The sequence below is a fragment of the Xenorhabdus mauleonii genome, assembly GCF_900113945.1.
Taxonomy (GTDB): Bacteria; Pseudomonadota; Gammaproteobacteria; order Enterobacterales; family Enterobacteriaceae; genus Xenorhabdus; species Xenorhabdus mauleonii.
Window position 1 is genome coordinate 57672 of record NZ_FORG01000002.1, and the last position, 230686, is coordinate 288357.

The window sequence follows — 230686 nt, forward strand, 5'->3', positions numbered from 1 at the left end:
AAGCATCAACCAATGCCATGACTTTTAATGAAAAGAATACAGAACAATATTCCGACTATTTGGGCTCATCGAATAAATAGAAGACATCACGATTGAAAACGGAATTGATTTCCCCCCTTTAACGCACCAAGATCCCCAATAAAATTCCTACTACGCCAAAATCAGCATCGCTGAATGTGGTATTGGCTATACCTATATTTCCCAAAACAGGTAATAACAATGCAGGCACAAAAGTGATCAACATGCCTTGAGCAAAAGCCCCCAATATTGCACCTCTTTTTCCTCCCATTGCATTGCCAAAAACTCCCGCAGTGGCACCAACAAAAAAGTGGGGAACTACACCGGGAATAATGACCGCCATATTCAGCAAGTAGAGAATAAACATACCGATAATGCCAGCGGCAAAACTACTCAAAAAACCAATGAGAACCGCGTTGGGCGCATAAGGAAATACAACCGGGCAATCCAGTGCAGGTTTGGCATTCGGGACTAACTTGTCAGATATCCCCTTAAACGCAGGCACAATTTCGGCAATAACCATTCTGATCCCTTGCAGAATAATATAAACACCTGCCGCAAAAGTAATGGATTGCATCAGGGAGAACATAACGATATTTTTTCCACCACTGATTTGCAGCACAACGTCGTTACCTGCAAACAGGCAAGTGATGACAAAAATAATTGCCATGGTAAAAGAAATGGCAACAGGTGTATCCCGTAGGAACAATAAACTTTTCGGTACATTCACCTCTTCCGTGGAATGTGATTTATTCCCAAATTTATCGCCAATAAAGCCCGACAGCACATAAGAAAGGGTTGAAAAGTGCCCTAATGCGACATCATCAGAACCCGTGATTTTTTTCATGTAGGGATGGGCGATGGCAGGGAAAAATACCATCGAAACCCCAACCACAAACGCCCCAATGGCAACGAGAACAAAACCACTCATTCCTGCCACTGAGAGAATGACCGCCACCAGCATCGACATAAATAACGTATGGTGCCCGGTCAGGAAAATAAACTTCCACGGTGTGAAGCGAGCAATGAGTATATTAATAATCATCGCGAAAAACATGATAAGCGCCATTTCCTTGCCAAAGCTTTTCTGCGCGATGGAAACAATCGCTTCATTATTTGGGACTATGCCCTTAATGCCAAAGGCATGCTGGAAAATAGCGGAGAACTCGCCCAATGAATTAATGATTAACCCCGCCCCCGCGCCTAAAATAATAAATCCCAGAATGGTTTTGACTGTTCCGGTGATACATTCCGTTATAGATTTTTTCTGTAAAATTAATCCAAGCAAGGCAATTAACCCAACCAGAATAGCCGGCTCTGACAATACGTCATTGATCAGGAAGCGAAAGAAACCCATGCCTATCTCCAATTACAATTTATTTACCATAGGTCATTAACTACAAGTCACCCACTTCAATCAATGCCGCAGACAAGCGAGCTTTCATTGCTGTTTTATCCAACATATTTTCCAATGCAATGATTTTCCCATTTACATCCTGTTTTATCAGTTGCTCAACAATATCTTTTGTTCCAACAAAAATATCGCTCGTGGTGCCTTTGGCAGATCCCAAATCAATATGATCAACATCAGCCTCCACACCTAACTCTTTCAGAATATTTTTAATACTCATTTCCATGATCAAACTTGTACCCAAGCCATTGCCGCAAACGACCGTAATTTTCATAACGTCTTCCTGTTTTAATGAAATAAGGGTTAATAGCCTTGTACGATAGAAAAAATCTCATCTTTACTGGCAGAATGCATTAATTGATCTATTTCCTTTTGCTCATCAAAGAGCCTCGCCAACTCAGCAATGACTTCAATATGGCTATCATTGCTTGTCGTCGCGAATACAATTAACAATTTGACCGGATCATTGCCTTCCGAGCCAAAGGTTACTCCCTGATGAAATACCGTTAAGCTCAACGCAAGACGATTGACACCCTGCTCTGGTCTGGCATGAGGTATCGCTATTCCTGGGCCTATCACGTAATAAGGGCCTATTTCTTCATGGGAATCATTAATCGCCTCAACATAGCGCGGTTCAATTGCACCATTATCAATCAGAGGCTGACATGCTATTGCTATAGCTTCACGCCAATCTTTCGCTTGGGGAACCCATTGGATAACGTCATAAGTCAGTAAAGTTTTTAGCATGAAATTCCTCCGATGAAATAAAGCCATGAATAAAAGAGAAATAGGACAGTGAATAAAAGAGAAATAGGACAGTGAATAAAAGAATAGTCACTACAAGCAAAACCCACCGACGGAAAAAGATTAAAAACACAATAATTTGGGATAAGTCACACTATATGGGATAAATGACACCTTACGGGATAAGCGATACGGTAAAAAAATCCCCAGAGAGCGAGTCTGGGGATTTTTTCCGTTTTAATGTACCCATTGCTGATGGGTTGTTGCTTATGGATTGCTGTTTATGGGTATTGTTTAACATCCCATGCAGTAACAACCCCTTTATTGACAGGCAATTTACTAGCGAACAATTGACTAACGAACCAAATGCAAAAAGTGAATGTGCTTTTCATATTGATCCAAAATATCATGGATGATCTGCTCCTGCGTCCATCCCATTAGATCGTAATCTTGCCCACCTTCTTTAAGATAAACTTCCGCACGATAATATTTTTGTTCCTCGCTTTTTTCATCACTCTCCAGACCCGCAATGGCGAAGGCGGGTTGAATGTAACTTCTCAAACGAACTTCATATACAAAGTTGAGATTATCGCCAAAGTCGACTTCAAAATGGATGCGATCATCCATTTCATCATTAATCACAACGCTTTTATTTTGCTTCTCCAGCTCTTCCGCAACCAGCCCCATTGCTTGCTGGATGATTTCGCTCATAAAGCGTTTCACCTGCGAGCGTTTAGGATAGTAGACGATATTTCTTAATCTTCGCTGCCACGGGATCGGGTTACGACTGGCGGGAGGTGCTATCGTGGTCATTTGCTGGCTATCTTTTTTGTATGCATCAACCCGCAATGCTTTAAGCAAGCCATAAATCGAAATCAGCAAGATGACTGAGAACGGCAATGCACTGGCAATCGTGACTGTTTGCAAGGCAGACAGGCCACCCGCCATTAGCAGTGCAATGGCGACAACGCCCATCAACCCGGCCCAGAAGATCCGCTGCCAGACAGGTGTATGTTTCGCACCGCCGGATGCCAGCGTATCCACGACCATAGCACCGGAATCCGCTGAAGTTACAAAGAACATTACAACCATTGCCATCGCAATAAATGAAAGCACGGTAGGGAACGGGAAATACTCCAAAAAGTTAAACAGCGCCAGAGAGACATCTGATTGTACGACTTGGGCTAATCCTTTTGCTCCTTTATTGGAAATCAGATCAATCGCGCTGTTGCCAAAAGCAGTCATCCACATCAGGGTAAAACCGCTGGGAACGAACAGGACACCTGTAACAAATTCCCTGATAGTCCGGCCACGGGAAACCCGTGCGATAAACATGCCAACGAATGGGGACCACGATAACCACCATCCCCAGTACAACAGCGTCCATCCCCCCAACCAGTTACTGGATTTGGGTTCATAGGCATACAAGTTAAAGGTTTTGCTGACAATTTCCGACAAGTAACCGCCGGTGTTCTCCACAAAGGATTTCAACAACAATACAGTCGGCCCCAATGCCACGACCAAAACCAACAATAAAACTGCCAAGCCCAAATTCAATTCGGACAGAATGCGAATGCCTTTATCCAGACCGGAAACAACAGAGAGAGTCGCTAATGCGGTAATAATAACAATCAATACAACCTGCACGGTTCCATTGATGGGTAAATCAAACAGGTGGTTAAGCCCCGCATTGACCTGAAGAACACCATAGCCCAACGAGGTAGCGACACCAAATACTGTGCCAATGACAGCAAAAATATCCACGGCATGACCAATCGGCCCATAAATTTTATCGCCAATAATCGGATACAGCGCTGAGCGCAGTGTTAAAGGCAAGCCGTGTCGATAACTAAAAAATGCCAGAATCAGCGCTACAATGGCATAAATTGCCCAAGCATGAAGCCCCCAATGGAAGAAAGTCAGTTTCATCGCTTGTTTTGCGGCTTCGATACTTTCGGGTGTTCCCACCGGAGGAGAGAGGTAATGCATGACTGGTTCAGCCACGCCAAAAAACATAAGCCCAATCCCCATACCCGCAGAAAAGAGCATGGCAAACCAGGAAAAATAACTGAAATCTGGTTCAGCATGGTCGGGGCCCAGTTTTATATTGCCGTATCTAGACAAGCCCAGATAGGTAACCGAAAGTAAAATCAAAGCGACAGAAAGAATATAAAACCAACTGGCATTAAGAAAAATGTCCTGCTGCAAAGCCTTAAACCATCGATCGGCAAGTTCGGGTTTCAAACCAGCGAATGTCACCAGTGCAATGACTAAAAACGCCGAGAAGAAAAAAACTGGTGGGTTAATGGAAGTTTTAGTCTTTACCTGACCAGTATTATCTTGACTCATAATTATCCTTCAAAATTAGTGTTCGACACTATCTCCTGTTTACTCCAATAAGCAATTTTTGCAGAGATGCCAATAAAATAAATATAACCTAAACAAATAGTTATACGCCTAACAGCCCCATTGTGATTATAATTCACTCAGGCTGTATCAAGGCACCTTAACATAAAAATGACAGCAACTGTACTTAGAGAGGGGTATATTGAGTGGCTGTGGAAGAAGCGAAGCCCTTATCTCTTCTTCAACTTATAGGTCAATGACATTTCAATGCACATTTTCAATTCATCTACAGGTAAATCAACTTCTGGATCTAGTACTATTGCCCGATTTTTTGAATAAGTCAGTTCCGGAAAAAGCGTTCTGAACGTATCAACCAATGTGGTTTGGCAATGAAAAAAGAGAGCTACATGCGAATTGTCGAAACGATCCAACCGGATTGTTGTTCCCGATCGAGTTTCAAGAGTAAGGTAGCTGGGTTGCCCCCATTTTAAAGTTTCAGTAATTAAGCCGACCCCTTCTGTTTTTGATGCCACATCGAATATCAGCTCTCTTATCGCCAATAATGACTTTTGATGTTGTTCAGGATAATGATTAAATATCGCGTGAACTTCATTATTTTGAAATGCTTTCATAAGATGCTTACCTGTCAATTGGTTGTTGTGGTTATCTCACACAATACTCATCTTGGATCAGTAACATAAATTTACCTCATACTCGATTTTTATAGTACTCACTAATTTATTTTACTTACTAAACAGAAATAGACGAATTATCAATCATGCCACAAGCAGATATTATTGCCACATATGTTCAAACAATATTTACAAGGCAAAGGAGTATAATTGCAGAGGCGGGTTGTCGAAATTATGCATGAAAAAGCCCGTTAAGGAGTGAATTGCATGAAATCAAAATCAATCATCATTAATTCATGCGTTATTCTGGTATTGGGGCTGTTTTCCATCGACCTCTATAATCCGGCGCTACCTGCCATAAAATCCACACTGGGTATCACTGATAGTCAGGCACAAAGCCTTGTCGTTTATTATCTCTTTGGTTTTGCCGCATCCCAACTTTTTTATGGCCCGCTTTCCGATAAGTACGGACGTGTTCCCGTTATTTTGTTTTCCTTATTGTTTGCTGCCATTGGCAATTATCTGACTTCTATGGCGAATTCGTTTCACACTTTATCGTTATTCCGGCTTTTAACCGGTATAGGTGCTGGCGGATGCCCTGTTATCAGCAGAGCTATACTCAGTGATACCTTCCGTGATAAGGCCGAACTATCTAAATCTCTGGCGGTGTTCTCAATGGCTTCACAGATTTCACCAGCTTTTGCTCCGGTTATTGGTGGATATATCACACAATATCTACCGTGGAAGTTTAATTTTATCGCTCTTGCCATCATGATGCTGGCTGGCACACTCTTTGTGAAGTTGACCTTGCCGGAAACATCCCCGATGAAACCGACGGGCAGAGGAAGAATAACGGGGTTTCGTATTTTGTTATCTGATACAAACTTTGTTGTATACAGTGTCGTATCAGCTGTTTTATTTGCCATGACAATTGGCTATTTTACAGCCAGCCCTTTCATTTTTCAGGCGCAATTTGGTTTATCCTCTGCACAGAATGGATACTTGTTTATGGTCTATTCTGCCGGAATTGTCGTAGGTTCATTGCTGACAAAAAAATGGTTGTCACACGCCTGCCCTGAAAAGATTCTTAAAACTTCCCTCCCCTTATTGCTTTCCTTTACTGCCATCGCACTTATTTCAGTTTATTTCATTCAGGCATTATCAATAATTCTTATCATTATTTATAGTTTCACGGTGGGACTGGGATGCGGGCTTTCAGCTCCATTATTACTTGGGATCAGTTTGCATAGACATCCTGAACTCTCCGGAACAGGCAGTGCCTTACAAGGATCGCTAAAAATGGCCGGAGCAGCCATTGTGTTAGGTTTTTTCACCAGTGGGCGCACAACAACGGCGGTAGGTTTAATGTGGGGACTTTTTATCCTCGCCCTGATTTGTGTTGCCTTAATCGCTTTTATCCAATACAGGATGCCCAAAAAAGCCTAACAGAAAAGCGCTCTCGGGGATCTCGGCACAGGCTTGCGAAATTTTTAATGGCTATGTGATAGTTCAGTTTAATATGAATAATTCTTAAATTGTAATAATGTTATACGTAGCATAGAATCAAATAAAATTTATGATAAAAAAATAATATTGCCCCCCTTATCTAAAGTAATTTATAAATTTATGTAATCATCACCAAGGAAATAGCTAATGTTGAAATATGAAAAAATGCCTATAACAACAATATTCATCGTATTGGCGACCATTATTTACTCCACATTTGTTTCATATTCATTAACAGGTAGTTTTATCGGGAAAATAAATATTTTAGACTTGGAAAAATATGGAGGGTTAACACCTGATAAATTATATTAATTTGAATATTGGCGGCTTCTTGCTTCTCAATTTATACACGTTAAACAACTGCATATGGTTTACAATGTATTATCATTTTCCATATTGGGAATCTTATTAGAGAAACATCTCGGATCTAAATTTCTATTAGCCTTATGGTTTACTTCTGGCGCGTTGGGAACCCTTTATAGCACTAACCTTGTCAGTCCGCCTTGGAATCTTGGCACAGGTGCATCACAAGCTGTTTTGGGCGTATCTTCCTTTGCATTGTTACTGGTTTTTGTCAAAGAGCACACATCTGGCATCTTAAAATTTGCGGTTATTTTTTCCATACTGCCAGCAATGGCATTAGACTTAATTTATGCCCACTATCCTAAGCCTGGTCATGTGCTTGCTATATGTATTGGGCTTACAATGAGTTTGTTTTTCTATCGAAAGAATAAATCTTATTTTGATAACATTATCATTTAAGAATGATATTTTTATTTGTCATCAAAATAAACAGCATAAAATTTAAACAATGGCATTATTACCGTTAAAACAATTAGCAAAAGAAGATAATACCATGGCAATTAAAGCAAGTAAGTTTACTGAAAATGAATATTCAGAGTATTATACGTGATTTAGTGATGAAAGTATTTCAAGGTGTTAGGTGATATAGATAATGAATGGTTAGATTATACTTTAAATTCCCCTGAAGTATCACAATTGGTCTTTTATGATGAAAATGCGCTTATTGGTGTAGTTGGAATTTTTTTGCCAAATACTGAATATAATTACTATACCGTAATGGAATTTGCAGTTAACCCCATTTTTCATAAACGTGGTTATGGAACTAAAATTCTTAATTATTTGATGAATTTTAAAGAATATGAAAAATCCAATATTTGGAAAGCCATTGTGGCTGTTGAAAATAAAAAAGCCCGATCTTTTTTAAAAAAAACGGATGGCAATTTGACGGTGTTGAGGATAATAAGTATGTCAAAGTTTTCTTTGAAAAATAATTTTTTTACATCAGGACTTTCTTGTTTATTCTTTTAACCCCCCATTAAATGGAGAATGGCCATGCTTTTTCTAATAAAAAACCCCAGCCATTGCCGACCGGGGTTTTAACATAGTTTAGTTAATTTATTGCCTTACAAAACACTCTTCGTCTGCTGAACAATCTCAATCAAAGGTTGTGGCCAAACGCCTAGAATCAAGACCAACAAGCCAGTGAGCAACACGACAATCCCGCCGGCGGTAAATGCCCAGTTATGTGGCGTATCGCGGTTCAGCGCTTTTGGTGCTGGTAAGTACAGGCTCACCATAACACGCAGGTAGTAATAAAGACCAATGGCACTGCCCAGCACGACCGCGCCAGTCAGCCACCACAAGTGAGCTTCAACACCCGTAGCGATAACGTAGAATTTACCGATAAAGCCGAAGGTTAATGGTATACCCGCCAGAGACAGCATCATGATAGTCATGACGGCTGACAGAATCGGTTTATGCCAGAACAAACCACGGTATGAGAACAGGGAGTCCGCATCCGGCCCTCTGTATGGGCTGGACATCAGGCTGACGACACCAAATGCACCGATGCTGGCAAGCAGGTAGCCAACCAAATAGATGCCCGCAGTCTCTTCCGCCAGTGCGTGATCTTTGATGGCAACCAAAACCACCAGCAAATATCCGAAATGGGAAATGGATGAATAACCCAGCAGGCGCTTGATATTAGTTTGGGTCAATGCCAGCAAGTTACCAAACAGGATGGAGGCAATGGCTATCACAGTCAGCACAATACGCAACGTTTCGCTATCAGTGACAGGCGCGGCAACAAATAAACGCATAACCACTGCGAAAATCCCGACTTTACTTGCCGTCGCAAGAAACGTTGATACTGGTGCCGGTGCGCCTTGATAAACATCCGGAGTCCACAATTGGAAAGGCACAAGGGAAAGTTTGAAGCCCAACCCCACCAACATCATGCCTAATCCCGCCAAGACCAACGGTTCATACAGTTTGCTGTCACTCAGGCTTTTACCCAATGCAACAAAGGACAAACTGCCGGATTCTGCATACAGCAGCGCAATACCAAATAACAGGAATGAAGACGCCGCAGCGGATAACAACATGTATTTGATGCTGGCTTCCAGTGAACGTCTCTGGCGATAGGCGTAACCCACCAAACCAAATAACGGCAGTGTCAGCAATTCAATCCCAACAAACAGTGATGCCATATGATTGGCAGAAGAGAGCAAGATCCCCCCAACTGCCGCGATCAGCACCAGAAGATAAAACTCTTCTTTGTTGTCGGGATAATTCTCCAACCATGAATAGGCAAATGTCGTCGTCGCAAGGCTCGCAATCAGCACAAGGGCGGTATAGAACATGGCAAAGCGATCGACATGGAGCAATGGAGTAACATCCATTGGCTCTTGTTGCCCGACAAAATAGAGGGAAAGAAGAGCCAGATTAAGCCCGATGACCGTCAGGGTGACATTGGTGAAATGATCGCGTCGCCACGCAATGGACAGCATCACAACCACCACCGTCAATCCGACGATCAATAGTGGCAACAGTGCGATCAATTGTTCAGAAGTTATTGTCATGGCGAATTACAGCCCTGTAGTTAAAAGTGAAGCTGAGTACCAATTCTGGATGTTACTCATCGCGGCGGCTGAGGTATCAAGGATTGGTTGTGGGTAAACCCCCAAAAGCACCAACAAGACGACCAGCAGCAGCAGAATTGAGATTTCACGGGCATCCATCTGTGGCAATGGTTTATCCGTTTTTGGTGCTCCGTAGTAAGCCTTCTGCATCAGGTACAGTGCATAGACCGACGCAAAAACCAGGCCAAATACGGATACAGTAGTAATCAGGGTGAATTTACTGAAACTACCGAACAAAATCATGAATTCCCCGACAAAGTTACCGGTGCCCGGCATCCCCAATGTCGCTACCGCGAAAAACAGGGAAATCGCGGGCAGCAGTTGAATTCTTCCCCACAAACCACCCATTTGGCGCATATCACGAGTATGCAGGCGTTCATATAATTGACCACACAGGATGAACAGACCCGCAGCAGACAGGCCATGTGCAATCATTTGGATCACCGCCCCCTGGTAAGCCAGCTGGCTGCCCGTATAAATGGCGATAAGAACAAAGCCCATGTGGGAAACACTGGTGTAAGCAATCAGACGCTTGATGTCAGTCTGGCTGAACGCCATCCACGCACCATAGAAAATGCCAATCACGCCCAACCACATGGCAATCGGAGCGAAATTCGCAGAGGCTTCCGGAAAGAGCGGCAAGCTGAAACGGAGCAAGCCGTACGCCGCTGTTTTCAACAAGATCCCCGCGAGGTCAACTGAACCCGCCGTTGGTGCCTGACTATGGGCATCCGGCAACCAGCCATGCAGAGGAACAACCGGCATTTTCACCGCAAATGCAATGAAGAAGCCCAGCATCAGCAGGTACTGAACGGTATAGGACATTGGTGTATTCAACAATTCTTCATAGTTGAATGACCATACGCCCGTTGCATCGTGGTGAACAAATGCCAGTGCCAAAATTGCAATCAACATGACCAAGCCACTGGCTTGGGTATAGATGAAGAATTTCGTTGCTGCCGTGATACGGGTTTTACCTTCTGAGCCTCTGTGACCCCACAGGGCTATCAGGAAGTACATCGGAACCAGCATCACTTCCCAGAAGAAGAAGAACAAGAACAGGTCGATGGCAAGGAAGACCCCCATCACACCGCCGAGTATCCACAGCAAGTTCAGGTGGAAAAACCCTTGGTACGGCTGGTTTTCATTCCACGAACAGAGGATAGCCATCAAACCCAGCAATGCCGTCAGCACGACCATCAGCAAGGAAAGACCATCCAGTGCCAGATGAATGCTGATACCAAAACGAGGTATCCACGGCAAAATGAATTCCGATTGCCACTGTGGAATGCCCTGCGGGTTGGTCAGTGTATAACCGCCCTGCATCCACAGGTACAGAGAGAGTAACAGCGTCAGCCCCATCGCGAGAAGCGCTATCCAACGCGGCATACGAGTGCCTAAGCGCTCAGCCTGCCAGCACAGCAGGCCTCCGATGAAGGGCAGAAGAATTAGCCAAGGTAATAGCATGGCGCAATGTGTCCCTTAATTAAACCAAAAGCAGCAGAGCTAAAACCAGCACTGCACCCAACCCCATAGAGGTAGCGTACCAACGGACTTGTCCGTTCTCACTCCAACGCAGCCCTTTATTGCCCCAACGTGACAATATGGCAGGAATGTTCATCAGTGAGTTCAAAGGATCACTTTGCAACAAGCGGGTAATGCCTTTGAATGGTTTCACGAATACCCAGTCATACAGCGCATCAAATCCCCATGCATGGAACCACCATGTCGAGAAGAAGCGACCTGGTGCACTGTTCGCAGTAGCATTGACCACGTTGCGTTTACCAAGATACAGCGCTGCTGCCAGTAAAATACCGACAACGGCAACCACACCAGAAATGATTTCCAGCGCCATTTTGCCATCATGCCCCGAATGGCTTTCCGGCAGAACACCTGACAGCGGAAGCTTAATCAACGTAGCGCCAATGAAGGTAGACAGCACCAGCAATACTGACAATGGCAAGGTATGGGTAATGCCCTTGACGGGATGAGCATGGGTATTTTCTTCGCCATGGAACACAATGAAAATCATGCGGAAGGTGTACAGGGACGTCATAAATGCCCCGACCAATCCTGCCAGCATCAGGTTCATATGACCATTTGCCAGTGCGCCCCACAAGATTTCATCTTTACTGTAGAAACCGGCGGTCAATAACGGCAGAGCTGAAAGTGCTGAACCACCCACAATGAAACAGAGATAAACAAACGGAATACGCTTGCTCAACCCGCCCATCTTGAAAATGTTTTGTTCATGGTGGCAAGCCAGGATCACTGAGCCGGAAGCCAGGAATAACAGCGCCTTAAAGAAGGCATGGGTCATCAGGTGGAAAATGGCCGCATCCCACGCCTGCACACCCAGTGCCAAAAACATGTAACCAATTTGGCTCATGGTTGAATAGGCTAGCACGCGTTTGATGTCGGTTTGCACCAGCGCGGCAAATCCCGCCAGCAATAAGGTTACAGCACCGATAATTCCCACTAGGTGCAGAATGTCTGGCGCCATCAGGAACAATGCATGACTGCGGGCAATCAGGTAGACACCCGCCGTTACCATGGTTGCGGCGTGGATCAGAGCAGAAACCGGTGTCGGGCCTGCCATCGCATCCGCCAGCCATGTTTGCAATGGCAACTGCGCTGATTTACCCACGGCACCACCCAGAATCATCAGGGTTGCCCAAGTTATCGCGGTTGAACCTGCTTCCATGTGCTGTGGCGCCAATACCGCCAATTCGCGGAAACTCAGCGTGCCTAGCTGGTCGTAGAGGATAAACATACCAATGGCAAGGAACACGTCCCCCACACGGGTAACGATAAACGCTTTCATTGCCGCCGCGCCATTGGCCGGGTTTTGGTAGTAGAAACCGATCAACAGGTAACTGCACAGGCCAACGCCTTCCCAACCGAGGTACATCAGCAGCATGTTATCTGCCAGTACCAATACCACCATGCTGGCGATAAACAGGTTGGTGTAGGCGAAGAAACGGGAGTACCCCTCTTCGCCCCGCATGTACCATGAGGCGTAAACGTGGATCAAGAAACCGATGCCGGTCACAACACCCAGCATGGTCATTGACAGACCGTCCAGTACCAGATTGACAGGAATATTTAAATTGCCTGCATCCATCCAGTTCCACAGCGTCTGGCTGTAAACCAGCCCCCCTGCCCCGTTTTGGGAAACAAAATCAATGCCGATCCAAAGTGTAGTTAATGCTGCCAGGCCAACCGAACCACTTCCAATGGTGGCTGACAAATTTTCAGACCAGCGGCCACGGGAAAATGCCAATAGCAGAAATCCCAACAGTGGCAGCAGAATTGTTAAGTAGAGTAAGTTCATCCGCGCATCTCACTGACTGTATCAATATTCAGATTTTGGCGGCGACGGTGCAACTGTAGTAACAGTGCCAAACCGATGCTCGCCTCGGCTGCTGCCAGCGTAATGGCCAAAATATACATTACCTGACCATCAGGTTGGACCCAGTAACTGCCGGCAACCACAAATGCCAGCGCTGCAGCATTGATCATGATTTCCAGCCCGATCAGCATGAAAAGGAAATTGCGGCGGATAATCAGGCAAGTAAAGCCCAATGTAAACAGGATAGCCGCCAGAATAAGGCCGTGGCTTAACGCGATCATTGTTGATCCTCCGCTCGATTGCTGATGACTTCGCCCTGTCGGTTTTCACGACCAATATGGTAAGCCACCACCATTCCCGCCAATAACAGCAAGGATGCCAGTTCGACGACCAGTACATAAGGGCCAAACAAGCTGATACCGACTTCTTTGGCGCTGACCACTTCCCCTTTGATGCCAACCGATGACAGTGTATTGATGGCGTAAACCAATACAATCAGCAGCACAATGGACAGAATAGACGGACCAATCCAAGCTCTGGGTTGCAGCCATGCACGTTCTTGCTCAACGACCGATTTCCCCAGATTCAGCATCATCACAACGAAGACGAACAACACCATGATCGCCCCGGCATAAACAATGATTTCCAACGCACCGGCAAAATAGGCGCCAAGGGAGAAAAACACGATGGATAATGCCAGCAAGGACGTAATCAGGTACAACAGTGCATGCACCGGATTCGTGTGGGTTATCACCCTAAGTGTTGCGAGGATGGCAACCAGCCCTGCGACATAAAATGTAAGCTCCATGAATATCGCTCCTTACGGCAACAGGCTTTTAACGTCGATAGGCTTGGCTTCATTCTCGGCTTCGCCCTTATCTTTGCCGTCAATTGCCATGCCCGTCTTACGGTAAAAGTTATAGTCAGGATATTTCCCTGGCCCGGAAATCAGCAGATCTTCTTTCTCGTACACGAGATCTTGACGCTTGAATTCACCTAGTTCGAAGTCTGGCGTCAATTGAATAGCCGTCGTTGGACATGCCTCTTCACACAAGCCGCAGAAAATGCAACGCGAGAAGTTGACGCGGAAAAATTCCGGATACCAGCGACCATCTTTATGCTCGGCTTTTTGCAGTGAGATACATCCCACTGGGCACACTGCTGCACACAGGTTACAGGCAACACAACGCTCTTCACCGTCAGGATCACGCGTCAGAACGATGCGCCCACGGTAACGGGGCGGCAGATAGACTGGTTCTTCCGGATACATCTGTGTTTCGCGTTTATGGAAGGCATGAAGCCCTATCATCCAAATACTGCGTACCTGGGTGGCGAAACCGACCACTAACTCTTTCAATGTCATGGTTCAATCACCCCTTTATTGAGCGTTGTATAAAATCACTGCGGCAGTTGCCAGCATATTGAGTAACGTTAACGGCAGACAGACTTTCCAGCCAAAGGCCATCACTTGGTCATAACGCGGGCGCGGTAATGAAGCACGGATCAAGATAAACATCATCATGAAAAATGCCGTTTTCAGCGCAAACCAGATGAATGGCGGCAAGAGAGGCCCATTCCAGCCACCGAAAAATAATGTGACGATTAAAGCGGAGACTGTCACGATAGCGATGTATTCACCGACGAAGAACAAACCGAATTTCATGCCGGAATATTCGACGTGATAACCATCGGCCAATTCCTGCTCTGCTTCCGGTTGGTCAAAAGGATGGCGGTGACATACTGCTACGCCAGCAATCGCAAAGGTCAGAAAGCCAAAGAACTGGGGAATGATATTCCAGACATGTTGCTGCGAATTAACGATATCAACCATGTTGAAGGAACCGGCTTGTGCCACAACGCCCATCATGGACAGACCCAGGAAGACTTCATAGCTCAGAGTCTGTGCTGATGCACGCATTGCCCCCAGCAGGGAATATTTGTTGTTACTTGCCCAGCCGGCGAACAACACGGCATACACCGCCAGACCCGCCATCATCATGAAGAACAGGATACCGATGTTCAGGTCTGCCACCATCCATGTCGGACTTACCGGCACGATGGCAAAGGCCAAAAGCAATGAACAGAACGCAATAACCGGAGCCAAAGTAAAAATGGCCCGATCAGAGAAGCGCGGCGCCCAGTCTTCTTTGAAGAACATTTTGATCATGTCTGCGACGAGCTGCAATGAACCGCCCCAGCCCACTCGGTTTGGCCCGTAACGGTTCTGGAACAACCCAAGGATGCGACGTTCAAAGAAACTCATGAATGCCCCGCAGATGACCACAACCAGCAGAATGGCTACCGCTTTCAGTACGGCAATCAGGATTTCAATCACGTCGGGAGTAAGCCAATTCATTATGCGACCTCCCGTAAGTTATTGACTGATTTGCCTGCCAGAACCGGAGGTATACCCTGCATTCCGAGTGGCAGACCAACTTGCCCCTGCACCAGATTGCGGCTCAGGCGCACAGTTAAACGCAACTGTTGACCCTCACAATCAAACGCCATAACCGAACCTTCCTTCACATTCAGGTGTTCCGCATCTTTGTGGTTGATCATCACATAGGGTTCAGTCATACGCTCCTGAATTACATCAGAACGCTGTGACAATTCATCACTGCCGAACAGATGGAAATAAGGGGCGACATACCATTGGTTATCTTGTGCGGCAAAGGCAGCCGGAATGCTGTCAAAGTAGTTCAGGCCACCATCAACCGTTTCAATCAAACGCACGCCCGGATCGCCAAAACGCAGTTTGCCGCCCACTTCCGCCTGGAATTTGTTCCACGCTTGTGGTGAGTTCCAGCCCGGAGCCCATGCAAACGGAATTTGCTGGCGCGGAGCGAATGGACTGTTGTTACCTTCCATTGAGAAAGCAAACGGGGTGTCGATATCTTGTGGCTGGCGCTGCTCATGAACGCTGACATCCGCCAGCATCGCAGTACGGCCACTGTAACGATGAGGAGAACGAGCCAGTTTTTGCCCACGAATACGGAATGTGGCATCGGGTGCCGCATTAACGATGCCTTTGAATTGCGGCATGGCTTTGACACAGGCTTCGATGACATGGTCAAGTTGCGTCCAGTCAGTCTGGCATTGGGTATAAGTGGTATAGAGAGAATGCATCCAGCGCCAGCTTTCCAGCATGACGATGGACTTGTCATAGAATGACGGTTCATAAACTTGGAAATAACGCTGGGCACGGCCTTCCTGATTGATCAATGTGCCATCACTTTCAGCAAAACTGGATGCTGAGAGAATCAAGTGCGCTTTATCCATAATGGCGGTGCGCTGATGATCAACAACGATCAAGTTTTTCAGGCTATCCAGCGCACTGTCAATTTTATCCGCTGGCGCATGACGATAGAGATCGTTTTCCACCACAATGGCAGTATCTGAATCTCCCTTAGCAATACGCTGCAAAGCCGAATCCAATGGCTGCGCTTCCATCATCGCCAAACCAAGGCTATTGGCATACGCGGCAACATAAGTCAGACCAACATTCGCACCTTTGTCTTTCAATGCCCACGCAATATTTGCCGCAGCCTGAATCAAAGTATCGCTGCCCGGATTGCTGCCACTGATTATCAGTGGTTTTTTCGCATCACGCAGGGCTTGTGCGATAATTTCCACTTTATTTTTCAGGTCATCCGGCAAGTCATTGACGGCAGGCGCAATGCTGTTCAGGGCATGGGCAATGGCAAAGCCAAAGCGTGCCTGATCATCAACTGGTGCCTGGTAACTCCATGCGGCAACATCATCCAAGCGGGTATCATCAATACTGGTCAGGAACAACGGATACTTGGCGCGTTGGCCGATATTCATAACCGCTGCGATTTGCCAGTCTGCCACTTTCTGGGCCGCAGCCATATCACGCGCCTTGCCTTTCACCGCCTGACGCACAGACAGAGCCATGCGAGCCGCAGTCTGAGTCAAATCTTCACCCAAGACCAATACGGCATCGTAATCTTCGATTTCACGCAGGGACGGCGTATAAACTCCGCCTTGTTGGAGAATTTCCAACATCATGTCAAGGCGGTGCTGTTCTTCTGCGGAAATGCCGCTGTAGAAGTTTTCAGCCCCAACCAATTCACGCAAAGCAAAGTTACTTTCAATACTGGCTCTAGGTGAACCAATGCCAATGACGTTTTTCGCCTGACGCAAGATATCCGCACCACCTTGCATCACTTGGTCAGCATTCAGTGAAATCCACTGGTCGCCGCGCAATTGCTGTGGTTGGCGAGGACGGTCATCACGGTTGACATAACCGTAACCGAAGCGGCCGCGGTCACACATAAAGTAGTGGTTGACAGTACCGTTATAACGGTTCTCAATCCGGCGCAATTCACCATAACGCTCTCCGGGGCTGGTGTTGCAACCAATACTGCATTGCTGGCAGATGCTGGGTGCAAACTGCATATCCCATTTACGGTTATAGCGTTCTGAATGGGTTTTATCGGTGAATACCCCTGTCGGGCAGATTTCGACCAAGTTACCGGAGAATTCACTTTCCAGCGTTCCGCTTTCAGGACGGCCAAAATAGAGGTTGTCATGAGCACCATAAACGCCAAGATCCGTACCGTCCGCATAATCTTTGTAGTAACGGACACAACGGTAGCAGGCGATGCAACGGTTCATCTCATGAGCAATAAATGGCCCCAGATCCTGATTCTTATGGGTGCGCTTGGTAAAACGGTATCTACGGAATGAATGGCCCGTCATTACCGTCATATCTTGCAAATGACAGTTTCCCCCTTCCTCACAAACAGGACAATCGTGGGGGTGGTTGGTCATCAGCCATTCCACGACACTTGCGCGGAACTGCTTTGCTTCATCATCATCAATAGAAATATAAGTGCCATCTGATGCCGGTGTCATACAAGACATCACCAGACGACCGCGTGTATCTTCCGCGTTTTGATATTGCTTCACCGCGCACTGGCGGCAAGCGCCAACGCTTCCCAGCGCTGGATGCCAGCAAAAATAAGGTATATCAAGCCCCAATGAGAGGCAGGCTTGCAACAGGTTATCAGCCCCGTTTACATCATATTCTTTGCCGTCTACATGTATCGTAGCCATAGTCAGCATGCTTCCCAATGGCCTGCCGTGGCAGGCGTTAATCAAAATTCAGCCCTAAGCCTGTTTTTACAAGCTATTCTTGCAAAATCGGCCTTACCAACGCTGCTTAAGCAAATTTGGTTGAATACCCGCGATCAGGCTGGTATTGCCATAATCTTTTGTAACAATGCCCGCTTCAAATTCTTCACGGAAGTATTTGATGGCACTTTGCAAAGGTTCTACGGCACCAGGTGCATGGGCGCAAAATGTTTTGCCGGGACCGAGGAAACGGCAGAGTTGTTCCAGCGTTTCAATATCACCGGGTTGCCCCTTGCCCTCTTCAATGGCTCGGAGGATTTTGACACTCCATGGCAAACCATCGCGGCATGGCGTACACCATCCACAAGATTCCCGGGAGAAAAATTCTTCAAGGTTGCGGGTCAGAGATACCATGTTGATCTCATGATCCACTGCCATGGCCAGTGCGGTTCCCAGACGGCTGCCAGCTTTGGCGATATTCTCGAAATCCATCGGCAAATCGAGATGGGCTTCTGTCAGGAAATCGGTTCCTGCCCCGCCCGGTTGCCATGCCTTAAATTTCAGGCCGTCACGCATGCCACCTGCGTAATCTTCAAGAATTTCACGGGCGGTTGTTCCGAAAGGCAATTCCCAAAGCCCCGGATTTTTCACCCGGCCAGAAAAGCCCATCAATTTGGTACCGGCATCTTTACTTTTGCCTTCACTCAAACCGATGTACCACTCTTTGCCATGTGCGAGAATTGCAGGAACATTACACAGAGTTTCAACGTTGTTTACGCACGTTGGCTTACCCCAAACGCCTGAAGTTGCAGGGAACGGGGGTTTTGAACGTGGATTCGCGCGGCGCCCTTCAAGGGAGTTAATCAGCGCAGTTTCTTCACCACAGATATAACGTCCCGCACCGGTATGAACAAACAGTTCAAAATCGAAACCACTGCCCAAAATATTTTTGCCAAGTAATCCAGCAGCTTTGGCTTCTTCAATTGCCTTACGCAAATGAACGGCGGCTTCAACATATTCGCCACGCAGGAAGATGTAGCCACGGTAGGCTTTCAGCGCAAATGCACTGATTAACATACCTTCCACCAGCAAATGGGGCAGTTGCTCCATCAGCAATCGGTCTTTGTAAGTGCCCGGTTCCATTTCATCCGCATTGCACAGCAAATAACGGATGTTCATGCTTTCGTCTTTTGGCATCAGGCTCCATTTCAAGCCTGTGGAGAAACCCGCACCGCCACGACCTTTTAAGCCAGCATCTTTCACCAAAGCAGTAATGTCATCAGGAGCCATGCCCTTCAGTGCTTTTTCGGCTCCCTTGTAACCTTCTTTGCTTCGATATTCATCCAACCAAACAGGTTGTCGGTCATCACGCAACCGCCATGTCAGGGGATGAGCTTCCGCGGTGCGGATAATTTCTTTCACTCCTGAATGCGTTGTCATGGATACTGCTCCAGTAATCGTTCGATTTCTTCGGGTTTGACATAACTGTGGGTGTCTTCATCAATCATCATGGTCGGCCCCTTGTCACAGTTACCCAGACAGCAGGTTGGCAGCAGTGTGAAACGACCATCTGCCGTGGTCTGCCCCGGACGAATGTTCAAGTGCGATTCTATCGCTGCCTGAACGCCCTGATAGCCCGTGATATGACATACAACACTGTCACAGTAACGAATAATGTGGCGCCCTACTTGTTGACGATAAATCTGGCTATAAAATGTCGCCACACCTTCCACATCACTGGCAGGAATACCCAGCACATCAGCAATGGCATAAATGGCGCCATCCGGCACCCAGCCACGCTGTTTTTGCACAATCTTCAAGGCTTCAATTGACGCAGCACGCGGATCTTCATAATGGTGTTTTTCTTGCTCAATGGCATCACGCTCTTCTGCGCTCAGAATAAACTCATCCGGTGTCTGAGCGTCCGTTACGTTAACCACATCAAGGCGTACTTGCTTGTTTGCGTTAAATTCACTTTGCATCGTTAGCGATCCACATCAGACATAACAAAATCGATACTGCCCAGATATACGATAAGGTCAGAAACCAGACTGCCGCGGATCACCGATGGAATTTGCTGCAAGTGAGCAAAACTTGGTGTGCGGATACGGGTGCGGTAACTCATTGTGCTACCGTCACTGGTCAGGTAATAACTATTGATACCTTTAGTCGCTTCGATCATCTGGAATGATTCATTGGCAGGCATGACCGGCCCCCATGACACTTGCAGGAAGTGGTTAATCATGGTTTCGATATGCTGTAAGGTACGCTCTCTTGGTGGCGGTGTAGTCAGAGGGTGATCAGCCTTGAATGGGCCTTCTGGCATATTTCTGAGGCACTGCTCAAGGATGCGCATACTCTGGCGAATTTCTTCCACTTTCAGCATTACACGGTCATAGCAATCACCGTTGTAGCCTGTCGGAACTTCAAAATCGAAATTCTCATAACCGGAATAAGGACGCCATTTACGTACATCAAAACTGATTCCCGTCGCCCGCAAGCCAGCGCCAGTTACGCCCCAGTCGAGAGCCTGTTTTGAATTGTAAGCCGCTACACCAACAGAACGCCCTTTCAGTACGCTGTTTTTCAGCGCCGCTTTGACATAAGAATTCAAGCGTTTTGGCAGCCAGTCCAACAAGTCGCGCAGCAGTTTATCCCAACCGCGAGGTAAGTCATGGGCAACCCCACCGATACGGAACCATGCAGGATGCATGCGGAACCCCGTAATGGCTTCAACGACATCGTACACTTTTTGGCGGTCAGTAAAGGCAAAGAAGACGGGGGTCATTGCACCAACGTCTTGAATAAATGTACTGATATAAAGTAAGTGGCTGTTGATGCGGAACAACTCAGACAACATGACGCGGATAGTTTTCACCCGATCCGGCACGTCAATGCCCGCCAGTTTTTCAACGGCCAGCACATACGGCATTTCGTTGACACATCCGCCCAAATACTCAATGCGGTCGGTATAAGGGATATAGCTGTGCCATGACTGGCGCTCACCCATTTTTTCAGCGCCGCGATGGTGATAGCCGATATCAGGGACACAATCTACGATTTCTTCACCATCAAGTTGCAGAATGATGCGAAACGCACCGTGGGCAGAAGGATGGTTCGGCCCAAGGTTGAGGAACATGAAATCTTCATTGTCGGTACTGCGTTTCATGCCCCACTCTTCTGGCTTGAAAGTCAGTGCTTCCATTTCCAGATCTTCTTTCTGCTTGGTTAACATGAAAGGATCGAATTCCGTCGCACGCGCAGAATATTCTTTACGCAGCGGGTGACCTTCCCATGTTGGCGGCATCAATATACGACGCAAATTCGGATGCCCATTGAATGTAATACCAAACATTTCCCACGTTTCACGCTCATACCAATTGGCATTCGGGAAAATCGACGTGATGGTCGGAATGTTCAAGTCTTGCTCAGCGAGCGCGACTTTCAACATAATGTCACGGTTACGCTCAATGGAAATCAAATGATAAAATACCGAAAAATCCGCAGCCGGCAGCCCTTGGCGATGTGAACGCTGACGTTCATCAACACCATGTAAATCAAACAGCATGACATACGGCTTGGGTAATTTTTTCAGAAATGTTATTACTTCCAGTAACTGTTCCCGCTTCACCCAAACAACTGGCATACCAGTGCGGGTGGGCTGAACAGTAAAGGCATCCGGGCCAAATTGACGATTAAGCTCGTTTACCACCGGATCATCGAAATGATCCCGTGTTTCCCAAGCAGGCCGGGCGCTTTCTTGCGCTATCTGATCTGTCATCATTCTTCACCACAACGCTTGATCAGGGTTTTTGTGATCGCAACACATTGCTCTTGGTTACGCTATATGGCTATCCCTTTCGTCTTTCAAGCCGTAGCTTTGTTGGCTACTCTTACGCGCCCCACTCACACAGTTATCTATGTTCCGGAGGGTTCGCTCCCTTGCCGTCATGCTACATCTTGAAATCCATTGGGTGTAAAAGCCTTAAATTTCGTCTGGAGTTCGCAGATTCTTCACTGCGATACGTTCACCGCGTTTCCGTTCTCTTTCTGATTGCATATTTGCGCGGTAAACCCCCTGATCGCCAACAACCCATGACAGTGGGCGGCGCTCTTTGCCTATGGATTCTTGCAACAACAAAAGTGCCTGCATATAGGCTTCTGGACGGGGAGGACAGCCAGGAATATAAACGTCTACAGGGATGAACTTATCAACCCCCTGCACAACAGAATAAATATCGTACATTCCGCCGGAATTCGCGCAGGCTCCCATCGAAATAACCCATTTAGGTTCCAGCATTTGATCGTACAAGCGTTGGATAACGGGAGCCATTTTGACGAAGCAGGTTCCTGAAATCACCATGAAATCGGCCTGACGCGGGGATGCCCTCAATACTTCTGCACCAAAACGTGCAACATCATGAACAGCGGTAAATGACGTCACCATTTCCACATAACAACAAGAAAGGCCAAAGTTATAAGGCCACAGGGAGTTTTTTCTCCCCCAGTTCACCATATCATGCAAGGCATTCTCTAATTTGCCCATATAAACACTGCGGTGAACGTGCTGCTCCAGGGGATCGCTGACAATTTCCTGTTTTTGCAGGGGATAACGGTCATTCTCACCGTTCGGATCTATGCGGGTGAGCGTATAATCCATCTTTGTGCCTCGCTATTACTGCATATGACTGTTGTTGGTATTGATATAAGTGTCAGCACTCGGTTTACTGACATGACGTTTTGAACGTGCCGGAGTCCAGTCCAACGCTCCAATGCGCGCCAGATAAACCAAGCCTGTCAATAACACCAAAATGAAAACGCTTGCTTCGGCAAAGCCCAGCCAGCCGCTCTCTTTGATTGAGACAGCCCACGCATACAGGTAAAGGGCTTCAACATCGAAGATGACAAAGAACATAGCGACCAGATAGAACTTCGCAGACAGACGAAGACGAGCACTACCAACTGAATCGATACCTGATTCATAAGGTACGTGTTTTGCTCTGCCTTTCGCCCTGCCCCCCATGAAGTATCCGCCCAGTAACATGAGCGTACACAAGCCAAGGGCACCTATCAGGAAAACCGCAAATGCCCAGTGATGGGCTAAAATTCCAGTGGATGTAGACATACTCGTTGCTTACTCATCAAAAGTGGTATCAGGATATCTGCTCTTTTTACCGGCAGTATTGACCACATCGATTCATGGGAAGGGATAACAACCAAATCTGAAACTGCGCTAATCAATATAATTTATCGCTTGAATCGTCTTGGTTTTTATTCCTCTCAACAATATCTTGCCTTAACGGCAAAGCGCTCACATATTTATTTACAAACAAAAAACCATTAATTAACAGATTGTGCTTATATTTCGCTAAAACGTGTCAGTAATACGAAAAAAAAATACCCGAGCCTAACTAGTCTAACCGATAACTCGACTTTACTACACTATTATCGCAGGAAAAACCTGTCTTTCCACTGTGATGTTTGGGGTATTTTTATGATCAAGTGCACAGTTCTATTGAAAAAAGCCCAACACTTGAATGCAATTTATTCAATTCTTAATAGATTGTTTTTAAAAAGAACAATCGCATTACAACAAAACAGTGGGTTTTCAGCGTTGAATTTATTTTAGCAAGTCAGTTATATAAAATTTGTTAAGAAAACAACATTCCCTTAACCAAAATTCGATAGAGAAAGAAAAATTAATGGAGGATATTTTTTATTGTAAATATCAGAAATAGGAATGAAAACTTAGAGGGATTATTAATAACTAATTAACAACAGGCTAATATTTCCACAAAATGAAATGGAAATATTAGCCTGTAATACACATAATACTATTCGTCTATATTTTCGACTGAAATTCCATCAACTGATTCAGTTGATTTAGTTGATTCAATGGACTCAATTGATTCATCCTCTTCAACGGATTCATCAGACTCATCAGCCTCAACAGTCGTTACGGTATACGGTGTTTTCTTGTTTTCTATTGCATCAAAAACAGTCAGGACAGATTCATTCTGCTCATTGCTGTTACGATATAAGAAGAATTGAATTTCCGGCAGACGCGGTAAGCCTTCGCTTTCACCCAAGATTCTCAGGTCTGCATTATGCATTTCCAAAGGACGGGCAGTAATGCCCACTTCTGCATTTACAGCTGCCCGAACGGCAGACAGTGATGCAGCTTCATACGCTATACGCCATGAAACACCTGCCATATCCAGCGTATCTAAAGCTAGTTGGCGGAACGGGTTGGTTTCATCCATCACAACCAATGGTACAGGTTCATTATCCTGTAATTGGAAATCCGGTGCACAATGCCATAAAACAGGCGAAGCACGGAGGATTGTTTTAGGATGATGGTTAATCTTTGCTGTGGTTAATGCCAAATCAATCTCATGGTTATCCAGCATGCTTTCAATAAACTGAGCGCGTTTAATTCGCACATCAACAGCAACACGTGGATAGACAGAAGCAATACGGTTCAACAAAAAAGGAAGAAGTGTATCAACAGCGTCATCTGACACACCTATTCTTAATTCACCGTCTGCATCATTGTAGGTTAATGATGCTGTTGCATCGTCATTCGCACGAAGAATCTGACGTGCGTAACCAAGAAGTTGAAGCCCATGCTCGGTCAGCAGCTTGTTACGACCGTGGCGAGCAAATAACTCTCTCCCCACTAGATGCTCTAATCGCTGCATTTGCTGACTTACAGCTGACTGCGTTCTAGAAACAGCTGCGGCAGCTGCTGCAAAAGTATTTAAGTCAGCAACAGCAACAAAAGTTCTTAGCAGATCGAGATCGAGGTTTATTATCTGACGATTTGCATTTATCATTGTTTATTCATCACTTTTTTTTGATTTTAATTACTAACTAACCTGGTGTTTTTACTTCAGCAGTATCAAATTAAATAATACCGATTGTGACATTACTCTACTCTATAAAATAGGGCAAAGGTTTACTGCATTTTTTTTACTATTTAGATCATAGTGGGTTTTATTTTCTCCTTTCTTAACAAAATTTATGCAATCCAAAAATAAATTAGAGATAAAACTCTATTTACATCACATAATAACCAATTTCCAGTACTAATACCTTTTTTCTGACTTGCTTCAAAGAATAACATAATCTGAATTAGGAAGGCTTAAAACACCAAGATAATATTAGTATTTTTAATGAGTTAACCTTCATATTGAATAAGCCTGAAAATGTTATGGGTAAAAACTCAAAAAAATTGTAAAAGTATCACGTGATAAAACCTAAATTAACTTTACGTCAATAACGATAAATTATAAGAATACATTATACAAACCTTCTTACTTTTATTGACAATTCGAGGTTTCTTGAACAAATCCTTAAAAATATTTCCATCAAAATGTCCCCTCCTCTTCTTCCAGCCAACTGAAAACGAGTCATTATAAAGAACAAAAAACCAAACAAACAAAGACAGATGGAACAATAAACTGATAAACTCTCTGTTTTTAGAGAGCAACCTTATGCATTTATTCTTAAAACAACTGATTTAACCAAAGATATCAAAGTCTCTTCAAAAGACAGACTGAGAAGAGTACATTGAACATCACATTTTTATGTCGGGTAGCATCCATTTTTCTACGAGGTTAAGACACTCTATGTTTTCTATTAATAAATCCAGCAAATTAGATAATGTCTGTTATGACATCCGGGGGAATACCCTCAAAGAAGCTAAGAGACTCGAAGAAGAAGGTACCAAGGTTCTGAAATTAAATATTGGCAATCCGGCACCATTTGGCTTCGAAGCACCCGACGAAATTTTAGTCGACGTTATCCGTAACCTGCCTACTGCCCAGGGCTATTCCGATTCAAAAGGGCTGTATTCTGCCCGCAAAGCGATTGTGCAACATTATCAAGCACGAAATATGCTGGACGTTACCGTTGAAGATATATTTATTGGTAACGGTGTTTCTGAGCTTATTGTTCAATCAATGCAAGCCCTGCTGAATACCGGCGACGAAATGCTGATCCCAGCACCTGATTACCCTCTTTGGACTGCTGCTGTATCACTTTCCAGCGGAAATGCGGTCCATTATCGCTGTGATGAGCAACAGGGTTGGTTCCCGGATTTAGATGATATTCGCCGTAAAATTACCCCGCGTACCCGTGGTATCGTTATTATTAATCCCAATAACCCAACGGGAGCGGTATATAGCAAAGAACTGTTACTTGAAATTGTTGAAATCGCTCGCCAGCATAATTTAATTATTTTTGCTGATGAGATTTACGACAAGATTCTTTACGATGATGCCGTACATCACTCCATTGCCGCTTTGGCCCCTGATCTTTTCACGGTGACCTTTAATGGACTATCAAAAACTTACCGTGTTGCAGGTTTCCGCCAAGGCTGGATGGTACTGAATGGCCCGAAAAAACAGGCAAAAGGCTATATCGAAGGACTGGAAATGCTCGCCTCGATGCGTCTGTGTGCCAACGTGCCAATGCAACATGCAATTCAAACGGCATTAGGCGGCTACCAAAGTATCAGTGAGTTCATTTTCCCGGGAGGCAGGCTTTATGAGCAACGCAATCGCGCATGGGAACTCATTAACCAGATTCCAGGGGTTTCTTGTGTGAAACCAATGGGAGCACTATATATGTTCCCTAAAATAGATGCTAAACGTTTCAATATTCATGATGACCAGAAAATGGTTCTGGATCTTCTGCTACAGGAAAAAGTCCTTCTGGTACAAGGCACTGCATTCAACTGGCCAGAACCAGATCATTTCCGCATCGTTACATTGCCACATGTCACTGACTTGCAGATGGCAATTGACAAATTTGCCCGATTTATCGGTAACTATCACCAATAAAGGGAATATTTATCATTCCGCGCCTATCTCAGAAAGAATTAACAGCTTAATGAGATAGGTGCCGATGGAAAACAAAAAGATTATTTCTGGTTATAGTTATTTTTTGTTACAGTTATTTTTGCTTATCTTTATTCCAATCATTAATGCGTTTATTATCCGCCCATTCCGTACATAATTTATCGCGACAGCCATTCTTGGAATGTGCCAAAATTCCCTTTCCATTCATATATTGCTTTGCCCAGTTATAAAATAAAATCATTCCATCTTCAGAAAAAAATTTAGACGGCACAACATATTAATTCCATGCCAAAAAGGTCGGCTTCAATATCATATTTAATAAAAAATTAACATTTTAATGTAAAGAGCACAGATATTTATAAACAACTTATTAAAGATATTGAATTGGAATTCAAGATTAATAATTAAAAAGAAAATATTAATAATATATTTAAAAATATAACTTAAGTCATGTAAATCGTTTGAATCGCACACCATAACCATTAGAATTATTTTATTATTTATTTATATGATTTTACTAATCTCGCTAACTAACAGATCGGCAATTCAACCAATGCACAAAAAGAAAGCAAATGAGCAAAGTAACAAATACCATCAATCCATTGGTTGAATGTTCAGGATTATTTTTTACACCATCCCGGGAATTTAGTCTGAAGAAACTTTAACCATCGTAGGTTTCCTCCCAGTGAATCGCTATATTGTTTTTTTCCTTGGCAGCCACTTAAACCGATAAGATTGAAAATATCAGCCAAAGCATGAGGATTATTTAATCACGCCTGCCTGTAATGGATGAGTGATTGGCGGCTCTATCGATTAACAACGGTTGTGTGCATAAACACTCATTGAGGGCATAACATGAGTTCAACAAAAGCAAGTTCTGTAATATGCCGCTGTGACAATTCTGGCAGTTTTACGCATAAGGTTGATACCACAGCGGCAATTACTTTCAGTTAGTGTAATTTTGGTTTTCTCAACAGCTCATTTTCCCAACAACTTCATGCTGCCTTAGATAAACCAAGAAAAGGAAAAAGACTACAAATACTATGGCATTAAACACTGCCAATAAAAGTGGCATATCAAATGATCCCAACGACGAGACAGAACATTTGTTGAGCAAAAATTATAAGCCCATTGCCTGAATTTCTACGGCAACACTTTATGACGACATCTTATATAGTGATAACCTGAGTTACTCTAAGCATACTGCTTTTTTCTCTCATCGAAAATTGTTCACCTGCTATTTTATGGCGAGTTGCGGAAAGAGTTCTATCCATACATATCGAGAACCATGTTTTATGATCCAAGTTTTGATGTATGTGCCCGAAAACCATTGACAACGCAAAGAAGACTATCTTTGAATAAATCAAATGCAGTAATTAGAAAATTAATCACTCTCTTAAAACAGATTAACTAATCATAACGGGGGCACCTGCTCCGCTTAGAACAAAAAAACCTATGATAGTTCACCTATGTTACTTAACAATACAGCCACAACTGATACTGCTACTTATAGATGATTGTTACCTTTCCAATATGGATTAAAAAATCGCCATCTTTCGATGGCAAACAATCGATTAAAACCAAGATTGCAATTCATATCTTTCAACCTTGACTTACTAAATCCAACAAAAAACAAAACAACATTGAATCCAATATATTCTCATTTAAACCTCATAAAATATTTTCATAAGAATAATTAATGCAAAAAAAATAATTAATCATAGCGCCAAAAACTTGGTTAAAGTAAAAAAATCTAATTCTGCTTATCTCCCATAAGTTATGAACAATACATTTAGATTATGACTGAATGAGTTAGTTTAAAATCCTTTATATTTATAATGGCCATTTATGAAATGCCACAGAGAACTTTTGCTCGGATCAAGATACATACATTTTTTACATCTTTTACCTTTTTTATTTTTTTCATTTGTGATTTCATAAAATCCCATATTAGAATAAGCTTCATATGCCGCGTCATATATAAAACACTTCAGTTTCCCTTCTTTCCCTGATTTTTGTGATTCATTTACCGCATGTTCTACTAGAATAACGCCTGCATTATTAATACCACAATGAGTAGCCAACAGTTCTACTTCAGGTAAATCCGAGATAGAGTTATTAGAAAAAGAAGATTCAGAGGCGTATATATCTTCAAGTCTCAACTGCAATGCCCCAATAGGAACACCAGAATAGAATGCGATAAAGAAACATTTATTATCGTTTGATTTACCTATTCTCATATTCATTGTAATGATGTCTTTAATTTGTTCGAACATAAATCTTGCATCTTCATACCGACTCAAAAATTTATTTGATTCAATATCAGATGGATCATGAAAATTATCTCTCCCCCAATCTTTTTCTGTCATATTTTTAGTTAATATTCTATTGATTAAATTAACAGCTTCTACTGCACCCACTTTTTTTACTGTGATCAATGCCCTAGCATCGAGAGCAGTTACATAAATATCCGAAATGGATTTAGAACGGGTTAATAAATTAGGCGAAACATGTCGATTATTAAAAGATTTTGATCTGAACATTGTACTGTCCCATATGATTAGAATTACTGATGCCTTATGACTAGATTAAAAAGACCAATTTAGATTTCTTAACAATTCATAATGAAATTATTAATAAGATAATTTCATTATTAACTGAATTGCTATCATATAACATTTTGAATTATATAAAATAATTGTTGTAAGTAAATATTTACTTATATCAGGAACTTTATAAAATTACGGTTAGCTATGTCACGGAGATGGATGATTAATGCAGAATTCCTATCTGATAGGAATTAAATAAATAATCATAGAAAAAGTTTTAAAGCTTTAGCACCATTCATCTTTGGTCTTTTATGGGTAACACTTGTTCTTTATCATTCAATAAATTAGTTTTACAATCTATATACTTATAGCGACCATTGATGAAATTTCATACAGGACTTTCATTTGGATCAAGTTGCATATATTGAGGAGATAATTCAGTGAATCCCATATTTAAATAAATATCACGTACTGCTTCTAATATAGTACATTTCAACCTTCCCCCTTTCCCTAATTTTAGTGATTCGTTCACCACATACTCAATTAAAATAATTCCACAATTTCTAATACCACAATGAGTGGCAAAATATTCGACTTTAGGTATATCTGTATTATTAGCAGCGACATAACCCGATGGATTTCTAAGATTCAACTGTAACACCTCAACAGGAACACCAGAAAAATAAGCAATAAAAAACAATTTATCATCATTTAAATTAGTTACATGCATTTCAGCTTCATTCTTTATAGGCGTAAAAAATAATGTGAATCTCTATAGTTATCCATCCATTTCATTTGCTCGGCATCAAATGGACCATTAGAATTAACGTTTTCCCAGTCTGCTGTCATGTTTTAAATTAATATAATATTAGTTGCACTAACTGCCTCTGCTGCACTAACTTTTTTTACCGTGATTAAATTAGATGGACACTGTCGATCCATAAGATATTTTGGCTTAAACATTGTATTATCCCCATATAATTTAATTATAATCTCTCTTTTTTACAATTAATTTTCTAAAATATCAATTGAAAATTTATTATTGTTTACTCAATCAGTAAAGCATCCTTTATAAGATAGTTTTATGAATGACTGGATGGTTATCTTATAATAAATTCATCTCCTATAAGTTATATTATAGATGCGTTAAAAATAGAGATTCATTAATCACGATCACTCTGAATAACGTGTTTATAGAATTACGGTTATCTATATTCCATCGGTTAATGAAAGACAGGAGTCAGTCATCGAAGGCAATTTTTAGCTGAAGAAATTCAGTCTCAACGAATTTACCATGCCTTTATAGCCTAAGCGCAGCTCGAAATCCATAGCGCACACCCCTGAGAAAGGTGAGGAAAGTTTAATTTATGTCTTTTAACACGTTAAATTAGTATGATATTATTATTTTTTATTTTTTATTTTTTTATAAGAAGAATTTTTTAGAAGCACTTTGTTATTGAAATTCATAATATAAACTTAATGCACTTCAATAATAGATATATTTCTGTTGTTATTTTTCTTATAACAACCTATGGTACCTATGGTGAGGACCCCAAGAGATAGAATAGTCAGCCCTGTAAGAGGATTATATGTCAAAAATTATTGATAATTTCAGTCTCTTCCTCACCGTATTTTCTATAAAAAATTATATTAATATCTTATTCACAAACAAACTAATGTAACTTAATGATTGTCATTAGAGTCTGTATCATTGCCCATATTAGGGCCTGGAAGAAGTTTAGTAATACGCCAATGGTTCTTAGTCTGATCTTGTCTAAAATAATATTGACCATCATCAACAGAAAATGGAACTTGATATTGATAGATATTCTTCCACTCGGCTGAATGTATGATCCTTCTTTGTGGCAAACCTCCTGCATATATATCGGAAACAAACCATAATTTATCATCAAATCGTTGACCAGAGTAATAATAGACACCATCAATAACATATGGAAACTGAGAATCATAATAATCAGCCCAACTACCAGATTTTGTCTGAGGCCCAACTTTTCCATCATTATTCAATTCATAAGCAAAAAAAGCAAAATTAACACGTGATTGCCCATAAAAATATGCTTGCCCTTCCATTGAAAAGAAAAATGTAGCTTCGTAGAAATTATCCCAACTACTTTCTTCTATTATTTTCCCCATTTGCCCATTTGGAAGGATATTTCGTATAACATAAGGGCATTTGCCATTTTCATCTTGGTCTTTACTATGAAGATAAATAAATTGACTGTCACCAATAGCATACGCGAACCCTACATCATAAGCACTATCCCAATAACCTCTATCGACAATGATTTTGTGCCCTTTTTCATCTATTTTTGCAACTATCCAATAAGATTTATATTTGCTATTTGATTTATTAACAAAATTTGCTGCTAATCCAAAGATATATTGATCTTCTCCAAGCAGAAAAGGAAATATCAAATCATAAAAATTTGTCCATTTCTGTCCTGTTGAAGTCTGATCTGTCATCATTCCGCCAGATACCAGTTTATGAACGGTGACCAAATGGTCACACTCATTCTGGCGGAAAAGATATTGTTGATTATTAATGGAATAAGTTAATACTGTTCTAATATATTTTCCATCAACTGGAGGGGTAGTATCACAATCCAAATTACGCTGAAAATGGATTGGTTCGGTTGCATGAGCGGTTTTACTGTCCTCCAAAAAACCTGTTAACGTTACAGTTTCACCATTTTTATTTGTATCATAAAGTTCAAAACTTACATTTCCCGTTGTATCAGTAGTCATTGAAGTAGTTTGAACTTTACTGTCTTTCTCAAAAGAAGCCAAACCTGTAACACTTAAGTCAAGTTTACGACCAGAGAGATTTACCCCCGAGCCTGTTCCAGTAAGAATAGCTTTAACTTTATTACCCAACCCACTCTCTGCCATTGCATAGTCACTAATTACCTTAAAATTAAGCGCATAATATGCCGTAGCTTTGAAATGATAGGGTTGTACAGCAATTTTCCTACCACTCTCCCGCAGAAAGAGCGTCAACTCGCCATCACCACCGACATCCGGGCCTACAATAGAAACAGAGGCTTCTCCTGTACCATCTGTCTGACAGAATAATTTTTTTTGGTTTGTTTCCTGACCATTAACAATAAAAGTACCTAGTGAGCATTCAGCAATTAATGATAATTCTCCTAATGTAATAAAATCGTCATGAGCGATAAATTGAATATCAGTCATCGCTCTTCCTTGGAATAACCCGTAAGATGGGAAAAACCTTACTGAAATATTCATATTATTCGGCTCACAGTGTAAGAGGATCGACAAAAACGATCGTATTTCTAATTTGTCCCATAGAAATACCGCCGACATTAATTGTAAAATTAGATCTAACGGCTTTATTCGATGTCAATTCATAAGCTAATATTTTACTACTATCAGGATTAATTATTTCTAAAACATTACTCTTACCATTAATTTTAATGCAAGGGCTATCAAAACTCACTTTAACATCAGTAATTTTATCTGATAGGAGTTTAATCAATAGAAAACACTGACAGATCCCGTCAGCCACCCCATAAGAACTATATGTATAAGTGAGTTCTTCTCCTTCAGATACCATCCAATCTGAGAAATCCAAAGGCACTTTATAGGCAATGACGGGATCTTCATAATTAAGATTTAACACACTATTTTTGGTAATATCATTACTATAGATACGAAGATAACCTACGCCATTTGTACTTATGTCGTCCATCACGATACTACTGCTACCATTATCAAATAACGCATTTGTTAGTTGAGCTTTTATTGGAGTACTATTTGAAGCAGTATATATTACCGCTGTTAAAAAAGGCTTTGTATCAGGGTAACCACTAAGACTAGAACCAATATTTTTAGTTGTTTGTACTTTTATATTAACAGTATCTATATCATCAATAATGGAAACTTCAGTATAGCTTGATGTTATTTTTTCATTAACTGCAGAAAAGCTTGCAACAGCAAACTTTGCTTCTGAAAAGTTAACTTTATTTGTTTCTATTTTAACATCCTTATAACCTTTACTTATATCATCGTAAGTTAAAACAATATCACCGGAGCTCAGTTCAGATAATTCAAAATTATATTCATTTAATATTTTTATTATAATGTCTATAGTATCAAACGGTATTAGCCCTTTAAATTTAGCTCGAACCTTGATTCCTTCGTCACGCTCAATTTCACTCAGATACACTATAGATTTTTTAGCATCCAGGAAAATCACTTCATTATCTAAATTACTCATAGTAGAGCCTCCTATAATGGTTATATCTGATACTTTTGAGTAAAGATTATTTTTATTTAGATCTGTCACACTATACTTAGCCTCACATAAACCAAATATATTGATATCTCCCACATGAAATAATAAAAAATAAAAATCTTGATCTAATTTATCTATTGTTATGTAATAAGCAATACTTTTCACTTTAGTATTTTCATTGCCTTTTAAATAAATCTCTCCCTCAATCCTATCTAGCAATTTAGATTCTTTATATTTACTCACTTGCATTATTATATAATGAACACCCATTGCCTTTATATCGGATATGTTAATCACTCCATCTAATTCACCTTGTGGTAACTTAGGAGCTGTTAAAAGATTTTTATTTTTCTCACTCATAATTTACCTTTTAAGTAGTTTAAAAAATATTTAGATGATTTTTCTACACTAAAATAAATCTACCCATTCCTTGATACAGAATTGATTATATAATGGTATTAATTAATCAATACCCAAGAAATAAATAAAATCACCCATTACTAAATAAGCATTGACAGTTAAATGTGATACTATTTTATTAGGTATTAATTTACTCCCTTACATATATCGTTATAGAAATTAGATTAAAGAGCGCTTTTATTATCAGCACTCTTCTCTTCTTATCTATTAATTATTATCCGTGTGGCCTGGATCAGGAATAGTTCCAATATTTGCATCCCAACTAACACCATACCCTAATTGTTCAGGCAGATAAAATTGGTAATCAAAACTGATATTACCAGTTCCTCTCACATCAACTATATCCCCATAAGGAATATGGAAGAAAATCGAATTTGCATTACCATCACTTCCAATTTCATTTAAAGTAATTTGTTGATTGTACGACTTTTTGAAATTTTTATTATCTGAATTTATATACATATTTAATGTAATATCGTTTATATTTAATGGAACAGAATTTACTGTAGCGTTCGGATCATGAGTGTCAGAACATAAAATCTCAACAAATAACCCACTATATTTGTATCCAGGATATTTCATTATTGCATCATAATTAACATAATTACCATAGCCTGATGGTATGGTGTTATCAGGGCCAACACCAAGGCTAGTATGAACTATGCAGGGATTATAATTTCTTTTAACTGCCGGATCGGGTTCATAAGGAATTCCCCCTAAATAAGTCACTGGCAGAGCCTCTGAACATAAGGAAATATCTTTATGCCTAATTACTTTATAAGAAAATTGAGATGATACACCTTGTGTAAAAATAGAATAAGGGACTTGCATCGAATAATTATTTAACTGTTTTTTAGGGTCCACAATAGCTACCGAAATTCCTGTGTAATTGCCATTAACGAAAAACAAAACAATATCATCTATTTTCAATTTATTATTATAGTCATATATTGATACTAAAAAATATGATAAACCTGCATTTGCAGCTATACCATCAGGATCATAATCACTAATATCTGGTGCATCCATAAGTTCCATATTAATAGGGTCACAGTCATTAACTACATGAATCACCTTAGAATAAGACTCATATCTGGTATTTAAAATAACAGTTTTTAATCCAAGTATGTTGGATAAAGGTAATTTTGGAGAAAGATAAAACTTCACAACTCCTTGAGAATCTGAAAAAATAGTTATCCCATCATTTGGCCCCACTTTCTCAACAGGAATTTCTTTATTATTTTTAGCATCCTTAAAAACAAACTCTTTCATTTCATGAAGTTCGAATGAAGTTATAAATATTGGTGTGCCAATTAATTCTTTATTCGTGTTTTTATTTTTTAAAGTGGTATGTATTGCAGTAGATGGTAATTTACTACTACCTGATGGTACTTGTAAATAAGGATGCTCAATAAATAAATGCAATGAATTTATATCAAGTTCATTAGCTTTACCTGTAAATTTTACAGTTTCAAAGCCATTTCCACCAGCAAGTGCATCCGTAGTTACGTCGAATGTAATGGGAGAACCATCTTTTACGGTTTGACCACCTACTTTCTGAAGTACTGTAAATCCTAACGTTGCAGTTCCTCCACTGAGCAGATTACAAGTATCATTAGAGATGGGAATAATCATTTTATCAAATTGTATATTATTGCTATTATTCTTAATAATTATACTCTTGCACGGTTCAATAGGTTCATCTGAGTTTAATGTCACAACAAAACTAACATACTGCCCTATGACTAAATCAGCATGAGTCATAATTGAAATTTCCATGTTATTTTTTTTACCCACCATTTCATCACCTCATTTTTATTATGGAAAATATAAGTTGTTTATTTTTATTAATTCATTAAACAATTACATTAATTGTTTAAATTAATAAATTTTTTTATTTTATAAATCCAAGCTTGACTTTATTGATGAATTTTCAGCCTAAATACATATCAATAAGAAATCTAATGATAAAAAGTTATCGTTTGATAACTTTTTATCATTGTGAGACTTGATATATTCTTATTTATATAACCAAATTTCATCTCTTTAATTATTTCTTACAAATGTAAAAATATAAAATACCCCTGTAAATAACCATCACATGATGTTATTCGAAAACTGTAAAAGAGCTATAATAACAATGAGTAAGAGTGTCACTTTCACTATAAAAAACAATTCCACGCATTCATTTTAAAGTAATTTATTAATACTCTAAAATTAGATATATTACTAAATTCGACATGCATTCCAGTTTCTGCCAACTGAAACATTGTTTAATTTCCTATTAATTTATTATTGACCGATACCAACCCTCTCCTAATGCTAGATTAATATTCAAAACAGCATGATTCAAAATAGTTATCACATGATAATTCATTGAATTATCAAAAATAATATTCAGGTAAATTTCGAATAATTTTCATCGCTGCCATATCAATCAAGCAAAATACAGACTGAACTAATCCCAGTAAGGCAATCCCAACGCCCTCTCTTCCCGTTCTGCTTTAAAAAAAGCAATGGAGAAATTTAGCACTCAAGAGGTTTACTTCCTTTCGCCAGCCGCCCACAATTGATCACTCCATTGCGCAGGAAGAGAAAATTATGAGCCATTTTTTTGCCCAATTATCCCGTCTGAAATTAATCAATCGTTGGCCGCTTATGCGGAATGTGCGTACGGAAAATGTTTCAGAGCACAGCTTGCAAGTCGCCTTTGTCGCGCACGCACTGGCAGTCATCAAAAACCGGAAATTCAACGGCAATGTCAATGTTGAACGAATAGCGCTGCTGGCGATGTATCACGATGCCAGTGAAGTTATCACCGGCGATTTGCCTACCCCGATTAAGTATTACAATCCGCAGATTGCTTACGAATATAAAAAAATTGAAAAAATTGCCCAGCAAAAGTTGCTGGATATGCTGCCGGCTGAGTTGCAGGATGATTTTCGCTGCATATTGGATGAGCATTGCCATACGGAAGAGGAAACTCTCATCATTAAACAAGCTGATGCGTTGTGTGCTTATTTAAAATGTCTGGAAGAGCTTTCAGCGGGGAATGTCGAGTTTAATCAAGCCAAAACTCGGTTGGAAAAAACACTGGCTGAACGCCACAGTGCTGAAATGGATTATTTTATGGATGTCTTTGTGCCAAGTTTCAGTCTTTCCCTTGACGAAATCAGCCTGTAACTAACGCTATAATGCCGTTTATATCCTTCTGAAATTGCATTGTGCCTGTCATCTTTCAAGTTGCAGCCACTTCCGCGCAACTTGAAAGATAGGCGTTCTTGCAAGGCACAGGATCAGAATGGAAAAAGTATCGGAATAATCGCGACACTGATCCCCATGACAATCAACGTAAAGGGGATGCCAATTTTCAGGAAATCTGCAAATTTATATCCGCCCGGCCCCAATATTAGTGTATTGACGGGAGAGGAAACCGGTGTCATGAATGCCGCCGAAGCCGCCACGCCAATTATCATCGCAAAAGGTAAAGGCGATACTGCCATCTGATTCGCCGCTGCAATTGCTATCGGCGCCATTAACACCGCAGTCGCCGTGTTCGAAATAAATAGCCCGATGACAGCACAAAGCACAAACAGGCATATCAGCATCACCCTTGGCCCCATATCACCCGCAATATCCATCAATCCACGGACAATTAAGTCAATGCCTCCCGTTTTCTGCAATGCCAGCGCAAAAGGCATCATGCCGACAATCAGAATAATGCTCGGCCAGTGAATGGCCCGGTAAGCACTTTCCATATCGATACAGCGGAATTTTCCCATCAGCAGGCAAGCAATTAACGCTGCAATAAAATTGGGAATTTCATTGGTCAGCATCATGGCAACCATCAGTGAGAGACAAAATAAGGCATGCGGTGCTTGTGAGGCGGCCGGAGCGGCGCTCTCTTCCTCCACAGGCAAGTTCAGGACAATAAAATCAGGCGCTTTCGTTTTTAGTGCCCGAATCAGTTTCCAGTCACCAATAACCAGCAAGGTATCACCGAGCAGCAAGGGTTCATCGACTAATTTGCCTATCAACGCCTTACCGCCACGACGGATCCCTACAACATTGAGGCTGTAGCGTGTACGGAACTTCATGCTGCGCAGGGATTGCCCCAACAAATCAGATTCAGGAATGACGGAGACTTCTGCCATTCCGACATCACGGGATTGTGACGAAAAATATTCACCACGCAATACCATCGGCTCTAGCTGCTGTTCGCGGCAGAATTCCCGTAAATCGATATCACTCTCAGACATATCCACCAGTAAAACATCGTGTTCCTGCAACTCGATATCACCGGTAGCTGCCACCATCACCCGACGGAATTTACGCCAGCGTTCAATGCCAATGACATTGGCACTATAACGGACACGCAGACCCAACTCATCCAGTGTATGACCAATCAAAGGTGAGCTTTGGCGAATGGCGAGGCGGCGCGCGCGACCAGATAATTTATAATCTCGAATAAGATCACGAAATGTCCTCTGGTAACGTTTATCCACAGCCTGCTGGGTATTTCCGCCCAGCCAACGACGGACAATCAACATATATGCCACGCCTACCAGCAGGACAAGAACACCGATTGGTGTAATGGAGAAAAAATCAAAGCCCCGCAACCCTTCACGCACCAATTCACTGTTGACAACCATATTGGGTGGTGTCGCGACCAATGTCATCATGCCGCTGATAAGACCGGCAAAACCCAATGGCATCATTAGCCGCCCGGGAGAAATTTCCATTCTGGCAGCCACACTCAATACAACAGGGATAAAGATAGCCACAACGCCCGTCGAGCTCATGAAAGCCCCCAATCCGGCTACCGACAGCATCAGCCAGACTAGCATTTTTGTTTCACTGCTGTCGGCGATCCGCACCAGCCAGTCACCCATTTGATAGGCAACACCAGTTCTCACCAGCCCTTCGCCAATAACAAACAGGGCAGCAATCAATAACACATTGGGATCACTAAAACCGACTGTGGCCTCACTCAACGTCAGGGTGCCACTCAAGACAAATGCGATGATCACCAATAAAGCCACAACATCCATTCTGACTTTATTGGTGGTGAAAAGTACAATAGCTATTAATAGCAGGGTCAATACCCACAACAATTCGCTATTCAATTCGGCTCCTATCAACGATACCTTTAAATGAGATGAAACGTTAACAGGGCCAGTAAAACATTTTTCTTAAGAAAAAGACCACGTTAAGATCAAGAACTTTCCTGATCTGTGACAATTCCTTGATCCATCTTGTAAATAGACACATAACCACCTGATTTGACGATTTCAATGTCTTCCAGATTAGTGATTGTCATGTGGATTTCTTCACGGCGTGGAATTCCGGGCAAGTCATGGACGACGACAACCTGGCAGCCTGCATCGAGACCAGCGTGGATACCCGCAACGGCGTCTTCAAAAACGACACATTCCTCTGGCAACAATCCCAGTTTTTTAGCGCCCAGTAAGTAAGGTTCGGGATTTGGTTTACCCTTTTTCACAGATTCCGCAGTCACCCAGTGAGCAGGCTCAGGTAACTCAGCCACTTTATGGCGCGCAGAAGCCAGAGGTATTGTGCCCGATGTCACGATTGCCCAGGGAATATCCAGTGCATTCAATTTATCAATCAGGGCCAGGGCGCCGGGCAGCGCCGCAATGCCTTCCGTATCTTCTGTTTCGATTTTTTCTATCCACTTGAAAGTACTGGCTATCTCTTCTTCACTGGCATCAGGCATAAAATGGCGCAGTGATAATATCGCTGGCGTACCATGCACATAGCTCAAGACTTCGTCACGGCTGATGCCCATTTTATCGGCAAACTTACACCACGCTCGCTCAACCGCGGGTAATGAATCGATCAACGTGCCATCCAAATCGAATAAAAAACCTTTACATTGCAGTACCAAACCCGGCTCCTTTAAACGCAGCTATTCGTTTATAAAATTGTTTATTTATAAGAACGGATTATTTATAAACATGAGTAATTTATAAACACTATGCGTTAATAATCTGACCAATTTCAACGGCACTCAGATGGTATTGGCGAGGGCAAGAAAACCAAAGCGCCAACATGCGCTGATACTTATTCCACATCGGCGTCTGGGAATTAAAACCATGACTGCCGGAGTCAAAATGCGTATAGCGCCCTTCCGTATTCACCATGAAACGCACATAAGCAAGATAATGGGGCTCTGTCGCCGCATCAAAACCTAAGAATGAGATACGACGTTCATCCAGATCTTGCCGCTCTTTAAGATTAGTCAATGAAACATGCAGTGCATGATACATTTCCATAATATTAATGATAGTACGACAAGTCTCTTCAGATAACTCACCAAAATCGCGATCTAACTCACGTAATTGTAATCCAAAACCCCGCTCAATAATGGTTTGGTAACGGCGATACCGTTCAGCCTGTTCAGGCTCCAGCATAGACATCAATTTGTATTGATTGGAGAGGATTAAACGTTGTGCATGGGTCATTTCCATTGTGGAACTCCTTAAAGAAGGAAACTGTCTTGACCGCATCATCGCACTACTCATTTTTTATGAGTAGTGTAAAACAACCATTTATTGATCTGAACGGGGTTTATGGGTTAATTGATTCAGCCACCGCCGGAATCAGGCCTCCAGCGGTTCAAATGTCATCAAGGAAAGAGTTGTCCAATTGCTTGAATGCACGTTTAAGCAATTCAGCCAGCGAGAAATAAGTGGGGGCGTTTTCCACGGGAGCCATCGCAATCCCTGCTTCCGTAAATTTCTCCCGGATTTCATAAAACCATTTCAATAAGCTTTCCGGCAATGGCGTTGCCGCACGCTTTCCCAGCCACCATAACCCTTGCAAAGGCATGCTACAGGCAAACAGCGCTGTTGCGACTGATGGCCCCAATTGACCACCTAATGCAATTTGCCAAGTTAAAGTAAAAATTGCCAGTGGCGGCATAAAACGAATACCAAAGCGAGTCGCCTTAATGACACGATTCTCAGGAAAAACAGGCCCGAGCTGCTTCTCCAGCGGCCACGTTTTCAAATATTGCTGACCTAACTGCATTCGCTTGAACCAACCTTGGCTGACAGGTGGTGTCGTATTCATCATGACCTCAATCAATTAAAGGTATAGTTTTTAAAAAATACCTACAAAAGATAAAATCTTTTTTGTAGTATTAATAGCATTAAGTATATTTTGTCTTTATTGCTAGCAAACTGTATCCTACACAGACTTTTATATTGTTGCAGTAACAAAACAGGAATTTTGGCCTTTTTCGCAACAATTGGATTCAGATTGTTAACAAATTACTTTAGTTTTTTAACATTTGTCTTATTTAAGATTAGATCACAACAAGGTAATAGGTATTTACATGTCAAGTAAGCTGGTACTGGTTCTTAATTGCGGTAGCTCCTCTCTGAAATTCGCCATCATCGATCCTGCTAATGGTGAAGAATATCTTTCCGGCTTGGCAGAATGCTTTAACCTGCCAGAAGCCCGCCTTAAATGGAAAATGGATGGAGCAAAAAACGAAGCTGCTTTAGGTGCCGGCGCAGCGCACAGCGAAGCTCTGAACTTCATTGTTAATACTATTTTGGCTGAAAAGCCAGAACTTTCTGCACAAATTTCAGCCATCGGTCACCGTATCGTTCATGGTGGTGAGAAATTTACTTCCTCTGTGATTATCACTGATGAAGTTATCGAAGGCATTGAAGCGGCTATCCCATTCGCACCACTGCACAACCCAGCTCACCTGATCGGTATCGCTGAAGCGAAAAAAGCATTCCCTCATTTGGTTGAGAAAAACATCGCAGTATTTGACACCGCATTCCACCAGACAATGCCAGAAGAAGCCTACCTGTACGCACTGCCATACAGCCTGTATAAAGAGCATGGCATCCGTCGTTACGGCGCACACGGCACCAGCCACTTCTACGTTTCCCGCGAAGCAGCCAAAGTGCTGAACAAGCCAGTTGAAGAGCTGAATGTCATTACTTGCCATCTGGGCAACGGTGGTTCTGTTTCTGCGATTGTTAACGGCAAATGTGTTGATACTTCCATGGGTCTGACTCCGCTGGAAGGTCTGGTCATGGGTACCCGCAGTGGTGACATCGATCCAGCCATCATTTTCCACCTGCATGATGCAATGGGCATGACAGTTGCTCAGATCAATACCCTGCTGACCAAAGAGTCTGGCTTCCAAGGTCTGACTGAAGTGACCAGCGACTGCCGTTACGTAGAAGATAACTACGAAACTAAAGCGGATGCCAAGCGTGCAATGGACGTTTACTGCCACCGTCTGGCTAAATACATCGGCGCATACAGCGCACTGATGGAAGGTCGTCTGGATGCAGTTATCTTTACTGGCGGCATCGGTGAAAACTCCGCACTGGTTCGTGAACTGGTCATGAAGAAAATTGCTCTGCTGGGCTTCGAATTTGACAATGAGCGCAACCTGGCTGCCCGTTTCGGCAAATCAGGCCTTATCACGACTGACAACAGCCGTCCTGCTCTGGTTATCCCAACCAACGAAGAACTGGTTATCGCTCAGGATTCCGCACGCCTGACAGCATAAGCAGCATGATTTTTACAGAACCGCCAGCGATGCTGGCGGTTCGCTATTCATGAATGCACTATTTATATATCGATTGCTATATACCGATTGAATTTCAACATGCAGCGCGACGGCAAGGGAGCTAATCCCCAGGAACATCGCTAACACTATGTGGCCGGGGTGAACGAGTGAAGCCAACAATGCTGCAACTTGAAAGGCAACAGGTATATTCCTTGATAAATATTGCGTTGGCTCATGGTTCAAACTTCGACTATTCATATAGCATTGAACCAACCACATTGAGTCATATTTATTGACTAACGAGCAACCGTCAAAGAGGTTTCCGTGTCCCGTACAATTATGCTTATCCCCACTGGTACCAGCGTTGGCTTGACCAGTGTCAGTTTGGGTGTCATCCGCTCCATGGAGCAAAAAGGTGTTCGCCTGAGCGTTTTCAAACCTATCGCACAACCACGTCGCACTGGTTCTCAGGATCAAACCACTTCCATTATCCGTTCACACTCCAGCATGCCTGCTGCTGAACCTATGGATATGGCTCACGTGGAATCCCTTCTGACCACCAACAAAAAAGATGTGTTGATGGAAGAAATCGTGGCGCGTTACCACGAAAACACCACAGATGCCGAAGTTGTTTTGATTGAAGGTCTGGTTCCGACCCGCAAACATCCGTTTGCCCAGTCCCTGAACTATGAAATCGCCAAAACCCTGAACGCTGAAATCGTATTTGTTACTGCGCTGGGTACTGATTCCCCAGAGCAGCTTAAAGAGCGCATTGAACTGAGTCGTGCTGAATACGGCGGTGTCAAAAACACAAATATCATCGGTGTCATTGTCAACAAACTGAATGCACCTGTTGATGAGCAAGGCCGCACCCGCCCTGATTTGTCAGAAATTTTCGACGAATCCACGAAAGCAACCATTGCTCACATTGATCCAACAACCGTCTTCAAAAACAGTCCGCTGCCAATTCTCGGCTGCATTCCGTGGAGTTTTGACCTGATCGCGACCCGCGCAATCGATATGGCAAAACACCTGAAAGCGGAAGTCATCAATGAAGGCGCCATTAATAGCCGTCGCATCAAGTCCGTGACTTTCTGTGCACGCAGCATTCCTAACATGCTGGAATACTTCCGTCCGGGTTCCCTGCTGGTCACTTCAGCGGATCGTCCTGATGTCCTGATTACTGCATGTCTGGCAGCCATGAATGGCGTAGAAATTGGTGCGGTACTGCTGACCGGCGGTTATGCCATCGACGATTCCATCCGTGAATTGTGCGAACGTGCATTCAACACTGGACTGCCAGTCTTTACTGTGAACACCAACACATGGCAGACATCTCTGAACCTGCAAAGCTTCAGTCTGGAAGTTCCGGCCGATGATCATGAGCGTATCGAAAAAGTTCAGAACTACGTTGCACACCACATCAGCAGCGAGTGGATCGATTCTCTGGCAGCAACGTCAGAACGTCCGAACCGTCTGTCTCCGCCAGCATTCCGCTATCAGTTGACCGAACTGGCCCGTCAGGCTGGCAAGCGTATTGTTCTGCCGGAAGGTGACGAACCACGTACCGTAAAAGCAGCGTCTATCTGTGCTGAGCGTGGCATTGCCGAATGTATCCTGCTGGGTGATCCAGAAGAAATCCGCCGTGTAGCAGCAGCTCAGGGCGTTGAATTGGGTGCCGGCATTGAAATCGTTAACCCGGCGGCAGTTCGTGAACGTTATGTTCCGCGCCTGGTTGAACTGCGCAAAAACAAAGGCATGACCGAAGTGGTTGCTCGCGAACAATTGGAAGACAATGTTGTTCTGGGTACGATGATGCTGGAGCAAAACGAGGTTGATGGTCTGGTTTCTGGTGCCGTGCACACGACCGCCAACACCATTCGTCCACCATTGCAGTTGATTAAGACCGCGCCAAACAGCTCACTGGTTTCTTCTGTCTTCTTCATGTTGCTGCCAGAACAAGTCTTGGTTTACGGTGACTGTGCAATCAACCCAGATCCAACCGCAGAACAACTGTCTGAAATCGCGATCCAGTCAGCGGATTCTGCAAAAGCATTTGGTATCGAGCCGCGCGTTGCGATGATCTCCTACTCTACCGGTAACTCAGGTGCAGGTAGCGATGTTGAGAAAGTCCGTGAAGCAACTCGTCTGGCACAGGAAAAACGCCCAGATCTGATCATCGACGGCCCATTGCAGTACGATGCGGCTATCATGGCAGACGTAGCGAAATCCAAGGCGCCAAACTCCCCTGTTGCTGGTCAGGCGACCGTGTTTATCTTCCCAGATTTGAACACCGGTAACACCACTTACAAAGCGGTACAGCGTTCTGCGGATCTGGTTTCTATCGGGCCAATGCTGCAAGGTATGCGCAAACCGGTTAATGACCTGTCCCGTGGCGCACTGGTTGACGATATCGTTTACACCGTTGCACTGACTGCCATTCAGTCAACCCAGCAAGAAAACGCATAATTTTCTAGCAAAGCAATTTTTTTAATTGCGCAAAATAGCCCCATGATTTTATCTCATGGGGCTATTTTTTTATCTGTGCCCAATTCATCACCCACCGCCACCAACTCAAATAACCATTCACAGTAGAGTGCTGTTTAATACTTTTCTTTTGCAATCAAATTAATGCCTCTATTTCCCATAATGCCTGCGTTTATATCATTTCCTTTTCAAAAAAATAACATATCGACAAAAAAACGAAAATAGATTAATTTCGAAAGCAAATATCGCATTATTCTTATTTGTTAGATAAAAATTCTTAATGTTACTAAATCAAAGCACTTTTTAACTTAACAACGGTTATCCAAAAATCGATAACTCTCTTCTTCCGAAGCCAATGAATCTAAATGGTTTGAAGACTGCAGCACAAAGGAAATGAGAATGTCACACCACAGCAATCACTATTCAAACGACCTGCAATTTTGGAAAAAACGCTATGAAATTCTGCCACCACCTTTGCTTCAACCTGCCAGCCCCAATCAATCAAACACTCACAACCAATCCCAATCCGTCGTCTGGCAAATAGACAAAGCACTTTTTCAGCGCATTGAAGGCACCATAGCCCAGCAAAAAATTTCCATTTTGAATTTCATCCATGCTGTTCTGGTTAGTTATTGTGCACGTACAACAGATGCCGACGAAATTGTCATTGCCCTCCCTGTTCATGACCATAAGCATGTTGAGCAACAAAATTCGCAGGAAAGTTTTTCAGATATTATTCCAATTGGTGTGACAATCTCATCTGAAGACACATTTTTTGACGTTTTACGTCAAACCACGGCCGAAGTTCGTCGTTGTTATGAACATCAATATGTGCCCCTTGCGGAGATTAACCGACAAACACAAGTCCAGCAAAAAACAGGGCGCAACCACTTATTTGATATTGCCATCTTTGACACAGAACCGTCATCCGAACCGTTTGAAACCCCATATCCTCTTTCCATTATCATCCGGCACCAAACAGCAGGCATTTTATGCTCTCCTGAACATGACATTTCTCCTCTTGCTCTGGAGTTTTGCTTCTCTACTGACTATTTCAGCACCACAAAAATCAGCGCCCTCCAAGCCCGTCTGGCTGTCTTGATGGAAGGCATCACCATTGCCCCAGACATTCCGATAGCCCGTTTACCTCTCTTGCCGGAAGCAGAACGCCAGAAAATATTGGAGGATTTCAACAATACCCACGTCTCTCTGCCCAAAAATGCCTTGATTCATCAGATGTTCGAAGAACAGGTTCAACGTGATCCCAATGCCATTGCGTTATTCTTTGAAGATCAATCCATGAGCTATAACGAGCTAAACCAGAGAGCCAACCGGCTGGCGCATTACCTGATTGCTCAGGGTGTACGGCCGGATCATCGGGTCGCAATCTGTGTCGAGCGCAGTCTGGAAATGGTGGTGGGCCTGCTTGCTATTCTCAAGGCGGGCGGTGCCTACGTACCCCTTGATCCAACCTATCCGGCTGAGCGTCTGGCATATATTCTCAATGATGCCTTACCCGTTGCCTTGCTCACACAATCAACGCTGCTCAGCACATTGAGCTGCGATTGCCCTACCCTGTTATTGGATTCACCTGAATTAACGCTGGAAACACAGCCCATTCACAATCCTGATATTCAGATATTGGGGCTGGCATCGCATCATCTCGCCTATGTCATCTACACATCAGGCTCTACAGGATTACCTAAAGGTGTAGAGATGTCTCTGGCCGCATTGTCCAATTTGCTGCAATGGCATCGCCAAGACACTTCACACTTCTCCGGAGGCGGAAAAACACTTCAATTTGCGGCATTAGGCTTTGACGTCGCCTTTCAAGAGATATTCACCACTCTTTGTGAAGGTGGAAGTTTAATTCTGATTAATGAAGAAATACGCCGCGATCCTCAGCAACTTCTTCATTTAATTCAGCAAAAAAAGATTAACAGAATTTTTCTTCCCTACATTGCCTTACAAAACATTGCTGAAGCTGCCAGTTACATTGAAGGTGAGTTTTCTTGTTTATCTCACATCATTACTGCTGGCGAGCAATTGCGCATTACGCCTGCCATCCGGCAATTTATACAGCGTTGCGGCACATGCCAATTGCACAACCACTACGGGCCAACTGAGAGCCATGTAGTCACGTCTTATACGTTAGCCGGAAGTGTTGAACAATGGCCTTCCTTGCCCCCGATCGGCCACCCTATCGCCAATACGCAAATTTATATTCTGGATACTCAAGGCCAGCCCGTTCCTCTGGGGATAGCAGGTGAAATCTATATTGCAGGAGCCAGTATTGCCCGTGGTTATTTGAATCGCCCTGATTTGACAGCAGAACGTTTTCTTCACAATCCGTTCAGTGCACAACCCGATGCCCGCATGTACAAAACCGGCGATTTAGGGCGCTGGCTGCCCGATGGCAATATTGAATATCTCGGCCGTAATGATTTTCAGGTCAAAATACGCGGTTTTCGCATTGAATTGGGCGAAATAGAAGCCAGATTAATACAATGCCAGGGGGTTCATGAAGCTGTCGTATTGGTTCATGAAAACGAAAAAAATCACCAAAAGCGCCTAATCGCCTACCTTCTTCCTCAGGCAAATGTGAAATTAGTCCCGTCAGAATTACGCCAACAGCTCTCTCAGCATCTTGCTGACTATATGCTGCCCAGTGCTTTTGTGAGCCTTGATGCTTTTCCCCTGACACCGAGTGGCAAGCTCGATCGCCGATCGTTGCCCGATCCCGATCAATCCGCCTTTGTGATATCCGATTACATCCCGCCAAGAGGGAAAATCGAAACTATCTTGTCCCAAATATGGCAAACCCTGCTCGGAATAGAACAAGTGGGGCGTAACGATCACTTTTTTGAGTTGGGCGGACACTCTTTAATGGTAGTCAGCCTGATTAAACAACTACATATTCACGGCCTTCACCTTAGCCCCCATACTGTGTTTGCGACACCGATACTGGCTGAAATGGCGAGCGCAATATTGGCTGCACAAGAGACGACCAGCACATTCCTTGTTCCTCCCAATGGCATCCCCGATAACTGTACTGCCATTACGCCGGAGATGCTGCCTTTGGTCTCCCTGACACAAGATGAAATAGATTCCCTTGCTGCGACAATTCAGGGTGGCGCTGCGAATATTCAAGATATCTATCCACTGGCGCCATTACAGGAAGGCATTCTTTTCCATTCCCTGCTGCAAACCCAAGGCGATATCTATATCGTGCTTAACTTGCTTGCGTTTGACACCAGAGACTATCTCGACGCTTTTCTGGCAGCCTTGCAACAGGTCATTGACCGCCACGATGTTCTGCGCACTTCAGTCCATTGGCAGGAATTGAAACAGCCAGTGCAAGTCGTCTGGCGGCATGCCTCCTTACACATAAACACCTTTGTTCCTGCCAGTGAGCAAGATATTCCAGCGCAATTGCTGGCATACCTCGATCCACAGCAGCACCAGATAACGTTAAATCAGGCTCCGCTAGTGGCCGCTCATATTGCCCACGACCCAATACAAGATGCTTGGTTGCTGGCCCTGAGTTTCCATCATTTGATCAGCGATCACATGACATTGGAGCTGATTATCGCTGAAATCAAAGAATTGTTGCACGATCGTGGCGAAAGCGATCATATCCCAAACAGACAGGTTGAAAACTTACCTCCGGCTCTGTCTTACCGTGATTTTGTCGCCCAATCCCTGTGTGTGCCAGAATCAGTCCATAAAGACTATTTTTGTAACATGCTTGCTGACGTGGATTCACCCACAGCTCCCTTCGGGATGTTGGATGTCCACAGTGATAAACGGGAGATAACGGAACTTTCGCAGCCACTTGCCCCCGCACTGGCGCAAGCCCTGCGTACTCAAGCGCGTCATCAAGGCGTCAGCCCCAGTGTGTTGTTCCATGTGGCATGGGCACTGGTTCTGGCAAAAATCAGCGGGCAGAATGATGTGGTTTTCGGCACGATTTTGCTGGGGCGAATGCAAGGCAGAGCAGGCATTGAGCAAGTATTGGGGCTGTTTATCAATACCTTGCCCATCAGGTTTTCCCTGGCAGATGCCAGCGCACAAGAAATTATTCAAACAACCTACCGCAATTTAGCGACCTTGCTGGAACATGAACAGGCGCCATTGGCATTGGCGCAGCGTTGTAGCGGCATCCCCCAGTCTCTGCCGCTGTTCAACACGTTGCTGAACTATCGCCATAACCAACCCGAAAACACCTATACCCACTGGGAAGGCATTCGTCTGCTTGCAGAAAAAGAGAGAAGTAACTATCCCATCAACTTATCTGTCGATGATTGGGGGAAAGAGTTTAGCCTAGTGGTTCAAACTGTGTCAGACATTAATCCTGCTCGCTTGATAGCCTATATGACGACGGCACTGACAGGGCTGCTTGACGCATTGGACAACCCCTTAAAAAAACCGCTGTTAGACATTGCTATTTTGCCGGCAGAAGAACAGCAGCAGTTACTGGTCGATTTTAATGCTACACAACAAACCTTTCCGCAAGATGCGTTGATTCATCAGCTATTCGAAAAGCAAGAACAGAACACGCCCGATGCGATTGCTGTCAATTTTGATGGCCAGTTGTTGAGTTATCGAGAATTAAACCAGCGAGCCAACCGCCTCGCCCATCATTTGATTGCCTTGGGGGTACGCCCTGATGAACGGGTAGCAATTTGTGTTGAGCGTTGCCCCGAAATGCTGGTAGGCATGCTTGCCATCTTTAAAGCAGGCGGGGCTTACGTACCGCTCGATCCCGCCTATCCTGCCGAACGCTTAGCTTATATGCTCAACGATTCTGCCCCGGTTGCATTGCTCATCCAGCAAGCCCTGACTCATCAATTGGATTGTGATATACCGACCATCATCTTGGATACTCAGGAACCTGCCAGCTTCGCTTTATCAGACAGCAATCCTGATAGCCGTGCCCTTGGCATCACCCCGCATCATCTGGCTTATGTGATTTATACATCAGGTTCGACCGGCCACCCCAAAGGGGTAATGATCGAACACCACAGTTTGTGCAATGTCATGAGCGATCAAAAAGAGATACTTGCCATCACTCCAGACAGCCGTATCTTGCAATTTGCCTCCAACAGCTTTGACGCGGCCATTTGGGAATGTTGCCTCACATTACTTTCAGGTGCTTGCCTGTATCTTGCCAAGCCGACTCAGCTCCTGCCCGGTGCAACACTGCTCCAATACTTGGAAACACATGCGATTACCCATGCTCCCTTCCTGTCTCCGACGGCCCTGATGGCTATGGACACCCTGCCTGCAACGCTACAGGTTTTAGTCGTCGCGGGTGAAACTTGTCCGCCTACGCTGGTCAAGCGCTGGGCTAACGGGCGGCAGATGTTCAATGCTTATGGGCCAACAGAAGCGACAATCTGTGCCACAATCTATCCATGTGAGAACCCATGTGATAACCAAACAGAAAATGTTCTCCCCATTGGCCGCCCAATCGCCAATACCCAAATTTATATTCTGGACGCCAAGGGTCAACCAGTGCCGCTTTGTGTCACGGGCGAAATCTACATCGGTGGGGAGAATGTTGCGCGTGGCTATCTGAATCGCCCGGATCTGACAGCAGAACGCTTTCTGCCCGATCCTTTCTCCGACAGGCCAAATGCCCGCATGTATAAAACCGGCGATTTGGGATGTTGGCTGCCTGACGGCAATATTGCCTACCTCGGCCGCAATGATTTTCAGATTAAACTGCGTGGGTTCCGCATCGAGCCGGGAGAGATCGAAGCGCAATTGGTAAAATGTCACGGAGTACGTGAAGCGGCCGTATTGGTGCGTGAAGATGAAACACACCAAAAACGTCTGATCGCCTATTTGCTGCCTGAAAAAGGCATTGAACTTATCCCGTCGGAGCTACGCCAGCAACTCGCCCAGCAACTTGCCGATTATATGCTGCCCAGTGCTTTTGTGACGCTTGATGCCTTTCCATTGACACCCAATGGCAAGCTCGATCGCCAGGCATTGCCTGCACCGGATAAAACGGCCATTGTCACACGCCATTACGAAGCTCCTGCCGGCGAAATGGAAATAGAGTTAGCCGAGATTTGGCAAGAGCTTCTCAAACTGGAACAGGTTAGTCGTTATGACCATTTCTTTGAACTGGGCGGCCATTCCCTGCTCGCTATTCAGTTTGCAGCGCGGGTATGCCAGAAACTGGCCCGAGAACTTCACTTACAACAACTCTTTGACAACCCTGTCCTCGCGGATTTGGCGGCTATACTCAGCAACACATCCGCACCCGCCCCAATCAGCATACCGATTGCCGAGCGTACTGCACCAATCCCGCTCTCTTTTGCCCAGCAACGCTTGTGGTTCCTTGCCCAGCTCGATCCGGCCGCCAGTCTGGCTTACCATATTCCGATCCTTTTACAGGTCAAAGGAGAACTCAATTTCTCCGCATTGACTGCCGCACTCAACAATCTTGTTGCACGGCAAGAAAGTCTCCGCACGCGCATTGTCCAGATAGATGAACAGACTTATCAGCAAATTGATGCCGAAGATATCGGCTTTACGCTGACTTATCAGGATCTGCGTTCCGAAAGTGGCGACGCTCAACAAAATCACATTGCTGAATTAGTTGAAAATGATTCTTGTACCCCTTTTGATTTCACTCATGGCCCGCTTATCCGTGGGCAATTGCTACAGCTTGCGGAAAAGGAACACGTTTTACTCCTCACCCAGCATCACATTATTTTTGATGGCTGGTCAGCAGGTATTCTCCTGCATGAACTTGGCATACTCTACCGTGCAGCGCTTGAAGGTCACAACACGCCTTTGTTGCCTCTGCCAATCCAATACGCTGATTACACTGTGTGGCAACGTGAATACTTGCAAGAGCATACCTTGGTGGCACAGCGTGATTTCTGGAGAGAGCAACTGAAGGGAGCACCTGCTTTACTGACATTGCCGAGTGACCGCCCGCGTCCATCAGTGCAGCGCTATGCCGGCAATCAAATCCCTATCCATTTAAGTGCTGATTTACTGGCTTCCATTAAGGCATTGGCACAACGTCAGGATATAACGTTATTCATGACACTGCTGACCGGTTGGGCAATCGTCCTTTCCCGCCTCAGTGGCCAAGATGACATCGTTATCGGTACGCCTGTCGCCAACCGTCCAAGGCATGAACTGGAAAATGTCATCGGCTTTTTCGTCAATACGTTGCCGTTACGTATCACGCTAGAAAATTGCAACACGGTGGCAGAATTATGTGCTCTTGTACGCAAGCAAGCACTGGCCGCTTATGCGCATCAAGATTTGCCTTTTGAGCAATTGGTTGAAATTCTGCAACCTCAGCGCAACTTAAGCTACAGCCCGATTTTTCAGGTTATGCTGGCACTGGATAATACACCGCCACAATCTTTCGAGTTGCCTGATTTATCCATCTCTTTCATAGAGCAGGCACTCCACAGTGTACATTTTGATATCACCCTGTCACTGACCGAAACCGTGGACGGGTTAAGTGGTCATCTGGAATATGCTTCAGATCTGTTTGATCGAAATACCGTTGAAAGAATGGTCAATTATCTGACGCAAGTATTGACCGCCATGGCAACGGATGAAATGCAGGAAATTGCTCATCTCCCCCTATTATCGGCAGCAGAACGCCAGCAATTGTTAGTTGATTTCAACGCAACCCAGATTGATTTTCCGCAACATGCCTTAATTCATCAATTAGTTGAAGCGCAGGTACAACGCACCCCTAATGCCATCGCCGTAACTTTTGAAGAACAATCCCTGAGTTATGATGAACTGAACCATTGCGCCAACCGCTTGGCTCACCATTTGATAGCGCTGGGAGTACGGCCAGATGATCGGGTGGCAATTTGCCTCGAACGCAGCCCGTTGATGATTGTAGGTTTGTTGGGCATTCTGAAAGCTGGTGGAGCTTACGTACCGCTTGATCCCAATTATCCCTGCAAACGACTGGCGTATATCCTTGAAGATTCCGCACCAAAAGTCGTCCTGACACAAACGAAACTACGCGGCCTTGTTGACTGTTCACTCCCCACAGTGATATTCGACAGTGCTGAACAATATTTTGATACTGAACAAAATATTGACACCGTAGCAACCTGCAATCCGGATACGCAGGCACTGGGATTGGCATCACACCATCTGGCCTACGTGATTTATACTTCCGGTTCCACAGGGCAGCCCAAAGGCGTCGCGATAGAGCACCGCAATACCGTGAATTTCCTCACTTGGGCACAGCAAAATTTCACACCGGAAGAATTGGCTCATACGCTTTGTGCGACTTCACTGAATTTTGATTTAGCCGTATACGAATGTTTTGCGCCGCTTATCGCCGGAGGAACAGTGCACCTTGTCCCGAATGCACTTTCACTGACGACATTAAAACCCACTGAGGTGGAATCGACGATCCGTCTGATCAATACCGTTCCGTCCGCTATCCTACATTTGCTCAATGCCAATGCCATTCCTGCGTCAACCAGAACCGTGAATCTGGCGGGTGAGGCCCTGAAATCCACTGTTGTTGAACAGTTATTCGCTTCCTCATCAGTGCAAGCCGTGTGTAATCTTTATGGCCCTTCTGAGACGACCACCTATTCAACCTGGACACGCATGAACCGGGCAACCGGCTTTGCTGCCCATATCGGCCGCCCTATTGCCAATACCCAAATCTATATTCTCGACACACATGGTCAACCGGTTCCTCTCGGTGTCAGCGGCGAAATCTATATTGCCGGTGCTGGCGTTGCCCGTGGTTATCTCAATCGGCCTGAACTGACAGATGAACGCTTTTTACCCGATCCGTTTTCCTCGCAGCCTGCTGCACGCATGTACAAAACCGGCGATTTGGGCCGCTGGTTGCCTGACGGTAATATTGAATACCTCGGCCGCAACGATTTTCAGGTCAAAATACGCGGTTTTAGGATTGAACTCGGTGAAATTGAAACAAAACTTGAGCAGTGTCGTGGGGTACGTGAAGCAGTCGTCATCGCGCGTGAGGATTCCCAACAACAGAAACAACTGGTTGCCTATCTGCTCACTGAATCAGACAGGCAGCCCACACCGGCAGAATTACGCCAGCAACTGGCGCAACAGCTTACCGATTACATGATCCCCAGTGCTTTTGTCATGCTTGATACTTTCCCGCTGACGCCCAATGGCAAGCTTGACAGACAGGCACTGCCTGCTCCGGATGCCTCCGCTGTCGTGACGCAGGGTTATGAAGAGCCGATTGGTGAAGTGGAAACGGCGCTGGCGCAAATTTGGCAAACTCTCTTGGGATTCGAGCGCGTGAGCCGCCATGATCATTTCTTTGAACTCGGCGGCCATTCCTTGCTTGCTATCCAGCTTGTCATTCGGGTACGCCAAAATCTGGCACTGGAATTCTCTTTACCACAACTCTTTGCCCACCCAGTGCTCTCGGATCTGGCCGCCACGCTCACGGGGGCGGCTGTGGCCACTCAAGCAGCGAAGATCCCTGTGGCTGAGCGCCACCAGCATCTGCCGCTCTCATTTGCCCAGCAGCGCCTGTGGTTCCTCGCCCAACTGAATCCTGCCGCCAGCCTGGCCTATCATATTCCGGCGGTATTGCACCTTCGCGGGCAACTTAATCTATCGGCGTTCAAGGCCGCGCTGGATTTGCTGGTCGCACGACAGGAAAGTTTACGCACCCGATTTACTTTCGTTAATGAACAACCTTGCCAACACATTGATGCTGAAAATATTGGCTTCGCCCTGAATTATCAGGATATACGCGAATTGAATAACGGCTCTGGCGTGGAACAAATCGATGAACGGATAGCACAGGAAACACAAACGCTGTTTGATTTCTCCAATGAACCGCCAATCAGGGGCCAATTACTGCAACGTTCGGACGACGAATATATCTTTATTCTCACTCAGCACCACATCATCACGGATGGTTGGTCGGTGGGAATATTCATTCAGGAATTGGGCCAGCTCTACCGTGCTGCCCTTGAAGGGAAAAAAGGGCTGCTGCCGCCTCTGCCCATTCAATATGTTGATTACGCTGTTTGGCAACAGGAGTGGCTGCAAAGTGACATGATGGCGGCTCAACGGAATTTCTGGCAAGAGCAACTTCAAGGCGCACCTGAGTTACTGGCGCTTCCTACCGATAGACCACGCCCACCAGAGCAGAGCTACACAGGCGATAGCATTCCTATCCATCTGGATGCAGAATTGCTGGCCCGCCTCAAGGCGCTTGGACAACGGCAGGGAACGACATTATTCATGACCTTACTTGCGGGCTGGAGCATTGTGCTTTCCCGCTTGAGTGGTCAAAACGATATCGTTATCGGCACACCGGTCACCAACCGCCCGCAAAGTGAATTGGAGGGTATCATCGGCTTTTTCGCCAATACCTTGCCTTTGCGTGTTGAGCTGGAAAATAGCCACACCGTGGCAGAATTGCTCACCCACATCCGTGAACGCGCCTTGGCCGCTTATGAGCACCAAAATCTGCCGTTTGAACAATTGGTGGAAATTCTGCAACCTAACCGTAGTTTGAGCTACAACCCGATTTTTCAGGTTATGCTGGCACTGGACAACACGCCGGTTCACTCCCTTGAATTACCGGGCTTATCCGTTTCCATGCTTGAACAAACGCGCAACAGCGCACATTTTGACCTTACGCTGTCACTTGCCGAAACCAAGAATGGGTTAACTGGCTATCTGGAGTATGCCTCAGATTTGTTCGATAACGTCACCGTTGATCGTATCGCAGGCTACCTTATTCAGGTGCTGACCGCCATGACAGTGGATGAAAAACAGAATGTTGCCCACTTGCCGATGCTCTCTGCCGCAGAGCGCCAGCAATTGTTGGTCGAGTTCAACACGCCGCATTCCGAATGCCCACAGTTAGTTGACGAACCGTTTTTACACGAACCGTCGCGTTCACAACGTGGATTGATTCACCAATCATTTGAAGAGCAAGTGCAACGAACACCCGATGCCACCGCCGTCATCTTCGGCGAACAATCCCTGAGCTATCAGGAGTTGAATCGCCGTGCCAATCAGCTCGCACACCGTTTGATTGCCTTCGGTGTGCGCCCTGATGATCGGGTGGCAATCTGTGTTGAGCGGGGTTTAGACATGATTATTGGCCTGTTCGGCATTCTAAAAGCCGGTGCCGGTTATATCCCCCTCGATCCCGAATACCCCTCTGAGCGGCTGATTTATCAATTGTCGGACGGCAAACCGGTATTATTGCTGACTCAGAAACACCTGCAAAAAGGCTTGTTTGTGCAAGATCTGCCCGTATGGCAACTGGATGATGAAACCTGTCACCAGAGTCTGGCACAACAGCCCGTGTACAATCCTGACAGCGAACAATTAGGGCTGAAACCTCATCATCTGGCCTATATTATCTACACATCCGGCTCCACCGGGCATCCAAAAGGCGTCATGCTGGAACATCACAATGTAGTGAGTCTTATCCATGCCCAACGTCAGGTCAGCCAGCCTCAGTTGGGTGATCGCATTCTGCAATTTGTCACTGTTGCCTTTGATATTTCCGTTTCTGATATTTTTCCTACCCTTGCTTCGGGGGCTGCACTGGTTTTACGCCCTGCCCACATCAAAGTGCCGGATATGGGGTTCGTCAATTTCTTGCGTGAACAAAAAGTCACCATTATCAATGTGCCGACGGCATTCTGGAATCACTGGGTAGAAGAAGTGATGGTCGGGCACCGGGGTTTTAGCCCCTATCTGCATACGGTCATTGTAGGGGGCGATAAAATCGAGCAGCGCTATTTAGCCGACTGGTTATCCTGCCCTGAAACGCAATCCTGCCGTTGGTTCAACGCCTATGGCCCGACTGAAATCACCGTGACCGCCACCGCATTGCAAATAGATGGCAAACACGCTCTGCCGGTAACGGATAACATTCCCATTGGGCGCCCACTTTCCAATACCCGCATGTATATCTTGGATGCATTCGGCGAACCTGTGCCCATTGGCGTGGGCGGCGAAATCTACATTGGGGGCCAAGGTGTTGCCCGGGGTTATTCAAACCAACCCAAACTCACAGCAGAAAGATTTGTCTTTGATCCTTTCAGCGAACAGCCAAATGCCCGCATGTACAAAACCGGTGACTTGGGCCGCTGGCGGGCGGACGGGAATATCGAATTCCTCGGCCGCAATGATTTTCAGGTCAAAATACGTGGCTTCCGCATTGAATTGGGTGAAGTCGAAACCCGATTGATGCAATGTAACGGTGTGCGTGAAGCGATTGTGCTTGCCCGTGAAATGCCCGTTCAAAAAGGAATGGCCAGTGACAAACGCCTTATTGCTTACCTACTGGCAAAACCGCATGTGAAGCTGGTGCCCGCAGAATTACGCCAACAACTCTCACTGCATCTTGCTGATTACATGCTGCCCAGCGCCTTTGTTGTTCTTGACGCTTTCCCTCTCGCCCCCAATGGCAAACTTGACCGTCAGGCACTGCCGTTACCTGATCAATCTGCTTTTGTCAGCCATACCTATGAAGCACCTATCAACGAAATGGAAATCGCTCTGGCCCAAACATGGCAAACATTATTGCGGCTGGAAAAAGTGGGGCGTCGCGATCACTTCTTTGAATTGGGTGGACATTCGCTAATGGTGGTGAATTTAATCGAACAGTTGCGATTACAAGGCTGGAAGCTTGATCTCCGCTCCGTGTTTGCAACGCCAGTACTGGCCGACATGGCACTAGCGATGCAACCCATTGAAGAACATGCCACTGCATTTATTGCGCCACCGAATCTCATTCCTGATGGCTGTACAAAAATCACGCCGGCCATGTTGCCTCTCATTTCTCTGGCGCAACATGAAATTGACACTATCACGGCGGTGATTCCCGGTGGTGCGGCCAATATCCAAGATATCTACCCCTTGGCTCCCTTACAGGAAGGTATGCTGTTCCATCATCTGTTACAGACTCAAGGGGATATATATCTGTTACAGCTCTTAATGGCCTTCGACAATCGTGAACGCCTTGATGCTTTTCTGTCTGCTTTCCAACAGGTGATTAACCGCCACGACATTTTGCGTACCGCTATTTGTTGGCAAGCTCTAAAACAGCCAGTGCAAGTCGTCTGTCGTCATGCATCCCTGCATGTTGAGACTTTTGAGCCTGAAGATGATCACGCCATGCTGTCTCAGTTACAGGCACATACCAGTCCGTACAGGCATCGCCTTGATATACACCAAGCCCCGCTTATCTCTGCGAGTGTTGCCCATGACCCGCATCAGGGGGAATGGTTACTGGCGATGTGCGGCCACCACATACTGAATGACCACATTTCACTGGACATTATCATTTCTGAAATCAATGAACTTATGCACCGACGGGCCGAGCCTGCCACGCCGGCTTTGCCTTACCGTCACTTTATTGCCGAGACACTGAAAATACCGCCTTCATCACATGAAGCTTATTTCCGTGAAACGCTGGGCGATGTCGAGATTCCCACCGTGCCTTTCGGCCTGCTGGATATCTACAGTGCAGACAGGCAAGTGACAAAGACCAGTCAGCTTATCCGTGCCTCCCTATCGAGAAACATCCGCAAGCAAGCACGCCGCCATAAAGTTAGCTGCGGTGTGCTGTTTCATGTCGCTTTGGCGTTGGTATTGGCAAAAATCAGTCGTCAGGAAGATGTTGTTTTCGGCACTGTTTTGTCGGGACGTATGCAAGGCGGAACCGATATCAATCAAATTCCTGGCCTGTTTATCAATACCCTGCCCACACGGATCCGGTTGGCTGAAAACAGCGTCCAACAGACCGTGCAAGCGGCCTACCGCAGTTTGACGCAATTGCTCGAACATGAACAAGCCTCACTGGCATTGGCCCAGCGCTGTAGCTCAGTCGCATCCCCTTTGCCTCTCTTTAACACACTGCTCAACTACCGCCATACTCCGATGGATGCAGCCCGCACCGCATGGGAAGGCGTGCGCCTGATATCCGCAGAGGAAAGAATGAATTATCCCCTCTACTTTGCCGTGGATGATCTGGGCAAAAGTTTCCAGTTAGAAGTTCAAGCAGTGCAAGGAATCGATTCATCCCGCCTACATACTTACATGCTCAGTGCATTGTCTGGTTTAGTTGAAGCATTAAATATCGCGCCTCAACAACCTATTGTGGATATACCGATTATTTCCGACATGGAGTTGCAGCAGTTACAAATTGATTTCACGAGTCATGCTGGGCAGAGAGAGCTTGCATTTGAGCACGCCGCTTTGGCAGGCCCCCCACATGAAGCTCCTCGCGGTGATGTGGAAACAGCCTTGGCTCAAATTTGGCAAAAACTGCTCAAACTGGAACGTGTGAGCCGACATGATAATTTCTTTAGTTCAGGGGGGCATTCACTTACCGCAATCCAGCTATTGGCCCGTATGCATGAGCAAAACATGCACGTTTCATTGATGGATTTATTCACCCATCCTACTTTGAAGGAAATGGCAATGGTGGTGGATGATAGCCGAATGCCTTGTGTATCCGGCGAATAGCGCTTTATTTTATAAAAACCGGATATTTGATAATAACCAAACAAGTGGCTGTTCCGGCAGCCACTTGCCAGCCCGTTGGCAAATATGACGGCAAAACCCTTTTTCAATCGCAGGATATACAGCCTGCAGTGATTCAAACCCACGTCTGACAGTTTCATGCTCAACCGTGCAAATATATATCCAACTGGCACTGAGGTTATTGGGTAAAACTTTGTATCTGAAAAATACGCTGCCTGAGAAATCACGCCCCCAAGAGAAAATTATGCGGATTTTTATTGAAGAAAGAAATTACGTTCCTTTTAGTTTTATTACCCTTTATTGGATATACGCGTCGTACTTCAAGGTGCATGTATTATCATCCCGCGTCGCGGGATGATAATACGTTGCTTCCTGAAACTTGGAGTTAATAGGGTATATATCACGTATTAGGTATCTCACGATTTTTTGGCGAAATAATAACTTCAAAGAAAAACTTTTTAATAATGATATTGTCAGATATGGTACATCTATTTATTGCAGTAGCGCCCAGATATGGTCAATCATTCCAACAATATTTTTTAGGAACTTTTATAATGCCATGGACATTTTCACATCCAGCCGCTGTTTTTCCTTTGAGAAAACTTCCCGGAGGGAAGCTATTGAATTTACCGGCTCTCGTTGTCGGAAGTTTATCCCCTGATTTTTTTTACTCTATTATGCAATATAAACTTGCGGCGACTTCGCATCACTTGCTGGGATGGTTTTATACTGCATTTCCTTTATGCCTGCTCATATTCTTCATTGTGCGGCTATTGTCATCCCCTTTGTCCAACCTTTTCCCGTTGTCCTTTTCCCCTTATGTAAAACAAGGATATAAAGAAAAAGCTATTTTTGTTTTATCGTTATACATAGGGGCTATAACCCATATAGCTTGGGATGCTTTCACTCACGAAACCGGTTTTTTCGTGAAACTCTTTCCTTTATTACAATCCCGTATTTTTCATTTTATAGCCGATGGGCAAGGCATAGGAATATATAAAATTCTGCAACACCTCAGCTCACTGTTAGGATTGCTGTACCTGGTGACAAAATACTGGCAGTACCAGAAAAAATTAGCACCCGCTATTCAAGCAAAGAACAAAGTAAAACTCTATCGTCTGCTCGGCATTGGATTTATTTCAGGCTTTTTAACCTTGCCTGTCGCACTGTTTTTATCTTGGGAAATTTCAGGAATTGATATAAAAAGATTAACTTTTCTTGAACTGACGCTATCTGTCCCCGTTTTCTTGATTGTTCTGATAATTATTGCTGTATGGAACGCCTGTTTTATGCCAATGAAAGATAGGGCAAATCAACGTTAACTTATTGGTATTTTTTGTCGTTTATTGATTGATGGTTACTGATAAGTCAAGGTGTCCGGATTTGGGATAAATATTAACCCCATGTTCTGCTCGGGGGTTAATATTGATAGTAACTTGCTTAGGAATTCATAATGAAATCAAACCTAAAAATAGCTGCCGCACAATTTAATCCAGCTAGCGGTGATATTACCGAGAATATAAAGAAACACTTGCAATTAATCTCTGTCGCCGTCAATGAGAACGCCGATGTCATTATCTTTCCTGAGCTTTCTTTAACTGGGTATGAACCTGAATGGGCGCGAGAGTTAGCTTTTATTGATTCTGACCCGCGTTGGGAACCGTTTTCACTCATTGCACAAAAACATGGCATAACGATTATTATTGGCGCGCCGGTGAAAAATGGCGATGACAAACCTCAAATTGGTTTATTTATCATTCAGCCCAGCAATCCCGTTTCCCATTACAGTAAAATGCATCTACATTCAGGGGAAAATGAGTATTTCACAGCGGGTTCATGTGAGAAGGTATTTCAACTTGATAAGCATACTTTGGGGCTGGCAATATGTGCTGATACCGGTATTGATTCCCATGCCAGCAATACGGCGACGGCCGGAGCATCCATCTATTTAGCGTCAGTATTAATTACGGGTAAAGGCTACATTGATGACACAATTAGATTACGCAACCACGCAAAATCCCACGGTATGGTGGTCATAATGGCGAATTTTTGCGGCCTTACTGGAGGCTGGAATACCACCGGAAAAAGTGCAATCTGGGATGAATGTGGCAATTTACTCATTGAAGCCCCAGAAAATCACGCTTGCCTTGTCATTGCCGAAATAAAAAAAACTGGCATTGATGTGCAATGTATTCCGGTTTCCATTGGATCTTAATTCATTAAATGTGGATTAACCTGATTAAGTACACGTTCTAAGTAAAGCGGTCAGTTAGTATAGTCAGCATCTTACTCGCCAAAAGAAAATGCTCTAGGATCTACAAACAACTGACCGAAATTGTTATTACCTTGCCAACCTATTCAGCCATGTCGTTTAATTGGATAATCACTTTATTTGTCATAGATTATAGGATGCAGGTTAGATCCTTCACCGTACAGCTCACCCCTGTCTTCCGCCTGCTTAATTTTGTCGACTGCACCGATGATCAGATTACCTTTCTTATCAATAAACCTAAGAATGATGCAAGCAATGATCCATGTGTGTTGCTGATTATTTGCAGCGCTCAGAGTAAGAAGGTTTTTCAAAACGGATGGACTATTTTTCCCATTCACTTTTTCAATTCAAGAGAACTAATGCATTTCCACTATTAATCAAATAACTAAAATTCGCTTTCTGCTGTATCTCCTTCCTCTGAATAATGCCAATCCACTCTTAGTTAAAAATAAAATATCGACAATCGATAATTGTTTAGTTAATTTAACTTTAATATGCAATTTAATATATAAAATTCAGTTAAATACACTCATAACTGAATGATGTTTAATTTTTTTCTTCGAATGTTAACGAGTTTACAGAGCAAATAACTCCTTATTTTCAAGCAAATGGATCAACTTTAATTTGAGCTGTTAAAGGAGAAATAAACATGTCCAGCAATCACAATCGCGCCTCAGAAATTTCTCAGGCGATTGATAATGGCGCATCTCCCTCCTGCCATGCATCGCCCCTCAGCACCATACAGCAGGCTATCTGGCTGGAACAGGCTATCCATCCTGATTCCTCCAATTACAACATCGGTTTTTTTATCTGCATAGAAGGGAAACTGAATGAAGCTCTGTTTGCACGTGCTTTTGAAAAGGCAGTTCATTACCATGATGCATTGCGTTTGCAATTTACTGACATTCATGGGCTTCCTTCTCAAAAGATTGTGGATACCCTTCCTGCCTCCATTGTCATACGCGATTTCTCATCTTATCCAGATGCAAAAGCTCAAATAAAACAACATATTGATGCCTCGTTTATACGCCAGTTCCATCTGAATGGAGCGCTGTGGCGCACTGAACTATTACGGGTCAGCCAAACTTGCCGCTACTGGCAGTTTTGCTGTCATCATTTAATCAATGATGGCACGGGGTTATTCACCCTGCTCAACAATGTGATTAATGCCTACAACTGCCTGATGAAGGATGAACCCTTAAATTGGAATGCCTTCTCTTATCTGGATTTCGTCCAGAATGAGCGGACTTACCTCGATTCTCAAGCCTATTCACAGGATTTACAATTTTGGTTGCAGCGTTTTGAAAACCCGCCTTCTCCCTTGCTTTATCCCGTACATGCCGACAAAACCGCAAGACAGGGGAAAGCCGAAAATATTTTTTGGCGGCTCGATCAGACGATGGCTCAACGCATTGAAACAATCTTTGCCAGACAGGGATTACCTTTCCTGTATTTTATGTATGCCGTGATTGCCTGCTATTTCGTGCGAACAACAGGGACAGATGAAATCGTCATCGGCATTCCCGTGCACAACCGAAAAAATGCCCGGCAAAAAAGAACATTGGGGGTCTTTGTCTCTGTGATCCCTATTCGGGTAACGGTTTCTCCCGAAGACACGCTCCGTGATGTGATGCAAAAAGCAGAGGCTGAATTTAACCAGAGTTACAAACACCAGCGTGTTCCCATGGCTGAGGTCAGCCGCAAGACGCATATTAAACAGAAGACCGGGCGGGCCAACCTGTTTGACATTGCATTGTCCATTGAGCTTTTTAATGCTGATCTGCATATCGAAGGAGAAGATGCTCAGGTCAAATATTTTGAACTCTACCGGGGCATTCCTCCCTACCCTCTCGCGATTTCAGTGAAACAGTACGCCCTTGGCCTTGGCGATGATAATCCTCCCATTGCCATTGAATTTAATTTCTCCACGGATTACCTGAGTGTCGAAGAGATTGCCGCGCTTCAATCCCGTCTGGCTGTATTGCTTGATGCCGCCCTTGCTTCACCCGATACACCGATAGCCGATTTACCCATTTTGCCGGAAGATGAACGCCAAAAAGTCTTGGTGGATTTCCGCGCCCCCCAGATTGATTTTCCACAAAATGCAGTGATCCACCAACTGTTTGAAACACAAGTTAAATCAACGCCTGATGCCATTGCTGTCGTCTTTGAAGATCAATCCCTGAGTTATGACGCGCTGAATCGGTGTGCCAATCGTCTGGCCCATCAATTGATTGCCCTGGGAGTGCGCCCAGACGATCGGGTGGCGATTTGTGCCGAACGCAGTCTGGATATTGTGATTGGCCTGTTGGGTATCCTCAAGGCAGGCGGGGCCTATGTGCCGCTCGACCCGACTTACCCGGCTGAACGGCTGGCCTATATGCTCAATGATTCAGCCCCTGTAGCGCTGCTCATTCAGCCTGCCACGGCAAAAATGCTGGACAATCAGCTATCAATCAGCCACATACCCGCAATCATGCTGGAGGGAGGAAAACCTGATAATAAAAATCAGCCTGCCTTAGATGAAAAATCGGCAGAGAATCCGGATAGCCAAGCTCTGGGATTAACTTCACACAATCTGGCTTATGTTATTTATACTTCCGGCTCAACCGGGCAACCCAAAGGGGTCATGGTGGAACATTATGGTTTATGTAACTTGATTACCACCCAGCAAAAAATCCTTTCCCTCACGCCGGGCAGCCGCCTGTTGCAGTTTGTTTCAAACAGTTTCGATGTCTATATCTGGGAATGTTGCATGGCTCTCTTGGCTGGAAGTCAGCTTTATCTTGCCAAACGCGCCGATATCCTGCCGGGGGCAACGTTGTCCCATTACTTGGAAACCCATGCCATTACCCACGTGTTTTTGTCCCCCACCGTTTTGGCGGCAATGGATTCGATTCCTGATACCGTGCAAGTTTTAATAACCGGCAGTGAAGTCTGTCCGCTAATACAGGTCAAACGTTGGGCGCACGGGCGACAGATGTTCAATGGTTATGGACCGACAGAAACCACCATTTGTGTCACTCTCTATCAATGTAACGATCAAGATAAAAACGCCCCGCCGATTGGGCGCCCTATTGCCAATACTCAGATTTATATTCTGGATACCAACGGTCAGCCTGTTCCGATTGGAAGCACAGGCGAGATCTATATTGGTGGTGTGGGAGTTACCCGTGGTTACCTCAACCTCCCTGAACTCACACAAAGCGTTTTCCTGCCAGATCCTTTTTCAATCGCCACCGGAGCGCGCATGTACAAAACCGGTGATCTGGCTCGTTGGTTGCCGGACGGCAATATTGAGTACATCAGCCGCAACGATTTTCAAATCAAACTGCGCGGTTACCGCATTGAACTGGGCGAAATTGAAAACCATCTCACGCAGTGCCAAGGCGTACGCGAAGCCGTTGTTATAGACCGGAAAGACAATACTGGTCAGAAGCGCCTTGTGGCCTACCTGCTCGCAAAACCAGATACAAAATTGGTGCCGACACAGTTGCGCCAACAGCTCACACAAAAACTGGCTGACTACATGATCCCCAGTGCTTTCGTGACGCTTGACACTTTCCCGCAAACTCCCAATGGCAAACTGGATCGTCAGGCCTTGCCCGAACCCGATCAAAGCGCCATCGTCACCTACGGTTATGATGCGCCGGTAAGTCCGGCAGAAATTGCCTTGGCCCAGAGCTGGCAAGCGCTACTGGGACTGGAAAATGTGAGTCGCCATGATCACTTTTTCGAACTGGGCGGGCATTCTTTGGTGGCCGTCCGACTGACTGAGCAGTTGTACCATTTGGGGTGGCGACTTGATATCCATTCGGTGTTCGCGGCACCATTATTGGCGGAAATGGCCAAATCGATGGTTATTGTTCAGGACGGCACAACCTCATTTACCGTGCCTCCCAATCTTATTCCTGCCAATTGCACAGCAATTACCCCAGACATGCTGACTCTGATCTCTCTGACACAAAATGAGATAGATGCCATCACCGCGACGGTTCCCGGTGGGGCTGCCAATATTCAGGATATCTACCCACTCGCGCCATTACAGGAAGGCATACTGTTCCATTATTTACTGCAAACACAAGGGGATACTTACCTCCTGCGCACTCTGTTTGCTTTTGACACTCGCAAACGCCTTGACGATTTTCTGGCAGCCTTGCAACAGGTCATCAACCGCCATGATATTCTGCGTACAGGCATATGCTGGCAAGGATTGACACATCCGGTACAGGTCGTGTGGCGTCAGGCATTCCTGCCCATCAATCAATTTATTCCGGATAGCAAAGAAGATGTGTTATCTCAATTGCTGCTACATACCGATCCTATCCGGCACCGTGTCGATGTGAGCCAAGCCCCGCTTTTTTCCGCTGATATCGCCTATGAACTCCATCAGGATGAATGGTTGCTTTCCCTGAGTTTCCATCATTTAGTCAGTGATCACATGACACTGGAACTTATCATCACTGAAATCAACCAACAACTGCATTCCCGTGCCAGACACCATCATGCTCACGCTGAGAATTCACCTGAGGCGCTTTTTTTATCTGAGGCATTGCCTTACCGAAACTTTGTCGCCCAATCCCTGAGTGTGCCGGCAGAAATACACGAAGCCTATTTTCGTGAAGAGCTGGCCGACGTAGAAATTTCAACAGCGCCTTTCGGTGTACTGGGTGTACTGGATGTGCACAGCGGGGGCAGGCAGGTAACGGAAGCCTCACGGTTCATGGAGCCTGCACTGGCCAATGTGATCCGGGAGCAGGCCCGTCGTCAGGGGATCAGTCCCACCGTTCTGTTTCATGTGGCGTGGGCACAAGTGCTGGCACATACCAGTGGGCAAAATGACGTGGTTTTCGGCACGGTATTGTTGGGCCGAATGCAGGGAAATGCCGGTATAGAAAAAATCATGGGGCTATTTATCAATACGCTTCCCGTGCGGATACCATTGGCAGGAAATAGCGTGCAAGAGATCCTGCAAGCCACCCACCATCGACTGATAAAATTACTGGAACATGAACAGGCGCCACTGGTGCTGGCACAACGTTGCAGCAGTGTGCCGCCTTCCCAACCTCTTTTCAGTTCACTGCTCAATTATCGCCATACCACACCGGGCGCAATCCATACCCCACTAGAAGGCGTCCGCTTGCTGGAAGTACGGGAAAGAACTAACTACCCCATCATGCTGTGCGTAGATGATTTAGGTGAAGACTTCAGCTTAATTGCCCAAGCGGTATCCGGCATTGATGCAAAACGCTTAATCGATTATATGATCACCGCCCTGACCGGATTGGTAACAGCATTGGATAGCGAGCCACAAAAACCAATCCTGAATATTTCTATCCTGCCCGCTACCGAGCGCCGACAGTTGCTGGTCGATTTCAATGCCACACAGACTGATTTCCCGCACGATGCTTTAATCCATCAATTAGTTGAGGCACAAGTGGCTCGAACCCCCAATGCCACTGCGCTAGTCTATGGCAAACAATTTTTCAGCTATGATGAACTGAACCAGCGGGCTAACCGTCTGGCCCATCATTTGGTTGCACAAGGCATGCATCCCGATGAACGGGTGGCAATTTGTGTTGAGCGCAATCTGGAAATGGTAGTAGGGCTGCTTGCCATCCTTAAGGCAGGAGGAGCTTACGTCCCGCTCGACTTTACTTATCCGGCCGAGCGACTGGCATATATGCTGGAAGATTCAGCCCCCGTTATTGTTCTTACACAAGCATCGCTAGCTGGCAAACTGACGCACCATGTGCCTACAGTGCTCATTGATAACTTCTTCGCAGATAGAGAATCCCCCATTGAGCCACAATCAAAAAATAATCCGGATGCCAAAAGACTGGGATTGACATCCCATCATCTGGCTTATGTGATTTACACTTCCGGCTCCACCGGATTGCCTAAAGGAGTCGCCATTACTCATCGCAATACCGTCAATTTCCTCACTTGGGCACAACGGACATTCGACCAGAAAGCGTTGGCACATACCCTTTTTGCCACTTCCTTCAGTTTTGATCTGGCTGTATATGAATGCTTCGCCCCGCTCATTTCTGGCGGCACGGTGCATATTGTTTCCGATGCGTTGTCATTAATCGCAGCAGAACGCCCTTCAACAGAGGCATTGGCCGAAAAAAGCGGCTCCATAAGCCTCATAAATACAGTGCCATCCGCCATTGCGCAATTGCTGGAAACTGATGCTATTCCACCCACTGTCCGGGCCGTCAATTTGGCCGGCGAAGCATTGAGGCCCCATATCGTTGAACAATTGTTCACAAATTCGTCCGTGCAACATGTATGCAATCTATATGGCCCTTCTGAGACAACGACCTACTCAACTTGGGCATGCATGGATAGAGCCACTGGCTTTGTTAATCATATCGGCCGCCCCATTGCCAATACCCGGGTCTATATTCTCGACACGCATGGCCAGCCCACTCCCCTTGGTGTTGCAGGCGAAATTTATATCGCCGGTGCCGGTGTGGCGCGTGGTTATTTGAATCACCCGGAATTGACCACCGGACGCTTTCTGATAGATCCGTTCTCATCAGAATTAAATGCACGTATGTACAAAACCGGTGATTTGGGTCGCTGGCTGCCCGATGGCAATATTGAATATCTCGGCCGCAATGATTTTCAGGTCAAGTTACGTGGTTTCCGTATCGAACCGGAAGAAATTGAAGCTCGGCTCGCCCAATGTCAGGGAGTGCGTGAAGCCATCGTCATTTTACGTGAAGACGAACCGAATCAAAAACGTCTGGTGGCCTATCTGTTGGCAGAGCCAGATACAGAACTGGTGCCCGCTGAACTGCACCAGCAACTTGCCCGGCATTTGGCCAGTTATATGATCCCCTGTGCTTTCGTCATCCTTGAGGCCTTTCCGCTGACGCCCAATGGCAAACTCAACCGCAAGGCCCTGCCCGTCCCTGATCAGGCGGCAATCGTAACGCATAGCTACGAAGCTCCCGCCGGTAAACTGGAAATCGCTCTGGCTGAAATTTGGCAAACATTATTGGGACTGGAAAAAGTAGGGCGCCATGACCATTTTTTTGAACTTGGCGGCCATTCTCTGCTTGCTGTTCAGCTTATTGCACGGGTACGCCAAACACTGTCGCTGGAACTTTCTTTGCCACAATTCTTTGCCAACCCTATTTTTGCTGACTTGGCTACAGCACTGACAAAGGCACCCTCCGTGGCTCAATCTGCCATTCCTGTTGCCGACCGGCATCAACCGTTGCCGCTCGCCTTTGCCCAGCAACGCCTGTGGTTTTTGGCCTGCCTCAATCCCACGGCCTGTTTGGCCTACCAGATCCCGAACGTATTGCGCTTCAACGGGCAGCTTAACCATGCCGCATTTGCGGATGCCCTTAATCGCCTCGTCTCCCGGCACGAAGGATTGCGTACCCGCTTTTTACTCATTGATGGACAACCATGCCAGCACATTGATGCTGTCGATACCGGCTTTGCCTTGTCTTACCACGACTTGCGCAGCTCTGATCCAACCGTTTCTACTGCAACCGCCCACAGGAAACACCTTGAAGAACTCGTTGCCCTCGAAGCAAAAACCCCGTTTGATTTCACCAATGAACCCTCAATTCGTGGTCAGTTACTGCAATTGGCAGATGAAGAACACGTCTTTATCCTTACCCAGCACCACATCATTACCGATGGCTGGTCGATAGGCATCCTTATCCGCGAGATGGGGATTCTTTACCGGGCAGCCCTTGAAAAACAGAATTCGCCTTTACCCCCTTTGCCCATCCAGTACGCTGATTATGCTGTCTGGCAACAAGAATGGCTGCGGGATGATCGCATTACCGCACAGCAAAATTTCTGGCGGGAACAACTTCGGGATGCTCCGGCTTTGCTGGCCCTGCCCACTGATCGCCCCCGTCCTCCAGAGCAACGCTACACCGGCGGTTATGTCCCCATTCATCTGAATATCGGCACATTAGACGCCCTTCAATCCCTTGGGCAACGTCAGGACACAACGCTTTTCATGACGCTGTTGGCCGCTTGGGGAGCTGTCCTTGCGCGTTTGAGCGGGCAAGACGATATCGTGATTGGCATACCTGTCGCCAATCGCCCGCACAGAGATCTGGAAGGCGTCATTGGATTTTTCGTCAATACCCTGCCATTGCGCATCAAACTGGAAAATTGCCGCACTGTAGCCCAACTGCTTTCCCATGTCCGAGAGCAGTCACTGGCAGCCTATGCCCATCAAGATTTGCCTTTTGAGCAGTTAGTGGAAAACCTGCAACCTGAACGCAGCTTAAGCTACAGCCCTATTTTCCAAACCATGCTGGCGTTGAACAATATCCCAACCCAATCTTTTGAATTACCGGATTTGACCGTTTCCTTGATGGAGCAGACGCGCCACTACGCAAATTTTGATTTAACCCTGTCGCTCACTGAAACCAATAAAGGCCTTGAAGGCTATCTGGAATATGCCTTAGATTTATTCGACCGGACAACAATTGAGCGCATCGCAGGCCATTTCAACAATGTGCTGGCCGCAATGGCAGCCGATGAAACACGGGACATTGCCCATCTGCCGATGCTATCCATTGCAGAGCGCCGACAATTACTGTTTGATTTTAATGCCCCACAAGTGAATTTCTCACCGGATGCCTTGATTCACAGTTACTTCGAAGCACAGGTACAGCGTACTCCAAATGCTGCCGCAGTCGTATTTGAAGACCAATCCCTGAGTTACCATGAACTGAACTGCCGTGCCAATCAGCTTGCGCACAGCCTGATTGCCTTTGGTGTACGTCCGGCTGATCGCGTGGCGATTTGTGTTGAACGCAGTTTAGATATGATTATCGGCCTGCTTGGGATCTTAAAAGCCGGAGCCGGTTACATTCCCCTCGATCCTGCATACCCGACTGAGCGCCAGATTTATCAGTTATCAGACAGCAAACCGGTCATATTGCTGACCCAACAACATTTACAGCAGAACTTACAACAAGGTACATCATCAATTCAGGGATTATCCATCTGGCTATTGGATGATGAAACCCATCAAAGGCGCACAGAAAAACAGCCTGAACATAACCCGGACAGCAAGCGTCTGGGTCTTCAACCCCATCATCTGGCTTACATTATTTATACTTCGGGTTCAACCGGACACCCTAAAGGCGTTATGGTAGAACACCGCAATGTTGTGAGCCTGATCCACGCCCAGCGTCAGGTCAGCCATCCTTGTCCGGAGGATCGCATTTTACAATTTGTGACCATCGCATTTGATATTTCAGTGTCAGACATTTTCCCGACACTGGCATCTGGGGCGACATTAGTCCTGCGCCCGCCCCATATCAAAGTGCCGAATAACACATTTATCGACTTCCTGCGTGAACAGGCAATCACCATCCTTAATATCCCAACCGCATTCTGGCACCATTGGGTGCAAGAGATGAAATCCGGAAGTTGTGGTTTCAGCCCCTGCCTACGCACGGTGATTGTTGGCGGCGATAAAGTCGAGCGCCGCTACCTGACAGATTGGCTGTCGCTCCCAGAAACACACTCCTGCCGCTGGTTCAATGCCTATGGCCCCACAGAGATAACCGTCACTGCCAGCACATTGCTGGTTGATGACAGCAATATTTCGACCATTAACGACAATATTCCAATTGGCCGCCCGCTCTCCAATACCTGCATCTATATTTTGGATAAGTTCGGCCAGCCGGTTCCCATCGGTGTATGCGGTGAAATTTATATCGGTGGCATGGGTGTCACCCGTGGTTATTCGAATCAACCAGAGCTGACGGCAGAAAGATTTATCGCCGATCCATTCAGCAAACACCCCAATGCACGCATGTATAAAACCGGCGATCTGGCCCGTTGGCGACTTGACGGCAATATTGAGTACCTTGGCCGCAATGATTTTCAGGTCAAAATCCGCGGCTTCCGGATTGAACTGGGTGAAATTGAGGCCAGACTACTGCAATGCTGCGGTGTTCGTGAAGCCATCGTACTTGCCCGCCAAGACTTTTCCGGCCACGCCGTTTCCGCCAAGAAAGTGGTTGTCTCTAAAAATATAGAGGGAGAAAAACGCCTTGTTGCCTACCTACTCGCTGAACCTAATGTGAAACTGACGCCAGCAAAATTGCGTCAACAACTGGCGCAACACCTTGCCGAATACATGCTGCCCAGTGCATTTGTGATACTTGATGCCTTTCCATTAGCACCCAATGGCAAAATTGACCGTCAGGCGCTGCCAATGCCAGATCAAACCGCGCTTGTAACCCGTGCCTATGCGCCTCCCACCGGCAGCACAGAAATGACGTTGGCGGAAATTTGGCAGGCATTGTTGGGATTGGATAAAGTGAGCCGTTATGATCATTTCTTTGAACTTGGCGGCCATTCGCTGATGATAGTCAATCTGATAGAACGGCTGCGTAACCAAGGGCTGGTGCTGGATATCCGAACTGTGTTCGCCTCCCCAGTATTGGCCGATATGGCGAAAGCCGTGCGCGCCCGCAATGAAAACCCACGGCTCGCTTCCGTACCGCCCAATCTCATTCCTGATGGTTGCAACAAGATTACTCCCGATATGTTGCCTCTCGTTGCCTTGACGCAATGCGAAATTGATGCCATTGCGGCAACCGTTCCCGGCGGAGCTGCCAATATTCAGGATATCTATCCGTTGGCCCCCCTGCAGGAAGGCATGCTGTTTCATCATCTTCTGCAAACACAAGGGGATATCTATCTGCTGCATCTTATGCTGACTTTCGATACCCGTGAACGCCTTGATGCATTTTTGGCGGCTTTTCAGCAAACCATCGACCGCCACGATATCCTGCGGACGGCCATTTGTTGGCAAAATTTATCTCAACCGGTACAAGTCGTTTGGCGTCAGGCTTCTCTGCGCATCAATGCGTTTGTTCCGGACAATGTTCCAGATAATATGGCGGACGGTGATAAGGATGTTCAGTCTCAGTTGAAGGCATACACAGATCCGCGCTGTCATCGCCTTGATGTCACTCAGGCTCCGCTCTTCTCCACCGATATCGCCTACGATCCGCACCAAGGAAAATGGTTACTGGCCCTGTGCAGCCACCATATAATCAATGATCATGTCTCACTGGATCTTATCACCACTGAAATCCATCAACTTCTCTATCCACATTCCGGGCAATTATCGCTTGGGGATTCACACTCAACTGAAAGCCCAAGCGCACCGCAATTTTCTCCATTGCTGCCTTACCGTGACTTTATCGGCCAGTCCCTGCGTGTACCTGCATCTGAACACAAAGCCTACTTCCATGAAGTACTTTCTGACGTAGATACACCAACTGCCCCCTTCGGAATTTTGGATATCTACAGTAGCGACAAAGCCGTGACAGAGGCCATAAAGCTACTGAATGCCTCATTGTCGAGGGAAATCCGCAAACAGGCTCGTCGCCACGGAGTCAGCCCCGGAGTACTGTTCCACGTTGCTTGGGCACAAGTCGTGGCAAAACTCAGCGGGCGGAATGACGTTGTTTTCGGCACCGTTTTACTGGGACGCATGCAAAGCAATGCTGATATCACGCGGACACCGGGCCTGTTTATCAATACTCTGCCCATCCGGATCCGGCTTGGCGGGAATAGCGTACAAACAACCGTTCAAGCCACTTACCGCAGTTTGACTCAGTTACTGGAGCACGAACAGGCATCACTGGCACTGGCTCAGTCTTGCAGTGGCGTAAAACCTCCTCTGCCGCTGTTTACTGCGCTGCTCAACTATCGCCACAGCCCATCAGATACGACCCGCAATACGTGGGAAGGCATAGAATTATTAACGGCACGGGAAAGGACGAATTATCCGCTCTATATGGCTGTGGATGATTTGGGCAAAGGCTTTCGGTTGGCTGCCCAAACGGTGCAACACATTGAACCGGAGCGCGTACTCGCCCATATGACCATCGCGCTGACGGGCCTGGTTCAGGCATTAGAAACTGAGCCGGAATCCCCCATCGCCGATATTCCTGTTTTGTCCATTACTGAGCATCGACAATTACAGATAGATTTCCCGCAGGAACCATTTATTTCGGCTCAATCAATGGGTAAATCTCACGGCCATGAAGATCCAATAGGTGATATAGAAGCGTCACTGGTCAAGATTTGGCAGCAATTATTGAAACAGGATCAAATCAGCCGACATGATAATTTCTTCACACTCGGCGGAAATTCATTGTTGGCAATACAGCTACTGGCCCGTATGCATGAACAAGGCATGCAAATCCCGCTGGCGGCGTTATTTATTCATCCGACATTATGTGAATTGGCTGAGATTGTGGCGGGTTCTTTCTCTTGACCTCTTTTCCGTTATGAAAACTCTGTCTCTTGAAAACATTAAAAATCAAGAGACAGCAATATATTCATTAAAATAATACATTTAAAGCATTGCAATAATTATATGAATGATTTTATTCCTCAAAGCGGTACGGAATATTAATTCAATCGTTTAATTTTAAAACTTATTATCGTATTACCTTGAAATGATTTTTTTCAAAAGGTATTTTGTATACTTTAAAAAAAGTTATATAAGGTATGGTGAATGGCAATGAATTTAAATAATAGTAATGACAAATGGAAGAAAGGAATAATGGCGCTTTGTATTGTACTGGCGCTATCTGCATGTGATAAAAAGAAAGAAAAACCAGCCTCTTCATCATTAACTGAAACCTCACAACATTCCTCTGCAACAGAACATGTTGAACATCAGACTAAAGAAGATAGAAATAAACCCGTTCAAAACCTTGAGCAGGTGATTTCGGAAAAAATGAATGTATATATTAAGTGCTATAACTCATTGGATAAATCTATTCACAGTAGTATTGTCCGCTATACCAGCTGGGTTAATGATTTGGGAAAAGGCCCTACCGGAAATGAAAGAATTGTTTACGGTATCTATCCCGTCACTCAAGAGAGAGTCACTAATTGCCTGAGTGAAATTAAAAAAGTTGCAGAGATGAAACCAGAACTAAAGGCTATTGACAGTATTGCAGTTAACTACATTGAGTCATCAGCAAAACTCGTACCAGAAATCAACCTACTTGCAGATTATTATGATCAGGAAGATTATAAAGATGATAATTTTTCTAAAGGTAAAGAAAATCATCATCACTTAATGGCGGGTTATCAAAAATTTGAATCCGTATCTGCCGAATTTTCTCAATCTATTGAAAAGATCAGTGACGAACGCCAAATAACCTTCTTACAACATATAGAAAAAGAGAATGGTTTAACGTTGGATTATTATAGTCTGGCAATTTTAATTGATGCCAAACAAATCAATCGAATGATAGAAGGCGATACTTTTGATACGACTCAAGCATTAGCGATGGTCGCTGAATTGCAAAATAAAGTTAAAAGCGCCCTCCCTTTAGTGACAAAACTTAAAAATGAAGGGGGTACTTCCTATATGGGGTATGATGCTCTATTCAGAGAAATTGATAGTTATGTTAAAGCGGCAAAAGAACGTATTCGTAGAGTTAGGGACAATGTTTCTTACACCGATTTTGAGAAAAGGCAGTTAGGTACTAATTCTGAATGGATGGTAGAGGGATCTGTCGGTAAACTGATAGATAAATACAACCGTTTTATTGATCAATTTAACAGATTGTAATTATAACTATATTGCTAAATTAAAATTAACAATGGCTCTGCTTGCTCAGAGTCATTGGGTTATCTATTCGATGGATATAGTTGGTTCATTCGTTTTGTTTTGCACTCAATTAATAATTGAGTGCATTATGATTTTTATTTTTCAATAAATTCAATAATAATTTATTTTATCAAATCATAATTAAGTCTCTTTCCTTTTTCTATTCTACCACTAGGATATACAACCTTTGATTGCTCTTCATTTTCTGAAATAATTATTATTGGCATTTTAGACTCATCTAAAATAGGATTGTAACTAATTTTCCCCTGTTCATTTTCATTAAGTTTTAACTGAAATTTCGTTTCACTAACACCAGTTTTTCCATATAAACCTATTTTATTTGACTTGTCTGGGTATTCAATTAAAAATGGATATATAATTGTATTATAAATAATGTTATCATTTATATATTTTGGTAATTCTTGAATGTCGTCATGATCAATCACAGTTACATTAATGCCAACTCCAGCAGCTAACTCGGCACCTTTACCTAGATAATTCTGATTATTAGCATCTAATGCTAAATTAATAGTTTTAACTTTCCAATCACACCAGCCCCCACCATCAATAGGGATTTTTTTCTTAAAAATTCTTGTGGTTGGATCTGCTGAAATATTTATGTCATTTACGTAATGATGTTTAGGGGTCATGAATACATTATAAGGTGAGCTACTAAAAGAAAATTTAGAATTCAAACATTTATTGGATATGTATTCAATGGTTAATCTAGGTTTAGTGTTCTTAGGTAGAATTCCTTCAAATTCAATCCATTTAGAAGTAGCTGGTGGATTAAATGGTGCTATTTTGTTGATTAATTCATCTTTAATATCTGTAATCGTATTTAGAACTAAATCACATCCAGATAGTAAAGATATTGATAATCCAAGGAATAGTGTTAGTTTAATTTTCATAAGTTTCGCTCATAGTGTACCTGCTTTATTGTTGAAATAAACATGACAAAATCAAGTATATTAATAATTTAAATTACAATTATCTCACATGGTTACAGCTAATTTATTTTTTTTCATACTTAACTTCTCCATTAGGATATTCAGTCCATTTTTTTTTACCATTGTGAAATACCTTTCGGATATCAGAAGCATCCAATTTTGGGCTGTAATTAACATACCCATCATTGTTTGAGTGTAGCTTAAGACGGTATTTATAATTACCTTTAGGAGATAAGAAGGTTATATTAGAAGAATCCCCTATAAATTCTTCATATTCTGTGGAAAAAATAGGTGTGTAATCTATTTTATTTTCGACATTTATTTCACTAGAGTATCGTGATCTATCCATATCGTTAATATATACAGATATAAGTCCACTTTCATAAAATTTTGTATCTTTTTTTGCAAGTGGATGCTGAGTATAAATAAGACCAATAGTTATATTACTTAGTTCCCAATCACACCAGCCCCCTCCATTTAAGGGGATTTTTGTTTCAAATTTATTGCTATCTTTATATTGAACATCCCATTCCTCACTATGATTCCAAGCATCTCTCCCTGTAGGAATAAAGTCGGAGTTTAAATGCATTGCGGTACATGTATTGGATATATATCGAACACTCAATTTTGGTTCAGTATTGATAGGTACTGTACCTGATACAATAATTGCTTGTCCGCTGTTTTTTTTATTTAGAGGGAAATGTTTATCAAGTTTTTTGTTTAAAATCTCATCACACCCAGCCATAAATGGGATTGATGAATAAATGAGAAGAAGTTTTATTAATTTCATATTAAATCAATCCTTATTATACATAATATAATAATTTAAAGCACGTTTTCCTTCCTCAGTATTTTCACTGATTAATAAGGTGGATTCTAGCTGTTGATCCAAACGTAAAAAATATTGGAGCATAGAGCTATTACCGTTATTTTTAAATTTATCTGAATTTATTTTATTACCAGTTATAAACTTCTGCTTATGTTTATTTTCAAATTCTGTTGCATTTTCAAATCTATGTTTATCTTCTTTGTAGGTTGTATTGTGTTTAGGAATACAGAGTTCAAGGATTCTTTTTTTTATGAATTCCATATAATCTCCACTAAGATGATCTAAAATATAAAGTAGATCAAGACGTGTCCTAATTTGTTCAACCTGCATAGGTTGTTTATTTATAGGGAAAAAACCCTCTTTAGCTAATTCTCCTGGTAATAAAGAGGGAACTAAGTACAACTCAGTTTCAGTATATTTCTCACCCAACAAAAAAATATTCTCTTCTATTGTCCGGCCTTTATAGAAATGAATCATTTTTCCTTGATGCAAAAATACTTCTTTTGATTTTGTGTTCTCAATAAATTTTTTTGTTTTTTCAGGAAGTATCATTTCCATTGGAAGTAATATAGCCTCAAGATGGTATCCATCAAAATCCAAATTGTTTTGAAAAAAATAATTATCCATGTCTCTTTCAAAAGGTACTGTTGGGATAGGATCGTTTTTATTAACATGGCGATAGTGAATAATATTATTAATTTCCATCACTGCACTATAGGTTAATACTCTAGGCATTCCGTAAGTATACAAGCAAGGATTATGAATTCTTAGTTGAGCACTATGGAGTAAAGCTAATGCTCCCCCTAAACTGTGACCACAGATAAAAACATTTTTATCTGTGGCTAATGCTTTTATATCTTCAAAGGTGTTTATTTTTTTTGCTTTATCTTTATCTTCATTTTTATTTTCACTTTCTATTTTGATATTATTTACTGCCATAAAGGCTTGCCAGAATCCTTTATGGACTTTTCCTTTATTGAGATATTTTTCAGATAATTGTATCGGTTTAAATTCTAAATCCGTCCAAAAATCCTGCCCTTGCGCCGTTCCCCGCCAACTGATAATTAGATCTTTATTATTAACCACATAAAACAACTGCGTGTCTAACTCTTTACCTGTATCTATAAATTCAACACGAGTATAACGTTCACGAAAAGGTGCATCATATACAATAGGTTGGAATTGCTTCTGTTCAATTTGGTTAGGTAAACGAGATAAGTCTAAAAGTTGGTCTTTAAAGAAATGAAATACAGAACCACTGTATTCTTTTGTTTCATCATTTCCATTATCTTTTGCATTCGCATAAACCAACACTGACATTAAACCCTGATTATAAGCATTCACCAGTGAATACTCTTTTTGATGGTGCAATAACAATAGCCAAGCACGGAAAGGACAAATTTCCAATACATAACGAGTATTAACAAATGCAGCCCTAAATCCGTGAAATTTATTATTTGGGAAGTGATAGTTAGGAAGTTGTTCTTCATTCCAGCTCTCAATTTGAGGTGCTTTATCACAAAGGTCACCAATCTTAACATAGTGATAAGAGTGCCCTTGCTTTTGAGCATCAAATCGAACTTTTGAACCTAATGGCCCACGCACAGTTCTTAATGGCCTGAGTTCCATTTCATCAGCGAGTTTTTGTGCATCAGTCCAAAGTATCACTTGCATTGGTGGCAAATTCTCTTCCCGTAAAAATCCCTCACCATCAGTAACACCTGTACGGATATCTTTTTTATTGCCCATACTCATTAGATTATAAGGTATTCCAATCAATGGCTTGCCCTGTTCATCCACAAGCTGAAATTCAATCCAGTGTTTTAGTGTATTTTGGCAATCAATACAATCTGTCGGTTCTAATTGGCCCATTCTTTTTTTCCTAAATTCGTTTTAAATTTCTTTGCTAGATGCAATCTGTTGGTTATCTGTTATAAAACGTTCAACGGTAAATTTATTCAGATTCTGTTTTTCATCTCTCGCCTGCTTCAACCACATAACAAGACTGTTTTGCAATTGCCCTTCCGGCTCATCCAGTTTCAGTGCCAATTCAGCATTTTCTTCCCAAAGCTGGCAATTTAAGGAGTAGGCCAAATTCTTGAGGGCGGTATCAGTTGCATAACGAGCTTCGATCAAATGCTCACCCAATACAAATAAACTCTCTGCCAACTCTTGAGGGCAGTTTTCCGGCCGGTAATAGCAATGTGGTTCGGGTGTATCAATCATTAACTCATTGACTGGAGTTAAGAGTTCACGCCAATCGCCGGACTGTAGAGCGGGCAGTAAGGGGGTGAAAATACGGTTGTCCATCAGGCGCAGAACCACCACGCGGCCACGCAGCAAGACTTGCTGATGTAACCGCCAGTGCTCTAACTGAAATGACCACGGCAAGGTACTGCGATACCCCCAACCCCAACTGTTATCGCTAAATTCGTGCTTATCCAACAACAGAGCCAATTCCGGCAGGCATTTTGTTTTGGGTTGAATCAGCCACGGGCTTTGTTCCAGCATGGCATTCATTGGCGTCCCGCTGTAGAGCGGAAATGCCTGCTCTGCCCAGCCATTAAGGTAAAAGAGCTGAACAGGGTTCGGGTCGGCCAGATTATTGACCAGAAAATAACACTCCCCTCTGTCCTGATGTGACAGCCAACTTTTCCAATTAGTCGATTCCATTATGCGTCCTCTACTCCGGTGATAACCCAGTTTTCCTCTTGCTGTGCAAGGATGGCACAAGGTGGTTTAGCCGAAAATTCGGTTACCGGGAGTGCTTCTGCCATCGGAAGTTGCCCTACTTGTGCGAGCGGTTCTACCCCCTCCGGAAGTTGCAGTGAAACTCCACGCCCGCTGCCGGCGGAACCCTGCCCGACATTAATCGGTGAAGACAAAATCCCGCCCGGTGTGACTTTGAGAAAACTGCCGCCGACTTTCAGGGTGATTTCTGCCGCGGCTTCCAATACCACCTTGCCGCCGCTTTTCAGGTGGATTTCCTGCCCGCTGTCAATCACGGTGGCATCGCCGGTCTGGATATGCTGACTGCCGGCTATCCGGTGGGAAACATCCCCTTCGGTGGTGATTTTGCGCGAACCGGCGACCTGATGATGGTCATCGGCGAGTATCTCGTGATAGCGGTTGTTGTCGATACGCTGTTTCTGGTCGTGTTTGATATGCCAGAGGGCATCGTTTTCAATCTGGGCGGTGAAATCTTTTTGGCCGTGGAAGTAAATTTCCTCACTGCCTTTCGCATCCTCAAACCGCAGTTCGTTAAAGCCCTTGCCTTTATGGGTTTTGGTTTTGAAGGTGGTGCGGGTTTTCTGCGCCGGCAAGTCCAGCGGCGGGCGGTTCAGGCCGTTGTAGACACACCCCGTCACAATCGGGCGGTCAATATCGCCGTTGAGGTAAGCGATAATGACTTCCTGCCCGATACGGGGAATAGCCATAAAGCCAAAGCCGTTGCCGTTCCAGCCCTGGGCCACGCGTACCCAGCAGGACGCGCCGTCATCGGCTTTGTCATAGCGGTTCCAGTGGAAATGGACTTTTATCGCCCCGTCTTTATTGACGAAGATTTCTTCCCCTTCAGGGCCCACCACCGTGGCGGTTTCATCGCCATCCGCCAGCGGTTTGTAATGGAACGGCGGGCGCCAGTCGGCCAGGCCGTCGATAAAGCTGAACTGGTTGGAAAGCGTGGTGCCGTCGCCACCGTTATCGCCCAGTGCTTCCGGGCAGCGGCCGTGATGGCTGATGCCGACAATCTGCCAGCGGGCATTGAGCGGGGCATGCGGGTGGCTGATGATTTCAAAGATTTTACCCGGCATCAGCTTGATGCAATTACTGCTGCCGCTGCCGGTCTTTTTCTGGTTATCCAGCGCTTCATGGCGGTATTTGAGAAACGGTTTGGCGGCGGCATCTTTCTGAAAACGCCCGTAGCTTTCAAATACGGTATACGGGGTCTGGGTGCCAAAATCGCGGAAGCCTTCGCTGCTGTGCATATGCGAAAGGTGATAGCGCGGGTTGTCATAGTTAAAGTCTTTATGGAGGCTGCGTTGCGGACTCATGCCGACCCCCAGCCGCACCTGATAAATCGTATCGATGCCGTGGGCGGTTTCCGGTTGCGGGCTGTAGGTCAATGGCAGTCCGGCGGTCATCCCCAAATGGCTGTCGCTGAAAAAGGCCTTTTCATCTTCAAACCAAAAGCTGATACCTTCTTCCGCGGCCAACCGGCTGAAAAACCCATAATCGGATTCGCGTTTCTGGGTCACGTACTCCCGGTCTTGGTGGGGGTCGTAGAGTTTTGAATCCGCCCGCACATGATGTTTTTTCATCAAATCCGTCAGGATGGCGGGCACATTTTGCTGATGGAATATCCGGCTTTCCTGATTCAGCGTCAGCCGCCAGAGTGCCGGGCGCACCGTCAGGCTGTACAGGGTTTTATTGCCGTCGGTGCCGACCCAATCCGCGTGGGAGACGATACCGGTGATTTTGCGTTGCAGGTGTACGCCGTGGAAAACTTGCAACACCGCTTCCTGCATCAGCAAAGCCGTTAAATCCACTTCGTCCAGCGGCTTGAACGGATTCAGGGAATGGGTTTTGACCAGCGTCAGGTTCAGGGTAAACAGCTCCGATAATCCTTCCTGCAGGGAAAATTCCCCCACGCTGAATGTCTCGTCGGGCACCCCCGCAACCTGAAACGTAAACCGCAAGCCACTTTTGGCGGCAGGCAGCCTATCAATAAGATTTTTCATCATATCTTTTTACTCCTTGTTGTGATGAGTCAATGGCTTACATCTCCCGGCGCGCGCCGTAGACTTCCCTGAACGCCCACAACGTGCCGCGCGTGTCCGGGGTAGACACATCCAATTTGACGAAGGTGGACTGGCTGATAAAACACGCCATCGCTTCATGGACTAACCGACAGAAGCGGTACATTTCTCCCGCGTTGGCATAACAATCCGGGTTGAGCGTCAGCCCGACCCCGTGCCCGCGCACGGGGCGACCGCGTTTCATGCGGTCAGTCAGGTGCTCTTCCACCCGGACAATGCCGTCGATATGTCGGCGGATATGGCGGCTGAGTGGGCGATTGAGTTCGGGATAAGCGTCAAACAGGCGGAGAAACTGTTTCAGGCTGTCGGTGGCAAAGAGCAACACCGGCGGGCTGGAGAGGCAGGACAGCAATGACCAGCCGGCATTGCCCTGCAACAGGGCCGGATAATCGTCAGAGACCGGGAGGATATTGTGGACGTTGAGATGGGCAGGCGAGCCTTCTTGGGTGACGGTAATGTCACCTGGTTTTAAGGTGCAGGCCTGCGTGTGGTAGCCGAGAAAATCACCGGCCACACGCAGGGCAGGCAAGTGCCCGGCCGGTTTGCCGCGCAGGTCAAAAAAATGCAACCGGTTCGTGAGCGTGCCCAGTAAATCCCGCTCACGCTGGAACAGGTAATAAAATGTGTCCGGCTCCCCCGCTTCCGCCAGTTCAGGGGTTGACGGCGTAAACTGGTCGATGGGCAGATAACGGTAAGGAGAGCCCCGTTGCTGGGTTTCATCGGGTTGCTGCACCACTTGAATATCGTGTAGCCGATACAACTGCACAGATTCACCGAGGGACAAGGGGTAACGATGGTTGCCCTTATCCAACAGCAGGGGCTGGCTGGTCAGGGTTTCCAGATGAATGGCGGGCACACAGCCCAACCTAAAGGCCTCATTGATATCCTCCAGCGGCAACTCACCGTCAAAGCGAAAAATCAGCTCAAAACTGCCGTCGGCATTGAGCGGCACTGCCCGGCAACTGTCGCGGATATCCACCGTCACAAAGTTGGACAAATGGGGCAAGGCATAATATTCCATCAACAATTGCAAGCCCGCATAAGTGCGTTTTTCCATCGGCAAAATGGGGGTGTCGAACAGGTTGTGCCAGCCATACGGAAAACCACGCAGTGTGCGCTGTTCGTCCTGTGTCCTGATGCGCATCTCACAGATATGCTCGTCCAGCCACAGGCTTAATTGCGCTGCCTTCGCATTATCCGTACCGAGGAAAAAAGACAGCGCCCCGCTTTGCCAGACCGGAGAAGAAATGCCGGTCTGGCAAAGCGTCAGCACGATTTCGCTGTGGGTGCCGGTTTTTTTCACCGCCCTGTCCCGCACGATAAGCGGTTCGATATGCAGGGGGCGGCAGGTTTTAAACGTGAGCAACTGCCCGTGAACGTCAGCGGAAACAGGGGTGCCTGCCGGGATATCAAGGGTGCCCTGATGTTCGCCGTCAATGGGCTGAAATTGCATAATGGTTGTGGGCGGAATGGGGCTCAGGGCCGTCGGCCAGATACGGGACAGAATGCCGTGGGTAATTTCGGGGAAATCATCCTCAATTTTATGCCGCAAGTTGGCCATCAACAGGGCAAAGGCTTCAAAAACACGCTCAATGTCCGGATCATGGGCAGCAAACAGAAAATCGGCCAGATGGGGCGAGTCTTTCGCCACGCGTTGAGCCAGTTCCCGCAGATAGGCTCTTTCCTGCAGATACATGGACTCCTGGTTATTTTTCATTGGCTTTCTCTTTTTATCCTAATGTACTGACAAATAACCAATCAGCAGATTAAACTTAAAATTTACATAAAGTCAGCGCATTAAATGTAACAGTGAAGTATTGTATAAAATTATTAATTAATATCTTTAATGAAGTTTAATTTTTTGATGATTTGGGAAGAATCTTAATCGCGGTATCTTGATGCCGGAGAAAATACTAAGATAGGTGTGTTTTGGTCGGCCGCCCTGAAATTCGAGAATCCCTATTCCTCCAAAGTAAAAAATACCCGGTGCACAGTGACAGCCTGTGCAAGAAATCAATAAAACGGACAATAAATCACATTATCTTTAAATCAGGAATGAGGGGGAAGGAATGACGGATAGATATTCAATGAACCTGCTATTACCTTGTTCATGCAGACTGGAAATAAAAGTGGCTACCTATATTGATTCGTATTGATTAAAGCGGCGCGTTGATTATGGCAATGTATTTTATTGCAATGGGCAATGGGCAATGGGCAATGGCAGAAATTTTTTATGATGATGTCGATTATCATTAATTAATTTCTGCCACTGAGATGAGTAAATTTCTCGCCTTACCAGCTATATTCTACGGTTGCAGCAATGCTGCGCCCACTGCCAAAGAAACAGACATAGTCTCTTGAGCACGAAGCAACATAGTGTTTGTCGGTTAAATTACTCACATTTAATTTTACGCTGGCACCTTTTAGCTGAGATGCGGCTTCGCCAAGATCATATTTCGCCATCAGGTCATATAAGGTGTAGGCAGGTACATAGAATTTTTCTTCGAATTCACCGGGCGCACTCCCCATATAACGAACACCAGCCCCCAACGTGAACCCTTTCAGAGCAGTTTGGTTGAAACTATAATTTCCCCATACAGAAGCCATATGTTCAGGAATAGCGGCAACTTTTTTGTTAACGCGTGAAGCAATTTTATCGCTTTTTATTTTGGCATCTGTGTAGGTATAGGCTGCGATCAATTCAATTCCCGGAGTAATCTGGGAGTTGATTTCCACTTCAGCCCCTTTTGAGCCAATTTTACCAATTTGCTCTTTGTATTTATCACCCGGTTTGCGGGTAGTCATGTTTTCCTGCGTGATATCAAACAGAGAAAGCGTTAGCAATGTATTGTGATTTTGAGGCTGGAACTTGATACCAATCTCAGTCTGTTCACCTTTTATCGGCTTGAATCTAGGCTTTGCAGGATCACCTCTATCCAAATTAGGTTCAAAGGATGTGCTGTAGCTGATATAAGGCGATATACCGTTATCAAAGGCGTACAGTAAACCTGCCCGCCCGGTAAAAGCATTATCTTTTTGATTTTGTGATACCTTATCGCGAAGATCATGTTGCTTTGTTTCAGTCCAGTCATAACGGCCGGATAGGGTTAAATTCCAGTTATCCCAACTCAGTTGATCCTGTAAGTAAACACCTAGCTGATGGAGTTTATTTTTATCGTTCGCGAAAGAAAGCAGTGCACTTTCATTGACGTGTACACCCCTGACTGGATTTGACCAATCGAAACTGTAATTCCTTTTTGTGTCACGTTTCCAGTGGATTTGTTTATCTACCCATTTGTAATCCAATCCAGTGATTACGTTATGTTCAAGATTACCGGTTGAGAAAAGCGCTTTCAGCTGGTTATCTATGCCCAGCCCTTGGGATTCATTATATTCACGTTGCGCGAATCGAGTTATGACAGGAGGCTCTGCGCCCTTATCTGCAGAATACAGCATGTATTGAGAGCGATCTTCAGATTTGGTGTAGCGCAGGTTTTGCTGGAACGAGAAGATATCATTGATGTCATGCTCAAAAATGTAGCCAACCGACATTTGTTCCCGTCTGGAGCTATCAAAAGAGGGATCACTCAGATTCATATTGTAGGGCATATAACCTGCATCCTTGACAGGCGTTACGGTGCCATACCGAGGATAAAAGTTACGGTATCCAGCTTTCGGATCGTTCTGATAGCTGGTTAACAATGTGAATGTTGTATTGTCATTAGGTGTCCATGCCAATGCTGGAGCAATAGCGATACGTTCATTTTTATAGCCTTTGACGAACTGTTTCTGGGTACTGAGCACTCCATTCAGGCGATAAAGCACGGAATTATCATCACTGAGCGCCCCACCGAAATCAAAAGCAAGTGAGCCGAGACTCTGGTTTCCTGCTTTCATTTGTATTTTGTGGATGGGTTGTGCCGTTGGCCTTTTACTGGTCATGTTAATTAACCCGCCAGGGCTGGCTTGGCCATATAACACGGACGCCGGCCCGCGTACTAATTCCACCCGCTCTAAAAACCAAGGGTCAATTTGGCCCGTCGTCCCGTTGGCACTATTTACACCATAACTTAAACCATCAAGGAATTTAGGCGCATAACGGAAACCACGGACAATGACTTCATCATGGCGGTTGGAAGATCCACGGTAATTAGTGATAACACCGCTTGAATAATTCAGGGAATCAGCCACTGTCATGGCACCCTGAGCTTCCATTTGGTTGCGGTTGATGACACTGATTGCTTGAGGTGTTTTGATGAGAGGAGTCGTACTTTTGGTACCGGCAGCGCTTTCTGTTTCGACGAAATGTTGTGCCGCGTTGCCCGTATTATTTGAACTGGTGACAATTATCACATCTTCGCTATCACTGGCCGTTTTATTATCTGCCATCGCATAAGGTGATAACAGTAAAGTAGAAGTCAGTATTAAGTGTAACTTATCATAGTTATATTTTTTCTTGATTTGCTTTGTCATTTTTAACGTTTTTTTATTCACAAACTGCACCATGTGTTGCATCTCTCAAAATAGACTTATTTGAATATAAGTTTTTAAAAATCAATTAAGTAACTTAAATCTTATATTTCTCATTATCGTTAAGCTGAATAGTAAGGATTCTTGCCATTCTGCCTTTGGTTGTGAATCGGCAACCTTGCCATTTAATAGTTACGACTAATAAATCTTATGGATCATATTGCAAATAACAATCGTTATCAATATTGTTTGTTAATGATTATTATTGTATCGACAATTTCGATATCAGACGTGTGCATGATTTGCGAACGAATATTTTGAAAGCGAATCTTTTGAAAGAGAGCAAAGGGATGAAGTTACTATTTCAGCCATCAGGTACTGCAGATAATTTGTTAGCCGATCCCCAGGCGGGTTGTGATTCATGGTGGAAACATATTTCGACTTTAGGCACGCCAATCATAGAAGCCGCTATCAACCATCAGGCTAAAACAACATTTTTTTGGCGAGATCCTGATGGGAATGAACAAACTGCAAAGTTAAATCGGGTTTATATCGAGATTAACAGTATTACCAGTTATCGGCTGCCTCAGCCACCGTGTTTACAGCGCTTGCCTAAAACGGATATTTGGTATTGGTCTGTCAGCCTTGATGATGACTGGAGAGGAAGTTACCGATTTATTCCTGTGACTGATGCGTATTTGCCTCCCCACTTTTCTCAAGACATTAAACAAAAAAACCAGCAGCAGCGTGAATGGTGGATTTCGCTCTTTCCATTGTCGACTCCAGATCCGTTAAACCGGCAAAGTTGCCACCGTAGTGGGAATGGCTTGCTTTTATCGGCAATTCATATGCCGCATGCACCCGATCAATCCATATGGGCGCAAGCCGCAATCGCTCCAAGTAATACAACGCAAATTAACCCAAAAAAGCCTTTGCTTTTGGACTGGCATAGTGAGCGTCTCAACAATCAAAGGCGTGTTTGGCTTTATTCCACAGGAGAGGCAACAGAGCATCCACGCCCCCTTATTATTTTGCTGGATGGGTTAAGTTGGGCAGAGAAAATGCCTATTTTTCCTGTGATTGACACAGCAACTGAAGCACAGCAAGTACCAGAAGCAATCTGGCTTTTGATTGATACTATTGATATGTCTTACCGAGAGCAGGAACTTCCTTGCAATCCTGATTTTTGGCAGGCAATTCAGGGCGAGTTATTACCGATAATCTCACAATATGCTGTCCTTAGTGATGATCCGGCGCAAACAGTGATAGCAGGGCAAAGTTATGGTGGCTTATCAGCACTCTATGCGGCACTCCATTGGCCACAACGTTTTGGGTGTGTTCTCACACAATCAGGGTCTTTTTGGTGGCCTGACAGCACCATCGTTCAGCAATTTCAGTCATCTTCTGAACATAAACCGGGCTGGTTGACACAGCAAGTTCTTGATAAAAAAGTCGCTCCTTCATCATTGAAAATCTTTCAGGAAGCAGGCTCCCGTGAAGCCGATATTCATTTTGTGAATGACCAAATGTATGCTGCATTGATAGGGGCAGGGCACCATGTAAATTACCGGGTATTTAATGGTGGACATGACATGCTGTGCTGGCGGGGTGGCCTGATTGATGGCCTTGGCTGGTTACTGTTGTCTGATAAGACAAGTTGAAATGACCAAATTTCCTTCATGCATTTTCACCCGTTTTGAATAACCGAGTATCTTGATATTCAATTGGCTAATGATAACAAACTGGCGCCAACATCCCTGATGGGCAGTTTAGGAAACCTCGTATCCCGCCTATCAACGACAGGCGGGATTTATGTGAGATGACCGGATGGTTGCATTTATTCAGTATCAGTGCATTGGTTGAATTTAATGTGTCATTTGATCCAGTGTTCTTTTTTGTGTCCGTGTTTTCCGCATCCGCCACAATACTTCCAATATGACAAACCACACCGGAGTGCTATACAAAGCAATGCGCGTATCGTAATCAAATATCATGATAACAACGGTAAAGGCGAAAAATATTAAGGTGCACCATGTCATCGGAATGCCCATCGGCATTTTATAGATGGATGCCTTATGCAGATCCGGACGTTTTTTACGGTAAGCCAGATAAGCCAGCAGGATCATGCACCAACTGTAAATGACCATAATCGCGGCAACCGTGGAAACAATGGTAAATAATTTCATGACATCGGGGATAATGAACAACAGGAATACCCCGCTTGCCATGCAAATAGTGGAAAACACCAGACTGAAAACAGGTACGGCACTCTTGATGGAAAGCCGCCCGAATTTACGATGGGCCAACTTTTCAGTCGATAATCCATACAACATTCGAGTACAGGCATATAAGCCACTGTTTGCCGAAGACATGGCCGAAGTCAGCGCCACAAAATTAATCACTGCCGCTGCCGCAGGTAATCCTGCCAAAGCAAATAGTGTCACAAACGGGCTGATTTCCGGTGAAATTTGTGGCCATGAAGTCACGGCAATAATGCACATGATAGAGAGCACGTAAAAAATGATGATCCTGATGGGAATGCTATTGATGGATTTAGGTAAGATTTTTTCTGGCTCTTTCGTTTCTCCTGTGACTGTCCCGACCAGCTCAATGCCGGTAAAAGAGAAGATAGCAATCTGAAAACCGGCAAAGAAACCAAATAACCCATTCGGCAGAAATACGTCCGGCTCCGTCAAATGACGAACAGAAGCTGTCACGCCATTGGGGGAAGTCCAGCCCACAAATACCATGCCAATGCCAACGATAATCAAAGCGACTATCGCCACCACTTTGATCATGGCAAACCAGAATTCTGTTTCGCCAAATAAGCGCACAGAAAAAAAGTTACTTAAACACATCAAGCCTAAAATAAACAGGGCACTTAACCAAAGGTAGCTGTCCGGAAACCAATACTGGATATAGCCGCCACAGACTACAACGTCCGCGATGCAACTGACTATCCAGCTCATCCAATAAGTCCAGCCCAAAAAGTAGCTGGCTTTATCCCCGAGATAATCTGCCACAAAATCAGCGAATGTCCGGTATTCCAATTTAGTGAGCAGCATCTCTCCCATCGCCCGCATCACCATGAAAGCAAAAAAACCAATCAATAGATAAGTTAGAATAATTGAAGTCCCTGATACCGCGATGGTTTTCCCTGTCCCCATAAACAAGCCGGTACCAATGGCTCCGCCAATAGCTATCAATTGAATATGCCGTTTACCTAATCCACGGTGCAGTTTTTGCTCACCTGTGGAGTCCTCCACAGGTGTTTTCGATGAATGCGTCATTAATAACCTCTGCTACTTTCTTTTTATATGACTCGGTTATGTTAACTTTGCCAGTAATAAACCCGCCCTTAGCCCAATGGCAACACGAGCATTAGGAAATAGAATAAAATTGGCAGGAGACGTGATTTGCCAGGATTGATCTTGCTGATTGGCTATCTCAAAACCTTCCGGTAATTCAGTAAAGTTTTTGGTATCTTCTGGAATATTAAGTTGGAAGCTGTCGTGCTGTTTGATGATGGCATCAACGACCTGATAACGTTTGAGAGCCGACTTACTTCTTTTTATTTCCCGCGAACCAGCAATTAAATCCTGCAATGCTTTCGCAATATTGCTGAATTTTGCCAGATCGTTTTGCCCGAAAGGCAGTGCCTTGCCGACTTCTAATGTGCAACTTTCTGCATTGAAATGCTCACTGGTAAAGTTGCTGAACGTCCCGCCCACTGCGTTGTGAAATACCACTGCATCAATATCGCTATTATCCAGCCACTGTAAAAAATCCGCTGCATACTCACGAGTCTGATAAGGCAATAAAGCAAATTGTTCATGGCAAGAGCCGCGGATAGCAGTATGGAGATCGAGGTGCCAACATTTCTTGGCAGACATGACTGCGGGTTCACGAAAGAATTGCCGAATCACTTCTTCCAGCTCCACCGCTCGCTTGGTTTCATTTCCCGACGGGAAATTCTGGTGCCGGCCGCCAAACATGCGATTGAGATCATTATCTAAATAGCGAACACCTGCACGCATCGCCGGCAAGTTGCCGAAAATTACCAGCAGGTTATGCCGCAATGGCAGGCTTCCTTGCGCCAATTGCGACAATAACTGGATAAGTATCTCGATAGGTGCGGTTTCATTGCCGTGTATTCCGGCTGAAATGATTAATGTATCAATCTGTTGATTTGCTGCCCTTTCTTGCGACTGACGTTCTTGCGAAAAGGGAATCAACTGCAAGACACCTTCCGCCAGCCATGATGACTTAATGTTTGGCGGAAACTGCAACGTGCTTTCAATGTCACCTTCAACCCTGTTAAGGTGGCTATCCATCTTTTTTTCAAGCAGTAATGTCAGTAAATCCATCTTATCTCCTGATTAACGCTGAAAATCGTAGATAGAACCCAGCTTGAGAATTTGAGTCAATTCATCCAGAGCTTCATAAACTTCCCGCAACAATTGAGGATCAGCCAAATCTGCCACATACAAAGAGTCACGGTAATAACGCTCAACCCACGTCGTCAGGCGCTGATATAGCTCTGCTGTCATCAAAGTAGCCGGATTCACTGCCGCCAGCTCTGTTTCAGTCAACGCCACCCGAAGCCGCAGACAAGCCGGCCCGCCGCCGTTGTGCATGCTTTCGCGCAAATCAAAAAAATGAAGTTTGTTGATGGGGGCATTAGCCTCGGAAACCAGCGCCTGCAAATAGTCTGAGACATTGCGGTTCTGACGGCACTCTTCCGGTAATACCAGCATCATTTTGCCATCAGGCTGGCTCAGCAACTGACTGTTGAATAAGTAAGATTCGACCGCATCCTGAATGGTGACTTGTTCAGCCGGTACTTCCAGTGCAATCAATGTTTGCCCGAGGCGCTCCATCTTTTGCCTGAGTTCGTCCATGACTGATTGCTGGTTCAAGAATGCGTGCTGGTGATGGAAAAACACGTTGCGGTTGCTGACTGAAATCACGTCGTTATGGAATACGCCGCTATCAATGGCAACCGGATTTTGCTGGGCAAAGACCGTTTTTTCTTCATCGAGCTGATGCAGGCGGGCTACAGCCTGACTGGCTTCCAGAGTCTGCCGTGCGGGATAGCGTTTAGGTTCGACGCCTTCCTGCAAGGATTTACGGCCATACACAAATAGCTGGATGCCCGCTTCACCATATTCACCACAAAAACGATTATGGTTTGCGGCACCTTCGTCTCCCCAATCCGCATGTTGCGGTAAAGGATCATGATGGACAAAACGATCCTTGTCAGGGAAAGTCGCTTTCAATGCTTGCGATGTGAAGGTGCTTTCCAGCGAACGGTGCACCTTGTTGCTCAGGTTTGCTACCGTAAAATGGACACGCCTGTCAGCACTGTCCGCCGAAGGTGAAACCGTTGCTGCGTTTGCTGTCCACATGGAAGAGGCAGAGCTTAGGCTCGACAGCAATGAAGGAGAATAGCGCAGCGTTTTGTTCAATACTTGCTCATCGCTGCCAGTAAACCCCAATTGCCGCAATACGGGAAGATTGGGGCGCTGTTGAGGGGGCAAAACTCCCTGTACCAACCCCATATCAGACAGCGCTTTCATTTTCATCAATCCCTGAAGTGCAGCTTTACGGGGATTGGATTCCTGCCCCTTATGATTCATGGCAGCTTCATTGCCTATTGATAGCCCGGCGTAGTTGTGGGTCATTCCCACCAAGCCATCAAAATTTGCTTCAATTCCCGACATAATCACCTCTATACCCGTCATATTTTAAGATGCATTTATACATTTCGTCTTTCAAACTGCCTCTTTGTTGGCTTCGCTCGTTCACCCCGGTCACATAGTTATCTATGCTCCCGGGGATTCACTCTCTTGCCGCCGCGATGCAACTTGAAATTCATTATGTATATGTTCTCCCCGTGCTGCGGGGAGAACATAAGCTGCTTCCTGCAACTTGAAGTTAATTGTGTATAACATCCTATTTATGAATGGAAAAATTAAGAACGAAAGAAACCAAGCCCCGGAGCGGGTGTTTCAGGCATGACAACATTGTCAGCCGTCAGGGAAGCCATCGGCCAAGCGCAATAATCTGCGGCATAATAAGCGCTCGGACGATGATTGCCCGAAGCGCCAATGCCGCCGAATGGTGCTTTGCTGGATGCCCCTGTCAGTGGTTTATTCCAGTTCACAATCCCTGCCCTCGCTTCCTGCAATAATTTATCGAACAGGGAAGCATCAGGTGAAATCAGCCCAGAGGCCAGCCCAAACCGTGTATCATTCGCGATGGAAATAGCTTCGTCGAAAGTGTCATAACGGATTAGCGTTAACAGAGGGCCAAAATATTCTTCATCAGGCACGCCCTTGACATGGGTGAGGTCAATAATCCCCGGAGTCATAAAGGTGGAACGGGGATCGGGCTGTGTCAGAGGAAGCAGGGAAACCCCACCCAACGCCAGCAATTTGGATTGCGCTTCCAGCAAGCCTTCTGCGGCAGCCAAAGAGATAACGCCTCCCATGAACGGTTGTGGCTCGGCATTCCAGTGCGCAGGAACAATCTGTCGTGCAGCATCAACCAAACGCTGGATCAACACGTCGCCTTTCTCATCTTGCTTCACCAGCAATCTGCGGGCGCAGGTGCAACGTTGCCCCGCGGAGATAAACGCAGACTGAATAATGGTGTAAAGCGCTGCATCGAGATCGTCATAATCATCCACAATCAGGGCATTGTTGCCGCCCATCTCCAGCGCAAGCATTTTTTCTGGTTGCCCCGCCAATACGCGGTGGAAGTGGAAGCCGGTCGTCGCACTGCCGGTAAACAGGACTCCGTCAATTTCACGGCTATCCAACAATGCCCCACCTGTCTCTTTACTTCCCTGCACCAGATTCAGCACCCCGGATGGCAGACCCGCCTTGATCCACAGCTCCACCGTTTTTTCTGCTGTCATTGGTGTTAATTCGCTCGGTTTAAACACCAGCACATTGCCCGCAATCAGTGCCGGAACGATATGTCCGTTCGGCAAATGCCCCGGAAAGTTGTACGGGCCAAAAACAGCCATGACACCGTGGGGGCGATGTTGCAGAATCGCTTTGCCGTCTGGCATGGCGGTTTCGGAATATCCCGTCCGTTGTTCCCACGCTTCAATGGATATCGCGATCTTGCCTATCATGGACTGAACTTCTGTGCGTGTTTCCCACAGTGGCTTGCTGGTTTCTTCACTGATCACCCGGGCAATATTTTCTTTTTCTTGTGTCAGGAGATCGGCAAAAGCCTGAATAATCGCAATGCGTTTCTCAACCGCTAATCTGGACCATGCAGGAAATGCCTTGCGGGCAGCCAGACAGGCTTCGTCTACTTGACGGGCAGACGCGCCATTTGCCTGCCATAAAACCGCCTGATCAACCGGGGAGTGTTTAATGACAGGCAAGCCCTGCCCAGATACCCACTCGCCGCCTATGTAATTTGCTTGATGATTCATTATGAAAACCCTTAACTGAGAAAACGCTTAATAGTGAAACGCTTAAGAGAAAAGAGGTGCAAAGCGTACCGAATCGCCATCATTCACCTGAAGTGCGTCCATTTCTTCGGGAGTCAGCCGAAGTTCATCACTTTCCAATGGTTCAGGGATCTTTAGAAGAAGTGCCTTAAATTCCTGAAAATGCAGGTTAGAAACGATGCACTCGACTCCCTCTTGGGTGCGGGAGACATGCGTGCTCTTTTTGACCTGTGCAAGCCGGCTGGCTTTAATGGTACGAACGTTGTCTATTTCCGCATCCAGAATGGCGCCGGCATCAAAAATATCGACTGCATCGTGATAGGCGAACCCTTCTTTTTCCAGAATGATTCGAGCCGGTATGGTTTTTTCATGCACCTGCCCGATAGACTGGCGAGCTTCCTCTGACAACAAAGGGACATAAATTGGGTGGAATGGCATCAGTTCAGCAATAAATGTTTTGGAACCGATGCCAGTCAAATAATCCGCTTCTGAGAAAGGCACGTTGAAAAAGTGTTGCCCAAGGGAATTCCAGAATGGGGATTCCCCCTGTTTATCCACAACACCGCGCATTTCCGCAAAAATGGATTTTGGGAACAGGTGCCTGAACGCGGAAATAAACAAAAAACGACTTCTGGAAAGGAAGATGCCATTGCGTCCCCCTTGGTAATCGGAATCAAGGAACAACGTACAAAGTTCACTGCATCCGGTAAAATCTTGCCCGACAATCAGCGTTTCAAACGAGTTATAAACCCCCAGCTCACGGGAGGCTCGCACTGATTTGTGCACGCGAAAATTGTAGAAAGGCTCTTCCAGCCCGACCGCAACCTCCAGTGCACTGACACCAACAACACGATGCTTTTCCGTGTCTTCCAGAGTAAACAAAAACCCTTGTTGTGCTCGTCCCTTGGCATCGTTGAAAGAATCAATGCTGCGTGAAATCCGTGCTGCCAGAACATCCTGATTATTTGGTAACGTCGTCAGGCCAACACCAGCACGGGACGAAAGATTAAGGATATCGCCTAAATCTTCATGTTGAACGGATCTAAATAGCATCATGATATCACCTCAAATCAGCTTTATTCCTGTACAAATCGCTTGAGGGCGTTTTCCAAGCGCATGAAGCCATCATCGATATCTTGCTGTCCGATGTTTAATGCTGGAGCAAAACGCAATACATTCGGGCCGGCTATCAATGCAATCAATCCCTCTTCTGCCGCGAGATTAGTCAGTGTTTTCGCCTTGCCTTGGTATTTTTCAAGCAGTTCAGCCCCCAGCAGCAACCCTTTGCCACGTATTTCACTGAATACCTGATAGCGTTGATTGAGTTCGGTCATGCGGCGGATATATTCTTGGTGACGCTCTTTCACCCCTGCCAAAAATTCCGGCTGGTTCACCAGTTCAACAACTTTATTGGCTACGGCTGCAGCCAGTGGGTTACCCCCGAATGTGGTGCCATGAGTCCCCGGTTGGAAAGCGTCAGCGATATTATTTGTGGTTAGCATAACGCCGACCGGAAAACCGCCGCCAAGGCCTTTTGCACTGGTCAGGATATCGGGTTTGACGCCTGTTTCTTCATAGGCATACAAATACCCGGTTCTGCCGATACCGGTCTGGATTTCATCAAAAATCAACACGGCCTGATGCTGGTCACACAATTCTCTCAATGCCTGCAAAAATGCAGGATCAGCCGGAATAACACCGCCTTCACCGATAATGGGTTCAACAATCACGGCGCAGGTTTTATCAGAGATATGAGATTTGATAGCGTCAATATCATTGAATGGAAGGTGGCTAATTTCTTGTGGCAGTGGGGCAAAGTCCTGAGAATATTTCGGTTGACCACCAACAGTCACTGTAAATAATGTTCGACCATGGAAGGAGTTTTCAAATGAAATAATTTCGTTCTTATGGCTGCCATATTTATCCAATGCATACTTTCTGGCAATTTTTAATGCAGCTTCATTCGCCTCAGCGCCGGAGTTACAGAAGAAAACCTTATCCGCAAATGTATTTTCAACCAGTGCTTTTGCTAATTTCAAGACAGGTTCATTAGTGTAACCGTTACCAATATGCCATATATTTTCCATTTGCTGACTTAATGCATTCTTTAATTCATCATTGGCATGACCTAATGAATTAACGGCGATCCCGCCTGCAAAATCAACGTACTCCTTACCATCCTGATCCCATACACGCGAGCCTTTTGCCTTGACCGGGATAAATTTTGCTGGTGAAAAACAAGGAACCATATACTGGTCAAACCAACTTCTTTGGATCGTGTTTGGCATTTGCTTATCCTCAAATAATAGGAGGAAAAAGAAAAATAAACTTATATATCATTGAATGTAATTTTTAATTAATAGATTCATTTAAATTATCTATTACTGTTTCTGCTATTTAAAAAAACAATCCAATTCTTTAAAAAACACATGTATTTAAAACCACATGTTTTAAAAGTTAGTTTTTCGGTCTCAATGACATTTTCGGAATATCTTTCTTATCCTTTTTGATTAGTATTTAATCTCATAATCTCCGTGGAATTTAACAATGTCAACACAATAAAATCACAACAGATTTACTTTATGATGTTTTTCACAATTTAAAAAATTTACCTTATTTTCAATTTATGCATTATTTATGCATAAAAAAATAAACAAATATAAGTATGGAATTGAAGATAATGAAGGCGGGCAAATATTGTTCAATAATTATTCATGATTTTGACTGTAATTTATACCCATCTTATAAAAAATATATTTGCAATTAGCAACTTTCGCTCTATACATCAAAAATAGTTTTTATAATCAAAAGGTTAATCAAATTATTTTACTTTTATAATTAATAAAAACGCCTAAATCATGTTACAGAACCATTTGGTTTTTAGTGGGTTCTTCTTGTTTTCTTTAGCAAATCCTCATCACATCGTAAGTGAGCTGTAAGTAAAGAGTATGTTGTTCACAAAAAAGCACACTGAGGTACGCTTTCCTGCAAAGTGAACCTTCCCTGCAAAACCCTCTCGATGATCAACAGAACAACGATCAACAGAACAATGATCAATAGAACGGCCAACGGCAAATGGAACGACTGTCAGGAAGTTTTCCGAGTATTTATTGACAATATTTATATTAATTACTCAAATCATAGATAGATTATGTATTTCTTGCTCCTTTTAACATTGCAATCTAAATACAAAGAAATACATTCTTTATATTAACCTCATATTTCTAACAAATAATATTGCTTATTAAAAAATATCATGCCATGAAGTTAATCACCGAAATTAATTAAAGTAACTCTTTAGATTGTCTAACGATTTTTTATCACAATAATATTTATTAATATCACCATGATATAAATCACTCTTGCAGTTTCATAAGAAAAAAACAACTATAGTGAATTGTGTAGACAGATATATGAATTTTCATATTAATTATAACCTTCGACAATGGCTTGTTTTTTATGACTCTAATAGCTTATTTATATCGTCAATCTTGGATATTATTGCTTGTATCGACAATAAGCGCATTAATTAGTGGATTTGCCGGTGCTGCGATAGTAGGAATGATCAGCCAAGGAGTTACAGAGACAATAAATCTGACAGGATTCCTGTGGATATTTTTTGGCATCTGTTTTATTTTTTTTATTACTAAAACCGTATCAGAAATCACATTATCTCATTTAGCTCAAGCTACCATTTTTTCATTGCGCTTGAGTTTAAGTAATAAAATTTTACGTGCCCCACTCAAAAAACTACAGAAACTTGGGCGACATGGATTATTGGCGGTCTTAACCAAAGACGTTGATGTATTCGTACACTCTTTTATGTTGGCTCCCAGTGTCTTCGGGAATATCACACTGATATTGGCCTGTTTTAGTTATTTAGCCTGGATATCCTGGCAATTGTTTGTCATTCTGGCTGTACTCAGCCTGTCTTTAATGTACTTATTCTATTTGTGGGAAAAATACCCACTGCGTCTGATGACACAGATGCGTGATCAAGTAGACAAAATCTACCTGAATTTCCAAAGCCTGATTGATGGCAGCAAAGAGCTGCAACTCAATAAACAAAAAGGCAATCTTTTTGTTGAGAAAGTTATCGCACCTGCGGCGAAAGTATTCCAAAAAATCTGCGTTAAAGCGAATTCGAGTTATGCATGGGTTCTTAATGCCAGTTCTGTCGCGTTCTATATCATCATTGGTGTAATAATCTTTATCGTTCCTATTTGGCTTCCTCAAGAACCATCCACCTTATTCACGGTTTCATTGCTTGTTCTTTTTCTGTCCGGCCCTATATCTGAAGTTATCGGTGCAATTCCAGAGCTGAGAGAAGCTGAAGTCTCATTGAATAAAATGCGCCGCCTTGACAGTGAGCTGGAAGAAGCCTTGTCCAAGCAGATTGAAGGCCCTTGCCCATTCAGTAAGCATCAGCCTGTCACTCTTGAGCTGAGTAACGTCGTCCACCATTACACAACCGATAGAGAAGATCGCCAGTTCGCACTCGGCCCGCTGAGTCTGAAGATATCACAAGGCGAAATTGTCTTTATTGTCGGGGGTAACGGCAGTGGTAAAACAACCCTTGCAATGTTGCTTGTGGGTTTGTTTGAACAAGAATCAGGATCTGTTTTGCTCAATGGTGTTCCTGTAACGTCAGAGAATAACGAGCACTACCGCCAATATTTTTCTGCTGTTTTTTCTGATTATCATCTCTTTGAACAATTGCTCAACAGCGATAAAGATGTTACCGAAAAAGCAACGCATTATATTGAATCACTCAATATGGGGCATAAAGTAAAAATTGTTGATGGTGGTTTCTCTACAACCAACCTCTCCGCAGGTCAACGGAAACGACTGGCGCTGGTTTCAGCTTATTTGGAAGACCGTCCTTTTTATCTGTTTGATGAATGGGCAGCCGACCAAGATCCCGTATTCAAACGCCTGTTCTACACAGAGTTGTTGCCTGAATTAAAATCCAAAGGCAAGACTGTCATAGTTATCAGTCATGATGACGCTTACTTTGATATTGCCGACCGGGTCATTAAACTGGAAGATGGAAATATCAAAGAAATAAATAATAAAATTCATTAAGCCATTTAGATAAATATGAATCTCATTATAAAGAGCCTAATAACTTAGGCTCTTATTTAGCTTTATGCATTCAATGAGCTTCAAATTATTAAATAAATAAAAATCATTATACATAATAAAATTTAGCATGCAGAACCTATAATAAAATTAGATACGTTAGAAAAGCATTATTAGAAATGTGAAATAAAAAAATTTAATGTAAAATTATCTAATACCTGAAAGGAATTGAGTGCCTTATTGAAAATGAGACTGTTCTTTTTTATTAGAATGGTCAGCTATTTTTATGTCACTTATTTTGGATGTGTTCATATAAACGAGTATAGATACTTTTTCTAACAGAGCCTTTACAAATAGAAAAATTACTAACGGGAATAGATGCAAATCTATTTCAGGGCGTTAGCTTTTCATTCGTTTCAGCTCAAGTGTGATTTTTTGTTTTATCAGTTCTCATGTTTTTATTTTTAATGTACCCATAAAAAGGGAGCTATAGAATGAATTACCCTGACCAATTGAAATCATTCCCTTTATCGGAAGCGCAAAGCAGCCGCTGGTTTCAATATCAAATTGATCCTAACAAACGCGGTCAAAATAATAGTGCATTTTGTGCCCGCATTAAAGGCTTAACCGCCGAACAGTTAGAAAACGCACTCAATGTATTGCTGCAAAGGCATCCGTTGCTGCGGGCGAGTTTTGGCATCTATAACGGTGAACTGGGCTACTGCATTGCAGACGACTGCAAAATCACACTTACGATACACGATGCTCAGCATCTCAGCGAAGAAGCGCTCCAGAAACAGGTTCAGGATGATTGCTGGCATTCTTTTGATTTATCCCATCCATTGCGGGTTTATGCCAGTTGGTATCAATGCAGCCCACAAGAAAGTGTCATGATGGTGACATTTGATCATCTGGCTGTCGATGGCTGGTCTTACTGGATATTGTTGGATGAGCTTGGTGCTCTGCTCTCTGGGGGATCTCTGGAGCCTGTACCTGAAAACAGCTATCACGATTATGTAGAATGGCAACAAAAATGGTTAAAAAGTGCCGGCGCCAAAAAACAACAACAGTTCTGGCAAAATGCATTGGCGGGCAATTTAGCGGTATCACAGTGGCCTGCTAAAAACGGGACTTCCACCGCTCGCGGGAAGGTTTCTTTATATAAAAAAATCCCTTCTTCCCTGGTGAGCAAATTGCGGGATTTGGCCCCAAAATATGACAACAGCCTGTTTGCCATTTTTTTGGCTGCCTACCAAGTTCTTCTCCATCGTTATACCGAACAAGATGACGTCATTATCGGCTCTATCATGCCGGGACGCGGTCGCGCCCGCTGGGGAAAACTGGTCGGTGAGTTTATCAATCCGGTCGCTTTGCGTAGCCAAATTGATGGCGAAATGCCGGTGCAAGAACATATCTCACTGGCAGCGAAAACTATCCGCCAAGGTATTGAGAATCAAAAATACCCATTCTCCAGAGTACTGGAACAACTGCAGTTACAACGCAACGCTGAAGTGCCTCCGGTTTTCCAGAACGCCATTATTTTCCAGAAAGCCAGATACATTGACGACCTGCCTACCCTTTGGATGGCAGAAGATGATTCGGTAACAATAAAATGGGGCAACGCTGAACTGCGGCCTTTCCCTTATCCTCATTACGCCGATATTCCTGTTCCATTGACTATCAATGTATTGGAAGCCAATGAGCAGATCCGCTACTCCTTTTATTATGATACCGCAGTATTTGATGATGAATTCATCAGCCAGCTAATGCAAAATTTCTTGAATCTGCTGGAAGCAATGACAAATGATGAGCAGCAATCAGTTAATCGTTTGCCTTTGATGGATGAACAGGCACGCCAGCAAGTCCTCCATGATTTCAATGACACATACAAACCTTTCCCGCAACACGCGCTGATCCACCAATTTATCGAGCAACAAGTAGAGCGCAGCCCTGCGGCCACGGCCCTGCTTTGTGGTGATGTACAACTCAGTTACCTGGAATTGAACCAGCGGGCCAACCAACTCGCCCGCGCCCTCATCGAGGCAGGTGTTCATCCTGATGACAGGGTTGCCATTTGCATGGAGCGCAGCTTGGATATGGTCATTTGCCTGCTCGGCATTTTAAAGGCAGGTGCCGCTTATGTACCGCTCGATCCTGAATACCCGACTGACAGACTTGCCTATATCCTGTCAGACAGTGAACCCGTAATAGTATTGTCTCATCACGGCTTGCAGGAAAAATTGCCCGCTACCGACATTCCTGTCTGGATTCTGGATACCCCAGCGGTGCAGGACAACCTGAGGCGTTTATCTGGTGATAATCTGGATGCTGCTCAATTAGGGCTGTCCTCCCGCCATTTGGCTTATGTGCTCTATACTTCCGGTTCTACCGGCCTCCCCAAAGGGGTTATGAATGAGCACCGTGGTGTTGTGAACCGTTTGCTCTGGGCGCAGGATACTTATCAATTAACCGCGCAAGACAAAGTGTTGCAAAAAACACCGTTCAGTTTCGATGTCTCCGTCTGGGAATTCTTCCTGCCCCTGATGTTTGGCGCCCAGTTGGTGATGGCTCGTCCCGGCGGGCACAAAGAGCCGGATTATTTACTGGAAGAGATCGAAAACCGTGGCATTACCACGCTTCATTTTGTTCCTTCCATGCTGCAAAGTTTCCTTCATTATGCTCCTGCCGGCCGTTGCCGTTCCCTGCGACAGATTTTATGCAGCGGCGAAGCGCTGCCTTATACCTTGCAACAACAGTGTCTGGCTCAGTTGCCCCACAGTGAGTTACATAATTTATATGGGCCAACCGAAGCCGCCATTGATGTTACCGCTTGGCGGTGTGTCCCAGACAGCTATATCGGGCAAGTGCCGATTGGCTACCCCATTTCCAACATTCAAATCTATATTCTCGACTCACTCGGGCAGCCTGTTCCAGTGGGAATTGCCGGTGAGATCCACATCGGCGGAGTCGGTGTCGCCCGCGGTTATCTGAATCTGCCCGAACTGACCGCCGAGCGCTTTATTGCCGATCCATTCAGCGCAGATCCGCAAGCCCGTCTGTACAAAACCGGCGATCTGGGGCGCTGGCTGCCGAATGGCAGCATTGCCTATCTGGGGCGCAATGATTTTCAGGTCAAGATTCGCGGATTGCGCATTGAATTGGGTGAGATTGAAACTCGCCTGACCGAATGTGCCGATGTGCGTGAAGCGGTTGTTATTGCGCGGGAAAATGAAGCGGGAGACAAACGGCTGGTCGCTTATCTTATTCCCAATCCTGGTTGCACACTGAATATCTCCCAGTTGCGTGAGCAATTGAGCAAGCATCTTGCTGATTACATGATACCGAGTGCATTTATGATGATGGATGCATTCCCCCTCTCCCCGAATGGCAAACTCGACCGTAAAGCGTTGCCGGCTCCTAATCATGCCGCAATGTCCACCCAAGAATATGCAGCTCCGGAAAGCGAGACAGAAGAGCAACTGGCCGCCATCTGGCAATCATTGCTGGGTCTGGATCGGATCAGCCGCTATGACAATTTCTTCGAACTCGGCGGTCATTCATTGTTGATCTTACAGTTGCAGGCTCAGATCCAAGAAACCTTTGATGTTGAACTCTCCATTCATCAGCTGTTTGCACATCCAACCCTCTGTCAGCTTGAAGAATGCATTATTGACTCTCTATTGCAGCAATTTGATTCAGAGTCTCTGCAAGATATCTATAAATCAAATAGTTAGTTTTTTTACTTTTTTGTTTTAAATGGTGATCAATAAAATGAACAATAACGAGCTTTCATCTTTACCATTAGCTGAACGCAGAAGACTACTTGAGTTAGCCAAATCAGCAAAACTGGCCCGCCAGACCACTCAAAAAACAGAAATCACGCCCCGGGAACATGATGGCGGTGTGCCGTTGTCATGGGCACAGCAACGCCTGTGGTTCCTTGCCCAATTGGATCCCGCAGCACAGACGGCATACCATATGTCCGCGGGCTTGAATCTGACAGGCAAACTGGATTTGGGCGCCCTGCAAGCGGCCTTGGATAGAATTGTCGCACGCCATGAGATCCTGCGTACAACTATCGTGATGGTAGAAGATGAAGCACAGCAAATCGTTGGTGATGCTGCCTGTGGTTTTTCCCTGACAACAGAAGATTTCAGCCAATTATCCTCAGAAGAACAGCAAGCGGCCATTGAACAAACCGCTTATCTTGAGGCGAACCAACCTTTTGATTTTGCCAATGGCCCCCTGTTGCGGGGAAGGTTACTGAAACTTGCGGAAGATAAACATATTCTGCTGCTGACCCAACATCACATTATTTCGGATGGCTGGTCAGTCGCTGTACTGATGCAAGAATTGTCCACGCTTTATCACGCATTCAGCCAAGGGCAGGCTGATCCTCTGCCTCCCCTGACTATCCAGTACGCGGATTATGTTCTTTGGCAGAAAAAATGGCTGCAAGGCGAAGCGCTGGAAAAACAGATCAATTTCTGGCGTGACACTTTGCAAAATGCCCCAGCCTTGCTGGAATTGCCAACTGACAGGCCACGTCCGGCAAAACAAAGCTATGCCGGGGGACGCGTTGATTTGACTCTGCCTGCGCAATTACAGGCCGGTTTAAAAGATCTCAGCCAGCGCCACGGCACCACTTTATTCATGACCCTGCTGGCCGGATGGGCCACTCTGTTATCCCGCATCAGTGGTCAAGACGATATTGTGATCGGTACTCCGGTCGCCAATCGTCAGCAACCCGCCCTTTCTTCTTTAATCGGTTTCTTTGTCAATACATTGGCACTTCGGGTGCAATTGCACGATAACCCCACTGTCAGCGAGCTGTTGGCGCAAGTGAAGCAACAGGCACTCAATGCCTATGCCCATCAGGATCTGCCCTTTGAACAATTGGTCGAAACGCTGCAACCCTCACGCAGCCTGAGCCATAGCCCGATTTTTCAAGTCATGCTGGCAACGAACAATACACCGGGTCAACGGCATTTTGATCTGCCGGGCCTGACGCTGGAAGAACGCCCATTAATCAGGGAAAGTTCTTACTTCGACCTGACATTAACCTTAGATGAAACTGAAAATGGCTTAACCGGTGATCTGGAATATGCCAGTGATCTGTTCGACCACGCCACTATTGAGCGCATGGTCACTCATCTGTATACCCTACTGGCTGCAATGGTGGCAGATGATACGCAATCAGTGGCCGAATTGCCGCTGATGGAGCCACAACAACGCGAACAACTCTTGGTCGATTTTAACGGCCCGACGTTGGCCTATCCGCAGGACAAATTAATCCACCAGCTATTTGAACAGCAGGCTGAATCACAACCTGATGCGGTTGCTCTGGTTTATCAAGATACTCAACTGAGTTATGCGGAACTGAATCAACGCGCCAACCAACTGGCCCACAGTTTGATTGATTTTGGCATCCGCCCTGACGATCGCATTGCCCTATGTGTTGATCGCAGTCTGGACATGATTATTGGCATGTTGGGCATTCTCAAGGCCGGTGCCGGATATGTCCCATGCGATCCTGAATACCCCGCAGAGCGTCTGGCTTATCAATTGTCAGACAGTAAACCTGCGTTAATGCTGACCCAACAACATTTGCAAGCCCAATTACCGAAGACAGACGTTCCGGTTTGGTTGCTTGATGGCGATAGCCACCAGCGCGTTCTGGCGCAGCAGCCGACACACAATCCTGATGCCAACCTGTTGGGACTACAGACACACCATCTGGCCTATATCATCTACACCTCTGGTTCAACCGGTCTGCCTAAAGGGGTGATGCTCGAACACCGCAATGTGGTCAATTTTATCCATGCCCAATACCAGATAAGCCATCCCCAGCCAGCAGACCGCATTTTGCAATTTGCCACGATGGCATTTGATACGTCCGTGTCTGATATTTTCCCGACGCTCTCTGCGGGCGCAACGCTGATCCTGCGCCCTGCGCATATCCGCGTACCGGATGCGGAATTTGTCAATTTCTTGGAACAGCAAAAAATCACCATCATTGATATACCAACCGCATTCTGGCACCAGTGGGTTCAGGAAATGAAAGCGGGTCGCGTGGGATTCAGCCTTCACCTGCGCATTATTATTGTTGGTGGTGAAAAAGCGGAATACCGTCATTTGGTGGATTGGCAATCTCTGCCTGTTACCCAGAATTGCACTTGGATCAACACCTATGGCCCGACTGAAACGACAGTAACCGCAACAAATCTGATTTTGGACAGCACAGAGTTCGCTTCTCTCAACGGCGCCATTCCCATTGGTTATCCGAATACCAACTATCCCATCTATATTCTGGATACACAGGGTCAGCTTGTTCCCATCGGGGTCAGCGGAGAGATTCACATCGGTGGCGACAGTGTTGCCAGAGGGTATTTGAACAGAGAGGAACTGACTGCGGAACGTTTTGTTTCTGATCCATTCAGAGAACAAGCCAATTCCCGCATGTATAAGAGTGGGGATTTGGGGCGCTGGCTGCCCAACGGCACGATTGAATATTTGGGACGCAATGATTTTCAGGTCAAAATCCGCGGGTTCCGCATTGAGTTGGGGGAAATCGAGACACAACTGGCGGCTTGTGAAGGCGTCAAGGATGTGGTGGTGGTTGCCCGTGAGGAAACGGGCGGTGACAAACGTCTGGTTGCCTACCTGATCCCGCAACCCGGTGCTGTTCTGTCCCCGGCTCATTTGCGCGAGCAATTGAGCACTTACCTGATGGAACATATGATCCCCAGCGCATTTGTCATGCTGGAGGAATTCCCGTTAACCGGCAGCGGCAAGATTGACCGCAAGGCGCTGCCTGAACCCGATCGCAGTGCCATTGCCAGCCGTGAGTACGAAGCCCCCCAAGGCGAAATCGAGCAAAAATTGGCGGAAGTCTGGCAATCCCTGCTGGGGCTGGAACAAGTGGGACGCCACGATAATTTCTTTGAGTTGGGCGGGCACTCTTTGCTGACTGTACAGATGGCTTCCCGCGTACGCCATGCCCTCAATATCAAAGTTGATTTGCAAAGTTTATTCACACATCCAATACTATCGGACTTGGCACAGTCTCTGTCTGCGCAAGCACTGACTACCGCCGAGCATTCAGAAAATCTCGCTGAACAACCCGTGATATTGCCTGCCAGCCGGCAACAAGTGCTTCCGCTCTCTTGGCCGCAACAACGCCTGTGGTTCTTGGCGCAACTGGACTCTGCCGCCCAAACGGCCTACCACATCTCCGGCGGGTTGCGCTTAACGGGCAAACTCAATCAAAGCGCCCTGCAAGCAACGCTGGACAGAATTATTGCCCGCCATGAAATTTTGCGTACCACAATCAAAGTGGTCGATGGCATAGCCCAGCAAATCATTGCCGATGCTGACTGTGGCTTTGATTTAACCGTCAAAGATCTCAGCCAGTTAAATGATGCGGAAAAGCAAGCAGCCATTGATGAAGCCGCGCAATTTGAGAGCAACCATCCTTTTGATTTCGCCTTGGATCCTTTGATTCGTGGCCAATTGTTGAAACTTTCCGACGAAGAACATGTGATGTTGTTGACCCAGCATCATATGATTTCAGATGGCTGGTCACTGAATATTCTCATGTATGAACTGACCGCCATTTATCAGGCATTTAATCAAGGGCAAGCCGATCCCCTGCCAGCACTGAAAGTGCAATATGCTGATTATGCCCTTTGGCAACGGCAATGGTTGCAGGGTGAATTGCTGGAAAAACAGGTGGATTTCTGGCGCGATGCCTTGCAGGGAGCCCCTGCCCTGCTCGAATTGCCTACCGATAGAGTGCGCCCCGAAGTACAGAGCTATCGCGGGGATCAGGTAGAATTCGCGCTTTCCCCTGAATTGAGCCAAGGATTAAAGGCACTGAGCCAACGCCATAGTTCCACTCTGTTTATGACATTGTTGGCAGCTTGGTCAATCTTGCTTTCCCGCATCAGTGGCCAACAGGACATTGTCATTGGCGCCCCGGTTGCCAACCGCCAGCACAGTGAGCTGGAACCCCTGATCGGTTTCTTTGCCAACACGCTGGCAATGAGAGTCAAATTAGAAGGCAATCCGACGGTTGCTGCATTATTGGCACAGGTGAAAGCGCATGCACAAGCAGCCTATATCCATCAGGACTTGCCATTTGAGCAACTGGTCGAAGCGCTGAAGCCACCACGCAGCCTGAACCATAGCCCAATTTTTCAGGTGATGCTTGCTCTGGACAATACGCCGGTACAGCAATCTCTTGAGCTGGCTGATTTAGTGCTGGATGAGCTGCCGTCAACCCGCCAAAGTACCCATTTCGATCTGTCCCTTTCCATGACTGATACTGCTAATGGCTTGGTTGGTGAGTTGGAATATGCCAGCGATCTGTTTGAACGTGCCACTGTTGAACGTTTTGCCGGTTATTTGCAAACCCTGCTGACAGCCATGGTTGAGGATGATTCCCTGACCGTGGAAAACCTGCCGTTATTGCAACCGCAGCAGCGTGAGCAGTTATTGGTGGAGTTCAACGACACGGCACTGAACTATCAACAGAATATGTTGATTCATCAACTGTTCGAGCAACAGGCGGAGCGTACACCTGACGCTACTGCGCTGATATTCGGCGAAAGCCAGATGAGTTATGCGCAGCTGAATCGCCATGCCAACCAACTGGCAAGCTACCTGATTGCTTCGGGGGTACGTCCTGATGACCGGATTGCCATCTGTGTTGACCGCAGTCTGGAAATGATCATCGGCATGTACGGTATCCTCAAGGCTGGCGCGGGCTACATTCCCCTTGACCCGGAATATCCCGCCGAACGTCTGGCTTATCAATTGTCCGACAGCAAACCCGCATTATTGCTGACCCAGCGACACTTGCAGGCTCGTTTACCGGGGCAAAATACGCCGGTCTTGCTGCTGGATGATGACAGCCATCGCAATGCAATGGCACAACAACCAACCCATAATCCTGATGCCCATCAAATGGGGCTGCTGCCACACCATCTGGCTTATATTATTTATACTTCCGGCTCAACCGGGCAACCGAAAGGGGTCATGCTGGAGCACCACAATGTGGTGAATTTTATCCACGCCCAGCAGCAAACCAGTAAACCTCAACTTGGTGATCGTGTCCTGCAATTTGCGACCGTGGCATTTGACACATCCGTGTCTGATATTTTCCCAACACTGGCATCAGGCGCTACGCTGGTTCTGCGTCCACCCCATATCAGAATACCTGACATGGAATTTGTCTCGTTCTTGCGCGAGCAAAAAATCACCATCATGGATATGCCAACTGCGTTCTGGCATCACTGGGTGCAAGAGATGATGGCAGGCCGCAGTAGTTTCAGCCCCTATCTGCGCACAATTATCGTCGGCGGCGAAAAAGCAGAATACCGTCATTTAATGAATTGGCAGTCCAGCCCAGAAACACATGCCTGCCGCTGGATCAACTCCTATGGGCCAACCGAAGCAACCGTTATTGCGACAACATTATCCCTGGAAGCATTGTCCCTGAACAATTCAGCACCAGACAGCGATGTATCTTTGAATCTTGAACAGATTGCCCCGAAAAAGAATATCCCGATTGGCTATCCACTGCCCAATACAGCCATTTATATTCTGGATGTGCATGGCCAGCCTGTTCCTCTTGGCGTATGCGGCGAAATTCACATTGGCGGAGCCGGTGTTTCGCGGGGTTATCTGAACCGACCTGAGATGACAGCAGAGAAGTTTGTTGCCGATCCATTCAGCAACCAACCCAATGCCCGCATGTATAAAACCGGCGATCTGGGCTGCTGGCTGCCAAATGGCACGATTGAATATCTGGGCCGCAATGATTTTCAGGTCAAGATCCGGGGATTCCGCATCGAACTCGGTGAAATCGAGGCCAGACTGGTTCAGTGCCACGGCGTTCAAGAAGCCATTGTTCTCGCACGCGAAACTGTGCTTGCCCATGAAATAGATTCACCGCAACAAAAAACAGCGGGGGAAAAACGCCTCGTGGCTTATGTGATCCCCAAAACAGGTGTTGAACTGGTGCCTGCCACGTTGCGTCAACAACTGACCCAGCATCTTGCTGATTACATGATCCCCAGCGCTTTTGTCACGCTTGATTCTTTCCCTCTGTCACCCAACGGCAAGATTGATCGCAATGCCCTGCCAGAACCCGATCAATCAGCGGCAGTAACGCGCGATTATGAAGCGCCGATCGGTGACATGGAAATGACCTTGGCCGAGATTTGGCAAACACTGCTGGGATTGGAGAAAGTCGGCCGTTCTGACCATTTCTTTGAGTTGGGCGGGCACTCCTTGCTTGCTGTTCAGTTTGCTGCCTCTGTCCGCCAGAAATTGGGGCTGGAGCTGCCTTTGCAACAACTCTTTGCCCACCCCGTCTTGGCTGATTTAGCCACTGCGCTCAATGATGCTTCAGTGTCTGCACAAACTTCCATTTCGGTTGCTGATCGCAATCAACCGTTGCCACTCTCTTTCGCCCAGCAACGTCTGTGGTTCCTTGCCCAACTCGAGCCTGCGGCCAGTTTGGCCTATCATATTCCTGCGGTTCTCAGCCTCAAGGGGCAACTCGACCATTCCGCATTCACCGCTACGCTCAATCGCCTTGTTGCCCGACAAGAGAGCCTGCGTACCCGCTTTGTTCTGGTCGATGAGCAGCCTTCCCAGCAAATCGACGCAGCGGACACAGGCTTTGCCCTGACTTACCAAGATTTCCGCTCCTTGGATGCGGCAACCCAGCAACACCGACTTGCTGAACTGGTTGAGCAGGACATGAATACCCCATTTGATTTCATCAACGGGCCACTGATCCGCGGTCAGTTGCTGCAATTGGCGGATGATGAGCATACGTTGATCCTCACCCAGCACCACATCATTTCCGATGGTTGGTCAGTCGGGGTGCTGATCCGTGAACTGGGGGAAATTTACCGTTCCGCCCTTGAAGGACAGGATGATCCCCTGCCTCCTTTGCCTATTCAATACGCCGACTACGCCGTCTGGCAACGCGGATGGTTGCAGGGTGAGGTCTTGGAATCACAGCGTGATTTCTGGGTGAACCAACTTCAGGATGCTCCGGCATTGCTGACACTGCCTACTGACTATCCACGCCCAGCAGTACAGAGCTACGCTGGCGGGCAAGTTGCGGTCAATCTGGATGCGGATTTGCTGGCTTCGCTCAAGGCACTCTGCCAACGCGAAGGAACCACGTTATTCATGTCCCTGCTGGCTGCTTGGGGGATTGTGCTTGCCCGAATCAGTGGTCAAGAAGATATTGTCATTGGTACGCCTGTCGCGAACCGCCCACGGAATGAGTTTTCAGATTTAATCGGGTTCTTCGTCAATACCCTGCCGATGCGAGTTAAGCCGGAATATGACCAGACCGTGACTGAAGTTCTCGCACATGTCCGTGAGCAGGCACTGGCTGCCTACGCACACCAAGATCTGCCTTTTGAGCAGTTGGTGGAAACGCTGCAACCTGAACGCAGCTTAAGCTACAGCCCAATCTTTCAGGTGATGCTGGCTCTGGACAACACGCCAGTCCAAGACATTGAATTACCCGGTTTGTCCGTCTCGGTAATCGAGCAGGATTATCGCAGCGCCCACTTTGATCTGACCCTGTCGCTTTCTGAAAGCGTGGATGGGCTGCACGGAATGCTGGAATATGCCTCAGATCTGTTTGAACATGCCACGATTGAACGCATGGTGGGTTATTTGCGCAATGTACTGACAGCCATGGTTCACGATGCCGATCAAACCGTGGCACATCTGCCAATCCTATCCGCCTCAGAGCGGCAACAAGTGTTGTTCGACTTCAATGCCACTCAAGCGGACTTCCCACAGGATGCCTTGATCCATCAATTGTTCGAGGCATACGCTGCACAGCACCCCGATGCAATCTCGCTTATCTATGAAAATCAAACGATGAGTTATGGGGAACTGAACCAGCGTGCCAATCGTCTGGCCCATCATCTGATTGCCTTGGGCGTCCGCCCTGATGATCGCGTGGCCATTTGCGCTGAACGCAGTCCGGAAATGGTCGTCGGGTTGCTGGCCATCCTCAAGGCGGGTGGTGCCTATGTGCCAATCGATCCCACTTATCCGGCTGAACGTCTGACATACATGCTTGACGATGCGGCTCCGGTTGTTTTGCTGACTCAAACGGCTTGGCTTGAAACTATCGTCAACGCTATTCCAGCCGCGCAGCCTGTATTTGCTGAAACTGAACCTGCCACAAGCATGCCTGTTTTAGTGCTGGATGCCTGTGAAGAGTTGATGGAAAGCCAGCCGAACCACAATCCGGACTCGCAGGCTCTGGGGCTGACTTCACGCCACATGGCCTATATTATCTATACTTCGGGTTCAACCGGAAAACCCAAAGGGGTAATGGTTGAACACCGAAATGTCCTTCGCCTCATCATCAATAGCGGCTTTGCTGATATTGGCCCTGATGATTGTGTGGCCCATAGCTCCAATATTTCATTCGATGCAGCAACGTGGGAAGTTTGGGTCAGTCTGGTTCACGGGGCACGTCTGTTATTGCTTCCGGAAAAAGCCTTGCTGGAAACGGCAGCCTTCGGTCAGCGTTTATCATCCGAGAGAGTGAGCGCCCTATTCCTCACGACTTCTCTGTTCAATCAGTACGCCAGCCTGCTCGCTCCGGTACTATCAGGTTTGCGCTATGTTATTTTTGGTGGAGAACAAGCAGATACTCGCCCCGTAATGCACCTGAGAACAGATTATCCACCGCAATATCTGTTTAATGCATACGGCCCGACGGAAGCAACCACATTTGCCACCCTCTATGAAGTGCCGTTAACCAGAAGCAACAGCGGGAAAATTCCGATTGGCCGTCCGATTGGCAACACCCAGATTTATATTCTGGATCAGAAAGGCCAGCCGGTGCCTCTCGGGGTCACGGGTGAAATGTATATCGCCGGTGATGGTATTGCCCGTGGTTATCTCAACCGTCCGGATCTGACGGAAGAACGTTTCCTTGTCGATCCGTTCTCTGCCAACCAAGAATCACGTATGTATAAAACCGGCGATCTCGCCCGCTGGCTTCCTGACGGGAATATTGAATACGTTGCCCGCAACGATTTTCAGGTCAAGATCCGTGGCTTCCGTATCGAACTGGGTGAAATTGAATCCCGTCTGGTGGAATGCCACGGCGTACGTGACGCCGTGGTTCTTGCCCGTGAGGATGAGCCTGGCAATAAACGTCTGGTTGCCTATCTGGTGCCAGAAGATGGCATTGAACTGGAACCGGCAAGCCTGCGCCAAGAACTCAGTCAGCACCTTACCGAATATATGCTGCCCAGCGCCTTTGTGACGCTTGACGCCTTCCCGCTGATGCCCAACGGCAAACTGAACCGCCAGGCCCTGCCGGCACCCGATCAGGCGGCAATAGCGATGCGCAGTTATGAAGCTCCGGCCAATGAACAGGAAATGGCGCTAGCAGAAGTCTGGCAGGCATTATTGGGATTGGAGCAAGTTGGCCGCCATGACCATTTCTTTGAACTGGGTGGTCACTCGCTGATGATAGTCAGCCTGTTGGAAAGATTGCGCAACCAAGGGTGGTCTATCGATATCCGTACCGTGTTCTCCACTCCGGTACTGGCAGAGATGGCACAAGCGATGTCAATCAGTCTGAGCGGCACGGATTCCTTCATTACACCGCCTAACCTTATTTCTGACGGCTGTACTGCCATTACGCCGGATATGTTGCCTCTGGTTTCTCTGCCACAAAACGAGATTGATCTCATTAGCGCGGTGATACCGGGTGGTGCGGCCAATATTCAGGACATTTACCCACTTGCACCATTGCAAGAAGGTATTCTGTACCATTATTTACTGGAAACCCAAGGGGATACTTACCTTCTGCGCACCCAGTTTGCATTTGATAGCCGTGAGCGCCTTGATGCCTTCCTGACCGCATTGCAGCAAGTCATCGACCGCCACGATATCCTGCGCACTTCGGCTTACTGGCAAGGGTTGGTCCAACCGGTGCAAATCGTCCATCGCCATGCCTCATTGCCGGTCATTGAACACACGCTGTCCACGGAAGAAAATGCCGAAGCGCAGTTATCTCATTTGACTGATTCTCGTGCAATACGGATGGATCTCACTCAGGCACCATTACTGGCGGCTCATATTGCTCAAGATCATGAATCAGGGCACTGGTTGCTCTCCCTGCTGAATCACCATCTGGTTTGTGATCACCTTTCGTTGGAACTCATCTCCAATGAAGTGAAAACACTGCTATTGGGCGAAGATGACAGCTTGCCTGCTCCACAGCCTTACCGCAATTTCATCGCCCAAACCCGCAGTGTGGCACCGGAAGTGCATCAGGCTTATTTCCAGCAACTACTGGGCGATGTGGATGAGCCTACACTGCCGTTTGGGTTGCATGATGTGCAAAACAGTCATCAAGATGAAATTCAGCCCAATGAAATTGTGGAAGATATCCTCACCCTTGACAGTGAATTGGCAAATAATCTGCGTGATTGCGCCCGCCAGCAGGGCATGAGTGTCGCGGTATTGTTCCATGTGGCATGGGCGCAGGTATTGGCACGATGCAGTGGACGGGATGATGTGGTCTTCGGCACGGTTCTGCTCGGCCGGTTGCAAGGCGGTGCCGGGGCATCTCAGGCGCTGGGCATGTTCATCAATACCTTGCCTATCCGTGTTCAACTACAGGCTCGCTCAGTATTGCAAGTAGTACAGGAAACCAATCAGCAGCTCACTGAGTTACTGAATCATGAACAGGCTCCCCTTGCGGTTGCCCAGCGTTGCAGTGGCATTCAGGCACCATTGCCATTATTCAGCAGCTTGCTCAATTTCCGCCACAGTCCGGATGACGATACACAGTCCACCTTGCAGGCTTGGGAAGGCATACGGGTCATCGGCGGCGAAGAACGCAGCAACTATCCACTGTCACTGGACGTGGACTCGCTGACTGACGGGTTTTCACTGGTTGTCCAATGCTATCAGCAAGTCAATCCGGCACGCCTGAATGCGTACATGGAAATCGTTCTGAAAGAGATTGTGGCAGCACTGCAACATGCGCCGGAACAATCGTTCGAAACCATAGAGATCCTGCCACAAAGCGAGCGTACCCAGTTATTGCAAGACTTTAACGATACGGGTCTGGAATATCCGCAGAATATGCTGATTCATCAGATGTTCGAACAACAAGTCTCCCGCACACCTGATGGCATTGCGCTGGTATCGGGTGACACAGAACTGAGCTATGCCGAACTGAATCGCCGCGCCAACCAATTGGCACACAGCCTGATAGCCTTTGGCATACGTCCTGACAACCATGTTGCGCTGTGCGTTGAACGCAGTCTGGATATGATCGTTGCCATGTTTGGCATTCTCAAGGCAGGGGCAAACTACGTTCCGCTTGATCCGGAGTATCCGACTGATCGTCTGGCTTACCAGCTATCAGACAGTAAGCCTGTACTGCTGTTGACCCAACATCACATACAAGAGCGCGTGCCATCAGAAGATATCCCTGTTTGGTTATTGGATGATGACACTTTCCGCGGGCAGGTAGCACAGCAACCGGAACACAACCCTGTGCCTGAGCAGTTGGGGCTTGAAGCCCATCACTTGGCCTACATTATTTATACATCCGGCTCAACCGGGCAACCGAAAGGGGTCATGATTGAACACCGCAATGTGGTGAACTTTATCCATGTCCAGCATCAGGTAAGCCACCCACAAGCGGGGGATCGCATCCTGCAATTCGCTACCGTGGCATTTGATACGTCAGTGTCTGATATTTTCCCAACGTTGGCCGCAGGGGCAACCTTAGTCCTGCGTCCGGCACATATCCGTGTACCGGATCAGACATTCGTGGATTATCTGATTCAGCAAAAAATAACCATCATCGATTTGCCAACCGCCTTCTGGCACCACTGGGTTCAGGAGATGAAAGCAGGCCGCACAGGTTTCAGCCCATACTTAACGACCATCATCGTCGGTGGCGAAAAAGCGGAGCTTCACCATTTGCTGGATTGGCAGTCTCTGCCAGAAACCCAATCCTGTGGTTGGATTAACTCCTATGGCCCGACTGAAACGACCGTGATCGCCACCAATCTGATTTTGGATGACTATTCATCCCCAATCACAACGGCAATCCCGATTGGTCGTCCGAACGTCAATACCCAGATCTATATTCTGGATACCCACGGCCATCCTGCCCCTCTCGGCGTGATCGGAGAGATCCACATTGCCGGATTCGGTGTGGCCCGCGGTTATTTGAATCGCCCAGATTTAACGGCGGAGAAATTCATTGCAGATCCGTTCAGCACGCTACCCGATGCCCGCATGTATAAAACCGGCGATCTCGGATGCTGGTTGCCTGACGGGACGATTGAATATCTGGGGCGCAATGATTTTCAGGTCAAGATCCGCGGCTTCCGCATTGAGATGGGAGAAATCGAAGCGCAATTGCTGGCCTGTGCCGATGTCAGGGAAACTCTGGTTGTGGCCCGTGAGGAAGATGACGGGGATAAACGACTGGTTGCCTATGTCATTCCACAGCCCGGCACCACATTGGATGTCAACAGCCTGCGTGAACAACTCAGTAACCATCTGGCGGGATACATGATACCCAACGCCTTTGTCATGCTGGATGCATTCCCATTGACTGCCAGTGGAAAAGTAGATCGCAAAGCTCTGCCTGCCCCTGATCGTACCGCGATTGCCAGCCATGAATATGCGGCTCCTGAAGGAGAGATAGAGCAACAAATAGCCGTCATTCTCCAGACTTTGTTGAAATTAGAACAGGTAGGCCGTTATGACAGCTTCTTTGATTTGGGTGGCAACTCTCTGTCAATCATTCAGTTAATGGCAAGACTGCGTGATGAATTCCATCTTGAAGTATCTATTCAGGACATTTTTGCTCATTCAACGCTTTTTGAACTCGCTGAACTTATTGCATCAAGACAAATTGAGACCTTTTTCGCACAAGAAGATATCGAGTTGCTGCAAAAAGAATTGGAAGACTTGTCCGAAGATGAGCTGCGTGCCCTGTTAAATGGAGATAATTAATTAAATGAGCAATAACGAACAAACTCTGCTTAAGTTAAGACAAGCAGTACTCCAGAAAAAGATTAAAGAACGCATCCAAAACAGTCAGGTGGCGGAAAAGAACCAGATTGTACCGAGAAGCGCCGATCAAAAGACATTGCCTTTATCCTGGGCGCAGCAGCGCCTCTGGTTTCTGGCACAGTTAGATCCGGCAGCACAGACGGCATACCATATTCCCGGCGGCCTGCGACTGAAAGGCCATTTGGATCAGGATGCGTTGAAAGCGGCACTGGACAGGGTTGTTGCCCGCCATGAGATCTTGCGCACTACGATCGGCGTTGTGGAAGGCCAAGCCCAGCAGATCATTGGTGAACCCAGCTCAGGTTTCTCTTTGGCAATGGAAGATATCAGCCACCTGCCGGTGGCTGATCAGCAAGCCGCCATCGGGGAAATATCCCGGCATGAAACTAACATGTCCTTCGATTTCACAAAAGGCCCCCTGATCAGGGGCCGGTTACTCCGGCTGGCAGAAGATGAGCATGTTTTGCTGTTAACTCAGCACCACATTATTTCTGATGGCTGGTCACTCAATGTGCTGATGAATGAACTGGCAACCCTTTATCATGCATTCAGCGAAGGGCAGGATGATCCCCTGCCCCCCCTGACCCTCCAATATGCTGACTATGCCCTTTGGCAAAGGGCATGGTTACAGGGTGAAATGCTGGAAAAACAAGTGGATTTCTGGCGCAACGCGCTACAGGGCGCCCCGGCACTGCTGGAGCTGCCCACGGACAGACCTCGCCCGGAAAAACAGAGTTACACCGGAGGGCGTGTTGATATCATTCTGCCACCGGAATTAAGTGCCGGATTGAGGGCTCTCAGCCAGCGTCACGGAACAACTTTATTTATGACCCTGATGGCCGGCTGGGCAACATTGCTCTCCCGCCTCAGTGGCCAAAAAGATTTGGTTATCGGAACTCCCGTTGCCAATCGGCAACATCGGGAATTGGAGCCGTTGATCGGTTTCTTCGTCAATACGTTGGCACTTAGGGTTCAATTGGATGACAATCCAACAGTCAGTGGCTTGCTGGCGCAGATCAAAAGTCACGCCCTGAAAGCCTATGCTCACCAAGATCTGCCATTCGAGCAACTGGTTGAAGCATTGAAACCTCCTCGCAGCCTCAGCTACAGCCCGATTTTCCAAGTGATGATGTCAGTGGATAATACTCCGGGACAACAAGATATCGAATTGCCCGGTGCCACAATCAGTGAAATCAATGCCAGCGAAAACATTGCACAGTTTGATCTGTCTCTTTCCATGAATGACACCGAAGACGGTTTAGTGGGTGACTTGGAATATTCCAGTGATCTGTTTGATCGTACCAGCGTGGAGCGCATCGCCAGTTACCTGCAAACCTTGCTGGCTGCAATGGTTACCAATGATTCACAGCGGGTGGAAGATTTGCCACTGTTGCAGGCAGCGCAACGCAGTCAGGTTTTGCTGGATTTCAATGAGACAGATTTCCTGTATTCCCAAGAGTTGTTGGCTCACCAACTGTTTGAACAGCAGGCAGAACAGACTCCTGATGCCATCGCACTGGCGTTTGGTGACAGCCAATTAAGTTATGCAGAGCTGAACCGGCATGCCAACCAATTGGCGCATCATCTGATCGCTTCTGGTGTACGCCCTGATGATCGCATCGCCATTTGCGCAGAGCGCAGTCCGGACATGATTATCGGCATGTACGCTATCCTCAAGGCCGGGGCTGGCTATATTCCACTTGATCCTGAATACCCTGCCGAGCGTCTGGCCTATCAATTATCCGACAGCAAGCCCACGTTATTGCTGACCCAGCAACATTTGCAATCCCGTTTATCCACTCAAGCGGTAAACATTTGGTTGCTTGATGATGAAAATAATCGCAACCATGTGGCACAGCAACCGCACCATAACCCTGATGCCGATTTGCTGGGAATTAAACCGGAACATCTGGCTTATATTATTTACACCTCCGGTTCAACCGGCATGCCTAAAGGCGTCATGCTGGAACATCGCAATTTGGTGAATTTTATTCATGCCCAGCGCAAGACCAGTGAACCCAAGCCTGGGGATCGCATCCTGCAATTTGCCACTGTCGCATTTGATACGTCAGTGTCTGATATTTTCCCGACGCTGGCATCCGGTGCTACCTTGGTTCTGCGCCCACCCCACATCAGAATACCGGACATTACCTTTGTCAATTTTTTGCGTGAGCAAAAAATCAGCATCATGGATATGCCAACCGCTTTCTGGCATCACTGGGTACAGGAAATGATGGAAGGGCGCAGTGGTTTCAGCCCTTACCTGCATACCATCATTGTCGGGGGAGAAAAAGCAGAATACCGCCATTTAATGAATTGGCTGTCCAGCCCAGAGACGCAATCCTGCCGCTGGATCAACTCTTATGGCCCAACCGAAACGACGGTCATTGCCACCACATTGACCCTAAATCAATTGAATCGGAACGGCGAAGCCGATCCCGAATTCATGGGTTCAGTCCCGATTGGTTACCCATTGCCCAACACCCGCATTTATATTTTGGACACTCACGGGCAGCCTGTTCCCGTCGGCGTAACGGGCGAAATTCACATTGCCGGAGCCGGTGTTGCCCGCGGTTATCTGAATCGTCCCGATTTGACGGAAGAGAAGTTTATTTCTGATCCATTCAGCGAACGGCCGAATGCCCGCATGTATAAAACCGGGGATTTGGGGCGCTGGCTGCCAAATGGCATGATTGAGTACATGGGGCGCAATGACTTTCAGGTCAAAATACGTGGGTTCCGCATTGAATTGGGAGAAATCGAAACCCAGCTTGCTGCTTGTGAAGGTGTCAGTGATGCAGTGGTGATTGCCCGTGAAGAAGGCATGGGAGATAAGCGTTTGGTGGCTTATCTGATCCCGCAGGCCGGTGTCACGCTGAGTCCGTCTCATCTGCGTGAGCAACTGAGCAGCCGCTTGATGGAGCATATGCTGCCCAGCGCGTTTGTCATGCTGGATGCTTTCCCGATGTCCGCCAATGGCAAGCTGGATCGCAAGGCATTGCCAGCTCCTGACCACACGTCGATCGTCAGCCGTGAATATGAAGCGCCACAAGGCGAAATCGAGCAGAAACTGGCGGCGGTCTGGCAATCTTTGCTCAATTTGGAACAAGTCGGGCGACAAGATAATTTCTTTGAATTGGGTGGGCACTCGTTACTGGTAGTCAATTTAATTGAGCAGTTACGCCAGCATGGCCTTTCCCTTGATGTCAGTGCCGTTTTCTCTGCCCCGACGTTGGTCGCCATGAGCGCTCTCATCAGCCAAAATACTGGACAAGACAGCAGCCTGCCGGATGTTCCGCCCAATCTTATCCAACCAGAAAGTCAGGCCATTACTCCCGATATGCTGCCGTTGGTGGAAATGGCACAAAGCCAGATTGACCAGATCATTGAAAGCGTAACGGGTGGGATCCCGAATATCCAGGATATTTATCCGTTGGGGCCATTGCAGGAAGGCATTCTGTTCCATTACTTGCTGGAGCAAGAGAGCGATATTTATCTGGATAACCATCTGGTGGTCTTTGACAGCCGGACACGGTTGGACAATTTTTTACAGGCGCTCCAGCATGTCATTGACCGGCATGATATCTTGCGCAGCTCAGTGCACTGGAAAGAGTTGCCTGAACCAGTACAGGTCGTCAATCGCCGCGCTCCCCTGCCGATCATTGAGCTTGCACTGTCAACAGATCCCTCAATGACAGAAAGCGCTGAAATGCAGTTGCGCCGCCTTGCTGATCCTTACGTAATCAGGCTGGATATTACCAAAGCTCCCCTAATGGCGGCTTATATTGCCCAAGATCCCGCTTCCGGTGAATGGCTGCTTTCCCTGCTCTACCATCATCTGGTTTGTGACCACATCTCACTGGAGATTATATTCAGTGAAATACAAACCTTGTTGCTGGGAGAAAGTCACAGCTTACCAACGCCATTGCCTTACCGTAACTTTATCGCCCAAATCAATAAAGTTCCGCTGGAATCCCACCAGAATTATTTCCAAGCATTGTTGGCGGATGTGGAAGAGCCCACCTTGCCTTTCGGGTTGCTTGATGTTCAGGGCAATAATCTGAATGAAATCGAGGAAGATGTTTTCACGCTGGATAGCGAGCTGGCCCATAATTTACGCGAATGCGCACGTCAGCTGGGCATGAGTTCGGCTGCATTGTTTCACGTGGCATGGGCACAGGTATTGGCGCGATGCAGCGGGAAAGGCGATGTGGTATTCGGCACAGTCCTGCTTGGGCGCTTGCAAGGTGGTGTCGGTGCTTCCGAAGTGCTTGGAATGTTCATCAATACCTTGCCTATCCGCGTAAGGCTACAGGCTCGTACTGTTAAGCAAGCCGTTCAGGAAACGTATCAGCAGTTAAGTGCCTTGCTGGAACATGAACAGGCACCATTGGCTATGGCCCAGCGTTGCAGCGGGATCCCGGCTTCATTGCCACTGTTCAACAGCCTGCTCAATTTCCGCCATAGCCCGCGTGCGGATGAAGATCTGGCGTCGCAGGCTTGGGAAGGCATTCGGGAACTGGATGGCGAAGAACGCAGTAACTATCCGCTATCGCTGGATGTTGATGACTTTGACGCCGGATTCTCCCTGACTGCCCAATGTAATCAGCAAATCAATCCAGCCCGCATCAATGCCTACATGAATGCTGCGCTGGAAGGAATTGTGGCGGCACTGCAAAACTCGCCTGAACAATCAATTGAAACCATCGATATTTTGTCGCTGGCAGAGCGCAACCAGTTGCTGGAAACATTCAACATTACCGCCACAAGCTACCCACAAAATAGCTTAATCCACCAGTTGTTCGAGCAACAGGCAGAGCGTACCCCTGATGCCATCGCACTGATATCTGGCGAAAACCAGTTGAGCTATGCAGAGCTGAATCGCCATGCCAACCAGCTGGCCCATTATTTGATCGCTTCTGGTGTACGCCCAGATGACCGCGTAGCCATTTGTGTTGATCGCAGTCCGGACATGATTATCGGCATGTACGCTATCCTCAAGGCGGGTGCAGGATACGTTCCTCTCGATCCGGAATACCCTGTCGATCGTCTGGCCTATCAGCTTTCAGACAGCAAGCCTACCTTGTTGCTGACCCAGAAACACTTGCAATCGCGTCTGCCAGTTCAAGGCGTCAATGTCTGTTTGCTGGATGACAGTGCCCATCAGGAAAGTGTGGCGCAACAACCGGCATACAACCCCGATGCCAATAAGATGGGACTGCAATCGCATCATCTGGCCTATATCATTTACACGTCAGGATCTACCGGCCAGCCTAAAGGCGTCATGCTGGAACACCGGAATGTGGTGAATTTTATCCACGCCCAACACAAAACCAGTGAACCTCAGCCGGGTGATCGTATCCTGCAATTTGCCACCGTGGCATTTGATACCTCGGTATCCGATATCTTCCCAACGCTGGCATCGGGTGCAACTCTGGTTCTGCGTCCGGCTCATATCCGTGCACCGAATGCTGAGTTTGTCGCTTTGCTCAATGAGCAGAAAATCACCATCATGGATATGCCAACCGCTTTCTGGCACCAATGGGTACAAGAAATGATGGCAGGACGCAGTGGATTCGGTCAATTCCTGCATACCATCATTGTTGGGGGTGAAAAAGCTGAACTTCGGCATTTACTGAATTGGCAATCAATGCCAGAAACCCAATCCTGCCGTTGGATCAATTCCTATGGCCCGACGGAAACAACGGTTATTGCGACAACATTGACGCTGGATAAGCACCATACATTGCCAATGGCAGATAACATCCCGATTGGATATCCCCTGCCCAATACGCGTATTTATATTCTGGATACACAGGGGAAACCGGTTCCTCTCGGCGTCAGCGGGGAAATTCACATTGGTGGTGCAGGCGTTGCCCGTGGCTACCTGAACCGTGACGATTTAACGGCAGAAAAATTTGTTGCTGACCCATTCAGCGAACAACCGGGCGCCCGTATGTATAAAACAGGCGATCTGGGGTGCTGGTTGCCGGATGGCAGCATTGCCTATCTGGGGCGCAATGATTTTCAGGTCAAACTGCGTGGCTTCCGCATTGAGCTTGGCGAAATAGAAGCGCGCCTTGCCCAATGTCCGGGAGTTCTTGACACCATTGTGCTTGTCTGTGAAACAATTCCGGATGATAAACGCCTCGTTGCCTATGTTCAGCCCCAGCCTGAAGCCAAACTGGTTCCCGCTGAACTGCGCCAGCAACTCGCGCAGCACCTTGCGGACTATATGCTGCCGAGCGCATTTGTCATTCTGGATGCTTTTCCACTGACCTCCAACGGCAAAATCGATCGGCGGGCATTCCCGGCGCCGGATCAATCCGCCATCGTGACCCGCAGCTATGAAGCCCCGCAAGGCGAAACTGAAACCGTATTGGCCCAAATTTGGCAAAATCTGCTGGGATTGGAACGTGTCAGCCGCCATGACCATTTCTTCGAATTGGGCGGGCACTCTTTGCTCATCCTGAAAGCCTGCTCTTTGGCAATTGAACGATTAGAGCTTGAGCAAAGCATGATGGCGAGCCTGATGGCAATCACGACAATTAAGGAACAGGCCCGTGTTATCGAACAACGTGACAATAGCGATGTTGGCTCTATGGTCAGGTTGTCAAAAAACACCAATAACACTCCGCTGTTCTTTGCCCCGGGCGCTGGCGGACATGTGCTTTATTTGCAGGAATTGGCTACCAATCTGGCCGGCACTTATTCTGTCTGGGGCATGCAATCTCCTGAGCTGGATGGGCGTCATGATGTTCCGGAACGCCTTGAAGTCATGGCCAGTGCAATGATCGACAATCTCAGGAAGGTTCAGCCAAACGGCCCTTATCACTTGGGTGGACACTCTTTCGGGGCTTGGCTCGCATTCGAAATTGCACGTCAGCTTGTTGAACAAGGCGAAGAGATTGCTTTACTGGCATTGGTCGACAGCGAATCCCCCTTGGAAAGCGTGGCTCAGAAAAGCGAATCAGAATGGTCTGACAGCCGTTGGATAGCAGAATTCGGTAACGTATTTGCCGCACTGGAAGGCGCGGAAGATATCTTCACTGAAGAAGAGTTCCAAATCATGAAAGAAGAAGAGCGGATAGACAACCTGCGCCTTCGCCTGATTGAAGAAGAACTGCTGCCACCCCAGCTTGCTTCACAGGAGATTGAGACTTATTTGCGGGTCTTCAAGGCGCACTCTTTGATGGCTTATCAACCTCAGGGAGAATATTCAGGAAACATTCACCTGTTTTTGGCAAACAACAACCAAGAACATGAAGAACTGGGAACATCTATCGAGAGTTTTATCGATGGTTGGAAAGAGTTGGTCACAGGTGACGTGGCATCACAAACTTTATCTGGCGATCACATTTCCATTATGCGTGATCCTTTCGTGCAAGAATTGGCTTCTGCCATCGCCAAGATTCAATGATAAGCGGTAAATAATAAATAAGGGGCAGCCAGAACGGCTGCCCTATTTTAGATTATTTCAGCACCTTCTCCCTGATCTTGTGGTGCCAAAATAAATTGTTGTTCAATCAGGTAATTTAAATAACAAGAAATTAATGCATCACTAGACGGAGCACACTGAATTCCACTGCCACTGAGTAATTCCGTGGTTAATTGTGTGGCATATTTTGCTCTTTCACTGATGATGCCTTTACTGTAAAACACGCTCAGCAAATCCATGTAAACTGAATTATAGGGTTCGCCATTGCGATATATCCGCTTTTGTAATACTGATTGTATAAAATCGTTATTGTCGATGGTTCGAATGCGATAACCAAATTCACGCAGATAGGCAACAAACTGATTAAAATTAATCGTAGTCTGATTAACCAAATGCAAAGTTTTTCTGTCAAACTTTTGAATATTCGAAATGGCGAACAATGATGCTTTTGCCACATAATCCACCGGCGTTATTTCAAAATCCTCCGGTGAATCGTAAGTCAGCCCTGTTTCCACCAATGATTTAATAATGTCATAGTAAAAACCTTTCACTCTGGTCTGGTACAGAGGATAGCTCCCGCTGCGACTATCTCCCCAAATGTTGCCGGGGCGTACAATAACCCATTTCAACCCCTTTTTCCCTGCACTGTGAATAGCTTGTTCGGCTTCAAATTTGGAGCGTTCATAGCCCATGCCATCGAATTTTTGCCCGACATCCAAATCTGTTTCATGCATGACAAAACCTTGCTGAAACAAACGACTGCCAATAATACTGAAGCTGGATGTATAGAGTAATGGCGCATCAGCCAGCAAACAAAACTCGATAATGTTAAGTGTTCCCTGAACATTAGTGGGCGCTATTTTATTGTAAGAAGAAAGCAGTTTGACGTTAGCGGCACAATGAATGACTCGGTCAATTTTACCTGCCAATTCATGGTAAAACGTGTTTGCCATCCCCAGATATTTTTCAGAGACATCACCCAAAACAGGAATGATGCGGTGCGTATCGGGTTCACACTGTTTCTCCTGATCATAGACAGACAGAATCGTTTTTATCCGTGACAGGGCCTGTTGCTCATCAGTTTCCCGTGTCAGGCAATAAACATTGGCATCCGTTGTCGTCAGTATCTCAAAGAGGAGCCTTCCTCCCACGACCCCTGTCACCCCTGTAAGCAGTATATTCCTGAGTTCTGTATTACTGTGGCTAAGCATATTTCTCTCCTGTAATATCCTTCACCTTCCAATCTGGTGTTGGTGGTTTCTGTTCTTCCCGGCCTCCCATCACATCAACAGCGTGTGATCCGAGAACTCACCTCTTGCCATGCGTTACAATTTGGAATCGGTGGGATATGACATCATTAAAATTAAAATCTATTGGGTAATATAGAGCTAACCCATATTTGGTATACATACGCCATAAATTCAGAATTACGCCGAGGCAACAAGAAAGCGACAAATTAGCCGGAAACGAGAGCAGTCAACAGAGATGCAATTTGAAATACGACGGGTATAAATGAGTTTTGTATTAATCATATGTAGCTTACAGAAATACTTTTCCCTGCATATTAAGGCACTGCTTGAAATGCGGTGAATATAGTTCACAATGAAGTACTTCCGATAAATAAAAAGCACGTTACGATACACGCAAAAAAGCCATTATTCACGATATAGCTGATTTCAATTTAAATAACATGATTTATTTTTAATAATACCCATATAGCCTTTCAAAAATAATTAATCTTTATTTGTATTTTATTAAACCCATGTTTTACTCATCCAGTATAAAATAATCATTGGTTATTATTATTGAACTATATTTTTTGCTTGCAGCATTAAAATATTCATAGTTGCAATCACTAAAAAAATTCAATTATTTGCTTCTTAACCCATAATTTAAAGTAAAACCCAATCAATTAACCACCTTAAGCGGTCTTTTATGAAATGTGTTTTACATCACATTTTAATGTAACTCAAAATATCATTTTTACTTTGCTAATTAAATAAAACCAAAATAAAAACCAAAAGTTACCGGAAACAAGAGGCAAGCATAACAAATTGATTTAATTATAAATTAATCAGGATAAAATATGGTTTCCTTGCTAACCTTTTGAAAATCCCAATCATTAGTTATTTTTCGAGATAAAATTTAAGACTAGAATCACATTTTAGATGATAAATAACTTATCACTCAACTTACGATCTCTTTCTCACTACAAACACAATGTACAAAAATAGACTTTACTGGCATTAAACAATGGAATAAAAACAACCATGTTAACCGATAATAAGGGCATGATATGAAGAAGATGGATAATCTGGAATTTAGAATATTACAACTTCTTAGGAAAAACCCCTGTCTTGCCCAAAAAGAAATAGCAGATGCAATTGGGATTAGCCGCTCAAGCGTAGCAGGACATATTTTAAACTTACAAAAAAAAGGGCACATAAAAGGCAAAGGTTATATTTTTTCCAGTGGAAATTACGCCGTAACCGTTGGTGCCTCCAATATGGACATTACCAGCTTTGCTTCAACTGAATTATTGAAAAAAGATTCCAACCCAGGGAAAATAAAATATACGTTAGGTGGTGTTGCACGAAATATCGCACATAATATTGCTATATTAAAAAATGATAGTTATCTTATTTCTGTCTTCGGTGATGATTCATATGGCAAACGATTGTTTAGAGAAACCCAACTAGCAGGTGTAGATGTTAGCCATTCTCATATACTCAATGAGGAAAGAACATCAAGTTATAATTCAATAGTTGACAGTAATGGTGAATTACAAACAGCCGTTAGTGATATGGATATTTTGAAAAAATTTACTCCTGAGCTATTAAATAAATCTAAATCCCTCATTGAAAAAGCTGGGGTACTGGTTATAGACTGTAATTTAACCGAAGATGCACTGGAATGGTTATTTAAAAATTCGGGTAATGTACCCATATTTGTTAATCCAGTTTCATCATATAAAGCCGGAATAGTACGAAATTGGTTATCATATATTCATACTATTCGGCCGAATAAATTGGAAGCAGAAAAAATCAGTGGCGTCAAAATTAATTCAATAGAAGAAGCTAAATCAGTAACATTTTGGTTGCATGAACAAGGTGTTCAGAGGGTTATTTTAAGCATGGGGTCTGATGGGGTTTATTATAGTGAACTCGATTATGTTTCAGGACATTCACCGGCGCCTTCTGTCGATGTTGTCAATACTACCGGTTCCGGAGATGCAATGATGGCAGGGCTAGTGCATTGTACGTTAGCAGGTATGGACTTTAAAGACAGTGTTCATTTTGCACAACGCTGCGCGGCTCTTTTATTGTCTACAGAATCAACTTATTCATTAACCTTATCACCTTTCGCCGTTGGGCAGTTGTCAGCATTCGATTTGTAAAATAAATAAGTATAATGAAATAACATTGCTTATCTTAAAAATAATAAAAAAAATCAGAGTATTGTGGCTAAGGCCGGGCAATAAACCCGGCCATTTTTTAAAAATTAATGAATAAGAAAGGAATTACTTATCTCGGATAGTATTAAATACAGCCATAAATGTTAATAGAATGAAAATGAACTTAAAACTGGCAAACAAGCCCAGTATGGACGCAATTTTGCAGATAAATATCCCAAAATCCTTGGGGATAACGTGCTAAATCGCTTTCTAAAACCGTTGGCTTTTCCCAGCTAATATGATGAAACCCTACTTTTTTAGCAGCGTTTTCATAGTCTTCACGGCTCCAACGATAAAATGTGAAAGGGCTTGGTGGGGTTGTCAAAAACTCTGCCTGATAACGTACACCATTTTTCCAAGGCTCTTCACTCAGAATTTTAAAGCCATAATTATCACAGTTTCCGTTTTTTAATTGATAATCAGGTGAAGCCATGTAAGCAATCAATTTACCAGAGGGTTTCAAATGATCAGCCGCGGCTTGAAACATCGCCTCAAGTTCATTAGTGGATTGCGCATAGTGGAATAAGAAAGCGGCCATGACGATATCAAATCTTTCATCCAATTCCATTGCACATACATCTTGTACATGGAATTCAATGTCATCGCCGTACAGTGATGATTTGGCTTTGGCGAGTTCAATCATTTTTTCAGAGATATCAATTCCGACTACCTTTGAAGCCTCGCGTCGGTGTAGTTCTCGCCCATAATAACCGTACCCACAAGCTAAATCTAACACTGACTTTCCTTGTATGTCTCCGACCATATTAAGTATGTCTCGAAGCTCAGATTGCCGTTGAGCGACCGTATTGGAAAATTTTTCATAATGCTCACCAATAGTATCGTAGTCGGCTTGTTCTTCCATTATTAGAACTCCTGAATATAAATATATTTATTTTTATAAAAAATAATATAAGGGTATAATTATAAAAGATAAAGTATCGCTAAATTATTAGATATAATTTTTTTTGTTATACCAATAATTTTCCACGATAAATCCTGTTTTAATTAAGATAAATAATTTCTAAAAAGATATAAATTCTATTTTATTAACCAAGACTGTTAACATAGAACATATGCTAATTAACAAGGCAGGCACACTTATTGTATGGAAGGATTTTCAGAGTCAGAAAAAATTTAATTTTGCATAATGTGAAATGAACTACAAAAAACAATACTCAGTGTGCTTAATCAATACGTTATTACATATCGCCTTTCAAGTTATAGCGTTGTTGGAGTTAGAGAGGCTCCTTCTCGCAGTTATCATCGTTGTTATAAGCATCTGGTCATCCATGAGCCAAAGGCCTCTCACCGAAGAGAGGCCTTTGGCTAAGCATACTCGTCAATCTTTTGCCATTGATTCGCATCTTGAAATCCAATAGGAATAGTGATAATTGCCATAGACTTCATACTTAACTTAGATAGCTTGTTTAATGACAGTTTTCTAATCAAAAATAAGCTTTTTTCCATCTAGATTAATAAATTATCAATGTTCAGATAGTTCAGTCTGATTATTACGCGCCATCCACAACGAGAGGGCTTTAAGGGAATCTGGGGTAAATTCATCACAACGGGCTGTGATTTCTTCTGGTGTCAGCCAATAAACTGCGGAGACTTCTTCTTCTTGCAACGCGAATGGCCCGTGGGTAACGCAACTGAACAAACCGCCCCACACTCGGCAGTTGTTCTCTTCATAATAAAAAATGCCATGCTCGGCAAAGGGTACGCCGGCAATCCCCAGCTCTTCTTCCGCTTCCCGACGGGCAGAACTGAGCAGATTTTCTCCTATGATAACGACACCACCTGCCGTTGCATCCAATTTTCCAGGATAAAAGTCTTTCGTCTCTGTACGGTGCTGAACCAGAATTTTTCCCATGCCATCATGCACAACAATATAAGTGGCACGGTGCCTCAAATTTTGTGCCCTCATTTGCTGGCGGCTCGCCTGTGCGATGACTTCGTTGTTTTCATTAACAATATCGACCCATTCGATATTGGCTGATCTTTCTAACTCCATTCTAAAAACCTTTAATAAACGATTTATATGCCAGCTTTTGCCCTACCCTCCGCTGTGGAAGGTCAAAAACAGATAAACTGACTAACAATAAAATAGGGAATTCGTAACATCTTACAGACAAACAATGATAATGTAATGCTGTGATATTTATTCTTTTGTTATTACAAGAGGTTATATGATAGATCTATATTATGCCCCAACACCTAACGGCTATAAAATTACATTATTTCTCGAAGAAACCGGCCTTCCTTACACTATCCATCCCATTGATATCAGTGCAGGTGATCAATTTAAGCCGGAATTTCTGGCCATTGCTCCCAACAACAAAATCCCTGCCATCGTCGATAATCAACCTGCTGACGGCGGAGAGCCTATCTCCATCTTTGAATCTGGTGCCATTTTGCTTTATTTGGCAAACAAAACAGGGCAACTGCTCAGCACCAATATTCGTGAGCGTACCGAACAATTGCAGTGGCTGTTCTGGCAAGTTGCCGGGTTTGGCCCAATGCTCGGTCAAAATCACCATTTTAATCGCTATGCACCTGAAGTTGTCCCTTATGCGATTAAACGTTATGTGGAAGAATCACGACGCTTATACAAAGTACTCAATACTCAATTGGAAAAAACTCCTTATTTGGGAGGAAATGAGTACAGTATCGCGGATATCGCCACTTATCCATGGGCCAAATGCCATGAACATCAAAGCATCAATTTAGAAGATTATCCTGCTGTCAGAGAATGGCTTGATAAAATCGGACAACGCCCCGCAACCCAAACGGCCTATAATGATGCCTAATTGCAACTTGTGCAACTAATTCACTTAATGGCAAAATTTTTCACCAAAAAACTTGATACCGATAACAGATAGCAGCATATTTCGCTGCTATCTAAATCATCCCTTGCTATAGTCTGTCATTGACTACTAATTTTGTCACAGGGGGTGACCATGCGTATTTTAATTACGGGGGGAACGGGGCTCATTGGTCATCGCTTGACCTGTCAGCTACTTTCCATTTCCCATTCCATCACCATCTTGAGCCGTTCACCACAAAAGGTGTACTCACTTTTTTCCGATCTCGTTGAGTGCTGGACTACACTCAATGACCAGCATGATCTAAACAATTTTGATGCTGTTATTAATCTTGCCGGTGAACCCATTCTAGACAAGCGTTGGACACCCAAGCAAAAAGAGGAAATCTGTCAAAGCCGCTGGCACATTACCGAGCAATTAAGCAAGTTGATTAATGCCAGTGAAACGCCTCCTGCCGTATTTATTTCCGGTTCAGCGGTTGGTTACTATGGGGACCAAGGGCAGGCGGTGATTACTGAAGATGATTCCCCTCACGATGAATTTACCCATCAACTTTGTAAGCGCTGGGAGCAATTGGCCTTACAAGCGCAAAGTGATAAAACTCGCGTATGTCTGTTGCGTACGGGCATTGTTTTGGCGAAAGAAGGCGGGGCACTGCAAAAAATGTTGCCATTGTTCCGACTGGGATTAGGGGGGGCGATCGGCGATGGCAAGCAATATATGCCCTGGATACATATTGATGACATGGTCAATGGAATCTATTACCTACTGGTATCGACCGAGTTGAACGGCCCATTCAATATGACATCACCTTATCCTGTTCATAATGAGCAATTCAGTGCCATATTGGCAAAAGTGTTACATCGCCCTTGTATCTTCCGCATTCCTGCATTTGTGTTAAAAGCAATGATGGGAGAAGCCGCAACACTGGTTTTAAGCGGGCAGCAAGCGATTCCTAAAAAGTTAGAAGAGGCAGGATTTGGCTTCCGCTATTTCCGGTTAGAGGAAGCCTTGCAGGATGCAGTAAAAAAGGATGTCAATGTTGATTAAATTGACTAAGTAGGAATTCCGGCAGGTTTTGCCCCCTGCCAACGGCTGAAGAGATCTTCCGGTAGTTCAATATCAAACTGATCCAGCACACGATTGACAGTTTGGTCAATGATATCCTGAATATGCTCAGGGCGATGATAAAACGCGGGGACCGGTGGCATAATCACCGCCCCTATCTCAGCCGCCTGTGTCATTAACCGTAAATGGCCTAAATGCAAAGGGGTTTCCCTCACTGCCAACACTAATTTTCGGCCTTCTTTCAACACCACATCTGCGGATCGGGTAATCAAGCCGTCAGTGTAACTGTGTACAATTCCCGATAAGGTTTTTATTGAGCAAGGCAGAATAACCATGCCCAGTGTTTTGTATGAACCTGAGGAAATGCTTGCAGCAATATCACGGTTGTCATGCACGACATCAGCCAAAGCCTGAACATCCCGCAAGGTATAGTCTGTCTCCAATGCCAATGTCTGCCGGGCAGATTGACTGATGACCAGATGCGTTTCAATCCCTTCTAAAGGCTGCAAGACCTGCAATAACCTGACGCCATAAATCGCACCGCTCGCTCCCGTCAGCCCGACAATCAATTTTTTCATGCTTTCCTCTGAGATCTGGGTCTATAACTTGATGATAATAACGATATTATCCTTCATTATATATTTCCAAATTCTCAATTTCGCTCTGTCCGCGGACATTAGTGGCATCATCCTTACGCAGGTTTTCCAAATAATCCAAATAAATCTGGTCAATATCTTTTGTGACATAGATACCATCAAAAACAGAGCATTCAAATTTCTCGATGTCCGGATTCTCTTCACGTACAGCCTGAATGAGATCTTGGAGATCCTGATATATCAGGGCATCTGCACCAATGAGCTGACGGATTTCATCCACTTCTCTACCGTGGGCAATCAATTCATTGGCGTTCGGCATGTCAATCCCGTATACATTCGGGAAACGAACTTCCGGTGCAGCCGAAGCAAAATAAACTTTTTTGGCTCCCGCTTCACGTGCCAGCTCTACAATCTGTTCTGAGGTTGTTCCGCGCACAATGGAATCATCCACCAGCAAAACATTTTTACCGCGGAACTCAGCACGGTTGGCATTCAGTTTGCGGCGAACGGATTTACGACGCTCTTGTTGGCCGGGCATAATGAAAGTACGCCCCACATAGCGATTTTTGACAAAACCTTGCCGGTACGGTTTATCAAGGATATGGGCGATTTCCAGAGCAATGTCACAGGATGTTTCCGGTACGGGGATCACAACGTCAATATGCAAATCTTCCCATTCACGGGCAATTTTTTCACCGAGCTTTTTCCCCATCCTCAAGCGGGCGTTGTATACGGAGATTTTGTCGATAAAGGAATCGGGACGGGAAAGATAAACAAATTCAAAAAGACAAGGTGTCAGAGAAGGATTCTCGTCGCATTGGCGGGTAAATAGTTGCCCATCTTCCGTAATGTAAATCGCTTCTCCGGAAGCTACGTCACGCAGGAATTCAAAGCCAAGTGTATCCAGGGCCACACTTTCCGACGCAACCATGTATTCATTGCGACCGTCTTCCAAAGTGCGTTTTCCCAAAACCAAAGGGCGAATGCCATGGGGATCACGAAAAGCCACTAATCCATGACCAATTATCATGGCAACACAAGCATAAGCACCGCGGATTCGTTTATGCATTTTCGCAATTGCGGCGAAAATATCATCTGGCGCCAGAGGGAAATGAGGGAATTGTGTCAATTCATCAGCAAAGATATTCAGCAGGATCTCAGAATCTGACGTTGTGTTGACATGGCGACGGGCATTTTCAAACAGCAGTTTTTTTAATTCATGTGCGTTTGTCAGGTTGCCATTATGTGCCATCGTGATACCAAAAGGAGAGTTCACATAAAAAGGTTGTGCCTCAGATGCACTGGAACTCCCCGCAGTTGGATAGCGAACATGCCCGATACCAATATTTCCCTGTAGACGTAACATGTGCCGTGTTTCAAATACATCTTTGACCAAACCATTGGCCTTACGTAAACGGAATTCATTGTTACTATTAATAGTTGCAATGCCTGCTGCATCTTGCCCACGGTGCTGAAGCACCGTCAATGCATCATAAATCGACTGGTTAACCGGTGTAAAACCGACGATACCGACAATACCGCACATGTAGTCTTTCCTCATCAGCCAAGCGGAGAGGCGTTATCTCTCCGGCAAAAAACTCGACGCATTTTGCAGGTAGTCAAAAAACCACCTGATGATTTGACTGAACTGTGGGATTAGCTGAGATTGTTGCCAATCCGGGCTTTTGGGAAGCGGGGTAAAAGAATCTGCGACAAATAAAATAGCAGATACGATTAACACACCACGCAATGCCCCAAAGCAGACCCCCAGAACGCGATCAGTTCCCGACAGGCCAGTTCGTTGAACAAGTGAACCAATAACATAGTTAACGACTGCGCCAACAATCAGTGTTGCAATGAATAGAATCATAATTGCAACGCCATTGCGCACCAGTTCATCTTCCAAGCGGGTGAAATACGCCGCCAGGTAAGTATAGAAGTGGCTTGCAACAAAGAAAGCGCAACCCCAAGTTATTAACGAGAGTGCTTCACGAACAAAACCACGGATCAAACTAACCAGTGCCGAGAAGCCAATAATGGCAATAATTGTATAATCAATCCAGACCATATTTTAATCCAAAAAAGGCTCCCGACATTTAAGTCGGGCGCATTCTAACAGAAAACGAAAACGTTTGCGCAGTAGATTTATCACACTAATAAAAATAATTTTTTATGCTCTTACAGGACATTCATGGGAAGTTTTTAACCTCCCATATGTACCAATTTGATTATGGTTTATAACCTTTAACCTGCCCTTGTAATCCCGAAATCTCCTTTAGCTCAGATAAGATAGATTCAAGTTTCTGCTTTGACGCATTCGGGCCTACATAAATTCGTGTCAATTGCCCCTGAATCGGAGAGGCCGGAGAAGTGTATACCTGATGCCCGAAAAGGCGTAATTTCGCCACTATTTCATTCACACTATCAGCATTTTTCAATGCACCAAGTTGAACAACATATGCCACCGCCTGCGGAGCCTGCTCTACGGGCTTGGGCTTGGCTTCCGGCTTTGTTACAGAACGAGGCTCAGACTTATTCTGTGAATTATTTTCCACTTTTTGCTGAGCGGGTGATTCTGTTTTCCCCGTATTTCTCAGATCCTTCGGGATAACCGCTGGAGGTGGTGTCACAGGGGCGATTTCTGGAGGTACAGAATTTTTTGAAGGTACAGTATTTCCTGAAAGCACAGTACCGGAAAGTATATCTGTACCTGATTGTTCCTGGGACTGGTTTTGTGTTTGCATCGCTTCTGCCGCCCCTTCCGGTGGAGTGGACGGCATGTTTTGTGTCAATGGCGGGATAGAGTCAATATTCTCTTCATCGCCCAGTTTTGACACCAATGGAATGGAAGCAAACTGGTTTTCGTTATATTTCTTATCGCCATCAAATATTATCGGCAACACAATAACGCCCACAGCAACAAGAACGATAGTGCCGACCAAGCGATTTTGAAATTTACTGGCCACGTCCCTTCTCCTTTTCCAGAGCCTCCATGACATGAGCAACTGTATGGAAAGAACCACAAACGACAATGATATCTTGCTCTGATGCGTCTTCCATCGCCTGCTGCCATGCTGATTCCACTTCTGCGAATGTCCGAACCTGTGCGACCTGTGTCAGATTCTCGACCAATGCTTCAGCTTCAGCCCCACGCAGTTCGTGCAATGATGCACAGTACCATTCCTCAATTTGTTGAGATAGGCAGGCCAGTGTGCCGGGAATATCTTTATCCCCCAGCATACCCACAACGCCACGGATCTTGCTGCCCGGAGTGCGGGGTAATTCCGCCAGTTTTTGTACCAGATAGCCCGCAGCATGGGGATTATGCGCAACATCCAAAATAACCTGCGGCTTCTCCCTGACAATTTGGAAGCGCCCCGGTAGCTGGGCATTTTGCAATCCTGCATGGATAGCTTTTTCATCAATTGCGCGGCTGACTTTATCATCCTGCTGCAATAGACAATGGATCACGCCCAATGCAGTAGCAGCATTCGCCAATGGCAAATTGGGTAAAGGCAGTTCATTGAATTGCTGATCCGCCGTTGCCCAGCACCAGCTTTCCTTATTTTGTGTGAAATGCCAATCAACACCACGACGGAAGATCTTAGCTCCCAGCTCATCAGCCACTTCGGCTATTGAGTGTGGCATGTCTGGTTCACCGATAACCGCAAACCGTCCGCGACGAAAGATACCCGCTTTTTCACGGCCTATCAGTTCGCGATCTGCTCCGAGCCAATCAATGTGATCCAGTGCAATGCTGGTAATTGCCGCAATATCCGCATCCACGATATTTGTTGCATCCAGACGCCCGCCTAGCCCAACTTCCAATATCACAACATCCAGATCAGCCTCTTTGAAGAGCTGTAGCGCAGCCAAAGTGCCGTATTCGAAATAGGTTAATGAGATATCGCCTCGCTGAGCTTCTATATCCGCAAAGACTCGGCAGAAATCTTGTTCTGTCGGCTCTTTGCCCTGAATGCGTACTCTTTCGGTATAACGCACCAAGTGTGGCGAACTATATACGCCAACTTTAAGCCCAGCGGCCAAAAAAATAGATTCAAGAGTATGGCAGGTTGTTCCTTTGCCATTAGTACCTGATACCGTAATGACTTTTGGCGCAGGCTCCAACAAACCCAATTGTTTGCCGAGCTTACCTACGCGCTCAAGCCCCATATCAATGGCCTTGGTATGCAGGTTTCCCAGATAAGAAAGCCACGTCATCAATGGCGACGTGGCTTGAGGAATTTGCAAAATATCAGACATCGTCTTTATTAGTGTTGATGTTTATATCAGCCTCAATATCAGCAGGTTCAACGACAATTTCTGTCACTGGCTCTGCTTTTGTTCCCGGCTGTGGTTGATGAGTCATCATTGCAAGCAGGCTGGCGATTTTATCACGCATTTCTGGGCGGCGTACGACCATGTCAATCGCACCTTTCTCCAGTAGGAATTCACTGCGCTGGAAACCTTCCGGCAATTTTTCACGCACTGTCTGCTCAATTATGCGAGGGCCGGCAAAACCAATCAGTGCTTTAGGTTCAGCAACATTAATATCACCGAGCATCCCAAAACTTGCCGATACCCCACCCATGGTTGGGTTAGTCAAAACGCAAATGTATGGCAGGCCACGATCTTGCATTTTTGCCAGCGCTGCGCTGGTTTTTGCCATCTGCATCAGTGACATCAGTGATTCTTGCATACGCGCACCGCCACTGGCAGTAAAGCAGACAAACGGGCAGTTATCTTCCAGAGCCTGTTCAACCCCGCGAACAAAACGCGCTCCGACTACAGAGCCCATTGAACCACCCATAAAGTTGAACTCAAATGCGCCTGCTACTACGGGCATTTCATGCAATGCCCCTTTCATGACTATCAGGGAATCTTTTTCCTGAGTTAGCTTTTGAGCTGCAACCAGACGATCTTTGTATTTTTTGATATCGCGGAATTTCAGGACATCCTTCGGTTCCAATTCGCTACCTAATTCTGTGCCAGTGCCTTCATCCAAAAATGCAGCCAGTCTCTGGCGAGCTGAGATACGCATATGGTGGTCACATTTAGGACACACCTCCAGATTACGCTCTAATTCAGCACGATAAAGTACCTGACTACAACTATCGCATTTTGTCCAAACCCCTTCAGGTATACTTGCCTTGCGGGTTTGCATAATTTTGCTTTTATTTAGAATCTTTTCAATCCAGCTCATTAATGAACCTTTCCGTCTGAATCTGGCTAATGCCAGCTTTTGTTTTACGTGCCATTAAACCACAATGCTATTGCCGTGTGGATAAAAAACTGCTCGAAGCCGTTAACGATAGCTTTAACTATCTACTACTCATATTGTCTAAGTATGCTTACTACGTACGATCTACTGCCTACTGCACTTATTTGCTATCTTGTTGCTATCTTGCTATCGACTACTTACTCGCTATCGACGACTTTTTTCGATGCCGCGCGACGATGACGCCAGACTTCTATGACGCCAGGAAGTATAGAGATAAAGATAATTGCCACAATCAACAGTTTCAGATTTTGCTGTATGATCGGCATATCTCCGAACAAATAACCAGCATACGTGAATAATAGCACCCAGATAAATGCACCGATGACATTATAAGCGGCAAAATGCCGATAAGACATTTTCCCCATACCTGCAACAAACGGTGCAAATGTTCTAATAATTGGGACAAAACGAGCCAAAATTATGGCCTTTCCACCATGTTTTTCATAAAACTCATGGGTCTTGTCGAGATAACTGCGGCGGAAAATTTTTGAATTTGGGTTATTAAATAGTTTATCGCCAAAAATGCGGCCGATGGTATAGTTTAATGCGTCACCAATAATTGCAGCCGTAATCATTAAGGCTACCATTATATGCACATTAAGATCGTTAGAATCTAATGCAGATAGTGCACCCGCCACAAATAACAGTGAATCTCCCGGTAAAAATGGCGTAACAACTAACCCCGTTTCGCAAAAGATAATCAGGAATAAAATGCCGTATACCCAATCACCATAGTTGGCAACCAACTCCGCCAAATGTGCATCTATGTGCAAAATGAAATCGACAATGAACTTCGCAAAATCAACAAAGTGAGTTAAAAACTCCATAATTCTCCTCGTTATGACCGAACATCCCTGTCACATTTTGAAAATGTCAGATTAAATCATCAGCCAAAAATAGCGGCCCCATTATGGGTTTCGGTAAATCAAAGTGCTCAGGATAATCCACTGCAACTAAATACAAGCCTTCAGCTTTAGCGGTTGCTGCCGCTTTTGTCCTGTCTTTCAGGGCCAGCAGTTCTGCCATCCAGCCAATATTCTGATTACCGCAGCCAATTTCCAGCAAGCTACCGACGATATTACGTACCATATGATGCACAAACGCGTTCGCCTTGATATCCACGACAATATAATGACCATGTCGGCTAACATTTATATGCATCATATTGCGCCATGGCGAATTTGACTGGCATTGCACCGCCCTGAAAGAAGTAAAGTCATTTTCTCCCAGTAAGCTCTGTGCCGCTTCATGCATTTTTTTCTCATCCAGTGGATAGTGAAAATGCGTGACGCCCTTCGCCAATACTGCCGGACGATAGCGATGATTGAAAATCACATAGCGATAACGGCGAGCGGTTGCACTGAAACGAGCATGAAATGCTTCATCCACCGTTTTGACCCAACGTACCGCAATAGCCGGCGGTAAATGGGTATTGACTCCCATTGTCCACGCGGCATCTTTACGCTGTGCAGAAGTTTCAAAATGTACAACCTGCCCAGTGGCATGCACTCCCGCATCAGTTCTGCCCGCACAAAACACTGAAATTGGCTCATTCGCGACTTTTGAAAGCGCTTTTTCCAAACATTCCTGTACGCTTTTGACTTCCTGTTGACGCTGCCAACCATAATATCGGCTGCCATCATATTCAATCCCCAGTGCAATTTTCACTTTTTTTGCCTCTGGCACAGACTGATTCAGATCTGTACCAGGCATTAGTAAAATTGCTCCTGCATCAGTTTTTCTGCGACTTCAACTGCCATCAAAGCACCGCCAAAATGAATATTATCGGCAACCGACCAGAACTGCAGCATCTCCGGCATGCCGTAATCATTACGCAGGCAACCAATGCTTAGATTACTATTACCTGAAGCATCTGTGACCTGAGTTGGATAATCACCCTCTTCTGAGACCTGAATTTCTTCAATACGTTCAAGTTCTCCACGAGCTTCTTCTATGCCAACCGGACGCAATGTCTCCAGATTCACCATCTGGGCAGTGCCATAAAAAACTGAAGACTGCACACAACTCACAGACACAGGCAAGCCATCATCCTGCAAGACCTTGCGGATTTGATCAACAATACGGCGCTCTTCGCGCACTGTACCTTCGTTATCGGGTAATAAAGGCAGTAAATTGAATGCCAGTTGTTTACTGAAACGGCCTTCATCCGGAGGGATCCCGTTCAGCAAGCGGGCACACTGCCCTGCCAATTCATCAATTGCCGCTTTACCGTGTACGGAAACCGGCAATATATTTGTCAGATGTAAACGAGAAATACCCGCAGCATCAATTAATGGTTTAATGGAAGTTAAAACCTGACTTGTGGAGCTATCCGCCACAGCAACAATATTGCGGTTACGATAATCCGCCAATACGTGTGGGTTAACACCCGGAACAACCAAAGGCACATCCGGCTCGGCGGCAAACAGGCCGCTGCTGTCGATCACCAGACAACCTGCGTCTGTCGCTTTTTCAATGTGTTGAGCCGTGGCCTCCATTGTCGCAACAAAAAATGCGAGTTGCACTTGTGACCAATCAAATTCTTCAGCATCACGGACGGTGATGTTTTTGCCATTAAAACGTTTGATTGTTCCAACGCTTTGCTCACTGGCAAGAAGATGCAGTTCACCAACCGGAAATTGGCGCTCCTCTAATAACGCCAATACTGCTTCGCCTACTGCGCCTGTTGCACCCAAGAGCGCAATATTCCAACCTTCAGACATGTTGGTTTTCTCCACTTCTTTCATTTTTCTGGCAGGCAGGGATCCCTGCCTACATTAAATCACTTTAGCGTTAAACCCGATTTGGGAAAGTAATTGAGCACTTTTCTCAGAATCGCAATGCACCGTCAAAGACGACCATTCCCGACGTTCGGAATAATGTTTACGCAACTGGTCAAACGCGCCTTCTTGCCCTGCCACTTGACGCAGGGGGGCATCATCACGGCGCACATCATACACTAAATGCATCAAACGCTTCAGAACGCTTTGCGTTACTTCACCCTGTATAGTCACCTGGCTAAAATCAGGCTCAGGCAATAGTTCGGTTAATTCTACCTTGCGCGGCTGGCCTAAAAATGCACTATAGGCTTCAAAAACTTGCGTGGTTCCCCGGGCTTTGCCTTCCAAGGTATAACCAGCAATATGGGGAGTGCCGATATCGACCAAGGCCAGCAAAGGCAGTGAAAGATTAGGCTCTGGTTCCCAAACATCAAGCACTACCCGTAATTTTTTCCCGTTTTGCAGTACGGACAATAACGCTTGATTATCAACGACCTCACCACGACTGGCATTAATTAAAATTCGATTGTCCGGTAACGCAGAAAGTAATTCTGCATCTGCTAAATGATAAGTTTGATAAGGGCCTGATTGATTAAGAGGAGTATGGAAAGTCAGGATATCCGCTTCCTTGACTAATTTTTCCAGAGGCCAAAATTCGCCTTTATCACCACGGTCAGCACGAGGAGGATCGCATAATAAAGTTTTCACGCCCAGAGCGGCAAGCCGTTCAGCTAAACGCCCTCCAACATTGCCAACACCGACAATACCGACTGTTTTATCTTTAAGCTGAAATTGATCTCGTTCAGCCAACAACATCAATGCAGAAAATACATACTCAACGACAGCGATCGCATTGCATCCCGGCGCTGCGGAAAAACCAATCCCGGATTGCGCCAACCATTGTTGGTCAACATGATCCATCCCAGCAGTGGCCGTTCCCACAAATTTTACCGAGCTGCCTTGCAATAAAGATTCATTGACTTTAGTGACAGAGCGTACCATGAAGGCATCTGCATGTTCCAATACACCCGCAGGCACTGGACGCCCCGGAATTGCCTGTACTTCACCCAATTGCTGAAAGAGTTGTTCAGCATAAGGCATATTTTCATCAACCAGAATTTTCACTTTTCTCATCCAACGAATTAAATGGGCGTGATCTGCTATTTTGCCACTTTATCTTTATAAAACCTACGGCAAATGTAACAGAGCTTTTTTGCCTCATTCAGTCCTTCAAAATCCGCTCCGACAAAACGGGAGCAGATGGATAAAATCGGCAAATCTGTGTGATGAAGTCATAAAGTAATCATCAAAAAAAATCGCTATATTACAAATGGTTAAAATATGAAAGTAAGATGGGATGGTTATTATCCTATATAAATTAAACTCGCTTTTATGGTCAAAAATAATACTATCAGAGTTATTTTTAATCTGTTAGATTATGTTTATCAAAATATTAAAAAAATAAGGTGATAATGTTTATGTCATATATGATATACGCGTCGTACTTCAAGGTGCATGTATTATCATCCCGCGTCGCGGGATGATAATACATGCACCTTGAAACTTGAAATTAATAGGGTACATATCTGACTTTAAATGGTAAGAAGCAAGGCTTAATATCAGCAGGATGTTCAACTCCGGATTCGATAGGAAATCGGTATCAAAACGGACATGAGGATCAAATACAAATACTTAGTCTGAATCATACAATTACACGAGAACAAAATGTCAGTCATCAGCCCATACAATTTATTAAACCCGTAGATAAAGCATCGCCATTATTAGCGATGGCTATAGACTCTAATGAATCACTGGATGGTAAGTTTATTTTTTACAGAACCAGTCAGACAGGGCAATTAGAATTGTTTTATGAAGTTAAAATCACAGAAGCGACTATTACTGATATTTCTTGTGTATACCTACATTCTATCGATAATTTCGATGCCATGCCACATGAAAGGATTTTTCTGAATTACAAATCCATATCATGGAACCATATGACAGCCGGAACATCTGCTTATAGCATATGGGAAGATAGAACCTATTAATTAAATAAAAAACATGCAAGAATGATCACCACCTCTTATAAATGGGGCCTTTAATTTATAATAAAAATAAGCATATTCATTTACACAAAGACATATCCTTTACATATTTATTAGGTGCTATCCATGATGATTTAGAACATGTAACGTAATTTTCATCTTTTAGTTTAAAATCAACATAAAAAGAAAAAAACAAACTAAAAACAAACCCTACCACAGCGAAAAAACCAAAAACACTTCCTATATAAAACCTACAACATTTACATAAAACTGATTTTATTTCTTCTCATTTATGGCTATTTTCACTGAGAAAAGATTTCCTTATGCCTACTTAATTTTTTGCATGTACAGATTTAAAGTGAATCATTCGCCAGAATCAAATTTAAACGATATAATGATCGCCATAACTATATCTCACTATTGAATAGCCTGCTCAATGAAAAATCTATTGTTCCCCCTTGTTGCTGTATTAATCTGGTCAATTAATTCTGTTGTCAGCAAAGCCGCAACCACTGTTATTGAACCGGCTGCCATAGCTTTCTACCGCTGGTTCATTGCCCTTCTTGTGTTAACGCCGTTTGTTTTGCTGCCTGTTCTGAAACATCGGAAAATGGTCGCTAAATATTGGTGGAAGCTATTGATTCTGGGCGCCTTGGGAATGGTACTGAACCAAAGCCTTGCGTATTATGCCGCCCAGACAATCAGCGCAACACTTATCGGTATTTTCACCTCATTGATTCCACTGTTAACGGTGATTATCAGCATCTTTGCCTTACGTGTTGCCCCTACGGTAGGCATCATATTAGGCACCCTGCTCTCTTTATTCGGCCTGGTTTGGTTGGTCAGTAAAGGAAACCCGGCTTCATTGTTGGAGCATGGCATGGGTATCGGGGAAGTGATGATGTTTATCGCGGCCGCTTCCTATGCTTTATATGGCGTATTAACCAAACGCTGGGCAATTCCATTGCCCAATTGGCAATCACTTTATGTACAAATCGTATTTGGTGTCTTATTGCTTCTGCCCAATTTCATGATGGTAGAAAATAAGCAGTTAACAACGGATAATATTTCACTTGTCCTGTTTGCCGCGATCCCAGCATCAATTATTGCACCTTATCTGTGGATTCAGGGTGTGATTCGCATTGGCGCAAATATGACCTCTATCTTTATGAATCTTGCCCCCGTATTTACTGCCATTATCGCCATCGTGGCCCTTAATGAAAAAATGCACAGTTATCACCTGATTGGAGGAGTTATCGTACTGGCCGGTGTGATCATCGCCCAACAGTTACGTACTTCGCCCATTCGTAGAAATTCGGAATGCAATTCTAACCAGTAACCCTCCCAGCGTTTGACTAGGTAGCAGCTGGAGAGTACTGCCATGATACAGGCTGATCTCATTGACGATGGTCAGCCCCAATCCTGCGCCTTCCAATCCAGCAGCGTTATCCAGCCGGTTAAATGCCATGAGTGATTGCCTGATATTTTCCTGCGCAATACCCGGCCCTGAATCATCGATTTCAAGACAACAATATTTTGTATCCGATGTCACTTTTACTCTGCCTGTCACAATACCCCGTGGAGGGGTGTATTTAATGGCATTATCCAGCAAGTTAGCACACATTTCGGCCAGCAATAGAGGTTCACCTTTAATCCACAGGGCATCTTCACCCTCGTAACCCAAATCTATCCCCTTGTGTTCAGCCTGCTGTAACCGGGAAAAACATGCTTGCTGCAATAATTCCACAATATTGACTGGCTGATAATTTTGTATGGCTTCTTTCTCATGTATTTTCAATTGTGATAGCTGCAATAAACTATCAGTTAACGAAATCATGCCATCCAAACTTTTGTTTATCGCAATCAGTATGTTTTCCCGCTGTTTTGGATCTTGCTCATTACTTGCCAGTGCAACTTGTGTTTTTAATACAGCCAGCGGTGTTCTGAGTTGATGAGATGCATCTGCACCGAATCGTTCTTGCCGTCCAAGCATCAATTTCAACCGTTCTATATATCGGTTGAAAGCCTGAAGTAATGGGGAAAGTTCAGACCACGGTAAAATATCTGGCAATGGAGTCAAATCATTGGCCGGACGACGGATCATAATGCCCGAAAGTTTTCTCAGTGGCTTGAGTAACTGCTTTAACAAGATATAAGCGAGCAGCAATGTCAACAACACGCCGACAATCTGGTTCATCAATGAAGAAAGCAGAAGTTGCTGAACCATGTCTCGGCGGGAAATCACTGTCTCTGCCACCAATATCAGCGCCATTCCCATTATTCCACCTTCGTTGATGGGTTGGTACAGCGCCACTACACGTATCGGCTGACCTTGATATTCCGCATCGTAAAAATATGCCAGCGCGGTGTACAACGGTGAGCGCGGAATGTGTTGCGGGATAAGGGGAAGATTGTTGTAACCGGAAATTGTTTTACCTTCTGGTGAAATAACTTGATAGTAAAAACGATCATTCGTATTGCGTTCAAAACTATCTAAAACAACATAAGGTACATCAACAACCAAATGGTTATCTTGAACGACCAATCGCTCAGCAACTGTTCGCGCTGAGGCAAGCAATGCTCGGTCATAAGCTAATGTGGCCGCATTCGTTACATTTATATATTGGCTATACACAGAAGCGCCCCCCAGCAGCAGCAAGGGAACACCAAAGAACAACAATAATTGATGGAACAACGATCGCGGGATTTTAAAGAACCTCATGGCTCCTGCCGCTCCAGCCGATATCCCAGCCCACGCAATGTATCTATTCTTACATCACTATTAAGCAGTTTTTTCCGTAAACGGTGTACGTACAATTCAATGCTTTGGAGGTTTGCATCCACCGATAAAGAAAACACTTGTTCAAACAGTTGCTGCTTTGAAACAGGACGCCCCCGGCGGTGAAATAAGGTTGTTAAAACTGATAATTCTCTGGGAGTAAGCGCCATCGGCTCATTATTCAGCAAAAAATAACCGTTTTCTTCATAAGACAATGAACCAAACTTCGATGTCGCTTGCAACATGCCCGCTCCACGGCGCAATAATGCTCGAATGCGAGCTTCGAGTTCCTGAAAATCAAAAGGCTTGGTCAGATAATCATCCGCACCTGAATTTAATCCCCTTACGCGATCCGCCACACACGATTTAGCAGTCAGTAACAATACAGGTAAATTTTGCCCTCTCTTACGTAACCGGGATAACAGAGAAATACCATCCAATCTCGGTAATGCAACATCCAAAATCAGCAAGGCATAATCTTCTGTCAACAACAGCTGATCAGCCACAATCCCATCTTCCGCTAAATCAATCACAAACCCAGAATTGCTCAATGCCTTTTTTAGCCAATGTGACAAATCCGGGTGATCTTCAACTAATAAGAGGCGCATACTAAAAATATCTTCGCTGTGTTACGAACGCATTCAGTGAGTTTCATGCCGCAATTCCATAAATTCATATCAAAATCTGCCTAAATAAGGCTCTTGCTAACAAATATATCTGAAGGATTAAATGGAGATATTGAACAATTACAATATTAGCACTCAACGACTGTTCGTAGGTTCACAAAAATAAAATAAAAAACAATTTAGTAACACTAAGTGCGAAAAATTCAGAAAATTAAGCGATGAATGTCACATCTGGATAATTTTTATTGTTAATGAAAGGTAATTGAAAGGTTTCACTCCTATAAGTAAACATGCGTTAGAGATTAGACAATTCTTCCCTGTACTGACGCTATGTGAGGAATCAAGATGAAAACATTAAAAACATTATTAACCGCGACAAGCCTGATTTTTTGCTCCCATGCTTTTGCAATCGACGCCCCCAACAAAACTGAATGCATTGCTCCCGCTAAACCCGGCGGCGGATTTGATTTAACCTGCAAACTTGTTCAAGTTTCATTATTGGATACCAAAGCAATCAACTCTCCAATGCGAGTCACATTTATGCCTGGTGGCGTCGGGGCAGTTGCCTATAACGCCATTATCGCTCAGCGTCCTGCTGAGCCGGGCACCATTGTGGCTTTTTCCGGAGGTTCTTTGTTGAATTTGGCCCAAGGGAAATTCGGTCGTTACAACGTGAATGATGTACGCTGGCTGGCAAGCGTCGGTACAGACTACGGCATGATAGCTGTGCGTCATGATTCTCCTTATAAGACGTTGACCGATTTGATGGAAGCATTCAAGAAATCGCCTGACAGTATTGTATTTGGTGCCGGTGCTTCCATTGGCAGTCAGGATTGGATGAAAACCGCATTGCTGGCCAAAGAAGCCGGTATTGATCCCCGCAAAATGCGCTATGTCGCATTTGAAGGAGGTGGGGAACCTATCACTGCCCTTTTGGGAAATCACATTCAGGTGGTTTCTGGCGATTTAAGCGAAACGTTACCTTATCTTAATAGTGATAAAATCCGCGTCCTTGCTGTTTATGCCGACAAACGTCTGGACGGGGAACTGTCAAAGATCCCTACTGCAAAAGAGCAAGGCTATGACCTTGTTTGGCCCGTCATTCGCGGTTTTTATGTTGGACCAAAAGTTTCTGATGAACAGTACCAATGGTGGGTGGATACCTTTAAAAAATTGCAGCAAACCGCAGAATTCAAAAAACAGCGCGAGTTGCGTGGATTATTTGAATTTAATATGACAGGTAAAGAGCTGGACGAGTATGTGAAAAAGCAAGTTGTCCAATATCATGAAATGGCCAAATCCTTTGGTTTAGCAAAATAACAGGAGGGCCATCATGAGCGATCGTATTTTTGCCTCTGTATGGCTGGTGCTATGTGGGATTGGATTATTTATCGGCAGGGGTATTCATAGCGAATATAGCTATGAGCCTCTGGGCCCCCGTCCATTTCCGATCGCCATTATTTCATTAATGGCACTCTGTTCAATACTGTTGCTATTCAAAAAACCTGACCCCATTCATTGGCCAACACCACAAGTGCTACGTCGCTTAATTTTGTTGATCGCCTCACTCGCCATTTATGCATGGTCATTTGAATGGCTCGGTTTTCCTCTGGCAACAATATTATTGACCATCAGCGTGGCATTGCTATTTAACGCAACGCTCACTGCGGCAGTGACTTCTGGCATATTTCTTGGCATTTCACTGTTTTTTGCTTTCGATCGACTATTGGATGTCACGCTTCCTGTCGGCATTTGGCTCAGTTAAGGAGACAAAGATGGATACTTGGTTATATCTGAGTCAAGGGTTTGAAGTGGCCTTGGTTCCCAAGAACTTAGTCATTGCCTTAATTGGCTGCTTTATTGGCACTATTGTGGGATTACTGCCTGGCCTTGGCCCTATAAATGGGGTAGCTATCTTGCTGCCGCTGGCTTTTGCATTAAAACTACCTGCTGAATCCGCCTTAATTTTGCTGGCAACGGTCTACATTGGGTGTGAATACGGAGGTCGGATTTCCTCTATTTTGCTAAACGTACCGGGAGATGCCGCAGCCATCATGACTGCGTTGGATGGCTATCCGATGGCAAAACAGGGACGAGCCGGAGTCGCCCTTTCTATCTCAGCCGTCAGTTCATTCTGTGGTTCACTTCTCGCTATCACAGGCATCATTTTATTTGCTCCTCTGTTAGCAAAATGGTCTTTAGCATTCGGGCCTGCTGAATATTTTGCATTAATGGTTTTTGCTATTGCCTGTCTCGGCAGCATGATGAGCCAAAATCCGGTGAAATCATTACTGGCGGCATTGATAGGCTTGAGCTTGGCTACTGTAGGGGTAGACTCAAATACGGGGGTTTATCGCTTTACTTTTGATAGCGTCCACCTCTCCGATGGAATTCAATTTATTGTTGTTGTGATCGGCTTGTTTTCAGTCAGTGAAATTTTGCTTATGCTGGAGAAAACATCTACCGGGCAAAAAGTCATAAGCAAAACCGGGCGCCTACTGTTCAACCGAAAAGAAGCCGCAGCTTGCGTCGGGCCAACATTGCGCTCATCAGTAATCGGTTTTTTTGTGGGGATCCTCCCCGGTGCAGGGGCGACTATCGCCAGTGCAATCACTTATATGACGGAAAAACGACTCAGCGGAAACAGCGATTCATTCGGCAAAGGGGATATTCGCGGCGTAGCAGCGCCTGAAGCAGCCAATAATGCTTCCGCTTGTGGCTCATTCATTCCAATGCTCACTCTTGGTGTACCCGGTTCAGGTACAACAGCGGTAATGATAGGTGCTCTGACTCTTTATAACATCACCCCAGGCCCTGCTATGTTTACAGAACAACCAGAAATTGTTTGGGGTCTTATCGCTGCGTTGTTAATTGCCAACATTTTGTTGCTGATTATGAATATTCCGATGATTGGGTTATTTACCCGCATGTTGAATATTCCGACATGGTTCCTTGTGCCATCTATAGCGATTATTTCAGCAGTTGGAGTCTATGCAGTTCACAGCACAACATTTGATCTTATGTTGATGGTTGGGCTGGGTGTTTTCGGTTACATTTTGCGGAAAATGAACTTCCCTATGTCACCGTTAATACTGGGATTCGTATTGGGCGAAATGCTGGAACAAAATTTACGTCGAGCATTATCTATCAGTAATGGCAATTTTGAAATTCTGTGGAGCAGTGTTATCGCTCAAGTTTTACTGATTCTGGCAATATTAGTGATCGTCGTTCCACCCGTTCTTCGCATGATTAATAAATATCGCCACAAAAAATCTTAATTTCATAAAGAAAATAGCCAATCCATTTATTCAATGGATTGGCTATTATACCGCTTAACAATTTTTTGAGTTATTTATGAATACTTACGCATCACCAGGGAAGCATTTGTACCACCAAACCCGAAGCTATTGGACATTACCGTTTTTAGTTCTTGTTCAGTAGGTTTGGTGACAATATTCATGCCCAACGCTTTTTCATCCAAGTCGTTAATATTGATACTTGGTGCAATAAAACCATGTTCCAGCATAAGCAAACTATAAATTGCTTCATGAGCGCCAGCAGCCCCCAATGAGTGCCCTGTCATCGCTTTTGTGGCAGAAATGGCGGGGGTATCGTCGCCGAAAACTTCTCTGATGGCTTCCAGCTCTTTCAAATCACCAATCGGTGTGGAAGTGCCATGGGTATTGATGTAATCTACGCCGCCTTCAACACTGTCCAGTGCCATTTTCATACAGCGCACAGCACCTTCTCCAGAAGGAGCGACCATATCCGCGCCATCTGAGTTTGCACCGTAGCCAACGATTTCAGCATAAATATGTGCGCCACGAGCCAGTGCGTGTTCTAATTCTTCAACAACAACAATTCCGCCGCCGCCTGCAATGACGAATCCATCTCGGTTTTGGTCATAAGTACGGGATGCACGCTCTGGCGTTTCATTATATTTAGTGGAAAGTGCTCCCATTGCATCAAATTCACAAGCCATTTCCCAACTTAATTCTTCACCACCGCCAGCAAAAATGACATCTTGTTTGCCAAGTTGGATTAATTCAACAGCATGGCCAATACAATGGGCAGACGTTGAACAAGCTGAGCTTATGGAGTAGTTAACGCCCTTGATTTTAAAAGGCGTTGCCAAGCAGGCAGAAACACCGGAAGCCATTGCGCGTGTAACCATATAAGGCCCAACACCACGCAATCCGCGGGCACGCATGCCATCAGAGCCGGCAACTTGGTTATATGGCGAACCGCCACCTGAACCGACAACCAACCCGGTTCTGAGGTTAGAAACTTGATCTTCGGACAAACCTGAATCTTTAATGGCTTCGTCCATTGCCAGATAAGCATAAACAGATGCGTCACTCATGAAACGCTGGATTTTACGATCGATTAAACCTGTTGTATCCAACTTCACATTGCCCCAAACATGGCTGCGCATTCCTATTTCTTTAAATTTTTCTGAGAAAGTTATCCCGGAACGGCCCTCTTTCAGAGATTCCAGCACCTCTTTCTGGTTATTACCAATACTAGAAACAATACCCAGACCAGTGATCACTGCACGTTTCATTACTTACCTCATCAATATGTTTACCTGCGGGATTTCTTCTCTCGCACTTTAGCGTACACTTGTACGCCGAACAAGTCCGATCAGGTTAAAAATTCACAGAAAAATTGATCTAGACTCTGTTGTGAACTTCTGCTGCGGGTGGTGCAACTCAATGAAGACCGTTAAAATCACTAAATTATCTTCGCTAACAACACAGGCATTATTGTGAAACACAGTGCTATCAACAGCGCAACCCTAAGCTGGAATGAACAAGGTACTCCTATTTCAACACAGTTTGATGATGTTTATTTTTCAAATCAAGATGGTTTGGAAGAAACCCTATATGTATTTTTAAAAGGCAACAATTTTCCTCAACGCTTTAATACTCATAACCGAGCAAACTGTGTTATTGCAGAAACGGGATTTGGTACCGGGTTGAATTTCCTGACGCTTTGGCGAGCTTTTTCCCTTTTCAGACAACAACATCCTGAAGCGCCTTTAAAGCGACTTCATTACATCAGTTTTGAAAAATATCCATTAAAACCAACAGATCTGAAAATTGCGCATCAACGCTGGCCGGAGCTTCAGGCGTTTTCTGAACAATTATATCAGCAATGGCCTTTACCGCTTGCGGGTTGCCATAGATTAATTCTCGATAATGGTGCCATCACTCTGGATCTTTGGTTTGGAGATGTAAATGAGCTATTACCAGAAATAACTTCAAACCTGACCGGAAAAATTGATGCTTGGTTTTTAGATGGTTTCGCACCGTCGAAAAATCCACAAATGTGGAGCGAACAACTGTTCGCTGCAATGGCAAAATTTTGTCGTCCAGAAGGCACTTTTGCAACTTTTACATCTGCCGGAATGGTTCGACGGGGATTACAGGAAGCGGGCTTTACGGTCACGAAGGTGAAAGGATTCGGACGCAAAAGAGAGATGCTGACGGGGGCTTTATCACCATGTACCGGCTCCCCTTCCTTAGCTCACTCTCCTTGGTTTGCTCGTCAATCGGCCACCCAAACCGATGATATCGCCATTATCGGTGGTGGTATTGCCAGCGCACTAACCGCACTTGCTCTATTGCGACGTGGTGCAAAAGTCACGTTATATTGCCAAGATGAACAACCAGCCCAGAATGCATCAGGTAATCAACAAGGTGCCCTCTACCCCTTACTGAATGGGCTGGACGACCCATTAGAACGTTTTTTCACATCCGCATTTACTTTTGCTCGTCGTCAGTATGATCAATTAATTCATGAAAATGTATTGTTTGATCATCAATGGTGTGGCGTTAGTCAATTGGCTTATGATGAAAAAAGCGAACATAAAATTGCCAAGATGCTGCAAACTTTGTGGCCGGAAGAAATTGCACTTGGTATGGATCGCCAACAATTAAGCCATGTAAGTGGATTGGATGTTAATTATCACGGCATACACTATCCACAAGGTGGATGGTTATATCCCGCACAATTGACTCAAGCTGTAATCCAACTTGCAACACAACGTGGAATGCAAATGTATTTCAACCACAAAGTTACTCGGTTAACTCAGCATGAAAATGGTTGGCAATTAGATATTGAGCATCAAGAAAAACCGTATTTCAAAAATCACCGGGTTGTTATTATTGCCAACGGCCATTGCATGGCCCAATTCGAGCAAACCGAAAAACTGCCCGTCACTGCTGTACGGGGGCAAGTCAGCCATATTCCAACCACAGACACTCTCAGCAAATTGAAAAGCGTGCTGTGCTACGATGGATACATGACGCCTGTGAATCCACATAATAAATATCACTGCATCGGAGCCAGCTACCAACGCAATCAACTGAATACGCAATACTCTCCTATCGAGCAGCAGGAAAACCGAGATCGTTTACTAAAATGCTTTCCTGATGTTGATTGGGTACAACAAGTGGATATTTCTGAGGAAAAATCTCGCCAAGGTATACGTTGCGTTATTCGGGATCATATGCCAATGATTGGAAATGTTCCTGTTTTCAGCGAAATTATGGATAAATACGCAGATCTATCCCAGCATATCAATACTGGCAATCATGTTGCAGAATCCCCTCGTTACCCCAACTTGTTCGTTATCGGGGCATTAGGCTCCCGTGGTTTATGTTCTGCGCCTTTAAGTGCTGAATTGTTGGCCAGCCAGATCTTTGGTGAAGCTTTGCCGCTTGATGATGAAACTCTGGCAGCTTTGCACCCAAACCGATTCTGGGTTAGGAAACTCTTACGCGGTAAAGCTGTTAAAGCAGAAAAACCTTAACACAAGGTATTGTTTTACCACCTCTGAGTTCTAGGTAGAACTAACAATAACTTGCTATTTATGAAAAGCATCAGGCAATTAATACCACGCCTGATGCATATTCCAGTTATTTCATTATCAAAAACCAAACTATCCTTCCTCATGCACATTGAACGGAAATTTCATTGCGCAACGTTGTTCCTGAGTGAAACCGTAATCAATTTCATTTTGTAATATTTGTTGTAAGGCTTCCGTGATCTGTTGAGGTTCTAGAATATTAAACCCTAGTCGTTGATAATAAGGAGCATTCCAATCAACATTGCGAAAAGTCGTCAATGTAACCGCAGCAAGATGGCGTTGCTTCGCAACTTGGATGCCCTTCTCAATTAATGCTTTTCCAATTCCCTTTTTCTGCCAGCTTTGATGTACAGAAAGCTCCATAATGTGCAGCCCATCATCCAGCGATGATGCCAAAATAAAACCAACAGGCTGAGAACTCTCATTAAGCGCAACCCAACTATTACCTTGTGAAATATAATCCAGATGTTGTTGTACGGTTTGAACATGCCCATCAGCGATCCAAGCTAATTCAGGTATCAGACGAAACAACTGTGCAGCGGAATATTCTATTATCGGTAGTTGGCTTACATCTGCTTTTTTTGTTAAACGAATAGAGATCATAGTATTCAAATCATGAGTTTCATGGCTGCAATGATAACACCAGAAAAACCAAACATCATTGTTACCATCCATTTAGTTTGAGCTGTTATTTGATTAGATAAATTTTCATGTAACGATGAAATTCTTTTATGTATAGATGAAATTTCCTGACGCACTAATACCATTTCATTTTGTTTCACCATTTCACTATGTATTGATGATATTTCATTACGTATTGATGATATATCATTACGCATTGACCCCATGTCATCATGGATTAACACGATATCACTTTTCAATGCCATCTCGTTACGTATCGACGATATATCATTACGCATTGACCCCATGTCATCATGGATTAATACGATATCATTCTTCAGTGCCATCTCGTTACGTATCGACGATATATCATTACGCATTGACCCCATGTCATCATGGATTAATACGATATCATTCTTCAGTGCCATCTCGTTACGCATGGATGACATTTCATTACGCATTGACCCCGTATCATCACGTAATGCCATATCTCCACGAATGGAGGAAATTTCTTTATGAACCTGAGTATTAATCGTTTCAATATCTGATTTTGTTGCATAGTTCGATTTTATGACAGCAACATCTACTTTTATTTGTGTGACATCTGACTCCAAGTTTTCAATTCTTTTTTCTAGTGTCGTAATCATCTCTTTTTTTCCATCTCTTATTAAGTAATTGGAATTAGTAGTAGCAGGCAACAAAAGCACTTGTTCACTGACTGCATAATATCCATATTCACCTTGGGCAGAATTGCTTTCCTGCTTCATCTCATCTTCTCCTGAAGGATCCCATTCCAATTTTAACTTCGCTAAGAATAACTAATCTTTCCCTTTAATATATTTGTATTGGCTCTATGATCTCTATATCCACCGCCTTTCACGTTGTACTTCTGCTGGCTGCGATGCCACTTAAAATCCATTATGCATAGCCTCCTACTGCATAATCTGAGCTTATTACTTACTCAAGTAAATACAATTTTTAATTGCACTCTATTTATTTGTCTCAACTTATCATTAAAGGTTATTTAAATCATCAGCCATTCCACTAATACTGTCATTAAAAGAAAAAACATATTTATTTTAAACCGATAAATTAACATTTCATATATTACATTAACATCTTATAGAAAAAAATCCCAAAAAATAAAAACAAGTGGCATTTAATTCTTTAATGTTTAGCCCAATAAAACCAAATGAACTAATGCTAAAATTATTTGACATATAATTTGAATCGAAATTATTGAACTTAATCATATGTTATATAGGTTTAATTACCATGTAACTTTACTGCATTTTTACTATAAAAAGATCAATAAACATCGAGCTCTTGTGAGTTATTCTAATTTTTGAGAACCATTACGAACTTTTTTGTAATCATGAGTAAGCAATTGCGTAAAATAAAAAATAAAGGGCTATATAAATAGCCCTAAAAAAATATTGTATCTACCACAGTCAATCAGGCTGTTGCGTTACCCAACAATTTTTGCCATGTTGCCAAAACCAGCACTTGATCTGGTGGAGTTAACTCACCTGCCTTGATTGCTTTATTAACACTTTCTTCTACACGCTGATGGAGCTGTTGGGCTGTCGTTGCGCCTTCCTGCTCTAATTCAGCAACCGCAAGTGTCAAATGCCCGCGTAGGTATCCACCAGCAAATAATTCATCATCACTGGCATGTTCAACCATATCATCAATTTGTGCCAGAATGCGTGTTTCAAACTCTGCGAGCATTGTGTTTCCTCAAAATCAATTTCAATTAGCAAACGTATCTTCCGGATAAGGAAAATGTTCTGCTTTTAATGGAGGCGTATTGTAAAACGATTGCAGAGCTTGAATAAAGCGCGCTGCACGTGTGGGTATTCCATTTTCAAGGTATTGCATGATTTGTGCATGGACTTTTCGATGAAAAGTAATGCGATCCGGTTCAAAATTTCCTTCCAGATTGTCACAACTGACATTAAACGGAAAGCCTGCCGCTACACAAAACAACCATTCCAATGATTGTGGTTTAATTTCTACTTTTTCAAACTCTGCCTGTGTTTGAGCATCACGCCCATCAGGACAGTACCAGTAACCGAAATCAACCAATTTGCGGCGCTCTGTACCCGCAATGCACCAATGCGAGATTTCATGTAATCCACTTGCATAAAAGCCGTGGGCAAATACAATTCTGTTGTAGCCCACGTCACTATCTGCCGGCAGATAAATCGGCTCATCATCACCTTTTATTAAACGGGTATTACAATCATCGCTAAAGCAATTATCAAAAATTTCAATCAGTTGTTGATAATGATGTGCAATCATGTGTTAGTGCAAAATCCTAAAATTAAAAATAAAATGCCAGCCAAGAACGGATAGTATCTCCGTGCTGGTCATAGAGAAGTTTGATGCTCATCAAAAAAGAAATTGTTACCAACATCGGGCGGATAAGTTTTTGCCCTTTACTCAGTACCAAACTGGCCCCAAACCGCGCACCAATCATTTGCCCTATCAGCATCATAATTCCTACTAACCATAGGACTTGCCCGCTAAGAATAAAGAACGTCAAAGCGCCGGTGTTGGATGCGAAGTTTAATACCTTGGCATGGGCTGTCCCTTTTGCCAAATTGTAACCACAAAGTATGACATAAGACAGCGCGAAAAATGATCCCGCCCCCGGGCCGAATACCCCATCATAGAAACCAATTCCGCATCCAGCAAAGCAACCAAATGCGATTGGTCCAATCCGATGTAGCCGATCTTCGACTCCAATCCCGGGCATCAGCAGAAAATAAAGACCGATGATCATCACTAATATCGGCAATAAGTAACGCAGAAAGTCCGGTGATACAAATTGGACCAGCAAAGCCCCCGACATGGCACCGATAAATGTCATCACAATCGCAAAACGCTGGGATCGCCAATCCACGATCCCACGGCGAATAAAGTAAAGACTGGCTGAGAGCGAGCTACCGACCGATTGTAGTTTATTAGTCGCCAATGTCTGGACAGGAGGAATACCTACCGATAACAAGGCCGGAATGGTCAATAACCCTCCCCCACCTGCAATCGAATCAATAAATCCTGCAATCACCGCTACCAAAAAGAGAATACAGTAAATTTCCAAACCCAATGACGTCCATTCCATTATTCATTACACCAATGGTTTGTTATAGGAAAAATGATTTATTCAACACTATGTTATTTCTCAAGACCATATTATCTCTCAGGACCCTGCTGCTTTTCAGCATTAAGCAGAGATTCGGTCAAGTATCCAAACCTGATTTACCATTGTGGAAGTGGTGGCGCCACATCAGCACATTGCGCTCTCTGACGAAGTAAATGATCCATCAACACAATCGCCATCATTGCTTCTGCGATAGGTACAGCACGAATGCCAACACATGGATCGTGTCGACCCCGGGTCACCATATCCACTTCTTCCCCTTCGCGGTTGATGGTTTTGCCGGAAACCATAATGCTGGATGTCGGTTTCAAGGCAATATGTGCCACAATCGGCTGGCTACTGCTGATCCCACCTAAAATACCGCCAGCATGGTTACTGGTGAATCCCTGTGCTGTGATTTCATCCCGGTTTTCGCTGCCACGTAAATTGACTACGCCAAAACCCTCTCCGATCTCAACTCCTTTCACCGCATTGATGCTCATCAAGGCGTGGGCAATATCTGCATCTAGACGGTCAAAAACTGGCTCACCCAATCCTGCTGGTACATTTTCCGCAACGACAGTCACTTTCGCGCCAATGGAGTCGCCCTCTTTTTTCAGTGAACGCAACAATTCATCCAGTTTGGTCAGCTTGCTCGCATCTGGGCAAAAAAATGGATTTTGTTCAACAAGATCCCAATCTTTCAATTCGCAATGGATATTTCCCATCTGGGTCAGACACGCGCGGATCAGAATGCCATGTTTTTCAAACAAATATTTTTTGGCAATTGCTCCCGCAGCGACACGCATGGCTGTTTCACGGGCAGATGAACGTCCACCACCACGATAATCACGCAATCCATATTTCTGTTCATAGGTATAATCGGCATGGCCTGGGCGGAAAACATCTTTGATTGCACTGTAATCTTGTGAACGCTGATCGGTGTTTTCAATCATCAGGCCAATGCTGGTTCCCGTTGTCATACCTTCAAAAACACCAGAAAGAATGCGAACCTGATCAGGTTCACGGCGCTGTGTCGTATAGCGGGAGGTTCCCGGACGACGCCTGTCTAAGTCGATTTGTAAATCAGCTTCTGTAATCGCAATGCCCGGTGGAACACCATCGACAATGCATCCCAATGCAACTCCGTGAGATTCACCAAATGTGGTGACACGAAAAAACTGCCCAATACTATTCCCAGCCATTCTTACCCTGCCATCATTATTTATGTGTTGAAAAATAAGATCGAATAACAATAACTCACCCAATGATTAAAGCCTATCTTATTTCAGCAATTTTATTTGACTTTCGTGTCATAAAACTTCTGCTTTAACCATTGAGTGGTATGAAAAAATATTAATCTTTGAACTGCTGGAAGTATTTATGATTTTCAACAAGTTGCTGACGAGTCAATACAAAAACACCATCACCATAGTTATGATCGAATTCTATCCATTTGAATGGGACTTCAGGATATTGCTCAATCAGATGCACCATACTGTTACCGACTTCACATACCAAGATTCCATTTTCCGTCAGGAAATCAGGGGCGGTTGCAATAATACGGCGCGCCAACGCTAATCCATCAACGCCTGCTGCCATAGCTAGCTCTGGTTCATGGTGATATTCTGTAGGCAAGTCATTGATGTCTTCCTCATCCACATAAGGAGGGTTAGTCACAATGATGTCGTATTTCACCGGTGGCATATCACGGAATAGATCGGAACGAATCGGGATGACACGCTGGGAAACTTTATGATTTTCTATATTTATTTCTGTCACAGCCAAAGCATCTGGAGAAATATCAACAGCATCCACTTCAGCTTCTGGGAATGCATGGGCGCAGGCAATTGCAATACAGCCGCTTCCCGTACAAAGATCCAAAATTGTCGATGGCTGATGTGAGATCAACCCCTCAAATTTTTTGTCAATCAAATCGTTAACCAGTGAGCGCGGGATCAAAACTCGCTCATCGACATAAAATTCATGGCCGCAGAACCAAGCACGATTTATCAGGTAAGCAACAGGAACGCGATCATTAACACGACGCAAGACAAGTTCTACGACGCGCTGGCGCTCAGTTGGTGTCAGACGCGAAGCCATCATTGAATCTGGAATATCCAAGGGCAAATGCAATGTAGGAAGAACTAATTGCAAAGCTTCATCCCACGGGTGACATGTAGTATGCCCGCAATAGATATTCGCTTCGTTAAAACGGCTGGTCGACCAACGCAACACATCCAGAATGGTATGCAGTTCAGCAACAGCTTCATCCGCTAAGATCTTATCCAAAAAACACCTCCAAACAACAAAAAAGATATAACAACGCGTTAGTTTGCCATGATCCCGAACACAAATCAGCTTTCTTAGCACAAGAATTGTCTTAGGACGAAATTGTATTAACAAAACATCGAATTAAGAAAGAAGTCGCCTTGGGAAAAATGAAACTATTGAAAATAAAATATACAGAGAGGAAGGTAAAAACCACCCTATGTGGATATAGGGTGGCAGCGAAATGGCTAGCGATTGACTGTTTTTTTCACCCATAAATAATAGCTGATGGTCAGTAATGCTATCCATATTCCCCCTACATACAATGCAGCCCGGGTCTTGGGGAAATATCCCAAGACAGCAATAACAAATGCCATAAATGCAATCGTCAGAAGGGGAGCAACAGGCCACAGTGGAACAGGGAATTTAAGGTTTTTGGCTTCTTCTGCTGGCATTTTACGGCGCATCGTGTACTGTGCCAGAAGAATCATCAACCATACCCAAACGGTTGCAAATGTTGCTACAGAAGCGATGATGAAGAAAATTTGTTCTGGCCATAAGTAATTCAAAACGACGCCAAGCAATAAGATCCCTGACATCACCATAACCGTAACCCACGGTACTCCATTTTTAGTGAGCTGAGAAAAAGCGGCGGGTGCCTGTTTTTCCTGTGCCATACCATACATCATTCGCCCTGCACCAAAAATATCACTATTGATCGCAGAAATTGCCGCGGTGATTACCACAATATTTAAAATATTCGCTGCTGAATCAATTCCCAAACTGGAGAATATCTGCACAAATGGGCTGCCATTTTGACCGACTTGATTCCACGGATAGATACACATCAAAACGAATAGCGTCAGAACATAAAATAGCAAAATACGGAATGGAACTGCGTTAATTGCTTTGGGGATAGATTTTTCCGGGTTTTTGGCTTCACTGGCCGTAATACCAATGACTTCAATACCGCCAAATGCAAACATAACTACCGTAAACGAAGCAATTATCCCTGCAATGCCGTTCGGCATAAATCCGCCGTGTTCCCATAAGTTTGACAGCCCCGTGACACTTTCGGCTTCCTGACCAAAGCCTTTCATCATAAGGAAAAAACCGCCGACAATCATGGCAATAATCGCAATAACCTTGATGATGGAAAGCCAGAACTCCATCTCACCAAAAACTTTGACATTACATAGATTGATCGCGCCAATGAAGAAGACAATGCTGAGCACCCAAATCCATTGTTCAACATGGGGAAACCAAAGTTTCATATAAATGCCGAATGCGGTGACATCAGCAAGGCAAACGACCAGCATTTCAAAAACGTAAGTCCAGCCGGTCATAAAACCCGCCAGAGGCCCTAAGTAATGGGTTGCATAATAGGAGAACGATCCGGGTGCGGAACGATGAACAGCCATCTCCCCCAATGCGCGCATGACCATGAAAACCGCCGCGCCGCCAATCGCATAAGCCAGTAATACTGCCGGCCCTGCGGCCTGTATCGCGCTCGCTGAACCATAAAAAAGCCCCGTGCCAATTGCCGATCCCAGTGCCATAAACCGAATATGTCGAACACTTAAGCCTCGCTTAAGTTGTGAAGTGTCTTGCATGATTTATCCTTATGTCTTTTATTATTAGATTGAGAAAGATAAATGTTACGATAAGGCCGGTTTTACCCGGCCAAAAACGATGTGATTGTACTTTAGTTTGCTAAAATTTTCCCGGCAGGCAACAACGCAGAAAGTTGCTGCTTAGCCAGCAGTTGAATGGCATCATCAATATCCGGCGCAAAAAAGCGGTCTTTATCATAATACGCCACTTTCTCACGCAAGATATGACGTGCTTTTTCCAGTATCGGGCTACTTTGCAACCCATGCCGGAAATCCATGCCCTGACAAGCCGTTAACCACTCAATTGCCAAGATGCCACGCACATTATCAGCCATTTCCCATAAGCGGCGACCTGCGGCTGGTGCCATGGAAACATGATCTTCCTGATTGGCAGAGGTTGGCAAGCTGTCAACACTGGAAGGATGTGACAACGCTTTGTTTTCACTTGCCAGCGCTGCCGCAGTCACCTGTGCAATCATAAAACCGGAGTTTACACCGCTGTTTTCAACCAAGAATGGCGGCAACTGGGACATGTTGCTGTCCATCAACAAAGCAATGCGACGCTCTGACAAAGATCCTATTTCTGCCAGCGCAATAGCCAGATTATCCGATGCCATGGCAACGGGTTCAGCATGGAAATTGCCGCCAGAGATCACTTCATCTTCTTCCGCAAATACCAGCGGGTTATCAGAAACCGCATTAGCTTCAACCATAATCACGTCAGCCGCGTGACGGATTTGAGTTAAGCATGCGCCCATCACTTGTGGCTGGCAACGCAATGAATAAGGATCTTGAACTTTCGCGCAGTTTTTGTGGGATTCAGAGATACCACTTTGTTCTTCCAATACCAAACGGTAAAGAGTAGCTACATCAATTTGGCCTTTTTGACCACGCGCTTCATGGATACGTGCATCAAATGGCTTGCGGGAGCCTAGTGCGGCCTCAACTGACATTGCACCACAAATAATGGCTGATGCAATCAAGTCTTCCGCGGCAAAAAGCCCTTTCAAGGCAAAAGCGGTTGAGGTTTGTGTTCCATTGAGTAATGCCAGACCTTCTTTTGCTACAAGCGTGATAGGCTTGAGTCCTGCTTTCTCCAGCGCTTCTTTTGCCGGCAGCCATTCACCACGATAACGGGCTTTTCCTTCACCCAGCAATAATAAGCTCATATGTGCCAATGGTGCCAAATCCCCAGAAGCGCCGACCGAGCCTTTACTTGGAATGCAGGGATAAACTTCTGCATTAACCAAAGCAACCAATCCCTGAATAACTTCCAGACGAATGCCAGAATAACCCCGGGCTAGGCTGTTAACCTTCAATACCATAATCAATCGGACGATTTCGTCCGCCAAAGGCTCTCCCACCCCTGCTGCGTGCGACATAACTATAGAACGCTGCAACTCTTCCAAATCTTGTTCTGCAATACGGGTATTCGCCAACAAACCAAAGCCGGTATTAATGCCATAAGCAGTTCGGTTTTCACTGATGATGCGATTAACGCATGCAACACTGTTTTCAATCGCGGGGAAGCATTGCTCGTCCAGACGGATGTGAACAGGATGCTGGTAAATATGGCGTAATTCTTCAAGCGTCATTTTTCCGGGACGGATAGTTATATTTTTCATATCAATGACACTCCTTATTTTTCATTAATCATTGGCAGGTTAAGTCCCTGCTCTTTTGCACATTGGATAGCCAGCTCATAACCGGCATCAGCATGGCGCATAACTCCCGTTGCCGGATCGTTATGCAAAACACGGGCAATTCTCTCCGCGGCTTCATCAGTACCGTCACAAACAATCACCATGCCGGAATGCTGTGAAAAGCCCATGCCAACACCGCCACCGTGGTGCAGGGAAACCCATGTCGCGCCACTGGCGGTATTCAGCAACGCATTAAGTAATGGCCAATCAGAAACCGCATCGGAGCCATCTTGCATAGATTCCGTTTCACGGTTAGGACTGGCAACCGAGCCGGAATCCAAATGATCACGACCAATCACGATCGGTGCGGACAGTTCCCCGCTACGTACCATTTCGTTGAATGCCAATCCCAATTTTGCGCGATCTCCTAATCCTACCCAGCAAATACGCGCAGGCAGGCCTTGGAAGCTGATGCGCGCTCTCGCCATATCCAGCCAGCGGTGTAAATGGGTGTCATCGGGTAACAGCTCTTTGACTTTGGCATCAGTTTTATAGATATCTTCCGGTGAGCCGGAAAGAGCAGCCCAGCGGAATGGCCCGATGCCACGACAAAACAGGGGACGAATATAAGCAGGGACAAAACCGGGGAAATCAAATGCGTGTTCAACACCTGATTCTTTCGCCATTTGGCGAATGTTATTACCATAATCGAAAGTAGGTATGCCTTGTTTTTGGAAAGCCAGCATAGCTTCAACATGCACAGCCATTGAAGCTTTAGCCGCTTGAATCACGACGTCAGGTTCAATTTCGGCACGGCGGCAATACTCTTCCCATGTCCAGCCTGCCGGTAAATAACCATGTAAAGGATCGTGAGCACTGGTTTGGTCTGTCACCATATCAGGGCGGACACCACGACGAACCAGTTCAGGCAAAATCTCTGCCGCATTACCACATAATGCGATTGATATTGCTTTGCCCTCTTGGGTATAGCGTTCAATGCGCGACAGGGCATCATCAAGGTCAGTCGCCTGTTCATCCACATATTTCGTACGCAGACGGAAATCAATACGGCTTTGCTGGCATTCAATGGTCAATGAAGTCGCCCCCGCCAACGTTGCGGCCAATGGTTGAGCGCCTCCCATGCCACCCAAGCCAGCGGTCAGAACCCAGCGCCCAGCCAAGTTGCCGTTGTAATGTTGGCGGCCTGCTTCCACAAAAGTTTCGTAAGTTCCCTGAACAATGCCCTGACTACCAATGTAGATCCAGCTACCGGCTGTCATCTGGCCATACATTGCCAGTCCCTTGGCATCCAGTTCATTAAAATGTTCCCACGTTGCCCAGTGAGGAACTAGATTTGAGTTGGCAATTAAAACACGTGGTGCGTTTTCATGTGTTTTGAAAACGCCTACAGGTTTCCCTGATTGCACCAGCAGAGTTTCGTCATTTTCCAGATTTTTTAAACTCTCAACGATTTTCTCATAACATTCCCAGTTCCTGGCTGCACGGCCTATCCCACCATAAACAACCAGTTCATTCGGATTCTCGGCAACATCAGGATCAAGATTATTCATGAGCATACGGAGTGGTGCTTCTGTCAGCCAACTTTTTGCTGTGAGTTGTGTTCCTCGGGGAGCTCGAATGATGACGTTGCGGAATTTATTATTTTGTATCGTCACGGTTTTACCTATTTTGTTGTTATGAATTTTTCTAATTGTATAGTTGTATATACATGTATATTCAATAGGCAAAAATGTGACTCAGGTAAAGTTGATCATTTGGAGGGTGTTATCATTCACTATACATATCAATAAGATGATAACGATTTATTCTATAATGCTCAGGCTAATATTTTTACTGGTTTTGTGTTTAGAGTCACATTTGATTTACATTATTTTCACAATGATTAATAAAAAACCTCTTTTATCCAAGAAGAAAAAAGAGGTTTTTTGTCCTGTCAGGCAGCTCAAGAGCTAAAATGTCCCTTTAATTTATATCGCTGCCCGGGAAATAATAATTTCGCGCTGGAAACAATAAACGCTTTCGACCAAGTTCGGCGACTGATTAGCAAACACGGCGTATTGGCCTCAATTTGCAGTAACCGGCAAGAGCGAATATCTCCCGCAACAGCTTCAACAATATGTTCGCCTTCTGTCAAAGGCGCTACTTTTGATAAATAATCATGGGCAGTTTGCTGGCTGAAATCTTGCTGCAAATATTCCGGTGCTGCCTGCGCATTGACATAGCGATCTTCAATTTGCACAGGTACCTCGTTCTCATAGTGAACAATAATCGAATGATAGATTGGTGTACCCACCGCAATGCCAAATTCCGCTGCCTGCGTTATATTGGCTTCCACTTCAGATAGTTTCAGCACCTTGCAGCTATGCTGATGGGAGCGTGAAGTAATTTCATCTGCGATACTGTGGATTTCAAACAAAGCGGATTGTCCCTTTGGCTCAGAAACAAACGAACCGACACCTTGCAGGCGGAACAAAAAACCTTCAGCCGTAAGTTCACGTAATGCCCTGTTGGCCGTCATGCGGCTGCAATGAAATTGTTTGACCAACTCCGCTTCCGAAGGAACCCGATCATGCGGTTTCCATTCCCCTGTATAGATCTTCTCAATAATCGCTTGTTTGAGCTTGGCATACAAAGGTGCCGGTTTGGCAACTGTCTCTGGTAAATCGGCTGTCACAATTACTTCCCTCAACGTTTTATCCATCCCACCAGATTATCCATTCCACCAGTGCACCAACTGCCATGCAAGGCGAGCTGCTGCTTTTCCTCCCATTCCCTGAATATCATGCAAAGGATTAAGTTCGACCAGATCTACAGCCTGCAACTTTTTGCTCTGACAAATAAGCTGAATTAATGGCAAGAGTCGGTCTAGTGGAACCCCTAACGCCGCAGGCGCTGACACTGCGGGCATTTGCCAAATTGGCAACACATCCAAGTCAATGGTCATATAAATAATATCGACTTGATTGATGATATCTTGTAATTGCTGCTGAACTTTGTCCAGCATGGGCTCGACGCAATGTGTATCCCAAATAATGGTGACATCAAGGTGATTGGCCTCATCCAACAATGCTTGGGTATTCGAAGCCAAGCTCGCCCCAACACAAGTGTAATTAAATAAGCGCTGTTGCTGCTGGCAATAATGGGCAAGCTGGCGAAATGGAGTACCGGATGTGGGTTGCGGCGAATTTCTCAGATCCAAGTGGGCATCAAAGTTGATAATGCCGACGCGCTGGGTCGGAAATGCACGATAAACTCCCATGCCATGGGCAAATGCCGTTTCATGCCCTCCACCAAAAATGAGTGTCTTCATCTTTTGCTGCTGGCATTGATAAACCGCATCACTGAGGGCACCTTGCGCTTCACTCAATTTCTCCGGGTTCGCGCGAATATTACCCAAGTCAACCAGTCGATCATGACCATCATAGCTAGCCAAATTAGCCAATGACTGACGCAAATAATCAGGCCCTAACTTTGCTCCCGGACGGCCTTGGTTGAGCTTTACGCCTTCATCGCATTCAAATCCCAACAAAGCAATATGGTGAGGATATTCTTCCGGAGGGAAACGGGCGGGTTGCTGTATTACTTGGAACACACGCAAGGCATTATCTGCTTCTGCAAGATCATTGCGCCCTTGCCAGATATTTTCTGATATCGGATGCCATAAATTCATGTTCTATTCCTTGCCACTTAATTAATGTTATTTAGATGAGCATGACATGTCATTTCACCGCGATAAATACGATGAACCAGTGGGTTGTGCCCCAATTCGTATAAAATATCAACCGGGTTTTCAGCATCCCAAACAATAAAATCAGCCATATAACCTGCTGCCAATTGGCCGTGGCTATCTCCCCGACCTAATGCTCGCGCGGCATGGATAGTTACCCCCTGCCACGCTTCCTCTGGTGTTAAACCAAACTGCACACAGGCCATGTTCATAATCAGACGCAGGGAAGTAAAAGGACTGGTTCCCGGATTGAAATCCGTCGAAATCGCCATTGGGATCCCGTATTGACGCAATAACTCGACAGGCGGGCGTTTGGTTTCCCGCAAGAAATAAAATGCCCCCGGCAGTAACACGGCAACCGTCCCACTATCGCTAATGGCTTTAATTCCCTTTTCATCCAGATATTCAATGTGATCCACTGACAAGCCCTGATATTCAGCAACCAGTTCACTTCCGCCTAAATTAGAGAGCTGTTCAACATGGCCTTTTACGGGAATTCCCAAACGTTTTGCTGCATCAAACAAGCGCTTGGTTTGATTGAGATTAAAACCGACGGTTTCACAAAACACATCTACGGATTCAAATAGCTGCTTTTGCCAAAGAGCAGGGAGGATAATATTACAAACTAAATCAATATAGGCATCAGGATCATGTTTATATTCAGGGGGGGTCGCATGGGCAGAAAGTAGTGTCGGGCTGATTTCGATGGGGTTTTTCTGTGCCAATGCCCGCACAACATTCAACTGTTTTTCTTCATTCGCCAGATCCAAGCCATAACCCGACTTCATTTCGATTGTTGTCACACCTTCGGCCATCAAAGCATTAAGGCGTTTTTGTGCAGCAATTTCCAATTGTTGGGCTGAACTATTACGGGTTGCATTAACAGTAAAATTAATACCTCCACCCTGTGCGCTAATTTCTTCATAGGAGACGCCATTTAAGCGCTGTTCCCATTCAGATGCCCGATTACCTCCAAAAACTAAATGAGTGTGGCAATCGATTAATCCAGGAGTGATTAACCGTTTTTCTACATCAATGATTTTACATTGGCCCGTTGAGACACTTCCCGTCGGTAAAATGGCTAAGATCTTTTCATTCCGAGTGATTAAATCATGTTGCTCTAACATGCTGTAATTATTTTTACCATTAATGCGGCTAATGGCAGGGTTCATTGTGGCAAGTCTGGCATTGCGCCAGATAACATCGGTTTCTTTCAGTTCAATCGACATTATTGTCATCCTGTTATTTGTTCTTATTAATATCGAATCCTCATGTTGTATATACATTTATTTTATAACCAGACATGATTGTCAAATCATTTCGTGAATAGCTTGTTTTTTAAAACAATATTTACAAAAAATATTTCTTCAAACCATAGCTTCTATGACCCTCATCGCCTGAGATTATCCACTAATTTTTTTCTAAGCGAAAATTTTGATAGTGTCTCAGGCACTTGATTTTTTGTCTTTCTTGAACGAAATTCAGATTAGTTTATTTTTTCATTTCAATAATATACTGGCTACTTCCTGTCAGAGAAAACTTCATCTTGTATGTGTTTGTGATAAAAAGCCCGGCCTGCTCTGCTATTGATTCAAATGCGGGTTGACTCCGGGATTTTCCTGATACAGCAATATCCATATATAAGTCAAACGATTCTGAATCTGCATCACCGGGTTCTTTAACCATCTCGATAATATATAAAACAGAATCTTTTCGCATTGCTTGATGAATATTACTCAAAATCTCAACAGATTTATTATCTGGCCAATTATGCAAAACATTTTTCATGCAATAAGCATCATATTCTGCTGGAATAGTGGAAAAGAAATCCCCCTTGATAAAGGCCACACCTTCTGATTCTTTTCTATCAAAATCATATAGATCCATAACATGACATTGAATGTGTGGATAGTGCTTCTTTATATCTTTTGCTAAAGCGCCCTGGCCTCCGCCGATATCCATGATTGAATAAATCCCATCCAGCGGCATATTTTCAATAATATGCTCGCTCATTATATCAGTGGCTTTTGACATCAAATCGTCAAAAGCTACTTTAAGTGCCTTATTATGTTCATGGCTAACATAACCAAAGAATGGTTCATGATGGCTAAGTTCAAAAGCTGATTTTTCGTTCATCTCATTTAGGGATGTGTAGTATTGTGACCAAGCGTTCCAATTGGCTGGATTTAATTCGAATTTTATATTTAATGTTTCAAAGCTATTTTGATCACCGAGTGATGCGCACTGCTCAGTAAGGTAAAATTTATCTTCCTTTTTTATTAATACATTAAGTGAGTGCAGGTAATCTAATAGCCGAGAAAATCTTTCCTGAGAAACTGAGCATAATTGGGCAAGTTGTTCCGCAGTTTTCCCATTTTCATTGCTTAAATATAAAGGAGCTTTGCTTTCAACGAAAGCAAACAGTGCAGCAGATTTACGATACGCCATGATCATTTCCACTAACATTATTTTTCCTTATCAAAATATTATAAAGAGAATAAGCCAAGTTTAAGCCGATTTATGTTAACAACACATTACTTTAAATTAGAGAGCATCTAAATACGATTATGTATTAGAGGATCATATTAAATTAATTTTAAAAAGCAGGTTTTAAAATTTGAAAGTAATCATTTAATTAATGAATAAACAAGTTCGCTTTTCTCGAATAAGGGTATTAAAAAACGATAGGCAGCCTAACAGAATGTGTAAATTCTCGCAAAATATATATTGTCAGCATATGCTCATTTATGTATTTTCATACGTGTTAAACTGGATTGAGGTTAAGACGGAATGGTGGCAAATAATGCCATTCAATATGAATTGAATCATGTGTCGATTCAAGTGCTTCTTTTCGGAATAAAGTCAGGTTAATTTTCACGTTTACTAACATCATGAAAATACAAACAAAATATCTTCAATGGCGAGAAGTGCATCACTTCCATTATAAAGAATATTCACAACTGATAAATGTTATCATGGCCTTATCAGCGGGTTTTTCCGATCCAGAAAAAATGCTTTCTATTTTTACTCTTATCATTATTTCTATCTTTTATTTTTTGTTACAAAATTAATAAAAAATGAAAATAATTACAATCATTAAATTATTAAATTATTAAATTATTAAATATTTACTTACCTATCGATTTAACTATCCAAATAGAATGGGAAAGCCTGGGTTTTTAGTCAATTCATGAATTGGCTATTTACTGCGATGAATATTCAAAGTTATCTGGGGAGATTTTTATTTAAGGGCATGGGTTTCTGTAACAGGAATCAGTGTGTTCTAGTAATTATAGTGGGGTTATCAATTAATATTATATCTTAAGAGGTTGATATGGTTTTATTTTATCAATTAAAGCTGTGTATGGTAAAACTACAAAAGTCCGTATATGCCCTCCTCTTAATACACGTCAAATGACAACACAGCAGCAAGTAAGCAAATCCCAAGTTACATAATTACCTCTATGGCTGAGGATGTAGGCATAGCGATAGAGCTGAAACTTGGAATTTGGAAAATCAAAGAAATAAACCTAGAAAGTCTATTTCGTACTTTCTAATAAGAATGGAATATCAAGCATGTCTGTAAATACAATATATAGCACACCAAATGAATCTACCGTTCACCCTGCCCCAACTGCCACTTCTATCAGTGACCTCTTATTGCGAGCAGTACAGCAAAATCCTCATTCTGGCCTCCGTTTTATTTCCGGTAAGAAAGCTAACGAGAGTAAATGGGTTACCTATCCCGAATTATTAAAAGAAACACAGCAGGTACTGGGTGGATTGCGAGCTCATGCATCTAAACCTAATATGCACGTTATTCTAATCCTCGAACATGCTCACGATTTTGCTCCCGCCTTCTGGGCTTGTATTCTTGGTGGATATGTTCCCTGCCCTGTTCTTCCAATTCGTAATGATCCTGAACGCTGGGAAAAACACCTTAACCATGTCAGTTCTCTGCTCGGAAATCCATTGATAATCTCCACCAAAACATTGCAAAGAGAATTGATGGGGATCGCTGATGCCATTGATATGAATGAACTACGCACGGCAATGCCGGATGAGACAATCTATCAAGCCAACCTTGACGATCCTGCCGTATTTATGCTGACTTCCGGCTCGACCGGTAATTCAAAAGTTGTAGTGCTGACACATGGGAATCTGTTGTCGTCAATGGAAGGGAAAAATGAGCGTCAGCGCCTGACGGCGGAAGATAGCACATTAAACTGGATCTCTTTCGACCACGTTGCTGCTTTTTCAGAAGCCCATTTATTGCCTTTATCTGTCGGTGCGACACAGCTCCATGTTTCCCCTGCGACCATTCTCGCTGAGCCTTTGCTGTTTCTGCGCCTGATCAGCGATTATCGCGTTGCGATGACTTTCACTCCCAATTTCCTTTTAGGTCAAATTAATGCTGCATTGCAGTCAGGGCGAATAAGTGCTCTAGAACTTCAAAACAAATCGTTTGATCTCTCCTGCTTGCGACAAATCATTTCCGGCGGGGAAGCTACGGTGGTTGAAACAGGGAAAAATTTCCATCAACATCTTGCTCCTTACGGGCTGGCAAACAATGTCATCTGGCCTGGATTTGGCATGACAGAAACATGTGCAGGCTCTATCTATTCATGTGAATTCCCTGATATTGATGCAGATAAGGAGTTTGGATCACTGGGTTTTCCGATTCTTGGCCTGAAAATGCGTGTTGCCAATGAAAACATCCCCCTGACACAAGCCGGTGAGGTAGGAGAACTACAGTTACACGGCCCGATGATCTTCACTCGTTACTATAATAATGAAGAAGCAACTCGGGAAGCATTCACCGATGATGGCTGGTTCCGCACCGGTGATCTTGCTCTGATCGAAAATGGGCGTCTGAATCTGGTCGGAAGAAATAAAGACAGCATTATTGTGAGCGGCGTGAACTATTTCAGCCATGAGCTTGAAACTACACTTGAACAGCTTTCCGGCATTGAAAAATCATTTGTTGCAGCATTCCCGACACGGCCTGCGGGCAGCGATACCGAGCAACTTGTTGTTGCGTTCTCAGCTTCATTTCCACATTCCGACGAGAATCGACTATATCAATTGATCACGGCTATCCGCAATACCACCATCCTGCTCTGGGGATTTCGTCCTACACTCATTTTGCCTTTGCCGCCAGACGCTTTTCAGAAAACCAGTCTGGGCAAAATACAGCGGGCAATTATGCGCAAGCGTCTGGAAACGGGTGTGTTTGCCGATGAAATAAGCTACATCAAACAAGTGAGTGATAAGCAGACGGGGGGTTATACTCCACCCGCCGGGGAAGCAGAAGAAACAATTGCCAATATTTATGCCGAGCTATTTGGTCTCGACACCACTCAAATAAGCGCCACAGAAAACTTTTTCGAGGTGGGAGGCACTTCCCTCGATATCGTCAAACTGAAACAAGCTATTCAGCAGCAATTCAACATCAAAGATGTCCCGATCGTCACACTGATCCAGAATCCAACAGTACGCACCCTCGCGACTCGCATAGCTTCTCACGGTAGTGGCAGCTATGATCCGGTGGTTGCCCTTCAAACCACCGGCAATAAAACACCGCTTTTCTGCATCCATCCGGGCATTGGTGAAATTCTGGTTTTTGTTAATCTTGCAAAATATTTCATCAACGATCGTCCTTTCTACGCATTGCGTGCCCGTGGCCTTGAAGAGGGAGAGGATCATTTCACGTCATTTGAAGAGCTGATCAATGTGTATCTTGAAGGGATCCGCTCGCGTCAGCCCCACGGCCCGTATGCCATCGCAGGATATTCTTATGGCAGCCCTGTTGCTTTCGAAATTGCCAAGCGGCTTGAAGCACAAGGGGAGCGCGTGGCTTTTGTTGGCAGTATCGATATGGCGCCATTGCTGATGCATCAAATGGCCGCAGTTGATGGAGCCGATATCGCCACCACACTGGCCTTTTTCCTCTCCTTGGTTGACAGAGAACAAAAAGATGAATTACCAGCCGAAATCCGGTCAGCCGCAGGGAACCAAGATCCTTGTGAATATATCCTGAAAAACGTGTCATCTGAGCGCCTGCAAGAACTGGATTTAGATTTAGAAAAATTCAAGGCCTGGGCCACACTAACCCAATCATTATTGAATGTGGGGCGTTCATATGCGCCGACGGGTAATGTTGAATCAATCAGTGTGTTCTATGCTGATCCCCCTCGCGGATCAAAAGAAGAGTGGCTAATTCACCTCAAACGCTGGGATGATTTTTCCCGTCAGCCAAATAATTATATCCCGGTAGCAGGCGGGCATTACGATCTGATGGGGCCAAAACATCTGGCAACATTTCAGGCGGTTTTGCGTAATGAACTAGATCGTGCGCTGGGTGATAAATAACGTCGTCAGAGGCACCCAATAAATAATTGGGTGAAAAAATACACATGAATATTCATATGGAAGCAACACTGGCCATTGATGCCAAAAACACAATAGGGGAAGGGCCTCTATGGGATGCCAGAGGAGAACGTCTTCTCTGGTGCGATAATGCACATGGTATCGTGCAGGAAGCCCGGTCGGACAACAATAAAGATTGGTATATCAGCAGGCATTGGACGTTAAATCGCTATATCGGCGGTGCTGTTCCCCGCCAAGATGGTGGAATTATTGTTGTTGCCGGTATTGATATCTTAGCGCTGGATGATAACGGTCACATCACACCATTTGCTCGGCTTGATGCAGACCCAAAAAAAGTACGGGCGAATGATGTAAAATGCGACGCTCAAGGCAGGTTGTGGGTTGGTACGCTCGGTAATGATGTTCTCACCTCTTCCGGTGACGTTATTGAAGGCCAAGGGAGTCTCTATCGCATCGATCCTGATGGAACAATCACGACCATACTGAGCCAAGTGACCCTCTCCAATGGGTTGGACTGGAGTCCTGATGGAACTTCTTTCTATTATGTTGATTCGCACACACTGGCCGTGGATATCTTCGATTTTGATTCCGATAAGGGAACACTCCACAACCGTCGCTGTTTTAAAGCATTCGCCAAAGGTGAAGGAATACCAAACGGTTTAGCTGTTGATCAAGAAGGAAATATTTGGCTTGCTTTAATGGGCAGCGGTTCAGTACACCGTTACTCTTCCGCAGGGGAATTGATAGGGAAAGTCCGGATATCCACGCCAGCGGTCACAAGTTGTACATTTGGCGGTATTCACGGTGATCATCTGTTTATCACAAGTGCAGGCAGAAAATTGCCGGATATTACCCATCATCTGTACGGTCTTTCTCAGGAAGCTGTGGAATACTCAGCCAAAGCACCCGGAGCAGGTGGGCTATTTATTTGTCAAACCAATGTTTCAGGACCAGCTGCAACACCGTTTGCAGGTTAACTGAAACTGGACAGAAAGTATAAAAAACCCAGCTCCGTTTAAGAAAAAAGAATGAAGTGCCTGAGGAATTGCATTAGCGTTACACACACGCAGAATATCTCGGGCCACTTCAAGATTTCAGCGGGCGCGCTCCAGCAGCTTCTGATGCTATCAGTAATTTTTTACTTTTTATTCATTTAGTTATTCGCCATTTCTACGTTCAGCGCGGCTGAGCCAATCCCGGAAATAATCGAGACTGCATTGCTGTCAGTCAGAAAAGTGAAACAATGGAGCCAGACGAACATGCAGTGGCAAACGAGCAAGTAGTGAGAAACAAGTATCATATAGTGAGAGAAGTTTCTGCTCCCAAAGATTGGTAGGTTAGCGCATTGAACACTTCATCGTATTTTCAGGCAAAATATCTGAATTATCATGCCCCAATGAAATCTAGGATTGTAGCACTAAGAAAAATTACAAAAAATCGGGTACACTTACCAAAATTTGTAAGTAAAAAACCGAGTAATGAAGAAAAAAAATCTACTACTAAATGAAGAAGACGTTAGCCTATTCCGAACGTCAGTGGCAGGAACCCGCCGCATTGTACACGATACGGTGTTACACACCCCAAAAAGAAAAAAAATTAGCCACGTTGCTTCTGAACGTCTAATGCAAGAACAGGTCGATGCCAGTTACTATTTTTCTGATGAATTCCAACCCAATCTCGATACAGAAGGGGCAACCCGCTATATCAGAGAAGGGGCCAATCATTATGAATTGAAAAAATTGCGTCGTGGAGATTATCCTCCCGAACTGTTTCTGGATTTGCATGGCTTAACACAACTGCAAGCCAAACAAGAGATTGGCGCCTTAATTGCGGCCTGCCGCCGTGAGCACGTATACTGCGCCTGCGTTATGCATGGGCACGGTAAACATATCCTCAAGCAACAAACACCATTATGGCTTGCCCAACATCCTGATATTATCGCCTTCCACCAAGCTCCTAAAGAATGGGGAGGTAATGCTGCATTACTTATTTTGGTCGAAATGGATGAATTTACCCGACGTTGATTTATTTTCTATTCTGGGGCTTTTAAAATTTTGCATATTTCTTTAAATATCAATTAATAACAATAATTACCTACTTTATTATAATGATTTCATCATAATATTAATTATATTTTTTATCGTTCACGAGAAGTTAGATATTGGAATAGATACCAATAGCGATGATATAAAGAGAAATCATATATCAAAGTACGAGGATTTTGGAGTGAGCATAATTTCTTGGCGTGAGATTAGGTGTATATTCATTTAACTTTAAGGCGCTGCTTTGATTTTTAAATTAATAATTAAAAATCAACAAGATGAGTTATATCCCCTCATGCATCTTCAAGTTTAATGCGTATAGTATAAATTTAACGATTAGCCAGGGTGAAATAATAATTAGTGATTTGCCAGTACTTACGCTCTCTTCGCTTCCGAGAGAGCATAAGTACAAATTGAAATACGACAACTATAAATCAATAAAAGTGATAAGTGTTGGGTTCTGGAAATCGCCGTCTGCCTATTGGTTCGTACCAATTAAAATTTCGTTCCTGATGTCCTACCTTAGGTTCCTTCTCAATGAAAGTGTGTGTGTTATAAGTAGTTGGAGTCTGTTCAGACCAATACAGATATACTTCGCCAGTGGCTGCTTTAACAGGCTGTCCTATGGCATTCGCAAACTCTTGCGCAAATCCCGTTGCTCCCGAAAAACTACTCAGCAATCGAAAACTTTTTATGGAAAATGCCCACACAAGATAAGCAGCACAGATATCAGCCAATTGTTGAGCACTTAGATCTTCAGCATTTATGTAACCAGGATAACCCCCTCTAAAAATACGGGGTTCAGAATAAGGATGAAATCCTATTAAGTTGCATCGAGGTCGCTTTTTTTGTTCTTTGGGGTCATCGAAAAAGTAGAGAAACCCACCGTACTGAACAGAAAAAGGACGAGCACATCTTTGATATTGCTCGTTTATCGGTAGTGAAAAAAATTCATCAGGTATATAACTGTATCTCATGATAAATCCCTCTCTAATATAATTTAACTCAACAAAAACACTAATGATTTATATTTTCACAGAATTAAATACAAAAAAGGAATCCGTAGTGAACCATATAATCCTATAAAATTAAATACCTTTGAACTTACTGATTCTTGCAAGCCGATGTTATACACGTATCATCTTCGAAGCTTTATCTTTAGCTCGCTGCACTCAGTCACATAGTTATCTATGTTATTGAGAATTGATGAAAATCCTCTCCACTTCTAACAGAAATCCAGCCTGTGGCTAGGGAATTATGAGTAATATTTTGTAAACACTTCATACTCATATTTCCACCTGTCACACTCTCTCAGAAAGATAAATTTTTATTAATTTTCATTAGGTTAAATTAATACTACTGATACATATAAGTATGTTTTTGGTTCCTACCATTCAAAATCTGAGCGGTAGCCTCAGACACCTACCGCTTTTTTTACTTGCATGAACAACCCATTCTTAACCTATACGCGTCGTACTTCAAGGTGCACGTATTATCATCCCGCGTCGCGGGATGATAATACGTGCACCTTGAAACTTGGAGTTAATAGGGTATACATGCATAAGCACCATGAAGAAGTTGCTCGAATTACACCAGTAAAAGGCAACGCTTGCCGAGTAAATATATCCACTACTCACCAAAACTGAAGGTGGAAAACATTCATTTATTTTCGTATGACGTCAGGTTTTCTCTACTATTTGCTACTAATCGTTCGCTGTTAACTGTTCCGGAGAGGTTTGCCACAGAAGACGACCTTTCTCTGTTTTATGATCCAGTTCCACACAAGCAATACTGGATGTAGCAAACATTGGGGGAATTTGCCCAGGGACAAGTTCAGAAACCAAATAGCCAACTAATGGTAAGTGGGAAACCACCAGCACAGAGCTATGTTCCTGCATCGCCAAAACTTGTAAATAACTGGCGACCAACGCCACATCACCCGATGGCGTTAACTCATTTAACACTTGCTCACTGTCTGGCAATGCCAAATTCTCACGAACAGCCTTTAAAGTTTGCTCTGCTCGGATGTAAGGACTGACTAAAACACAATCAATATCAGGCGATTGTTGCGAAAGCCAATGAGCCATTTTCTGTGATTCTTGGCATCCCCGAGGAGTCAGCTCTCGTGTTGCATCACTGGGAGAATCTAAAGCAGCTTCACCATGACGCATAATAAAAATATACATAATTCACCGTTTAGTTGATGTCAAAACAGACCTAAATATCTGCCTCTATATACGATCTATTCCCAATGGATTTCAAATTACAGCGTAACAGCAAGAAAACCACCCCTCCCCCGAAAACATAGCGGTCTATGTGGCTGAGATCAGTGAGCGTAACTAACCAAGCAGCAATTTGAAAAACGACGTAGGTCTTTCAAGACATTATCTGCTTTTATGCAATAAAATACAGCCTGATACTATTGGAATAGCCTATTGTTTTCACTCATTCATAATAGAAAGAAAATAATATTATCGTAATGCTTTTTGATAGAAAAAATATTAGTGAGGGCTAATCGGTATTTTCCTCTAATGCATTTTCCTTTAAAACAGCGAGAAATAAAATGATTACTTTTACCATCATGCCAAGCAATAGGTTAACAGTTATACAATGAAGTTATTTCAATAATTCTGGATGTTATAACCAGAAAGAAAAATAACAATAACTTATTGATTTTAATAGTAGATCATCATTTTCTTCTGTGAAGAAAATCAGAATCCTCATAAAAAAATTAAAGCCGTTACAATCTGATAACAGATTATAACGGCATCATTTATTTCAACTATCTATTTTAATAAAACATATTTCGTTTTTTCCATGTGCCATTTTCCACGCACTGTTTTTCTACGCGTTATTTTCCTCTACGCACTAATTACCGACGAGCGATTACCTACAAGCTATTACCACGTACTGCTGGCTCCCTCCACGGCTATTGGCTCCTGTACTCCCCTGAAAGCTTGATAATCAGTTAAGCTTTCGGGGAGCCGTTTCCTTGCCGTCACGCTGCAACTTGAAATCCATAAGCTATATATAAACTACACATAAACTACAGTCAGTTAGTCATAGAATTTCTTTTTCTGTTCAGCCAGTTGGACTAACAGCTCGCAAGGTGCAAATCTCTCCCCGTGTTTTGCTTCCAGACGACGTAAAATCTCTACGACTTTATCACTGCCAAGTTGATCCATATAACGGAATGGTCCCCCCAGGAATGGCGGGAAACCGATGCCAAATACAGCACCAATATCGCCATCTCGCGGGCTTCTGACAATTCCTTCATCCAGGCAACGAACAGCTTCATTCAACATGAGCATCACACAACGTTGGGCAATTTCAGCCGGTAATACATTTACAGCCGGCTTAATTTTTAATAAGGAATAAATGGATACATCCACTTGTTTGGATTTCTTACCAAATGACGCGAACATTCCCTTTTTACCTGCGTAAGAGTAGAAACCACGTCCATTTTTCTTACCCTTGCGATCATCTTTTAAAATTGTCTCCAAAATTTCTGGTGCGACAAATCGATCCCCCAATTGCTCTACCAATATCGGAATGATCTTAGTGCCTACATCTATGCCCACTTCGTCCAATAAATTGATCGGGCCAATAGGGAAACCGAAATCCACCAACGCCTTGTCGATATGTTCAATCGGCTCACCTTCAACCAGACAGTAACCCGCTTCATTAATGTATGGCGCCAAAATTCGGTTGACGTAAAAACCGGCTTTATCTCCAACAACAATTGCCGTTTTTCCTTGCTTCTTGGCCAGAGCCACTGCCGTTGCAACCGTTTTTTCACTTGTTCCTGCGTGTGGAATAACTTCGACCAACGGCATTTTGTCGACAGGGCTGAAATAGTGCAGGCCTATAACTTGCTCAGGCCGAGCTGCAATTTCAGCAATCTTATGGATTGGCAATGAAGACGTGTTAGAAGCAAAAATAGTGTCAGGATTAGTATTATTTTCAATTTCTGAAACCATTTTGCGCTTTAATACCAAATCTTCGAACACTGCCTCAACAACTATATCCGCTTGCTTAAATCCACTGTAATCCGTGGTGCCTGATAATAAAGACATCTGACGAGAACGTTCACCGGGTGACAAACGGCGCTGTTTGACCCGCTTGGTAAGGAGATCCCATGTATATTTTAGTGCCTGATTGATGCCCTTTTCACTGATATCCTTAATACGGACAGGAAGCTTTCCTCGCGTTATCGTGACATTGGCAATCCCCCCGCCCATCAAACCACCACCCAAGATCCCAACTTGTTTGATTTTAGCCGGTTTCTCTGAAGAGCCAGTTTCATTCTTTAACGCGGTTGAAGCAAAGAACAGGCTCCGCAACGCAGCTGATTCTTGCGTCATTACCAATTCGCCAAATGCTCTGGCTTCAGCTTGAAAACCTTTATCTAAACCTTTTTCCAAGCCAGTACGGATCACATTGATGATTTTCTCTGGTGCCGGATAATGTCCGTGGGTTTTTTCTCGTGTTTTTTTCTGTACCATGTGGAACAGCAATGGCCTACCCAAGGCACTCGCCAACATACGCTGTGACCACGCTATTGGTTTACGCTTGACAGCCCCTTTCTTGACGTATTGCACAGCAACATCCAGCAAAATGTCCAAAGGAACGGCATCATCCACAACACCAAGCCGTTGTGCCTGTTTTGCTTTGAGTTGACGGCCTGTCAGTATCATATCCAAAGCAGCACTGACACCGATCAGACGAGGCAAGCGCTGGGTTCCGCCGGAGCCTGGCAATAGCCCAAGCTGAACTTCCGGCAAACCAAGGCGCGTCTTCTCATCCAAAGAGCAGACACGCGCATGGCAAGCCAGCGCAAATTCCAATCCACCACCCAGGCAAGCACCGTGGATCGCGGCTACAATCGGTAAGGAATAATTAGCGATCTGCGTAAATAATTTTTGGCCTTTTTCAGCCAACGCTGACGCCTCCTCCTGAGTTTGGGAGTTTGCAATCATGCTGATATCTGCGCCCGCAATAAAAGTATCCGGCTTGCCAGACACAATCACTAATCCTTTCAAACCGGAAACTTGTTTTGCTTTATCAAATATCACTAAAAACTGTTCAACAAATTCAGCTTTCAGCGTGTTAACTTTCTCATCGGGTACATCAATGGTGACAATGCCTACCTTATCGTCCCTGACCGAAAAGCTGAATACTGATTGAGTGGGTTGCGCCGTTGACATGATAGTTTCTTTCTCAGCCTGAGCCATTATTCCACCTCCAATACCATTGCTGCACCCAAACCACCCGCAGCACAGGCAGTCGTTAACCCAAGCCCGCCCCCACGGCGACGCAATTCATTCAACGTTTGGGTAACCATTCTGGCTCCTGTTGCAGCAAATGGATGCCCATAGGCAATCGAGCCCCCCAATACGTTGAATTTATCCATATCGACTTCACCAATTGCATGATCTCGCCCCAGTTTTTCGCGGGCAAATTTTTCACTGGCAAACATTTTCAAATTCGTCAATGTCTGGGCAGCAAATGCTTCATGCATATCAATAAGGGTGAGTTCGTTTAATGTGATACCGGCCCGATCCAACGCCAAAGGCGTCGCATAAGATGGCCCCAACAACATGTCCTGCCACACATCAATCGCAGAAAAAGCATAACTGCGTAAATACCCCAGTGGAGTCATTCCCAATTCTTTGGCAACAGATTCGCGCATCAGCATAACTGCTGCTGCGCCATCAGTCAGTGGCGTACTATTTGCAGCAGTAACGGTGCCATGTTTACGATCAAAAGCCGGGCGCAATTTGGCATAAGAAGACAAGACTGAGTTTTTGCGAATGTTGTTGTCTTCAGCCATTGCATCCCGATATGGCGGGAAGTGTGGCGCTACCACTTCATCATGTAAAAATCCTTGTTCCCAAGCCTTGGCTGCCAATACATGAGAACGATGCGCCAGAGCGTCCTGATCTTCACGGCTGATATGATAGGTTTTAGCCATCTGCTCCGCTGTATCGCCCATTCTCAGGCCGGTGGAATATTCAGCAACAGCAGGAGAAACAGGCAATAGATCACGTAACTTCAATCGGCTGATTAGCCTTAACCGTTGAGATAACGTTTTGGCTTTATTCATGTCGACTAATGTACGGGCCAATGTCTTGGTTACGCCAATTGGCAAAACGGATGAAGAATCGGCTCCTCCTGCGATGCCCACATTGACTGTACCTGCCATAATACTTTCAGCCACATTTGCAATCGCCTGAAAACTCGTAGCACAGGCACGGGAAACACTATAGGCATCAGTATTCACACTTAAACCAGCACCTAAAACAATTTCCCTTGCAATATTCGGAGCTTCCGGCATTTGAACAACTTGCCCAAATACCAACTGGTCGATCTTCTCAGGCGATAAACCACTCCTGATAACCAGCTCACTGACGACCGCTTTTCCTAAATCAACAGCCGGAATACCGTGGTAGAAAGTTGCCTGTTTCGCAAAAGGAATGCGCAACCCGCTGACAATAGCAACACGTTCTTTTTGCTGTGTTACTTTTGTTGAAGAACGACCCATAGCAACTCCTGACAATAATTATTAATTAAATCAATTGATTGATTAAAAATATTTACTCACCTCAGAAGAGGTCAGACCTGATGGAGCATTGTTAACGCAATGTTGGTAAATAGCAAACAGGAATAGACAAAAAATGCGAGCAAGCGCAACTTTACGTCACTTATAATTTATACAACTTAACTGGGAAATGTGTGCGGGAATATAAAAAAAGAGTATTATTTACAATCGTTGACAACGGTTTCGCCTTCGTTTGAAATCATAAAACCGTGAAAAAACCGTTGTTCAAGGTAGATTAGCGTAATCCTAGCTGAAAAATCAGAGCTTCTGCCTGACAGCTAAACATGAAATCGGCAGATAATTGCATTCCACCATCAACCGAAACTATTTCATGCTGTATAACGCATGGATCAGATTCCACTGCTTTAGCTTTTTCTGTCAATGTATTAAGCATCAGTTCTGCTTCCTCTTTACTGGAAAAAACACACTGAAAAGAAGCTGTACAATCTTCGTTATCAATAACGGTTCCTACATCAACACAACAGCAAGCAGCAGTCTCTTCGGCGTTACAACGGTTAATCGCATCAGACATTTTTTATTTCTCCAACAATAAAAACTTTCTAATAATTGTACGTTGCTCTAGCTGTCGATAACCAGTATTTGCGCTACTTGCGATCATTTATCTCACTATTTGTTGATCTCGCCCCGCCAAAAGTTTGCGCGTTTACACATGATTAACATTAATTGTCTATTTTTTGTTAAGCAAGTCCCAATTTAGCAATCATATTGGTTATATTTTAAAAACATTCTTGCAACATATTCCGGTATCAGGCCTATACTTCGTACACTGGTCTGATTTGTCATTTTGGCAAATCAACTCTACAATCCCGCGCTCTCAGCTACTTGAGTAGCATGTTAATAATAATTAAACAAAGAGGTTTTGGTTATGAACCAGAAAAACCTGTTTACACGTTCAGCATTAGCAGTGGCGGTTGCAATAATTTCATCCAACGCTAGTGCTGCGGGTTTTCAATTGAATGAGTATTCAACATCAGGACTAGGTCGTGCATTTTCTGGGGCTGGTGTTGTTGCAGACAACGCTTCTGAAGGCAGTCGCAACCCAGCGGCCATGACCCTATTTAATAGCCCATCGTTTTCAGGTGGTTTAATTTACGTCAACCCGAGCGTTGATATTACAGGTAATTCCCCTGTATCCGGCAAAAGCACCACTGCCAAAAACATTGCGCCAAATGCTCCAATACCAAACCTGCATTTCATTACTCCAATCAACGATCAATGGTTTGTTGGTGCATCAGCGACTGCAAACTTCGGTTTGGCAACCAAATTCAGCAATAACTACACCGCAGGCCCAATTGGCGGTAAAACCGATCTGAAGTCCTTAAACTTCAACTTAAGCGGTGCTTACAAATTTAATGATCAATTCAGCTTTGGCTTAGGCCTGAACGCGGTTTACGCCGATGCTAAAATCACCCGCCATATGGGTGAAACTGGTCCAGCGATAAATAAATTACTGCATTCCGAAAAAGTACCAAACAATCTTTCACCAACCTCCGAAGCTGCTAAGCTGGAAGGAAAAGATTGGGGTTATGGCTGGAATGCAGGACTCTTGTATCAATATGATGAAAACAACCGTTATAGCCTGACTTACCGTTCAAAAGTCAAAGTTAAGTTTAAAGACGGGGATTACCGCAGCGATTTGCCACATATTCCAGGACTCTTTGATAACGGGACTAATGGCAAAACAGTTAAGGGCAGACTGGATCTGAACTTACCTGATATGTGGGAAATCTCAGGTTATAACCGCGTTGCGCCACAGTGGGCAATTCACTATAGCTTGCTGTATACCGGCTGGAGCGAATTCAAAGAATTAAAAGCAGTCAGATACGACACAGGTAAAGTTGCATTCCAAAAACACGAAGGTTTCCGCGATGCTTACCGTATTTCACTGGGTACCACTTACTACTATGACGATAACTGGACATTCCGCACCGGTGTCGCATTCGATGAAAGCCCAGTACCGGCCAAAAACCGCTCTATCTCTATCCCTGACCAAAATCGTTACTGGTTTAGCGTCGGAACCACTTACGCATTCAATAAAGATGCATCTGTAGACGTCGGTGTTTCCTATATGCACGGTAAGAAAGTACACGTCAGTGAAAAACTGAAAGATGAAGGCATGTCTGCACCTTTCAATACTCCATATGAGTTCGATGCCAAAGGAACCGCATGGCTGTATGGTGTGAACTTTAACTATACGTTCTAAGTTAAATTTCAGTCGAATGCTTTGATAAAAAAGGATAGCGGTTGCTATCCTTTTTAGTTACTCGGTACTCAAAATTAATCAATTGAGTCCAATTCATCCTGAATGCTGGCTGCATTGGGATTTTCTTCTGGCTGCAGCTTACCGCCATTCGCCATAAAATCGTGGCGCTGAAAATATGCATCGCGCATCATTAAATAAGGATCGGCGGAATTCTTCAACAAGCCGTCGGAATCAAGTAAACGCGCACGGGTTTCAATACCCTGAACCATCCACTTACCCACCGACATCCAACCAGTAAGATAACTCAGAACGGGATAAGTCATATCCGCAAAATTACCGCCTTCATCACGCAGCGTAAAACTGCCATAACCGGGTAGAACAACATACGGGCCATAACCCACATCATAATACCCCAATGTACTACCAAAACGCGCCGGATCATCTTTTGCAAGATTAGGATTCGCCATTGATGCCACATCAATAAGCCCTCCCATTCCCAACAATGTATTCAAAAAGAAACGGTTAAAATGTTTTGCGCCCTCATGGATATCCCCACGCAAAAAACTGTTAACCATACTGGCTGGTTCTTCAAGATTGCTCATAAAATTACCAAGGCCATTTCTTGCAGGCATTGGTAAATAATTACGCCAAGCTACAGCAACCGGTCGCAGAACATAAGGATCGAGAACATCGTAGTTAAAGTTGAACATTGCACGGTTAAAGCCTTCCAACGGGTCTGACCGCCCTTGATTCACCGTATTCGATGAACTGGCACACCCCACCAGTAAGACTGCTGTAAGAGCAACCCCGCTCAAACGATACTTCATATTGTTCTCCATATAATCATTTTTAGACATTAATGCTCATGCTTACCGATTTCATGCTTACCGGCTCTAATATACCCACTATGTTAAATATACTGCCAATTTTTCATGAATGGTAATCAAAAAGAGTGGTGATTATGTAGGCAAACAGTTCGACATCCCTTATATCAGGCAAAAAAAACAAGTATACTTAGCTCCTGTTGCCCCCTTAGTTAAATGGATATAACGAGCCCCTCCTAAGGGCTAATTGTAGGTTCGATTCCTGCAGGGGGCGCCAAAATCAATTAACCTCGCATTACCTCACGTCATCCATACAAGAAACCTTATTTAAACTATAGTTACCATTACTGAGTATTACCCTACCAGTAAAATGTGGACATCGGTTTGAATGCCTAAGACAAACCCTATCTCCTTCTGATAGAGAAGATTTGTTTCTTTTTATGTCAAAAATAGGGAATAAGATTTGGCGCTTTAGATACCGTAAAGATGAGAAAGAACAAACTCATGTTATTGGTCCATATCCGGGAGTTTCACTGACTTACCGCTCGATTAAAACATGCTGAAGTTCAGTTTGTCCTTGTTAATGGCGGAGACCTCACACCTATAACACCAAAACAGAAAGAAAGTGAAACTATAGATACATTTACTGCTATATAAAGAATGGTATCAATTCAAACGAACTGTTTGGTCTGAAAGGTACGCAAAAGAGTTACAAAGTATGTTTCAAACCGATATTCTGCCAAGTAATGGTCACATGACAATGGAAGAAATAGAACCAATGGTTTTACTCGGTGTGATCCGCCAATTTGAAAAACGTGGTGCTATGGAAAGGGCGAGCAAGGCAAGGCGTAGGTGTGGAGAAGTGTTCAGGTATGCGATAGTAACAGGAGGAGCGAAGTATAATCCAGCTCCAGATCTGGCTGATGCTATGACTGGATATATGAAGAAACACTACCCATTCCTAACAATAGGCCAAATTCCATCCTTTAATCAGGCACTATCTTCATATTCCGGCAGTATCATCTCGAAAATAGCTACTCAAATTCTACAATATACAGCTTTGCGTACTAAAGAACTGCGTAGTTTAATGTGGAGCAATATCGATTTTGATAACAAACTAATCACTATCGAACCTGAGATAATGAAAAACCGTAAACTGCACGTAGTGCCAATGTCGAATCAGGTCATTAAGTTACTTAAAACTCTAAAACCAATAACCGCTCCTATTTCCGATTTTGTTTTTGCTGGTAGAAATGACAGGAAAAAATCAATTAGCGAAAATGCCGTTCTGCTGGTAATCAGGCAAATTGGTTATGATGGGATTGCTAGCGGATATGGGTTCCGACACCAATTCAGTACGATTCTCAATGAACATGGATTTAGCCACGATCTGATTGAGCGTCAATTGGCGCATGTTGACCGTAATAATATTCGTGGCATATACAATCACGCCCAATATCTAGAGCAGCGCCGAGAGATGATGCAATGGTTTACTGATTACATTGACAACATATCAGGGCAAAATGAATAGAATAGCCACCTACAAACATTTTCTGATTTGAAATCGGAGCAGCAACCATCTTCTACACACGGAATAACCCCGTACCTACCTATACAATGATCTCTCACCCTCCATTGGAGGACGGGAAGTTATCAATGGGTTATCCAGCTATGATGGAAATCACCATACCCAAGGTGTGATATCCCACTTTGGATGAAGGGGATCGCTGAGAATATTAACGATTTAAAGAGGATAATTCTCCTATTTAACGTAACCATTTGATTTTACTTATTTCTGTCAGAGAAGCGGAATTAAGAAGGGGCAAAGAACTGGAATGAGGGCATATTCAGGGTGCTGGAGGGGGATGATGATTGTAGCTTTGTCTATAAAATCTGCCATTTAAAAATACAACACAGTGGTAATGGGGAGTGCTAAGATTTTTAAAAATCCTAAATTCTCGGGGTAGCCTATTCTGCACATATTGCCACCCATCTAATGCTGATCTATACCAGACAGAATTTGGACCACAAGTTGTGACAATCCTCCCCATGTACGCTCTTACAAAAATATTGGGCAAAAAAAGAGATAACTGGGAGCCAAAAGAGGTTGTCCACGGAGGGTACCTGCGAAGAGCGGGGATTATTACCAAACTATCTTCATAAGGATTAATATCCGCAGATCTGCATATAGCTAGCCGAACACTGTATAAATCACTCACTACTGTCCACCGTCTAATGCGTTGCGCAATATCCGCTGCATTATAACGGATATCATTTATTTTGATCTTTGGTATTCCATCACGAGACCTACCCCCATGGCAGACTATCGTTAAGCGATTTTTACTTGGTTCTTTCCGGTGTGGCTCTTCAAATGCATATGCATCTGGATATATGAAAATTAATCTCATCTTAATGCCCTCCCTTTCAGGAACACTATCAACTCTACTTCCCCTGCGTGACTATGTAAACTTGAAACTAACCCAAATCTTGCACTTTCTGCCCCCTATTCCACACCGAATCCGCCGGTATCTGCACACGGACATCCAAGCGACAGCCTTCGGGAATATCGCAGGGTTCGCCATCCGCATAGTAGACCTTTTCACCGTCCACGAGGGCTTTAATCCGTTTGTTTTGAAAGCGCTCCGGTAAATGACTGTGCTGATAATGGCAGGTTTTAATCGTGATGCTGCCGTCCTTTTCCACCCGGTCATCAATGTAGATAAGTTCAAGCCCGTTGTTATTCTTCGGGGAAGAGATGCCGCCGTGGTCACCCCACGCCCCATCCGCGTTATAGCCAAGGATACCGTCTATCTGATAATGGCCGGTGCCGAGTTTGGTGACCGTGGCCCCTTCCGATTCGTCGTTAGTGATGAAGGTGCCGTCGGGACGGTTTTTCCGGTATTTATAGCTGCTGCGATGAACCCCGAACACGTGGCAGAGTGTGGCCACAGGATAATGCGCTCTGAGTTTCCCGATTATCGAGAATTGTTCAGGGAGTCTGACATCAAGAGCGCGGTAGCCTTTTTTAATATTTCATTTTCCATTTCAATACGTTGGAGTTTCTTCTTAAGCTCTCGTATCTCAATTTGCTCCGGGGTGATAGGGGATGCTTTCGGTGTTTTGCCTGCCCGTTCATCCCGCAACTGCTTTACCCATCGGGTCATAGTGGAAAGCCCGACACTCATGGCCTTAGCAGCATCCGCAACAGTATAGTTTTGATCCACAACTAACTGAGCAGATTCACGTTTGAATTCTGCACTGAAATTTCGTTTTTTCATTAAGGCACCTGTATTGTTCTGAGGTGAGCATATCACCTCTGTTCAGGTGGCCAAATTTATTAAACCACTACAATATAAAGAATGGTATCAATTCAAACGAGCTGTTTGGTCTGAAAGGTACGCAAAAGAGTTACAAAGTATGTTTCAAACCGATATTCTGTCAAGTAATGGTCACATGACAATGGAAGAAATAGAACCAATGGTTTTACTCGGTGTGATCCGCCAATTTGAAGAACATGACGCTATGGAAAAGACGAGCAAAGCAAGATGCAGATGTAGTGAAATGTTCAAATATGCAATAGTGACAGAAAAATTTTCTATTTCTGACAGCAGGCCAGATCTCCACGTTTAATCGTTCCCCATCACTTTGAAATTATCACTCATTGAACTTAATCACATAATAAAAATATCACCAATGTTATTTTATTTTCTATTATGAATGTAAGGTCACTAACAGTCTAACCATATGAGGTAACTTATTATGAAGCTTAATGAATGGCTAGCTAAAAGAGTGGAATTAACTAGAAAAAGAGAAAGTGAGGGAAAATTATATGGTGACCAATGGGTTGCAAACAAGCTAAAAGCATATAAACAAAGCGAAGAAGACAATGATCCTCATAATAAACTTAATATTCTTCTGTCTCATAGATCCAGAATGATAGGAAGCTCACTTTCAATCCGAGAAAATAAAAAACCACAAATTCCCGCTAACCAGAATTGTGTTTATTTTTTGATAAAAGTTGACGAGGAATATCACCTACTTAATAATCCAATTGAAAAACGCTACACGGATAAAACAAATGATGCGTATAAAAAGAATAAAGCACATGGAGAATATCTTTTTGTTATTACTCGGGGAGATCCTTGTAATGTGCGCTGCGCTAAAACTTCTCGTGGTGGCAATTATCATGGGAATGATGCAGTTCAAGGACATACATCAATAAGTTATAGAGAGCCGGTGATTCTTGCAGGAACGTTAAATTTTACTAATGGTAAGCTAATAAGTTGGACAAATGCTAGCGGGCATTATCTCCCTCCACCTGAGCAAAGATACTTATTGGTACCTTATATTAGGAAAGAGATACTCCCTGATAACAAATTTAGGAGAGTTAGTTTTCATACATCATTTTAGTACACATTAGCCTTTTGCCGTTCCTTAATGAAATTGATAACTCATTGGCAACCCGCAACTTCCTGCGAGTTCTGGATAACCCGAATCTTGCACTTTCTGTCCCCCCATTCCACACCGAATCCTTCGGGAATATAATAGGGTTCACCACCCGCATAGTAGGCCTTTTCACCCTTCACGATGACTTTTATCCGTTTGTTTTGAAACCGTTGAGTTAAATGCTGTGTTGACAATGGAACGTCTTAATCGTGATGCTGCCGTCCTCTTCCACCCAGTCATCAATGTAGATAAGTTCGAGGCCAGTGTTGTTCTTCAAGGAAGGAATACTCCATCCACCCCAGAACTATTTACTCTGGGGTGATAATTTGCTTTCTTCTATCTGCCTTATAGCCTGTTTATCCAGATTGCACTGTCCAATGATTGTCAGTAGCTGCTCATTCAAAATAAGGCGGCACTTCAGAGTACAAGGCTTCATTACAAAATGAATTTATTCTATTTAACTAACTTCTCTACGTCTTCTTCGGCTACTGGGCTAATGCCAAACAAAAAAGCACAAACCATACCTATAATGTAACCGACAATTTTACTATTCAGTAACTTTGACCATATATTCATCTTTAACCTCTTACGTCTTTTCGTAAGCATATTGATGCTGAAAAAGTAGTTATGATTATTATCACAATAGCAGTAATTTTACGATAGTAAAACAGCTTTTTAAATTACACATAATTGAAGTGAAGCAGTATTCATTGGTTACTACTGAACATACGTATCCATCTTCAACAAAAGACCCATTATAAATCAATAAGATATTATTAATTTAACAGCAGCTTATGCGGCTCTGATGCACCGTATCAAGTCCACACCCTCCTTTTGTTACCTTGAAGTCACTATCTATTTTCCTACAATGTTATACCGTTATTATTATTTCTTATATTTGGAGTTACAGGGCCTTAAGGCTACTTCAAGTATCAGTTTTTTCCGAAGGATTTTACGCCAGTTCTGAATATTTCCAAATAACATCGCAATAAATGATAGTATTGAGCAAAATAGCTGCTTTACCTCATTTTGGATACTAAATATCCGCAATTTTAATTTGTAGCCTGATGTATTCTATTCAACCAAAAAATTAACCATTTGAATTAATTGAAAAAATAAAAAATTGGTGGCTTGGCCAAACAAAAAACTGCGTTTTTTCCAGCAAATAATAAAAATATCATGTTATTGCTGCCTGTTTTTAGCTATAGTTTCCACTATCATAAACTATAAAAATTGTTTTATTTCAAGTAACTGAATATGAAAATAGCTATATTGCGCCGAAATGGGCTTGGTGATCTTGTCTGCACTCAACCATTAATAAAATTTCTACAAAAAAAATACCCAGGCGCTGAGATTAATTTATTTATCAATCCTGATAATATTGAACTCGCCCATTATTTGGCTCCTGACATAAATATTAATATCATTCCCAAAGGGAATAAATATTTATCTATTTTAAAAACTGCACTAAAATTCCGCCAAAAGAAATTCGATATAGCTATCTCAGCTAAACCGACTCCGATGAAACTCAATAATTTGTTTTTATGGCTATTAGGTGCTAAAAAACGTTATGCTGTTGTTTCAGAGAGCCAATGGCATTCTAAATTAATTAACCAACCAGTAAGCAAAAAGCAAGTTAATGGCTATCATCAGGCATTAAAGGTATTACGTATATTTTCATCTAACGAAACAGAACTATCACCGTCTCTTCTTCCATCCATTACTCTTGATAAGAAAAATCATAACAGTAGCATTAATTCTCCTACTGTTTTATTTTCTGTTTCTAACAACAGAAAAAACAGCCTGATAAACAATGAACGGCTGGATTTAATAGCACAAAAAATTCTTATCCGTTATCCAAAGGCAGAATTTATTATTTCTTCACTCAATAAGGATGTTTTTTTAGCTGAAGATTTAAAATCACGCATAGGAAAGAATTGTAAGATTGTTATATCTTCTTCTTTAGAATCGTTTTTAACTTTATTGAACGATATGACCTTGATTGTTGTTGGTGATGGGGGAATATGCCATTTAGCTGCCGCTTTGCAAAAAAAACTGGTCGCCCTTTATGGAGTAACAACTCCTAAAAATTGGGCACCTTTAGCAAATAAGAATAACTGTATCACATTATACGATCCTGAAAATGTCAATAATATTGAATTAGATAAAATCTATAATTCTATTTTTTCTTTGCTTGAAAAAAGTAATATCAATTAAATAATCCACAAGATTAATTTGCCATCTTTTTAGATGGCAATATTATTTATTTTTATAAAAAAACAAAAAGCATAACAATTGAAATGATTAGCCAATATAATTATTTTTTATTGAATTAAAATCTCAAAAAAAATATCTTACTCGGACGTTGACTGTACATAAAAACAGTATAGTATTAAATGCAGATTTATTAAAAATATCTATGTCATATAATATTAATTATAAGTATCAACTGATACTGGGTAAGTCTATTTTGGAGAAAATAACATGACAAAAATAAGTTTGCATGAAAATATTCAAATATTTCGCCAACTCCATGAAGAAGGTAAATTGCTCTTAGCCAATTCATGGGATGTTATGAGCACCCGTATAGCAGAACAAAATGGCGTAAAGGCCATAGCAACAACCAGTGCCGGTATATCTTGGAGTTTAGGTTATCCCGATAATCAATTAGCCGATAGAAAAACGATCATTAAAGTGCTTGATTTGATCATTTCTAACACTGATCTTCCTGTTTCTGCTGACATAGAAGATGGTTTATTAAGCATTGGTGAAAATATGGAGCATCTTGTTCAAGATCTCTATTCCGTCGGATGTGTTGGTATTAATATTGAAGATTCCAAACTGGGTAAATCACTGTCGATTGAAGATGGAGCCGCACGTATAGCTGCGGTTCGTGCTGCCGCAAAAAAAATAAATTATGATTTATTTATCAATGCCCGTATAGATTCATGGCTTCGCGGTGAAAGTAGAGATCATGAGCATTTCATTTCCCGCGCTAATGCCTATCTTGCAGCTGGTGCAGATTGTATTTTTATTCCCGGTTTAATCGATTTAAAAGCCTGCCAAACAATCAGTTCCCAAATTAATGGCCCATTGAATATCATGGCTCTTCCAAATGGCCCTAGCGCAGAAGAGTTTTTTAATGCTGGCGCAAAACGAATTTCAGGGGGTGCCTTTTTTGCAGAGCAGGCCTATGGCTTTACCCAATTTGGCATGGAAACTTTTTTGACAAAAGGTGTTTTACTGCCTAATGACCAAGTAAAATTAAATTATATGGATTTAAATAAATTACTTTCCCATAAAAAATAATGCCATACCCCACTTATGCAAAAAGTGGGGTAATTATAAAGAGTGATGTTTATAAAAAAATATGTGATCTATTTTGCAATATCTGAATTTTTATTAACAGATAATAGAAAAAAATTTCTTGAATGGGCATGAACTTTAGCAACATAATCTCTTTTCAAAGAGATCTATGTTTCATTGGAAACTAATCTTTTGAGGATAGGGTATTTTACCTGAATGCGGGTCTTAAACATCAGATAGCGAAATCTGGTATGAGTCAAACGTTAAATTCTCAATCTAAATTATTAGATAATCCTTGTATAAGCTGTGGGGCTTGTTGTTCATATTTTCGTGTTTCATTTTATTGGGCTGAAGCTGAAGATGGCGGTGGTACAGTTCCTGTCTCCAGGACTGAAAAATTAAATGATTTTATGCGGTGTATGAAAGGCACAAATGAACCACGCCCACGTTGTATAAATTTATGTGGTGAAATAGGTAAATCTGTTTCTTGTTCTATCTACCATAATAGGCCCTCACCTTGCAGAGAGTTTCCCCAAGCCTGGGAAACCAACGATTATAATGAGAATTGTGATCGTGCCAGAGCAGCCCATGGCCTTCCTCCCCTGCCAAAGCCCCAGACATAACTGTTGTTTCACTCAATGGAAATTCGTTAGTTTCATCACAGAATATTAACTTTTGTGTATCTATAGTTAACAATTCTAAAAAATCATTACAGCAGAATAAGTTATCGCTGTGCAATTTATGAACTCTTTCATGAAATTATCAGGATGAAAAAGAATGTCTGCTCATGTCCCTACAGACTATACCCCACAAAATTGTGAATCTTTACCAAACTACCTTGCAAAAAAATTACCGGAAACTATTTCACTTGGAGGCCTACCTGAAAGCTGGCAAGTACAAGAAGTGGGTGATGGAAATCTCAATTTAGTGTTTATTGTTTCAGGCAAGGAAAAAACAATTGTCGTAAAACAAGCTCTGCCCTATGTGAGAGCCGCAGGTGAATCTTGGCCGCTTTCTCTTTCCCGTTCATATTTTGAATATAATGCTTTGCTTGAAGAGAATAAAATTGCCGGAGTATATGTTCCTGATGTCTATTTTTATGATGAAGATATCTCGCTCTTTGCCATGGAGTATTTATCTGATCATATCATCCTGCGCAAACAGTTAATTGCCGGAAAAAAGATCCCTTATCTTGCAGAAAATATTGGAGTTTTTCTTGCCAAGACATTATTCCATACCTCAGATATTGGAATAAGTGGCAAGGAGAAAAAAGAGCTCCTAGCTCTCTTCACCAATAATCATGAACTTTGCAAAATTACCGAAGACCTGATTTTCACTGAGCCTTATTTTAAGGCAGAAAGAAATAACTGGACTTCTCCCCAACTCGACGATGAAATCTACGCTATTTGGCAAGATAGAGCGTTAATTCAAACAGCCATGCAGTATAAATATCAGTTTATGACAAATGCACAATCGTTACTGCACGGCGATCTCCATTCCGGCTCCATTATGGTGGCATCAAGCTCCGTAAAAGTGATTGATCCAGAATTCAGTTTTATGGGGCCAATGGCATTTGATATTGGTAACTACATCGGTAATTTGTTGATGGCCTATTTTGCCCAACCGGCTTTACGGGAAAATAGCGCGCAATGTTCTGATTATCAGGCATGGCTTTTGGAACAAATCGAAACAACATGGTCGGTTTTTGAACACAAATTCCGCCAATTGTGGAATGAAAAAGAGAGCGGGGATGCCTACCCAATCAAGCTTTATCAACAAGGCGAGTTCGATTCATCGTTTCTGAAAGCCGCACAGGATGAGTTTTTGTCCACTTTATTTAAGGATACGCTCGCCTATGCCGGATTTGAAATCAATCGACGCATTATTGGTTTTGCCGGTGTTGCCGATTTCCAACAGATTGAAGACCAAAATCAACGTGCAGCTTGCCAGAAAAGTGCACTGAAGTTAGCTCGAGAATTAATCGTTAATCGAGAGAATTACCCTAATTTTTCTCTGATTAAACGCTATATAGCACAATGTTAAGAGGCTGAAATGAAAATTAATGGTATCCATTACCGTTCTGTTTGGCTTGCTGATGATGGTCATACCATCGAAATTTTCGATCAGACCAAACTTCCTTTCGAAGTACAGATAATTCAACTGCAGACAATGCAAGATGTCGCCACCGCCATCAAAGAAATGTGGGTACGGGGAGCACCCTTGATTGGTGCAGTTGCCGCATATGGCATGGCCCTGGCTATGCGTCAGAGCAGTAATGATGAAAATCTACAGCACGCGTACGATACATTGATTAAAACCCGACCTACCGCTATTAATTTGAAATGGGCGCTGGATAGGTTATATCAGGCACTGGAAAATGTTGAATATTCGTTACGTGAAGCTATCGCTTATCGCATCGCCAATGAAATCGCCGATGAAGATGTGGAGCTGTGCCGCAAAATAGGTGAACATGGTTTAAATATCATACAAAAGTATGCCGCACATAAGCCCGCAGGCGAACCAGTCAATATTTTGACTCATTGCAACGCAGGCTGGCTTGCAACTGTTGATTGGGGAACTGCGCTGGCTCCGATTTATATGGCACATGATGCAGGGATTAACGTTCATGTCTGGGTTGATGAAACCCGCCCACGCAATCAGGGTGGATTGACGTCGTTTGAATTAGGCTCACACGGTGTGCCACACACTCTCATTGCTGATAATGCAGGAGGTCATTTGATGCAGCACGGCAAAGTCGATCTCTGCATTGTCGGTACAGACCGTACCACTGCCAGAGGTGATGTGTGCAATAAAATCGGAACTTATCTTAAGGCATTGGCGGCTAAAGCCAATCAAGTACCTTTTTATGTTGCCCTTCCTTCACCAACACTGGATTTTACCGTTTGGGATGGAGTGAAAGAAATTCCGATCGAGGAGCGAGCTGGGGAAGAGCAATCCCATGTATATGGAATCAATCCTGAAGGTACACGGAGTTGGGTAAATACGGCGCCACAAGGAACAACTTGCGGAAATTATGCCTTTGATGTCACACCTGCTGAATTTATTAGCGGATTGATTACAGAACGCGGGGTTTGTGAAGCCAGCGCAGAGGGGCTGCAAATGCTTTTCCCTGATTTATGCAAACAGCAACCGTAATGGCTATGCAAGGTGACACTCATGAATAGAGAGCAAATCGCTCAAGAGATTATTGATACTTGTCTCAAAATGAATGCACTTGGATTGAATCAAGGGACATCCGGCAATATTAGTGCTCGCTATCAAAATGGCTTTTTAATTACTCCCAGCGGTATCCCTTATGACAAGCTGACACCTGATCAAATCGTGTATGTAAGCGATAAAGGGGAATATGACGCTGGCAAAGTACCTTCAAGCGAATGGCATTTTCATCTGTCTTGCTATCAAGCCCGCCCTGAGCTCAATGCTGTTGTCCACAACCATGCAGTTAACGCAACAGCCGTTTCAATTCTCAATCACGCCATTCCTGCCATTCACTATATGATAGCTGTCACGGGCACCGATCATGTCCCATGCATTCCTTATGCTACTTTTGGAACATTTGAGCTGGCTGATAGTGTACAAGCAGGGATCAAGCACAGTAAGGCGCTATTGATGCAGCATCATGGCATGATCGCCATGGAAATCAATCTGGAAAAAGCACTGTGGCTGGCTAATGAGATTGAAATTTTGGCGCAACTTTATTTGAAGGTGCTTCCAATCATGGAAAAAGTGCCTGTTCTTTCTCAAGCCGAAATGCAACGGGTTTTAGAAAAATTCAAGCGCTATGGATTAAAGACCAAATAAACCGAAAATCCCATATTGGAGAGCATTATCTTAATATTATCAGGAATGCTCTCCATTTTTTGTGAAGGGCATTTTTTGGCAAATATTTCTAATTACCAGACTGGAAATCATGCAGGAATAATACGTCTATATTTCGCTAGCAGAGATTTCTACGGCCAATGTAAAAACCATCAATTTTATTCATATTGTGCCGTTTTGAAGAAGGCTGGCGATATTTAGTTAAGGTGAGGTATTGCCAGCAAATAGTTATCTATGTTGTCATTGGGTTATAACAGTGACAGATTATTGCATAATAAATAATCTGATCATTTTAAAAAAACGAGTAATTAAATAGGACGAATCAATGACATTAGAAACGATAAATAATAATGGATTGTTTGCTGGTAAAAAAATAATTGTTATTCACGGTTACACAGCGTCACCTGCATCACATTGGTTTCCCTGGTTGAAAGAAGTTCTTACCGCACAAGGGGCGGAAGTGGTAATCCCAGAAATGCCTGATTCTTCCTCCCCCAAGCCTGAGTCATGGGCTAATGCACTAATGAATATCGCCGCCGACATAGACGAGAATACCCTCTTGATTAGTCACAGTCTTGGCAGCATTACAACATTGCGGCATTTGGAGGCAATACGTTCAGAATCCCTGCGTATTGGCGGATATATTTGGGTTGCTGGATGCGACTCATCTCAGAAGACCTTGCCAGAATTAGATGCATTCTTCACTAATGAACCGCTGGATTATTCTTATCTGCGCGGTTTGACAGAACACCGTGTCTCCATCATTTCAGCCAATGATGAAATTGTTTCTCCCCAATCTTCCTATGCATTGGCTCATGCGTTGCAAACGGAAATTATAACAATTGAGAATGGTGGACATTTTCTTGATAGAGACGGCTTTACCCGTCTATTGCCCGTTTATGATGCACTAGTCGCGATGGTGTCAAAATAAATAGATGGTACTTTTCAATTATCCAGTTTCTTATGCTTAATCTGGATAATTGAATGTTTAAATGTATCTTCCGCGGCGGAAGTCACAGAAAAACAACTCACTGTTTAAAATTATTTCAAACAATCAATTTAAAAAATAATTAGATTAACTTAGGAAACTACAGGGAATAAATATAGGGAGATATTTAGATGAAGTGGTGGGCGATACCAGATTCGAACTGATGACCCCCTCCTTGTAAGGGAGATGCTCTACCAACTGAGCTAATCGCCCACTTCATATCGGTCTTACCTAAATGGTGGGTCGTGCAGGATTCGAACCTGCGACCAATTGATTAAAAGTCAACTGCTCTACCGACTGAGCTAACGACCCAATTAGGTAATTCTGATTTTTATATCTAAATGGTGGGTCGTGCAGGATTCGAACCTGCGACCAATTGATTAAAAGTCAACTGCTCTACCGACTGAGCTAACGACCCAATTAGATAATTTTGATTTTGATATTTGAATGGTGGGTCGTGCAGGATTCGAACCTGCGACCAATTGATTAAAAGTCAACTGCTCTACCGACTGAGCTAACGACCCATTCTAAATATCGATGTGATACTGCGAAACAATCTAATGAAGTGGTGGGCGATACCAGATTCGAACTGATGACCCCCTCCTTGTAAGGGAGATGCTCTACCAACTGAGCTAATCGCCCACTTCATGATGACTATAACGACATCTATACCACTGATTTATGATTGGTGGGCGATACCAGATTCGAACTGATGACCCCCTCCTTGTAAGGGAGATGCTCTACCAACTGAGCTAATCGCCCAATCATAAATTTTACTTCTTTATCAAGTACTTATCACTACGGTTATCTTTGCCATATTAATTACAGATTATCACTGCAATGTATGGTGGGCGATACCAGATTCGAACTGATGACCCCCTCCTTGTAAGGGAGATGCTCTACCAACTGAGCTAATCGCCCCGTCGTGATGGAGTCGCATTATAGGGATAGTTCGAGGTGAGTCAACGGTTTTTATTACGAAAACTATCGTTCGTTGTAAAATTAAACAGAATGAAACAATTATAATCACGCCAGGGTAGCATTTAATCAACGTCTTTTAGCTTTTCTTAATAACCTACCGTTAACGCCATTGAGGAATTGAAGTCCAGTGATAAAATACCCCCCACTATTGTTACATCAATCATCCAAAACGTTATCTAAAAAGAGAAACGTAATTAAGGCAATTCCTGATGAGTAAAATAAAAACCCGTTTTGCACCAAGTCCAACTGGCTATCTTCACGTTGGTGGTGCACGTACCGCTCTTTATTCTTGGTTATACAGCCGCCACAATAAAGGTGAGTTTGTTCTTCGTATTGAAGACACCGATCTGGAGCGTTCCACTCAAGATGCTATCGACGCAATTATGGACGGGATGAACTGGTTAAATCTGAATTGGGATGAAGGCCCATATTATCAGACCAAACGTTTCGATCGTTACAACCAAGTTATTGATGAAATGCTGGAGCAAGGTACCGCTTACCGCTGCTATTGTTCCAAAGAACATTTGGAACAACTGCGTGAAACTCAAATGGCAAATGGTGAAAAGCCACGTTATAACGGGCATTGCCGTGATAGTGATTGCCAGCACAGTCATGATGAGCCGCATGTTGTGCGTTTCCGCAATCCACAGGAAGGTTCTGTTATTTTTAATGACAGCATCCGTGGTCCAATTGAATTCAGCAACCAAGAACTGGATGATTTGATTATTCGTCGCACCGACGGTTCACCGACTTATAACTTCTGTGTGGTAATTGATGACTGGGATATGGAAATTACCCACGTTATTCGTGGTGAAGACCATATTAACAATACGCCACGTCAGATTAATATCCTGAAAGCCCTTGGCGCTCCAGTACCAGAATATGCACACGTATCCATGATCCTTGGCGATGATGGCAAAAAACTGTCCAAACGCCACGGTGCGGTCAGCGTAATGCAGTATCGCGACGACGGTTATCTGCCAGAAGCTCTGCTGAACTATTTGGTACGTCTGGGCTGGTCACATGGCGATCAAGAAATTTTCACCATTGAAGAAATGACAGAATTATTCAGTCTGGATGCCATCAGCAAATCCGCCAGTGCATTCAATACTGAAAAACTGCAATGGTTGAACCATCATTACATCAATACCCTGCCAGCAGAAAAAGTTGCTGTGCATTTGGCATGGCACATTGAGCAGCAAAGCATTGATACCCGCACTGGCCCAGAGCTGGTTGATTTGATCAAATTGTTGGGCGAGCGCTGCAAGACACTGAAAGAAATGGCCGGGTCTTGCCGCTACTTCTATGAAGAATTTGCAGAGTTTGATGCTGATGCGGCGAAAAAACACTTGCGCCCTGTTGCCCGTCAGCCTCTGGAAGTAGCCCGTGCCAAACTGGCAGACATTACTGAATGGACTCCAGAAAATATCCATCATGCCATTCAGGCAACCGCTGACGAATTGGAAGTGGGTATGGGTAAAGTTGGTATGCCACTGCGTGTTGCTGTTACAGGTGCAAGTCAATCACCGAGTGTTGATGTAACAATTCATGCCATCAACCAAATCCGTTCTTTGGCTCGTATTGATAAAGCACTGGCTTACATCGCTCAGCGCGAAGCTCAATAAATCGCCATTGCATAATTTGGCATAACATAATAAAGGCACTCAATTTATTGTAGTGCCTTTATTTTTATCACTTAAATTAATCATTGCTGGCTTTTTCAGCATTTACACAATGAATATTAATGAACCCATTGACAGAATTCTCCGGGTCTCATATGATTCGCCCCGTTCTACAGGATTTTGATTTGGGGCTATAGCTCAGCTGGGAGAGCGCTTGCATGGCATGCAAGAGGTCAGCGGTTCGATCCCGCTTAGCTCCACCAAATACTTGTGATTTCCAGTCAGTATTTGGTTATTCAAAATCTGAACCACATTTGTGGGGCTATAGCTCAGCTGGGAGAGCGCTTGCATGGCATGCAAGAGGTCAGCGGTTCGATCCCGCTTAGCTCCACCAAAATAAAACCCCCTGAAAACGCCTGTTTTCAGGGGGTTTTATTTTGGCTGACATATTGCCGTATTTATTTTTTACTAATATACTTTCCTTTGATTTTATAAGTTTGTTATTTCATTGCACTTATAACTAAAAATATCTATCTATTTTGATGTAAGCTAGCCTCATTCAGTTCCAGTACCTACCCCTTTATATTTTCGTTAACAAACAATAAATCTGAAAATTAGCAGAAAAACTTGCAAAAACTCTTTTATCTTAAATTCCGGGAAAAGCAATGTAGCAATAAAATCCAATAAGGATAGTTATGCAAAATAAAACTTTGTTAAAAGAATTAAAATACCTATTTTTATTATCAACACCGATCATAATAACTCAGTTAGCTAGAACAGGGATGGGTGCTATTGATGCGCTCATGTCAGGCCATTATTCAACGATTGATTTAGCAGCCGTTGCTCTGGGAGGGAGTATTTGGTTCCCAATTTTTATATTGGGGCACGGTGTTATTATGATGCTGTCTGCTGATGTGGCAAAATACAGATCCCACAATAATATTGAAGAAATAAAAGAATGTGTAAATAACTACATATCCGCCTCGTTTCTTCTATCAATTCCGATTATTATTTTTCTATTCGCTGCTGTACAACTTCTATCTTTCATTGGTGTTGATGAAGAAGTGGTGAATATTACAAAAGGTTATATTACAGCAATGGCTTTTGGGGTCCCTGGGCTGATGCTATTCAATGTATTTCGTTCATTACTGCAAGGGTTGGAAGATACAAAAATAGCCATGTATATTTCCTGCCTCGCTTTTGTGGTTAATATACCTGTCAATTATGCTTTCATATTTGGCAAGTTTGGCATGCCTGAGATGGGCGGTGTGGGCGCTGGAATTGCAACAACCCTGATCAATACGCTTAGCGCCATTGCCCTTATCTTGTATTTTTTATATAAAAAAGAATATAAACAGTACCAATTTAAGCTTTCTTTGAAGTTTAATCAGAAATTGAAGCAATTATTTTCAGTGGGTATTCCAAGTGGAATGGCTCTTTTTATTGAAGTGCTTTTTCTTGATATCATTGCATTTGGTGTCGCTACCCTTGGCCCTGTTTACATCGCTGCAAATAATATCACTATCACTGTGGCATCCTTAATGTTCACTGTGACGGGTGGGTTTTCTACTGTTACAACAGTAAAGGTTAGTTACCTCAATGCCAAAAGGGATATCCAATCGATATTCCGTTTTAGTGCTATAGCCACTGCAGCGGCTGCATTTATAGCGTCTGTGTTATGTGTTCTTTTTTATCTATACCCCTACTCTATTATTAGTTTGTATACAAAAGATATTCTGGTGATCAATGCAGCCATGAGCATTGTGATTTTTTTATGTTTTTTCCATTTATTTGATGCTTTCCAGTACATGCTATCGGGTATTTTTCGCGGGTTACATGAAACTAAAATAGTATTCTACGCGCCCATTATAGGTTATTGGATTATCGGTATTCCTTTAGGTTTTATCCTAGGGTTGACAGATATCATCACAGGAAAAATGGGGCTGGTTGGTTTTTGGTACGGGCTCGTTTTAGGTTTGATTATCAATGCGATAATACTCTCCATAATATTGAAGATGAAATTTAAAAGATTAGCCAAATAAGTAGTTACCAGAGCCTATTCAGTTTTATTTGCATGGAATAGGCTCTTCATTTTTTTGTGGTTACTGCCTGCGTGTGTTGTACTTATTGTGCCGTATAACCACCATCAATCGCGTAATAAGCCCCTGTTGTAAATGAACTTTCATCCGATAATAAAAATGCCACGGTTTTAGCTATTTCTGCTCTGGTTGCCATCCGCTTCATAGGGTGGGTATTTGCCATCCATTCTCTGACTTCCGCAGGTAAAGTTTGTATATGCGGCGTATCGACATAACCCGGCCCAACTGCGTTGATGCGGATACCTTTATCAGCAAACTCCAAGGCAGCTGAGCGCGTTAAACCAAGTACACCATGTTTAACTGCCGTGTAAGGGGCAATGCCGGGAATTCCCACTATGCCATTGGATGATGAAAGGTTAACAATTGCCCCTCCTCCGCTTCGAAGAATGGCTGGTATCCCATACTTCAAACCGAAAAATGTGCCGCTGAGATCGGTGTTAATCACATCGTTCCAGTCATCGATGGAGTAATCACAAATATTGACGTTATGCGGCCCGGTAATACCGGCATTATTGACCAATAAATGTAATCCACCGAACGTTTCTACCGTACTGTCAACTAATGCCTTGACTGAAAGGTGATCCCTGACATCTGATTCCATTGGGATGACATGCTGCCCTGTCGGATCCATCCGGCGAGCCGTTTGTTCCACACTGGTAAACTGGCGGCCCGTAATAATGACCGTAGCTCCCCGCTGATATAATTCTTCTGCAATCCCCTCGCCAATTCCCGTTGTGGCTCCTGTAACAACCGCAATTTTTCCATCAAAATAATTCATTGTGCCCCTCCGTATCTACCGTGCTTTATCCATTCAACGTTTAGCGTCCAATTAATTACTTTAAATATTAGTGCAATATGCATTATGAATAGTGACGAAGAAATGAAATTTCAGGAAAAATTTCGGGCAAAATTTATGTATTGGCGTTTTTTAACGGTTTTACTAACGATTCCAGTCCCTCAATTTTGATAGCCAGCGTCATTTCCATTAGTGCCCCCAGTTTGCCCTGCGGAAATTCCCCTTTTCTGGCAAACCAAAGTAAATATTCTTCCGGCAAATCAATTAGCATACGCCCTTTATATTTGCCAAATGGCATGGCTGTATTGGCGATTTCCAGCAAGTTTTCTTTATTCATTGTACTAGCCTCTCTAGTCTGCAATACAGGTTACTTTCATATAAAAAATATTTTCACATAAAAAAAGTGGCATCCGCAAAGACACCACTTTCTTTCATTCTAACCGTACATTACGGAGTAGAAATTAAATGCTCATTATCAGCCCTGTAATTGCAGCAGACAAGAAGCTGACCAAAGTAGAACCAAACAGTAACTTCAGACCAAAACGTGCAACCGTATTGCCCTGCTTTTCGTTCAATCCTTTAATGGCGCCTGCAACAATACCGATGGAGGAGAAGTTGGCAAAAGAGACCAAAAATACGGACAAAATGCCTTTCGAACGTTCGCTCAGTTGACCCGCAATTTCTTGCAAGCTTTGCATCGCCACAAATTCGTTGGAAACTAGTTTGGTCGCCATGATACTGCCCACTTTCAGCGCTTCATCACTTGGAATACCGATGAGCCACGCCAGCGGATAAAATACATATCCCAGGCATTCTTGGAAAGTAATACCAAATACTAAGTGAAATATGGCATTGATACCCGCAATCAAGGCGATAAAACCAATCAGCATCGCAGAGACAATCAAGGCGACCTTGAAACCAGCCAGAATATATTCACCCAGCATTTCAAAGAAACTTTGTCCCTCGTGAAGATTGCTCATCTGGATTTCTTCTTCACTCTCAACTGAATAAGGATTGATGAGCGACAGAACAATAAAGGTACTGAACATATTGAGAATCAATGCCGCAACGACATATTTCGCATCCAGCATCGTCATATAAGCGCCCACGATAGACATGGAAACCGTAGACATCGCCGTCGCAGCCATTGTATACATCCGGCGCTCAGACATTTTGCCCAGCACATCTTTATAAGCAATAAAGTTTTCTGATTGTCCCAGAATCAATGAGCTGACTGCATTAAACGATTCCAGTTTGCCCATCCCATTCACTTTAGACAGCACAGTCCCTATCGCTCGGATGATAATCGGCAGTACTTTGATATGCTGCAAAATACCAATCAGGGCAGAGATAAAAATGATGGGGCACAATACATTCAGGAAGAAAAACGCCAGATTCGCTTCCATCATGCCACCAAACACAAAGCTGGTGCCTTTCGCTGCATAAGACAATAAATGGACGAATAGATTGTCAAATGCCTTAACAATCCCCAGACCCGCATTAGAATTCAGGAAGAACCATGCCAGTAACAGTTCAATGACAAGCAACTGAATAATATAGCGAATCTGAATACCTTTTCGGTTATTGCTCGCAAAAACAGCTAAGCCCCCTATAACAGCTAATGCGAGAAAAAAATGAAAAATATGAGACATAAAAAGAACTCCAAATGTGACGCCGCGCAAATTTATAACTGTATTTTATGTAACGCGAAGCAATAAATTTTGATTATTATCACATTAAAATACTATTTAAGCGGCTATAAATTTCTATTTAGCCAACCCGATCACATTTTCTCCCTTCACATGATTAATGTGAAACAAATTGACTCAGTGAACAGATTGGCTAAACAAAGAAATTATTCACCCAACAAACGAATCATCTCTTCTTCATCAATAACCGAAATACCTAATTCATTGGCTTTAGCTAATTTAGAACCCGCAGCCTCACCAGCGATAACCAAATCTGTTTTTTTCGAAACGCTTCCTGTTACTTTTGCCCCTAAAGCAGTTAACTTATCTTTAGCCTCATCTCTGGATAAACGGTTTAATGAGCCTGTCAATACCACTATCTTGCCTGTAAATGGGCTATCAATTTCGTCCAAAGGCAGGCTTTCAGCGGATTCCCAATGGATGCCAATATTATTGACCAAATCTTCAATGACGGTTTGATTGTGCGGTTCATTGAAGAAATTCACAACATGGCTGGCAACAACCCCCCCCACATCCTGCACGGCAACTAATGCCTCAGTATCCGCCGCACGCAATTTTTCCAATGTACCAAAGTGAGAAACCAGATTGGCAGCCGTCGCTTCACCAACTTCGCGAATGCCCAAAGAATAAATAAAACGGGCAAAAGTGGTTTTTTTAGCATGCTCCAAGGCATTAATGACATTTTGGGCAGATTTAGGCCCCATTCGATCAAGGCCGGTCAATATCCCAGCGGTAAGACGGAAAAGATCGGCAGGTGTTTTAACATATTCTTTATCTACCAACTGCTCAATAATTTTTTCGCCCATGCCATCAACATCCATGGCACGCCGGGAAACAAAGTGCTTCAACGCCTCTTTGCGCTGTGCTGCACAAAATAATCCCCCGGTACAGCGAGCTACCGCCTCACCTTCAACCCGCTCGATTTCAGAGCCACAAACCGGGCAGTTCTCAGGGAAAAGTACTTCCTGACTTTCAGCTGGTCTGTGTTCGCTCACAACACCAACTACTTGCGGGATAACATCCCCAGCCCGGCGAATAACCACCGTATCACCAATGCGTAATCCCAAACGTTCAATTTCATCTGCGTTATGCAATGTGGCATTGCTGACTGTCACTCCCGCAACTGATACCGGCTCTAAACGCGCAACAGGTGTAATGGCACCGGTACGCCCTACTTGAAACTCAACATCACGGACAATCGTCATCTGTTCTTGGGCCGGAAATTTAAAAGCGGTTGCCCAACGTGGCGCTCTGGCAACGAAACCCAATTTTTCTTGTAGCTCAAGGGAATCAACTTTGACGACAACCCCGTCTATATCAAAACCCAGTGTTGGCCGTTGCTGTTCAATGTCATGGTAAAAATCCATTACCTGCTGGGTTCCCTGACACAATTTCACCTTGTCACTGACAGGCAAACCCCACTGCTTAAATTGCATCAAGCGCTCATAATGGCTTTCTGGCTGCTTACCATTTTCAAAAGCCCCGCCCTCAAGAACACCGATTCCATAACAGTAAAAAGTCAGTGGGCGCTTAGCTGTAATACGTGGGTCAAGCTGGCGTAAGGAACCCGCTGCTGCATTGCGAGGATTGGCGAATACTTTATTGCCAGTGCGACGAGCTTCCTCATTGAGCTTTTCAAATCCGGCTTGCTTGATGAAAACTTCACCGCGGATTTCAACACGATCGGGAATATTCTCCCCTTGTAAACGCAGAGGGATCGCATGAATGGTGCGAACATTGGCAGTAATGTTTTCCCCTGTAGTTCCATCACCGCGAGTCGCAGCCTGCACTAATTCGCCATTTTCATACAGCAAACTGACAGCCAGGCCGTCCAGTTTCAATTCACAGCAAAATACCAAATCCCGATTATCTTTAAGGCGATCACGAACACGTTTGTCAAACGCCAGATAGCTTTCCTCATCAAATACGTTATCCAACGACAACATGGGGATCTCATGGCGGACTTGCTCAAAAGCCGTTAATGGCGCAGCCCCGACGCGTTGGGTGGGAGAATCTGCCGTAATCAAATCCGGGTGCTGCTCTTCCAATGCTTTTAATTCACGCATCAAACGATCGTATTCTGCATCAGGGATCTCTGGCGTATCCAAAACATGATACAAATATTCATGATGGCGTAATGTTGTTCTTAGTGTGTTGATTTTTTCGATAATATTTTTCATGAATTCTCACCAGAGATGAAAAAACCCCCGACTGGCGGGGGCTTAAAACTTAAAAGAAGGATTTATTCACTGATGTTGAGCGTATTGCGGATACGCGCTTTGTAGAGTTCGATCATCTGAGGTGTAAGCATCTTGCGGTCACCATCCAGAACTACTCCCCCCACATCAGCAGCGATGCGCTGTGCTGCCTGCAACATCAATTTAAAATTCTGATTGGAATCGCCGTATGAAGGCACAAGCATAAACATGGAAATACCGGGTGTGGTGAAACCGGTCATTTGCTCCGGATCGAACGAACCGGGTTTTACCATGTTAGCCAAACTGAACAATACAGCACCACTACCTGACGGATGAAGGTGACGATGGAAGATATTCATGTCGCCAAACCGGAAACCCGCCTGCAAAATACTTTGCAGCAATACTTCACCATCAAGCTCTTGACCATGATGGGCAGCAACATGCAATACCAGCACCGTTTCTTTTGGCGCTTTTTCAGCCTCAACCGGCGTTTCTGCCTCCACTGCATTTGGCTGCTTTCCAGCCATCAAATCATCAGCGGAGTGCTCCCTGAGCGATTTATCGTCAACATCCCCAGCAACTGGTGCGCCTTTCGATTCAACTTGCTCAACAGGATCAAATAACCCAAGTTGCGGTTCATCCTGCTGCTCATCAACAACATTAACTTTCGCCTTTGCTGCTGATTCATCAGGTTGACTTCTTGCAAGTAAAGGATCAGAACCCTCATCAGGTTCAGTCACTGGTGATTCAGATGCACGACGTTCGATAACGGGCTCTGCACGATGTTCAGTATGCGGCTTGCCCGATCTCTGCACATGTGATTTTGGCTCATTATCAAACAGTTCATCGCCATCACTATTTTCCAGCTCTTCCTGACGCTCCTGTTTATGACGTTTAACTGGGCGATCACGAAAGAGTGATGAACGCTCTTTACGGCTGGTCCACAACCCATGTAATAGCAAAGCTATTATGGCTATCGCACCAACAACGATTAATATCAGACGCAAATCCTGCATCATTGCTATCTCTGTTGTTTAAATTAATTGCCACTACGGCGGAATATTCTTTAGATAAGAGTATTTGCCAAATAAGACAAGTGCAAGTCTCTAAATACTTTTCTTACCATAAAGAGATAATCAAACTGTTTTTTCGGATGTTTTTTACACACAAAACTACTGGTCAGTAGAAAATCCTGCCTATATCATACCGTCTCAAACATATAGGAGAGAATAAGAAAATATGACGAATTCGACAAAATCGCCAAAACATTTGGGAGGATTTCATTATATTGCGCAAGGATGGCAGCTTATAACCCGTCCTGGCATTAAGAGATTCGTTTTATTACCCTTGCTGGCTAATATGTTATTGCTGGGTGGCTCATTCTGGTGGCTATATCAGAAATTGGATGGCTGGATACAATGGACCCTCGATAAAATACCAGACTGGATGCAATGGCTAAGTTATTTAATCTGGCCACTGGCCGTTATTTCTATTTTGCTGATTTTCACCTATTTTTTCAGCACACTGGCCAATTTTATCGCTGCCCCTTTCAATGGATTGCTGGCAGAGAAGCTGGAAGCCAGTCTGACAGGCATTCCGGCTCCAGATACCGGCGTCATGGATTTACTTAAAGACACTCCCCGTATTTTAAAACGTGAAGTGGTGAAAATTATTTATTATATTCCCCGCGCGATTGTCCTATTGTTGCTTTACTTTATTCCCGGTATTGGGCAAACCGTCGCACCGATACTTTGGTTTATTTTCAGCGCATGGATGCTGGCTATCCAATATTGTGATTATCCATTTGATAATCACAAGGTTAGTTTTGCCACCATGCGTACCACTCTAAGACAAGATAAAATTGATAATCTCCAGTTTGGGGCTGTTGTGAGCGTATTAACGATGATCCCTATCGTGAATTTGTTCATTATGCCCGTAGCTGTCTGTGGCGCTACTGCAATGTGGGTTGATCGCTACCGCGCCCAGCATGCCTTAACTCACAGAAGCCCTAACTAAAATTTCTAATCTTCTTAATACTGAATTTATCAAATAGCCCCCTGACAAATAACAAAAATGTCAGGGGATAAATTCCAACTTAAAAATAATACGGAACAATAGACATTGGGGTTGACTGATTTCATTGTAAATTATGCTTATTCTGTCCTCATTTTATGGGCCTGATTTATTGACCAATACCAAAATTCCTGCATGGCTCATACCTTGCCTGTGTTTCCATCCTTAGCATATTAATTGGTTTCCTTTTCTGAAATCGCGCCTTGGCGCAAGGCGATATTTTCGCTATCGAATAATTTCAGCTACTGCAACCTTTTGCACCCTTACGCTGACTGTAGAGCTACTTGGCGAATCTGTAAGCCCGATGATGATTGCAGTAATTATCGAAATTATTCTTTGTGCTGCCGACTCAAAGAAATTTGCGAAGAAATGTTTAATTAAATGATTTAATTAATGATGTCAGTTTCTCTATCGAACGGATTTATTGGTCAGCGCTGGGATTGGGTCATCGGATAATATGTTGTATTTTGATGGTTGGTTTTCTAGACAGATAAGAGTGTTAATCATCAAAGATGATTAACAACTTATTAAAAAGAGGGACTGATTGTGGCAAAGAAAGGAAAAAAGCTTCACCATGATGCATTATTCAAACATTTTTTAACACATCCAGAAACAGCGAAGGAATTTTTATCTCTTTATCTGCCTGAAGAAATTCGGTCATTGTGTGATTTAACCACACTGAAACTGGAGCCCAGTAGCTTTGTAGACAGACAGTTACGCCAGTTGCACAGTGATGTCCTGTACTCTGTTGATACAGAACAAGGGGATGGTTATATTTATTGCCTTATTGAACATCAATCCACTCCCGACCCATTAATGGCTTGGCGGTTGATGTATTATTCTATGTCAGCCATGGCTGCGCACCTTAAAAAAGGGCATACTGAACTTCCTTTGGTAGTACCTTTGCTGTTTTATCATGGTGAGGTGAAACCTTACCCTTATTCAAATCGATGGCTGGATTGTTTTACGTTCTCTGAACAAGCCTCTCTTGTGTACAATCAGCCGCTTCCGCTGGTGGACATAAGTGCGCTCAGCGACGAAGAGATCTTGACGCACAAGAGCATTGCCTTGATGGAGCTAGTACAAAAACATATCCGCTGCCGGGATATGTTGGAATGGGTTCCCCAATTGGTGGCGCTTTTGAATGCTGGTTATAATACAATCGAACAGCGCAATATTGTGTTAAGCTATATTTTATCGAATGGGCATACGCTGGATCTCTCCCAATTTGTCCATCAACTCATTGAGCAATCTCCGGAGCATGAAACAATGTTGATGACTATTGCCGAACAGCTTGAACAAAAAGGGCGTGAAGAAGGCCGAAAAGAAGCTAATCTGGAAACGGCTCGCGCATTATTGAGAAATGGTGTTAGCTTGGACATCATTATCACCAGTACCGGACTGAGCCGGGATCAAATTGAAACGTTAACGCATTGATTCCCCCCTCTCCCCAATGAAAATGCCGATCTAGAGTATCGGCATTTTTATCCTCACACTCTCATCATAAATAATCTAAAGAATATAAAACGATCATCAAATATTCTTTTATATAATAAGAATAGATTGAAACCTTATTTCCATAAATAAGATGTTAGCGTATGGTTAAACAGTATTTAACGGTATTTTAGGGGCAATCGAACAATGAGCAAAATTTATGAAGATAATTCGTTAACTATTGGCCACACCCCGCTGGTACGCCTGAAACATTTCTCCGATGGCCACATTCTGGCAAAGGTAGAATCCCGTAATCCCAGTTTCAGTGTAAAATGCCGCATTGGCGCCAACATGATTTGGGATGCAGAAAAACGCGGTATTTTGTCTAAAGATAAAGAATTAATTGAGCCAACCAGTGGCAATACTGGTATCGCACTTGCCTACGTTGCAGCCGCCCGTGGTTATAAACTGACATTGACCATGCCAGAAACCATGAGCCTTGAACGTCGCAAGCTATTGAAAGCGTTGGGCGCTAATTTGATACTGACTGAAGGCGCAAAAGGCATGAAAGGTGCCATTGATAAAGCCAACGAAATTCATGACAGCGATCCCGGCCGTTATGTACTTCTACAACAATTCAGCAATCCAGCAAACCCAGAAATCCACGAAAAAACGACCGGCCCTGAAATTTGGGAAGATACTGACGGAAACGTAGATGTTTTTGTTGCTGGTGTCGGAACCGGCGGGACTATTACGGGTGTTGCCCGCTACCTGAAAAACACACGCGGCAAGCAAGTCACAATCGTTGCGGTAGAACCAGAAGATTCACCTGTTATCAGTCAAACATTGGCAGGGGAAGAACTTAAACCAGGCCCGCACAAAATTCAGGGAATTGGTGCAGGTTTCATTCCTGATAACTTAGATTTAACATTAGTTGACCGCGTATTTAAGATCAGTAATGAAGAAGCGATTAAAACAGCACGCGAAGTTACTGAAAAAGAAGGCATTCTTTCGGGCATTTCTTCCGGTGCAGCCGTGGCCGCAGCCGTCAAATTATCGCAGGAAGATGAATACAAAGGTAAAAATATCGTCGTTATTTTGCCTTCCTCCGCTGAACGTTATCTCAGTACGGCGCTATTTTCCGATTTATGATGTGATTAAAAATCACGCTAAGTGATGTTTCATTATGATGCCAAAAAAGCGCCTTAGGGGTGCTTTTTTGTGCATCAGATCAAAGTTTAAAACTTTCTTAGATGATTTATTCAAGTAGCTTTAGTATTTAACCAGTAATTATTTTGATGCACGAAATTAATCTCCACGCTGGAGCCTGAAAGGCTATTTAACTCAGCCATTACTCAGATAGTGTGTATTAACACCTAATCAACAATTGAATGCATCAAGTTTGTTAATTTTTTGATAACGATTAATATACCCGCCGATAAACTTCAAGTGGTGATCTCAACGGAACAACGGCTTGAGTTTGACAGGGTATATCCTTTGTTCATTATCAATTTAACGATTGTACAAGCTAAAGCGAATTCAACTACACTGACTAGGATTCTCTTGGCTTCTCAACGATTATTTAAGTTATTGAGGAAATACTATGTTCCAGCAAGAAGTTACTATTACTGCACCAAATGGTCTTCATACTCGCCCTGCTGCACAATTCGTCAAAGAAGCAAAAGGTTTCTCTTCTGACATTACCCTGACTTCTGGAGGCAAATCTGCCAGTGCAAAAAGTCTGTTTAAGCTGCAAACGCTGGGGCTAACTCAAGGTACAGTTGTCACTATTGCTGCTGAAGGCGAAGATGAGCAACAAGCTGTTGAACATTTAATTAAACTGATGGGTGAGTTGGAATAATTACCTGTTTAATAAAGCCAACTTGTTTCATGCAGTCCATCCCCGGGGCAATAACATCCGGGGATAAGTAGAGCCTCCCCCTTCGAAGGCGCAATGAAAAGTAATCACCCGCAGTAAGGTCACAGAGTATGATTTCAGGTATCTTAGTATCACCAGGTATTGCTTTCGGTAAGGCACTATTGCTGAAAGAAGACCCCATCATTATTAATCAGAAAAAAATCACTCCTGAACAAGTCGAGCAAGAAATTTCCCGTTTTAAGCAAGGCCGCGATAAATCCTCCGCACAATTAGAAATCATCAGAGAAACAGCCGAGAAAAACTTGGGTGCTGAAAAGGCCGAAATCTTCGAAGGCCACATTATGTTGCTGGAAGATGAGGAACTGGAGCAGGAAATTATTACCCTGATTAAGAAAAATCTGGCAACTGCGGATTCCGCTGTTTACTCCGTCATTGAAGATCAAGCCAAAGCCCTCGAAGAACTGGATGATGAATATTTGAAAGAGCGTGCTGCTGATGTGCGCGATATCGGCAAGCGTTTGCTGAAAAATATTCTGGGCATGCCAATTATTGACTTAGGTTCCATTGAAGAAGAAGCCATTCTGGTTGCCAACGATCTGACCCCGTCAGAAACCGCACAACTTAATCTGGATAAAGTTCTGGGTTTCATCACTGACTTGGGTGGCCGTACCTCCCATACCTCTATCATGGCCCGCTCACTGGAATTACCGGCGATTGTTGGCACAACCAACGCAACCAAACAAATTAAAAACGGCAGCTATCTGATTCTGGATGCAGTCAATAATGATATCTACGTAGACCCATCTGATGCCGAAATCGAGCGACTGAAAGCCGCTAAAAATGAATACCTGACCGAAAAAGCAGAACTCGCGAAGCTGAAAGATTTACCCGCCATCACTTTGGATGGGCACCAAGTTGAAGTTTGTGCCAATATCGGTACAGTCCGTGATGTCGCTGGCGCAGAGCGCAATGGTGCAGAAGGCGTTGGTTTATACCGTACGGAATTCCTGTTTATGGATCGTGACGCCTTACCGACTGAAGACGAACAATTCGAGGCTTACAAGGCCGTTGCCGAAGCCGTTGGTAATCAAGCGATTATTATTCGTACTATGGACATCGGCGGTGACAAAGATCTGCCTTATATGAATCTGCCAAAAGAGGAAAACCCATTCCTGGGTTGGCGTGCAATCCGCATTTGCCTCGCCCGTAAAGAAATTTTACATTCTCAAGTGCGGGCTATTTTGAGGGCTTCCGCATTTGGTAAGCTACGCATCATGTTCCCCATGATCATTTCAGTTGAAGAAATACGGGAACTGAAAGCGGAAATTGCGTTACTGAAAACTCAGTTACGCAATGAAAACAAGGCATTTGATGAAGCAATTGAAGTTGGCATTATGGTGGAAACACCTGCAGCTGCAATCATTGCTCACCATCTTGCAAAAGAAGTTGACTTTTTTAGTATTGGGACGAACGATCTAACTCAGTATACTCTTGCGGTAGACCGTGGTAATGAGCTGATTTCTCATCTTTATAACCCAATGTCACCTGCCGTGTTAAACTTAATCAAGCAAGTGATTGATGCTTCACACGCAGAAGGTAAATGGACGGGCATGTGTGGTGAACTCGCTGGTGATGAACGCGCTACACTGCTGCTTTTAGGCATGGGATTGGATGAATTCAGCATGAGTGCAATATCAATTCCGCGTATCAAAAAGATCATCCGTAATACAAACTACGGTGATGCAAAAGCACTGGCGGAACAAGCTTTAACTCAGCCAACAGCACAGGAATTGATGGAGTTGGTTGATACGTTTACCAGAGAAAAAACCCTCTGCTAAACGAAGCACATTAACCAGAACACGGTCCCATTAAACAATTAGGAGAATATTCATGGGTCTGCTTGATAAATTGAAATCTCTGGTTTCAGACGATAAAAAAAACAGTGGCAGTATTGAAATTATCGCCCCATTATCCGGTGAAATAGTCAACATTGAAGATGTGCCAGATGTTGTCTTTGCCGAAAAAATTGTTGGTGATGGCATTGCGATTAAACCCGCCGGCAATAAAATTGTTGCTCCCGTTGACGGCACCATTGGTAAAATTTTCGAAACTAACCATGCGTTTTCTATCGAATCTGATAGTGGCATTGAACTATTCGTCCATTTTGGTATTGATACCGTTGAACTGAAAGGTGAAGGCTTTAAACGCATCGCCGAAGAAGGACAGCGGGTCCAAAAAGGCGATTTGGTTTTAGAGTTTGACTTAGCATTTCTGGAAGAAAGGGCTAAATCAACCCTGACTCCTGTTGTTATTTCTAACATGGATGAAATCAAAGAATTATCTAAGGTCAATGGATCTGTCGTCGTGGGTGAATCTGTTATTATGCGCATCAAAAAATAACAGCTCACCTTAAAATTAAGTAGACGATTCATACATCGCTACTATTTCACCTTTTATAAATGTCGAGTTGCGTCGAGGCAGCGAGGGAGTGAACCCCGGGAGCATAAATAACCGTAGGTTGATAAAACGGTGACCGGGGTAAACGAATACGGCCAACAAAGATGCAACTTGAAAACCACTGAGATGTCCATTTTTCTGCTTATTTAGTCTGAAATCTTTTCATTTCACATCATGGCCGTGTGGCTGTGCTGTTTTATTTATCATCGAACCCGATCACAGAACTCAAACATATTCACGACTAAAATAGCCGTTTCATGTTTCCACATTGACTTTTCTTATTTATTTGCTTAGGTTAAAAAGCAAACCACTTTTAAAAGACACTCTCTATTTTGTTATACATCTTATTCAAGAGCTTTATCAGAAGGCTGTGCTCCGTGCATGTTTCACGATGAAGTGATGCTCGGAGATAAGTGATCCAATCTTCATCAAATACACAAAAATACTCTCAGAACAGGTTGATACCCTACAGATTTCAGGTTGCATCGAGACGGCAAGAGAAAGCCCCCAAAAGCGACTGAAAGACAGCGGATGACATCGTTTTTGAAGGTATTGTTTTTTGAAGGCGCGGCTTTTGAAGACATCGCTTTTGAAGACATTGTATTTGATAACAAAGATAGAGAGCTGGCCGGTGCGGATCTTCCATCACCGGCCTTTTTATATCTGAAATTCAGATACCCCATTTCTTATACACAATGGATTTCAAGTTGCATCGCGGCAGCAAGGGGGAGCACTCCCGGGAACATAGATAACTATGTGACCGTGACCGGGGTGACCGAACGCAGCCAACAAAGCGGCAGCTTGAAAGACAAAGTGTATATTATTTAAGACGAGGGGCCGGTATTCATATCGGCCCCTCTTTTTTTTGGGATAAATATAATGAGCCTTTTATTTGTTAAAGCCCTGAATTATCAATTGCCAGATAAATGGTTATATCGTGACGCCAATTTTACTCTTAACCCTAAAGAACATATCGGGGTCACAGGAAAAAACGGCGCGGGGAAAACCACTCTGCTGCGTTTACTGCAAAATGAAATTACGCCAGATTCTGGTGAAATTTGCTGGCAGCCAAACGCCAAAATCGGCTATTTAGACCAACACGCTCATATTGATCATCACTTATCGATTCGGGATTATCTCAACACAGCATTCCAAGCCTTGTTTGATGCTGAACGTGCCATGATAGAAATTTATGAATCACCAGAAAAAAGCATGGACGAGAGTTACTTGAAACAGGCTGCTGAATGGCAAACATTACTGGAAAAACATCAATTCTACAGCCTGACGCACCGTATTGAACAAGTTGCCTTTGGTTTAGGATTGGATGTCTATGGGCTAGACACCCCGATTGGCAACCTGAGCGGTGGTCAACGTCACAAAGTCATGCTGGCTAAATTGCTGCTGGATGAAGTCTCGGTTTTGTTACTGGATGAACCGACTAACTATCTTGATTCTGTGCATATCGAATGGCTGACAAATTATTTACGGGCTTATTCCGGCGCATTTTTGGTGATTTCTCACGATATCGCCTTTTTAGACCAAATCACTCATGGTATTTGCGATATCGAACATTGCAGCATAAAAAAATACAAAGGCAATTACAGTAAGGCGATGGCCCAGAAAACGTTGGAGCAGAAAAATATCGTCAATGCCTTTGATGCTCAGCAAAAAGAGATTGCCAAGCTAAAAGCATTTATCGCCAAAAATGGAGCGGGAGTCAAAGCGAAGATTGCCAATGGGCGCAAAAAACAACTGACAAAAATGGATATAATAGAAAAACCGCAACATGATGTTGTTATTTCAGTTCAATTTGCCGCATTGCATCTCAATGCCCAGAAAATAATTAACACTCATGAACTGATTATCGGCTACCAAAACCCATTGTTACCTGCACTGAATCTACATATACAACGAGGGGAAAAAGTCGTGATTGCAGGTTTTAACGGCTTGGGTAAATCCACTCTGTTGAAAACGTTGCTTGGTCAATTAACGCCATTATCAGGGAATATTGAGCTGGCGCTGGGGATTAAATGGGGTTACTTCGCGCAAGATTTGCACTGGGATTATCCGGAAAGTACACCGATTCAGATGGTGCGTTCCGCCAACGCTTCGCTGAATGATAAAACCGCCCGGCAACAATTATCCCGGTTTCATTTATCAGGCAAAAAGATGGAACAATCGCTATTGCAACTGAGCGGTGGTGAACAAACCAAAGTGAAATTGGCGATGATAGCCGCGTCTCCGAGCAATGTGCTGATTTTGGATGAACCGACAACCCACTTGGATACCGCCATGAAAGCGGCCCTGAAAGAGGCGCTGATTGCGTATTCAGGAACCGTTGTCTTGGTATGCCATGAGGTGGATTTTGTAGAGGGTTGGCCGGATAAAGTGATAGATATGAGTAAATTGGGTTCTTACAACGCCGTTTGATAAATGTGAGAGCAGAGTTGGGACTGCGGTCCCAACTCTCAAATGAATAACACCGGCAAGCCAGGTTGCCTTAACCTGATGCGATTTCTGGACGATTAATATGTATAAAATCCCTTGCCGGATTTGCGTCCCAAATAGCCCGCATCAACCATTGTCCGCATCAGCGGGCAAACACGGTACTTGGAGTCCTGAAACATCAAGTAAAGAACATCAAGGGAATTAACTACCGTATCAATGCCGATTAAATCCGCTGTTTCCAGCGGCCCCATTTTATGGCCGAAACACCCTTTGAATATCGCATCCACATCTTCCGGCAGGGCGACACCATCTTGCACAGTGAAGGCTGCCTCATTCATAAACAAATGGGAAATCCGGTTAGAAACAAAGCCGGGGCCATCTTTCACCACAACGGCATTTTTACCCAATATGGATAACTGTTCCAAACAGCGTTCTTGGGTTTGTTCAGACGTATTCAGGCCGATAATGACCTCAACTGTTGGTTTCAAATACACCGGATTCATAAAGTGCACCCCAATAACCTGAGAGGGAGAGCGGTGGAACGAACCCAATTTAGTGATGGGAATACAGGAAGTATTTGCTGCCAATACTGCGTCGGGAGCAATAAATTCCGCCATCCGCGCATAGAGAGCTTGTTTCAGCTCAATATTTTCAGTGATGTTTTCCACGATCAACTCACAATCGGCTATCGCCTGCAAATCCTGCTGCCAAACGATATTTTGCAGAATCATTTCAGGTGTTTTTCCTTTGGCGAGCGGACTGAATAACGGCGCATAATTCGCGGTTTCCATAATACGCTCTTTGCTCTGTTCACAGGAAAGCCCATTTTTTTCGATAACAACCACATCATGCCCGCGCAGAGCACAATCGAAGGCCAAGCTGGAGCCAATATTGCCCCCGCCCACTACAGCTATTTTCATTTTTGACATAGTGACTATTTTCTTATTTGCGTGTTAGCGGTTGTTAATACCCACCCTCATCCGCGCTATTGCATTATTGGCAATAACGTGAAATTTATCGGGCACATATCGGATGAATTTCCAGTTGCCGTCATGAACGCGGCAACTGGCAAAATGAAAGGAAAGATTTCAAACTAACTGCATAGAACTGGCTGGTTGACTCATTGAGCGATTCATGGACGGAATCGCTCATGAACTGACTAGGTATCAAACATCACTCAGTTTTTCGAATCAGGGGAAACCAGCTCCCACTTACCAAACAATGTTAACCCCGAGGCTTTTGCCAACGCCACAGATGCGGAGTTATCGAGCTGGCAGCGATACTGGGGTTCATGCCCTTGAGAATAGGCAAATTTACTGATAGTGCGCACCACCTTACTGGCGTGGCCCTTGCACCGGAAAGACGCCTGCGTCAGCACACCAAGATCGGCGATTTTCGCATTATCCCAAGGATACATACTGGCAGCACAAACCAATCTGCCTTGATCAAAAGAGCCGAATACCGCCCAATGATCCAATTCCACATACGCATCATCCAGATCTTGTTCTGAAACAGCAGATTGGAAATCAGCGAAAACCTTCTCATCTCCCCCTTCTTCCAGCTTACGCAGATCACCTTCCAGCTCCTCTTGCAGCAAGATGTTCTTTTCTGCTTCAGAGAAGTAAAAAATATAATCGGCACCGTGCAGCGTAATTTCTGCTTCACTCAGTTTCTGGCGGAAAATCGACTCAGACATCGTTTCCTGATGATAAAGCCCCGCTTTTTCAGCCATCTCTGGCGTCATCACTGCCAGCACCCGACCATCCGTCGTTTCCAGAACCATAAGCCGATCACTTTCTTCCAGATTGGCGTTAGTGGCGATAGTGAGCACGTCATCACTATAAAGCACATCCCCATTTAACAAGGGAGCTTGCCAAAAATCCGTTATCGTTTTTGAAAATAAAGACATACTTCTTACTCGCTTTAGGTGAAATATCCCCTTCGTCTTTCAAGTTGCCGCTTTGTTGGCTGCGTTCACGCACCCCAGTCACATCATTGCCTATGCTTCTGGGGTACATTCTCTTGCCGCCGCAATGCGGCTTGAAATCCATTGGGTATGGGTATCTAGAAAAAGATCGCGTCTCCCGCACAGCCCGCATCACTCACGTAACCTGTTCAAGAAGGCGCAATATGTCATTATCCATCAATGCATCACGTTCAAATCAATGCACAAGACAGACAATCAGATTGTTCATTTCCCATTCAGAAGTCAAATGATCATTAATAATGAAACAACCGTTAACCATTACGTCATGCTAGAAAGAATATTACGCTGATAAATGCGCTCGAATTCAGGAACAGCCGCAATCGGGGCATTGGCTATCCAACCGTGCCCCCGCTGGCTTTTGAAATCAAAATAGTCGCGGTATTCCGCATTGGTGAGAAAATTATAAGTTAAAGAAATGCTGGGCGATAAAGTATGTACTTCATGGGACAACCCTTTCGGGATCAGCATAATTTCCCCCGGCAACAGGTCAAATTGCCAGATACGATCTTTCTGCCGGCCCTGACGGGCGGATTGCTGCATAATCGATGAGTCCACCGATGGCGATAAATCAGCGTGCCCTTCTGCGGTATTCCTGACCACATCTTCCAGTGATTCAGAAAAAATCCAGCCCGCTTTTCGACCGACCACTTGGCACAGCACCGCATTGGTTCTCATGCCATCGACATGCAAGCGAGTACATGCTCCCGGTGCGGAGAAATAAAGTCCCCAATCCTGACACATACGCTTGTTGGGATGAAGGGAACCAACCTGAACCCAAGGGATCTTATAACCGCTTTCAGGCAGAAAATAAGGCCGTTGCCAATGATCCTGAATGCGTTGGAACGCCAGAAAGCTAAATGAATCCGTTTTTACCCGATGACCCAATCCCCACGTGAATAACAGATGTTTAAGGAATGAATCGTAGGTGTAACGGAGATAATCCAGATCATTGCCCATTTCGCCCAATTCAACCGCAGGCAATGAGGCGATTTCCTGTAAATAAGTACGCAACTCAACGTTACTTTTCGGTTTAAAGCCCGCATCCTGCAACTGCACGGACATGTTGCCGAATTCCTTGGCAAAGTAATCAAAATTCCAGAGTTGCTTTGCCTGCCAATCCTTCAAACCATCCGCCACAATCACGGGTTCTTTTTTCATCAAATAACGTTCACTGAACTCAGCGACCGAAATACCCGTGACTTTCTCCACCGTTTGGTATTCCGCTGATTCAAGGCGCACCAATGCATCACGGCTCTCCTTCTCTCGCTGTATTTTCTTGCTGCGCCGATAAATGCTGACTTCTTCGTGAGCCCACATTGCAATATCACCGAGCGCATTCCAGGTTGTGCCGAAAAAACTCATTTTTTCCCCCTAAAAATTAAACTCTGAATCGACATCCTGATCATTTACCTGAGCGGATGCCATTGATGCATAGCCATAATTGAGATTTGTAAGCAGTTCCTTTATTGCCGCATCAGGATCTGCAATGACTTCATCTATCAACGTAAAGAAGTAATCAAATACGGCCGCCATAGTTTCTTCACTGAACATATGGCGACGGAATTGAAGGGTACAGTCAAAAGCATGTTGGGTTTCAGACACATCCATCGCCAAATCGAACTTGGCGGTCTCCAGCGTCAATTCAAGCCGGGAAAACGCATTTCCCTCCTCAAGCACATTTTCCCCTGCGAGCTCATTCCCCCCGTTCAGGCTCAATGGCAGATAACCGAATATCACATCAAACAACGGATGTTTCCCCTGACGGCTCTGGAAATCACTCTCCGCACTGAGATCTTCCAGCAGTGCACTCATCGGATAGGTTTGATAAGGCACACTTTCCGCCCACTGAGCATTCAGCTCCAGCAAATAATCCGCCATCGTGGCCTCTGCCTCTGGCTCCATTTTCAGGGCCAGCATATTGACGAGATAACCGACCAGTGCCAATTCTTCCGGCTGCATGCGCCCGGTGACCGGAACACCCAGCAAGAACGAGTCAGTTCGGGCAATTTTCGTCATCAAGACACCAAATACCCCAAGGAAAAAGATAAACGGTGAGAGGCCAAGCTCATCACAAAGTTGTTTTACTTCCGCACTGGTTTGCAATGGAAGGCTTTTATCCACCGTGATCCCGTGATGATTTTCGGCATCGTTACGCCAATCCCAGCGATAATCATCCACCACCGGTAATGACAAGGGTGCCGGCAGAGGCAACAAATTGGCGAGCCAGTAGGCTTTATCTTTCCGTGCCTTATCTTCACTGTCGGTATCCTGCCTGTAGCGCCGGTAGGCGGCGAAACTATACTCCGGAGCAGGAAGGGTCTGTCCCTGCAACAAACGTCGAAAATCTTCAGTCAGGATCCCCAGAGATACGGCGTCACATACAATGTGATGGACAACAATCAACACTTGGTGAAATGGCGCTGAACCAGATCCGGTGATAATCAGGGCGCGGATGGGCAACTGGTTATGCAGGTCGAAAGGCATATTGGCGAACTGTTCGAAGCAAGCTAAATTATCGTGCTCCGTTTCCCCCGTGTCACGCACCGATACACTCACTTTGGCATCAAGCTGGGGCAGCATCATCAAATCAGCGCCCTGTCTTTCAAACAGGCACTTCAATACCGGATGCCTGTCAACCACCCGCTCGATTGCCCCTGCGATGGCAGCCGGACTGAATGAAAGCGGGCATCGAAATGCGATTGGCATGTTGTAGCTGCCATTGGCAAATGTTGTCTGGTGGATATACAGCAAATCCTGATCTGCGCTGGCGATAATCGGCCCGGACAAATCAACGGACGGTAAAACCGGATGGAAGGTGCTCTGTTCACTGGAAAACTGCCGTTCAATCTCACGGATGGTGGGTTGGGCAAAAAACGCTTGAATAGCAACGCGCTTACCGAGTTTTTTATACACTTTCTCTGCCATCACGATAGTTTTCAGGCTATCCCCTCCCAGCTCCATAAATTTGTCATCAATCCCCATGTTATCGACGCCGAGAATGTGACTCCAAATTGCCGCTATTTCCTTCTGCACCTCATTGACTGCCGGCTGATAAACAGACGTCAGCGTGTTTGGTCTGGGTTTCAATTTGATGCGGTTGACCGTTTGCGGCTTGCTTCCTCCATTGGCTGCCCGCCGGCCTCCCCAAGCATACAATCTGTCCATAAATTGCCCTGCGGAGAATATTTTCTGGTTTTCACGATCGTATTCACGCAAGCTGCGTTCGAACAGGGCAGGAAACTCCGCAGCAGAAAGTGCAACTTCATTTACCCCCCAAGTCAGTTCATTCCCCCGACGTTCTCCGTCAAAATGAACCGTTTCCCAGTTCACCACAATCCAACGGGGGCTTTGCGGCCGCAGGTTTTGTCTTCGCGCCCAACCATCCAGAAACAGGTTCGCTGTAGCGTAGGGGGCATGCGCAATCCCGCCAAAAAATGCCGACATCGATGAAGTAACAAAGCAATATTCGACCGGCTTGTGCTCAAAAATCTTGTGTTCAAACACCTTGGCAAGCACTTCCGCCACTTGCGCTTTCGGTCTGAGTTGCGCGTGATAATGACCCGCATTGAGCTGTGCCAATGGTGAAAACGAATCGCCATCAGTCACCCCGGCGGCATGAATAACCGTGTGAATATCCCCCAAACGCTGGCGAATAGACTCAAACAATGCCAACGCCTCTGCTTCGGTTTCCAGCGCATAGGGGAAAATTTCCACTGCACCGGCACCTGCTTCCCTCAGTTCAGCCTGTAAGCGTTGCATCGCCGGAGTTTCTGCGCCCTGACGGCTGACTAGCGCCAAGCGCCCCTGAAAACGCTGCGCTATTACCTGCGCCATTGCTTTGCCCATTCGGCCACCTGCCCCGGTGATGACATAGGTTTTCCCCATAAAATGGGATTCATCCACCACCTCGTTTTCTTCAACATCAGGGCAGCGGAAATCTTCCACGAACAACCCTTCGGCACTCAGTTTAAGCGGGCCATGCAGTGATGTTTGCAACAGTCTGGTCAGTGAATTTCTGATCAATGGATCCGGCAACCAATGTGCATTGGGGGTCAATTCGTTTGTATGCTGCAAATTCTGTACATTCTGTAAATGCAGAAATGCGCAAGTAATACCGGGGATCTCTTGCGGCATAACCAGCGCCAATGCCTTAAGTGCCGCTTCCGTCAGGGATGATTCCGCCAAGTCGCCGTTATCCCTGACCATATCCGGCAAAACCAAATAAATATGCACGGACGTCAAGGCAGAAAAATCCGTTTCCGCCAGCGCTTTGCCCCATTCAGATAAAATGTGCAGCGAATCTGCCGCAAAAGAAAAACTGTTCGGCGGAAAGGCAAGTGACAACACCAGAGAGGAATTTTTTGGCTGCTCACCAGACAGTGCTGTCAGTGCGCTCCGAATTTGCACCGGGCAGCGCATATCCAGTCTGGTCACTGCAACCTGATTGTTATCGACCCAATCATTTGATGTCGCTGCCAGAGATTGATCAAGCAGTAAGACAGCATGGGAATTAGCCTCTTTTGGCGCCAGTTTCGGCAGGCGAACTGATTTCCAGAATGGCAGCAATAACCCTGACGCATTTTTAGATAAGTTTTTGCCTTCTGGCGTTGTAATGAGATTGCCGATTTGCATCCAAGTTTTGTCTGTAATATGCCCCGTGCCATGTTCTTCACGCAGGAAAGCATATCCGGGCACCTCCATGAGAGGCTGCCCTTGGTAAGCAACTGACAATATCTCCGCAGGCTCTTTGGCCTGGCCGGAAATCCAATGCGTGACCGCCTGTTTACTCTCTTGTTGAAAATCGGGTTGTTGAAGGCCAAGCGGCAAGAAATCAAGGCACAGCGCCAAAATATCCCCGTCTTCCCCCATGTCCAGATAAGCTTTAATTTGCTGCATCAAAGTAAATTTTGAATCAGCCACAAACATCACCCGACATGGGAAGCTATGCCGTTTGCTCAGGGTATGGGATAACGCGGGCAAATCCAGATGGGTTTGTAGCACCAGCCACCGGGATACAGCTTCCAATTGCTGCGCCAGTGAAGCCTTATTTTTCGCGGAAAATGGGAAGAAGCAGACTGAGGCGGCCGTCTCCCCATCCTGCGAAACCGTATCATCCAAGCTCAGGGGAACATTATTCAAGGGAACATTAGCGTTCGGAGAAAGATATTGTTGCAGCACTACATGCGCATTGGTTCCGCCAATGCCAAAACTGCTCACCCCGCCCGTCCTCAATTTTCCGGCTTGTGGCAGCCACGGTTCCGCTTGTGTGTTGATATAAAACGGGGATTGATCAAATTCCAGTTGCGGATTCGGATGCTGGAAGTGCAGTGTCGGCGGAATGATGCCATGCCGGAGCGCCAGTACCATTTTGATAAAACCAGCAATGCCGGCGGCTGAATCCAAGTGTCCGATATTGGTTTTTACTGCGCCCAAGGCGCACTGATTTAATGCTCCCGTGTTTTTATCGGCCACTTTGCCTGCATTGAAAACCTCGCGCAACGCCATGAATTCAATGCTGTCACCCAACGCTGTCGCTGTGCCGTGGCATTCAATAAAATCCAAATCTGCGGCATCCAGCTCTGCCATTTGCAACGCAGAACGGATCACTTCCGCCTGCCCCTTCACACTCGGCGCGGTATAACCTACCTTGCGGGCGCCATCATTATTGATGGCAGAACCTTTGAGGATTGCCCAAATAGGGTCATTATCTGCAATCGCATCCCCTGCCCGACGCAACACCACCGCCCCCAAGCCACTCCCGAACACACTGCCGGTTGCATCTCGATCAAATGCCCGGGTCTGCCCGTCTTTTGAAAACAGCATGCCATCCTGATAAAGATGACCATTTTGTTGCGGCAACAACAGACTGACACCCCCAGCCACCGCAAAATCACATTCACCACTGAGCAGGCTTTGCACAGCCTGATGCACACTGACCAAGCTGGTCGAGCATGCTGTCTGGAGAGTAAAACTGGGGCCTTCCAGTCCCAGTTTCCAAGAAATCAGCGTACTCATGGCATCTTTATTGGCTAATTGCGAAGCCAAAAAACCACCGACATTCTCAACCTGTTCCGACAACATCGCCTGCATTGTCCATTGCACAGTACTGCGGGCGCCCAAAAACAGCCCGATATTGCGCCCCCGCTTGTCCGGATCAATACCGGCATTCTCCAACGCGTGCCAGACACACTGCATCATCAAACGGGTTTGTGGATCTAAAAGCGCGGCCTCTGCCTGACTATAGCCAAAGAACTCCGCGTCAAAATAATTCGCCCCGGCCAACACTCCATTGACCGGCACAAAATCGATATTGCGTATCTTGCTGATATCATGCCCTGCCTGAACCAGTTCCTCTTCCGTAAAGCGAGAGATCCCCTCCTCGCCCATCAACAAATTCCGCCAAAACTCGTTGCTGTCTTCAGCCCCCGGAAAACGACCTGACAACCCAACCACTGCGATATCCAAATCTTCTCTTATTTCTGTATTCATGATCCCTTACCTTGTTCTAAGCCTGTACTCTCAGTTACATAAAATTGTCAGGTGATAATTGCTTAATAAATTCAGCGTGACTGCCGCGGCAACGGTGGACAGCACAATGAGCAGAACGACGCTCTTCCAGTTGCTGCGTCAGTCCGGCAATGCTTTCGGCGTCTGCGTCATCAGAAAAAAACATCTCAACGGGAATAACGGGAATAGAATTCAATGACAGAGCAAGTACTCGCTCATAGAATGTTTGGCTTTCAAGGAGTTGATGCTGTAGCCAATAATGGTGCCACTCTTGGTAGAGAGCCGGAGATGCCTGCCGTAATGCCCCGGCATCAATATCAGCCCCTATTTCACGACTGATTCCGGCCTGATGATTCATGTCGCGGAATGCCTGCATAAAATCCGCATACAATACATCGCCGTCAAATACATCGGTTTTCAGATTTGGATCGAAAAACACCAGCTTATCGATTCGCTTCAACAAATCATCTTGTGCCAAAGACATCTGTGACAACAATGCGGCCAACATTTCAGCACCAAGGGAATAGCCGCCCAACCAAAGTGGCCGTGACGAGGAATTTTCCTGTGCTTTCAGATGTGACGCCAACGTGCTCAATAACATCGCTTTGAACGCTGATTCAGACATGTCTTCAGTGACAGCCGGCTGAACTGTCAATACAGAAACCGTTACCCGACCAGCCAAATTATTCGCCAAAGCCTGTAACTCCACCAATCCCCCTAACGCGGGCGGCAGCAACAGCAATTTGGGAAGCGCCGGAGCATCCATGTTCAGGCAGCGCTCCTCCATCTGGGCATCAGGGGCTACAGCAGGATTGCTAACATGGCCTTGCCGTGATTGGATTAATGACCACTGTTCACCAAGGGTGGCATGGCGGAATACATCGACAGGACTGAACATGACATCAAACAAAGTTTCCAACTGACTGGCCAGACGAACGGCACTCAGGGAAGAACCCGATATCAGGAAGAAATCAGAATTCAGTGTCAGCGCACCTTTATAGCCCAGACATTTTCTCCAGCAATCCATCAATTTTTGCAGGTTTTCATCTGCGGCCGGATCTTGTTCTCCCTGTATTTGCTGCTCACTTTCCAGCCATTGATGAAATAAAGCCACAATCTGTTGTCTGTCCATTTTGCCGACATCAGTACGGGGTAAACTTTCTACTGAAAATAGTGCCGATGGCAGGTGAGAACGCGGATAGTGACGAGCCAAATATTGTTGCAGACCAGATTGAATATGTTCCTGCCCTGCGTTGCTTTCGCCTTCAATCGCCAGCACCAAACAGGCTTCAGGCGTTCCGGCAAAAGCCACCGCCGCCCCCGCCGCAATAACACCCGAATACTGTCTGGCCCGATTTTCCAACTCACCCAAGCCAATAAAATTGCCGCGAACTTTACAGCTGTCATCCATGCGCCCCTTGAGATAAAACAGGCCGCTTTTGTCCGCCATCACCAAATCACCGGTACGGAAGAAAAAGCCCTGCTCATCCTGACCAAATTTACTGGCGGTCAGAATCGGATCTTTCAGGTAGCCATGATGTTCAAAGTCACCATAGATAACCAACTCTCCCCACTGACCGGCGCGGAGTCGGATGCCATTTTTATCAACAATGGCAAACGCCACATGCTCAAAGGGGGTTCCGATGGACAGCGCGGTATCAGAGGCCAGCCGCGCGCAATCGACCATAGAAACAGCGATGCACGTTTCCGTCGGGCCATAACTGTTCCAAATTTGTGTCTTGTCGAGTAATTGATCGATATCTCCGGCAACCAAGAAATCACCACCACTGATACACACCTTGGGCAACGGCCCCAGATCTGGCATACGGTTCCACGCGGAGAAAAGCGCCGGGGCCGCAGAAATGACATCTGGACGATAACGGCGCAAAAATTCGTTTGCTTTGCGCTCATCCAATAGACTGTAGCGATCGGCAATAACGCTCGTTCCCTGCAATGCCCAAGCCAACAGGATTTCTTCAATGTGGCCATCAAAACTGGGAGAGAACTGCTGAACTACGCGCACGCCCTGCTGTGCATGTGCCTGCGATTGATTTGCTTGCAGCGCCTCATTCAGCGACAGCCTATTGATAAGGGAATCCACATACTGCGCCGCTGTATTTGCTGTGACACAAATCCCTTTTGGCCGTCCGGTCGTGCCGGAGCTATACAGTATCCATGCAATGGGATTGTCCTCGCAGGATTTGGCACTGTGAAAATCACGCCAATCCATCGCCACCGTTCCGGCTCCTGCACTGATATCCATATTCACCACCAAATCCGGTTCTGCGTGGTGAATGACTTCTTTAATGCGTTCTTCCGGAGTCTCTATTTCCAACGCCAGATAGGTTGTATGTGTCAGCAAGCAGGCAGCCAGAAACGCCTGCATCTGGCTGCCTGCCCAGCCAAGAATGAGGGCCTTGCGTATTGAGGCTGTATTCAGCATCTGGGCATAAGAGGCAGTTAATTCAGCAAATTCTTCCCACGTGACAATGTCTTCATTGTCAATCACGGCCGGACGCTCGCCCAATGTCCGGAACGCAGCCAACAACATGGCATTGATAGGTGTGTACGATGCGCGTCGTTGCACCGGACGAAACGCTTGCTGCTCTTCTGCGCCGGGCGCAATTAATGTATTGACCTGCAACGCAGAAGGAGAATGATGCAGAATCTGCTGCAAGATAGCCTGATAGCTGTTTGCCATCGCCGCCAGTTGCGGTTCAGAGAAGACATCAGACTGAGATTCCAGAACCAACCGGCAACTGTGTTCAGAATGAATGACGGAAAGATTGAGCGGGCCGTGCACTTCTTTCGCCAAATCTTCCTTATCCAGTTCCGCATATATCCCTGTGCCCATCTCATCTGCGACATCCATGTAAACATAAGAAACATTCAGCAGTGGGTTACTGCCGAACACACGTGGATCGCTGCTCAACAATGAGAAGGCTTCTTCAACCGGATAAAATAAGTGCTCCGCGGATTGCCATTGCTCATCCGTCAATTGTTTGACCAATTGCTCAAAAGAACCGGCAGGTTTATCAAAACGAAATGCACAGGGAAAGAGGGAGACGAACATACCCACCGTATCCAGTGCGTGTTTTGGGCGCAATGCATTGGCGACGGAGATGGAAAACACATCACTGCACCCCTCACGGGCGACAGTAAGTCCCCATACTGACAAGAAGAACATGGCCGGGGTGATATTTAATGTGTAGCACAACTGCTGTACTGCGACTTTATCCTCGGCCGATAAATCCCAAGACATCAACCCCATATTCCAGCCGGCGTCTACCGCACCATGCCCGAATGGGTCAAATTCCAGGCCAGTCATATAATCTTTCCAGAATGCCTCAGCCTGTTCCCAGATAGGGTGTTTGCGGGCTTCCGCCAATGCCGTGGCATAGTGTCTGTAACTCAGTGCAACGGGAGGGAGCGGAATTTGCTTCAACACGTGTTCAAATTCTCTCAGGAGAATTTCCAGTGAAGGCTTATCCACCAAGATATGATGGATTTGCAACTGCAAGCAGGCTTGTTGCGTGTTCACATTCTGCAAATGCCCTCTCACCAGCGGGCCTTCTTCCAAATCGAAAGGCTGCCCCTGCACTTGCTGCCACTGTTGCAGATCATCAAACAGTACCTGCTCCACGTTCAGTGACGGCAATATTTCCGCATAGGGAACGCCTTCATCGTCGATGCGATATCGGCTGCGCAAAATATCGTGGCGATCCAACAACGTCTGCAATGCCTGTTTTGCCGCCTCCGCAGAAATTGCATCTGATAAGGGAATTTCCAACGGCAACTCAAAAACCCGTGATTCCGGGTTCAGCCGATACTCTGCATAGAGGCGGGCTTCTTGGGCTGACAACACCCCACGCCCATCAGTTGAAATCGCAGCAGGCATTTCCAGCAAATGCCAGAAATTATCTGCCTCGTCCCTTTCATCGCCGGCACTATTTCTGTCGATAAATTCCGCCAGCATTTCTATCGTGTCGTTTTTGAAAAACTCCGGCAACGTCATCTGTGAACCAAAATGTTGCTGGATATCCACCAGCACCTTGACTGCCCGCAACGAATGCCCGCCCAGAGAGAAAAAGCTCTTCTTCACTGACAGCGCTTCAACCTCCAGTTCCAAATGCTGCCCCCAACACGCCGCCAGCCATTCTTGCGTGGCCCCAATGGGGCGGGCATTTTCATCGCGAGCCATTGTGCCAAGCCTCTGTTTCAGTGCTTGCCTGTCCAATTTACCCGTGCTCGTCAACGGCAATTCCGTTATCAGAACAATTTGGCTCGGCACCATATAAGCCGGCATCCGTCCCAGCAATGCTTGTCTGATATGCTGCTCATTCACCGACGGCCCCGCCGGAACAATAAAGGCGCCCAGCAGCGCGTGTTGCCGTTTATCTTCCAGGCTTATCACCGCCGCTTCGGACACCATCGGCAGATCCAGCACATTTTTTTCGACAGCATCCAACTCGATGCGAAAACCGTTTACTTTCAGTTGGCGATCGCGCCGCCCGAGAATTTCGATTTCACCCTGCGTATTCCAGCAGCACAGATCCCCGCTGCGATAATATCTCCCTGTCAGCCACTCCGTATTCAGGTTGATAAATGCCTTCTCAGTCAGATCGGGGCGATTGAAGTAACCCGCGCCGACACCAACGCCCCCTATCAGCAATTCCCCCTGTACTCCAACGGGGCAAAGCTCCAATGTATCGGGAAAGACCACGGCACATTGGCACCCGCCAAATGGCTTGCCGATCGTTATTTTTTGGTCATTGCGCACAATGGGTAAATAGGTCGTGAGGACGCCTGTTTCACTTGGGCCATAGACGTTAAATAACTGGTAATTATTCTTCTGCAACGTCCGGAGGTTTTCACCGCCAAAATAGAGTTGCTGCAATGAAGGAATATCCCCCAACTCCATAATATCTTCGGCAAATACGGTCGTGGTAAACAGCAGGTCAATCTGTTTTTCCCGCAAGAATTCGACACATTTTTTCGCATCGATGCGGGCGTCTTCCGGAGCAATGACCAAGACAATGTCTTGCGTCAGAAACTGAACGCACTCCAGTACGAAATAATCAAACGAATGGTTGGAGACAGAGGCAATGCGTGAACCCACTGAGCGATACAGCTCATGCATCTCCGCACTGATATTGAGCAATGCCCTGTGCGTGTTGAGACTGCCTTTCGGCTTGCCTTCACTGCCGGAGGTCATGACAGCACACAAAGGCGCATCGGGGCTGACGGATTCCCCTTTGCGCAGCAATTCCGTCAATGACGCCGAATGTGAGATATCGGCCATTGCTGCCAAAGAAGCGGGCTGGTACTCAGGCAGCATAATCACCCGACATCCCTGCTGGCGGAAAAATGCCGCCAGTTGGGAATGCTCTTCCTGCAACAGTACCGTTTTGGTCTGCTGCAATGCGATGATATCCAATAACTGCCTTTCCGGAACGCTATTCGACTGTATGCAAAACGGCTTGCCAATACGGATGCACGCCATCGCAGCAAGCGTGATCTCAACGCCCTTGGCACCGACAATCAGCACACAATCCCCCAACGAGGCCCATTCAGGCAATTGGGGATCCAGCAGCAATCGCTCCGTATATTGTGCCAGTTGCCGAAAACTCACGCTTTGCTCATCCACTTCCAGACAGTGCCTGTCAGCCCTGTCACGGATAGAGGCAGTGATCGCCTGTGCGACATTTTGATATTGCGGTGGTTGCATGGGTTGCTGCGCGGATAAAGCGCGCACCCGTTCTTGTTCCTGCGGCGTGATCCACTGCATGGATGCAAGCGGTGCAGCCGGATCAGACACCATGCTGCCCAACAAGAGAATCAAGCGTTCCATCAACAGCTCAATTAACTCAGGAGCCACAACGCAGGGATTAAAACGCACATGCAGTTCAGTTTTTTCAGGGCGGGCATGGCACCAGAGACTCAATGAATAGTGCCCGGCTTCCATTTTATTCCGGATCTCTTCATCAAATCCGCCCGCCACAAAAGGCAACTGAGTCTCCGAATAGCCCACCAGCACTTGAGGTAACTGGGAAAGGGCAGACGATGCCGTCTTTGGCGGCAAACCCGCTGTTAAAGCAGCGACCTGCTTCCATTGGATAAGCTCATCACCAAACCAGGTTTTGACTGGTTGTTCCGCCCTGTTTTCCGTCAGGTTCCATTTGGTCGGGACGAGATAACCGCCCTCAATTGAGGGATGGTTTCCCGCCGCTCCAGTTTCCCCCAAAATCCACAGCAAGCTGCTTTCAGGTTCATGACAATGCAAAAATGCGAGATATTTTATGCAGGCAGAAAACAGCGACAAACGGTGCAGCGGAGAAGCGGCCGCCATAGTAAAAATTCTGTTGTTAAGTTTTTCAGGCAGAGGGAACGGGAGAGTGACGCAATCCGTCTTTGATACAGACTGTGCCGCCACAAAAAAGGGGCACCCCTGATATTCCGTATCCAATTGTTGCTGAACATACTCTTTTAATGCTTGTTTTTTTGCGTTCATCGCAATGGGATCATTAGTGAACATTTCTCAATTTCCTATTTGATTTATACCCTATGGATTTCGAGTGACATCGATTTCAAGTGACAGCGAAGCGGCAAGGCAGTGCTCCCCCAAA

The 230686-nt window shown here is 44.6% G+C and carries 144 protein-coding genes, 10 tRNA genes and 5 pseudogenes (1 of these 159 running past the window's edge); 57 read left to right on the top strand and 102 right to left on the bottom strand.

Translation table 11 applies throughout. The annotated features are described in order from the left end of the window. Positions 1-118: 118 nt before the first annotated feature. The 5 genes from BM100_RS01935 to BM100_RS01955 form a co-directional block, all read right to left on the bottom strand. Positions 119-1375 (bottom strand): PTS ascorbate transporter subunit IIC, encoded by a 1257-nt coding sequence (locus BM100_RS01935; protein WP_092507425.1) that lies wholly within the window; start codon positions 1373-1375, stop codon positions 119-121. A gap of 40 nt (positions 1376-1415) precedes the next feature. Next, positions 1416-1703, bottom strand: a complete 288-nt coding sequence (locus tag BM100_RS01940) for a PTS sugar transporter subunit IIB (protein ID WP_092507427.1) — start codon at positions 1701-1703, stop codon at positions 1416-1418. Positions 1704-1732: 29 nt separating this feature from the next. Then, positions 1733-2176, bottom strand: a complete 444-nt coding sequence (locus BM100_RS01945; RefSeq protein ID WP_092507429.1) for a PTS sugar transporter subunit IIA — start codon at positions 2174-2176, stop codon at positions 1733-1735. A 351-nt stretch (positions 2177-2527) separates the two neighbouring features. Continuing rightward, entirely contained in the window at positions 2528-4522 is a 1995-nt protein-coding gene (gene betT, locus BM100_RS01950) for a choline BCCT transporter BetT (protein ID WP_092507431.1), read from the bottom strand. A gap of 227 nt (positions 4523-4749) precedes the next feature. Continuing rightward, positions 4750-5151, bottom strand: a complete 402-nt coding sequence (locus tag BM100_RS01955) for a DUF1801 domain-containing protein (protein ID WP_092507433.1) — start codon at positions 5149-5151, stop codon at positions 4750-4752. 267 nt (positions 5152-5418) lie between these two features. Here BM100_RS01955 and BM100_RS01960 point away from each other — a divergent pair, with 267 nt between their 5' ends. The 4 genes and pseudogenes from BM100_RS01960 to BM100_RS01970 all read left to right on the top strand — a co-directional run bounded on the left by BM100_RS01960 (position 5419) and on the right by BM100_RS01970 (position 7989). Beyond that, positions 5419-6597, top strand: coding sequence for a Bcr/CflA family efflux MFS transporter (locus BM100_RS01960; protein ID WP_092507435.1), 1179 nt, complete (start codon positions 5419-5421; stop codon positions 6595-6597). A 207-nt stretch (positions 6598-6804) separates the two neighbouring features. After that, on the top strand, positions 6805-6969 hold the full coding sequence (locus BM100_RS23495; protein WP_244590543.1) for a hypothetical protein: 165 nt from the start codon (positions 6805-6807) through the stop codon (positions 6967-6969). A gap of 15 nt (positions 6970-6984) precedes the next feature. Then, positions 6985-7419 (top strand): annotated as a pseudogene (locus BM100_RS23500) (rhomboid family intramembrane serine protease); the annotation flags it as partial. Between the two features lie 174 nt (positions 7420-7593). Then, entirely contained in the window at positions 7594-7989 is a 396-nt protein-coding gene (locus BM100_RS01970; RefSeq protein WP_092507437.1) for a GNAT family N-acetyltransferase, read from the top strand. Positions 7990-8084: 95 nt separating this feature from the next. Here the strand turns inward: BM100_RS01970 and nuoN are convergent, their stop codons facing one another. The 14 genes from nuoN to hexA all read right to left on the bottom strand — a co-directional run bounded on the left by nuoN (position 8085) and on the right by hexA (position 24887). Beyond that, positions 8085-9542 (bottom strand): NADH-quinone oxidoreductase subunit NuoN, encoded by a 1458-nt coding sequence (gene nuoN / locus BM100_RS01975; RefSeq protein ID WP_092507439.1) that lies wholly within the window; start codon positions 9540-9542, stop codon positions 8085-8087. A gap of 6 nt (positions 9543-9548) precedes the next feature. Then, positions 9549-11069 (bottom strand): NADH-quinone oxidoreductase subunit M, encoded by a 1521-nt coding sequence (nuoM, locus tag BM100_RS01980; protein ID WP_092507441.1) that lies wholly within the window; start codon positions 11067-11069, stop codon positions 9549-9551. 19 nt (positions 11070-11088) lie between these two features. Beyond that, positions 11089-12936, bottom strand: a complete 1848-nt coding sequence (gene nuoL / locus BM100_RS01985; protein WP_092507443.1) for an NADH-quinone oxidoreductase subunit L — start codon at positions 12934-12936, stop codon at positions 11089-11091. Further along, positions 12933-13235, bottom strand: a complete 303-nt coding sequence (nuoK, locus tag BM100_RS01990; protein WP_092507445.1) for an NADH-quinone oxidoreductase subunit NuoK — start codon at positions 13233-13235, stop codon at positions 12933-12935. The genes nuoL and nuoK overlap by 4 nt, the downstream gene beginning before the upstream one ends. After that, positions 13232-13762, bottom strand: coding sequence for an NADH-quinone oxidoreductase subunit J (gene nuoJ, locus BM100_RS01995; RefSeq protein ID WP_092507447.1), 531 nt, complete (start codon positions 13760-13762; stop codon positions 13232-13234). The genes nuoK and nuoJ overlap by 4 nt, the downstream gene beginning before the upstream one ends. 12 nt (positions 13763-13774) lie before the next feature. After that, positions 13775-14317, bottom strand: coding sequence for an NADH-quinone oxidoreductase subunit NuoI (gene nuoI / locus BM100_RS02000; RefSeq protein ID WP_038237098.1), 543 nt, complete (start codon positions 14315-14317; stop codon positions 13775-13777). Positions 14318-14332: 15 nt separating this feature from the next. After that, a complete protein-coding gene (nuoH, locus tag BM100_RS02005; RefSeq protein ID WP_092507449.1) occupies positions 14333-15310 on the bottom strand; it encodes an NADH-quinone oxidoreductase subunit NuoH in 978 nt (325 codons plus the stop codon). Next, positions 15310-18033, bottom strand: coding sequence for an NADH-quinone oxidoreductase subunit NuoG (nuoG, locus tag BM100_RS02010; protein WP_092507860.1), 2724 nt, complete (start codon positions 18031-18033; stop codon positions 15310-15312). The genes nuoH and nuoG overlap by 1 nt, the downstream gene beginning before the upstream one ends. A gap of 93 nt (positions 18034-18126) precedes the next feature. Next, positions 18127-19491, bottom strand: coding sequence for an NADH-quinone oxidoreductase subunit NuoF (gene nuoF / locus BM100_RS02015; RefSeq protein WP_092507451.1), 1365 nt, complete (start codon positions 19489-19491; stop codon positions 18127-18129). Continuing rightward, positions 19488-20033 carry an NADH-quinone oxidoreductase subunit NuoE gene (gene nuoE, locus BM100_RS02020; RefSeq protein ID WP_092507453.1) on the bottom strand — a complete coding sequence of 182 codons (546 nt, stop codon included), beginning with the start codon at positions 20031-20033 and terminating at the stop codon, positions 19488-19490. The genes nuoF and nuoE overlap by 4 nt, the downstream gene beginning before the upstream one ends. Positions 20034-20035: 2 nt before the next feature. Continuing rightward, positions 20036-21835, bottom strand: a complete 1800-nt coding sequence (gene nuoC / locus BM100_RS02025) for an NADH-quinone oxidoreductase subunit C/D (RefSeq protein ID WP_175494898.1) — start codon at positions 21833-21835, stop codon at positions 20036-20038. A gap of 201 nt (positions 21836-22036) precedes the next feature. Then, the gene (locus BM100_RS02030) at positions 22037-22711 is read right to left on the bottom strand and encodes a NuoB/complex I 20 kDa subunit family protein (protein ID WP_010846751.1); all 675 of its coding nucleotides are present in this window, start codon (positions 22709-22711) and stop codon (positions 22037-22039) included. 15 nt (positions 22712-22726) lie between these two features. Further along, a complete protein-coding gene (locus tag BM100_RS02035; protein ID WP_092507457.1) occupies positions 22727-23176 on the bottom strand; it encodes an NADH-quinone oxidoreductase subunit A in 450 nt (149 codons plus the stop codon). A gap of 709 nt (positions 23177-23885) precedes the next feature. Then, positions 23886-24887: a transcriptional regulator HexA gene (gene hexA, locus BM100_RS02040; protein WP_092507459.1), complete on the bottom strand. Its 1002-nt coding sequence runs from the start codon at positions 24885-24887 to the stop codon at positions 23886-23888. 795 nt (positions 24888-25682) lie between these two features. Here hexA and BM100_RS02045 point away from each other — a divergent pair. Further along, a complete protein-coding gene (locus tag BM100_RS02045; RefSeq protein ID WP_092507461.1) occupies positions 25683-26897 on the top strand; it encodes a pyridoxal phosphate-dependent aminotransferase in 1215 nt (404 codons plus the stop codon). A gap of 112 nt (positions 26898-27009) precedes the next feature. Here the strand turns inward: BM100_RS02045 and BM100_RS22900 are convergent, their stop codons facing one another. The 6 genes from BM100_RS22900 to BM100_RS02070 form a co-directional block, all read right to left on the bottom strand. Beyond that, on the bottom strand, positions 27010-27186 hold the full coding sequence (locus BM100_RS22900; RefSeq protein WP_169924647.1) for a hypothetical protein: 177 nt from the start codon (positions 27184-27186) through the stop codon (positions 27010-27012). 1546 nt (positions 27187-28732) lie between these two features. Beyond that, positions 28733-29458: a GNAT family N-acetyltransferase gene (locus BM100_RS02050; RefSeq protein ID WP_092507463.1), complete on the bottom strand. Its 726-nt coding sequence runs from the start codon at positions 29456-29458 to the stop codon at positions 28733-28735. 394 nt (positions 29459-29852) lie between these two features. Beyond that, a complete protein-coding gene (locus BM100_RS02055) occupies positions 29853-30194 on the bottom strand; it encodes a hypothetical protein (protein WP_092507465.1) in 342 nt (113 codons plus the stop codon). Between the two features lie 953 nt (positions 30195-31147). Continuing rightward, entirely contained in the window at positions 31148-32677 is a 1530-nt protein-coding gene (locus BM100_RS02060) for a hypothetical protein (RefSeq protein WP_092507467.1), read from the bottom strand. A gap of 64 nt (positions 32678-32741) precedes the next feature. Further along, positions 32742-34100 carry a hypothetical protein gene (locus tag BM100_RS02065; protein ID WP_092507469.1) on the bottom strand — a complete coding sequence of 453 codons (1359 nt, stop codon included), beginning with the start codon at positions 34098-34100 and terminating at the stop codon, positions 32742-32744. A gap of 267 nt (positions 34101-34367) precedes the next feature. Further along, positions 34368-35960 (bottom strand): hypothetical protein, encoded by a 1593-nt coding sequence (locus BM100_RS02070; RefSeq protein WP_092507471.1) that lies wholly within the window; start codon positions 35958-35960, stop codon positions 34368-34370. An 801-nt stretch (positions 35961-36761) separates the two neighbouring features. Between BM100_RS02070 and yfbR the strand changes: the two genes are divergently transcribed. Further along, positions 36762-37343, top strand: coding sequence for a 5'-deoxynucleotidase (gene yfbR, locus BM100_RS02075; RefSeq protein ID WP_092507473.1), 582 nt, complete (start codon positions 36762-36764; stop codon positions 37341-37343). Between the two features lie 113 nt (positions 37344-37456). Here yfbR and BM100_RS02080 read toward each other — a convergent pair whose 3' ends face one another. From BM100_RS02080 to yfbV, 4 genes are all read right to left on the bottom strand, one after another. After that, positions 37457-39286 carry an SLC13 family permease gene (locus tag BM100_RS02080; protein ID WP_092507475.1) on the bottom strand — a complete coding sequence of 610 codons (1830 nt, stop codon included), beginning with the start codon at positions 39284-39286 and terminating at the stop codon, positions 37457-37459. Between the two features lie 89 nt (positions 39287-39375). After that, positions 39376-40068, bottom strand: a complete 693-nt coding sequence (locus BM100_RS02085) for a sugar phosphatase (protein WP_274539925.1) — start codon at positions 40066-40068, stop codon at positions 39376-39378. Positions 40069-40156: 88 nt separating this feature from the next. Further along, positions 40157-40651, bottom strand: coding sequence for a YfbU family protein (locus BM100_RS02090; RefSeq protein ID WP_092507479.1), 495 nt, complete (start codon positions 40649-40651; stop codon positions 40157-40159). A 148-nt stretch (positions 40652-40799) separates the two neighbouring features. Next, positions 40800-41255 carry a terminus macrodomain insulation protein YfbV gene (gene yfbV, locus BM100_RS02095; RefSeq protein WP_092507481.1) on the bottom strand — a complete coding sequence of 152 codons (456 nt, stop codon included), beginning with the start codon at positions 41253-41255 and terminating at the stop codon, positions 40800-40802. A gap of 265 nt (positions 41256-41520) precedes the next feature. Here yfbV and ackA point away from each other — a divergent pair, with 265 nt between their 5' ends. After that, a complete protein-coding gene (gene ackA, locus BM100_RS02100; RefSeq protein ID WP_092507483.1) occupies positions 41521-42723 on the top strand; it encodes an acetate kinase in 1203 nt (400 codons plus the stop codon). Positions 42724-42735: 12 nt separating this feature from the next. Here ackA and BM100_RS22435 read toward each other — a convergent pair whose 3' ends face one another. Further along, positions 42736-42981 (bottom strand): hypothetical protein, encoded by a 246-nt coding sequence (locus tag BM100_RS22435; protein ID WP_139216916.1) that lies wholly within the window; start codon positions 42979-42981, stop codon positions 42736-42738. Positions 42982-43047: 66 nt separating this feature from the next. Here BM100_RS22435 and pta point away from each other — a divergent pair, with 66 nt between their 5' ends. The 6 genes from pta (at position 43048) to BM100_RS02135 (ending at position 75626) form a co-directional block, all read left to right on the top strand. Further along, on the top strand, positions 43048-45192 hold the full coding sequence (pta, locus tag BM100_RS02105; RefSeq protein WP_092507485.1) for a phosphate acetyltransferase: 2145 nt from the start codon (positions 43048-43050) through the stop codon (positions 45190-45192). A 417-nt stretch (positions 45193-45609) separates the two neighbouring features. Next, complete coding sequence (locus BM100_RS02110) at positions 45610-59724, top strand: non-ribosomal peptide synthetase (protein ID WP_169924648.1); 14115 nt, start codon at positions 45610-45612, stop codon at positions 59722-59724. 482 nt (positions 59725-60206) lie between these two features. Beyond that, positions 60207-61064 carry a DUF4184 family protein gene (locus BM100_RS02115; protein ID WP_244590545.1) on the top strand — a complete coding sequence of 286 codons (858 nt, stop codon included), beginning with the start codon at positions 60207-60209 and terminating at the stop codon, positions 61062-61064. A 131-nt stretch (positions 61065-61195) separates the two neighbouring features. Next, entirely contained in the window at positions 61196-61957 is a 762-nt protein-coding gene (locus BM100_RS02120; RefSeq protein ID WP_092507491.1) for a carbon-nitrogen hydrolase family protein, read from the top strand. A 706-nt stretch (positions 61958-62663) separates the two neighbouring features. Further along, a complete protein-coding gene (locus BM100_RS02130; RefSeq protein ID WP_092507495.1) occupies positions 62664-74312 on the top strand; it encodes a non-ribosomal peptide synthetase in 11649 nt (3882 codons plus the stop codon). Positions 74313-74555: 243 nt separating this feature from the next. Continuing rightward, complete coding sequence (locus BM100_RS02135; protein ID WP_092507497.1) at positions 74556-75626, top strand: YiiG family protein; 1071 nt, start codon at positions 74556-74558, stop codon at positions 75624-75626. A gap of 161 nt (positions 75627-75787) precedes the next feature. On the opposite strand, the gene BM100_RS02140 is transcribed toward BM100_RS02135, so the two are convergent. The 7 genes from BM100_RS02140 to BM100_RS02170 form a co-directional block, all read right to left on the bottom strand. Beyond that, positions 75788-76576, bottom strand: coding sequence for a hypothetical protein (locus BM100_RS02140; protein ID WP_092507499.1), 789 nt, complete (start codon positions 76574-76576; stop codon positions 75788-75790). A 103-nt stretch (positions 76577-76679) separates the two neighbouring features. Beyond that, positions 76680-77405, bottom strand: a complete 726-nt coding sequence (locus BM100_RS02145; RefSeq protein ID WP_092507501.1) for a hypothetical protein — start codon at positions 77403-77405, stop codon at positions 76680-76682. 6 nt (positions 77406-77411) lie between these two features. After that, on the bottom strand, positions 77412-79316 hold the full coding sequence (locus BM100_RS02150) for a lipase family protein (RefSeq protein ID WP_092507503.1): 1905 nt from the start codon (positions 79314-79316) through the stop codon (positions 77412-77414). Positions 79317-79337: 21 nt separating this feature from the next. Beyond that, positions 79338-80117, bottom strand: a complete 780-nt coding sequence (locus tag BM100_RS02155) for a DUF4123 domain-containing protein (RefSeq protein ID WP_244590546.1) — start codon at positions 80115-80117, stop codon at positions 79338-79340. After that, on the bottom strand, positions 80117-82186 hold the full coding sequence (gene tssI / locus BM100_RS02160) for a type VI secretion system tip protein TssI/VgrG (protein WP_092507505.1): 2070 nt from the start codon (positions 82184-82186) through the stop codon (positions 80117-80119). The genes BM100_RS02155 and tssI overlap by 1 nt, the downstream gene beginning before the upstream one ends. Positions 82187-82220: 34 nt before the next feature. Further along, entirely contained in the window at positions 82221-83978 is a 1758-nt protein-coding gene (gene tssF / locus BM100_RS02165; protein WP_092507507.1) for a type VI secretion system baseplate subunit TssF, read from the bottom strand. A 575-nt stretch (positions 83979-84553) separates the two neighbouring features. After that, a complete protein-coding gene (locus tag BM100_RS02170) occupies positions 84554-86734 on the bottom strand; it encodes a TonB-dependent siderophore receptor (protein ID WP_244590565.1) in 2181 nt (726 codons plus the stop codon). Positions 86735-87081: 347 nt separating this feature from the next. On the opposite strand from BM100_RS02170, the gene fes reads away from it, so the two are divergent. Next, positions 87082-88392 (top strand): enterochelin esterase, encoded by a 1311-nt coding sequence (fes, locus tag BM100_RS02175; protein ID WP_092507864.1) that lies wholly within the window; start codon positions 87082-87084, stop codon positions 88390-88392. A gap of 204 nt (positions 88393-88596) precedes the next feature. Here the strand turns inward: fes and BM100_RS02180 are convergent, their stop codons facing one another. From BM100_RS02180 to BM100_RS02205, 6 genes are all read right to left on the bottom strand, one after another. Next, a complete protein-coding gene (locus tag BM100_RS02180) occupies positions 88597-90021 on the bottom strand; it encodes an amino acid permease (protein ID WP_092507511.1) in 1425 nt (474 codons plus the stop codon). 36 nt (positions 90022-90057) lie between these two features. Next, positions 90058-91065 carry a succinylglutamate desuccinylase gene (gene astE / locus BM100_RS02185; protein ID WP_244590566.1) on the bottom strand — a complete coding sequence of 336 codons (1008 nt, stop codon included), beginning with the start codon at positions 91063-91065 and terminating at the stop codon, positions 90058-90060. A 45-nt stretch (positions 91066-91110) separates the two neighbouring features. After that, entirely contained in the window at positions 91111-92454 is a 1344-nt protein-coding gene (gene astB / locus BM100_RS02190) for an N-succinylarginine dihydrolase (protein ID WP_092507515.1), read from the bottom strand. Between the two features lie 251 nt (positions 92455-92705). After that, positions 92706-94184, bottom strand: coding sequence for a succinylglutamate-semialdehyde dehydrogenase (astD, locus tag BM100_RS02195; protein WP_092507517.1), 1479 nt, complete (start codon positions 94182-94184; stop codon positions 92706-92708). 42 nt (positions 94185-94226) lie between these two features. Beyond that, positions 94227-95258: an arginine N-succinyltransferase gene (gene astA / locus BM100_RS02200; RefSeq protein ID WP_092507519.1), complete on the bottom strand. Its 1032-nt coding sequence runs from the start codon at positions 95256-95258 to the stop codon at positions 94227-94229. A gap of 20 nt (positions 95259-95278) precedes the next feature. Continuing rightward, positions 95279-96490 carry an aspartate aminotransferase family protein gene (locus BM100_RS02205; RefSeq protein ID WP_092507521.1) on the bottom strand — a complete coding sequence of 404 codons (1212 nt, stop codon included), beginning with the start codon at positions 96488-96490 and terminating at the stop codon, positions 95279-95281. A gap of 1171 nt (positions 96491-97661) precedes the next feature. Between BM100_RS02205 and BM100_RS02210 the strand changes: the two genes are divergently transcribed. From BM100_RS02210 to BM100_RS24145, 6 genes and pseudogenes are all read left to right on the top strand, one after another. Next, entirely contained in the window at positions 97662-99287 is a 1626-nt protein-coding gene (locus BM100_RS02210; RefSeq protein WP_092507523.1) for a cyclic peptide export ABC transporter, read from the top strand. Positions 99288-99778: 491 nt separating this feature from the next. Then, positions 99779-103018 (top strand): non-ribosomal peptide synthetase, encoded by a 3240-nt coding sequence (locus BM100_RS02215; protein ID WP_092507525.1) that lies wholly within the window; start codon positions 99779-99781, stop codon positions 103016-103018. Between the two features lie 37 nt (positions 103019-103055). Beyond that, a complete protein-coding gene (locus tag BM100_RS23375) occupies positions 103056-116342 on the top strand; it encodes a non-ribosomal peptide synthetase (RefSeq protein ID WP_092507527.1) in 13287 nt (4428 codons plus the stop codon). Positions 116343-116346: 4 nt separating this feature from the next. Next, a pseudogene (locus tag BM100_RS24135) lies at positions 116347-117804 on the top strand (condensation domain-containing protein); the annotation flags it as partial. A gap of 60 nt (positions 117805-117864) precedes the next feature. Then, positions 117865-119373 (top strand): annotated as a pseudogene (locus BM100_RS24140) (non-ribosomal peptide synthetase); the annotation flags it as partial. Beyond that, the gene (locus BM100_RS24145) at positions 119368-123822 is read left to right on the top strand and encodes an amino acid adenylation domain-containing protein (RefSeq protein WP_479688362.1); all 4455 of its coding nucleotides are present in this window, start codon (positions 119368-119370) and stop codon (positions 123820-123822) included. The pseudogene BM100_RS24140 and the gene BM100_RS24145, both read left to right, overlap by 6 nt. Positions 123823-123869: 47 nt before the next feature. Here BM100_RS24145 and BM100_RS02230 read toward each other — a convergent pair whose 3' ends face one another. Beyond that, a complete protein-coding gene (locus tag BM100_RS02230) occupies positions 123870-125051 on the bottom strand; it encodes an SDR family oxidoreductase (RefSeq protein ID WP_092507531.1) in 1182 nt (393 codons plus the stop codon). A gap of 1094 nt (positions 125052-126145) precedes the next feature. On the opposite strand from BM100_RS02230, the gene BM100_RS02235 reads away from it, so the two are divergent. Continuing rightward, positions 126146-127237: a PfkB family carbohydrate kinase gene (locus tag BM100_RS02235; RefSeq protein WP_169924659.1), complete on the top strand. Its 1092-nt coding sequence runs from the start codon at positions 126146-126148 to the stop codon at positions 127235-127237. A gap of 181 nt (positions 127238-127418) precedes the next feature. On the opposite strand, the gene BM100_RS02240 is transcribed toward BM100_RS02235, so the two are convergent. Next, positions 127419-128156, bottom strand: a complete 738-nt coding sequence (locus BM100_RS02240) for a class I SAM-dependent methyltransferase (protein WP_092507535.1) — start codon at positions 128154-128156, stop codon at positions 127419-127421. A gap of 621 nt (positions 128157-128777) precedes the next feature. Next, on the bottom strand, positions 128778-129308 hold the full coding sequence (gene yfcD / locus BM100_RS02245; protein ID WP_092507537.1) for an NUDIX hydrolase YfcD: 531 nt from the start codon (positions 129306-129308) through the stop codon (positions 128778-128780). 175 nt (positions 129309-129483) lie between these two features. Between yfcD and BM100_RS02250 the strand changes: the two genes are divergently transcribed. Next, positions 129484-130104, top strand: a complete 621-nt coding sequence (locus BM100_RS02250; protein WP_092507539.1) for a glutathione binding-like protein — start codon at positions 129484-129486, stop codon at positions 130102-130104. 150 nt (positions 130105-130254) lie between these two features. After that, entirely contained in the window at positions 130255-131169 is a 915-nt protein-coding gene (locus BM100_RS02255) for a TIGR01777 family oxidoreductase (protein WP_092507541.1), read from the top strand. A gap of 5 nt (positions 131170-131174) precedes the next feature. Here BM100_RS02255 and BM100_RS02260 read toward each other — a convergent pair whose 3' ends face one another. The 10 genes from BM100_RS02260 to pdxB form a co-directional block, all read right to left on the bottom strand. Next, on the bottom strand, positions 131175-131765 hold the full coding sequence (locus BM100_RS02260; protein ID WP_092507543.1) for a UbiX family flavin prenyltransferase: 591 nt from the start codon (positions 131763-131765) through the stop codon (positions 131175-131177). Between the two features lie 46 nt (positions 131766-131811). Beyond that, positions 131812-133329: an amidophosphoribosyltransferase gene (gene purF, locus BM100_RS02265; protein ID WP_092507545.1), complete on the bottom strand. Its 1518-nt coding sequence runs from the start codon at positions 133327-133329 to the stop codon at positions 131812-131814. Positions 133330-133362: 33 nt separating this feature from the next. Further along, positions 133363-133851, bottom strand: coding sequence for a colicin V production protein (gene cvpA, locus BM100_RS02270; RefSeq protein WP_092507547.1), 489 nt, complete (start codon positions 133849-133851; stop codon positions 133363-133365). Between the two features lie 160 nt (positions 133852-134011). Further along, positions 134012-134749 (bottom strand): cell division protein DedD, encoded by a 738-nt coding sequence (gene dedD, locus BM100_RS02275; protein ID WP_092507549.1) that lies wholly within the window; start codon positions 134747-134749, stop codon positions 134012-134014. Continuing rightward, positions 134739-136046, bottom strand: a complete 1308-nt coding sequence (gene folC / locus BM100_RS02280; protein ID WP_092507551.1) for a bifunctional tetrahydrofolate synthase/dihydrofolate synthase — start codon at positions 136044-136046, stop codon at positions 134739-134741. The genes dedD and folC overlap by 11 nt, the downstream gene beginning before the upstream one ends. Then, entirely contained in the window at positions 136039-136986 is a 948-nt protein-coding gene (accD, locus tag BM100_RS02285) for an acetyl-CoA carboxylase, carboxyltransferase subunit beta (RefSeq protein ID WP_092507553.1), read from the bottom strand. The genes folC and accD overlap by 8 nt, the downstream gene beginning before the upstream one ends. A gap of 215 nt (positions 136987-137201) precedes the next feature. Next, a complete protein-coding gene (locus BM100_RS02290) occupies positions 137202-137891 on the bottom strand; it encodes a DedA family protein (RefSeq protein WP_092507555.1) in 690 nt (229 codons plus the stop codon). 46 nt (positions 137892-137937) lie between these two features. Then, positions 137938-138777: a tRNA pseudouridine(38-40) synthase TruA gene (truA, locus tag BM100_RS02295; RefSeq protein ID WP_092507557.1), complete on the bottom strand. Its 840-nt coding sequence runs from the start codon at positions 138775-138777 to the stop codon at positions 137938-137940. Next, positions 138777-139787 (bottom strand): aspartate-semialdehyde dehydrogenase, encoded by a 1011-nt coding sequence (locus BM100_RS02300; protein ID WP_092507866.1) that lies wholly within the window; start codon positions 139785-139787, stop codon positions 138777-138779. The genes truA and BM100_RS02300 overlap by 1 nt, the downstream gene beginning before the upstream one ends. 54 nt (positions 139788-139841) lie before the next feature. Beyond that, positions 139842-140969, bottom strand: a complete 1128-nt coding sequence (gene pdxB, locus BM100_RS02305) for a 4-phosphoerythronate dehydrogenase PdxB (protein ID WP_092507559.1) — start codon at positions 140967-140969, stop codon at positions 139842-139844. Between the two features lie 461 nt (positions 140970-141430). Here pdxB and BM100_RS02310 point away from each other — a divergent pair, with 461 nt between their 5' ends. After that, positions 141431-141892, top strand: a complete 462-nt coding sequence (locus BM100_RS02310) for an Hcp family type VI secretion system effector (protein ID WP_092507561.1) — start codon at positions 141431-141433, stop codon at positions 141890-141892. A 76-nt stretch (positions 141893-141968) separates the two neighbouring features. On the opposite strand, the gene BM100_RS02315 is transcribed toward BM100_RS02310, so the two are convergent. After that, positions 141969-142169, bottom strand: a complete 201-nt coding sequence (locus BM100_RS02315) for a DUF1240 domain-containing protein (protein WP_420855294.1) — start codon at positions 142167-142169, stop codon at positions 141969-141971. 156 nt (positions 142170-142325) lie between these two features. Here BM100_RS02315 and BM100_RS02320 point away from each other — a divergent pair, with 156 nt between their 5' ends. Then, positions 142326-143228 (top strand): DMT family transporter, encoded by a 903-nt coding sequence (locus BM100_RS02320; RefSeq protein ID WP_092507563.1) that lies wholly within the window; start codon positions 142326-142328, stop codon positions 143226-143228. Here BM100_RS02320 and BM100_RS02325 read toward each other — a convergent pair. Both BM100_RS02325 and tctD read right to left on the bottom strand, forming a co-directional pair. Continuing rightward, the gene (locus BM100_RS02325) at positions 143178-144611 is read right to left on the bottom strand and encodes a sensor histidine kinase (RefSeq protein WP_092507565.1); all 1434 of its coding nucleotides are present in this window, start codon (positions 144609-144611) and stop codon (positions 143178-143180) included. The genes BM100_RS02320 and BM100_RS02325 overlap by 51 nt on opposite strands. After that, positions 144608-145276: a transcriptional regulator TctD gene (tctD, locus tag BM100_RS02330; RefSeq protein WP_092507567.1), complete on the bottom strand. Its 669-nt coding sequence runs from the start codon at positions 145274-145276 to the stop codon at positions 144608-144610. The genes BM100_RS02325 and tctD overlap by 4 nt, the downstream gene beginning before the upstream one ends. 363 nt (positions 145277-145639) lie before the next feature. Between tctD and BM100_RS02335 the strand changes: the two genes are divergently transcribed. From BM100_RS02335 to BM100_RS02345, 3 genes are read left to right on the top strand one after another with little or no spacing between them, the layout of a single operon-like run. Beyond that, positions 145640-146614: a Bug family tripartite tricarboxylate transporter substrate binding protein gene (locus BM100_RS02335; protein ID WP_420855291.1), complete on the top strand. Its 975-nt coding sequence runs from the start codon at positions 145640-145642 to the stop codon at positions 146612-146614. 13 nt (positions 146615-146627) lie between these two features. After that, positions 146628-147059: a tripartite tricarboxylate transporter TctB family protein gene (locus tag BM100_RS02340; RefSeq protein WP_092507571.1), complete on the top strand. Its 432-nt coding sequence runs from the start codon at positions 146628-146630 to the stop codon at positions 147057-147059. A gap of 10 nt (positions 147060-147069) precedes the next feature. Continuing rightward, positions 147070-148572, top strand: coding sequence for a tripartite tricarboxylate transporter permease (locus BM100_RS02345; RefSeq protein ID WP_092507573.1), 1503 nt, complete (start codon positions 147070-147072; stop codon positions 148570-148572). 74 nt (positions 148573-148646) lie between these two features. On the opposite strand, the gene fabB is transcribed toward BM100_RS02345, so the two are convergent. Further along, the gene (gene fabB, locus BM100_RS02350) at positions 148647-149858 is read right to left on the bottom strand and encodes a beta-ketoacyl-ACP synthase I (protein WP_092507575.1); all 1212 of its coding nucleotides are present in this window, start codon (positions 149856-149858) and stop codon (positions 148647-148649) included. A 204-nt stretch (positions 149859-150062) separates the two neighbouring features. Here fabB and mnmC point away from each other — a divergent pair, with 204 nt between their 5' ends. After that, positions 150063-152111: a bifunctional tRNA (5-methylaminomethyl-2-thiouridine)(34)-methyltransferase MnmC2/FAD-dependent 5-carboxymethylaminomethyl-2-thiouridine(34) oxidoreductase MnmC1 gene (gene mnmC, locus BM100_RS02355; protein ID WP_092507577.1), complete on the top strand. Its 2049-nt coding sequence runs from the start codon at positions 150063-150065 to the stop codon at positions 152109-152111. 129 nt (positions 152112-152240) lie between these two features. On the opposite strand, the gene BM100_RS02360 is transcribed toward mnmC, so the two are convergent. The 14 genes from BM100_RS02360 to BM100_RS02425 all read right to left on the bottom strand — a co-directional run bounded on the left by BM100_RS02360 (position 152241) and on the right by BM100_RS02425 (position 167657). Further along, positions 152241-152771: a GNAT family N-acetyltransferase gene (locus BM100_RS02360; protein ID WP_092507579.1), complete on the bottom strand. Its 531-nt coding sequence runs from the start codon at positions 152769-152771 to the stop codon at positions 152241-152243. Positions 152772-152776: 5 nt separating this feature from the next. After that, positions 152777-153556: a hypothetical protein gene (locus tag BM100_RS02365; protein ID WP_092507581.1), complete on the bottom strand. Its 780-nt coding sequence runs from the start codon at positions 153554-153556 to the stop codon at positions 152777-152779. Positions 153557-154244: 688 nt separating this feature from the next. Next, complete coding sequence (locus BM100_RS02370; protein WP_092507583.1) at positions 154245-154520, bottom strand: YfcL family protein; 276 nt, start codon at positions 154518-154520, stop codon at positions 154245-154247. A 21-nt stretch (positions 154521-154541) separates the two neighbouring features. Next, the gene (locus tag BM100_RS02375; RefSeq protein ID WP_092507585.1) at positions 154542-155093 is read right to left on the bottom strand and encodes an elongation factor P hydroxylase; all 552 of its coding nucleotides are present in this window, start codon (positions 155091-155093) and stop codon (positions 154542-154544) included. Positions 155094-155115: 22 nt separating this feature from the next. Then, on the bottom strand, positions 155116-155916 hold the full coding sequence (locus BM100_RS02380; protein WP_092507587.1) for a sulfite exporter TauE/SafE family protein: 801 nt from the start codon (positions 155914-155916) through the stop codon (positions 155116-155118). Positions 155917-156053: 137 nt separating this feature from the next. Beyond that, positions 156054-157139 (bottom strand): chorismate synthase, encoded by a 1086-nt coding sequence (gene aroC / locus BM100_RS02385; RefSeq protein ID WP_092507588.1) that lies wholly within the window; start codon positions 157137-157139, stop codon positions 156054-156056. A gap of 151 nt (positions 157140-157290) precedes the next feature. Then, a complete protein-coding gene (gene prmB / locus BM100_RS02390) occupies positions 157291-158226 on the bottom strand; it encodes a 50S ribosomal protein L3 N(5)-glutamine methyltransferase (RefSeq protein WP_092507590.1) in 936 nt (311 codons plus the stop codon). A 227-nt stretch (positions 158227-158453) separates the two neighbouring features. After that, positions 158454-159818, bottom strand: coding sequence for an amino acid permease (locus BM100_RS02395; protein WP_092507592.1), 1365 nt, complete (start codon positions 159816-159818; stop codon positions 158454-158456). A 92-nt stretch (positions 159819-159910) separates the two neighbouring features. Next, positions 159911-161443 (bottom strand): histidine ammonia-lyase, encoded by a 1533-nt coding sequence (gene hutH, locus BM100_RS02400; RefSeq protein ID WP_092507594.1) that lies wholly within the window; start codon positions 161441-161443, stop codon positions 159911-159913. 14 nt (positions 161444-161457) lie between these two features. Continuing rightward, a complete protein-coding gene (hutU, locus tag BM100_RS02405; protein ID WP_092507596.1) occupies positions 161458-163137 on the bottom strand; it encodes a urocanate hydratase in 1680 nt (559 codons plus the stop codon). 287 nt (positions 163138-163424) lie between these two features. Next, entirely contained in the window at positions 163425-164183 is a 759-nt protein-coding gene (gene hutC / locus BM100_RS02410) for a histidine utilization transcriptional repressor HutC (RefSeq protein ID WP_175494899.1), read from the bottom strand. A 9-nt stretch (positions 164184-164192) separates the two neighbouring features. After that, positions 164193-165152 carry a formimidoylglutamase gene (gene hutG / locus BM100_RS02415; protein WP_092507598.1) on the bottom strand — a complete coding sequence of 320 codons (960 nt, stop codon included), beginning with the start codon at positions 165150-165152 and terminating at the stop codon, positions 164193-164195. A gap of 17 nt (positions 165153-165169) precedes the next feature. Next, positions 165170-166438: an imidazolonepropionase gene (gene hutI, locus BM100_RS02420; protein ID WP_092507600.1), complete on the bottom strand. Its 1269-nt coding sequence runs from the start codon at positions 166436-166438 to the stop codon at positions 165170-165172. A 262-nt stretch (positions 166439-166700) separates the two neighbouring features. Continuing rightward, positions 166701-167657 (bottom strand): methyltransferase, encoded by a 957-nt coding sequence (locus BM100_RS02425; RefSeq protein ID WP_169924649.1) that lies wholly within the window; start codon positions 167655-167657, stop codon positions 166701-166703. A 1128-nt stretch (positions 167658-168785) separates the two neighbouring features. Here BM100_RS02425 and BM100_RS02435 point away from each other — a divergent pair. The 3 genes from BM100_RS02435 (at position 168786) to smrB (ending at position 173623) form a co-directional block, all read left to right on the top strand. Further along, the gene (locus BM100_RS02435; RefSeq protein ID WP_092507606.1) at positions 168786-171581 is read left to right on the top strand and encodes a non-ribosomal peptide synthetase; all 2796 of its coding nucleotides are present in this window, start codon (positions 168786-168788) and stop codon (positions 171579-171581) included. Positions 171582-171625: 44 nt separating this feature from the next. Beyond that, on the top strand, positions 171626-172576 hold the full coding sequence (locus BM100_RS02440) for an SMP-30/gluconolactonase/LRE family protein (RefSeq protein ID WP_092507608.1): 951 nt from the start codon (positions 171626-171628) through the stop codon (positions 172574-172576). Between the two features lie 501 nt (positions 172577-173077). Continuing rightward, positions 173078-173623 carry an endonuclease SmrB gene (smrB, locus tag BM100_RS02445; protein WP_092507610.1) on the top strand — a complete coding sequence of 182 codons (546 nt, stop codon included), beginning with the start codon at positions 173078-173080 and terminating at the stop codon, positions 173621-173623. Positions 173624-174075: 452 nt separating this feature from the next. Here the strand turns inward: smrB and BM100_RS02450 are convergent, their stop codons facing one another. From BM100_RS02450 to BM100_RS02470, 5 genes are all read right to left on the bottom strand, one after another. After that, a complete protein-coding gene (locus BM100_RS02450; RefSeq protein WP_092507612.1) occupies positions 174076-174618 on the bottom strand; it encodes a hypothetical protein in 543 nt (180 codons plus the stop codon). Positions 174619-175344: 726 nt separating this feature from the next. Beyond that, the gene (sixA, locus tag BM100_RS02455) at positions 175345-175827 is read right to left on the bottom strand and encodes a phosphohistidine phosphatase SixA (protein ID WP_092507614.1); all 483 of its coding nucleotides are present in this window, start codon (positions 175825-175827) and stop codon (positions 175345-175347) included. 870 nt (positions 175828-176697) lie between these two features. Further along, positions 176698-178875 (bottom strand): fatty acid oxidation complex subunit alpha FadJ, encoded by a 2178-nt coding sequence (gene fadJ, locus BM100_RS02460; RefSeq protein ID WP_092507616.1) that lies wholly within the window; start codon positions 178873-178875, stop codon positions 176698-176700. Continuing rightward, entirely contained in the window at positions 178875-180185 is a 1311-nt protein-coding gene (gene fadI / locus BM100_RS02465) for an acetyl-CoA C-acyltransferase FadI (RefSeq protein ID WP_092507618.1), read from the bottom strand. Before fadI ends, fadJ begins: the two co-directional genes overlap by 1 nt. Before the next feature lie 292 nt (positions 180186-180477). Beyond that, a complete protein-coding gene (locus BM100_RS02470; RefSeq protein ID WP_092507620.1) occupies positions 180478-180774 on the bottom strand; it encodes a YfcZ/YiiS family protein in 297 nt (98 codons plus the stop codon). A gap of 354 nt (positions 180775-181128) precedes the next feature. Between BM100_RS02470 and fadL the strand changes: the two genes are divergently transcribed. Then, on the top strand, positions 181129-182466 hold the full coding sequence (gene fadL, locus BM100_RS02475; protein WP_092507622.1) for a long-chain fatty acid transporter FadL: 1338 nt from the start codon (positions 181129-181131) through the stop codon (positions 182464-182466). Between the two features lie 74 nt (positions 182467-182540). Here the strand turns inward: fadL and mlaA are convergent, their stop codons facing one another. Continuing rightward, positions 182541-183293, bottom strand: coding sequence for a phospholipid-binding lipoprotein MlaA (mlaA, locus tag BM100_RS02480; protein WP_092507870.1), 753 nt, complete (start codon positions 183291-183293; stop codon positions 182541-182543). Between the two features lie 199 nt (positions 183294-183492). Between mlaA and BM100_RS02485 the strand changes: the two genes are divergently transcribed. After that, positions 183493-183567 (top strand) — tRNA-Arg (locus BM100_RS02485). A gap of 119 nt (positions 183568-183686) precedes the next feature. Further along, a pseudogene (locus BM100_RS02490) lies at positions 183687-184821 on the top strand (tyrosine-type recombinase/integrase); the annotation flags it as partial. Positions 184822-185765: 944 nt separating this feature from the next. Here BM100_RS02490 and BM100_RS24150 read toward each other — a convergent pair. Further along, positions 185766-186161: a phage tail fiber protein gene (locus BM100_RS24150; RefSeq protein ID WP_244590567.1), complete on the bottom strand. Its 396-nt coding sequence runs from the start codon at positions 186159-186161 to the stop codon at positions 185766-185768. Positions 186162-186170: 9 nt separating this feature from the next. Beyond that, positions 186171-186568 (bottom strand): annotated as a pseudogene (locus BM100_RS22915) (transposase); the annotation flags it as partial. 46 nt (positions 186569-186614) lie between these two features. On the opposite strand from BM100_RS22915, the gene BM100_RS02500 reads away from it, so the two are divergent. Continuing rightward, positions 186615-186920, top strand: coding sequence for a phage integrase central domain-containing protein (locus BM100_RS02500; RefSeq protein WP_420855292.1), 306 nt, complete (start codon positions 186615-186617; stop codon positions 186918-186920). Positions 186921-187049: 129 nt separating this feature from the next. Further along, positions 187050-187700: a hypothetical protein gene (locus BM100_RS02505; protein WP_092507626.1), complete on the top strand. Its 651-nt coding sequence runs from the start codon at positions 187050-187052 to the stop codon at positions 187698-187700. 41 nt (positions 187701-187741) lie between these two features. Here the strand turns inward: BM100_RS02505 and BM100_RS23780 are convergent, their stop codons facing one another. Further along, complete coding sequence (locus BM100_RS23780) at positions 187742-187876, bottom strand: hypothetical protein (protein ID WP_274539926.1); 135 nt, start codon at positions 187874-187876, stop codon at positions 187742-187744. Between the two features lie 35 nt (positions 187877-187911). Then, the gene (locus tag BM100_RS24155; RefSeq protein WP_476756450.1) at positions 187912-188022 is read right to left on the bottom strand and encodes a hypothetical protein; all 111 of its coding nucleotides are present in this window, start codon (positions 188020-188022) and stop codon (positions 187912-187914) included. Positions 188023-188993: 971 nt separating this feature from the next. Here BM100_RS24155 and BM100_RS02515 point away from each other — a divergent pair. From BM100_RS02515 to BM100_RS02545, 7 genes are all read left to right on the top strand, one after another. Further along, entirely contained in the window at positions 188994-189953 is a 960-nt protein-coding gene (locus tag BM100_RS02515) for a glycosyltransferase family 9 protein (RefSeq protein WP_092507629.1), read from the top strand. Positions 189954-190220: 267 nt separating this feature from the next. Further along, positions 190221-191045, top strand: a complete 825-nt coding sequence (locus tag BM100_RS02520) for an isocitrate lyase/PEP mutase family protein (protein ID WP_092507631.1) — start codon at positions 190221-190223, stop codon at positions 191043-191045. Between the two features lie 248 nt (positions 191046-191293). Further along, positions 191294-191665 (top strand): YkgJ family cysteine cluster protein, encoded by a 372-nt coding sequence (locus tag BM100_RS02525; RefSeq protein WP_092507633.1) that lies wholly within the window; start codon positions 191294-191296, stop codon positions 191663-191665. Positions 191666-191819: 154 nt separating this feature from the next. Next, positions 191820-193085: an S-methyl-5-thioribose kinase gene (mtnK, locus tag BM100_RS02530; protein ID WP_092507635.1), complete on the top strand. Its 1266-nt coding sequence runs from the start codon at positions 191820-191822 to the stop codon at positions 193083-193085. A gap of 9 nt (positions 193086-193094) precedes the next feature. After that, positions 193095-194198 (top strand): S-methyl-5-thioribose-1-phosphate isomerase, encoded by a 1104-nt coding sequence (gene mtnA, locus BM100_RS02535; protein ID WP_092507637.1) that lies wholly within the window; start codon positions 193095-193097, stop codon positions 194196-194198. A gap of 21 nt (positions 194199-194219) precedes the next feature. Further along, on the top strand, positions 194220-194864 hold the full coding sequence (locus BM100_RS02540; RefSeq protein WP_092507639.1) for an L-fuculose-phosphate aldolase: 645 nt from the start codon (positions 194220-194222) through the stop codon (positions 194862-194864). Between the two features lie 343 nt (positions 194865-195207). Further along, positions 195208-195813, top strand: a complete 606-nt coding sequence (locus BM100_RS02545) for an RBBP9/YdeN family alpha/beta hydrolase (protein ID WP_092507641.1) — start codon at positions 195208-195210, stop codon at positions 195811-195813. Positions 195814-196007: 194 nt separating this feature from the next. Here the strand turns inward: BM100_RS02545 and BM100_RS02550 are convergent. The 7 genes from BM100_RS02550 to BM100_RS02580 all read right to left on the bottom strand — a co-directional run bounded on the left by BM100_RS02550 (position 196008) and on the right by BM100_RS02580 (position 196791). Further along, positions 196008-196083: transfer RNA gene (locus BM100_RS02550), tRNA-Val, on the bottom strand. A 23-nt stretch (positions 196084-196106) separates the two neighbouring features. Then, positions 196107-196182 (bottom strand) — tRNA-Lys (locus BM100_RS02555). 30 nt (positions 196183-196212) lie between these two features. Then, positions 196213-196288: transfer RNA gene (locus BM100_RS02560), tRNA-Lys, on the bottom strand. A 30-nt stretch (positions 196289-196318) separates the two neighbouring features. After that, positions 196319-196394 (bottom strand) — tRNA-Lys (locus BM100_RS02565). Positions 196395-196436: 42 nt separating this feature from the next. Then, positions 196437-196512, bottom strand: a tRNA-Val gene (locus BM100_RS02570). 44 nt (positions 196513-196556) lie between these two features. Continuing rightward, positions 196557-196632: transfer RNA gene (locus tag BM100_RS02575), tRNA-Val, on the bottom strand. 83 nt (positions 196633-196715) lie between these two features. Next, positions 196716-196791, bottom strand: a tRNA-Val gene (locus BM100_RS02580). 269 nt (positions 196792-197060) lie between these two features. Between BM100_RS02580 and gltX the strand changes: the two genes are divergently transcribed. The 4 genes from gltX to BM100_RS02600 all read left to right on the top strand — a co-directional run bounded on the left by gltX (position 197061) and on the right by BM100_RS02600 (position 200515). Further along, the gene (gene gltX, locus BM100_RS02585; protein WP_092507643.1) at positions 197061-198476 is read left to right on the top strand and encodes a glutamate--tRNA ligase; all 1416 of its coding nucleotides are present in this window, start codon (positions 197061-197063) and stop codon (positions 198474-198476) included. Between the two features lie 184 nt (positions 198477-198660). Beyond that, positions 198661-198736: transfer RNA gene (locus tag BM100_RS02590), tRNA-Ala, on the top strand. Between the two features lie 55 nt (positions 198737-198791). Beyond that, positions 198792-198867: transfer RNA gene (locus BM100_RS02595), tRNA-Ala, on the top strand. Between the two features lie 301 nt (positions 198868-199168). Then, on the top strand, positions 199169-200515 hold the full coding sequence (locus BM100_RS02600) for an MATE family efflux transporter (RefSeq protein ID WP_092507645.1): 1347 nt from the start codon (positions 199169-199171) through the stop codon (positions 200513-200515). Between the two features lie 82 nt (positions 200516-200597). Here BM100_RS02600 and BM100_RS02605 read toward each other — a convergent pair whose 3' ends face one another. The 5 genes from BM100_RS02605 to zipA form a co-directional block, all read right to left on the bottom strand. Then, a complete protein-coding gene (locus BM100_RS02605) occupies positions 200598-201350 on the bottom strand; it encodes an SDR family NAD(P)-dependent oxidoreductase (RefSeq protein ID WP_092507647.1) in 753 nt (250 codons plus the stop codon). Positions 201351-201483: 133 nt separating this feature from the next. Then, complete coding sequence (locus BM100_RS02610) at positions 201484-201705, bottom strand: DUF3820 family protein (RefSeq protein ID WP_092507649.1); 222 nt, start codon at positions 201703-201705, stop codon at positions 201484-201486. 124 nt (positions 201706-201829) lie between these two features. Further along, positions 201830-203020, bottom strand: a complete 1191-nt coding sequence (locus BM100_RS02615) for a NupC/NupG family nucleoside CNT transporter (RefSeq protein WP_092507651.1) — start codon at positions 203018-203020, stop codon at positions 201830-201832. 203 nt (positions 203021-203223) lie between these two features. Continuing rightward, complete coding sequence (gene ligA, locus BM100_RS02620) at positions 203224-205257, bottom strand: NAD-dependent DNA ligase LigA (RefSeq protein WP_092507653.1); 2034 nt, start codon at positions 205255-205257, stop codon at positions 203224-203226. A gap of 62 nt (positions 205258-205319) precedes the next feature. Beyond that, a complete protein-coding gene (zipA, locus tag BM100_RS02625; RefSeq protein WP_092507655.1) occupies positions 205320-206294 on the bottom strand; it encodes a cell division protein ZipA in 975 nt (324 codons plus the stop codon). Between the two features lie 220 nt (positions 206295-206514). On the opposite strand from zipA, the gene cysZ reads away from it, so the two are divergent. The 8 genes from cysZ (at position 206515) to BM100_RS02665 (ending at position 215548) form a co-directional block, all read left to right on the top strand. Beyond that, a complete protein-coding gene (gene cysZ / locus BM100_RS02630; protein ID WP_092507657.1) occupies positions 206515-207291 on the top strand; it encodes a sulfate transporter CysZ in 777 nt (258 codons plus the stop codon). Between the two features lie 603 nt (positions 207292-207894). Continuing rightward, on the top strand, positions 207895-208785 hold the full coding sequence (locus BM100_RS02635) for an Rpn family recombination-promoting nuclease/putative transposase (protein ID WP_092507659.1): 891 nt from the start codon (positions 207895-207897) through the stop codon (positions 208783-208785). Between the two features lie 204 nt (positions 208786-208989). After that, positions 208990-209934 carry a cysteine synthase A gene (gene cysK, locus BM100_RS02640; RefSeq protein ID WP_092507661.1) on the top strand — a complete coding sequence of 315 codons (945 nt, stop codon included), beginning with the start codon at positions 208990-208992 and terminating at the stop codon, positions 209932-209934. Positions 209935-210385: 451 nt separating this feature from the next. After that, positions 210386-210643, top strand: coding sequence for a phosphocarrier protein Hpr (gene ptsH, locus BM100_RS02645; protein WP_092507663.1), 258 nt, complete (start codon positions 210386-210388; stop codon positions 210641-210643). Between the two features lie 128 nt (positions 210644-210771). After that, positions 210772-212499 (top strand): phosphoenolpyruvate-protein phosphotransferase PtsI, encoded by a 1728-nt coding sequence (gene ptsI / locus BM100_RS02650; RefSeq protein WP_092507665.1) that lies wholly within the window; start codon positions 210772-210774, stop codon positions 212497-212499. Positions 212500-212551: 52 nt separating this feature from the next. Then, positions 212552-213061: a PTS glucose transporter subunit IIA gene (crr, locus tag BM100_RS02655; protein ID WP_092507667.1), complete on the top strand. Its 510-nt coding sequence runs from the start codon at positions 212552-212554 to the stop codon at positions 213059-213061. Positions 213062-213649: 588 nt separating this feature from the next. Further along, entirely contained in the window at positions 213650-213946 is a 297-nt protein-coding gene (locus BM100_RS02660; RefSeq protein WP_092507669.1) for a hypothetical protein, read from the top strand. A gap of 51 nt (positions 213947-213997) precedes the next feature. Further along, positions 213998-215548 carry an ABC-F family ATP-binding cassette domain-containing protein gene (locus tag BM100_RS02665; RefSeq protein WP_092507671.1) on the top strand — a complete coding sequence of 517 codons (1551 nt, stop codon included), beginning with the start codon at positions 213998-214000 and terminating at the stop codon, positions 215546-215548. Positions 215549-215643: 95 nt separating this feature from the next. Here the strand turns inward: BM100_RS02665 and BM100_RS02670 are convergent, their stop codons facing one another. The 6 genes from BM100_RS02670 to BM100_RS02690 all read right to left on the bottom strand — a co-directional run bounded on the left by BM100_RS02670 (position 215644) and on the right by BM100_RS02690 (position 230595). Beyond that, the gene (locus BM100_RS02670) at positions 215644-216495 is read right to left on the bottom strand and encodes a 3-hydroxyacyl-CoA dehydrogenase family protein (protein ID WP_092507673.1); all 852 of its coding nucleotides are present in this window, start codon (positions 216493-216495) and stop codon (positions 215644-215646) included. Between the two features lie 248 nt (positions 216496-216743). Next, on the bottom strand, positions 216744-217415 hold the full coding sequence (locus tag BM100_RS02675) for a GNAT family N-acetyltransferase (RefSeq protein ID WP_244590547.1): 672 nt from the start codon (positions 217413-217415) through the stop codon (positions 216744-216746). Continuing rightward, positions 217405-217584 (bottom strand): hypothetical protein, encoded by a 180-nt coding sequence (locus BM100_RS22920; protein WP_175494896.1) that lies wholly within the window; start codon positions 217582-217584, stop codon positions 217405-217407. The genes BM100_RS02675 and BM100_RS22920 overlap by 11 nt, the downstream gene beginning before the upstream one ends. A 227-nt stretch (positions 217585-217811) precedes the next feature. Next, positions 217812-218915 carry a cupin-like domain-containing protein gene (locus BM100_RS02680; RefSeq protein WP_092507677.1) on the bottom strand — a complete coding sequence of 368 codons (1104 nt, stop codon included), beginning with the start codon at positions 218913-218915 and terminating at the stop codon, positions 217812-217814. Positions 218916-218924: 9 nt separating this feature from the next. Beyond that, on the bottom strand, positions 218925-224042 hold the full coding sequence (locus BM100_RS02685; RefSeq protein ID WP_092507679.1) for an SDR family NAD(P)-dependent oxidoreductase: 5118 nt from the start codon (positions 224040-224042) through the stop codon (positions 218925-218927). 34 nt (positions 224043-224076) lie between these two features. Next, positions 224077-230595: an AMP-binding protein gene (locus tag BM100_RS02690; protein WP_092507681.1), complete on the bottom strand. Its 6519-nt coding sequence runs from the start codon at positions 230593-230595 to the stop codon at positions 224077-224079. A 40-nt stretch (positions 230596-230635) separates the two neighbouring features. Between BM100_RS02690 and BM100_RS22440 the strand changes: the two genes are divergently transcribed. Next, positions 230636-230686, top strand: the beginning of a protein-coding gene (locus BM100_RS22440; RefSeq protein WP_139216918.1) for a hypothetical protein. Its footprint extends 156 nt past the window's final position; the window shows 51 of its 207 coding nt (coding positions 1-51); it begins with the start codon at positions 230636-230638; its stop codon lies off the right edge, out of view.

Bases quoted from the DNA above. Each gene is read 5' to 3' on its own strand.
- BM100_RS01935 (WP_092507425.1), bottom strand. From the start codon at position 1,375: ATGGGTTTCTTTCGCTTCCTGATCAATGACGTATTGTCAGAGCCGGCT.
- BM100_RS01940 (WP_092507427.1), bottom strand. From the start codon at position 1,703: ATGAAAATTACGGTCGTTTGCGGCAATGGCTTGGGTACAAGTTTGATC.
- BM100_RS01945 (WP_092507429.1), bottom strand. From the start codon at position 2,176: ATGCTAAAAACTTTACTGACTTATGACGTTATCCAATGGGTTCCCCAA.
- betT (WP_092507431.1), bottom strand. From the start codon at position 4,522: ATGAGTCAAGATAATACTGGTCAGGTAAAGACTAAAACTTCCATTAAC.
- BM100_RS01955 (WP_092507433.1), bottom strand. From the start codon at position 5,151: ATGAAAGCATTTCAAAATAATGAAGTTCACGCGATATTTAATCATTAT.
- BM100_RS01960 (WP_092507435.1), top strand. From the start codon at position 5,419: ATGAAATCAAAATCAATCATCATTAATTCATGCGTTATTCTGGTATTG.
- BM100_RS23495 (WP_244590543.1), top strand. From the start codon at position 6,805: ATGTTGAAATATGAAAAAATGCCTATAACAACAATATTCATCGTATTG.
- nuoN (WP_092507439.1), bottom strand. From the start codon at position 9,542: ATGACAATAACTTCTGAACAATTGATCGCACTGTTGCCACTATTGATC.
- nuoM (WP_092507441.1), bottom strand. From the start codon at position 11,069: ATGCTATTACCTTGGCTAATTCTTCTGCCCTTCATCGGAGGCCTGCTG.
- nuoL (WP_092507443.1), bottom strand. From the start codon at position 12,936: ATGAACTTACTCTACTTAACAATTCTGCTGCCACTGTTGGGATTTCTG.
- nuoK (WP_092507445.1), bottom strand. From the start codon at position 13,235: ATGATCGCGTTAAGCCACGGCCTTATTCTGGCGGCTATCCTGTTTACA.
- nuoJ (WP_092507447.1), bottom strand. From the start codon at position 13,762: ATGGAGCTTACATTTTATGTCGCAGGGCTGGTTGCCATCCTCGCAACA.
- nuoI (WP_038237098.1), bottom strand. From the start codon at position 14,317: ATGACATTGAAAGAGTTAGTGGTCGGTTTCGCCACCCAGGTACGCAGT.
- nuoH (WP_092507449.1), bottom strand. From the start codon at position 15,310: ATGAATTGGCTTACTCCCGACGTGATTGAAATCCTGATTGCCGTACTG.
- nuoG (WP_092507860.1), bottom strand. From the start codon at position 18,033: ATGGCTACGATACATGTAGACGGCAAAGAATATGATGTAAACGGGGCT.
- nuoF (WP_092507451.1), bottom strand. From the start codon at position 19,491: ATGACAACGCATTCAGGAGTGAAAGAAATTATCCGCACCGCGGAAGCT.
- nuoE (WP_092507453.1), bottom strand. From the start codon at position 20,033: ATGCAAAGTGAATTTAACGCAAACAAGCAAGTACGCCTTGATGTGGTT.
- nuoC (WP_175494898.1), bottom strand. From the start codon at position 21,835: ATGATGACAGATCAGATAGCGCAAGAAAGCGCCCGGCCTGCTTGGGAA.
- BM100_RS02030 (WP_010846751.1), bottom strand. From the start codon at position 22,711: ATGGATTATACGCTCACCCGCATAGATCCGAACGGTGAGAATGACCGT.
- BM100_RS02035 (WP_092507457.1), bottom strand. From the start codon at position 23,176: ATGTCTACATCCACTGGAATTTTAGCCCATCACTGGGCATTTGCGGTT.
- hexA (WP_092507459.1), bottom strand. From the start codon at position 24,887: ATGATAAATGCAAATCGTCAGATAATAAACCTCGATCTCGATCTGCTA.
- BM100_RS02045 (WP_092507461.1), top strand. From the start codon at position 25,683: ATGTTTTCTATTAATAAATCCAGCAAATTAGATAATGTCTGTTATGAC.
- BM100_RS02050 (WP_092507463.1), bottom strand. From the start codon at position 29,458: ATGTTCAGATCAAAATCTTTTAATAATCGACATGTTTCGCCTAATTTA.
- BM100_RS02055 (WP_092507465.1), bottom strand. From the start codon at position 30,194: ATGCATGTAACTAATTTAAATGATGATAAATTGTTTTTTATTGCTTAT.
- BM100_RS02060 (WP_092507467.1), bottom strand. From the start codon at position 32,677: ATGACTGATATTCAATTTATCGCTCATGACGATTTTATTACATTAGGA.
- BM100_RS02065 (WP_092507469.1), bottom strand. From the start codon at position 34,100: ATGAGTGAGAAAAATAAAAATCTTTTAACAGCTCCTAAGTTACCACAA.
- BM100_RS02070 (WP_092507471.1), bottom strand. From the start codon at position 35,960: ATGGTGGGTAAAAAAAATAACATGGAAATTTCAATTATGACTCATGCT.
- yfbR (WP_092507473.1), top strand. From the start codon at position 36,762: ATGAGCCATTTTTTTGCCCAATTATCCCGTCTGAAATTAATCAATCGT.
- BM100_RS02090 (WP_092507479.1), bottom strand. From the start codon at position 40,651: ATGGAAATGACCCATGCACAACGTTTAATCCTCTCCAATCAATACAAA.
- yfbV (WP_092507481.1), bottom strand. From the start codon at position 41,255: ATGAATACGACACCACCTGTCAGCCAAGGTTGGTTCAAGCGAATGCAG.
- ackA (WP_092507483.1), top strand. From the start codon at position 41,521: ATGTCAAGTAAGCTGGTACTGGTTCTTAATTGCGGTAGCTCCTCTCTG.
- BM100_RS22435 (WP_139216916.1), bottom strand. From the start codon at position 42,981: ATGAATAGTCGAAGTTTGAACCATGAGCCAACGCAATATTTATCAAGG.
- BM100_RS02110 (WP_169924648.1), top strand. From the start codon at position 45,610: ATGTCACACCACAGCAATCACTATTCAAACGACCTGCAATTTTGGAAA.
- BM100_RS02115 (WP_244590545.1), top strand. From the start codon at position 60,207: ATGATATTGTCAGATATGGTACATCTATTTATTGCAGTAGCGCCCAGA.
- BM100_RS02120 (WP_092507491.1), top strand. From the start codon at position 61,196: ATGAAATCAAACCTAAAAATAGCTGCCGCACAATTTAATCCAGCTAGC.
- BM100_RS02130 (WP_092507495.1), top strand. From the start codon at position 62,664: ATGTCCAGCAATCACAATCGCGCCTCAGAAATTTCTCAGGCGATTGAT.
- BM100_RS02135 (WP_092507497.1), top strand. From the start codon at position 74,556: ATGGCAATGAATTTAAATAATAGTAATGACAAATGGAAGAAAGGAATA.
- BM100_RS02140 (WP_092507499.1), bottom strand. From the start codon at position 76,576: ATGAAAATTAAACTAACACTATTCCTTGGATTATCAATATCTTTACTA.
- BM100_RS02145 (WP_092507501.1), bottom strand. From the start codon at position 77,405: ATGAAATTAATAAAACTTCTTCTCATTTATTCATCAATCCCATTTATG.
- BM100_RS02150 (WP_092507503.1), bottom strand. From the start codon at position 79,316: ATGGGCCAATTAGAACCGACAGATTGTATTGATTGCCAAAATACACTA.
- BM100_RS02155 (WP_244590546.1), bottom strand. From the start codon at position 80,117: ATGGAATCGACTAATTGGAAAAGTTGGCTGTCACATCAGGACAGAGGG.
- tssI (WP_092507505.1), bottom strand. From the start codon at position 82,186: ATGATGAAAAATCTTATTGATAGGCTGCCTGCCGCCAAAAGTGGCTTG.
- tssF (WP_092507507.1), bottom strand. From the start codon at position 83,978: ATGAAAAATAACCAGGAGTCCATGTATCTGCAGGAAAGAGCCTATCTG.
- BM100_RS02170 (WP_244590565.1), bottom strand. From the start codon at position 86,734: ATGACAAAGCAAATCAAGAAAAAATATAACTATGATAAGTTACACTTA.
- fes (WP_092507864.1), top strand. From the start codon at position 87,082: ATGAAGTTACTATTTCAGCCATCAGGTACTGCAGATAATTTGTTAGCC.
- BM100_RS02180 (WP_092507511.1), bottom strand. From the start codon at position 90,021: ATGACGCATTCATCGAAAACACCTGTGGAGGACTCCACAGGTGAGCAA.
- astE (WP_244590566.1), bottom strand. From the start codon at position 91,065: ATGGATAGCCACCTTAACAGGGTTGAAGGTGACATTGAAAGCACGTTG.
- astB (WP_092507515.1), bottom strand. From the start codon at position 92,454: ATGTCGGGAATTGAAGCAAATTTTGATGGCTTGGTGGGAATGACCCAC.
- astD (WP_092507517.1), bottom strand. From the start codon at position 94,184: ATGAATCATCAAGCAAATTACATAGGCGGCGAGTGGGTATCTGGGCAG.
- astA (WP_092507519.1), bottom strand. From the start codon at position 95,258: ATGATGCTATTTAGATCCGTTCAACATGAAGATTTAGGCGATATCCTT.
- BM100_RS02205 (WP_092507521.1), bottom strand. From the start codon at position 96,490: ATGCCAAACACGATCCAAAGAAGTTGGTTTGACCAGTATATGGTTCCT.
- BM100_RS02210 (WP_092507523.1), top strand. From the start codon at position 97,662: ATGACTCTAATAGCTTATTTATATCGTCAATCTTGGATATTATTGCTT.
- BM100_RS02215 (WP_092507525.1), top strand. From the start codon at position 99,779: ATGAATTACCCTGACCAATTGAAATCATTCCCTTTATCGGAAGCGCAA.
- BM100_RS23375 (WP_092507527.1), top strand. From the start codon at position 103,056: ATGAACAATAACGAGCTTTCATCTTTACCATTAGCTGAACGCAGAAGA.
- BM100_RS24145 (WP_479688362.1), top strand. From the start codon at position 119,368: ATGTCCGCCAATGGCAAGCTGGATCGCAAGGCATTGCCAGCTCCTGAC.
- BM100_RS02230 (WP_092507531.1), bottom strand. From the start codon at position 125,051: ATGCTTAGCCACAGTAATACAGAACTCAGGAATATACTGCTTACAGGG.
- BM100_RS02235 (WP_169924659.1), top strand. From the start codon at position 126,146: ATGGATAATCTGGAATTTAGAATATTACAACTTCTTAGGAAAAACCCC.
- BM100_RS02240 (WP_092507535.1), bottom strand. From the start codon at position 128,156: ATGGAAGAACAAGCCGACTACGATACTATTGGTGAGCATTATGAAAAA.
- yfcD (WP_092507537.1), bottom strand. From the start codon at position 129,308: ATGGAGTTAGAAAGATCAGCCAATATCGAATGGGTCGATATTGTTAAT.
- BM100_RS02250 (WP_092507539.1), top strand. From the start codon at position 129,484: ATGATAGATCTATATTATGCCCCAACACCTAACGGCTATAAAATTACA.
- BM100_RS02255 (WP_092507541.1), top strand. From the start codon at position 130,255: ATGCGTATTTTAATTACGGGGGGAACGGGGCTCATTGGTCATCGCTTG.
- BM100_RS02260 (WP_092507543.1), bottom strand. From the start codon at position 131,765: ATGAAAAAATTGATTGTCGGGCTGACGGGAGCGAGCGGTGCGATTTAT.
- purF (WP_092507545.1), bottom strand. From the start codon at position 133,329: ATGTGCGGTATTGTCGGTATCGTCGGTTTTACACCGGTTAACCAGTCG.
- cvpA (WP_092507547.1), bottom strand. From the start codon at position 133,851: ATGGTCTGGATTGATTATACAATTATTGCCATTATTGGCTTCTCGGCA.
- folC (WP_092507551.1), bottom strand. From the start codon at position 136,046: ATGTCTGATATTTTGCAAATTCCTCAAGCCACGTCGCCATTGATGACG.
- accD (WP_092507553.1), bottom strand. From the start codon at position 136,986: ATGAGCTGGATTGAAAAGATTCTAAATAAAAGCAAAATTATGCAAACC.
- BM100_RS02290 (WP_092507555.1), bottom strand. From the start codon at position 137,891: ATGGAGTTTTTAACTCACTTTGTTGATTTTGCGAAGTTCATTGTCGAT.
- truA (WP_092507557.1), bottom strand. From the start codon at position 138,777: ATGCCTGGTACAGATCTGAATCAGTCTGTGCCAGAGGCAAAAAAAGTG.
- BM100_RS02300 (WP_092507866.1), bottom strand. From the start codon at position 139,787: ATGTCTGAAGGTTGGAATATTGCGCTCTTGGGTGCAACAGGCGCAGTA.
- BM100_RS02320 (WP_092507563.1), top strand. From the start codon at position 142,326: ATGAAAAATCTATTGTTCCCCCTTGTTGCTGTATTAATCTGGTCAATT.
- BM100_RS02325 (WP_092507565.1), bottom strand. From the start codon at position 144,611: ATGAGGTTCTTTAAAATCCCGCGATCGTTGTTCCATCAATTATTGTTG.
- tctD (WP_092507567.1), bottom strand. From the start codon at position 145,276: ATGCGCCTCTTATTAGTTGAAGATCACCCGGATTTGTCACATTGGCTA.
- BM100_RS02335 (WP_420855291.1), top strand. From the start codon at position 145,640: ATGAAAACATTAAAAACATTATTAACCGCGACAAGCCTGATTTTTTGC.
- BM100_RS02340 (WP_092507571.1), top strand. From the start codon at position 146,628: ATGAGCGATCGTATTTTTGCCTCTGTATGGCTGGTGCTATGTGGGATT.
- BM100_RS02345 (WP_092507573.1), top strand. From the start codon at position 147,070: ATGGATACTTGGTTATATCTGAGTCAAGGGTTTGAAGTGGCCTTGGTT.
- fabB (WP_092507575.1), bottom strand. From the start codon at position 149,858: ATGAAACGTGCAGTGATCACTGGTCTGGGTATTGTTTCTAGTATTGGT.
- BM100_RS02360 (WP_092507579.1), bottom strand. From the start codon at position 152,771: ATGATCTCTATTCGTTTAACAAAAAAAGCAGATGTAAGCCAACTACCG.
- BM100_RS02365 (WP_092507581.1), bottom strand. From the start codon at position 153,556: ATGAAGCAGGAAAGCAATTCTGCCCAAGGTGAATATGGATATTATGCA.
- BM100_RS02370 (WP_092507583.1), bottom strand. From the start codon at position 154,520: ATGCTCGCAGAGTTTGAAACACGCATTCTGGCACAAATTGATGATATG.
- BM100_RS02375 (WP_092507585.1), bottom strand. From the start codon at position 155,093: ATGATTGCACATCATTATCAACAACTGATTGAAATTTTTGATAATTGC.
- BM100_RS02380 (WP_092507587.1), bottom strand. From the start codon at position 155,916: ATGGAATGGACGTCATTGGGTTTGGAAATTTACTGTATTCTCTTTTTG.
- aroC (WP_092507588.1), bottom strand. From the start codon at position 157,139: ATGGCTGGGAATAGTATTGGGCAGTTTTTTCGTGTCACCACATTTGGT.
- BM100_RS02395 (WP_092507592.1), bottom strand. From the start codon at position 159,818: ATGCAAGACACTTCACAACTTAAGCGAGGCTTAAGTGTTCGACATATT.
- hutH (WP_092507594.1), bottom strand. From the start codon at position 161,443: ATGAAAAATATAACTATCCGTCCCGGAAAAATGACGCTTGAAGAATTA.
- hutC (WP_175494899.1), bottom strand. From the start codon at position 164,183: ATGGATAAAACGTTGAGGGAAGTAATTGTGACAGCCGATTTACCAGAG.
- hutG (WP_092507598.1), bottom strand. From the start codon at position 165,152: ATGAATTTATGGCATCCGATATCAGAAAATATCTGGCAAGGGCGCAAT.
- hutI (WP_092507600.1), bottom strand. From the start codon at position 166,438: ATGTCGATTGAACTGAAAGAAACCGATGTTATCTGGCGCAATGCCAGA.
- BM100_RS02425 (WP_169924649.1), bottom strand. From the start codon at position 167,657: ATGGCGTATCGTAAATCTGCTGCACTGTTTGCTTTCGTTGAAAGCAAA.
- BM100_RS02435 (WP_092507606.1), top strand. From the start codon at position 168,786: ATGTCTGTAAATACAATATATAGCACACCAAATGAATCTACCGTTCAC.
- BM100_RS02440 (WP_092507608.1), top strand. From the start codon at position 171,626: ATGAATATTCATATGGAAGCAACACTGGCCATTGATGCCAAAAACACA.
- smrB (WP_092507610.1), top strand. From the start codon at position 173,078: ATGAAGAAAAAAAATCTACTACTAAATGAAGAAGACGTTAGCCTATTC.
- BM100_RS02450 (WP_092507612.1), bottom strand. From the start codon at position 174,618: ATGAGATACAGTTATATACCTGATGAATTTTTTTCACTACCGATAAAC.
- sixA (WP_092507614.1), bottom strand. From the start codon at position 175,827: ATGTATATTTTTATTATGCGTCATGGTGAAGCTGCTTTAGATTCTCCC.
- fadJ (WP_092507616.1), bottom strand. From the start codon at position 178,875: ATGGCTCAGGCTGAGAAAGAAACTATCATGTCAACGGCGCAACCCACT.
- fadI (WP_092507618.1), bottom strand. From the start codon at position 180,185: ATGGGTCGTTCTTCAACAAAAGTAACACAGCAAAAAGAACGTGTTGCT.
- BM100_RS02470 (WP_092507620.1), bottom strand. From the start codon at position 180,774: ATGTCTGATGCGATTAACCGTTGTAACGCCGAAGAGACTGCTGCTTGC.
- fadL (WP_092507622.1), top strand. From the start codon at position 181,129: ATGAACCAGAAAAACCTGTTTACACGTTCAGCATTAGCAGTGGCGGTT.
- mlaA (WP_092507870.1), bottom strand. From the start codon at position 183,293: ATGAAGTATCGTTTGAGCGGGGTTGCTCTTACAGCAGTCTTACTGGTG.
- BM100_RS02505 (WP_092507626.1), top strand. From the start codon at position 187,050: ATGAAGCTTAATGAATGGCTAGCTAAAAGAGTGGAATTAACTAGAAAA.
- BM100_RS02515 (WP_092507629.1), top strand. From the start codon at position 188,994: ATGAAAATAGCTATATTGCGCCGAAATGGGCTTGGTGATCTTGTCTGC.
- BM100_RS02520 (WP_092507631.1), top strand. From the start codon at position 190,221: ATGACAAAAATAAGTTTGCATGAAAATATTCAAATATTTCGCCAACTC.
- BM100_RS02525 (WP_092507633.1), top strand. From the start codon at position 191,294: ATGAGTCAAACGTTAAATTCTCAATCTAAATTATTAGATAATCCTTGT.
- mtnK (WP_092507635.1), top strand. From the start codon at position 191,820: ATGTCTGCTCATGTCCCTACAGACTATACCCCACAAAATTGTGAATCT.
- mtnA (WP_092507637.1), top strand. From the start codon at position 193,095: ATGAAAATTAATGGTATCCATTACCGTTCTGTTTGGCTTGCTGATGAT.
- BM100_RS02540 (WP_092507639.1), top strand. From the start codon at position 194,220: ATGAATAGAGAGCAAATCGCTCAAGAGATTATTGATACTTGTCTCAAA.
- BM100_RS02545 (WP_092507641.1), top strand. From the start codon at position 195,208: ATGACATTAGAAACGATAAATAATAATGGATTGTTTGCTGGTAAAAAA.
- gltX (WP_092507643.1), top strand. From the start codon at position 197,061: ATGAGTAAAATAAAAACCCGTTTTGCACCAAGTCCAACTGGCTATCTT.
- BM100_RS02600 (WP_092507645.1), top strand. From the start codon at position 199,169: ATGCAAAATAAAACTTTGTTAAAAGAATTAAAATACCTATTTTTATTA.
- BM100_RS02605 (WP_092507647.1), bottom strand. From the start codon at position 201,350: ATGAATTATTTTGATGGAAAAATTGCGGTTGTTACAGGAGCCACAACG.
- BM100_RS02610 (WP_092507649.1), bottom strand. From the start codon at position 201,705: ATGAATAAAGAAAACTTGCTGGAAATCGCCAATACAGCCATGCCATTT.
- BM100_RS02615 (WP_092507651.1), bottom strand. From the start codon at position 203,020: ATGTCTCATATTTTTCATTTTTTTCTCGCATTAGCTGTTATAGGGGGC.
- ligA (WP_092507653.1), bottom strand. From the start codon at position 205,257: ATGAAAAATATTATCGAAAAAATCAACACACTAAGAACAACATTACGC.
- zipA (WP_092507655.1), bottom strand. From the start codon at position 206,294: ATGATGCAGGATTTGCGTCTGATATTAATCGTTGTTGGTGCGATAGCC.
- cysZ (WP_092507657.1), top strand. From the start codon at position 206,515: ATGACGAATTCGACAAAATCGCCAAAACATTTGGGAGGATTTCATTAT.
- cysK (WP_092507661.1), top strand. From the start codon at position 208,990: ATGAGCAAAATTTATGAAGATAATTCGTTAACTATTGGCCACACCCCG.
- ptsH (WP_092507663.1), top strand. From the start codon at position 210,386: ATGTTCCAGCAAGAAGTTACTATTACTGCACCAAATGGTCTTCATACT.
- ptsI (WP_092507665.1), top strand. From the start codon at position 210,772: ATGATTTCAGGTATCTTAGTATCACCAGGTATTGCTTTCGGTAAGGCA.
- crr (WP_092507667.1), top strand. From the start codon at position 212,552: ATGGGTCTGCTTGATAAATTGAAATCTCTGGTTTCAGACGATAAAAAA.
- BM100_RS02660 (WP_092507669.1), top strand. From the start codon at position 213,650: ATGACATCGTTTTTGAAGGTATTGTTTTTTGAAGGCGCGGCTTTTGAA.
- BM100_RS02665 (WP_092507671.1), top strand. From the start codon at position 213,998: ATGAGCCTTTTATTTGTTAAAGCCCTGAATTATCAATTGCCAGATAAA.
- BM100_RS02670 (WP_092507673.1), bottom strand. From the start codon at position 216,495: ATGTCAAAAATGAAAATAGCTGTAGTGGGCGGGGGCAATATTGGCTCC.
- BM100_RS22920 (WP_175494896.1), bottom strand. From the start codon at position 217,584: ATGTACCCCAGAAGCATAGGCAATGATGTGACTGGGGTGCGTGAACGC.
- BM100_RS02680 (WP_092507677.1), bottom strand. From the start codon at position 218,915: ATGAGTTTTTTCGGCACAACCTGGAATGCGCTCGGTGATATTGCAATG.
- BM100_RS02685 (WP_092507679.1), bottom strand. From the start codon at position 224,042: ATGAATACAGAAATAAGAGAAGATTTGGATATCGCAGTGGTTGGGTTG.
- BM100_RS02690 (WP_092507681.1), bottom strand. From the start codon at position 230,595: ATGTTCACTAATGATCCCATTGCGATGAACGCAAAAAAACAAGCATTA.